Annotated in this window: 226 protein-coding genes, 1 other RNA gene, 4 riboswitches and 1 other annotated feature (1 of these 232 cut by a window edge); of the genes, 191 read left to right on the top strand and 36 right to left on the bottom strand. The window is 37.0% G+C overall.

What is annotated here, in order from left to right; genetic code table 11:
* From ACERJO_RS02670 to ACERJO_RS02640, 7 genes are all read left to right on the top strand, one after another.
* A protein-coding gene (locus tag ACERJO_RS02670) for an ABC transporter ATP-binding protein (protein WP_247105471.1) crosses the window boundary here: on the top strand, positions 1–1,257 show its 3' portion. Its footprint begins 270 nt before the window's first position; only the last 1,257 of its 1,527 coding nucleotides appear in the window; its start codon lies off the left edge, out of view; the stop codon is at positions 1,255–1,257.
* Positions 1,238–2,299, top strand: a complete 1,062-nt coding sequence (locus tag ACERJO_RS02665; RefSeq protein ID WP_247105472.1) for an ABC transporter permease — start codon at positions 1,238–1,240, stop codon at positions 2,297–2,299. Before ACERJO_RS02670 ends, ACERJO_RS02665 begins: the two co-directional genes overlap by 20 nt.
* Positions 2,286–3,203: an ABC transporter permease gene (locus tag ACERJO_RS02660; RefSeq protein ID WP_247105473.1), complete on the top strand. Its 918-nt coding sequence runs from the start codon at positions 2,286–2,288 to the stop codon at positions 3,201–3,203. The genes ACERJO_RS02665 and ACERJO_RS02660 overlap by 14 nt, the downstream gene beginning before the upstream one ends.
* A 16-nt stretch (positions 3,204–3,219) precedes the next feature.
* Positions 3,220–3,882, top strand: a complete 663-nt coding sequence (locus tag ACERJO_RS02655) for a sulfite oxidase-like oxidoreductase (RefSeq protein ID WP_373646505.1) — start codon at positions 3,220–3,222, stop codon at positions 3,880–3,882.
* Between the two features lies 1 nt (position 3,883).
* Positions 3,884–4,603 (top strand): nucleoside phosphorylase, encoded by a 720-nt coding sequence (locus tag ACERJO_RS02650; RefSeq protein ID WP_373646465.1) that lies wholly within the window; start codon positions 3,884–3,886, stop codon positions 4,601–4,603.
* A gap of 166 nt (positions 4,604–4,769) precedes the next feature.
* On the top strand, positions 4,770–5,777 hold the full coding sequence (locus ACERJO_RS02645) for a BMP family protein (protein ID WP_373646464.1): 1,008 nt from the start codon (positions 4,770–4,772) through the stop codon (positions 5,775–5,777).
* Positions 5,778–5,797: 20 nt separating this feature from the next.
* The gene (locus ACERJO_RS02640) at positions 5,798–7,498 is read left to right on the top strand and encodes an ABC-ATPase domain-containing protein (protein ID WP_373646463.1); all 1,701 of its coding nucleotides are present in this window, start codon (positions 5,798–5,800) and stop codon (positions 7,496–7,498) included.
* A gap of 31 nt (positions 7,499–7,529) precedes the next feature.
* Here the strand turns inward: ACERJO_RS02640 and ACERJO_RS02635 are convergent, their stop codons facing one another.
* Positions 7,530–8,093, bottom strand: coding sequence for a hypothetical protein (locus ACERJO_RS02635; RefSeq protein WP_247105477.1), 564 nt, complete (start codon positions 8,091–8,093; stop codon positions 7,530–7,532).
* Between the two features lie 200 nt (positions 8,094–8,293).
* Here ACERJO_RS02635 and ACERJO_RS02630 point away from each other — a divergent pair, with 200 nt between their 5' ends.
* The 12 genes from ACERJO_RS02630 to ACERJO_RS02575 all read left to right on the top strand — a co-directional run bounded on the left by ACERJO_RS02630 (position 8,294) and on the right by ACERJO_RS02575 (position 26,069).
* Complete coding sequence (locus ACERJO_RS02630) at positions 8,294–9,187, top strand: AraC family transcriptional regulator (RefSeq protein ID WP_247105478.1); 894 nt, start codon at positions 8,294–8,296, stop codon at positions 9,185–9,187.
* Positions 9,188–9,293: 106 nt separating this feature from the next.
* Entirely contained in the window at positions 9,294–10,793 is a 1,500-nt protein-coding gene (melA, locus tag ACERJO_RS02625; RefSeq protein ID WP_373646462.1) for an alpha-glucosidase/alpha-galactosidase, read from the top strand.
* A gap of 260 nt (positions 10,794–11,053) precedes the next feature.
* Positions 11,054–12,565, top strand: coding sequence for an arabinosylfuranosidase ArfA (arfA, locus tag ACERJO_RS02620; protein WP_373646461.1), 1,512 nt, complete (start codon positions 11,054–11,056; stop codon positions 12,563–12,565).
* Between the two features lie 191 nt (positions 12,566–12,756).
* On the top strand, positions 12,757–13,803 hold the full coding sequence (locus ACERJO_RS02615) for an aldose epimerase family protein (protein WP_247105481.1): 1,047 nt from the start codon (positions 12,757–12,759) through the stop codon (positions 13,801–13,803).
* 207 nt (positions 13,804–14,010) lie between these two features.
* Positions 14,011–14,700: an L-ribulose-5-phosphate 4-epimerase gene (gene araD, locus ACERJO_RS02610; RefSeq protein WP_373646460.1), complete on the top strand. Its 690-nt coding sequence runs from the start codon at positions 14,011–14,013 to the stop codon at positions 14,698–14,700.
* Positions 14,701–14,751: 51 nt separating this feature from the next.
* The gene (gene araA, locus ACERJO_RS02605) at positions 14,752–16,218 is read left to right on the top strand and encodes an L-arabinose isomerase (protein WP_373646459.1); all 1,467 of its coding nucleotides are present in this window, start codon (positions 14,752–14,754) and stop codon (positions 16,216–16,218) included.
* Positions 16,219–16,399: 181 nt separating this feature from the next.
* On the top strand, positions 16,400–17,497 hold the full coding sequence (locus tag ACERJO_RS02600) for a GntR family transcriptional regulator (protein ID WP_373646458.1): 1,098 nt from the start codon (positions 16,400–16,402) through the stop codon (positions 17,495–17,497).
* A 242-nt stretch (positions 17,498–17,739) separates the two neighbouring features.
* Positions 17,740–18,702 carry a glycoside hydrolase family 43 protein gene (locus ACERJO_RS02595; protein ID WP_247105718.1) on the top strand — a complete coding sequence of 321 codons (963 nt, stop codon included), beginning with the start codon at positions 17,740–17,742 and terminating at the stop codon, positions 18,700–18,702.
* 301 nt (positions 18,703–19,003) lie between these two features.
* Positions 19,004–20,080, top strand: a complete 1,077-nt coding sequence (locus tag ACERJO_RS02590; protein ID WP_373646504.1) for a sn-glycerol-1-phosphate dehydrogenase — start codon at positions 19,004–19,006, stop codon at positions 20,078–20,080.
* Positions 20,081–20,418: 338 nt separating this feature from the next.
* On the top strand, positions 20,419–21,933 hold the full coding sequence (locus ACERJO_RS02585) for a glycine betaine uptake BCCT transporter (RefSeq protein WP_373646457.1): 1,515 nt from the start codon (positions 20,419–20,421) through the stop codon (positions 21,931–21,933).
* 323 nt (positions 21,934–22,256) lie between these two features.
* Positions 22,257–25,013, top strand: a complete 2,757-nt coding sequence (gene ppc / locus ACERJO_RS02580; protein WP_373646456.1) for a phosphoenolpyruvate carboxylase — start codon at positions 22,257–22,259, stop codon at positions 25,011–25,013.
* Positions 25,014–25,442: 429 nt separating this feature from the next.
* A complete protein-coding gene (locus ACERJO_RS02575; RefSeq protein WP_373646503.1) occupies positions 25,443–26,069 on the top strand; it encodes a spore coat protein in 627 nt (208 codons plus the stop codon).
* Positions 26,070–26,480: 411 nt separating this feature from the next.
* Here ACERJO_RS02575 and ACERJO_RS02570 read toward each other — a convergent pair whose 3' ends face one another.
* Positions 26,481–27,233 (bottom strand): hypothetical protein, encoded by a 753-nt coding sequence (locus tag ACERJO_RS02570; protein WP_247105715.1) that lies wholly within the window; start codon positions 27,231–27,233, stop codon positions 26,481–26,483.
* Between the two features lie 81 nt (positions 27,234–27,314).
* Positions 27,315–28,073 (bottom strand): NADPH-dependent oxidoreductase, encoded by a 759-nt coding sequence (locus ACERJO_RS02565; RefSeq protein ID WP_373646455.1) that lies wholly within the window; start codon positions 28,071–28,073, stop codon positions 27,315–27,317.
* 143 nt (positions 28,074–28,216) lie between these two features.
* Here ACERJO_RS02565 and ACERJO_RS02560 point away from each other — a divergent pair, with 143 nt between their 5' ends.
* Both ACERJO_RS02560 and ACERJO_RS02555 read left to right on the top strand, forming a co-directional pair.
* The gene (locus ACERJO_RS02560; protein ID WP_247105713.1) at positions 28,217–29,065 is read left to right on the top strand and encodes a Cof-type HAD-IIB family hydrolase; all 849 of its coding nucleotides are present in this window, start codon (positions 28,217–28,219) and stop codon (positions 29,063–29,065) included.
* A 161-nt stretch (positions 29,066–29,226) separates the two neighbouring features.
* Positions 29,227–29,874: an SIMPL domain-containing protein gene (locus ACERJO_RS02555; RefSeq protein WP_373646454.1), complete on the top strand. Its 648-nt coding sequence runs from the start codon at positions 29,227–29,229 to the stop codon at positions 29,872–29,874.
* Here ACERJO_RS02555 and ACERJO_RS02550 read toward each other — a convergent pair.
* Positions 29,859–30,002 (bottom strand): hypothetical protein, encoded by a 144-nt coding sequence (locus ACERJO_RS02550; protein ID WP_247105711.1) that lies wholly within the window; start codon positions 30,000–30,002, stop codon positions 29,859–29,861. The two genes, ACERJO_RS02555 and ACERJO_RS02550, sit on opposite strands and share 16 nt — an antisense overlap.
* Positions 30,003–30,156: 154 nt before the next feature.
* Here ACERJO_RS02550 and ACERJO_RS02545 point away from each other — a divergent pair, with 154 nt between their 5' ends.
* The 11 genes from ACERJO_RS02545 (at position 30,157) to ACERJO_RS02495 (ending at position 41,778) form a co-directional block, all read left to right on the top strand.
* On the top strand, positions 30,157–30,501 hold the full coding sequence (locus ACERJO_RS02545) for a YolD-like family protein (protein WP_247105710.1): 345 nt from the start codon (positions 30,157–30,159) through the stop codon (positions 30,499–30,501).
* A gap of 152 nt (positions 30,502–30,653) precedes the next feature.
* Positions 30,654–32,075 (top strand): NAD-dependent succinate-semialdehyde dehydrogenase, encoded by a 1,422-nt coding sequence (locus ACERJO_RS02540; RefSeq protein WP_373646453.1) that lies wholly within the window; start codon positions 30,654–30,656, stop codon positions 32,073–32,075.
* A 130-nt stretch (positions 32,076–32,205) separates the two neighbouring features.
* Positions 32,206–32,832 (top strand): hypothetical protein, encoded by a 627-nt coding sequence (locus ACERJO_RS02535; protein ID WP_247105709.1) that lies wholly within the window; start codon positions 32,206–32,208, stop codon positions 32,830–32,832.
* Between the two features lie 55 nt (positions 32,833–32,887).
* Entirely contained in the window at positions 32,888–33,946 is a 1,059-nt protein-coding gene (locus ACERJO_RS02530) for an FUSC family protein (protein WP_247105708.1), read from the top strand.
* 2 nt (positions 33,947–33,948) lie between these two features.
* A complete protein-coding gene (locus ACERJO_RS02525; protein WP_373646452.1) occupies positions 33,949–34,398 on the top strand; it encodes an SMI1/KNR4 family protein in 450 nt (149 codons plus the stop codon).
* A gap of 339 nt (positions 34,399–34,737) precedes the next feature.
* Positions 34,738–37,221: a beta-mannosidase gene (locus ACERJO_RS02520; RefSeq protein ID WP_373646451.1), complete on the top strand. Its 2,484-nt coding sequence runs from the start codon at positions 34,738–34,740 to the stop codon at positions 37,219–37,221.
* A gap of 189 nt (positions 37,222–37,410) precedes the next feature.
* Positions 37,411–38,682 carry a TraB/GumN family protein gene (locus ACERJO_RS02515; RefSeq protein ID WP_247105705.1) on the top strand — a complete coding sequence of 424 codons (1,272 nt, stop codon included), beginning with the start codon at positions 37,411–37,413 and terminating at the stop codon, positions 38,680–38,682.
* A gap of 279 nt (positions 38,683–38,961) precedes the next feature.
* Positions 38,962–39,885 (top strand): manganese-dependent inorganic pyrophosphatase, encoded by a 924-nt coding sequence (locus tag ACERJO_RS02510; protein ID WP_247105704.1) that lies wholly within the window; start codon positions 38,962–38,964, stop codon positions 39,883–39,885.
* Between the two features lie 459 nt (positions 39,886–40,344).
* Positions 40,345–40,629 carry a DUF1232 domain-containing protein gene (locus tag ACERJO_RS02505; RefSeq protein WP_247105703.1) on the top strand — a complete coding sequence of 95 codons (285 nt, stop codon included), beginning with the start codon at positions 40,345–40,347 and terminating at the stop codon, positions 40,627–40,629.
* Positions 40,630–40,648: 19 nt separating this feature from the next.
* Entirely contained in the window at positions 40,649–41,431 is a 783-nt protein-coding gene (locus ACERJO_RS02500; RefSeq protein ID WP_247105702.1) for a TerC family protein, read from the top strand.
* 86 nt (positions 41,432–41,517) lie between these two features.
* Positions 41,518–41,778 carry a YciI family protein gene (locus ACERJO_RS02495; RefSeq protein ID WP_247105701.1) on the top strand — a complete coding sequence of 87 codons (261 nt, stop codon included), beginning with the start codon at positions 41,518–41,520 and terminating at the stop codon, positions 41,776–41,778.
* A 60-nt stretch (positions 41,779–41,838) separates the two neighbouring features.
* On the opposite strand, the gene ACERJO_RS02490 is transcribed toward ACERJO_RS02495, so the two are convergent.
* Positions 41,839–42,855 carry an LLM class flavin-dependent oxidoreductase gene (locus ACERJO_RS02490; RefSeq protein WP_373646450.1) on the bottom strand — a complete coding sequence of 339 codons (1,017 nt, stop codon included), beginning with the start codon at positions 42,853–42,855 and terminating at the stop codon, positions 41,839–41,841.
* Positions 42,856–43,009: 154 nt separating this feature from the next.
* Between ACERJO_RS02490 and ACERJO_RS02485 the strand changes: the two genes are divergently transcribed.
* Both ACERJO_RS02485 and ACERJO_RS02480 read left to right on the top strand, forming a co-directional pair.
* Complete coding sequence (locus ACERJO_RS02485) at positions 43,010–43,390, top strand: hypothetical protein (protein WP_247105699.1); 381 nt, start codon at positions 43,010–43,012, stop codon at positions 43,388–43,390.
* A gap of 105 nt (positions 43,391–43,495) precedes the next feature.
* Positions 43,496–43,792, top strand: coding sequence for a Dabb family protein (locus ACERJO_RS02480; RefSeq protein ID WP_373646449.1), 297 nt, complete (start codon positions 43,496–43,498; stop codon positions 43,790–43,792).
* 241 nt (positions 43,793–44,033) lie between these two features.
* On the opposite strand, the gene ACERJO_RS02475 is transcribed toward ACERJO_RS02480, so the two are convergent.
* The gene (locus ACERJO_RS02475; protein ID WP_247105697.1) at positions 44,034–45,263 is read right to left on the bottom strand and encodes a zinc-dependent alcohol dehydrogenase; all 1,230 of its coding nucleotides are present in this window, start codon (positions 45,261–45,263) and stop codon (positions 44,034–44,036) included.
* A gap of 37 nt (positions 45,264–45,300) precedes the next feature.
* The gene (locus tag ACERJO_RS02470; protein WP_247105696.1) at positions 45,301–46,392 is read right to left on the bottom strand and encodes a class II aldolase/adducin family protein; all 1,092 of its coding nucleotides are present in this window, start codon (positions 46,390–46,392) and stop codon (positions 45,301–45,303) included.
* 108 nt (positions 46,393–46,500) lie between these two features.
* On the opposite strand from ACERJO_RS02470, the gene ACERJO_RS02465 reads away from it, so the two are divergent.
* Complete coding sequence (locus tag ACERJO_RS02465) at positions 46,501–47,385, top strand: diacylglycerol/lipid kinase family protein (RefSeq protein ID WP_247105695.1); 885 nt, start codon at positions 46,501–46,503, stop codon at positions 47,383–47,385.
* A gap of 146 nt (positions 47,386–47,531) precedes the next feature.
* On the opposite strand, the gene ACERJO_RS02460 is transcribed toward ACERJO_RS02465, so the two are convergent.
* Positions 47,532–47,696: a hypothetical protein gene (locus tag ACERJO_RS02460; protein WP_247105694.1), complete on the bottom strand. Its 165-nt coding sequence runs from the start codon at positions 47,694–47,696 to the stop codon at positions 47,532–47,534.
* 184 nt (positions 47,697–47,880) lie between these two features.
* Between ACERJO_RS02460 and ACERJO_RS02455 the strand changes: the two genes are divergently transcribed.
* From ACERJO_RS02455 to ACERJO_RS02430, 6 genes are all read left to right on the top strand, one after another.
* On the top strand, positions 47,881–48,987 hold the full coding sequence (locus ACERJO_RS02455) for an MGDG synthase family glycosyltransferase (protein ID WP_373646448.1): 1,107 nt from the start codon (positions 47,881–47,883) through the stop codon (positions 48,985–48,987).
* Positions 48,988–49,103: 116 nt separating this feature from the next.
* A riboswitch (FMN riboswitch) is annotated at positions 49,104–49,257 on the top strand.
* A 199-nt stretch (positions 49,258–49,456) separates the two neighbouring features.
* On the top strand, positions 49,457–50,542 hold the full coding sequence (gene ribD, locus ACERJO_RS02450; protein WP_373646502.1) for a bifunctional diaminohydroxyphosphoribosylaminopyrimidine deaminase/5-amino-6-(5-phosphoribosylamino)uracil reductase RibD: 1,086 nt from the start codon (positions 49,457–49,459) through the stop codon (positions 50,540–50,542).
* Position 50,543: 1 nt separating this feature from the next.
* The gene (gene ribE / locus ACERJO_RS02445; protein ID WP_373646447.1) at positions 50,544–51,194 is read left to right on the top strand and encodes a riboflavin synthase; all 651 of its coding nucleotides are present in this window, start codon (positions 50,544–50,546) and stop codon (positions 51,192–51,194) included.
* Between the two features lie 19 nt (positions 51,195–51,213).
* A complete protein-coding gene (locus tag ACERJO_RS02440) occupies positions 51,214–52,437 on the top strand; it encodes a bifunctional 3,4-dihydroxy-2-butanone-4-phosphate synthase/GTP cyclohydrolase II (protein WP_274169705.1) in 1,224 nt (407 codons plus the stop codon).
* Between the two features lie 16 nt (positions 52,438–52,453).
* Positions 52,454–52,921, top strand: coding sequence for a 6,7-dimethyl-8-ribityllumazine synthase (gene ribH, locus ACERJO_RS02435; protein ID WP_247105691.1), 468 nt, complete (start codon positions 52,454–52,456; stop codon positions 52,919–52,921).
* A 188-nt stretch (positions 52,922–53,109) separates the two neighbouring features.
* Complete coding sequence (locus ACERJO_RS02430) at positions 53,110–53,457, top strand: GNAT family N-acetyltransferase (RefSeq protein WP_247105690.1); 348 nt, start codon at positions 53,110–53,112, stop codon at positions 53,455–53,457.
* A 270-nt stretch (positions 53,458–53,727) separates the two neighbouring features.
* Here the strand turns inward: ACERJO_RS02430 and ACERJO_RS02425 are convergent, their stop codons facing one another.
* Positions 53,728–54,264, bottom strand: a complete 537-nt coding sequence (locus ACERJO_RS02425) for a DUF309 domain-containing protein (RefSeq protein ID WP_247105689.1) — start codon at positions 54,262–54,264, stop codon at positions 53,728–53,730.
* A 217-nt stretch (positions 54,265–54,481) separates the two neighbouring features.
* On the opposite strand from ACERJO_RS02425, the gene ACERJO_RS02420 reads away from it, so the two are divergent.
* From ACERJO_RS02420 to ACERJO_RS02410, 3 genes are all read left to right on the top strand, one after another.
* Positions 54,482–55,243 (top strand): segregation/condensation protein A, encoded by a 762-nt coding sequence (locus ACERJO_RS02420; RefSeq protein ID WP_373646446.1) that lies wholly within the window; start codon positions 54,482–54,484, stop codon positions 55,241–55,243.
* A complete protein-coding gene (gene scpB, locus ACERJO_RS02415) occupies positions 55,240–55,818 on the top strand; it encodes an SMC-Scp complex subunit ScpB (RefSeq protein ID WP_247105687.1) in 579 nt (192 codons plus the stop codon). The genes ACERJO_RS02420 and scpB overlap by 4 nt, the downstream gene beginning before the upstream one ends.
* A 212-nt stretch (positions 55,819–56,030) precedes the next feature.
* Positions 56,031–56,927 (top strand): superoxide dismutase, encoded by an 897-nt coding sequence (locus tag ACERJO_RS02410; RefSeq protein ID WP_373646445.1) that lies wholly within the window; start codon positions 56,031–56,033, stop codon positions 56,925–56,927.
* Positions 56,928–57,106: 179 nt separating this feature from the next.
* Here the strand turns inward: ACERJO_RS02410 and ACERJO_RS02405 are convergent, their stop codons facing one another.
* From ACERJO_RS02405 to ACERJO_RS02395, 3 genes are read right to left on the bottom strand one after another with little or no spacing between them, the layout of a single operon-like run.
* Positions 57,107–58,672, bottom strand: coding sequence for an alkaline phosphatase family protein (locus ACERJO_RS02405; protein ID WP_373646444.1), 1,566 nt, complete (start codon positions 58,670–58,672; stop codon positions 57,107–57,109).
* A gap of 19 nt (positions 58,673–58,691) precedes the next feature.
* Positions 58,692–59,372, bottom strand: coding sequence for a DUF421 domain-containing protein (locus ACERJO_RS02400; protein ID WP_247105684.1), 681 nt, complete (start codon positions 59,370–59,372; stop codon positions 58,692–58,694).
* Between the two features lie 53 nt (positions 59,373–59,425).
* Complete coding sequence (locus ACERJO_RS02395; RefSeq protein WP_373646443.1) at positions 59,426–59,953, bottom strand: hypothetical protein; 528 nt, start codon at positions 59,951–59,953, stop codon at positions 59,426–59,428.
* Positions 59,954–60,051: 98 nt separating this feature from the next.
* Between ACERJO_RS02395 and ACERJO_RS02390 the strand changes: the two genes are divergently transcribed.
* The 7 genes from ACERJO_RS02390 (at position 60,052) to ACERJO_RS02360 (ending at position 63,732) form a co-directional block, all read left to right on the top strand.
* Positions 60,052–60,255, top strand: a complete 204-nt coding sequence (locus tag ACERJO_RS02390; RefSeq protein ID WP_035340047.1) for a DUF1657 domain-containing protein — start codon at positions 60,052–60,054, stop codon at positions 60,253–60,255.
* A 92-nt stretch (positions 60,256–60,347) separates the two neighbouring features.
* Positions 60,348–60,776, top strand: a complete 429-nt coding sequence (locus ACERJO_RS02385) for a hypothetical protein (protein ID WP_373646442.1) — start codon at positions 60,348–60,350, stop codon at positions 60,774–60,776.
* Positions 60,777–60,788: 12 nt separating this feature from the next.
* Positions 60,789–61,268, top strand: coding sequence for a stage V sporulation protein AC (gene spoVAC / locus ACERJO_RS02380; RefSeq protein WP_373646441.1), 480 nt, complete (start codon positions 60,789–60,791; stop codon positions 61,266–61,268).
* Positions 61,269–62,285, top strand: a complete 1,017-nt coding sequence (gene spoVAD / locus ACERJO_RS02375; protein WP_247105680.1) for a stage V sporulation protein AD — start codon at positions 61,269–61,271, stop codon at positions 62,283–62,285.
* On the top strand, positions 62,282–62,632 hold the full coding sequence (spoVAE, locus tag ACERJO_RS02370; protein WP_373646440.1) for a stage V sporulation protein AE: 351 nt from the start codon (positions 62,282–62,284) through the stop codon (positions 62,630–62,632). The genes spoVAD and spoVAE overlap by 4 nt, the downstream gene beginning before the upstream one ends.
* A gap of 11 nt (positions 62,633–62,643) precedes the next feature.
* Complete coding sequence (locus ACERJO_RS02365) at positions 62,644–62,850, top strand: DUF1657 domain-containing protein (protein ID WP_247105678.1); 207 nt, start codon at positions 62,644–62,646, stop codon at positions 62,848–62,850.
* Positions 62,851–62,874: 24 nt separating this feature from the next.
* Positions 62,875–63,732 (top strand): DUF421 domain-containing protein, encoded by an 858-nt coding sequence (locus tag ACERJO_RS02360; protein ID WP_373646439.1) that lies wholly within the window; start codon positions 62,875–62,877, stop codon positions 63,730–63,732.
* Between the two features lie 5 nt (positions 63,733–63,737).
* On the opposite strand, the gene ACERJO_RS02355 is transcribed toward ACERJO_RS02360, so the two are convergent.
* Positions 63,738–64,442: a DUF421 domain-containing protein gene (locus ACERJO_RS02355; protein ID WP_373646438.1), complete on the bottom strand. Its 705-nt coding sequence runs from the start codon at positions 64,440–64,442 to the stop codon at positions 63,738–63,740.
* Positions 64,443–64,807: 365 nt separating this feature from the next.
* Between ACERJO_RS02355 and ACERJO_RS02350 the strand changes: the two genes are divergently transcribed.
* The 9 genes from ACERJO_RS02350 (at position 64,808) to ACERJO_RS02310 (ending at position 73,986) form a co-directional block, all read left to right on the top strand.
* Complete coding sequence (locus tag ACERJO_RS02350) at positions 64,808–65,926, top strand: D-alanyl-D-alanine carboxypeptidase family protein (protein WP_247105674.1); 1,119 nt, start codon at positions 64,808–64,810, stop codon at positions 65,924–65,926.
* A complete protein-coding gene (locus ACERJO_RS02345; protein WP_373646437.1) occupies positions 65,919–66,509 on the top strand; it encodes a nucleoside recognition domain-containing protein in 591 nt (196 codons plus the stop codon). The genes ACERJO_RS02350 and ACERJO_RS02345 overlap by 8 nt, the downstream gene beginning before the upstream one ends.
* Before the next feature lie 3 nt (positions 66,510–66,512).
* On the top strand, positions 66,513–67,046 hold the full coding sequence (locus tag ACERJO_RS02340) for a spore maturation protein (RefSeq protein WP_247105672.1): 534 nt from the start codon (positions 66,513–66,515) through the stop codon (positions 67,044–67,046).
* Positions 67,047–67,218: 172 nt separating this feature from the next.
* The gene (locus ACERJO_RS02335; protein ID WP_247105671.1) at positions 67,219–67,947 is read left to right on the top strand and encodes a pseudouridine synthase; all 729 of its coding nucleotides are present in this window, start codon (positions 67,219–67,221) and stop codon (positions 67,945–67,947) included.
* 75 nt (positions 67,948–68,022) lie between these two features.
* On the top strand, positions 68,023–68,553 hold the full coding sequence (resA, locus tag ACERJO_RS02330; RefSeq protein WP_247105670.1) for a thiol-disulfide oxidoreductase ResA: 531 nt from the start codon (positions 68,023–68,025) through the stop codon (positions 68,551–68,553).
* Between the two features lie 18 nt (positions 68,554–68,571).
* Positions 68,572–70,206 carry a cytochrome c biogenesis protein ResB gene (gene resB / locus ACERJO_RS02325; protein WP_373646436.1) on the top strand — a complete coding sequence of 545 codons (1,635 nt, stop codon included), beginning with the start codon at positions 68,572–68,574 and terminating at the stop codon, positions 70,204–70,206.
* A gap of 29 nt (positions 70,207–70,235) precedes the next feature.
* A complete protein-coding gene (gene ccsB, locus ACERJO_RS02320; protein WP_373646435.1) occupies positions 70,236–71,426 on the top strand; it encodes a c-type cytochrome biogenesis protein CcsB in 1,191 nt (396 codons plus the stop codon).
* Positions 71,427–71,488: 62 nt separating this feature from the next.
* Complete coding sequence (locus tag ACERJO_RS02315) at positions 71,489–72,202, top strand: response regulator transcription factor (RefSeq protein ID WP_247105667.1); 714 nt, start codon at positions 71,489–71,491, stop codon at positions 72,200–72,202.
* Complete coding sequence (locus ACERJO_RS02310; RefSeq protein WP_373646434.1) at positions 72,202–73,986, top strand: ATP-binding protein; 1,785 nt, start codon at positions 72,202–72,204, stop codon at positions 73,984–73,986. Before ACERJO_RS02315 ends, ACERJO_RS02310 begins: the two co-directional genes overlap by 1 nt.
* A 123-nt stretch (positions 73,987–74,109) precedes the next feature.
* Here the strand turns inward: ACERJO_RS02310 and ACERJO_RS02305 are convergent, their stop codons facing one another.
* Together ACERJO_RS02305 and metE are read right to left on the bottom strand one after the other, a co-directional pair.
* The gene (locus ACERJO_RS02305) at positions 74,110–74,289 is read right to left on the bottom strand and encodes a hypothetical protein (protein WP_247105665.1); all 180 of its coding nucleotides are present in this window, start codon (positions 74,287–74,289) and stop codon (positions 74,110–74,112) included.
* Between the two features lie 8 nt (positions 74,290–74,297).
* The gene (gene metE, locus ACERJO_RS02300) at positions 74,298–76,565 is read right to left on the bottom strand and encodes a 5-methyltetrahydropteroyltriglutamate--homocysteine S-methyltransferase (protein ID WP_373646433.1); all 2,268 of its coding nucleotides are present in this window, start codon (positions 76,563–76,565) and stop codon (positions 74,298–74,300) included.
* A 133-nt stretch (positions 76,566–76,698) separates the two neighbouring features.
* Positions 76,699–76,893: riboswitch (cobalamin riboswitch) on the bottom strand.
* A gap of 109 nt (positions 76,894–77,002) precedes the next feature.
* Between metE and ACERJO_RS02295 the strand changes: the two genes are divergently transcribed.
* From ACERJO_RS02295 to ACERJO_RS02270, 6 genes are all read left to right on the top strand, one after another.
* On the top strand, positions 77,003–77,593 hold the full coding sequence (locus ACERJO_RS02295; RefSeq protein WP_247105663.1) for a cob(I)yrinic acid a,c-diamide adenosyltransferase: 591 nt from the start codon (positions 77,003–77,005) through the stop codon (positions 77,591–77,593).
* A gap of 126 nt (positions 77,594–77,719) precedes the next feature.
* Positions 77,720–79,216 carry a spore germination protein gene (locus ACERJO_RS02290; RefSeq protein ID WP_373646432.1) on the top strand — a complete coding sequence of 499 codons (1,497 nt, stop codon included), beginning with the start codon at positions 77,720–77,722 and terminating at the stop codon, positions 79,214–79,216.
* A 17-nt stretch (positions 79,217–79,233) separates the two neighbouring features.
* Complete coding sequence (locus ACERJO_RS02285) at positions 79,234–80,346, top strand: GerAB/ArcD/ProY family transporter (RefSeq protein WP_247105661.1); 1,113 nt, start codon at positions 79,234–79,236, stop codon at positions 80,344–80,346.
* On the top strand, positions 80,324–81,436 hold the full coding sequence (locus ACERJO_RS02280; protein WP_247105660.1) for a Ger(x)C family spore germination protein: 1,113 nt from the start codon (positions 80,324–80,326) through the stop codon (positions 81,434–81,436). Before ACERJO_RS02285 ends, ACERJO_RS02280 begins: the two co-directional genes overlap by 23 nt.
* An 81-nt stretch (positions 81,437–81,517) precedes the next feature.
* Entirely contained in the window at positions 81,518–82,399 is an 882-nt protein-coding gene (locus ACERJO_RS02275; RefSeq protein WP_373646431.1) for a peptidoglycan DD-metalloendopeptidase family protein, read from the top strand.
* Between the two features lie 90 nt (positions 82,400–82,489).
* Positions 82,490–82,864 carry a hypothetical protein gene (locus ACERJO_RS02270; protein ID WP_373646430.1) on the top strand — a complete coding sequence of 125 codons (375 nt, stop codon included), beginning with the start codon at positions 82,490–82,492 and terminating at the stop codon, positions 82,862–82,864.
* 49 nt (positions 82,865–82,913) lie between these two features.
* Here ACERJO_RS02270 and serA read toward each other — a convergent pair whose 3' ends face one another.
* A complete protein-coding gene (gene serA, locus ACERJO_RS02265) occupies positions 82,914–84,518 on the bottom strand; it encodes a phosphoglycerate dehydrogenase (protein WP_247105657.1) in 1,605 nt (534 codons plus the stop codon).
* A gap of 110 nt (positions 84,519–84,628) precedes the next feature.
* Positions 84,629–84,854 (bottom strand) — a binding site (T-box leader).
* A 163-nt stretch (positions 84,855–85,017) separates the two neighbouring features.
* On the opposite strand from serA, the gene ACERJO_RS02260 reads away from it, so the two are divergent.
* Positions 85,018–86,067, top strand: coding sequence for a M14 family metallopeptidase (locus ACERJO_RS02260; protein ID WP_373646429.1), 1,050 nt, complete (start codon positions 85,018–85,020; stop codon positions 86,065–86,067).
* A gap of 45 nt (positions 86,068–86,112) precedes the next feature.
* On the opposite strand, the gene ACERJO_RS02255 is transcribed toward ACERJO_RS02260, so the two are convergent.
* Positions 86,113–86,361, bottom strand: a complete 249-nt coding sequence (locus ACERJO_RS02255) for a ferredoxin (protein ID WP_247105655.1) — start codon at positions 86,359–86,361, stop codon at positions 86,113–86,115.
* Positions 86,362–86,658: 297 nt separating this feature from the next.
* Here ACERJO_RS02255 and ACERJO_RS02250 point away from each other — a divergent pair, with 297 nt between their 5' ends.
* The 4 genes from ACERJO_RS02250 (at position 86,659) to ACERJO_RS02235 (ending at position 90,045) form a co-directional block, all read left to right on the top strand.
* Positions 86,659–87,717: a YpbB family protein gene (locus ACERJO_RS02250; protein ID WP_247105654.1), complete on the top strand. Its 1,059-nt coding sequence runs from the start codon at positions 86,659–86,661 to the stop codon at positions 87,715–87,717.
* Positions 87,707–89,209, top strand: a complete 1,503-nt coding sequence (locus ACERJO_RS02245) for a RecQ family ATP-dependent DNA helicase (protein WP_373646428.1) — start codon at positions 87,707–87,709, stop codon at positions 89,207–89,209. The genes ACERJO_RS02250 and ACERJO_RS02245 overlap by 11 nt, the downstream gene beginning before the upstream one ends.
* 89 nt (positions 89,210–89,298) lie before the next feature.
* The gene (locus ACERJO_RS02240; protein ID WP_247105652.1) at positions 89,299–89,535 is read left to right on the top strand and encodes a hypothetical protein; all 237 of its coding nucleotides are present in this window, start codon (positions 89,299–89,301) and stop codon (positions 89,533–89,535) included.
* Between the two features lie 51 nt (positions 89,536–89,586).
* On the top strand, positions 89,587–90,045 hold the full coding sequence (locus ACERJO_RS02235; RefSeq protein WP_247105651.1) for a DUF2663 family protein: 459 nt from the start codon (positions 89,587–89,589) through the stop codon (positions 90,043–90,045).
* Positions 90,046–90,049: 4 nt separating this feature from the next.
* Here ACERJO_RS02235 and ACERJO_RS02230 read toward each other — a convergent pair whose 3' ends face one another.
* Positions 90,050–90,277, bottom strand: a complete 228-nt coding sequence (locus ACERJO_RS02230; RefSeq protein WP_247105650.1) for a hypothetical protein — start codon at positions 90,275–90,277, stop codon at positions 90,050–90,052.
* Between the two features lie 517 nt (positions 90,278–90,794).
* Here ACERJO_RS02230 and ACERJO_RS02225 point away from each other — a divergent pair.
* The 4 genes from ACERJO_RS02225 to ACERJO_RS02210 all read left to right on the top strand — a co-directional run bounded on the left by ACERJO_RS02225 (position 90,795) and on the right by ACERJO_RS02210 (position 95,324).
* On the top strand, positions 90,795–92,009 hold the full coding sequence (locus ACERJO_RS02225) for a M20 metallopeptidase family protein (protein ID WP_373646427.1): 1,215 nt from the start codon (positions 90,795–90,797) through the stop codon (positions 92,007–92,009).
* Between the two features lie 258 nt (positions 92,010–92,267).
* Positions 92,268–92,864: a genetic competence negative regulator gene (locus ACERJO_RS02220; RefSeq protein WP_373646426.1), complete on the top strand. Its 597-nt coding sequence runs from the start codon at positions 92,268–92,270 to the stop codon at positions 92,862–92,864.
* 166 nt (positions 92,865–93,030) lie between these two features.
* Positions 93,031–94,290: a Glu/Leu/Phe/Val family dehydrogenase gene (locus ACERJO_RS02215; RefSeq protein ID WP_373646425.1), complete on the top strand. Its 1,260-nt coding sequence runs from the start codon at positions 93,031–93,033 to the stop codon at positions 94,288–94,290.
* 71 nt (positions 94,291–94,361) lie between these two features.
* Complete coding sequence (locus ACERJO_RS02210) at positions 94,362–95,324, top strand: YpdA family putative bacillithiol disulfide reductase (RefSeq protein ID WP_247105646.1); 963 nt, start codon at positions 94,362–94,364, stop codon at positions 95,322–95,324.
* Positions 95,325–95,459: 135 nt separating this feature from the next.
* On the opposite strand, the gene ACERJO_RS02205 is transcribed toward ACERJO_RS02210, so the two are convergent.
* Positions 95,460–96,428 carry an asparaginase gene (locus tag ACERJO_RS02205; protein WP_247105645.1) on the bottom strand — a complete coding sequence of 323 codons (969 nt, stop codon included), beginning with the start codon at positions 96,426–96,428 and terminating at the stop codon, positions 95,460–95,462.
* A 163-nt stretch (positions 96,429–96,591) separates the two neighbouring features.
* Here ACERJO_RS02205 and prsW point away from each other — a divergent pair, with 163 nt between their 5' ends.
* The 50 genes from prsW to ACERJO_RS01955 all read left to right on the top strand — a co-directional run bounded on the left by prsW (position 96,592) and on the right by ACERJO_RS01955 (position 145,371).
* Entirely contained in the window at positions 96,592–97,239 is a 648-nt protein-coding gene (prsW, locus tag ACERJO_RS02200; protein WP_247105724.1) for a glutamic-type intramembrane protease PrsW, read from the top strand.
* Between the two features lie 15 nt (positions 97,240–97,254).
* Positions 97,255–97,419, top strand: a complete 165-nt coding sequence (locus tag ACERJO_RS02195) for a hypothetical protein (RefSeq protein WP_247105644.1) — start codon at positions 97,255–97,257, stop codon at positions 97,417–97,419.
* A gap of 69 nt (positions 97,420–97,488) precedes the next feature.
* Positions 97,489–97,593, top strand: a riboswitch (SAM riboswitch).
* 149 nt (positions 97,594–97,742) lie between these two features.
* Complete coding sequence (locus ACERJO_RS02190; protein WP_247105643.1) at positions 97,743–98,855, top strand: methionine biosynthesis PLP-dependent protein; 1,113 nt, start codon at positions 97,743–97,745, stop codon at positions 98,853–98,855.
* A 26-nt stretch (positions 98,856–98,881) separates the two neighbouring features.
* A complete protein-coding gene (locus tag ACERJO_RS02185) occupies positions 98,882–100,717 on the top strand; it encodes a bifunctional homocysteine S-methyltransferase/methylenetetrahydrofolate reductase (protein WP_373646424.1) in 1,836 nt (611 codons plus the stop codon).
* Positions 100,718–100,735: 18 nt separating this feature from the next.
* On the top strand, positions 100,736–104,185 hold the full coding sequence (metH, locus tag ACERJO_RS02180) for a methionine synthase (protein WP_373646423.1): 3,450 nt from the start codon (positions 100,736–100,738) through the stop codon (positions 104,183–104,185).
* 181 nt (positions 104,186–104,366) lie between these two features.
* Positions 104,367–105,419 carry a cell wall hydrolase gene (locus ACERJO_RS02175; RefSeq protein WP_373646422.1) on the top strand — a complete coding sequence of 351 codons (1,053 nt, stop codon included), beginning with the start codon at positions 104,367–104,369 and terminating at the stop codon, positions 105,417–105,419.
* A gap of 18 nt (positions 105,420–105,437) precedes the next feature.
* The gene (ypeB, locus tag ACERJO_RS02170; RefSeq protein ID WP_373646421.1) at positions 105,438–106,790 is read left to right on the top strand and encodes a germination protein YpeB; all 1,353 of its coding nucleotides are present in this window, start codon (positions 105,438–105,440) and stop codon (positions 106,788–106,790) included.
* A 152-nt stretch (positions 106,791–106,942) separates the two neighbouring features.
* Positions 106,943–107,611 (top strand): flagellar brake protein, encoded by a 669-nt coding sequence (locus ACERJO_RS02165; RefSeq protein ID WP_247105638.1) that lies wholly within the window; start codon positions 106,943–106,945, stop codon positions 107,609–107,611.
* Between the two features lie 99 nt (positions 107,612–107,710).
* Complete coding sequence (gene cmk / locus ACERJO_RS02160; RefSeq protein ID WP_247105636.1) at positions 107,711–108,376, top strand: (d)CMP kinase; 666 nt, start codon at positions 107,711–107,713, stop codon at positions 108,374–108,376.
* Entirely contained in the window at positions 108,373–108,954 is a 582-nt protein-coding gene (locus ACERJO_RS02155) for a lysophospholipid acyltransferase family protein (RefSeq protein ID WP_247105635.1), read from the top strand. Before cmk ends, ACERJO_RS02155 begins: the two co-directional genes overlap by 4 nt.
* 93 nt (positions 108,955–109,047) lie before the next feature.
* Positions 109,048–110,205: a 30S ribosomal protein S1 gene (rpsA, locus tag ACERJO_RS02150; protein WP_247105633.1), complete on the top strand. Its 1,158-nt coding sequence runs from the start codon at positions 109,048–109,050 to the stop codon at positions 110,203–110,205.
* A 134-nt stretch (positions 110,206–110,339) separates the two neighbouring features.
* Positions 110,340–110,966, top strand: coding sequence for a YphA family membrane protein (locus tag ACERJO_RS02145; protein ID WP_247105631.1), 627 nt, complete (start codon positions 110,340–110,342; stop codon positions 110,964–110,966).
* Between the two features lie 39 nt (positions 110,967–111,005).
* Complete coding sequence (gene der / locus ACERJO_RS02140; protein ID WP_247105629.1) at positions 111,006–112,319, top strand: ribosome biogenesis GTPase Der; 1,314 nt, start codon at positions 111,006–111,008, stop codon at positions 112,317–112,319.
* Between the two features lie 14 nt (positions 112,320–112,333).
* The gene (gene plsY, locus ACERJO_RS02135; protein WP_247105627.1) at positions 112,334–112,957 is read left to right on the top strand and encodes a glycerol-3-phosphate 1-O-acyltransferase PlsY; all 624 of its coding nucleotides are present in this window, start codon (positions 112,334–112,336) and stop codon (positions 112,955–112,957) included.
* A gap of 21 nt (positions 112,958–112,978) precedes the next feature.
* Positions 112,979–114,028 (top strand): NAD(P)H-dependent glycerol-3-phosphate dehydrogenase, encoded by a 1,050-nt coding sequence (locus ACERJO_RS02130; RefSeq protein WP_373646420.1) that lies wholly within the window; start codon positions 112,979–112,981, stop codon positions 114,026–114,028.
* A 103-nt stretch (positions 114,029–114,131) separates the two neighbouring features.
* Positions 114,132–114,371, top strand: coding sequence for a stage VI sporulation protein F (locus tag ACERJO_RS02125; RefSeq protein WP_373646501.1), 240 nt, complete (start codon positions 114,132–114,134; stop codon positions 114,369–114,371).
* Positions 114,372–114,600: 229 nt separating this feature from the next.
* Positions 114,601–114,804: a DUF2768 domain-containing protein gene (locus ACERJO_RS02120; protein WP_247105624.1), complete on the top strand. Its 204-nt coding sequence runs from the start codon at positions 114,601–114,603 to the stop codon at positions 114,802–114,804.
* 21 nt (positions 114,805–114,825) lie between these two features.
* The gene (locus tag ACERJO_RS02115) at positions 114,826–115,554 is read left to right on the top strand and encodes a hypothetical protein (protein ID WP_373646419.1); all 729 of its coding nucleotides are present in this window, start codon (positions 114,826–114,828) and stop codon (positions 115,552–115,554) included.
* A gap of 224 nt (positions 115,555–115,778) precedes the next feature.
* Positions 115,779–117,257, top strand: a complete 1,479-nt coding sequence (gene spoIVA, locus ACERJO_RS02110; RefSeq protein WP_247105621.1) for a stage IV sporulation protein A — start codon at positions 115,779–115,781, stop codon at positions 117,255–117,257.
* A 221-nt stretch (positions 117,258–117,478) separates the two neighbouring features.
* Entirely contained in the window at positions 117,479–117,697 is a 219-nt protein-coding gene (gene mtrB, locus ACERJO_RS02105) for a trp RNA-binding attenuation protein MtrB (RefSeq protein WP_035340146.1), read from the top strand.
* Between the two features lie 46 nt (positions 117,698–117,743).
* On the top strand, positions 117,744–118,526 hold the full coding sequence (locus tag ACERJO_RS02100; RefSeq protein ID WP_247105620.1) for a heptaprenyl diphosphate synthase component 1: 783 nt from the start codon (positions 117,744–117,746) through the stop codon (positions 118,524–118,526).
* 1 nt (position 118,527) lies between these two features.
* Complete coding sequence (locus ACERJO_RS02095; RefSeq protein ID WP_373646418.1) at positions 118,528–119,241, top strand: demethylmenaquinone methyltransferase; 714 nt, start codon at positions 118,528–118,530, stop codon at positions 119,239–119,241.
* 18 nt (positions 119,242–119,259) lie between these two features.
* Positions 119,260–120,135 carry a UbiA-like polyprenyltransferase gene (locus ACERJO_RS02090; RefSeq protein WP_373646417.1) on the top strand — a complete coding sequence of 292 codons (876 nt, stop codon included), beginning with the start codon at positions 119,260–119,262 and terminating at the stop codon, positions 120,133–120,135.
* A complete protein-coding gene (locus ACERJO_RS02085) occupies positions 120,120–120,728 on the top strand; it encodes a UbiX family flavin prenyltransferase (protein ID WP_247105615.1) in 609 nt (202 codons plus the stop codon). Before ACERJO_RS02090 ends, ACERJO_RS02085 begins: the two co-directional genes overlap by 16 nt.
* Positions 120,725–121,573 (top strand): menaquinone biosynthesis protein, encoded by an 849-nt coding sequence (locus ACERJO_RS02080; RefSeq protein WP_373646416.1) that lies wholly within the window; start codon positions 120,725–120,727, stop codon positions 121,571–121,573. Before ACERJO_RS02085 ends, ACERJO_RS02080 begins: the two co-directional genes overlap by 4 nt.
* An 82-nt stretch (positions 121,574–121,655) precedes the next feature.
* Positions 121,656–122,627 carry a heptaprenyl diphosphate synthase component II gene (gene hepT / locus ACERJO_RS02075; protein WP_247105613.1) on the top strand — a complete coding sequence of 324 codons (972 nt, stop codon included), beginning with the start codon at positions 121,656–121,658 and terminating at the stop codon, positions 122,625–122,627.
* 157 nt (positions 122,628–122,784) lie between these two features.
* The gene (gene ndk, locus ACERJO_RS02070; protein ID WP_247105612.1) at positions 122,785–123,228 is read left to right on the top strand and encodes a nucleoside-diphosphate kinase; all 444 of its coding nucleotides are present in this window, start codon (positions 122,785–122,787) and stop codon (positions 123,226–123,228) included.
* 34 nt (positions 123,229–123,262) lie between these two features.
* Positions 123,263–124,048, top strand: a complete 786-nt coding sequence (locus ACERJO_RS02065; protein WP_247105611.1) for a CheR family methyltransferase — start codon at positions 123,263–123,265, stop codon at positions 124,046–124,048.
* Positions 124,049–124,203: 155 nt separating this feature from the next.
* On the top strand, positions 124,204–125,376 hold the full coding sequence (aroC, locus tag ACERJO_RS02060; protein WP_373646415.1) for a chorismate synthase: 1,173 nt from the start codon (positions 124,204–124,206) through the stop codon (positions 125,374–125,376).
* Positions 125,377–126,468: a 3-dehydroquinate synthase gene (gene aroB / locus ACERJO_RS02055; RefSeq protein ID WP_373646414.1), complete on the top strand. Its 1,092-nt coding sequence runs from the start codon at positions 125,377–125,379 to the stop codon at positions 126,466–126,468. It begins immediately after the preceding gene.
* The gene (aroH, locus tag ACERJO_RS02050) at positions 126,461–126,832 is read left to right on the top strand and encodes a chorismate mutase (RefSeq protein ID WP_247105607.1); all 372 of its coding nucleotides are present in this window, start codon (positions 126,461–126,463) and stop codon (positions 126,830–126,832) included. Before aroB ends, aroH begins: the two co-directional genes overlap by 8 nt.
* 283 nt (positions 126,833–127,115) lie before the next feature.
* The gene (gene trpE, locus ACERJO_RS02045; RefSeq protein WP_373646413.1) at positions 127,116–128,627 is read left to right on the top strand and encodes an anthranilate synthase component I; all 1,512 of its coding nucleotides are present in this window, start codon (positions 127,116–127,118) and stop codon (positions 128,625–128,627) included.
* Positions 128,620–129,639 carry an anthranilate phosphoribosyltransferase gene (gene trpD, locus ACERJO_RS02040; protein ID WP_247105604.1) on the top strand — a complete coding sequence of 340 codons (1,020 nt, stop codon included), beginning with the start codon at positions 128,620–128,622 and terminating at the stop codon, positions 129,637–129,639. The genes trpE and trpD overlap by 8 nt, the downstream gene beginning before the upstream one ends.
* Positions 129,632–130,408 (top strand): indole-3-glycerol phosphate synthase TrpC, encoded by a 777-nt coding sequence (trpC, locus tag ACERJO_RS02035; protein WP_247105603.1) that lies wholly within the window; start codon positions 129,632–129,634, stop codon positions 130,406–130,408. The genes trpD and trpC overlap by 8 nt, the downstream gene beginning before the upstream one ends.
* Positions 130,389–131,039, top strand: a complete 651-nt coding sequence (locus ACERJO_RS02030; RefSeq protein ID WP_247105601.1) for a phosphoribosylanthranilate isomerase — start codon at positions 130,389–130,391, stop codon at positions 131,037–131,039. Before trpC ends, ACERJO_RS02030 begins: the two co-directional genes overlap by 20 nt.
* A complete protein-coding gene (gene trpB / locus ACERJO_RS02025; protein WP_247105600.1) occupies positions 131,026–132,219 on the top strand; it encodes a tryptophan synthase subunit beta in 1,194 nt (397 codons plus the stop codon). The genes ACERJO_RS02030 and trpB overlap by 14 nt, the downstream gene beginning before the upstream one ends.
* Complete coding sequence (gene trpA, locus ACERJO_RS02020) at positions 132,209–133,021, top strand: tryptophan synthase subunit alpha (protein ID WP_247105599.1); 813 nt, start codon at positions 132,209–132,211, stop codon at positions 133,019–133,021. Before trpB ends, trpA begins: the two co-directional genes overlap by 11 nt.
* Before the next feature lie 23 nt (positions 133,022–133,044).
* Complete coding sequence (hisC, locus tag ACERJO_RS02015) at positions 133,045–134,142, top strand: histidinol-phosphate transaminase (RefSeq protein WP_247105597.1); 1,098 nt, start codon at positions 133,045–133,047, stop codon at positions 134,140–134,142.
* 232 nt (positions 134,143–134,374) lie between these two features.
* Complete coding sequence (locus ACERJO_RS02010) at positions 134,375–135,472, top strand: prephenate dehydrogenase (protein ID WP_247105596.1); 1,098 nt, start codon at positions 134,375–134,377, stop codon at positions 135,470–135,472.
* 12 nt (positions 135,473–135,484) lie between these two features.
* Positions 135,485–136,774 carry a 3-phosphoshikimate 1-carboxyvinyltransferase gene (aroA, locus tag ACERJO_RS02005; protein WP_373646412.1) on the top strand — a complete coding sequence of 430 codons (1,290 nt, stop codon included), beginning with the start codon at positions 135,485–135,487 and terminating at the stop codon, positions 136,772–136,774.
* Between the two features lie 361 nt (positions 136,775–137,135).
* Positions 137,136–138,083, top strand: coding sequence for a hypothetical protein (locus tag ACERJO_RS02000; protein WP_373646411.1), 948 nt, complete (start codon positions 137,136–137,138; stop codon positions 138,081–138,083).
* A gap of 291 nt (positions 138,084–138,374) precedes the next feature.
* Positions 138,375–139,640: a tetratricopeptide repeat protein gene (locus ACERJO_RS01995; RefSeq protein WP_247105593.1), complete on the top strand. Its 1,266-nt coding sequence runs from the start codon at positions 138,375–138,377 to the stop codon at positions 139,638–139,640.
* Between the two features lie 48 nt (positions 139,641–139,688).
* Positions 139,689–140,246, top strand: a complete 558-nt coding sequence (locus ACERJO_RS01990) for a ReoY family proteolytic degradation factor (RefSeq protein WP_247105591.1) — start codon at positions 139,689–139,691, stop codon at positions 140,244–140,246.
* A gap of 104 nt (positions 140,247–140,350) precedes the next feature.
* Positions 140,351–140,815 carry a YpiF family protein gene (locus tag ACERJO_RS01985; protein ID WP_247105590.1) on the top strand — a complete coding sequence of 155 codons (465 nt, stop codon included), beginning with the start codon at positions 140,351–140,353 and terminating at the stop codon, positions 140,813–140,815.
* 144 nt (positions 140,816–140,959) lie between these two features.
* Complete coding sequence (locus tag ACERJO_RS01980) at positions 140,960–141,460, top strand: Rieske (2Fe-2S) protein (RefSeq protein WP_247105588.1); 501 nt, start codon at positions 140,960–140,962, stop codon at positions 141,458–141,460.
* 15 nt (positions 141,461–141,475) lie between these two features.
* Entirely contained in the window at positions 141,476–142,147 is a 672-nt protein-coding gene (gene qcrB / locus ACERJO_RS01975) for a menaquinol-cytochrome c reductase cytochrome b subunit (protein ID WP_035340191.1), read from the top strand.
* A 39-nt stretch (positions 142,148–142,186) separates the two neighbouring features.
* Positions 142,187–142,975, top strand: coding sequence for a menaquinol-cytochrome c reductase cytochrome b/c subunit (locus ACERJO_RS01970; RefSeq protein ID WP_247105587.1), 789 nt, complete (start codon positions 142,187–142,189; stop codon positions 142,973–142,975).
* Positions 142,976–143,088: 113 nt separating this feature from the next.
* The gene (locus ACERJO_RS01965) at positions 143,089–143,688 is read left to right on the top strand and encodes a DUF1405 domain-containing protein (protein WP_373646410.1); all 600 of its coding nucleotides are present in this window, start codon (positions 143,089–143,091) and stop codon (positions 143,686–143,688) included.
* A gap of 70 nt (positions 143,689–143,758) precedes the next feature.
* The gene (ypjB, locus tag ACERJO_RS01960) at positions 143,759–144,544 is read left to right on the top strand and encodes a sporulation protein YpjB (protein WP_247105585.1); all 786 of its coding nucleotides are present in this window, start codon (positions 143,759–143,761) and stop codon (positions 144,542–144,544) included.
* A gap of 140 nt (positions 144,545–144,684) precedes the next feature.
* Complete coding sequence (locus ACERJO_RS01955) at positions 144,685–145,371, top strand: zinc metallopeptidase (protein ID WP_247105584.1); 687 nt, start codon at positions 144,685–144,687, stop codon at positions 145,369–145,371.
* A gap of 62 nt (positions 145,372–145,433) precedes the next feature.
* Here ACERJO_RS01955 and ACERJO_RS01950 read toward each other — a convergent pair whose 3' ends face one another.
* Positions 145,434–145,586, bottom strand: coding sequence for a DUF2179 domain-containing protein (locus ACERJO_RS01950; RefSeq protein ID WP_373646409.1), 153 nt, complete (start codon positions 145,584–145,586; stop codon positions 145,434–145,436).
* A gap of 299 nt (positions 145,587–145,885) precedes the next feature.
* Between ACERJO_RS01950 and ACERJO_RS01945 the strand changes: the two genes are divergently transcribed.
* From ACERJO_RS01945 to ACERJO_RS01885, 13 genes are all read left to right on the top strand, one after another.
* On the top strand, positions 145,886–146,239 hold the full coding sequence (locus ACERJO_RS01945) for a nucleotide pyrophosphohydrolase (protein ID WP_247105581.1): 354 nt from the start codon (positions 145,886–145,888) through the stop codon (positions 146,237–146,239).
* Positions 146,223–147,026 carry a 4-hydroxy-tetrahydrodipicolinate reductase gene (dapB, locus tag ACERJO_RS01940; protein WP_373646408.1) on the top strand — a complete coding sequence of 268 codons (804 nt, stop codon included), beginning with the start codon at positions 146,223–146,225 and terminating at the stop codon, positions 147,024–147,026. Before ACERJO_RS01945 ends, dapB begins: the two co-directional genes overlap by 17 nt.
* 16 nt (positions 147,027–147,042) lie before the next feature.
* The gene (mgsA, locus tag ACERJO_RS01935) at positions 147,043–147,432 is read left to right on the top strand and encodes a methylglyoxal synthase (RefSeq protein ID WP_247105578.1); all 390 of its coding nucleotides are present in this window, start codon (positions 147,043–147,045) and stop codon (positions 147,430–147,432) included.
* A 10-nt stretch (positions 147,433–147,442) separates the two neighbouring features.
* On the top strand, positions 147,443–148,159 hold the full coding sequence (bshB1, locus tag ACERJO_RS01930; protein WP_373646407.1) for a bacillithiol biosynthesis deacetylase BshB1: 717 nt from the start codon (positions 147,443–147,445) through the stop codon (positions 148,157–148,159).
* A complete protein-coding gene (gene bshA / locus ACERJO_RS01925; protein ID WP_247105575.1) occupies positions 148,159–149,286 on the top strand; it encodes an N-acetyl-alpha-D-glucosaminyl L-malate synthase BshA in 1,128 nt (375 codons plus the stop codon). Before bshB1 ends, bshA begins: the two co-directional genes overlap by 1 nt.
* Before the next feature lie 16 nt (positions 149,287–149,302).
* On the top strand, positions 149,303–150,442 hold the full coding sequence (locus ACERJO_RS01920) for a CCA tRNA nucleotidyltransferase (RefSeq protein WP_373646406.1): 1,140 nt from the start codon (positions 149,303–149,305) through the stop codon (positions 150,440–150,442).
* Positions 150,439–151,404: a biotin--[acetyl-CoA-carboxylase] ligase gene (locus tag ACERJO_RS01915; RefSeq protein ID WP_373646405.1), complete on the top strand. Its 966-nt coding sequence runs from the start codon at positions 150,439–150,441 to the stop codon at positions 151,402–151,404. The genes ACERJO_RS01920 and ACERJO_RS01915 overlap by 4 nt, the downstream gene beginning before the upstream one ends.
* A gap of 237 nt (positions 151,405–151,641) precedes the next feature.
* Positions 151,642–152,499 (top strand): 3-methyl-2-oxobutanoate hydroxymethyltransferase, encoded by an 858-nt coding sequence (gene panB, locus ACERJO_RS01910; protein ID WP_247105570.1) that lies wholly within the window; start codon positions 151,642–151,644, stop codon positions 152,497–152,499.
* On the top strand, positions 152,477–153,340 hold the full coding sequence (gene panC, locus ACERJO_RS01905; RefSeq protein ID WP_373646404.1) for a pantoate--beta-alanine ligase: 864 nt from the start codon (positions 152,477–152,479) through the stop codon (positions 153,338–153,340). Before panB ends, panC begins: the two co-directional genes overlap by 23 nt.
* Entirely contained in the window at positions 153,333–153,716 is a 384-nt protein-coding gene (panD, locus tag ACERJO_RS01900) for an aspartate 1-decarboxylase (RefSeq protein WP_373646403.1), read from the top strand. Before panC ends, panD begins: the two co-directional genes overlap by 8 nt.
* A gap of 68 nt (positions 153,717–153,784) precedes the next feature.
* Entirely contained in the window at positions 153,785–154,762 is a 978-nt protein-coding gene (locus tag ACERJO_RS01895; RefSeq protein WP_373646402.1) for a tetratricopeptide repeat protein, read from the top strand.
* A 15-nt stretch (positions 154,763–154,777) separates the two neighbouring features.
* Complete coding sequence (gene dinG, locus ACERJO_RS01890; RefSeq protein ID WP_373646401.1) at positions 154,778–157,582, top strand: ATP-dependent DNA helicase DinG; 2,805 nt, start codon at positions 154,778–154,780, stop codon at positions 157,580–157,582.
* 36 nt (positions 157,583–157,618) lie between these two features.
* Positions 157,619–158,926, top strand: coding sequence for an amidohydrolase (locus tag ACERJO_RS01885; protein WP_306421154.1), 1,308 nt, complete (start codon positions 157,619–157,621; stop codon positions 158,924–158,926).
* 57 nt (positions 158,927–158,983) lie between these two features.
* Here ACERJO_RS01885 and ACERJO_RS01880 read toward each other — a convergent pair whose 3' ends face one another.
* Positions 158,984–159,142: a hypothetical protein gene (locus ACERJO_RS01880; RefSeq protein WP_373646400.1), complete on the bottom strand. Its 159-nt coding sequence runs from the start codon at positions 159,140–159,142 to the stop codon at positions 158,984–158,986.
* Between the two features lie 85 nt (positions 159,143–159,227).
* Here ACERJO_RS01880 and ACERJO_RS01875 point away from each other — a divergent pair, with 85 nt between their 5' ends.
* The 8 genes from ACERJO_RS01875 to ACERJO_RS01840 all read left to right on the top strand — a co-directional run bounded on the left by ACERJO_RS01875 (position 159,228) and on the right by ACERJO_RS01840 (position 168,202).
* Complete coding sequence (locus ACERJO_RS01875) at positions 159,228–159,398, top strand: YpmA family protein (protein WP_247105562.1); 171 nt, start codon at positions 159,228–159,230, stop codon at positions 159,396–159,398.
* Positions 159,399–159,406: 8 nt separating this feature from the next.
* Complete coding sequence (locus tag ACERJO_RS01870) at positions 159,407–159,889, top strand: PepSY domain-containing protein (protein WP_373646399.1); 483 nt, start codon at positions 159,407–159,409, stop codon at positions 159,887–159,889.
* Positions 159,890–159,958: 69 nt separating this feature from the next.
* A complete protein-coding gene (locus ACERJO_RS01865; protein ID WP_247105559.1) occupies positions 159,959–161,143 on the top strand; it encodes a pyridoxal phosphate-dependent aminotransferase in 1,185 nt (394 codons plus the stop codon).
* Positions 161,144–161,303: 160 nt separating this feature from the next.
* Positions 161,304–162,596 carry an asparagine--tRNA ligase gene (gene asnS / locus ACERJO_RS01860; RefSeq protein ID WP_247105557.1) on the top strand — a complete coding sequence of 431 codons (1,293 nt, stop codon included), beginning with the start codon at positions 161,304–161,306 and terminating at the stop codon, positions 162,594–162,596.
* Between the two features lie 133 nt (positions 162,597–162,729).
* Positions 162,730–163,434, top strand: a complete 705-nt coding sequence (locus tag ACERJO_RS01855; RefSeq protein WP_247105556.1) for a DnaD domain-containing protein — start codon at positions 162,730–162,732, stop codon at positions 163,432–163,434.
* 11 nt (positions 163,435–163,445) lie between these two features.
* Complete coding sequence (gene nth, locus ACERJO_RS01850) at positions 163,446–164,105, top strand: endonuclease III (RefSeq protein WP_373646398.1); 660 nt, start codon at positions 163,446–163,448, stop codon at positions 164,103–164,105.
* Positions 164,102–164,599 carry a YpoC family protein gene (locus tag ACERJO_RS01845; RefSeq protein WP_247105554.1) on the top strand — a complete coding sequence of 166 codons (498 nt, stop codon included), beginning with the start codon at positions 164,102–164,104 and terminating at the stop codon, positions 164,597–164,599. Before nth ends, ACERJO_RS01845 begins: the two co-directional genes overlap by 4 nt.
* Before the next feature lie 9 nt (positions 164,600–164,608).
* Positions 164,609–168,202: a dynamin family protein gene (locus ACERJO_RS01840; protein WP_373646397.1), complete on the top strand. Its 3,594-nt coding sequence runs from the start codon at positions 164,609–164,611 to the stop codon at positions 168,200–168,202.
* An 80-nt stretch (positions 168,203–168,282) separates the two neighbouring features.
* On the opposite strand, the gene ACERJO_RS01835 is transcribed toward ACERJO_RS01840, so the two are convergent.
* Positions 168,283–170,904: a transglycosylase domain-containing protein gene (locus tag ACERJO_RS01835; RefSeq protein ID WP_247105552.1), complete on the bottom strand. Its 2,622-nt coding sequence runs from the start codon at positions 170,902–170,904 to the stop codon at positions 168,283–168,285.
* 28 nt (positions 170,905–170,932) lie between these two features.
* Positions 170,933–171,553 carry a Holliday junction resolvase RecU gene (gene recU / locus ACERJO_RS01830; RefSeq protein WP_247105551.1) on the bottom strand — a complete coding sequence of 207 codons (621 nt, stop codon included), beginning with the start codon at positions 171,551–171,553 and terminating at the stop codon, positions 170,933–170,935.
* A 141-nt stretch (positions 171,554–171,694) separates the two neighbouring features.
* Here recU and ACERJO_RS01825 point away from each other — a divergent pair, with 141 nt between their 5' ends.
* Positions 171,695–172,651, top strand: a complete 957-nt coding sequence (locus tag ACERJO_RS01825; protein WP_247105550.1) for a DUF2515 family protein — start codon at positions 171,695–171,697, stop codon at positions 172,649–172,651.
* 367 nt (positions 172,652–173,018) lie between these two features.
* Here the strand turns inward: ACERJO_RS01825 and ACERJO_RS01820 are convergent, their stop codons facing one another.
* Positions 173,019–173,120 carry a spore protein gene (locus tag ACERJO_RS01820; RefSeq protein ID WP_148296413.1) on the bottom strand — a complete coding sequence of 34 codons (102 nt, stop codon included), beginning with the start codon at positions 173,118–173,120 and terminating at the stop codon, positions 173,019–173,021.
* A 169-nt stretch (positions 173,121–173,289) separates the two neighbouring features.
* On the opposite strand from ACERJO_RS01820, the gene ACERJO_RS01815 reads away from it, so the two are divergent.
* Both ACERJO_RS01815 and ACERJO_RS01810 read left to right on the top strand, forming a co-directional pair.
* Positions 173,290–173,538 carry a hypothetical protein gene (locus tag ACERJO_RS01815; RefSeq protein WP_373646396.1) on the top strand — a complete coding sequence of 83 codons (249 nt, stop codon included), beginning with the start codon at positions 173,290–173,292 and terminating at the stop codon, positions 173,536–173,538.
* Between the two features lie 68 nt (positions 173,539–173,606).
* The gene (locus ACERJO_RS01810) at positions 173,607–173,999 is read left to right on the top strand and encodes a YppE family protein (RefSeq protein ID WP_247105548.1); all 393 of its coding nucleotides are present in this window, start codon (positions 173,607–173,609) and stop codon (positions 173,997–173,999) included.
* A 70-nt stretch (positions 174,000–174,069) separates the two neighbouring features.
* On the opposite strand, the gene ACERJO_RS01805 is transcribed toward ACERJO_RS01810, so the two are convergent.
* Positions 174,070–174,270: a hypothetical protein gene (locus tag ACERJO_RS01805; protein WP_247105547.1), complete on the bottom strand. Its 201-nt coding sequence runs from the start codon at positions 174,268–174,270 to the stop codon at positions 174,070–174,072.
* 192 nt (positions 174,271–174,462) lie between these two features.
* Between ACERJO_RS01805 and ilvA the strand changes: the two genes are divergently transcribed.
* Positions 174,463–175,710 (top strand): threonine ammonia-lyase IlvA, encoded by a 1,248-nt coding sequence (gene ilvA, locus ACERJO_RS01800; RefSeq protein WP_247105546.1) that lies wholly within the window; start codon positions 174,463–174,465, stop codon positions 175,708–175,710.
* A 35-nt stretch (positions 175,711–175,745) separates the two neighbouring features.
* Positions 175,746–176,651, top strand: a complete 906-nt coding sequence (locus ACERJO_RS01795; RefSeq protein WP_247105545.1) for a chemotaxis protein — start codon at positions 175,746–175,748, stop codon at positions 176,649–176,651.
* A gap of 195 nt (positions 176,652–176,846) precedes the next feature.
* Here the strand turns inward: ACERJO_RS01795 and ACERJO_RS01790 are convergent, their stop codons facing one another.
* A complete protein-coding gene (locus ACERJO_RS01790; RefSeq protein WP_308446087.1) occupies positions 176,847–177,995 on the bottom strand; it encodes a C40 family peptidase in 1,149 nt (382 codons plus the stop codon).
* Positions 177,996–178,132: 137 nt separating this feature from the next.
* Between ACERJO_RS01790 and ACERJO_RS01785 the strand changes: the two genes are divergently transcribed.
* The 5 genes from ACERJO_RS01785 to ACERJO_RS01765 all read left to right on the top strand — a co-directional run bounded on the left by ACERJO_RS01785 (position 178,133) and on the right by ACERJO_RS01765 (position 180,811).
* On the top strand, positions 178,133–178,657 hold the full coding sequence (locus ACERJO_RS01785; RefSeq protein WP_247105543.1) for a type 1 glutamine amidotransferase domain-containing protein: 525 nt from the start codon (positions 178,133–178,135) through the stop codon (positions 178,655–178,657).
* Between the two features lie 2 nt (positions 178,658–178,659).
* Positions 178,660–179,571 (top strand): ribonuclease Z, encoded by a 912-nt coding sequence (gene rnz / locus ACERJO_RS01780; RefSeq protein ID WP_247105542.1) that lies wholly within the window; start codon positions 178,660–178,662, stop codon positions 179,569–179,571.
* A 62-nt stretch (positions 179,572–179,633) separates the two neighbouring features.
* Positions 179,634–179,894, top strand: coding sequence for a DUF2524 family protein (locus tag ACERJO_RS01775; protein ID WP_247105541.1), 261 nt, complete (start codon positions 179,634–179,636; stop codon positions 179,892–179,894).
* 145 nt (positions 179,895–180,039) lie between these two features.
* Positions 180,040–180,369 (top strand): thioredoxin family protein, encoded by a 330-nt coding sequence (locus ACERJO_RS01770; protein WP_247105540.1) that lies wholly within the window; start codon positions 180,040–180,042, stop codon positions 180,367–180,369.
* Between the two features lie 4 nt (positions 180,370–180,373).
* Positions 180,374–180,811, top strand: a complete 438-nt coding sequence (locus ACERJO_RS01765; protein WP_247105538.1) for a BrxA/BrxB family bacilliredoxin — start codon at positions 180,374–180,376, stop codon at positions 180,809–180,811.
* Between the two features lie 63 nt (positions 180,812–180,874).
* Here ACERJO_RS01765 and ACERJO_RS01760 read toward each other — a convergent pair whose 3' ends face one another.
* Positions 180,875–181,597 (bottom strand): metallophosphoesterase family protein, encoded by a 723-nt coding sequence (locus ACERJO_RS01760; RefSeq protein WP_373646395.1) that lies wholly within the window; start codon positions 181,595–181,597, stop codon positions 180,875–180,877.
* Positions 181,598–181,773: 176 nt separating this feature from the next.
* Between ACERJO_RS01760 and ACERJO_RS01755 the strand changes: the two genes are divergently transcribed.
* The 4 genes from ACERJO_RS01755 to ACERJO_RS01740 are packed head-to-tail and all read left to right on the top strand — an operon-like array spanning position 181,774 to position 185,129.
* Positions 181,774–182,907, top strand: coding sequence for a conserved virulence factor C family protein (locus ACERJO_RS01755; RefSeq protein WP_247105536.1), 1,134 nt, complete (start codon positions 181,774–181,776; stop codon positions 182,905–182,907).
* Between the two features lie 6 nt (positions 182,908–182,913).
* A complete protein-coding gene (locus ACERJO_RS01750; protein ID WP_247105535.1) occupies positions 182,914–183,123 on the top strand; it encodes a hypothetical protein in 210 nt (69 codons plus the stop codon).
* A 19-nt stretch (positions 183,124–183,142) separates the two neighbouring features.
* Positions 183,143–183,619, top strand: coding sequence for a PH domain-containing protein (locus tag ACERJO_RS01745; protein ID WP_247105533.1), 477 nt, complete (start codon positions 183,143–183,145; stop codon positions 183,617–183,619).
* Complete coding sequence (locus ACERJO_RS01740; protein ID WP_373646394.1) at positions 183,612–185,129, top strand: PH domain-containing protein; 1,518 nt, start codon at positions 183,612–183,614, stop codon at positions 185,127–185,129. The genes ACERJO_RS01745 and ACERJO_RS01740 overlap by 8 nt, the downstream gene beginning before the upstream one ends.
* 199 nt (positions 185,130–185,328) lie before the next feature.
* On the opposite strand, the gene ACERJO_RS01735 is transcribed toward ACERJO_RS01740, so the two are convergent.
* Positions 185,329–186,228, bottom strand: coding sequence for a hypothetical protein (locus ACERJO_RS01735; protein WP_373646393.1), 900 nt, complete (start codon positions 186,226–186,228; stop codon positions 185,329–185,331).
* A gap of 30 nt (positions 186,229–186,258) precedes the next feature.
* A complete protein-coding gene (locus ACERJO_RS01730; RefSeq protein WP_247105529.1) occupies positions 186,259–187,254 on the bottom strand; it encodes a toxic anion resistance protein in 996 nt (331 codons plus the stop codon).
* A 531-nt stretch (positions 187,255–187,785) separates the two neighbouring features.
* Here ACERJO_RS01730 and gltB point away from each other — a divergent pair.
* From gltB to kapB, 6 genes are all read left to right on the top strand, one after another.
* Positions 187,786–192,378, top strand: coding sequence for a glutamate synthase large subunit (gltB, locus tag ACERJO_RS01725; protein ID WP_373646500.1), 4,593 nt, complete (start codon positions 187,786–187,788; stop codon positions 192,376–192,378).
* 146 nt (positions 192,379–192,524) lie between these two features.
* Positions 192,525–194,012 carry a glutamate synthase subunit beta gene (locus ACERJO_RS01720; RefSeq protein WP_247105721.1) on the top strand — a complete coding sequence of 496 codons (1,488 nt, stop codon included), beginning with the start codon at positions 192,525–192,527 and terminating at the stop codon, positions 194,010–194,012.
* Positions 194,013–194,176: 164 nt separating this feature from the next.
* Positions 194,177–194,824 (top strand): YpjP family protein, encoded by a 648-nt coding sequence (locus ACERJO_RS01715; protein WP_373646499.1) that lies wholly within the window; start codon positions 194,177–194,179, stop codon positions 194,822–194,824.
* Between the two features lie 338 nt (positions 194,825–195,162).
* Positions 195,163–195,525: a hypothetical protein gene (locus tag ACERJO_RS01710; protein WP_373646392.1), complete on the top strand. Its 363-nt coding sequence runs from the start codon at positions 195,163–195,165 to the stop codon at positions 195,523–195,525.
* Between the two features lie 58 nt (positions 195,526–195,583).
* Positions 195,584–195,808: a hypothetical protein gene (locus ACERJO_RS01705; protein ID WP_247105527.1), complete on the top strand. Its 225-nt coding sequence runs from the start codon at positions 195,584–195,586 to the stop codon at positions 195,806–195,808.
* 73 nt (positions 195,809–195,881) lie between these two features.
* Entirely contained in the window at positions 195,882–196,259 is a 378-nt protein-coding gene (gene kapB, locus ACERJO_RS01700) for a kinase-associated lipoprotein KapB (RefSeq protein ID WP_247105526.1), read from the top strand.
* A 38-nt stretch (positions 196,260–196,297) separates the two neighbouring features.
* Here the strand turns inward: kapB and ACERJO_RS01695 are convergent, their stop codons facing one another.
* The gene (locus ACERJO_RS01695; RefSeq protein ID WP_373646391.1) at positions 196,298–197,974 is read right to left on the bottom strand and encodes a PucR family transcriptional regulator; all 1,677 of its coding nucleotides are present in this window, start codon (positions 197,972–197,974) and stop codon (positions 196,298–196,300) included.
* A gap of 139 nt (positions 197,975–198,113) precedes the next feature.
* Between ACERJO_RS01695 and ACERJO_RS01690 the strand changes: the two genes are divergently transcribed.
* From ACERJO_RS01690 to ACERJO_RS01665, 6 genes are all read left to right on the top strand, one after another.
* Positions 198,114–199,301, top strand: a complete 1,188-nt coding sequence (locus ACERJO_RS01690) for a cystathionine gamma-synthase family protein (protein ID WP_373646390.1) — start codon at positions 198,114–198,116, stop codon at positions 199,299–199,301.
* Position 199,302: 1 nt separating this feature from the next.
* A complete protein-coding gene (locus ACERJO_RS01685; RefSeq protein WP_373646389.1) occupies positions 199,303–200,490 on the top strand; it encodes a M20 metallopeptidase family protein in 1,188 nt (395 codons plus the stop codon).
* Positions 200,480–201,547: a homoserine dehydrogenase gene (locus ACERJO_RS01680; protein ID WP_247105522.1), complete on the top strand. Its 1,068-nt coding sequence runs from the start codon at positions 200,480–200,482 to the stop codon at positions 201,545–201,547. The genes ACERJO_RS01685 and ACERJO_RS01680 overlap by 11 nt, the downstream gene beginning before the upstream one ends.
* Positions 201,525–202,964 carry an aldehyde dehydrogenase family protein gene (locus ACERJO_RS01675; RefSeq protein WP_373646388.1) on the top strand — a complete coding sequence of 480 codons (1,440 nt, stop codon included), beginning with the start codon at positions 201,525–201,527 and terminating at the stop codon, positions 202,962–202,964. Before ACERJO_RS01680 ends, ACERJO_RS01675 begins: the two co-directional genes overlap by 23 nt.
* A gap of 35 nt (positions 202,965–202,999) precedes the next feature.
* Positions 203,000–204,190, top strand: coding sequence for a M24 family metallopeptidase (locus tag ACERJO_RS01670; RefSeq protein WP_373646387.1), 1,191 nt, complete (start codon positions 203,000–203,002; stop codon positions 204,188–204,190).
* Positions 204,191–204,393: 203 nt separating this feature from the next.
* A complete protein-coding gene (locus ACERJO_RS01665) occupies positions 204,394–205,320 on the top strand; it encodes a DMT family transporter (protein WP_373646386.1) in 927 nt (308 codons plus the stop codon).
* 123 nt (positions 205,321–205,443) lie between these two features.
* Here the strand turns inward: ACERJO_RS01665 and dapA are convergent, their stop codons facing one another.
* Positions 205,444–206,331, bottom strand: coding sequence for a 4-hydroxy-tetrahydrodipicolinate synthase (gene dapA, locus ACERJO_RS01660; protein WP_373646385.1), 888 nt, complete (start codon positions 206,329–206,331; stop codon positions 205,444–205,446).
* A 131-nt stretch (positions 206,332–206,462) separates the two neighbouring features.
* Positions 206,463–206,641: riboswitch (Lysine riboswitch) on the bottom strand.
* Between the two features lie 106 nt (positions 206,642–206,747).
* Positions 206,748–206,894: an aspartyl-phosphate phosphatase Spo0E family protein gene (locus ACERJO_RS01655; RefSeq protein WP_247105516.1), complete on the bottom strand. Its 147-nt coding sequence runs from the start codon at positions 206,892–206,894 to the stop codon at positions 206,748–206,750.
* 246 nt (positions 206,895–207,140) lie between these two features.
* Here ACERJO_RS01655 and ACERJO_RS01650 point away from each other — a divergent pair, with 246 nt between their 5' ends.
* The gene (locus tag ACERJO_RS01650) at positions 207,141–207,851 is read left to right on the top strand and encodes a YhcN/YlaJ family sporulation lipoprotein (RefSeq protein ID WP_373646384.1); all 711 of its coding nucleotides are present in this window, start codon (positions 207,141–207,143) and stop codon (positions 207,849–207,851) included.
* Positions 207,852–207,904: 53 nt separating this feature from the next.
* Here the strand turns inward: ACERJO_RS01650 and ACERJO_RS01645 are convergent, their stop codons facing one another.
* On the bottom strand, positions 207,905–208,474 hold the full coding sequence (locus ACERJO_RS01645) for a hypothetical protein (RefSeq protein WP_373646383.1): 570 nt from the start codon (positions 208,472–208,474) through the stop codon (positions 207,905–207,907).
* A 356-nt stretch (positions 208,475–208,830) separates the two neighbouring features.
* Here ACERJO_RS01645 and cspD point away from each other — a divergent pair, with 356 nt between their 5' ends.
* The 3 genes from cspD (at position 208,831) to ACERJO_RS01630 (ending at position 212,403) form a co-directional block, all read left to right on the top strand.
* Entirely contained in the window at positions 208,831–209,031 is a 201-nt protein-coding gene (cspD, locus tag ACERJO_RS01640; RefSeq protein WP_035340302.1) for a cold-shock protein CspD, read from the top strand.
* A 178-nt stretch (positions 209,032–209,209) separates the two neighbouring features.
* Positions 209,210–211,234, top strand: coding sequence for a penicillin-binding transpeptidase domain-containing protein (locus ACERJO_RS01635; RefSeq protein WP_373646382.1), 2,025 nt, complete (start codon positions 209,210–209,212; stop codon positions 211,232–211,234).
* Positions 211,235–211,434: 200 nt separating this feature from the next.
* Entirely contained in the window at positions 211,435–212,403 is a 969-nt protein-coding gene (locus tag ACERJO_RS01630; RefSeq protein WP_373646381.1) for a sugar phosphate isomerase/epimerase family protein, read from the top strand.
* On the opposite strand, the gene ACERJO_RS01625 is transcribed toward ACERJO_RS01630, so the two are convergent.
* Together ACERJO_RS01625 and ACERJO_RS01620 are read right to left on the bottom strand one after the other, a co-directional pair.
* Positions 212,368–212,589, bottom strand: coding sequence for a hypothetical protein (locus tag ACERJO_RS01625; RefSeq protein WP_373646380.1), 222 nt, complete (start codon positions 212,587–212,589; stop codon positions 212,368–212,370). The genes ACERJO_RS01630 and ACERJO_RS01625 overlap by 36 nt on opposite strands.
* A 257-nt stretch (positions 212,590–212,846) precedes the next feature.
* Complete coding sequence (locus tag ACERJO_RS01620) at positions 212,847–213,410, bottom strand: helix-turn-helix domain-containing protein (RefSeq protein WP_247105510.1); 564 nt, start codon at positions 213,408–213,410, stop codon at positions 212,847–212,849.
* A 110-nt stretch (positions 213,411–213,520) separates the two neighbouring features.
* On the opposite strand from ACERJO_RS01620, the gene ACERJO_RS01615 reads away from it, so the two are divergent.
* Both ACERJO_RS01615 and ACERJO_RS01610 read left to right on the top strand, forming a co-directional pair.
* On the top strand, positions 213,521–214,255 hold the full coding sequence (locus ACERJO_RS01615) for an AzlC family ABC transporter permease (RefSeq protein ID WP_373646379.1): 735 nt from the start codon (positions 213,521–213,523) through the stop codon (positions 214,253–214,255).
* Complete coding sequence (locus ACERJO_RS01610) at positions 214,252–214,557, top strand: AzlD domain-containing protein (RefSeq protein ID WP_247105508.1); 306 nt, start codon at positions 214,252–214,254, stop codon at positions 214,555–214,557. The genes ACERJO_RS01615 and ACERJO_RS01610 overlap by 4 nt, the downstream gene beginning before the upstream one ends.
* 85 nt (positions 214,558–214,642) lie before the next feature.
* Here the strand turns inward: ACERJO_RS01610 and ACERJO_RS01605 are convergent, their stop codons facing one another.
* Complete coding sequence (locus tag ACERJO_RS01605) at positions 214,643–215,224, bottom strand: TetR/AcrR family transcriptional regulator (protein WP_373646378.1); 582 nt, start codon at positions 215,222–215,224, stop codon at positions 214,643–214,645.
* A gap of 146 nt (positions 215,225–215,370) precedes the next feature.
* On the opposite strand from ACERJO_RS01605, the gene ACERJO_RS01600 reads away from it, so the two are divergent.
* The 13 genes from ACERJO_RS01600 to ACERJO_RS01540 form a co-directional block, all read left to right on the top strand.
* On the top strand, positions 215,371–216,273 hold the full coding sequence (locus ACERJO_RS01600; RefSeq protein WP_373646377.1) for an ABC transporter ATP-binding protein: 903 nt from the start codon (positions 215,371–215,373) through the stop codon (positions 216,271–216,273).
* The gene (locus ACERJO_RS01595) at positions 216,270–217,868 is read left to right on the top strand and encodes an ABC transporter permease (protein ID WP_373646376.1); all 1,599 of its coding nucleotides are present in this window, start codon (positions 216,270–216,272) and stop codon (positions 217,866–217,868) included. The genes ACERJO_RS01600 and ACERJO_RS01595 overlap by 4 nt, the downstream gene beginning before the upstream one ends.
* A gap of 41 nt (positions 217,869–217,909) precedes the next feature.
* Complete coding sequence (locus ACERJO_RS01590) at positions 217,910–218,167, top strand: hypothetical protein (RefSeq protein ID WP_247105504.1); 258 nt, start codon at positions 217,910–217,912, stop codon at positions 218,165–218,167.
* Between the two features lie 145 nt (positions 218,168–218,312).
* Positions 218,313–220,586, top strand: a complete 2,274-nt coding sequence (locus tag ACERJO_RS01585) for a DEAD/DEAH box helicase (protein WP_373646375.1) — start codon at positions 218,313–218,315, stop codon at positions 220,584–220,586.
* A gap of 2 nt (positions 220,587–220,588) precedes the next feature.
* Positions 220,589–221,815, top strand: coding sequence for a ribonuclease H-like domain-containing protein (locus ACERJO_RS01580; protein WP_373646374.1), 1,227 nt, complete (start codon positions 220,589–220,591; stop codon positions 221,813–221,815).
* 385 nt (positions 221,816–222,200) lie between these two features.
* A complete protein-coding gene (locus ACERJO_RS01575; RefSeq protein WP_373646373.1) occupies positions 222,201–222,632 on the top strand; it encodes a spore coat protein in 432 nt (143 codons plus the stop codon).
* Positions 222,633–222,696: 64 nt separating this feature from the next.
* On the top strand, positions 222,697–223,275 hold the full coding sequence (locus tag ACERJO_RS01570; RefSeq protein ID WP_373646372.1) for an SLOG family protein: 579 nt from the start codon (positions 222,697–222,699) through the stop codon (positions 223,273–223,275).
* 143 nt (positions 223,276–223,418) lie between these two features.
* Complete coding sequence (gene gpsB / locus ACERJO_RS01565) at positions 223,419–223,718, top strand: cell division regulator GpsB (RefSeq protein ID WP_247105497.1); 300 nt, start codon at positions 223,419–223,421, stop codon at positions 223,716–223,718.
* 18 nt (positions 223,719–223,736) lie between these two features.
* Complete coding sequence (locus ACERJO_RS01560; protein ID WP_373646371.1) at positions 223,737–224,135, top strand: reverse transcriptase-like protein; 399 nt, start codon at positions 223,737–223,739, stop codon at positions 224,133–224,135.
* A 64-nt stretch (positions 224,136–224,199) separates the two neighbouring features.
* Positions 224,200–224,579, top strand: an RNA gene (gene rnpB / locus ACERJO_RS01555) — RNase P RNA component class B.
* A gap of 101 nt (positions 224,580–224,680) precedes the next feature.
* On the top strand, positions 224,681–225,817 hold the full coding sequence (locus tag ACERJO_RS01550) for a THUMP domain-containing class I SAM-dependent RNA methyltransferase (protein WP_373646370.1): 1,137 nt from the start codon (positions 224,681–224,683) through the stop codon (positions 225,815–225,817).
* A 152-nt stretch (positions 225,818–225,969) separates the two neighbouring features.
* Positions 225,970–226,239: a DUF2564 family protein gene (locus ACERJO_RS01545; protein WP_247105494.1), complete on the top strand. Its 270-nt coding sequence runs from the start codon at positions 225,970–225,972 to the stop codon at positions 226,237–226,239.
* Between the two features lie 1,102 nt (positions 226,240–227,341).
* On the top strand, positions 227,342–230,686 hold a 3,345-nt coding region (locus ACERJO_RS01540), incomplete at its 3' end, for an isopeptide-forming domain-containing fimbrial protein (RefSeq protein ID WP_373646369.1).

Here is a 230,686-nt window from a genome sequence, read left to right as displayed (position 1 = left end):
TTTCCATATTTGACCGTATCAGAAAATATCGTTATTGGTCGTGAACCAAAAAAGTTAGGGTTCTTTCAGCGAAAAGAAGCGATAAAAGCAGTAGACGCTTTAGCAGAACAATATCGTATTCCATTACGTCCAAAGCAAAAAGTAATGAAATGCTCACTCGGTGAACAACAAAGAATTGAAATTATTAAAGTCCTATATCAAGGGGCTGATATTATTGTTTTAGATGAACCAACTGCTGTATTGACACCTTTAGAAGTAGAAGGTCTTTTGAAAACGATTCGTTTTTTGGCATCTCAAGGTAAGAGTGTCATTATTATCACTCATAAACTTCAAGAGGTGATGGATGTCGCTGACTATGTAACTGTACTGCGCAATGGCGAGGTGACAGGTTCTATGCCGATTAGTGAAGCAACCTCACATATGCTAGCCACTTTAATGGTCGGTCGTGAGTTGAAGAAGGTAGATGAAAGAATATCAATGAATGGGGAACGCTTTCTTGAACTTGCGAATGTTCGTGTACAGGAGAATGACGATAAGCCTTTATTAAAGGGTGTCTCCCTTCATGTTAATCGAGGAGAGATTGTAGGAATTGCCGGAGTATCAGGAAATGGTCAGTCAGAGCTTATTCAGGCGATTTCAGGGCTCATTGACATTCAAAAGGGTTCAATTAAGCTAGATGGGAACTTTATACAAGCTCTTAATGTGAAAGAGAGAAGAGATGCAGGGATCGCCCATATCCCAGAAGACCGCTATAAATGGGGTGTTGCAAAAGATGCAACGGTTGAAGAGAATGCCATAATCGGTTTTCATCGTAAAGAAGGGTTTATAGCGAATGGCTGGATTAAAAGGAAATCACTTCATCCGGTTATTGGACGTTGGGTGAATCAATATTCAATTAAGACAAGTTCAATAAAAGAGGAAGCTTCTAATCTATCTGGTGGGAATCTTCAAAAGCTAATTGTTGCACGCGAATTAGGACAGAATACACCATTTCTAATTGCAGCTGAACCAACACGTGGTGTTGATATTGGAGCGATGGAAGTTATTCATGATTCGATTATACAAAAACGAAATGACAATGGGTCTGTATTACTTGTCTCCTCAGAATTAACCGAAATTATGAAGCTATCTGATCGAATTCTTGTCATGTATGAAGGAGAAATTGTTGGTGAAATGAGTCGTTCTGAAGCAACGGAGGAAAAACTCAGTATATTAATGGCAGGAGGTAATTTGGAAGATGCGCTCAATGAAAAATAATGCACTTATCCAACCGCTTTTTGCTATTTTTATCGGCTTATTAGTAGGAGCAATTGCCATGCGAGCTTTAGGTGAACCTGTTATAGAAACGTACAGTGAGTTATGGAAAGGTGCTTTTGGAAATCTTTATTTTATTATGTCTACTCTTGCAAGAGCAACTCCTATTCTTTTAATTGCCCTAGGTGTAAGTATTGCCTTTCGGGCAGGGGCTTTTAATCTTGGAGGAGAGGGACAGATGGTATTAGCGGCAGTAAGTGCTGCTCTTGTCGCACTTTATTTTCCTGGACCTGGATTTGTTAAATTAATGGGTGCAGTCATTGTTGGTTTTGCTGTCGCAGGAGGGTGGTCAGCTCTTGCTGGATGGATGGAAGCGAAATTTAAAGTACAACTTATTATTTCAACCCTTTTAATGAATTATATAGCGGTTTTATTTGCGAGCTATCTAGTTAGTCATCCGTTTCAAGATCGAGATGGCTCAGCAGCACTCGCTCAGTCTAAATTGATAGATGCTTCAGCTTGGATCCCTAAAATTTTAACAGGGATGAGTGTTCATTATGGATTTATCATTGCTATTGTTATTGCTATCGGTTTATTTGTTACTTTTCGTTACTCCGCGATTGGCTATGAAGTGAATATGCTAGGAAAGAACCCGTTTTTTACTTCTTACGGAGGAGTTCACAGAACAAAGGTTATGCTTATAAGTATGTTTGTAAGTGGTGGAATTGCAGGGTTAGCAGGTGCATTTGAAGTGTTAGGCTCCCATCATCGTTTTGTTGATAATGCCTTAACGGTGCCGGAGTATGCGTGGATTGGCATTATGGCAGCTCTACTAGCGAAATCTAATCCAATTGCGATCGTCTTTAGTTCGATCTTTTTGGCGGCCTTACATACTGGTTCTTTAGGAGTTGAGCGTAATACAGATGTTCCTTTAGAAATCGCAAGTGTCATTCAAGCTGTACTCATTCTATTTATTTCTGCTCAATTAACGTTAACGTGGATTAAGGCACTCAAGAAAGAGAGGAAAAACAATGGAGCTATTTGATCTTTCTCTTTTAAATTCAACTTTAAGAATGGTCACACCTATTTTGTTAGCAGCACTCGGTGGAATGTTGTGTGCTCGTGTCGGAATATTTAATGTCGGACTTGAGGGTTTAATATTAGTTGGGGCCTTCAGTGCCATTGTCGCTAATTATTTTACTGGTAACTTGTGGTTCTCAATCTTTTTTGCTGCATTAATGAGTATGCTTTTTTCACTTATTTTAGCTGTTATGACAATACAGTTTAAGGCAAATATGATTGTTGTTGGTATTGCCATTAACTTTTTAGCTTTAGGACTTACGACCTTTTTGTTGAGAACAATTTTTGATGTGAAAGGTGCATTTTACGATAATACAATGTCAGGTTTATCAAACATTCATATTCCAATTGTGCAAGATATTCCTGTTCTTGGTACAATATTTTCAGGACATACGATTCTTGTTTATGTTGCTTTAATTGTACCGTTTATTTTGTTTATCTTTATGTATCGTACCGTAACTGGATTTCGAATGATATCCGTAGGCTATAATCAAGTTGCTGCACATAGTTTAGGTATCCGAGTTAAAGGGTTACAATACTTAGCTGTTGCAATGAGTGGTGTGCTTTGTGGGTTAGCTGGTGCCCAATTGTCATTAGGGCTTGTAACGATGTTTTCTGAAGGGATGACAGCTGGAAGAGGCTTTATCGCTCTTGTCGCAACAATGCTAGGTCAATCTCATCCATTTGGCGTATTAGGAGCTAGTCTATTATTTGGATTAACAGATGCTCTTAGTACACGGATGCAGAGCTTTTCAATTCCGACTCAATTTACGAGTATGATTCCATATATTTTAACTTTAGTTGCGATGTTTTTACTTAAAGGAAGAGGAGTAGAAATGAATCATTCTAATCAACAAAGTTCACGCTAAAAGGAAGTGAAATATGATGAAAAAAGCTGATCGAATTAAACGAATGAAAACGCCTAAAAACCGTGATTCATTTAATGGACGTCTTCCAGAAGGGCAAGTTTTAACAGAAAAATTCCCAATCTTGCATGAAGGTGATGTACCAACCTATGACCTTGACGAGTGGTCATTAAAAGTGACAGGTAACGTAAATAAGGAAGTAACACTAACGTATAAGGACATTATGAACATGCCGCAAACCGATATTACAGTTGATATACATTGTGTTACTAGATGGTCAAGGTTTGATAATGCATTTACTGGCGTTCGGTTTAAAGATTTTTTAAAAGAGATAGGAGTCGAACCAAAAAGTAATTATGTTATGCTTCATGGAGACAATGATTATACGTCAAATATTGAACTGAAGGATTTAATGGGTGATGATATTTTATTAGCTCATTCATTTGATGGAAAGCCTCTAACAGACAAGCATGGTTGGCCGTTAAGACTAGTTGTTCCCCATCTCTATTTTTGGAAAAGTGTAAAATGGTTACGAGGATTTGAATTTATTGATGAAAATGAACCAGGATTTTGGGAGGAAAATGGATTTCATTTACGCGGAGATCCCTTTAAAGAAGAACGCTTTTCTGGTGAAGATTTAGATATACCAGCAGATGAGTGGGAAAAAAAGGAGTTTGATTGATTTGCTAGCAAATCTTAAAATTGATCCTAAGAAATTACCTGAGAAGATTCTTGTTTGTGGAGACCCAAATAGAGCGGAAGTTATCGCATCTTATTTAGAAAACGCATGTGTAATGGCAAAAAATCGTGAATATCATTCTTATCTCGGCACTTATCATGGAGAAAACATCGCCATAGTTAGTCATGGAGTTGGCGGTCCTGGAGCTGCAGTATGCTTTGAAGAGCTCATTATCGGTGGTGCCCAAACGATGATTCGTGTTGGTACAGCTGGCTCATATCGTAAAGAAATTGAAGCAGGTAGTATCGTTATTAGTACTGCAGCTGTTCGGTGTGATGGTTTATCGAATCAATTAGTTCCTTCAGGCTTTCCAGCAGTTGCTAATCGAGAAATCATTCAAGCATTATCTACCGCAGCTGCAAATCAGAAAGAGACCATTGCTACTTTTGAAGGTATGACTTTGTCATTAGATGCTTTTTATTTAGGGAGTGTTCCATTTCCACATGAGATATATAAACAATCGAATGTATTAGCTGTGGAAATGGAAAATGCTGCGCTGTTTACAATTGCAAGCTTAAGGGGAATACGTGCGGGGGCTATTGTTGCCATTGATGGATATGCTGATGATAACTTACGAGAAAACTATAACCCTAATAGAGAAAGTGTAAGTAGAGCCATTCATCTCGAAGCAACTATCGCACTCGATGCCATTAGTACACTCTAATATGAACAACCGTTTTGTATACTTCATGCAAAACGGTTGTTTTAGTTGTAATTGTAGAAGATTAAGCTGGATTTATTGATATGATGAATAATTTCAGTTGACGTATTTACTATTATTGTTTATTTTAAGGACTATGTTAGTTTTCTAAGAAACGAGGTCTATAATCTTGAAATATGTACTATTCTTGCTATCGATTTTCTTACTAGTAGGTTGTAAAGCAATTGATCAAAATGATGAAATATTTACAGGGGAAGAACATTCCATTTTGTTAATTCTACCTGAGAGAATGGGTACTAATCCATTTCTAAATGATATTCGAATGGGTTTAGAACGATTTAGTGAAGATTATAACATGCATGTAGAAACAATTGAATCAAGAGATGAGGAACAATTACATGATTATCTAAACTATTATGCGAATGAAGGGTATGATTTAATTGTGACTGGAACGTATAAAGCCCATGATGCACTACATGATGTCGCTTCTGAATATTCTTCTCAACCTTTTTTAATCGTTGACTTTTTCGTTGATCTTCCTAATGTGGCGAGTATTACGTTTCAAGAGCAAGAAGCTTCTTTCTTACTTGGTGTGCTAGCAGGTAATATAACGGATACGAATGTGGTTGGAATGGTGGCCGCAATGGATGTTCCGTTATTGCAAAAGTGGGTAACTGGTTATGAGTTAGGAGTTCATACTGTAAATCCTGATGCTAAGGTTTTAATAGACTATGTCGGTCATTTTTCAGATCCAGCAACTGCAAAGGATATAGCCATTGAATTCGCACGTGATAATGCTGATTTTGTTGCTGGTGCAGCTGCTGTTGGCAATTATGGTGTTTTTGAAGCAGCGATAGAGGAAGGGTTTTATACTGCTGGACAAGATCATGATCAGTTAACAATTGACCCAGAGCACATTCTTATTTCACAGTTAAAAATGGCAGATGAAGCTGTTTATCATACACTTGAGTTATTCTTAAATGAGACCTTTCAAGGAAAGGAATATACTTATGGTTTACAAGACGAATTTATCGGAGTGACACATATTACTCATCCTACTAACACACCATTAAATCATGTTATAAATGAAGAGATCTTACATGTATTAAATAATTTCAAAGAACAAATTATTTCGAAGGAGATTGTTATTCCAAACCCTTTGGAGGATATACAATAAATTGAATGGTGGGTTATAACATGGATCGATTAAAGAAACTTTTATCTAACATTGATCAAAAAGGGTACAAATCTTATAAAGAAATACAAGGTATGTATCAATTTTCACATTTCTTTCTTCATATTGATTATGTTCAAGGGGATCCATTTGCAAGTCCGTCAAAAATACGCCTTCGTATCCCGTTGAACAAAACAGAAATGAATGAAGATTGGTGTATGCTATCCCATCATCGAATACGTTGTGAGGATACAATAGCAAGAAAAGTAGGTCAAGCGGTTAAAAAACAAAATCGAAATATAAGAGGATCGGGGAAAAGTGGTCTAATCTTATTTGATGAACCAAGGCAAAAAGTGGTTGAACGTTCAGCGGTATTGATTGATCATAAGTTTGTTACTATATGCCTTAGTGTCGGTTTACCTGCAAATGGTAGAAGGATTGCTGGTAAAGATGCTGTGAGGCTATTGTGTTCATATATTCCTATTATTATCGAAAACTCCCTTTTAAAACTTACTGAGGCGGAGCTGTACAATGAAATTAAATTAGCTGATCAACAACAAACGATACGGCGTTATTTAAAAGAACATCAGCTTATTGCTTTTATAGCAAATAAAGCAATACTGGCTCGTGAAAGTGGTGTAAGTGATCAGCCAATGAAAACAGATGTTGTTCCTTTTGCTTCACCAGGTTGTCTCGAAATAGCTATAAATATTCCTCATCAGGTTGAGCCTATAAAAGGAATGGCCATTAAAAAAGGGATTACATTAATCGTTGGCGGTGGCTATCATGGGAAATCGACGCTTTTAAAAGCGATAGAAAGTGGTGTATATGATCATTGTGAAGGTGATGGACGAGAGTTTGTCATAACAAACAAGCAGGCGGTGAAAATTCGTGCTGAAGATGGACGAAGTGTAAGAAGTGTAAACATTTCTCCATTTATTAGGTCTTTACCATTTTCAAACAATACGACTTGTTTTTCAACCGATAATGCTAGTGGAAGTACATCACAAGCAGCCAATGTGATGGAAATGATTGAAATCGGAGCGGAAGCACTTCTTATTGATGAAGATACGACAGCGACAAACTTTATGATACGCGATGCAAGAATGCAGCAGCTAATTGAGAAAGAATCAGAGCCTATTACGCCTTTTATTGATAAGATCGAACAATTAAAAAAAGAAAAGGATATCTCTAGCATCATTGTTATGGGTGGCTCAGGTGATTATTTCGATGTAGCTGATTGTGTGATTAAAATGAAAGAATATCGCCCCTTCGAAGTAACAGGTGAGGCTAAAGCGATAGCTCAACAAATAAAGGTAGATCGTCAGCATGAAGGTGGTCATTCATTTGGCCAAGTATCAGATCGCTATTTATTGCCCAATAGTCTGAAAAGCATGGAAGGAAGAAAAAGAAAGGTGAAAGCACGGGGGATGTATGAAATTCAGTACGGCTCCCAAAGCATTAACCTTCATTATATCGAACAATTGGTTGAAGAAAGTCAAACGAGAATGATAGCGGATATATTGTATTACGTAGAACAAAATAATCACTTAACTAAACAGTATAGTTTGAAGGAGCTTGCTGACTTTCTTGAAACACAGCTGAATAAACAAGGAATTACTTTTGTATCTCAGCATAACGGGCATCCTGGTGATATAGCTAGACCGAGAGTCTTTGAAATAATTGCAGCTCTAAACCGATTGCGCTCAGTCCAAATAAAATAATGTATGATAGGAATGTACGCTAGTTTTAGTATTAGACGTACGTTCCTTTTATTTTCAAAAATAATTTTGTTAACCATAGGGATAAAAAAGCAACCACAAGGTCAATAAGAAATAGGTAAAACAAATTCATACCGTTTTCTAAATGTAATAAGCCTAAAAGTAGTGAAAGTCCCCCGAAGCCAAAAGCGAATATAATCGAAGCGACGACAGCATATAAGTAAAAGTTTCGATTATAATTTGTGCAAAATTGATAGATAAGCATGAATGTTACAGGGAACAATACAGCAGTAATCGTAACTCCTACGGGGAGCAAATGTGTTAAGCTATGTGGGTGTATAAGTAAATTGTTCATTGAAAGAATATTATCAATGTTTGCCCATAGGACATGAGCAGTATACCCAAAAAAGGAAATTTCGAAGATACGTTTGCGGTCAATTAATACATACAATATAAAGAGCGGTATAATGATAGTAGCGATATTTGTCCAAAAATACCACGTATGAATTCCTGCATATTGTGACCAATATTGCTTGGTTAGTATAACAAGTTCCTCTTTTTTGTTTAGAATGCTTTCGTATAGTTGTTCTTTTTTCATAAAAGTATGATCCCCCTCATTAATACTTCTGTATGTCTATTGTTTCCAACATGAAACGGTTTATCCATTTAACAGGCGAGGCTGTCACTTTTTACATAAAAAAATGTATTCATCGATTGTTGACTCAATAGAAATAAGGTATTATCAATGAAAAGTATTTACTTGAATAGGTTTTTTAATTTGATTAGGAGGAAACGTTCATGACTTATATGAGTCTCTATAATCCTGCTTTAATACAATCTGACTTTTATCCTACAATTGTATTTTATTATTATAAAAAATGGCATAATTACCAAATGGATAATCATAGTCATCCACAAGTTGAGATTATGTATGTTATTTCAGGAGAATGTGAGATTGGTTTTGAGCAGAAAAGAATACGGATGAAGAAAGGTCAGTTTATTCTTATTGATTCACACGTTAAGCACCGATTAACCGTTCGTAATGATCAATATTGTCGAATGCTGAATGTAGAATTTATGTTCAGTCAAAATAGCGTTTCAATACCTTCGATTTCCGATCTTGCCACAGACGACCAGTATTTAATGTCATTCCTCAAATGTGCACGTGATTTTAATGTGCTTGAAGATTCAAGTGAAGTGTACCTTATATTAAAAAGCCTCATTCTCGAACTTGATAAAAAGGAAAAGCAAAATCAAGTAATGGTCGCACTATACTTGTGCCAACTTTTAATAAAAATAGCTCAATTAGATCAAGAAGCAAAGCAATTTCAATCGAAATGGAATCATCCATATGTGAAAAAGGTGATACATTATATTCATCATCACTATGATTGTTCGATTAAGGTAAAGGATATTGCCGATTCTGTACATTTACATCCAAGTTACTTGCATCGCATTTTTAAAGAGTACACTGGAATTTCGATTATGGATTATTTACTTTCTCATCGTATCGAGAAAGCGAAAGATTTATTAAAACGCACAGATATTCCTATAACAGAAATTGCTGATTATGTTGGAATGAGTAGTGGTCAATACTTTAGTACTCTATTTAAAAAAAATGTAGGTGTAAGTCCCTTGCAATTCCGAAATGAAACGAAACAAGAGCGAAATCATTCTTCTATTATAAGTTAGCATTTTATACATTTACCATGAAGAAACGTCAGAAATTTGAAAGCGGTGTATCTCTTCTTAATGCTACAATTTCATTGAAATGGATTTTGAATAAGGAGATGATTATATGTCATTTAAAGTCGCTTTTATTGGTGCTGGAAGTATTGGATTTACGAGAGGGTTATTGCGTGATTTGTTATCTGTTCCTGAGTTTCACAATATTGAAGTCGCATTTACGGATATTAATGAACAAAACTTGGATATGGTAACAGAACTTTGCCAGCGAGATATTAATGAAAATGGATTGAACATTCAAATTCAATCATCATTGAATCGTAGGGAAGTTTTGAAGAACGCTCGTTATATTTTTACTGTCGTACGAATAGGAGGATTGGAAGCGTTCTCAACAGACATTGAAATTCCGCTAAAATACGGAATTGATCAATGTGTGGGTGACACACTCTGTGCTGGTGGTATTATGTACGGTCAGCGCGGTATAGCAGAAATGATGAATATTTGTAAAGACATTCGAGAAGTAAGTGAACCTAATTGCTTACAATTAAACTACGCAAATCCAATGGCGATGTTAACGTGGGCCTGTAACAAGTATGGTGGTGTACGTACGGTTGGTCTATGCCATGGCGTTCAAGGTGGACATCGACAAATTGCTGAAGCATTCGGATTGAAAAAAGAAGAAGTTGATATTGTTTGTGCTGGTATTAACCATCAAACATGGTATATCCAAGTAAAGCATAATGGAGAAGATTTGACAGGCCGTATGTTAGAAGCCTTTGAGAGTCATCCTGAATTTAAAAAGACGGAAAAGGTACGCATCGATATGCTGAAACGTTTTGGCTATTATAGTACCGAATCCAACGGACATTTAAGTGAATATGTGCCTTGGTATCGGAAGCGGCCAGAAGAGGTTCATGATTGGATTGACCTTGGAACTTGGATTAATGGGGAAACCGGAGGGTATTTACGTGTTTGTACGGAAGGAAGGACATGGTTTGAAACAGACTTTCCAAACTGGTTAAAGGAGCCGGCCTATACATATTCTTCCGAAGAGCGTGGTGAGGAGCATGGTTCGTATATTATTGAAGGTCTAGAGACAGGCCGAATTTATCGTGGACATTTTAATGTAGTAAACAATGGAATCATCACCAATTTACCAGATGATGCCATCGTTGAGGCGCCAGGCTATGTAGATCGCAATGGTATTAATATGCCTCGTGTAGGAGAGTTACCTTTAGGGTGTGCGGCAGTTTGTCAGGCTAGCATTTCCGTACAACGATTATCGGTTGAAGCGGCTATTCATGGCAGAGATCAGCTACTACGACAAGCATTTATGATGGATCCATTAGTAGGAGCTGTTTGTAACCCACCTGAGATCTGGCAATTAGTAGATGAAATGCTTGTGGCACAAGAGAAATGGCTACCACAATATGTAGAAGCGATAGAATTGGCGAAAGTAAGAATGTCCTCAGAGGAATTAATTCCTACTCGTCATTATAAAGGAGCAGCTCGATTAAAAACAAAGTCAATTAAAGAAATGCAGGAAAACCGTAATGAAGCAATGAAGAATGCAGCTGAAGCTGATAAAGCAAAAGAAAGACCTTCATTGTAAAAGGTAGTAAGGCATTCTAAATGGTTATCACTTTAGAATGCCTGTTTTAATGAGTTAGTAAACGCACTTCAATGTTAGTCGTACAACTATCGTATATTGAAAGTATATTTGTATGCACAAACTATTTACAAGAACAGAAAGCTTTACTATAATAAAAGCAAATGGTTAATTTATTTATAAATTTATTAACAATTATAAGTTTTTTAATTAGTTTGTAAACGTTTAACTTTATGGGAAAGCAGTACTAGAGGAGGAGAACGATGAATCAGTTAAAAAAAGCGAAAATGGTTGTAGACAAGGAATTCAAAATTGCAGAAATCGATTCAAGAATTTACGGATCATTTATTGAACATTTAGGAAGAGCAGTATATGGTGGGATTTATGAACCTGATCACCAAAATGCAGACGAGCATGGTTTTCGTAAAGACGTCATTGATTTAGTGAAAGACTTGCAAGTACCGATCGTACGTTATCCAGGTGGTAACATGGTTTCTGCTTACGATTGGGAAGATGGAGTAGGACCTAAGGAAGAGCGTCCACGTCGTTTAGAGCTAGCATGGAGAACAATCGAACCTAATGATGTAGGGACAAATGAATTTGTTGATTGGGCTAAAAAAGTTAACTCTGAAGTGATGATGGCGATTAATTTAGGAACTCGCGGTATTGATGCTGCGAGAAATTTCATCGAATATTGCAATCACCCGGGTGGTACATATTGGAGTGATTTGAGAAAAGAACACGGCTATGAACAACCTCATAACATTAAAACATGGTGTCTAGGAAATGAAATGGATGGACCTTGGCAGGTCGGTCACAAAACAGCAGATGAATATGGCAGGCTAGCACAAGAAACGGCTAAAGCGATGCGTCTAGTTGATCCTTCTATCGAGCTTGTTGCTTGTGGTAGTTCTAATTCTAAAATGCCAACATTTCCACAATGGGAAGCAACGACATTAGAGCATACGTATGACGAAGTTGATTTTATTTCCTTACATCAATATTTCGGTAATCGAGACAATGATTCAGAGAATTATTTAGCGAATGGCCTTGAGATGGACCATTTTATTAAAACGGTCATTGCAACTTGTGATTACATTAAAGCGAAAAAACGTAGTAAGAAACAAATGTATTTAAGCTTTGATGAATGGAATGTTTGGTATCATTCAAATCAGGCTGATAAACAAATTGACCCATGGACAATTGCACCTCCTCAGCTTGAGGATCATTACAATTTTGAAGATGCTTTATTAGTTGGTAGTATTTTAATTACTTTCTTAAAGAACGCAGATCGAATTAAAATGGCTTGTATGGCACAATTGGTTAATGTTATTGCGCCAATTATGACAGAAAATGAAGGACGTTCATGGAAGCAAACGATTTATTACCCGTATATGCATGCTTCTGTATTTGGAAGAGGGGTATCATTGAAGCCGGCCATCTCTTCTCCTGTATATGATACGAAGGATTTTACAGATGTACCTTATGTTGATAGTGCGGTTGTCTATAATGAAGAGCAAGAAGAAGTAACGATCTTTGCCTTAAATCGTCATGTACACGAGTCTTTAGAATTTTCTATTGATGTTCGTAGCTTTGAAGGCTATCACCTTGATGAACATATCGTATTAGAACATGATGATTTGAAAGCAGTGAATACCGTTGATGAACAAGTTGTAAAACCACATCATAATGGGAACGCAAAGCTTGATAATGGAATTATCCAAGCGGTCCTTTCGAATGCTTCTTGGAATGTTATTCGTTTAAGTAAACGCTAAAAATCATCTAGGGAGGTCGTCTTGCGGCGGCCTCTTAATCGTTAATGCTACATATTAAAAGGTGTATATAATGTCACGTAATGTATTTTCTTACATTGTAAAAAGTATGGATGCTAGTGTATGATGATAATGAATTCGTTTTCTTTCAATTGGAGCGAAGTGATGTGTGTGATTAGAGGAGGAGAGTTTTAATGAAGGTTATTAAGGATCTGTTCGGACAAGTTGACGGTCAAAATGTATATGCATATACATTAACAAATGATAAGGGGATGGAAGTTACTAGCATTGATTACGGTTGTATTATTACACGAATTTCTACAGCTGATCGCAATAATCAAATTGAAAATGTTGTACTCGGTTTTGATACAATTGAGGAATATGTGGAGCATTCTCCTTATTTCGGAGCAGTGTGTGGTAGAGTAGCGGGACGAATAAAAGGAGCTCAGTTCACTTTAAACAATCAAACATATAATCTAGCGCAAAATGATGGTTCTAACCACTTACATGGAGGAATAAAAGGCTACGATAAGGTTATTTGGAAATCTGAATCTTTTGAAGAACATAATAAAATTGGTGTTGTTTTCACTTATGACAGCTTTGATGGAGAAGAAGGATACCCTGGGAATGTCTCAATACAAGTCACGTATACGTTAACAAACGATAATCAGTTTGCTATCAATTATCAAGCTATACCTGATCAAGATACGTTAATAAATATGACAAATCATACATATTTCAACTTAAGTGGGAACTTAAAAAGAACGATTAAAGAACACCAATTAACATTGAAAAGCAAACAATATTTAAGCTTGGAAGATGATTTAATGCCGACTGGAGAATTCGTTGATAGCGAAGGAACTGTTTTTGATTTTACAAATGGAAGAAAAATTAAAGAGGGGATCCAATCAGACTTAAAACAAAACGAGTTGGCTGGAAATGGCTATGATCACCCATTCCTTTTAGATGAAAACCAAGATGAAGAAATTCGTCTTGAAGATGAGAAAAGTGGTCGTGTACTTATCATCGAAACGAATGAACCGAGCGTCGTCTTATATACTGGGAATATGATAAGTGACGACTTTTCAATTAGAAATGTTCCCGCAGAAAAGTATTTAGGCTTGTGTCTAGAAACGCAAGGGTTACCTGATGCCATTCATCACGATCACTTCCCTTCTATTGTTGTTAAAAAAGGGACTGAATACAAGAAGAGAACAACGTATACTTTTACAACTAATTAAGTGATGGAAATGCCCTAAAAGAGTTATTCTTTGGGGCATTTTTGTTCGTTGAGCATGGTTGATCGTAAGTTTAACCAAGAAAGAAACCTGTACGACGTTTTATAGAAAGGATTCATCTCAATTTATTGAGAAAACTATTTATTTATTGTACGTACAAGTGTATAATAGAGTTGAAGGTAGTTAGCACTTTGAAAGGGGTTGTGATAGTTGTTAGAAAGTCTTAAAGAATCTGTTTTAGAGGCGAATCTTGCATTACCTAAGCATGAACTCGTTACTTTCACTTGGGGAAATGTAAGTGGGATTGATCGAGGTTCGAACCTAGTAGTCATTAAGCCTAGTGGAGTAGAGTATTCCGATTTAAAACGTGATGACATGGTTGTTGTCAACCTCGAAGGTGAAGTGGTAGAGGGTGACCTTAAGCCGTCATCAGATACTGCTACTCATATTGCGTTATACAAAGCTTTTTCAAGTATTGGAGGGATTGTACATACTCATTCACCGTGGGCGACAAGTTGGGCTCAAGCAGGAAAATCATTACCAGCATTTGGTACAACTCAAGCTGATTATTTTTATGGAGAAGTTCCTTGTACGCGTGATATGACGAAAGAGGAAATTCAAGGTGCGTATGAGTTAGAGACAGGGAATGTCATTGTCGAAACATTTAAGGGTGTGGACCCTATGCAAGTTCCAGCAGTACTAGTGAAGTCTCATGCTCCGTTTGTATGGGGTAAGGATCCTAATAATGCTGTTCATAATGCAGTTGTTTTAGAAGAAGTTGCAAAGATGGCATCTCGTACCTTGCAATTAAACCCTCATACGACAGCAATGGATCAAGATTTACTTGATAAACATTTTTTACGTAAGCATGGTGTAAATGCTTATTATGGACAAAAGTAGTTCTTGCTTTGTAATAAGTTAGAATTTAAATCGTTTTTAGGAGGATGAAAGATGTTAAAGGTAAAAGAATATGAGTTTTGGTTTGTTACAGGTAGTCAACATTTATATGGGCCTGAGACGCTAGATCAGGTTGCTGATCATTCACAGCAAATTGTTGATGGGTTAAATGAAAATGATTTTGCATATAAGATCGTCTTTAAACCTGTTGTGAAAACAGCTGATGAAATTAGAAAATTGTGTATTGAAGCAAATTCAGATGAGAAGTGTGCAGGTATTATTACTTGGATGCATACATTTTCACCAGCTAAAATGTGGATTGCTGGGCTTTCAGAATTACGCAAATCATTATTACATTTGCATACTCAATTTAATCGCGATATCCCTTGGGATAAAATTGATATGGATTTCATGAATTTAAATCAATCAGCTCATGGTGACAGAGAATATGGCTTTATCGGTACTAGAATGAAAATTGGACGTAAAGTAGTTGTAGGTCATTGGCAAAGTCCAAAAGTGATCAGCCGTGTGGGTAGTTGGCTAAAAACAGCTGCTGCTTTTGAAGAAAGCAAAACATTAAAAATTGCTCGCTTTGGTGATAACATGCGTGAAGTGGCGGTTACTGAAGGTGATAAAGTCGAAGCACAAATCCAATTCGGTTGGTCTACATCTTATTTCGGTATTGGTGATTTAGTTGCCAAGATGAATGAATTCTCTCAAGATGATGTGGAAAGACTGTTCAATGAATATAAAGAACAGTATGACATTGCTGATGGAGAGAACATTGAATCGATTAAATATCAAGCGAAAATCGAGCTTGGCTTGAAAGCGTTTTTAGAAGAAGGTGGATTTACAGCCTTTACAACAAATTTCGAAGATTTACATGGAATGGATCAATTGCCAGGTTTAGCTGTTCAGCGTTTAATGGAGCAAGGTTATGGATTTGCTGGTGAAGGTGATTGGAAAACAGCAGCTCTTGTTCGTTTAATGAAAATCATAGCAGATGGTGAAGGAACTTCATTTATGGAAGATTATACGTATCATTTAGAAGAAGGTAATGAGTTAGTACTCGGCTCTCATATGTTGGAAGTATGTCCAACTGTAGCGGCAACTCGTCCAAAGCTAGAAGTGCATCCACTAGGTATTGGTGGTAAAGATGATCCAGCGCGTATGGTATTTGATGGTGATGAAGGTGCAGCATTAAATGCATCGATTGTTGATTTAGGGAATCGTTTCCGCCTAGTAATTAATGAAGTTGAAGCAGTTAAACCGGAGAAGGAAATGCCTCATTTACCAGTTGCTAAGGTTCTTTGGAAACCTAAGCCGTCGTTGAGTGAGTCTGCGGAAGCCTGGATTTATGCGGGCGGTGCTCATCATACGGTCTTTTCATTTAAAGTGACTCCAGAGCAATTATATGATTGGGCAACGATGGTAAATATTGAATGTGTCTTTATTAATGATTCGACAAATGTAATGACATTCCAAAATGAATTAAGATGGAATGATATTGCCTTTCGTTAAGGTGTAAATCCTACGAATAATCAAAAGAAAAGTGTCTTAGATGGACTTACCATTTAAGACACTTTCTCATCATTCTCACTTATGAATGTGTTAGAATATTGCAGTATTTTTGCGTGTTGGATGGATAATGTGGTAACATGTACGTATATTTATAAGTACGTGTAGAATTGAGGTTTCGGTTGTGACAAAATACAGTAAAGTAAAACAAGCGATTAAGTCAAGAATTTTAGATGGGACATATGTACCTAATCAAAAAATTAATTCTGAAAATGAATTAATGAAGGAATTCGAAGTAAGTAGACATACTATTCGTATTGCGATTGGTGAATTAGTATCAGAAGGCTGGTTATATCGTGAGCAAGGTTCAGGTACTTTCTGTGCAGATAGGACGAAACAAGATAGAACACATTCCAATGATACGAAAACGATAGCGATTATTACAACATTTATTTCAGATTATATTTTTCCAAGCATCATACGTGGAGCTGAATCTTATTTAAGTGAGCGGGGTTATCAAGTTAGTTTATTTAGTACGAATAATAAAATCGAACATGAACAACGCATTCTTGAGAATATATTATCTCAACCTGTGGATGGCATCATCGTAGAGCCAACGAAAAGTTCATTTGCGAATCCTAATATTAACTATTATTTCAATTTAGAAAGAATGAATATTCCGTATATAATGATTAACGCTTTCTATGATGAGTTGGAGCCTGTTTGCTTATTAGTAGATGACGAAAAAGGCGGCTATTTGCAAACGGAGCATCTAATTAATCAAGGACATACCAATATTGTTGGCTTATTTAAGACGGATGATAATCAAGGGATCAAGAGAATGAAAGGGTACGTTAAAGCTCACCGAAAGCATCAAGTTTCTATTAATCCTCAAAATATTGTTACGTACTATTCTGAAGAAAAGCTTGAAAAGCCTGCAAAAGAACTAGAAAAGTTACTATCACAAAATGAGAAGCCGACGGCACTCGTTTGCTATAATGATGAACTAGCATTAATTTTACTCGATCTTTTACGAGCTAAAAAATTGCAAGTGCCTAAGGATATGTCAATTGTTGGTTATGATGATTCATTTCTCGCTGAAATTTCTGAAGTGAAACTAACGACCGTTAGTCATCCTAAAACGGAAATGGGCGAGCAAGCCGCTGAAATGATTATTCAAATGATTGAAAAAGAACAACGCAATAAAGAAACGCAGTCGTTGGAATCAATTGTTTACCATCCACAGCTAATCGTAAGGCAATCAACGACAGATATAAATTAAATGTAGTCATTAAAAGAATTCATCGTTCTTTTAATGGCTTTTTCATTTTTCAAGACTTGTTATAAAGAGAACTGAGCATAGTAATTTTTTTACTGATTATCTTGTAAATAAGCAAAAAAACGTATAAACTATTATTGTACGTACAACAATGAATATTAATTAACAATCTATTTTTTTGTTCGTATGATTAATGTTTTAGTAATTTAATTAATATTTAATGACTTGTAGGAGGATGAAGGGAAATGAAAACACAACATTATAAAAATCCACTAGTTGAACAGCGTGCCGATCCATGGGTATATAAGCATGAGGACGGTTATTATTATTTTACTGCTTCTGTTCCAGAGTATGACCGCATTGAGCTTCGTAGAGCTAAAACGATTAATGGATTGAGAGAAGCAGAGCCTGTTGTAGCTTGGAGAAAGCATGAAACAGGAATGATGAGTGCGAACATTTGGGCTCCAGAAATTCATTATATTGATGGAAAATGGTATATTTATTTTGCAGCAGCTCGAACAACTGAAACGAAAGAAGGATTGTTCGATCACCGTATGTTCGCTCTAGAAAATGAAGCTAAAAACCCACTTGAGGGTGAGTGGATCGAAAAGGGACAAGTGAAGACGAAATGGGAAAGCTTTGCCTTAGATGCTACATCTTTTGAACATAAAGGAGTACGGTATTACGTTTGGGCACAAAAAGATCCTGACATTGAAGGAAATTCTAATTTATATATTTCAGAAATGGAAAATGCTTGGACGTTAAAAGGGGAGCAAGTCATGATTGCGACTCCTGAATACGAATGGGAGAAAATTGGCTTTCTTGTAAATGAAGGGGCAGCTGTTTTAAAACGAAATGGCAAGATATTTATGACCTTTTCTGGAAGTGCAACAGATTATAATTATTGTATGGGTTTGTTAGTTGCAGATGAAGACAGTGATTTACTTGATCCGAAATCCTGGCTTAAGCTACCTGAACCAGTCTTTAAAACAAATGAAGAAACTGGACAGTATGGTCCAGGACATAACAGCTTTACAACTTCAGAAGATGGAAAAAATGACGTGCTAATTTATCATGCGAGAAATTATAAGGAGATTGAAGGGGACCCTCTGTATGACCCTAATCGTCATACTCGCGCCCAAGTGTTTAGTTATGATAAGAATGGCTTTCCTCATTTCAATGTCCCAGTTCGTGATGATGAAAGATAGTTATTAGGTTTGTCGTTTTTTAAAAGTAACCATTGTGTAAAGGCCGCTTAAAAAGAGACATTACGGATGGCACAGAAAAAGTTATAACCTAACGTTTTCAGTGCCATCGATTCCTTTCTTTTTTGTGGTCTTTTTGAATTGGGAGTTATAGATTTACATAATTTTCATGAAAGGTGGAAGGGCTTACAAGGCCTGCTTGAAATGAAAAAGATGTTGGAAACATTAAGTGATAAGTCTAAAGTATGTGATTGTGGTAATAACCATTATCATATTCCGATTGAGGATATTCAAATTGGAAAATATGTTTTTCAGAAAGCGTACTTTTATAGAAAATCGATTTTTGAAAGTAATGATTGTATATGATGAGAGAACAAAAGCAGTAGCAGGGGATGCTTTTCTGAAATTACTTGATCAAACGAACGTGCAGTATGAAACTTGTAAAATGCAAGCCGATCATCAAGGCGATGTAATCGCAGATGAAAAGGTGCTAGGGCAGCTATTAATTGAAGCGTCTATTGATGTTGAAGCTTTTGTTGCTATTGGTGCTGGAACCATTCATGATGTAACTCGTTTTGTCAGTTATAAAATGAAAACTCCATTCATCTCAATTCCTACAGCACCTTCTGTTGATTGGTTTAATTCTATGGGTGCTCCTATTGTTCAAAATGGTGTGAAAGTAACGTTTCAAACGCAAGCGCCTATAGCCGTTTTTGCTGATATTGATGTGTTAATGAGTGCACCTAAATCTATGGTAGCAGCTGGATTTGGTGATGTTCTTGGTAAAGTAACGTCCCTTTTTGATTGGCAGTTTGGTTACATCGTTAAAGGAGAACCATTTTGTCCGGTTGTTTTTGAGGCAACTGAGCAAGCATTAATCAGTTGTGTAGAGAATGTCGATTTCATTGCTGAGGGTCAGGAGAAGGGGATTAAGGTATTAATGGAGGCATTAATTCTCTCTGGACTTGCTATGCTTCTTTTCGGAAAGTCGCATCCCGCTTCTGGTGCTGAGCATCACCTCTCACATTATTGGGAAATGGAATTTTTGAAAGAGGGAAGGAAGCAGCTTCTTCACGGTGCAAAAGTTGGAGCTGCAACGATAGTCATTGCTTCTTTATATAAGAAATACTTGAATTATTCTTTTACTGGAGATGGAATCATAGCAAGTGAGAATGAAGCGAAAATTAAAAAGCTTTTGCAAGGCTTAATAGAACCAACTAAATTGCAGGACTTAATAAATCGAGTAGGTGGGAAAACAGCACCAGCTGATTTAGGGATTTCACAACGTATAGTTGATAATAGCCTTCAAGAAGCACATCTCCTTCGTGAGCGTTATACCTTACTTTATTATAATAATGTCTATAAAAAAGAAACACTATAATGTCTTTTTCTGTATGAATTGTCTAAGAACTCGGATCATTTTGGATTCGAGTTCTTTTTTGTTTGAAAGTTCTATGATGCTGAATCAATACTTGGTTTTTTTGTCAGAGGAATATAGAGCGGATTTGAAGCGAACTATCATGGGAACGCTCTTTAAGCACCAAATAGTCTCTCTTTTGTGAGACTTTGTCGACAGGCAAGATGGATCAAGATGAATTCTTTTTAAATAAGGTAGTATGTCTCGGAAAAACTGGGCAAATTACTTAGTACAACGATAAGAAAATGAAGCAAGCTGATCAATTTTATGGAAAAAAGTTAAATAAACGAGGGGGAAGTAACTTGAATAAAATATCAAATGTATTTTGGATAACTATTGCGATTGTATTTTCTGCCGTTATATTTGGAGTAGCGGCTCCAAATCGTTTTGAGAAATTGACAGGGAATATACAGGCCATTATTACTTCAGGGCTTGGTTGGTATTATTTAATACTTGTAACAGTCATTGTGATTTTTTGTATCTTTTTAATTTTTAGTCCTGTTGGAGCTATTAAGCTTGGGAAGGCGGATGAACGACCAGAATATTCAAAAAGAACGTGGTTTGCTATGCTATTTAGTGCAGGAATGGGTATTGGGTTAGTTTTCTGGGGGACTGCTGAACCGTTATCGCATTATTTGATACCCCCTTTAGCAGAAGGCTCGACTAATGAAGCTTTTAAAGAAGGGATGAGGTATACTTTTTTTCATTGGGGAGTTCACGCATGGGCCATTTACGCCATTGTAGCACTTGCTTTAGGATATTATAAATTTCGTAAGGATGAACCAGGTCTAATTTCCGCAACATTAAAGCCGGTACTCGGAAAGAGCATGGAAGGTTGGTTAGGAAATTTAGTTGATGTATTAGCAGTATTTGCTACTGTGGTTGGAGTTGCAACAACGCTAGGATTTGGTGCTGCTCAAATAAATGGTGGTTTGTCCTATTTATTTGGAATTCCAAATAGTGTACTCATTCAATTTATTATAATTGCAATAGTAACTGTTCTCTTTATGCTCTCTGCATGGACAGGGATAAGCAGAGGGATTCGTTATTTAAGTAACACAAATATGTTATTAGCTGTTCTTTTATTTTTGTTTGTATTCATACTAGGTCCTACAATTTTAAGCTTAAATATATTTACCGATACGATTGGAACATATTTACAGAGTATAGTGCGCATGAGTTTTCGAATTGCGCCTTTAAATGAAGAGCATAGAGGTTGGATCAATGGTTGGACGATCTTTTATTGGGCTTGGTGGATTTCATGGTCTCCATTTGTCGGAATATTTATTGCACGTGTTTCAAGAGGAAGAACGATTCGAGAGTTTATTATTGGTGTTCTGTTGCTTCCAGCACTTGTAAGCTTTTTATGGTTTTCGGTGTTTGGTACAGCCGCAATCAATATTCAAAGCGTTGGTGTAGACTTGTCACAATTTGCAACTGAAGAAGTTCTGTTTGCAGTCTTTAATGAATTGCCTCTTTCAACAACTTTATCAGTTATTGCGATCACATTAATTACTACCTTTTTTATCACTTCTGCTGATTCAGCTACATTTGTTCTTGGTATGCAAACAACTAATGGATCTTTAACCCCAGCTAATTCAGTTAAATTGACATGGGGAGTTGCTCAATCAGCGGTAGCGGTCATTTTGTTATATAGTGGCGGTTTACAAGCGCTACAAAATGCCCTCATTATTGCAGCGTTACCCTTCTCTTTTATTATGCTATTGATGATGATTTCTTTGTACCGTTCATTAGCAAGAGAAAAGAAAGAATTAGGTTTATTTTTCAATCCTCGTAAGAAAAAACTTGAGAAATAAAAAAGGTTTTAACTATACAACTTACGTTGAAAATGTTAGGTTTGTTCTAAAACGGATAGCTTTTGGAACAAACCTACTTTTTGCTTTCTAGATACAAAAGGAGAGAAGTTGTTTTTTTCTAATGAGAAGCGGATGGATCTTGTCGAATTGTCAGAAAATATTTGCCTGAATTCTTCTAGTTATGATACTATCAATAGTAGTGTGATTACATAGTGTAGTCACCAACGGGACTTAATGTGTCCGTGTGGGTCTGAGAGAGTCCCTGAATTTTAGGTTTGCATACATAAAATAAGGGAACAGTTTTTGGATAAGGAGATGATTTGATGATTGATGTTACAGATAGTCATTTACAATTGAGAAATGATGTAAAGAAGTTAGGTAATATCCTTGGAGAGATTCTAGTTCACCATGGTGGGATAGACTTATTTAATAAGGTGGAACTAATACGTGATTCGACTAAAAATCTTCGTAAAAACCATGATGAGGATTTATACAAAAAGCTAAAGGAAGAAATTCAAACATTACAGCCACCTGTACGCCAAAATGTCATTCGTGCATTTTCAGTTTATTTTCACTTAGTTAACATTGCGGAACAAAATCACCGCATCCGTAGACGTAGACAATATCAAATACAGGAAAATGGAGTCATCCAACCAGTATCGATTGAAAGTGCTGTTGCGGCGATTAAAGAGCATGGGTTTTCAGAAGAATACGTTCAAAAGGTGATCGATGATCTATCTATTGAACTTATCATTACAGCTCATCCGACTGAAGCGACTAAGAGAACGGTCTTAGAGATTCAAAAACGAATTTCTTATATTTTACAACAATTCGACAACCCTACTTTAACGCAGAAGGAAAGAGAAGCGTTAGATGAAGATTTATATAATGAAGTGACGGCATTATGGCAAACAGACGAATTGCGTCATCGTAAGCCAACGGTTATTGATGAAGTGAAGAATGGTCTTTATTATTTTGATCAAACGTTATTTGACGCATTACCTGATATTCATCAAGAGTTAGAAGATAAATTGGAGGAATACTATCCAGATGCAAAATGGTCTGTGCCTAATTTCCTTCACTTTGGGTCTTGGATTGGTGGAGATCGAGATGGGAATCCAAATGTCACACCAGAAATTACATGGGAGACATTAAAGTTACAACGTGATCTCGTACTTAAAAAGTATGAACAGTCTGTTGTTGATATCATGAAGCGTTTCAGTCATTCAACTTATCGAGTAGCAGTTAACGATGATTTAGCAAAGTCAGTTGAGTTGGAAGAATCACTTTATTTGAATGATGATGAATTATGGCCTGTTGAATCAGAAGTATATCGCCGTAAATTTGCGATAGTGTTGAAAAGAATTCGTGAAGTAGGAAAATCTGATAAGGGTTATAATAATGCCGAAGAATTACTAGATGATTTAATTTTAATTAAGAAGAGCGCTGAAAAGCATCAACCTTCAGGGCGAAAGCTTCGTCTTGTTCGTAAATTAATTAGACAAGTAGAACTTTTCGGTTTCCATTTAGCGACATTGGATATACGGAATCATAGTGGTGAGCATGAATCAGCTATTGCTGAATTATTAAAAGTTGTTAATATAACAGAAGACTACAAAAGCTTACCAGAAGAAGAAAAGTTAAAGATTCTTGAGAGTGTATTAACAGAACCTCGTCCCGTACTTTTATTAGAAGAGGATTACTCAAAAGAAACGAGGGAAGTATTAAAAGTATTTAATATGATTAAGCAAGCTCATAAAGAGTTTGGAACTCGTTCAATTCAAGTTTACCTTATAAGTATGACTCAAGCATCGAGCGACTTGCTTGAAGTACTAGTTCTTGCTAAGGAGGCCGGCATTTACCGTCTTTATGCCGATGGTAAGGTTGAAAGTGGTCTAAATGTAGCTCCGTTGCTTGAAACCGTCGATGATTTAATTGCTGGACCAGCTATTATGAAAACATTATTTGAAATGGACGTGTATCGTAACCATATTAACGAACGTGGCGATCATCAAGAAATTATGCTTGGCTATTCTGATGGTAGTAAAGACGGAGGAACGTTAACGGCTAATTGGAAATTGTTTAAAGCACAACAAGAAATCCATGACATGGCTAAAGAATTTAATATAGGTTTGAAGTTTTTCCATGGTCGTGGAGGGTCACTAGGCCGTGGTGGCGGTCCGTTGAATCGCAGTATTCTTTCTCAGCCAGCTGAAACGTTGAATGATGGTGTCAAAATTACCGAGCAAGGTGAAGTACTGTCTTCTCGTTACTTATTAAGAGATATCGCTTATCGTAATCTAGAACAAGCCGCATCTGCATTGTTAGAAGCATCTGCGAAAGTATCAAAGAATTCTGAGCAAGGACATTTCCGAGAAAAGTCTTGGGAAGAAGCGCTTGAGGAAGTCTCTAAAAAAGCTTTAGCAAAATATCAGTCATTAGTATTTGGTGACAAAGATTTCTTAACATATTTTAATCAAGCAACACCTTTAAAAGAATTAGGTGCGTTGAATATCGGCTCCCGGCCTATGAGTCGTAAAAATAGTCAGCGCTTTGAGGATTTACGAGCTATTCCTTGGGTGTTTGCATGGACGCAATCACGTCAAATGATTCCTGCGTGGTACGCAGCTGGTACTGGTTTAGAAGCATTTACATCAGCTAGCAAAGACAACCTAGATTTATTGCAAACGATGTATAAGAAATGGCCATTTTTCCAATCGACAATTAATAATTTACAAATGGCTCTTGTTAAAGCTGACCTAACAGCAGCGAGAGAATATCTACAATTAGTTCAAGATAAGGAAATGGGTGAACGGATTTTTAATGATATTTCGGACGAATATCACCGTACACGAAATGTGTTGCTTGAGATAACGGGTAATAAAGAATTACTTGAGCATACACCTGCGATCAAAGAATCCGTTCAACGCCGTAACCCTTATGTTGATCCACTTAATTTTTTACAAGTTGATCTTATTAAGAAGTTGCGTGAGTTAGAGGATGATGCACCTGATGAATTGTTAACAGAAGTGCTGTTAACGATCTCTGGTGTAGCTGCTGGACTAGTGAATACAGGTTGATTCATTCATGCGAAGAACTGTTAAAGGGCATCCTTTTAACAGTTCTTTTTGTTTGAGAGTCTGCATTGCCTTCTAAAGTACGTAAAGTCACTGTACGAATTATATATATGATAGCTCAACTTTTATTGTTGTTGAATAATATCCATTTACAGCAGAGACTATGCTCCTTTGGTCAATTATTTTCAAAAATGTTATCTTTCAGAAAAAAGAGTACAAAAGGATAAGCATAATGGTTTATGTTTTTTAGTTTTTCATGTACCGATGGTTTTATTCATACTTACTTAGATGCTCACTTTTATTACCAGTTATAAACGTTTTTCTAAGAATCATAATAACTATGTACCATATCAAACACAGTTGGGGGAATGGTTAATGCACCAGCAGCAGATGAGTGGAAATATGAATCCGATGAATATGAATGCAAATATGATGAATTCATCCCAAGGTTCGATTACTCAATCTCAGCAAATGAGTCCGCAAATGAACCATGGTGGTCATGAAGTTTTCGATTTGCATGAGGTTTTAACTGGGATGATTAATGTGTTGGATTCTTATATGATGTTTCGGACACATGTAAAGGATCAAGAATTAATGGATATTTTAGATCGTCAGTATTCATTTATTCTTGACCAATATAATATAACATGTGAATGTTTCCAAACAGGGCAGGATCCATCTCATCATACGAAAAAATATATGATGAGACAAAGTAATCAAATTGCATACGGGATCAAGCCAGCTCAGCCGAAAAAGCCGAAGCAATCAATGTCAGAAATAAATGACCAAGGTATAGCTGGGCATATGCTAGGTTTAATTAAATCAAACGCTTCTATACTAACGATGAGTTCGTTGGAAGTTACTAACCCTGTTATACGTCGTGTGTTAGCAGATACGGTGCCGAATTATATTGAGATGGCTTATGAGGTTTTCTTATATCAAAATAAGCAACATCAATATCAAGTTCCTCAATTATCTCCACAAGATATGAGTGCTATGACTCAAAGCTTTACGCCTGTCATGAATCAACAAACAATGTCGAGCATGACGATGCAGTAGCAACTATCAGTCAAGATGAAGGTATCCTTTAAGGACTAATTCTTAAAGGATACCTTTTTTATTTTTTTCGTACAAATGTTTAATGGACATGAAGATGGACTTGTATTTGTATCATCCAAAAAATTGCTCCGACTCTTTATTTTTTGCTTCACCATACCATTTTTTCATGCATTAATTGAGTAAATGCAAGGTAGGAAATCCGTTTCCAATTTTTTAAATGGTTTAAATGATTTCGTATAGAGACTTTTCATAGCTTCACTGGAGATGATAGCTGTTTGCTATAACGTATGTTTTCGAAGGAAGTTGGTATATGTCTTATTTATTGTGAAAAGACGTTATTCGGTTTAAGACTATTTAAACAAATAAAAAAAGCCTACTGAGGCATAAGTGCTTCTTCAGTAGGCTTATAGTCTATTGCCTATAATGCTCGTAAATCGCTGCGACGGTCTTTTTAGAGATGATCGTATCTTCAAAAGTAGGAGATTCTCTAACCATATCTTTATCGACATCAATGGTTATCGCTTGATCAAAGACATTCAATTCTGTAATAGACTCAATCGCCACAAGTCGGGATTCTTGTTCTTGCTCCATATCTATTTCTACATATTTCACTTTCCAGGTTTCAGGACATACAAGCATATCCTCGACTTTTCCTATTTTTCCTTCTTTACTATGAACCGTATACCCTCTCGTTTCATCGACACTTCGAAGTGGATTAGAATCCTCTTTGCGCAGTTGTTCATCTTCGTCTTTCTCGGTTGGTAAATCGTCTATAACTGGTGCAAGAGGTATTGGGCGTTGTCCAGTTGGATGACTCTCTATTGGTCCATGGCCTGCCATTGGACGTGCAACATGCCAGCCGTAATGAGTGAACAGTCTATCCTCAAAGTCGGATGTGATTGGTCCGTCATCACTTGGCTTCGGACTGTTTTTAATCATTTCTTTTGTTAATTGTACGCTTATATGCTTTTCATGTAAATCTGTTGCGCGGAACGACTCTGGGTGAAGTAATACTTTTCCACCAAACATCCAAGTGCGTGTGTTTCCGACAAGGTATCTAACATTAAATGTTTTTGCTTCAAAATAAATATCATCAATTTTTCCTAACTGACCATCGGTTGCCTTCATTGAAAATGATTCAAGTTCACTAGCTTTTATAATCATTTAAATCCTCTCCTCGTTAATGGTATAGTAAACCATTCCCGCAAGCAGAAGTTTTAAACATTTCATATTTTTTATGAATTATTACTTTAAATCCTTACACTTGAACCCTTGTTGATGTAACATTTTTGCTATATCAGGAAAGTTACCATTATAGTGATGGTTTTGGTAAAAGCCTGCTACTCTTTTCGTCCAACTTGTTTGTCTTTGTCCATTTGAACGCTCTTTAGTAAATCCTTCATAATTTTTGTTGTATTGTTCAACCATTGCAGTTTGGTCAGCATGATATGTTTCTTTATGATAAAAGGCTTCAATTGGTAGTCGTAAATTCTTCCCTGGATCATTTTGCCCGTATCCGATACAAAGACCTGAGATCGGAATGACATACTTAGGTAATTGAAGAAATTCAATGACGTCTAGTGGTTTTTTACGAATACCACCAATACATACCGTTCCTAAATGATAGGATTCTGCTGCCACTATCGCATTTCCTAAGGCAATCCCAACATCTGTTGCGCCCACAATCACACTGTCAATGTCTTCTACTGCTTCAAAAGCTACTCCTTCAAGTTCACTTGCGATTTTCGCACGGTGAAAATCAGCGCAAAAAACAAGGAATACAGGGGCTTGACGAATATGATCTTGATTTCCACATAATTCTGCTAGTTTATTTTTCCGTTCGATATCTGTAACGGCGATCACAGATACTTGCTGCCCATGAATCCATGTAGGAGCAGATTGTGCTGCTTTTATAATCGCTGATAATTCTTCTTCTTTAATCATTTCATTTGAATATTCTCGGAATGAACGATGGTTTGTGAGCGTTTGTACAACTTCATTCATGAAAAAAACTCCTTTACTAAGTAGTGACTAGTTACATTCGATGGGATTTCTTAACGATGATAAGTGTACTAAACGTACTTTATGATTTCAAGAAACGTGCATTCCGTGTATGATGAAAATGTATAGAAAGGAGTAGAGGATAAATGAATAGTGCTGCTATTGTTCTAGATATGGATGGAACATTGCTAACTAATGCAAATGAAATAACGGAGCCGTTAAAAGACATAGTTGAGCAAATACGTCAACAAGGCATCTATGTCTTTATTGCAACAGGAAGAACGATGAAAGAAGCACAGGATGTGCTGCCTCGCGACTTTAAAGTAGATGGCTTTGTGACAGCGAATGGGATGAGTGTTTCGATTGGTGAGAAGCAATTAGTTGAACATGTCCTCCCAAAACAAGTCGTAAGTGAGGTAGCATCTCTTGCTAGAAAGAAACAGGTTTATTATGAAGTTCATCCGACGCAGGGGCAGAGATATGTACTTAAGAAAGATTATCAAATGCTATTTGATCATTTAGTGGAGCCAAAGCCTGCTTCTGTTGAAGAAAATGAATGGTTTTCTCGACATGAGGAATTTAATAAAGAAATTCAATGGGTCGATGAATTGCTGTATTCAAACGTCATAAAAATGTATTTCTTTAGTCGGGATCGATTACGAATGGATGAGTGGAAAGAGGAGCTTTCCGTACTACAGAAGGACAATGATTTTTCAATGTTTTCATCTACTAATCATAATGTTGAAGTGACTGTAGCTAATATATCGAAAGCGACAGGTGTCCGTAAATTGCTTGAATATGTTGAAATTCAACGAGATCAAGTAATAGCGGTTGGAGATGGAGAAAACGACTTACCTTTATTTGAGTATGTCGGTTATCCTGTTGCGATGAAAAATGGAGCACATGTCGTGCAGAGGGCGGCAAAAGAGGTGACACGCTTTACGAATGAAGAGGATGGCTTGTATCATTTTCTTAAAGAAACCTTTCTGTCTTGAACGACCCTCCACTTAATTTTCTCGGGAAATTTAAAGTGGGGATCCCTATGAGCATTAGTAGTATGGGTAGACTCTGCCTGTAAATCCCCTCGGGTGTAACGAATACAATCGTTGCCCAAAGCATATGTATAAGCGTTATAGACTGAATGAGGAGGGTGAATATGAGCTCTTTACAAAGAATCACAAACGGTCAACTAATAACGGTTTTTGGTCAAGCAACTGAGACGGGAACTCCTAATAAAGCACAAGCATTGTTAGGAAGTGTGACGGAGAATGAACAAGTTCGTGTAGCGCAAGCAGAAAGCAGTGAAAGAATAGCAAATATCGTTTATCAATTAGAGATGCTCGGTATCTCAAAAGAAAACATACAGACTGATACGTATCGCGTTTCTCCAGAGTATGACTTTATTGATGGAAAACAAGTATTTCGGGGATATCGTGTGACTCATTTATTAAAAGTAGATATTGATTCAATAGATTTAGTCGGAACGGCGATCGATGTAGCAGTTGAAGCAGGTGCCAATTCCATTGTTTCGATCTCATTTTTATTAGGCGATCCATCAACCCTTTATGAACAAGCTTTGAGTAACGCTCTTGTAAATGCTAAAAGGAAGGCTGAAGTTATGGCTACGACGATGGGTGCGACGCTCCAGCCTCTTCCGTCTCGTGTTGTGGAAGTGGTGGAATCTCCTGTTCAACCTTATCGATCACCTGCTGTTTTAGCAGCGTATAGTGAAGGAACACCTATCCAAACAGGAGATTTGTCTATACATGCAAATGTTGAAGTCGATTATCATTTTCGTTCATAATTCTTTTTATCTTTAGATGTATGTTCTTTTTTGGTTTGTTCTTTGTTTGGACGAAAGTAGGTATTAGGAGTTGGGTCTTGTTTCGTATTTGGACGGTCTTGTCTAGCATACCAACTTATAATTTTCATTCTATCACCTCATTTAGCATCTTTGTCCTATCATTATGTTCAATCTTTCTCGCCTATGCATTCTTTATAAACAAAAAGTAATGATGCCCTCTTGCGATCGAAAGTATGTTCGTTTAAAATAAGAACATACTTTCGATATTTAGGGGGCGTTTTTATGGATATGAAACAAAATGAGTTACTACAACGAGGAAATAAGTTGTGGGAAATGAAGTTTGTTTTACCAGAGCATAAGAAAGAGCTTGTTAATTGGAAAGAAGAGCAAAATAAAGTCTCACGTCCACAATTAGATGAACAAGAGCTACTGGAAATCGAGAGGAAATTGATATATTCGTTGTATCATCATGAACCGTTGCAAATCGTTTATTGGGAAGATGGCTATTTACATGAAACGATCACTGTCATTATGCAAATTGAATATCAACAAAAACGAATACGCTGTAAAAATAAAGATGGGATTCTCGCCATTCAGATAGAACAGCTGAAACAAGTTGATGTATGATCTATTTAAAGAGGTCATTCAAAAGGTCTAATTTTAAGAGCACCAAAAAAGTTGTTTTTTAACTTTTTTTGGTGTTTTTGTACAAATGTTCTTAAAGGATGATTAGAAATGTTAAAAAAAGGGAAATAGGCATTAATGGAGGAGTGATAGCAGTGGAAGGAAAGATATATATTAATGGAGAATGGTTAGGTGAGCAGCTACCGCAATTGAAAGTAATGAACCCGGCAACGAATGAGTGCATTGGTACGATCAAACAAGCCGGGATAAGTGAAACTAAGACTGCCATTGTAGCTGCGAATGAGGCATTTAGGACATGGTCGAAAAAAACGCCTCATGAACGATTTCCTTTACTCATGGAATGGCATGATTTAATACTTCAAAATAAGCAATCATTAGCAAAAACAATTACAGAAGAGATGGGTAAACCAATAAAGGAATCAATAGGTGAAATTGAGTACGCGGCTTCATTTATTTCATGGTTTGCTGAGGAGGCAAAACGTATCTATGGTCGAAGTATTCCCTCACGTGCTAGGAATAAACGAATTCAAGTGATGAAGCAGCCAATTGGCGTCGTTGCAGCGATTACACCTTGGAACTTCCCTGCGGCTATGCTAACAAGGAAAATGGCACCTGCATTAGCATCTGGTTGTACGATTGTCGTTAAACCGGCTGAAGAAACTCCTTTAACAGCTATAAAATTAATAGAGTTAAGTAAGGAAGCTGGCATCTCAGATGGGGTGATCAATTTAGTCACAGGAGATGCTGAAGCGATCGGAAAAGAATTAACAACTAACTCGATTGTGAGAAAGCTAACCTTTACTGGATCAACGGAAGTTGGAAAGCTACTCATGCAACAAAGTGCAGAAACAATGCAAAATCTTTCGTTAGAACTAGGTGGACATGCTCCTGCCATTGTATGTGAAGATGCGAAAATAGATGAAGCAGTCAATGCGGTGATCGCTTCAAAGTTTAGAAATGCAGGTCAAACGTGTATATGTGTAAACCGTGTATACGTTCAACATACTATTTATGAAGAATTTATTACGAAACTCATACAAAAGGTTGCGAAATTAAAAGTAGGACGAGGCTTAGATGAACAGGTACAAGTTGGACCATTAATCAATAAGAAAGCGTATGAAAAAGTAAAATTACATATTGATGATGCGACGAGAAGAGGGGCGACTGTAAGAGTAGGTGGCGACGGATATGTAGATAAGGGATATTACTTTCAACCGACAGTTCTAATCGATGTGACCGATGATATGCTCATTATGAAAGAAGAAACCTTTGGGCCTGTCATTCCTGTTACTTCGTTTCAATCAGATGAGGAAGCGATTAGTCGGGCGAATCATAGCTGTTATGGATTAGCTGCGTATTTCTTTACAGAAAGTATGGCAAGAGGGCTTCACATTGCAGAAGAATTGGAGTATGGCATTATCGGTTGGAATGACGGAGCACCATCGATGGCGGAAGCGCCGTTTGGTGGAATGAAAGAGAGCGGAATAGGAAGGGAAGGAGGGACAGAAGGGCTTGAAACTTATTTAGAAACGAAATATATTTCATTAGGCATATAGATATATGATACAAAATTAATAAAAGCTAAAGAGAATTGTGTGTTATTATATATAGGTCTAATTGTATTATATTTATAGAACTAGTAATATTTTAAATAAATGTAAATAATCAGTAGAGGATGAGAGATACGTGAGAAGGCAATGGCAATATATCATTATTTTTACTTTTTTTATAGTTGCTTCTGTGTTTTTTTACTTTTTTTTATTTAATGAAGAAGAAGCCGATGTGGAAGTGGCGAATAACAACCTTGAAGAAGATGCAAAAAAAGATGAAGAAGCTGTTCAAGATGATAGGGAGAAAGATGATATTGAATTAACAAATATAAACATTGATTATATTGAAACAGATGTACAAATTGCTTATCAAGAAGGTCAAGAAGAAGTAGCGAACGAATTAATTGCTAAGCAGCACGAATATTTAAATGAATTAGCAGGTTGGGGAAATGCAGAAGTGTTAAGTTTTGAAGAACTGGTTGAGAGTAAGCAGTGGTTACAATTGAAGGATGATATTCAATGGCTGTACGAAGAAGGGTTTGATCATTCTTTAGTTGTGAACGACATGATGAGCGCAGAACAATTTGTTCGAGTAGCTGAAGCGGGTGACCGAATGTCGATTCGCTATATTCATCGAATTTTTCATGATTTAGATGCATCTATTAATGAAAGACAAGTCGATAGAGTATGGGGAGTTACAAATGCGTTCGGAACGAACCGTCAACAGCAAGAAGTGGTCAATTATTTAAGCAATACTCAATAAAATTTCATATTATGCTATACTAAAAGGAATGAAAAGATAGAAATGAGCAGATGATATGAACGTTTTTCAAAAGCAAAAAATAGTAGGTGAGCGTATAATCAAAACCGCGGTAGCTGTTTTTATAACAGCTACCGTATGTCATTTTCTTCATTTACCTTATGTGTTTGCCGTTATTATTGCGATTGTCACCATTGAACCGACGGCAGCGGCATCCATTAAAAAAGGAGCTGTGCGCTTTCCAGCAGCGTTAATTGGAGCTGCGCTTTCAATGACATTCACGTTTTTATTCGGACAAACCCCAATTACATATACATTAGCGGCATTTTTCACAATCTATGTTTGTCATAAATTAAAACTAGACGACGGTGCGCTGATTGCAACGATTACAGCTGTTGCGATGATTCCGATTAGTCATGATCAATATTTCCTTTCATTTGTAGAAAGAGCGGGTACAACAACAATTGGCTTATTTGTCTCAACGCTAGTCAATTTAACAATCCTGCCTGCTCATTTTTTGAAAGATATAAGCAAACGAAACAAAGAATTATTGCAACGTTTAGCTATTTTATTGGAACATCAAATAAATGACCTTATCGAACAGAGGAAATATCATAACTCAAATAGAAAAGGGGCCTACAGAGAATTGACAGCATCATTATCAAGAAATGAGTTGCTATGTCAATATCAAAAAGACGAATGGAAATATCATCGCCATTCGATCAAAGAACAACGATACTATATTATCGAACGTAGTAAGCTCGAGCATATCCAGCAGATTCATTATTATATTGGTCATTTATTAACGATACCATACGGATCATTTCGAACGAATGAGGCCGATTTAATCGAACTGAAAGCAGTAATGAAATTAATCATAGAAAGGTTAAATTTTCCTTCAGAACGAGTTAAGGATAGCTACTTAAATCATATCCACTATATTGAACAAGCCTTTTGGGAATCAGAAGAGGCGAGCTCTTCCGTTAAAACAAGAGAAGAGAATCATCCATTTTCAAATGAAAAGATGATTCTGTTCGTTCTTTTGTCTATTGATGATGAATTAAAAGAGATTACTAAACTGGAAAATAAGAAAAAGCAAATGAAGGGAATGAAATAGGAATGGACATATATGACGGTGTACACTTTTGGTCAAGGAGAAGTGTATACAAACCAGGCTCGCAGCTTAACGAAACGACCATACAGAAGGTAGAACAACAATTAGGGTATAGCTTACCTCAATCGTATATCAATTTAATGAAAAAACAAAATGGTGGTGATTTAGTATACCGTTATTTTGTATTTGAAGATGGTGAAGCAATAATTGTTCCTTATTTGTTCGAATTAGATGAAGAGAGTGGAGTCGGGATGTCACGAATATTTTTAGAACAATGTGATTTACCTGAGGAGTTGGTGTTGTTAACGGGCGATTTGGATGCATGGATTGCCTTAGATTATCGACAGGAAGAACCGACGATTGTTTATTTAATACAAGATGAAAATGGCATATGGGAACAAATAGAATTAGCTCAATCATTCTCAAAATTTATTAATCGTTTGATGAAAAAATAACGATTAGATACTTTACAAATTAATGAAGAGAAACTGCCTCTAAGGAAAAACTTAGAGGCAGTTTCTCGTATTATATAAGCTAAAAAATAGCTTGCGATATTTTAGTGAGAGTAATAATGAAGTTGTTAACAATTTGTTAGGTTATAAGATTGATATAATTACTTTATTAATTCATTTACATTGTGAAGATATTATTTTATAATTAACTAACAATAAAATAACTAAACTAACAAGCAAGCTTGCGACTTCAACAGACTCGCATTCATTTGTTTGAAAGGGAGCGATTTTTACTTGAGTATAAGGAGAAGTTCAAAACTGCTAACTGATTGGAAATTTAAAATGAGCGAGGATAAGTACTGGCTGCCTGCTCATGTCCCTGGCTGTGTTCATACAGATTTAATAAAAAATGGTAAGATAGAAGACCCTTTTTATGGGAAGAATGAGCTAGGTATTCAATGGATTGATAAAAAAGATTGGGAATACGCTACGACATTTGATCTAGATCCACAATTAGTGAATGCTCAGCATGTAGAACTGGAGTTTGCAGGATTGGATACGTATGCTGAAGTATACCTAAACAATGAGCATATTTTGTCTGCGGATAATATGTTCCGTACATGGAAGGTGGATGTTAAAAAGTATGTGAAGGAACGTGAAAATAAATTACGTGTTTATTTTCGTTCGCCGATAAAAGAAGATCTTCCTAAGCTTGAACAATTGGGTTATCAATTGCCAGCAGCAAATGACCATTCCGAAGATGGTGAATTAGGCGACAAAAGAGTAAGTATATTTGCTCGTAAAGCACCTTATCATTATGGCTGGGATTGGGGACCACGTTTTGTGACAAGTGGTATTTGGAAAGAAGTTAAGCTAGTTGCGTGGGAAGAACTCCACATAACTGATTTATATATTCGCCAAGATGAGATAAGTAAAAGCGCTGCTCGCGTAACGGCAATGATAGATATAGAAGCAAATGATTCATGGGAAGGAACATTAAAATTAACGACTGACGGAATTTCAATTGAACAATACGTAACACTCTATAAAGGGTTGAATCAATTAGAAATACCTTTAACTATTGAGAATCCTAAGCTATGGTGGTCAAGAGGATTAGGGGAACAGCATTTTTACTTTTTTACGCTATCATGCGAACAAACTGAAAAAATTGTGGCAGAAAAAACTGTAAGAACAGGATTACGAACGATCAACGTCATTAGAGAAAATGATGCAAGTGGTCAGTCATTTTATTTTGAGTTGAACGGAGTACCCATTTTCACAAAAGGAGCTAATCATATTCCGAATGATAGCTTTGTAACAGAAGTAACGTATGACCGTTATAAACATGAAATTGTCAGTGCTACTGAGGCGAATATGAACATGCTTCGAGTTTGGGGTGGGGGTATTTATGAATATGACGCTTTCTATGAACTTTGTGATGAACACGGTATTTTAGTTTGGCAAGATTTCATGTTTGCTTGTAGTATGTACCCAGGGAATACTGAATTTTTAGCTAGTGTGAAAGCCGAGGCTATTGATACAGTAAAACGCTTGCGTAATCATCCATGTATGGCGATTTGGTGTGGAAACAATGAAATCGATTCAGCGTGGGCACACTTTGTTGAAGATGCAGGTTGGGGATGGAAACAAGATTTTACGAATGAACAACGTGAGAAAATTTGGAGTGATTATGAAGCGATCTTTCATGAGTTGCTTCCAAGTGTTGTTGAAAGCTTAGCACCCGATGTATTTTACTGGCCATCATCACCGATGCAAGCTATTACAAACAATGAAGATCAGCATGCAACGACGACATCAACTAAGGGGGATATCCACTACTGGGAAGTGTGGCATATGCAAAAGCCTTTCAGCGAATATAACACACATGTTGGACGCTATATGAGTGAATATGGATTTCAATCATTTCCCGAACTGAAAACAGTCAAGTCCTATACACCTGATAATCAATTAGCGTGGGAGTCTGACGTAATGCTACACCATCAAAAAAATGGAGATGGAAATTTCCTGATTAAGCAATATATGGATATGTATTTACCAGAGCCTAAAGATTTCCCATCTTTTCTATATATGAGCCATGTTTTGCAAGCCGAAGGAATTAAAAGTGCGATTGAAGCACATCGTCGTCATAAACCATTTTGTATGGGCACATTATATTGGCAAATGAATGACTGTTGGCCTGTCGCATCTTGGTCTAGTATGGACTATTATGGTCGATGGAAAGCATTACATTATTTTGTCAAGAAAAGCTTCAAAGATGTAGTGTTATCGATAGATGGAACGGATGAGGAAAAGGTCCATATTCATTTAATTTCCGATAGCATTGAAGATGTGCTTGGTACATTGGACTTGCACGTAATGAAGTTTGATGGGGAAACTATCTTTTCAACAACGCGAGATGTAAAGGTTAAAGGTAATACAGCTCAAAATATATATTCAGTAACGATTGAAGATTTCATTAAAGAATATGAGCGAAATGATATTGTTCTAGTCGCGAAGCTTATAACTGACAAAGGAATTATTGATGTGAAGGAGCATTACTTTGTACACAGTAAAGATCTACAGTTAGTTGATCCAGAAGTTAAAGTGAAACGATTAAGTGATTCGGAATTTGCATTAACATCAAACGTATTGGCGAAAAATGTATACCTTGAAGCAGAAGAAGAAGGTATATTTACAGATAATTATTTTGATTTGTTACCAGGTGAAACAAAGGTTATAACGTTTAAAGAGATCGGTAAACAAAGCTTTGTTCCGAAACGCTTAGACACGCTTCATGTGAGTTCGATGTTAGATCATATAAAATAAAACACGATGAGATGATAGTGTTCATTAAAAAGACCATTGGAAGGTGGAAATTCAACCATTTTCCAGTGGTTTTTAGTTACTAATGATCATTTCGTATGACTCTTTTATAACAAGCATAATAATGGTATGATCAAAAGTGGTGAAAAAATGACTTAGAAATAAAAGTATTCTAATTAACTGGAGGATAACGTGAGAAATCTCATCGTATCAATGGTGATTCTATTCGTTTTGTCAGGTTTGGTAGCCTGTCAAAGTATAAATACCATACAACCTAATTTATCATTTCAAGATGAAAGGCTAGAAAATTTAATAGATAAGATGATCAGTGAAGAAGCGAATACGGATAGCTCATTCAAAAATGAATTACATGCAATAAAAAAGTTAGATTTGTCAGATTACGGAATTGCTAATCTTGAGGGGATTGACGTTCTAGAAGGTTTGGAAGAAATCATTCTAACTGGAAATGAACTAGAGAGCTTAGAACCATTACTTGCGTTACCTAACCTTTTAGTTGTTAACTTGGAAGGAGTTTCAATTGATCGTTCTGAAGGTTCCAATGACCTAAGCGTTATTCAAGCATTACTAGAAAATGATGTAGAAGTGCTTTATGATGATGATGATGAGCAGATTTTTTCAAAAGGATTATTATTTGAAGTAGAAAATAATAACAGCAAAATTTATTTGTTTGGCTCGATTCATATAAATAGTGATGAGCTATTTCCTTTGCATCCTGAAATTGAAGATGCATTTAATCAATCAGATCAAGTTGCTTTTGTCGTGAATGTAAATGAAAAAGATGAAGTAGCCATTATGCAAGCGATGGTTGAGCTAGGAGTCTATAATGATGGTACTTCATTAGAAAACCATATTTCAGCAGAATTGTATGATGATTTAATTTCATTTATAGGCAACTATGAATTAGAAGAAGAAGCGATTACGAGATTCAAGCCTTGGGCAGTGGCTGACATGCTTCAATCCATATTAATTGAAAATTATGGGTACTCAAATAGAAAAAGTATTGACCAATATTTTCTAATGAAGGCCGAAGAAGCACAAAAGCCTGTCATGAGCTTAGAGCATTTCAAAGATCAAATGATTTTAAGTAATGAAATCGATTTAGAACAACAAGAACGTTTATTAGAGCAAACATTGAATAGTATTCAAGACTCCGGAAAAGTTCGTTCTAACTTGGAAACGATGTGGGTGACATCACAAGCTGAAGAATTGGCTGGATTACGAGATAGCCAAAAATATAGAGATCTAGATACGAGTCCTTTTTCATTAGCATTGGTGGAAAAACGTGATCAACAAATGACAGAAAAATTAGAAGAAATTCTCAAGGAAGAGCAAGAAGTGACTACTTTTGTCGTTGTGAATACCCTGCATTTAATTGGTAACGGGAATATAACGGAATTGTTAGAAGACAAAGGTTATCGCGTTAACCATTTGCTAGTAGACTAAACTTTATAGAAGAGGCTAGGACACAACAAAAGTGTTTAGCAGAGCATCCGAACATCTCGAATACGGTAGGTAAGTATATTTCAGGAGTGGCTTATTTGCGCCGCTATGACTTGTTATGTTGCTCATGTGTGAGAAAGCTTATGTCCTAGCTTCTTTTTCCTTTTTATGTTTGGGGTTGTATGAAAAACGTAATATCCTACTTTTCTTATTGGGAATTTTACGATAAAATGATTTTGGAACTGAAAAAGATTGAAATATTACGATTTGAGGAGTGGAACTATGGGAAAAGTTTTTATTTTTGGGCATAAGAATCCTGATACAGATACGATCTGTTCTGCCATTGCCTATGCTGAACTGAAGAAGCAATTAGGATTAGATGTAGAGGCAGTTAGGCTTGGAGACACAAATGGTGAAACGAATTATGCGTTAAAACAATTTAATGTTGAAGCACCTCGTCTAGTAGAGAATGTATCCAGTGAGGTGGATGAAGTTATTTTAGTTGATCATAACGAAAAACAACAAAGTGCGAATGATATTGATCAGGTTCGTGTCTTAGAAGTCATTGATCATCATCGAATCGCAAATTTTGAAACGAGCGATCCCCTATATTATCGTGCAGAACCGGTTGGTTGTACAGCAACGATATTAAATAAACTGTATAAGGAAAATGGTGTGAACGTTAAGAAAGAAATTGCAGGCCTCATGTTATCTGCGATTATTTCTGATTCTCTTCTTTTTAAATCACCAACTTGTACGGAAGAAGATGTTAAAGCTGCTCGTGAGTTAGCTGAAATTGCAGGAGTTAATACAGAGAATTACGGATTAGACATGTTAAAAGCGGGTGCTGACACTAGTGATAAATCGGCGAAAGATCTTATCACACTAGATGCAAAAGAATTTGAAATGAATGGCAAAAAGGTTGAAATTGCACAAGTGAATACAGTAGATACGGATGATGTATTTGCACGTCAAGCTGAGTTAGAAACAGAAATTCAATCTGTTGTGAATGAAAAGAATTTAGATTTATTTTTACTTGTTGTAACGGATATTCTGAATAATGACTCAGTTGGTTTAGCCGTTGGACAAGCTCAATCAGCCGTTGAGAAAGCATTTAATGTTTCTTTACAAGATAATAAAGCATTACTTGAAGGTGTAGTTTCACGTAAGAAACAAGTTGTACCCGTGTTAACGGCTGCATTCTAAGAGACAATGGTGCTCACTAAGAAGAAGCTCGCAAAGGTGAGAAGTTTGATTTTTTATTTTTTGGTGGCTCAACTCCATGATTTTCTTAGTGAGCTTTAGTAAACGAGTTCTAGGTCGAATCCTACCGTTTTATTATAGGATTGACATTGTATACTTATTTCGGTATGATATATCTATTAAATTACATATCTTCCTAAAGGGGAGTAGCTTTTACAATAATGTCGTCATTACAGAGTGCAGACTCTCGGTATTATTGGCAACTTGCATATTTGTTGTTAGCAAGACCTTTACGCTACAGTAAGGGTCTTTTTCTGTGCTTTTTTAGACCTTTACCTAATGGTAAGGGTCTTTTCTTTTTGTGCTTAAAGAACTTAAAGAGATTGGATGAAATGGAAAGAGAGTGACTGTGGAAGTTATGATAAGAGGTTTAGTATATACGATTTGGAGGTGGATCACATAATGAAACGTTTCTTTAAAAAAATGCTATTTATGTTAAAACTGTGGAGATTTATTCCTTTTATGAAAGATTTCTATTTATCAAATGAAGTAAAGAATTCCTATAAGGTCATAGGGACGATAGCGATTCTATTGTATCTATTTATTCCTTTTGATTTAATACCAGATTATCTTGGAGTCATTGGCTTTGTAGATGATTTTATTATCATCACTTTTATTATAAATCGAATGATCGCTGTAGCACCGGATACTTTAAAAAAGAAGCATCGATTATTAAAAGCGAATTAATGAGGAGGAGTGGTTACATATGGAGTGGTCCATTTTATTAGAATATAGTTGGGTGTTGCTTGTTCTAATCGTACTAGAAGGCTTGTTGGCAGCCGATAATGCTTTAGTTTTGGCGATTATGGTGAAGCATTTGCCAGAAAAGCAACGTAAAAAAGCTTTGTTCTATGGTTTAGCTGGTGCTTTTGTTTTTCGTTTAGCTTCTTTATTTATGATTTCATTTGTAGTAGGGGTATGGCAGGTGCAGGCAATCGGCGCTCTTTACTTACTATTTATTGCTAGTAATCATTTATTTCGAAAATTTATGATAAAGAGACAAGAAGATTCTATACAGCAAGTAAAAACAAAAAAATCTGGATTTTGGGTGACAGTATTAAAAGTTGAAATTGCTGATATTGCCTTTGCAGTAGACTCTATATTGGCGGCTGTTGCGTTAGCGATGGTTTTACCAGATACAGCTTTACCGCCAATAGGTGGTATAGATGGAGGGAAATTCATTGTCATATTCTTGGGGGGATTTATAGGGTTAGTTATCATGCGTTTTGCAGCAGGCATATTTGTGAATTTGTTACATGCACGACCTGGTTTAGAAGTTGCCGCTTTTGTTATTGTTGGCTGGGTAGGAGTGAAGCTTGCTGTTTATACGCTTTGTCACCCTGCCTTAGATGTATTACCTGAAACATTCGCAGAGTCAACAGAGTGGAAAATAACTTTTTATCTCGTTTTGATTGCTATTGCTTTGGCTGGTTGGTTTCTATCTAAAGAAAAGAAAGTAAGTGAAGAAAAAAAACAAACAGCCTCATAATGAGCATGTTATGATTGAGAGAGAGAAGTTCTCATCGTAAAGGTGAGCATATCCAAATTTAAATAGATATAGTGGGAGTGAATGTGATGGCCTATTTTGCAGCGATTTTACATATGGCAAAGCCAGAATTAAATGCGAAGCACCGGCAAAGTCATTTAGATTATTTAAAGACACTTGAAGAGCAAGGAAATGTATTCGCAAAAGGTCCTTTTGTAGATGGAAATGGTGGTATGGTTATTTATGAGGCTAATCATTTTGACGAAGCGCAATTATTAGCAAATGAGGATCCATATGTGAAGTTAGGTGTTCGGCGTCTTGAATTACATGAATGGAACATGACAAGGTAAATGAAAATGGTATGCCCTTAAAGGTCGCTCAGCCTTTAGGGCATACTTTTTTTGATGGATTTAACCAATATTATTAATCTCGTTTAAGATGTCAGCAGTTAATTCAAATGATCGAAGTCTTGCAGCATGATCATATATTTGTGTGTGAACAATGATTTCATCGGCTTCTGTTTTTTTAATAAAGTCAAGAAGCTTCTCTTTTACGGTCTCGGGACTTCCTATAATGGAGGAACCTAATTGCCGCTCTAAAACGGTTTCCTCATGAGGCTGGATGGATTCTCGAATTTCCTCAACTGGTGGTTGGAGCTTAGATGGTTTATTTCGAATAAGGTTTAAAAAGGATCGGACTAATGACGAACTTAAAAAATCTGCTTCTTTATCGGTATCAGCAACAATAATATTTACACCTACCATTGCATAAGGTTTGTCAAGTTTATTAGAAGGAGTAAAGTGATCTTTGTATAAACGCAATGCTGGCACTGTGTTTTCAGGTGAAAAATGGCTAGCAAAGGCAAAAGGTAAGCCTAGTTCAGCTGAAAGCCTTGCACTAAAATCACTAGACCCTAACAACCAAATTGGAATGTCTAGTCCTTCTCCTGGAAATGCTCGTACTTTTCGGTACTCAGGTTCTATTGAAGGATTAAAATATGATCGCAATTCAGTTAAAAGCTCGGGGAAATCTTGACCGCCTATCCGGTTTCCTCTTCTAAGTGCTTGAGCTGTCATTTGATCTGTTCCGGGTGCTCTCCCTAAACCGAGGTCAATTCGACCTGGAAATAAAGATTCTAAAGTACCAAATTGCTCAGCAATAACGAGTGGTGAATGGTTTGGAAGCATGATCCCTCCGGATCCAACACGAATGGAAGATGTTACTTGGGCAATATGGCCAATTAATACGGAAGTAGCGGCACTTGCGATACCAGGCATATTGTGATGTTCAGCTAACCAAAAGCGGTGGTAGCCCCATTTTTCCGTATGTGTAGCTAAATCAACTGAATGTTTAAAAGAGTCACTTGCACTTTGTCCTTCATTTATCGGCGCTAAGTCAAGCACAGAATAGCGAATAGAATATCTCATTTTTTGTTCACTTCTTTCTATAGATCTGAAACCATTTTAGCAGGGATATTTCGTATATCAAAATAAAATGCTTAAGGAATTAGGATAAAGGTATTCACCTATACCTCATGACTTCCATATACTAACGTGAAAAGCTTTCAAGGGAGGTAGTTTAATGTTTGAAGGACCATCCGTTCAGTATTTACCACCAACAGTTATTTCGCAATATGTCAATCAGTGGGTTACAACCTCTATTCCGACATATGGCCAAGTAGTTGCCTATATTACAGGTTTCAACCGCCGTACAGGCATGGTGTCGATGTTTATGTATGCTCCCCCTCGTTATCAACCGCAATTTATTCAAGTTCACAATAGTGATTTGATTGGCGTTAGCCCTTATTATGGACCTGTTCCACCACGTCCAGGACGCCCGCCGGGACCGTGGCAGCCACAGCCACCACGCCCGCCATATCCAGGGTTCCCAGGTCAGCCAGGTACTGGCGTTGGCTTTTGGCCATGGATGTATTACCAATTAGGGTCTGCTATTTTTAGATAATCATTGAAAAGAGTGCTGAACATATCGTTCGGTACTTTTTTGTAGCTCTTGTTGAAAAAGTTGTGTAAAATGTTTAGTGTATTGAAGATAAAAAGGAGAATGTATATGATTAATCGCACTGTATTATTACAATTTTCAGACAAAACGACGGAAGAGCAACTTAATGAGGTTATTAAACGTTTTAAATCATTAAAAGATCATCTTGATGGAATTGTTGATCTACAAGCTGGCCGTAATATTTCACCAAGAAATCAAGAGTATCAAGTGATATTAAATGTGCGTTTTCAAAATCAAGCATCATTAGAAGCTTATTCCATAAATGCTGAGCATAAAGCAGTTGCATCTTACATAAATGAAATTGGTAAAATAGATAGTATAGGTGCTGATATTGAAGTGGATTAGGGTGAAAAACAGTACATGCTGCTAAATAAGCTAATATGTTAGAGACCACTGAAAAAGTACAAATAAACTTTTTCAGTGTTTTTGATTTGATTAGCAATGGCTTCACTCATTGCTCGCTTGATACGAGAAACCCGCTCGTATCAAGCTTTCAATACAGACAACGGTTTCGTACATTGCTGAAAGAACACCAAAAAAATTTAAAATCAAACTTTTTCAGTGTTTTTAATATGTACTTTTTTGTTTAACTTGGTTCAAATACGACTTTAACCGCTTTTTCTTTATGTTTATTCCCAGCGGTGAACAATGCTTCGCGGTAGTTCTCTAAAGGAAATTTGTGGGTAAGTAAAGGAGACAAATCTAACTCATTCGTTTTCAATAATTCTACAGCGATCTCTAATGTTTTCCGTTGTTTCCCTTGAAAAGAGTCACTACTATAAGCAAAGCTCCCTTTTATTTCGAGTTCATTGAGCCAAATCATCGTCATATCTAATTTCTCTATGAAGCTAGCCAAGCCAATGAGAACCACTTTACCTCCCTTTCGAGCGAAACGAAACGAATCCTGTAAACTTTTGGGGTTTCCAGCGCATTCGTATATTATATCAGCTCCACCATTCACAATGGGACTACCTATAATTGGTTTTAAAACAGTCGCATCACATGACTTTGCAGCTTTATAAATGTAATCATGTTGACGTGACAGAAAGACTACCTCATTTGAGCCGAAATGATTAGCTAATTCAGCTTGGAATGGATGTTTAACGAGCGTGATTATTTTACAGTTAATCTTTAATGCTCGAATGGCAGCAATGACACATAATCCAATCACTCCTGCGCCAATAACGATTACTGTATCAGTTACTTTTGGTTTATTACGTAGAACCGCATGTAAGGCGCAACTGAATGGTTCAATTAATATACCATTCTCATCATTAATCGTATCAGGCAGAGCAATAATTTGGCTTTTATGGGCGACAAGATAACCTCCCCAGCTACCACCAGTATCTTTACAAGTGCCAGTTAATAACCCTGGAGAAATAATGCCATTATTCATATGCTCACACAGATTATAATTACCTTTACTGCATTCCTCACAGCTTGGTGCTATGTTTCTCGCCTCACAAGATAGAACAGGGTCAATAACGACACGTTGACCATTCGAGATATTTTCAACGTTCGTACCAACTTTAGAAATAGTTCCGACCAGCTCATGTCCCATCGTAAAAGGAAAGGAGACGAATGGTGAGGTGGATGGACTGTCATTTAAATAGATTAAATTAAGGTCGCTTCCACAAATTCCTCCGTACTTTATTTTTACTTCAACCCAGTCATTATTTGGTAATTTGGGTCTTTCTAAATCCTTCAGCTGGAGACAGGAAAAGGGAGAATCAATAAAAAGCGCTGAGTTCATTTTTCCGATCGCTTTAGAAAATACGTATTTTGGAATGTTTAGATCGAATTGTAGTGCTTTCATGGTCACACCTGCTTTTCTCATATAAAGTTAGTTATAGTTAAAGCATTGGTACTTGCGGGAGCACCTTACCTTCAATTCGCTCGAATATATCTTCAAGGCTTCTCCCAGTAATAGTCAAACCATGGTTTTTTAATCCAATAACTGCACGTGTTGGATCAGTTGATTGTTTAACGAGATCTGCTACTGTTTGCGCAAGCTCAATTGTGCCACACGGGAAATTAAATTGTGTTGCTTGCACACCGTCCATCCAAGCATGAATATGAACGATAGCACCTACGTTTGGGTGCTCTTTATATATCATCCAATGTTCAATGGCGTCGACTGATGCTCGCTTTGGTTTAATGTTTGGCGGTATACTAACTTTCATTGCTTTTTTTTCTGGATCATAGCCGGAAATGTAGAGAATGTCTTGACCAATATTTCTCATATTAGCCTTATCAATTCCACTAGCACTCATCCAAAATGTTTCTCTGTCTTTTCGCGCGCTTAAATTACCGTAGCTTAAGCCACCAATCCCATATAACTTCTTTAAATGCCTCATATCTCTGTGTGATAACACTTCCTCTAATGGGAACGGGGCAGGTAAGAGATTCATTTTCGCTAACTTTTCTCCTGAACGACTTAAAGAATTGGTTATTTCATCACCATGCCATAAAGATTTGGGTAGATTTTCATAAAAGTCATTATTAATGATTAATTGTGATGATGCTAATGGTTCTAATCGATCGAATACTTTCTGAAAAAAACGAGCTTCTGATTCGTTTCGATCGTGTGTGATTGTATAAAGACCTTGTTCAGGCGTTAAAAAGTATAGATGTATCCTTTTTTGACTATGAACAATATACATTAAATGATTAGAAAGAGTGCGAACTAAATAAGGATACGCTTCCTTATGGATATCTTTAGGATATTGATCCGTTTGAATAATTGAGACGACAAATGTTCCTTGCGAATTTCTACGAAAAGGAACGGGCATTTTTGGATCAGCGAAATTGAACACAAGCTTTGTATGTTCTTCTGTTGACGTTAAGGATGTATAACCTCTAGCAGAAAAGGTCTGTTTTATTCCTTCTATGAGCCAATTAGAAAATATATCTTTAGGTATATTACTGAAAGTGAATGTATTCAATGTTTAACCTCCATCATTATTAAGTTTCTTACCATATGGATAATATTCTCAATAATAGCCGAAAATATACACTAGATTAGACTTTGATTTTTTTAGGAGGAGCATCTCATGTATGGATTCATTGTGAATCAAGCTTCTGGTAATGGAAGAGGGAATCGAGTATGGAAGAAAGTAGAAAGGGTATTGACTGAAGAAAATAAACCATTTGTTGTTCGTTTTACAAAAGGGCCAAGACACGCGACCGAGATTGCAAAAGAGCTCCTAGCTCATTCGTTACAAGCCGTTGTCGTGATAGGTGGCGATGGTACGATTAATGAGGTAGCAACGGCACTTGCGTATACACAAATTCCTTTAGGTGTTATTCCTGCAGGATCAGGAAATGATTTTGCACGCTGTTTAGGTATTCCTTTACAATATCGAAAAGCATTATTACGTGTTTTCTCTCATGATCAAAAAAAAGTCGATTTACTTCACTTAGGCCAACGTTATTGTTTGACCGTTACAGGAGTTGGGTTTGACGGAAAAGTCGCACAGACTGCAAATGAGGCTAAATATAAGAGTTGGTTGAATCATTTTGGATTAGGTGGTTTTTCTTATGTAGTTAGTATGTTAGAAGTTCTAAGAACGTATCAACCTACGAAGATATCGTTAACCGTTAATGGAGAGAAGTTCGCTCTTTCTGATGTTTGGCTTGTAGCAGTTGCCAATGCACCAAATTATGCGGGAGGAATAAGTATTTGTCCACAAGCGGTTAATAATGACGGCCTTTTAAATATTTGTATCGTTCATGGACTAAGTAAATGGGGATTGATACGATTATTTGTACGAGCTTATAATGGAACGCATGTCCTACATAGAAATGTTCAAGTCTTAACCGGTAAAGAAGTTTTTATTCATTCGGATAAACCTGTTTTAGTTCAAAGTGATGGAGAAATTATTTCGGAAAGTCCTATTCGTATGGAAATTAAAGAGGGAGCATTGAACATTGTATAATCAAGGGTAATTGCAAAAAAGAGTTTCATGAAAGAAAAATCCGAATAGTGAGGTTCTGTCATGCATCAGCATAAGATACCTCACTTACGGCTTTGTTCAGCTTCGTTCACCTTAAATCGAAGAATTGAATAGAGAGAATCGATGTTTTAGCTCGGAGTCTTAATAATAAGAAAACAATTATCATCTATCGGTTCGTTTATCCCTTCTTTATTATTAACATTTCGACTAAATAAATGCTCATACTCTTGTTGAACAAAATTTAGAATGATTTCCTTTAAAATTTCTTTGAAGGTGTGCATAGATTTTTGCATTTCATTCATCCTTCCATTGATTTTAAAGATAGTATGGTAAATGATTGAAATAATATGTAATTTATTTTAAAAACAGATGTTTAAATGAACCATTTTTCATAACGATGAATGATTCCTCTCTAACGTTCAAAAAATAACTATCATACATCTAGTGTCAGTCATCTTGGAAAGAGGGGAAATAAATATGAAGCCTCAACCACTAATCTTTTCTGCATCGATCGGGCATGGACATAATCAAGCGGCCATGGCTCTCCAACACGAACTTGAAAAACAAGGATTTCAACCGAAAATTATAGATACATTTTATTCAATTAGTCCGGTACTTCATAGTTGTATGCTGAAAAGTTATCTTCATTTATTGAAAAAGAAGCCTCTAATATGGCAAAATATTTATTTTAGAGCTGAAAAAGTACCACTATATTTGTTTTTAGACCAGTTTGCTAGGTTATTTATTAGACAATTACATCATATCGTGAAACATTCATCCTGTTCTTTTATGATTTCAACTCATCCTTTTGTAACAGCTTTTTTAGCTCAACTAAAAAAACAAAGACAGTTAAAGGTACCTTTTTATACAGTCATTACAGATTTTGTTTTGCACCCTGCTTATATCCGACCAGAGATAGATGCTTATTTCACAATAGATCCTAACGTGTCAGAGTTTGCGAGACGCCATAATGTAAAGGAAGACCTCTTTTTTACGATGGGAATACCTATAAAAAGTCATATGTCATTGAACAAAACTAAATATGACAGCAGACAGCGTTTGGGCATATGTGAGAATAGAAAGGTGTTATTAATCGCTGGAGGAGGTATGGGGTTAACGAATTACACAGAAGCGATTACATCCTTAAATACATTGGAAGAGCCCATTCAATTGTTATGTATGATTGGTCATAATAGAAGAATGAAAAAGGAAATAGAAGTTATTGAAAGTAAACATGACATTAACATAATAGAATTTACGGATGATTTTTTACTGTATTTAAAAGCAAGCGATGCGATATTTTCTAAAGCAGGAGGATTGACAATGGCTGAATCGCTAGCTTGTGAAACACCAATCGTTATTTATAACCCTGTGCCAGGGCATGAAGAGCAAAATGCTGAATTTCTTATTAACGTAGGTGCTGCAAAGAAGGCTAATAATAAGAAAGATATACCCGCAATACTAAAACAAGTCTTGTATGAAAATGAGTTTTCAATGGAAATGAGAGACAGTGCTCGTAAATTGAAGCAGCCTAATGCTGCGAATGATATTGTCCAGAGAATATTATCTTTACTTGAAGAATAACGTCATATTAGGAGCAGGATTTATATGAAGACCGTCGAGTTAAATTTCTTGATTTCTTGAAATTTAAGTGGTATGATTCGATTATTCAAACTATGTTTGAATTCCTAATTGTATAAATATTCCTTCGGGGCAGGGTGAAAATCCCTACCGGCGGTGATGAAAGTGAATCATTCACTTCTTAGTCCGTGACCCGGCTTCATGTATTTGAAGTCGGTGGACCTGGTGCAAATCCGGGACCGACAGTGAAAGTCTGGATGGGAGAAGGAGCGAAGCAGTAGAAAAGGATTCATACCCCTTTTTTATAGAGGGGGAGGTATACCTTTTTTTAACTGTCCTCGTCAAAAAATAAACATTTTGACGTTTATTTCGTGATCTCTTAAAAAGCCCTGAGCAATGTTGCTTAGGGCTTTTTTTAGTAGGAATGTAAGAATTAAGAAGCAGTTCCTGATAAAAGAGAGGTGAATTGATGTTGAATGATCAGGACTATATGAAATTAGCTTTGAAATTGGCTGAAAGTACAAAAGGTCAAACATCACCTAATCCTATGGTTGGCTCAGTTGTTGTGAAAGATGGAGCGATTGTCGGTATGGGGGCACATTTAAAAGCTGGAGAAGGTCATGCTGAAGTTCAGGCATTAAGCATGGCAGGTGATAAAGCAGAAGGTGCGACAATATATGTCACACTCGAGCCATGTAGTCATTATGGTAAGACCCCACCTTGTGCAAATTTGATTATTGAGAAGAAGGTTAAACGAGCTGTGATTGCTACTGTAGATCCCAACCTAGCTGTTTCTGGAAGAGGTATTAAACGTTTAGAACAAGCTGGGATTAAAGTCATAACAGGTGTATGTAAGCAGGAAGCTATTCAATTAAATGATGTCTTTTTTCATTTTATGAAATATGCGGTCCCGTTTGTGACGTTAAAATCAGCTATTACGTTAGATGGTAAAATTGCAACCGTAACTGGTAAAAGCAAATGGATTACGAGTGAAGAGGCAAGGTTAGATGTTCATACATATCGACATACTCATGATGCGATACTTGTAGGAATTGGAACTGTTTTGGCAGATGACCCATCCTTAACGACAAGACTACCAAACGGTGGTATTAATCCTATCCGGGTTGTTTTAGACCGGAATTTGCGACTTCCAATTCATTCAAAGCTTGTTACAGATAAAGAAGCACCTACTTGGGTTGTAACGACAGAACAAGCACCAATTGAAAAACGCAAGGACTTAGAAGAACAGGGCGTAACGGTCATTTGTATAAAAGATTTTTCTATTAAATCTACCTTACAGCAATTAGGGAAACGTGGAATTTTATCTGTATTTGTTGAAGGTGGTGCGGAGATTAACGGTAGCTTTTTGCAAGAGCGAGCTGTCAATCAGGTGATCACTTATGTTGCCCCTAAATTATTTGGTGGTAAACTTGCTCCAACCTCTATTGGTGGAGAAGGCTTTCAAGAAGTAGAGGAAGCACTTGTGCTTGAAATGATTGATGTTTCTAGAGTTGGTGACGATGTTAAGATTATTTCTCGATTGAAGGAGGGAAACTAAAATGTTTACAGGGATCATCGAAGAAGTGGGAACAATTAAAGATGTTAGACAATCAGGGGATGAGATGGTGATGGCCATTCAAGCTAAAACAGTTTTGCAAGATGTGCAGCTTGGTGACAGTATTTCAGTTAATGGTGTTTGTTTAACGGTAACTCAATTTACAGACCAATCATTCGAAGTTGACGTAATGCCTGAGACTGTAAGAGCTACAAGTTTAAGAGGAATGACGAATGGATCGAAAGTAAATTTAGAGCGAGCTATGAGCGCTAATGGACGTTTTGGTGGCCATTTCGTCTCAGGTCATGTAGATGGTACTGGTACAATTCTTTCTAAGAAGCAGGACCACAACGCAGTTTATTATCGTATTGGTGTTTCTGAGAACTTACGAAGATATATGATTGAAAAGGGTTCAGTCACAGTTGACGGTACGAGCTTGACAATTTTCGCAGTAGACGAAGGTAGTTTTACGATCTCGATTATTCCACATACGTTAGATGAAACAACAATAGGTCGCAAAAACGTTGGCAACATTGTTAATATCGAGTGTGATATGGTCGGAAAGTATATTGAACATTTTATTTCAAAACGTTATTCAAAAAGACCCAACTCATCATTAACTGACAGCTTCTTAGTAGAACATGGCTTCAAATAGGATAGGGGTGTGAGAATAAATGAGTCAGGCTGACGAGAAAATGATATTTGATTCTATAGAAGTAGCATTAGAGGATTTACAACAGGGTAGAGTCGTGATTGTGTGTGATGATGAGGATCGAGAAAATGAAGGTGATTTTGTCGCAATTGCTGAAAAAACAACAGATGAAGTTATTAATTTTATGGTCACTCATGGTCGTGGATTAGTATGTGCTCCAATTACAGAGGAGCGAGCACAAGCGCTTGATCTTGTTTCGATGGTTGATCACAATACAGATCCACACGGTACGGCATTTACGGTAAGTGTGGATCATTATACAGCAACAACGGGCATTTCAGCCGAGGAACGCGCGGTTACAGTTAGAGCTCTTATTGATGAGCATGCAGAAAAGCACCATTTCAAACGACCAGGTCATATCTTCCCACTAGTAGCGAAAAAAGGTGGCGTTTTACGAAGGGCAGGTCATACTGAAGCAGCGATCGATTTAGCTCGTCTAGCAGGTGCAAAACCAGCAGGAGTCATTTGTGAAATTATGAATGCAGATGGTACGATGGCACGTGTACCTGAATTACGTGCTATTGCTGATGAGCACCAGTTAAAAATGATTACGATCAAAGATTTAATTCGTTATCGTCGTAAAAAAGATAAATTAGTAAAACGAGAAATTGAAATTAAGCTGCCGACAGATTTTGGAGATTTCAAAGCAATTGGCTACACAGATGTTCTTGAAGGGAAAGAAAGTGTTGCAATTGTTAAAGGAGACATTATTGAAGGAGAGCCTATGCTCGTTCGTGTACACTCTGAATGTTTAACAGGCGATGTGTTTGGCTCTCATCGCTGTGATTGCGGACCACAGTTACATGCAGCTCTTGCTCAAATAGAGGAAGAAGGAAAAGGAATCTTACTTTATATGAGACAGGAAGGACGCGGTATTGGTTTGATAAACAAACTTAAAGCGTACAAATTACAAGAAGAAGGTTATGATACGGTCGAAGCAAATGAAAAGCTTGGTTTTGCTCCGGATTTACGTGATTACGGTATTGGAGCACAAATTTTACGTGATTTAGGCGTTAGACAAATGCGCCTTCTAACGAACAATCCACGTAAGATAACGGGCTTAAAGGGGTATGATTTAGAAGTTGTTGAACGTGTGGCGTTGCAATTACCGCATAACAAAGATAATGAACGTTATTTAAAGACAAAATCTGAAAAACTAGGACATATGCTACATTTTAAAAAGTAACGAGGGGGAATACAAGATGGGACAAACATTTGAAGGACATTTAGTTGGTACTGGTTTAAAAGTAGGGATTGTTGTAGGAAGGTTTAATGAGTTTATTACAAGTAAATTATTAGGTGGAGCAGAGGATGCTCTCAAGAGACATGGTGTTAAAGAAGAAGATGTTGATGTTGCTTGGGTACCTGGTGCATTTGAAATCCCATTTGCAGCAAAGAAGATGCTTGATTCAGAACGTTATGATGCCGTTATTACATTAGGGACAGTCATTAGAGGTGCGACTCCTCACTTTGATTATGTTTGCAGTGAAGTTGCAAAAGGAGTATCGTCATTAACACTTTCTACAGGTAAACCAGTCATCTTTGGAGTTTTGACGACAGATACAATTGAACAAGCTGTAGAACGAGCTGGAACGAAAGCAGGTAACAAAGGGTGGGATGCTGCGACAGCTGCAATTGAAATGGCCAATTTAGGGAAAAACTTTGAATAAAAGAGGTTTCTCAAAAAGGGTTGGTGTTACCTTTTTCAATTTTCTTGCATAGGCTGTAATGTAGTTGTAACATTTTTTTCGGGAAGATCCGCGTAGCAGCATAGATAACTATGATAAACTGTTACAAGATGTAGTAAAATGAATACAACTTTTATTGCTTAGTAGATAAGGTGTTGAGAGGTTTTATTATGCTAATACCATATAAAAAAAGCCATCAAAAAATTGCAATGGGTTTGCTCTCCTTCATGCCTACCGAAAAAGATTTAAAACAGTTACGTCAGACAATGGATTTGTATGCAGAGAGTTCGAGTTGGAAATTGTATGTTTGGAAAGAGATTGACATTGTTGGCGTAGTAGGTGTTTCAATTGAGAATGGGGATGCGTATTTGCGGCATATTTCTGTTAATCCATCACACCGTAAAGAAGGAATAGGAAAGAGGATGCTTGAACAGTTAAAACTCATGCTTCCTTGTGACTTGAAGCCAACTGATGTAACGAAAACATTTATGCTCGCCTGTGAAGAAGAGGAGTCCTAAGAACAAGGGCACCGAAAAAGTTGAAATCAAACTTTTCGGTGCCCTTTCAGAATTATGTGAAACGAAACCGTTTCTTATTTTTAAAAGCTTGATACGAATGGGTTTCTCGTATTAAGCGAGCAACGAATGAAGACATTGCTAGTTAATGGCACTGAAAAAGTTGATTTATCCTTTTTCAGTGGTCCAGGACGGAGTCGGCTTCGTGTGTTACACGTTGTTTCTTCCTTAAAGTACATTCAGATCAACTTACTTCGCAATTAAGAAAAGTAGTTATTCATTAAAGGGAAGTTCCCTGTCTTTTACTCTCCTCGTTAATTGCTTCTCACGTTCATCTATGACTTCCCTACGATCTCGTAAAGAATGCTTATTTACAATAAAATTAGGTACAAAAGGGACTGAAGTCAAATTCCATTGAACATCTAATTCCTCACAACGCTTTTTGCAAGCTGCTAACAAATCTTGTGACATTGGTAGATGAACATCGTGAAATTCATTCATTCTCAATTGTGCTTCAACTGCTTTAATAGTTCTTAATAGTTTAGTTGTATTTAAACCTAGTTGATTTAATTCATCAGAATAAAGAGAGCATAAATGGTAGGATTTCTTATACAGTCGTCTAGCGCCATTATCATTACTTCGTCGGTGATGGTAATGCCCAACTGCCAATTGAATTAACGCAACCCATTGATTATGCACTAACGGATTTGTCACTTCTTTCCAATGATCTTCCAAAATCTCGTGACATTCAAAGTAATCACGATAAATATGATAATGAATTAAATAATCTAAATATTTAATAGGGTACATAATTGTCTCCTTTTAATCGTTGGATCACAAATGGGAACAAAATAACGATTCACTTTATATACATGTAATTCTCCCCATATTAGAATATTGTAACATATGCAAAAAAGTGAATCGAACAGAGTGAGTATATTTTAGTGTGTGGTTAGAAGATATGTTCTCCATTTATTGAATGTGTGGTATAATTTCGTAGATAGTCTAGAAGCTAGTGGTGGTTATATTGAATTCATATAGTGTAAAGATTGATGCATTTGAAGGACCGCTCGACTTGTTATTGCATCTAATTAATCAAGCAGAGGTCGATATTTATGATATACCTGTTGCACAAATAACTGATCAATACGTGACGTATATTGAAACAATGCAAGAATTGGAGTTAGACATCGCCAGTGAATACTTAGTGATGGCTGCTACATTATTAGCCATCAAGAGCCAAATGCTTCTCCCGAAACAGGAGGAGTTATTTGAGGAAGAGTGGGTATTGGAAGAAGAGGAGGATCCTCGTGAGGAATTAATGCTTCGTTTAATCGAATATCGAAAGTATAAGGAAGCAGCAAATGAGTTAAAGGAGAAGGAAAAAGAAAGAAGCCTTACCTATACTCGTGCACCTGATGAATTAGATCAATTTATAACTGAAGCAGAAAAGAGAGAGTTGGCGATTCAAGGAGTCACATTATTTGATATGCTTGCTGCTTATCAAAAGCTAACGAAACGTAAAGCTTTACAGGCTCCTAAGACGAAAACTGTAAAAAGCCAAGAGTACTCTATCGAAGAAAAAATTGAATTTGTACTTAACCGAATGAGTCAATTAAATCGCCCGGTTCACTTTGAAGAGCTATTTTATGAACAGGATAGAGGACAAATCGTCATGACATTTTTAGCTGTTTTGGAGTTGATGAAAACAAAATCGGTTCGCTGCATACAAGATGAAAATTTCACAAGCATCATGATCTACCGAGTTGAGGGGGGGAATCTACATTGATTTTTCGTGAACTCCAAGCGGTTATAGAAGGATTATTGCTAGTGGTTGGTGATGAAGGGATTACAATTAAGCAACTAGCAGAAGTATTAGAGCTTGATACAACAGTAGCGGCTGAAGCGGTCACTAGTTTGCAATTTAAGTATGAAGATGAAAAAAAAGGGATTCAAATTGTTGAGGTCGCTGGTGCTTTTCGCATGGCTACTAGAGCTGAGCATGCCCCTTATTTTAAAAGGCTTGCTACATCGCCTATCCAATCACAGCTTTCACAAGCTGCTCTTGAAACATTAGCTATTATTGCTTACAAACAACCTATTACAAGAATGGAAGTAGAGGATGTTCGAGGAGTAAAATCAGAAAAGGCGTTACAATCATTAACAGCGAAATTACTTATAAAAGAAGTTGGCCGAGCGCAAGGTACGGGTCGACCTATTCTGTATGGTACGACATCTTTTTTTCTTGACCATTTTGGATTGAAGTCTCTAGAAGAGTTACCGCCATTACCTGATGAAGTCGATGACGGTTCATTGGAAGATGAGGCAGATTTATTTTTACAGCAATTTGAAGAAATTCAGTAATAGGTAAAGATGTGTCTAAGGTTCATTGAGCCTTTGACATATCTTTTTTTAGATTATAAGTTATTGGAGAACGACATCTATTTCGAAACGTATAATGGTGAAGCCCTTAAATTGAAACAAAAAAGGAAGAATCATAAAAAATTCGTGTATTTTTACATGAACCAACCTCTTATCATCATATAATGAATGGATTAAATGGTAAGGAGGAGAAGATGGAAACTCATACTATTCATTCGCAGTATGTTAACGATGTTTTAAAATGGGCAGAAGATTTAAAACGGGTATGTTATAACAGAGATGAAACATTAGTGATAGACGATGGTGAATTTACGTCGTCTATGAACGAGTTAATCAATGAGTTAGAAAAAAGTAAATCAGGCGTTAAGGACCATGAGAATCAGCAATTATACACTTTAGCAATGAACTGTTACGAAAGTTGGCATAATCTACAACGAGAAAAGGAGGTAGAGAGAGGGGATCATTCTGTTCCAATTGGTGGGCATATATTACCTCCTCTTCCATATCGTTACGAGGATTTGGAGCCATACATTGATCGCCAAACAATGAAGTTACATCATATGAAGCATCATCAAAGCTATGTTGATGGATTGAATAAAGCTGAGAAAAAAGTCAAAGAAGCAAGGGAAACTGGGAATTATGATTTGCTTAAACATTGGAAGAGAGAATTAGCTTTTCATGGTGCTGGTCATTATTTGCATACGATATTTTGGACAGTGATGAATCCAAATGGTGGCGGACAACCTGAAGGTATGTTAAAGAAACAAATTGAACAAGATTTTGGGAGCTTTAACAAGATGAAGGAACAATTTTCGCAGGCTGCTGAACATGTAGAGGGAGGTGGATGGGCGCTTTTAGTATGGTCGCCGAGAGCACATCGTTTAGAAATTTTACAAGCTGAAAAACACCAAAATCTAACGCAGCAAGATGTCATTCCGTTATTAGTATTAGACGTATGGGAACATGCTTATTACTTACGCTATCAAAATGAGAGAAATAAATATATCGAGCAATGGTGGAACGTTGTTTATTGGCCAGAAGTAGAAAAACGTTTTAAAGAAGCACGGAAGGTAAAGTGGACACCATATTAGAGATCAATAAATGAGAAAGCAATCCCACTCTTAGAAGGGGCAATGAATACGTTTAAAGTAAACCGTATTCAAATCGGCTTTCTCATCACCTTTGTTTCGAGTGGCGATTGCTTTGCAACATTGCGCCTGATTTAAACAACCGTATCAATCCTCTTAAAACACATAACGGTTACGAACATTTAATTAAAAAAAGTGTGGAAATAGTCAAATAAATCGACCATCCTTCGTTTATCAGGCAGGTTTTCTTTGCTAGAAACAATGATAGACGTTAATGTATCTGTCTTGTGAAGACCACCGTGTTCACCACCACCAACGTGAACGGGTGCAGCTTCCGTTTTCAGCGTGTACCCAGGCTTAGCTGTAACAATTAATGTGTTGTCATGACTTTTTAATGCTGAGTCGAGCTGGTGAAAGATATCTGGATAATCATTATAGTTAATATAATTGTCTTTTACTGAAATATGAGCGATGTTTCTATTCCCATTAAGTGTCCAGTTTTGATCATAGTCATCTTGTAATACTCCACCTTCTTTAAATCGTAAATAACCTTTGATACCTTGTTTTTGTAAAACGACTTCATCATTTTCTATGCAGGCGATATGATCAATACGATCATCTTGTAATAACAGTTCGCTGACTCGGGAAAATGTAAGTTCTTCATTATTCAAATAAAAATAAGCCATGCGATGGTTGTTCGCTATAATGATGTCCCCACTACTAGGTGATTCAAATAACGAAGCGACTGAATATGGATATACTAATGATTCGAGTTCAATTCCTACAGACTCTTTATTATGAATGAGTTCACTTTGTCCATGATCCCCTAATACGATAAAAGTATTTTTAGTAAGAGCGTCTTCCCAACTTTCATATGCATTTAAAATCGTTTGTACATCATGATCAACTTTAATAAAGTCGTCAATTGCATAAGGTCCATGATGATGAGCAAGCTTATCAAAATCAGGAAAGAATGCCATCAGAAAGTTAGGTTGTTGTCCATCTTTAATGAGCTGAGCAATGACTTCTGCTGAGTAACGGTCATTTAGACCAAGTTGCTCTGTTATTCCATCGGGAACATCACCTTTTATTTCAGGTTGAATAGCTTTACCAAATGCCAAAAGGTCAGGCCCTTTAGTCTCTATCGTTTCCGATTCCAATTGAAGAATGGTTTTAAAAGGAGCAGGCACAGTGAGTGTATGCCTTGTGTCTCCTCGATAGACAAGCATATTAATAGAACCAGTAGTAAGTCCTTTTCTCTTTAAGCTTTCATAAATCGTTGTTGATTTTTTATTTAAATGTTCGTTATTTAATTTACTTAATGTATGATCAATAACATCATTTCGACCTAGCTTCCACATGGATGAGATAGAGTCACCATAACTAATAAGAGAATCTGATGTTGCATCGTACCAATTCAACCCTGGAACTGAATGTTCATCTGGAGAATCGCCTGTAATCAAAGTGCTTTCTATCGTAACTGACATGGAAGGAAACGGTGCAACGAGATCATGAAAGACTGTACCATGATCGATTAAGTATTGTAAAGCTGGTAGTCTGCCTTCTTTAAGTCCCTTTTCTATTACTTTTTCAGTCATTGAGTCAATTAGAATGACGATAACGCTATGACCGTTGTTTTGAGTTGCTTTCTTTTGTTGATGTGTGAGAGAGTGTTGATCTGTCTTCTCATCTTGACACCCGCACAATGAAATAAAGACAATTAATATAAAGAGCGCTAGTTGTTTCATGGTGTTACATACCTCCATTTTAGTATGTTTGAATTTCGAACCCTTCATCCTCTAACCACTCTGCGTAGACGACTTGTTTCGGACCAGCGATCCCTCTTTGAAAAAGCTCCTTCTTTAACCAGGCTCCATCCTTATTTAGCTTGTCCAGACCTTCTTGTATCACTTCACCATCAAGTATTATAAAAACAGGAAATTGTACTGATGTAGGAGGCATATTCAAATCTTGTTGAGTTGGGTAGCTATATTGGGATTTCTTTAATACACTAACGGATCCATTCGTTTCTAATACTCCATATTCGACCTCTCTAATTGAAAAAACTCCTTGTGAACGAAGAAGATGGAGAAGTTGATCGAAATCAAGTTTATTTTTTTTTAACTCTGAAAATTGAATTTTGCCGTTTGCAATAATGAAGGATGGTTTACCCTCAAGTATACTTCTAGAGCCACGGAATTTTTGTGTAATCATCTCAATTGTATAAATAAGTGCTCCCCATAAAAAAACAGCGTAAATAACGTAATGTAGACCAATATCTTTATCATAAATAGCATTTCCCACTAACTCCCCAAGAACTAATGCTGAGATAAAATCGAAAGGTGTTAATTGTGTAATTTGATTTTTGCCAAGAATTTTCGTAAGGACGAGCAAAGCAAAAAAACCAACAAAAAGCTCAACTGTTAGAGAAAGAAAGTTTGTATTCACGTAACTCCTCCTTTTCCCTCGCTTATAATTAGTTTGAACGAGAGAGAAGAGATTTATGTGAGTGAGTTTAGCTTGCTAATCATTTGATCAAAATAGATGACAAGTTTTTTTGAATCGAAGTGAAGCTGTCCGAGTTCCGTATTAAGGTCATTATTCTTACCTTGAAAAATCGTTTTTATTTGCCCTGAATCTGTCAACCAATATTTTTCCACATAAGAACGATAAGACGCCCAATATTGATGAATAATTAAAGCTGCTTCACCAGAAAATAGATGACTAAGCTCAACTTCTGATAAACCATGAGTCATAGGTAATTGCTCAATATATCGAGGGTGTAACTGTTCTTGTTGCTTACCAACAGCTTCTCGTAAGCGATATAGCATAATCAAAACATGAGTACGCCTTTCTTCTTGTACGCTTTTTTGTATTTCTGACTGAACTAATGAAATTGGTACTTTTAAATCTGTTATTTCGTTAAGTAATAGCTGAATCTTCTTTTTTACATGCTTATACGTAATAAATATAGTTATAAGGACAATACTTGTGCAAATTAACATAACCGTAATGGGATTGAAGAACATTAGATACGCTCCTTCTAAAAAGTAAAATTTTTCCTCTAATAGTTTGTTGGTTATTTTATCAAAATATAATTGTACTAACGACTAAGGAGGTTATGAAGATGACGGTTGGTTCAAAAATGAAACAAACCATTGCCGGATTAAAAAGTGCTCAAGCGAGCTTAGAAACGTTTGCACTTGAAACGGAAAATCAACAAGCAAAGCAATTGTATCAACAAATGGCCCAAAACACACAAAGTGTTATTGATGGCTTAACACCAAGAATGCAGCAAATCGAACAAGAAGAGCCTCAATACAAAAGTTAGCTTAAAGCAGGAGGTTGCTCTACGTGAGAACCTCCTTTCATTATATAGAAAGATTCTTTGCCATACATAATGAATTGTAAGGAGAGAAGGTTATGAAAAAGATCATATTGGTTTTATTAGTATGTTGCTTTTATTTGATAGGATGTGAAATGAATCCGAACGAAGAAATAAAATCACTGCAATTAAAGGACGTCATAGTAGAGCAGAACATGGCAAATACAGCGAAAGAAATTGTCTTATCAATGGATGAAGTTATCGAAGTGAAAGGGGTTTCGCAGGGGAATAACGTATATATAACGCCTCATGTAAAACCACTGGACCGTTTTTTTCTAAAGGAAATAAGGAAAAAGTCACATGATGCTATCAAAAAGAGATATCCAGATGCGACTGTACATGTTTCAACAGATGAGAAAATCTTTATTGAGGTTGGAAAGCTCGAACAGCAATTGAAGCAACGTTCAATTAGTGAAGAACGATTGTCAAAACGCTTAAAAGAATTAGATGAAATGATGAAAGGATAGGAGGGTAGTAAAATGTCTCAAAATAAGAAGAAAAATATCTCGCCAAAACAAGATCAATATCAACAGCTAGCACAGAAACATGAGAAAAAAAGACCTGTTATAAAAAACTGTATAAAAGCTTTTATAGTCGGGGGCTTTATTTGTGTGATCGGGCAATGTATTCAAATGTTTTATTATACTTTTTTTGACTTCACGCAACGCTCTGCAAGCGACCCGACTATTGCTACTCTCATACTACTTGCTGTATTGTTTACCGGCTTTGGTGTATATGATCGATTTGCTCAATTTGCCGGCGCAGGGACGGCTGTTCCTGTAACCGGTTTTGCTAACTCGGTTGCCTCAGCTGCCATTGAACATCGAACAGAAGGTTATGTGCTTGGAGTAGGAGGTAATATATTCAAGCTAGCTGGCTCAGTCATTGTATTTGGAACTGTTGCCGCGTTCGTTATTGCATTAATTAAAACCGTTTTCATCCAATGGGGAGGACTGTAAATGCTACAAGGACATCAATCTTGGTCATTTGAACAGAAACCTGTCATTATATCAACCGCAACAGTAGGTGGGCCATTTGAAGCAAATGGAGCAATAGCAGATGATTTTGATATTCTTCATAGTGATTTATGGCTAGGACAGGAATCGTATGAAAAAGCACAAAAAGTTTTATTAGAAGAATCAATTGTTCGCTCCTTGGAAAAGGCTTCTTTGCAGAAAGAAGATGTTCAATTTATGATCACTGGTGATTTAATTAATCAAATGACGCCATCGAGCTTTGCGAGTCGAACATTGACTATCCCTTATGTTGGATTGTTTGGCGCATGTTCAACATCGATGGAGGGGCTTGCACTAGGTGCGCTTCTAGTTAATTCAAAAAGTGCAAACCGGATAGTGACAGCCGCTTCAAGTCATAACGCTGCTACAGAAAAGCAGTTCCGTTATCCAACAGAATATGGTGGGCAGAAGCCTCCTACGGCGCAATGGACGGTGACAGCATCTGGAGCAGCGGTCGTCGCCCATTCAGGTGAAGGACCTGTCGTAACGTCAGCAACGATGGGGAAAGTCGTTGACATGGGACTATCAGATCCTTTTAATATGGGTGCTGCAATGGCCCCAGCAGCTGCGGATACTATTGCTGCTCACTTTCGAGATTTGAATTTACCAGACGATTATTATGATCTCATTGTCACTGGTGATTTAGGGGAAATTGGCTTACCCATTGCGAAGGAACTGTTAAGTGAAAAGCAATTATTTATCAAGGATGATACGTTTCAAGATTGTGGTCTCATGATTTATCGGGAGGGACAACCGATTTTAGCAGGAGCAAGTGGGCCAGGTTGTTCGGCAGCAGTCGTCTATGGTCATCTACTAAAAACTATGCGCGAAGGTCAGGTAAAACGATTATTAGTTGTTGCTACAGGAGCCTTGTTATCACCTTTATCTTACCAACAAAATGAAACGATACCGTGTATTGCTCATGCCGTTTCAATAGAAGTAGGAGGTGGAGGTGAATGACCTTTTTATTTGCGTTTATTGTCGGTGGTCTCATTTGTGTCATTGGTCAGCTTTTAATGGATATAGGTAAATTAACACCTGCTCATACAATGAGTGCGCTAGTTGTAAGCGGTGCGATATTGGATGGTCTCGGATTATATGAGCCTTTAATTGATTTCGCGGGGGCAGGTGCAACTGTACCTATTACAAGCTTCGGTAATTCGCTAGTCCATGGTGCAATGGCTGAAGCAGAACGTAGTGGGATAATCGGTGTGTTGACCGGGATTTTTGAAGTCACAAGTGCAGGTATTTCAGCGGCCATTATATTTGGCTTTTTAGCATCATTGATCTTTAAATCGAAAGGGTAGGTGATTACGTAATGACGGTAGCTTCAAAAGTAGAAAGCGCGTTAGTATCGTTAAAAGCCATTGAAGCAAGCTTACTTTCTCTTTCATTAAAAACGAAGGAGCAGGAAGCGAGCGAGGCATTCAGACAAGCAGCTCTCAAGACAAGGTCAGTTGTAGATGAAGTTCAAAAAAGAAAACAAGAAATTGAATTTCAAGAACCGCAATATGAACCACAATAAGTATAAGTTTAAGGATGTGATGAAATGCCAGGATGGTTAGAAGTTATACTACGAAGTGCGATCGGTTTTATTATCGTAATAACAATAGGGAGGTTGTTTGTACGAAAACCGATCGGTGAAGCTTCAATAATTGAATTTAGTTTCATTTTAATCATTTCACTCATCGTAGCTATGGGTTCGTTTCATCTGTCAATTCCATTTGGTTGGGCTCTCATTTCATTAGTCGTCTGGTGTGTAGGGATGATTAGTATTTCTTATCTAAGTGAAGTGAGTAAGAAAGTTCGAACGCTGTTCTATGGGAAAGGAGTTCCCATTGTTAAAGATGGAAAGATTCTTGAAGATAATATGAAGAAGCAACACATAAATACAGATGAGTTGTTACGCAAATTACGATCGAAAAATGTATTTCAATTTACAGATGTAGAATTTGCGGTTCTTGAAGGGAATGGTGAATTAAATGTTCTGTTGAAAAAAGATACTCAACCTTTAACCGCAAAAATATTAAATCAAAACGTTCCGGCTATTAAAGAGCCCGAGACAGTCATAATGGATGGAGAAATTTTAGATGAACCATTAGCGACAAGGGGATTAAGTAGAAAATGGCTACAAACGGAACTAGAGAAAATGAATGCATTAGTTGAGAATGTCGTTTTAGCTCAAATCGATGAATATGGTCAATTAACCATTGATTTATTTGATGATCAGCTGACAGTTCCCAAGCCAACAGAGCTTCCATTGCTTGAAGCAAGTATAAAACAGGTTCAAGCTGATTTGGAATTGTTTTCACTGGATACAGAACAGCCTCAAGTAAAAAAACAGTATCGATGGTGTGCAGAACAAATGCATGCTGTATATCAAATGGTTTCACCTTATACGAAATAATATCTTTACACATAAGGGTTAAGAGGTTGTTTCGTTGTGTAGGATAATTGGGTGTCCCCTGAACGTGTCATTGTGCAAAGAAAAATATCTTCAATACGATGAATCCCTTTATCAATAAGCTGTTGGCGAAGGGATTCTTCTGTTGTATTTAAGTGAGTAATCACTTCTTTCATAAAACGTCCATCTACAATAACGGGATAAGCAATTGTGTCTATTGGATTAGCTAGATTGAATTCTTCTCTAGTAGGAGTCACTTTATTTGCTTTTTTTTGCACACTAAGCGAACCGTTTGCTTCGATAATGGCTGAATAAACGTCCTCAATATTAAAAATATCCTTTCCACGCAATAGCTGTAAAATGTTATCAACTGAATATTGAACATTTTCTAGATTTGCTTTAATTAATTTTCCATCACGAATGACTTCAATTGGATGAAATGTAATCCACTTAGCAAATGATCTCCTTTTAATTAATAAGGTTGAAACAACTTTTTGAAAAAGAGCAATGACAACAATTGCAAAAGCTGTGTAAGTATGCTGAATGCTCGGATCAGCAATATCAGCTCCTGTAACTGAAGCAAGTGTCATCATAATAAGAAAATCAAATACGGGCATTTGACCAATCGCACGCCTTCCCATATACAATGTCAGCATTAAAAGAAGTGGTAAAATCGTCATGATTCTTCCGAATATTTGAAACAACTCTTCCATCGTTCAACCCCCCATTTTTATATTTTCTCTATAATAAGTAAAATTATGAGCTTGAATATAATAGAAGTGTTTATTTTGAATCAGGATCAGAATTTATCAGTATATCCTATTATAAAAAGATTGAATGAAAAGATGTTTAAAAGGTTAGTTAAAGAGGATGTAGACGGATTCTCGGATGGCGTGGCACCATGCGTTACAACGATTTGGGCACGACGCAATTAAGAAAAAATCGCTACCGCAGTTTTTATTATCATATTTTTGTCACCATTGCATAGAATGGGCTAATAAGAGAATGACAGGACAAGTTTAGTTGAATCCTATTAGTCAAGGATGGGGATGGAGAGATGGGAAGAAGAATTATATGTATGAGCATTGCTATAATCATGATTTTTTCTGCACAATCACAAATTACACAGGCAAACAATCGCCATGTTTCTGCTCAAGCTGCTATATTAATGGAACAAGAATCAGGAAGAGTGTTATATGAAAAGAATGCTCATGATCAACTAAGAATTGCTAGTATAACCAAGATTATGACAGCTTTATTAGCCATTGAGTCAGGAAAAATGAACGAAATGGTTAAAGTGAGTAATCGTGCTGAGGGAACAGAAGGATCTTCGATTTATTTAAGAGCTGGAGAAGAAATGGCACTTGAAGATTTAGTATATGGATTAATGTTAAGAAGTGGGAATGATGCAGCGATAGCTATTGCTGAGCATGTCGGTGGCAGCTTAGAGGGATTTGTCTATTTAATGAATGAGAAAGCAAAGCAAATTGGTATGTACAATACGCTGTTTCAAAACCCTCATGGTTTAGATGATCATGAAGACCACTTTTCCACTGCCTATGATATGGCTCTTTTAACACAATATGCGATGCAATTTGAACAATATCGAACGATTGCTTCTACCAAAAGTCATCGAGTTGACGGTGAACAAATACGCGTTTGGAAAAATAAAAATCGTTTATTAACAGAGCTGTATCCTCATTCAACTGGAGGAAAAACAGGATTTACAAAACGCGCTAAAAGAACTCTTGTTTCAACAGCTGAAAAAAGTGAAAACAAATATATCGTTGTGACGTTAAATGCTCCAAGTGATTGGCATGACCATATGAACTTATTTGAATGGGTGTTTGATCAATATGAAACAGAAATGATTATTGAAAAGGGAATGATTAAAGGTATCGATCATCCTTTTTATAAAGATCGTATATATGTTTCTCATCCTTTTCTTTATCCATTAAATGAATCAGAAAAAGAATCGTTAGAAATTTCACTCACTCTTGATGAACCTCCGAAAAAAAGTGGACAGGAACAGCGATTTGATCAACAAAAAGTAGGTCATTATGATGTACTTGTCTACAATGACTTGATCGGTAGAGTTCCGATTATTTACGAAGCTCCAATTGAACAAGAAAAAGGCTTTTGGACGAATTTTAAAAATGTTTTTTCTTCTTATATTGGAGTGAAACCGTATGATTAATAAAATATGGATGTCAATGCTAGTCATTGGCGTAGTTTTTGCAGCTTTTAACGGTAGAATGTCTGAAGTGAATGAAGCCATTTTTTCAGGTGCTAAGGATGCTGTTACGATTTGTATTGGTCTCATTAGTATTCTTGTTTTTTGGTTAGGGCTCATGAGAATAGCAGAGGTTGCTGGTATGCTTCGAGGCTTGTCACGTTTAATGGAGCCATTTGTTCGTAAAATTTTTCCTGAAGTGCCTAAAGGCCATCCAGCAATGGGATACATTTTATCAAATATGTCTGCTAACCTTTTTGGTTTAGGCAATGCCGCTACTCCAATGGGAATTAAAGCGATGCAACAATTAAAGGAGCTAAATGGTAATAAAGATTCAGCAAGTCGATCCATGATTACCTTGTTAGCGATTAATACAGCTAGCATAACCTTAATTCCAACAACTGTTATATCCATTCGTATGAGTTATGATTCTGTAGCTCCAACAGAAATTGTCGGTACCACGTTAATGGCTACGATATGTTCAACATTAGGTGCCATTCTTATCGATCGATTTTTTTACTATCGTCGCTTAAGAAAGGGGCGCTGAGTCATGAATTGGATTACAGTTATTTCCATTTGGTTTATACCCATTTTAATTGCATTTGTGCTCATGTACGGAACATATAAACAGGTTCCAACTTACGAGACTTTTGTAGAAGGAGCTAAAGAAGGATTCGGAATGGCTATTTCAATAATTCCATATTTGGTCGGAATGTTAGTAGCTATTTCTGTTTTTCGTGCGTCTGGGGCAATGGATTTTATAATTGAGCTTCTAAAGCCGATGCTACAAGCTCTAGGAATTCCATCAGAGATTGTCCCTCTTGCACTGATTAGACCTATTTCTGGAACAGGTGCTTTAGGAATGACGTCTGATTTAATCGCGACGTATGGTCCTGATTCGTTTATCGGTCGCCTTGCATCGACGATGCAAGGGAGTACGGATACAACGTTTTATGTTTTAACCGTTTATTTTGGAGCCGTTGGAATTCGAAAAATGGGAGATGCTTTAAAAGTAGGTCTTTTAGCTGATTTAGTAGGTATTATAGCTGCTATAATTGTTGTAAGTTATGTGTTTGGAAGGTAGAATAGAGCTATTAGCTGATTACTTTTTGGTTATGATGAAACTAAGGTAATCAGTTTTTTTGTTTTGAGAATTTTTACGAAATTATCATACGTACACTGTTCACAATATTGCAATGTTTGATTTGCTTGAGAAATTAAAGTGGTACGAGTATGATGTTAAATGAGGTGAACATATGGAACGTCTACAAAAAGTCATTGCACAAGCAGGAATTACGTCAAGAAGAAAAGCTGAACAGTTAATTATTGAAGGAAAAGTAAGAGTAAATGGGAAAGTAGTTCGAGAGCTAGGTGTAAAAGTGATACCTAATAAAGATGAGATAGAAGTGAATGGTGTACCCATTGATCGTGAAGAACCTGTCTACTTTTTACTTTATAAGCCTAGTGGTGTGATTTCAAGTGTGAGTGACGATAAAGGTCGAAAAGTCGTAACCGACTTTATCGAAATTGAGCAACGAGTTTTTCCGATTGGTCGACTTGATTATGATACCTCGGGAATTATTTTACTAACGAATGATGGAGAATTTGCAAATCTTTTAATGCACCCGAAATATAATGTAAATAAGGTGTATGTTGCGAAGGTAAAAGGAATCCCGAGTAAAGAGGGGCTAAGGAAGCTTCAAAATGGAATTGTGTTAGAGGATGGGAAAACAGCACCTGCGAAGGTGAAAATGACCTCACTTGATAAGAGAAAGCAAACAGCTATTATTCGAATAACGATTCATGAAGGGCGTAATCGCCAAGTAAGAAGAATGCTTGAAGCAATTGGGCACCCTGTCATGAAGTTAAAAAGAGAAGAATACAGCTTTTTGAATTTAAAAGGATTAAACCCAGGTGAAGGACGAGCTTTAAAGCCAATCGAAGTGAAGCATTTAAGAGAAATAGCTGTCACGAAACCGTCATAAAACGCCTTATCACCGCTTTAAGGAAGACGTTATAATAACATAGTGTTAAGTGTTTTTTGAGAGGAGGACGAGTGAATGAAGCAAAAACGTTTAGTGATGCGAACGAGCGTTTTAGTATTGATCGGAGCAGCCCTTGCTTATACGTTTTATTCTCAATTTTTTATGGATCAAAGTTTAGCGAAAGTAGGAGAAGAGTCGATTAATTTTGCATTAACCGACCTCAATGGCGAACGAATTGAATTAAGTGAATATGAAGGGAAAGGTGTATTTCTTAATTTTTGGGGTACATTCTGTCCTCCATGTGAAAAAGAAATGCCGATTATGGAAGAGTTATACGATGAGTATAAGGAAAAAGGTGTTGAAATTATTGCCGTTAATGTAAACGAACCAGAACTGACGGTTGAGCGTTTCGCTAGTCGGTATAATTTGACGTTTCCGATTGTAATTGATAAGGGTCGTTCTGTGACAAATGCATATGGCGTCCATCCTTTACCAACTACAATTTTAATAAATGAACATGGCACTGTCGAACATGTTTTTGAAGGTGGTATGACAGAAAGCATGGTACGAGATTTTATGGAACGGATAATACCAGAAGATCAGTAAAGTATTGAGGTGTGGGGAATGAGTCAAATCAAGTGTGAATGCGGACATTTAAATCAAGAGGGGACACAAGTTTGTGAGGCTTGTGGGAATCCAATTGGTGAATACAACGAATCAACTAAGCTCCTAGATATGAAATATGAAGGAGTGGCTCGTCGCTCGCAAACATATACGACTACAATGATAGATAAAGTTTGGATGTTTTTTTCTTCTGTTAAAGTCGGGATATGGATCATTGTTATTACATTAATAGCGTCCTCATTAGGAACGATTTACCCACAAGAAATGTATATACCAGGTGGTGTAAGTCCTACAGAGCATTATGAAGCCGAGTACGGCTTTACAGGGAAGCTCTATTATGAGCTAGGGTTGCACAACCTATATGGAACATGGTGGTACATGCTTCTAGTAGCAGCGCTAGGAGTATCAATATTAATTGCGAGTATTGATCGTTTTTTTCCATTATATCGTGCATTGAAAAATCAACGTGTCTCAAAACATCGTAATTTCTTAAAACGTCAACGCCTTTACGGCTATACAGAAGTGAACCATGTTGATGAAAAGCTACAGACAATAAACAAAAAATTAAAGCAAAAGAAATATAAAATTCGAGAAGAAAACGGAAATGTACTTGCGGAAAAAAATCGTTTTGCTAGATGGGGACCATATGTCAATCATATTGGGTTAATTATCTTCTTAATTGGTTGCATGCTACGTTATTTTCCTGGAATGTATGTTGATGATCATATGTGGATTCGAGAAGGGGAAACAGCTGAAGTCCCGCATACAGATGGTCAGTTTCATGTCGAAAATGAACAATTTATTATTGAAGTTTACGACGAAGAAAATGAGTTGTACCGAGAGGCATTAAATCGAGCTGAAGGTGCAATAGCTAGTAACTATCAAACAAATGCTGTGTTATATGAACGACAAGATACGGGAATCATTGGAGATGATGCTGAATTAGTTGAGATAGAACGCTATCCAATTCGAGTAAACGAACCATTAACATTTAGTGGCTTTTCTCTTTATCAAATGGATTATAAGCTTAATGAACTTAGCTCAATGAGTTTCACACTTGAAAATAAGGAAACTGGCGAACAATTTGGTCAATTGGATGTTGACCTCTCAAGCCCTCAAGCAGTATATGATTTGGGAGAAGGGTATTATGTTGAAATTCGTGAATATTTTCAAGATTTTTATTTAAATAATAATGTTCCATCAACACGATCAAATGTTCCAAACAATCCTGTGTTTATTTTCGATATGTATACACCTGATACTCCTGAAGGAGAAGTAAGCTTTGTTGGAATTCAAACAAACCTTGAGCCTTTAGGTGAAAATGAATATAAGATGTCATTTGTCGATTTGGAAACGAATCATGTAACAGCTCTCGTTTTGAGAAAGGACTATACATTTCCGTTATTAATCATTGGTGGAGTTATTTTTATGATTGGTCTCATTCAAGGCTCCTATTGGGCACATCGTAGAATCTGGTTTCAACAAATCGATAACGAATTCATTATCGCTGGTCATACGAATAAAAATTATTTATCTTTACGCAAAGATATTGACGAAATATTAGAAGGTACAACGATTCCTTCTCCTGTCGATCAGTTGGAAAATGAAGAAGAGGAAAAAGAGATAACAAATTAGTTGAAAAATAAGCGCAAGGAGGCGGGAGTATGGTTGAATTGAGTGGTAATCTTCTTTATATTGCTTTCTTTCTCTATTTGTCAGCAACGATTTTTTTTGCGGTTTCCGTTACAGGAAGAAAGTGGCGTAATAAAGAAGGAGAAATGAGAGGAAATCGATGGGGGTTTATAGGTTTTCTCTCTTCCATTTTCGCATCGTTTTTTTCACTTGGATATTTTTTTACTCGTTGGTATATAGCGGGGCATGCACCCGTTAGTAATATGTATGAATACATGACCTTTTTTGCAATAGCAATTGGTTTAGCCTTTATTATTTTATATGCTATTTACCGTTCAAACTATTTAGGTTTATTTACAATGCCAGTTGTTATGCTTTTAATTGCTTATGCTTCTATGTTCCCTGGTGAAATTTCACCGTTAATTCCATCTCTTCAAAGTAATTGGTTAACAATACATGTTATTACTGTCGCTCTTGGACAAGGGATATTGACGATAGGGATGGCAGCTGGGCTCATATATTTATTAAGGACGATTGATTTTTCAAAAACAAATAAGCGTACACGTTCAATGGAAATTATTCTTTTCTGTGTATTAAGCTTAGTTGGATATATCGTTGCGGGCACCGCTTTTAACTTAGCTAATTATGAAGCGCAGTTTAATTATATAAATGAATTTGAAACAGAAGCAACAATGACATATACGATGCCAGCATTCATAGGGCCGAATGAAGGGGAGCTTTTGACAGAAGGTGCTTTATCTCCATTTCTTTATGTGCCCGAGAATATTCGAGCAAATGATATGAACACCGTTATTTGGTCTATCTTAGTTGGTCTAATTCTTTATTGGTTATTACGGCTTATTCTTCGTAAACGAATAAGCGCTGCTATTCAACCTTTACTAAAAGGAGTAAGTCCACAATTAATTGATGAAATAAGTTATCGAGCAATAGCAATTGGTTTTCCTGTCTTTACACTTGGAGGGTTAATATTTGCGATGATATGGGCACAGATTGCTTGGTCCCGCTTTTGGGGATGGGATCCTAAAGAGGTTTGGGCATTAATTACTTTCTTATTCTATGCTGCATATTTACATTTAAGACTTTCAAAAGGGTGGCATGGCGAGCGTTCAGCTTGGCTATGTGTCATTGGATTTGGTATCATAATGTTTAACCTTGTGTTTGTTAATTTAGTTATAGCTGGGTTGCATTCATATGCCCTATAATGGTAAGGGGTGTTCCTTTATTGGAGCACCCCTTTTGAACAGATGGAGGAGGTAGAAGTTATATGGAGCATGCTCGTTTATTAGTAGTAGATGATGAGGATCGGATAAGAAGATTATTAAAAATGTATTTAGAACGTGAAAATTATCAAGTAGAAGAGGCTGAAAATGGTGAGGAAGCCTTACAATTAGCACTTGAAAAAGACTTCGATGTCATATTATTAGATATAATGATGCCAGGAATGGACGGTATTGAAGTATGCCAAGAGCTTCGTAAATCGAAAGCAACACCTGTTATTATGTTAACAGCAAAAGGAGAAGAAGCAAACCGTGTGCAAGGCTTTGAAGTTGGAACGGATGATTATATTGTGAAGCCTTTTAGCCCGAGAGAAGTTGTCTTACGAGTAAAAGCGTTACTTCGACGTGCTTCTGCTACAAAATTTATGCAAACCGATACTCTAGCAAAAAATGTATTAGTCTTTCAAGAATTAACCATTGATCATGACGCGCATCGTGTTATGGTCGCTGATGAAGAGATTTCGTTAACACCAAAAGAATATGAATTACTTCATTATTTAGCCCAATCTCCTGATAAAGTTTTTTCGCGAGAGCAATTACTCAAGGATGTATGGAATTATGATTTTTTTGGTGATTTACGTACGGTCGATACACATATTAAACGGTTACGTGAAAAGTTAAATAAAGTATCACCGCAAGCTGCATCGATGATTGCAACTGTATGGGGAATAGGTTATAAGTTTGAGGCACAGAAAGACTAATGTTATGGCGTAGTGTAGTTGGTAAGCTTTGGCTTACAATTATTTTACTAGTTACATTTGTGTTAACGTTATTAATGGTTCTTCTTCTTCAATCATTTGAGAGAGTTCACGTAAATACGGCCGAGTCGCAATTAATGAATCATGCACAGATGATTGCTTCAATGTATGAGCGCTATGATCAAGAAGAAGCATTATACGTTATTCAAGAGTATGCTGAAACGTTTGATACAAAATTAATTTTACTTATAGAGGGAGAAAAAGTTTTAAGTACTGAAAATCATCATTCGCATTATTTAGCGTTGCATACGTTATACAATAATCATGTGTTAATGGAAGTATTTTCAGGTGAGCAAATTGTCCGTACAGAAGGTGATTTTCCTTTTGAAAGTCATGACGAACAATTATACGCCGAAATCATGATTGTTGGTGTACCGGTGCAGCCTGGTGAAATAGAAGATAGCGCTGTTTTTCTCTATCAATCTTTAGACGCAATTAATTCAGCAACAGCAGAAACGAGAAGAATTGTGTATCTATCTGGTGGTATAGCGATCATTATGACAACAGTATTTGCTTTTTTCCTATCATCAAGGGTAACAGCACCACTACGAAAAATGCGTGAAATGGCATTAGAAGTCGCAAAAGGAGAATTTGAAACGAAAATACCGATTTTGACACATGATGAAATTGGACAATTGGCAATGGCTTTTAATCGAATGGGAAGAGAATTAAATAATAATATTCACGCGTTAAATCAAGAAAAAGAACAGTTAGCACGAATATTAGGAAGTATGGCTGACGGTGTCATTACGTTAAATAAATATGGTAAGGTCGTGCTAGCGAACCCTCCAGCAGAACGTTTTATTCAATCTTGGTCTTTTGAACAAGGTCAAATTCGACCAGAAGAGAAGCTACCTGATACAATTGGAACATTATTTGAACAGGTCGTAACATTTGAAAAGGAACAAACGACGGAAATTGAAGTGCAAGGCAGAAGCTGGACTATTTTAATGACTCCGCTATATGATCAAAACGTAATAAGAGGAGCAGTTGCTGTTTTTCGTGATATGACTGAAGAACGACGGCACGATAAATTACGTAAGGATTTCATTGCAAACGTTTCACATGAATTACGTACACCAATATCGATGCTCCAAGGCTATAGTGAGGCGATTATTGATGATGTAGCTCAATCAGATGAAGAGAAAAAGGAAATGGCAAAAATCATTTATGATGAATCACTAAGAATAGGACGATTAGTGAATGAATTATTAGATTTAGCAAGAATGGAAGCGGGGCACGTCGAATTACATGCAGAACACATACCTCTTCACCCATTTGTTGAAAAGGTCGTCCGAAAATTTCAAGGTTTGGCGAAAGAACAAAACATTACACTTTCACTTGATGCAACTAAATTAGACAAAGAAGCAACCATTGATCCAGATCGTATTGAACAGGTATTAACAAACTTACTTCACAATGCAATAAGACATACAAATGAAGAAGGCCATGTGACGTTGCGTGTACGTTCATTTGATGAAGGGACAAAGTTTGATGTTCTTGATACAGGCTCTGGAATACCAGAAGAGGACCTACCGTTTGTTTTTGAGCGTTTTTATAAGGCAGATAAGGCTAGAACTCGAAGTCGCGGAGGAACGGGCTTAGGTTTAGCGATTGCTAAAAATATTGTTGAAGCTCACAATGGCCATATTTCTGTTCATAGTAAATTAAATGAAGGTACAGAATTCACATTTTTCATCCCAAATATTGCGATGTATAATGAGTAACGTGTATTGAGAGAAATTTCCTGCGCCTAATTGTTGGTTTTTACTAAAAAAAATGGCAGAAAAACCTCTTGACTAATCGTAGGAAGGAGGCTGGGACAAAAGTGTTGTCTCAGCCTCTTTTTTCTATTCCATATTTAAAATCGAATGAAGAATAGCCAACCAGCGTTCTTGCGTTTCTAAAGTTGTAAAGCCTAAATGCTCAACTAAAGAATGTAAGCCTTGAGAATCTAGGTGGTAAATACAATGTTTCATTTCTTTTTCACTCGTTGTATATTCAAGAAATTGAATCATTTCTCGTCTCATTATCACCTCTAAGATTGGCTCGAAACGGTAATGTTTTCTCTAGCTTTTTTAGCTGCGTCAACCATTTTTTTTAGTGCAGCAATTGTTTCTTCTTCGGAGCGTGTTTTCAAGCCACAATCTGGGTTAACCCAGAAACTTTCAGCTGGAAGAACTTTTAGTGCACGTTCAATGATTGATGACATTTCGGATACGTTTGGAATACGAGGACTGTGAATATCATATACACCTAAACCAATTCCTTTTGTATAGGTTGTTTTTTCAAATGCTTCAATCATTTCACCATGACTTCTAGAGGTTTCAATGGAGATCACATCTGCGTCCATTGCATCAATCGCATCAATAATTTCATTAAATTCGCTATAGCACATATGTGTATGAATTTGCGTTAGGTCATCGATATCAGATGTACAACGTCTGAATGCTTCAATGCTCCATTGAAGATAGTCTTCTTGCTTCTCTTTCTTCAATGGTAAACCTTCGCGTAATGCAGGTTCATCAACCTGAATCATCGTAATATTTGCTTCTTCTAATGCTTGTACTTCTTTAAGAAGCGCTTCTGCAATTTGAAAGCTAATTTCTTTATTAGAAATATCGTTTCGAGCAAAGGACCAGTTTAAAATGGTGACAGGTCCAGTAAGCATTCCTTTAACTGGTTTCTCTGTTAATGATTGTGCATAAACAACTTCTTTCACTGTCATTGGCTTAGTAAATTCTACATTACCGAAAATGATAGGTGGTTTTACACAACGTGAGCCATATGACTGAACCCAACCATTTTTCGAGAAAGCAAACCCCGATAACTTTTCGCCGAAAAATTCGACCATGTCATTTCGTTCGAACTCACCGTGAACGAAAACATCAAGTTCAAGATCTTCTTGAATTTGGATCCATTTCTTCATATATTCATTGATCTGTTGCTCATAGTTTTCGTTAGATAATTCTCCTTTACGCCACTTTAAACGGGTTTGGCGTACTTCTGTTGTTTGTGGGAAACTCCCGATCGTCGTAGTAGGTAGTAAAGGTAATTTCCATTTTTTATGTTGAAGCTCGGCTCTTTTACTGAAATGAGTACCTCGATTCGTTTTCAGTTCGTTTAATTTTTTTTCGGTTCTCCATGCAGATTCACCTAAATCGTAAATGCCTTTTTGGTGTTCCTTTAATTTGTCCTCATATTGATAACGTTTTGATAGGATGTCTTTTAATAATATCATTTCTTCTAGTTTCTCATCACAATAGGCAAGTGCCCCTTTTACGAGAGGATCTAGTGCATCTTCATACTTTAACGTTACTGGAACGTGCAGTAAGCTTGATGAAGGCTGAATAAGCTGCCTGGAATATGGGACTACTTCATTAATTCTTTCAAGAAGCTTAGATACTTTGTTGAGGTCACTTTTCCAAATGTTTCGACCATCAATAATTCCGACACCAAGTACTTTATCTTGAGGGAAGCCGTACGTGATTAAGGAATTTAAATTATTTTCCTTTCCATAAACAAAATCAAGGCCTATCCCTTTCACTGGTAATGAAATGAGCTCTAAATATTGATCAACACTTTCAAAATACGTTTGTACGATTAAATCAATGTCAGTTGTATTAGCTAGTTGAGTGTAAACTTGTTTAATTAGATACCAGTCCTCCTCACTTAAATCCGTTACAAATGTAGGTTCATCGATTTGGACAATTTCTGCACCTGCTTCTTTCAACTCTGATAAAACCTGTGAGTAAAGTGGGATTAATTGCGACAAAAGGTTTGAGAATTCTGACTTTTTATATCCCTTTGATAAGCTTAAGAATGTAAAAGGTCCTAAAATAACCGGCTTTCCAATTACATTTAATTCTTCTTTCGCTTCTTTAAATGCTTTCAACGGTTTGTTTTCAACGAGTGTAGGCTTTGCGTCCTGTAGCTCAGGAACAATGTAGTGGTAGTTTGTATCAAACCATTTTGTCATTTCACACGCTTGAGCGTCTCCTCCGCGTGCCATTGCATAGTAAGTAGCTAAAGAAACAGCCCCTCCGGAATATTGAAAACGATTTGGAACGATACCAAACATAGTCGCTGTATCAAGCACATGATCATAATAAGTAAAATCATTAACAGGAATATAATCAATGCCTAATTCCATTTGCTTCTTAAGATGATTTAGACGAATTTCTTTCATTTGAGTATGTAACTCATCTTCAGTAATCGAACCTTTCCAAAACGACTCTAACGTTCTTTTCCATTCGCGTTGTTCACCAATTCGTGGATAACCTAAGTTGCTTGTTTTAATTGACATTCAAACATCTCCTCCAAAATGTGTATTCATAAAACAAAAAAGGATATTATTACCTATACTAGTGTAATAATATCCTTATGACGGCATGCGTAAATAAGCTATTATAACACCTCCCTATCTCCCGTAGGTAAAAACAGTGTTGTTGAAATTGGCAGGTCTCCTGGCTCTAGAATCAACGTCACAATCACCTTCCCAGCTATATAAGCCAGTGGTTTAAGAAATTGTAACTCATCTACTACAGTGGCGGGACCGCTCCGGAATTTCACCGGATTCCCTTTTAAACTTTGAAAGTCATTGTATTCAAAGTACCGATTTCCAACATATGAAATTGTTTTATACTTTATCGTGAAGGAGGAGAAATGTCAAGAGAATTTTTATTAGGTAGAATGTAAAATAATCATGTATACTAGTGAAAACGATTAGAAAGAGGGATTGTATTGAAGTTGTATACACGAACTGGAGATGAAGGTAAAACAAGTGTTATTGGTGGGCGTGTAATGAAGAGTCATATTCGTGTTGAAGCATATGGGACAATAGATGAATTGAATGCTTTTGTTGGTCAAGCAGTAACACAATTAGAAGATGATCTATTTCGAGATATTAAGGGTGAGCTAGAGAGAATCCAACATGAACTATTTGACTGTGGTGGAGATTTAGCTGCTATTAAGAAATCAGATAAAATCCGATATAAAACAAATCAAGCAATGATTGATTATTTAGAGAAAAGGATGGATGTTTACATAGATGAAGCACCATCAATTGAAAAATTTATTTTACCAGGGGGGGCAGAAGCTGCAGCAACGTTGCATATATGTAGGACGATTGCAAGAAGAGCTGAACGCCAAGTTGTTCAATTACTAGAAACAAACGAAGATTACAATCCGTATGTTCTTAAATATTTAAATCGTTTATCAGATTATTTATTCGCTATTGCAAGAGTTGCAAATGCAAGATTAAAAATAAAGGACATCGAATATATTCGCAGTGCGGCTGTTTTTAAAAATGGGGTAAGAAAAGAAGAGAAGTAGGAATGAAAGAGAAGTTTCAAAGGGATTGCTACCTTTTGAAATTTCTCTTTCTTTTTTACGCATAATACAATTAGGGTTTTTTCATACTAACTTTAGAGCACAGTGATATGTAGGTGGTGAGACATAGTGATTAGTAGATGGATTATGAATAGAAAAAGTCAGAATAAAGAGCAGCCTTTAGCGAATATGATTAACCTATTTAAAAAGTCAGAGGATTTTGTTGAGAGCGAATACATACTTAATGGGAAATTGTTTTACATAGCTTATTACGAACCACTTATTGACAACAAAGAATTAAACGAAAATGTGCTGAAAGTATTAAAGGAAAATCATACGTATATAACATTAGAGGAAATGAAAGATGCTGTTGCTAATGCGAATTCACTCTGGATCAACCAAAGTGATGAACTGAGAGAAAAGGTTATGCATGGTTTTGTCATTATTTATGATCAACCTTTGCCTAAAAGGTGTCTAGCTATACAAGCAACTCAAGAAAATAATCGCTCAGTTGCGCCACCAGAAACTGAATTTAGTGTCTCAGGACCTCAAGAGGCGTTCATAGAATCACTTGATACAAATATTTATTTAATTCGAAAACGATTACCTCTCCCACAATTACAAATAAAAGAATTATCTATCGGAAAATTAACACAAACTCGTGTTGTGGTTATGTATATAGATGGTATTGCTGATCCTGATAATATTGAAACTGTCATACAAAGACTTCATTCAATTGAGATTGATCAGGTAATTGATGCGAATGCACTTTCACAAATGATTACTGACCAAACGATGTCTATTTTCCCACAGTTAATTCATACAGAGAGACCTGAAAGAGTTGCCGCTGTCTTAGCAGAAGGAAAAATTGCCTTTATGGCAAACGGATCTCCAGATGCCATTATTGGACCAGCGACTCTAATTGAATTTTTTTCTTCTCTAGAAGATTATTATTTACATTGGCAAATAGCTTCGTTTTTACGCCTTTTGAGGTTTGGAGCTGTACTTTTCTCTATTTTTTCTACACCGATTTATGTTGCTGTTTTAACATTTCATTATGAATTAATTCCGCGTGATTTATTGTCAACCATTATTGCATCACGTAGTAATATTCCTTTCCCACCGATTATTGAAGCTATATTTTTAGAATTAACAATTGAGTTGTTACGCGAAGCGGGTGCACGCCTACCGACAAAGGTAGGTCAAACAATCGGAATCGTTGGAGGAATTGTTATAGGACAGGCCTCTGTTGAAGCTGGTTTAACAAGTAACATTTTATTAATTATTGTTGCACTAGCCGCCCTAGCATCATTTACAACTCCTGTATATCAAATGGGGAATACAATTCGTGTTATTCGCTTTCCGATTTTGTTTATGGCTGCTTTTTTTGGTGGAGTAGGTGTTGCATTTTGCGGCTTATATGTATTAATTCATTTGATTAGACTGACATCTTTAGGGCGTCCTTACATGGAGCCGTTATTCCCTCCAAGGTTTACCGATTGGAAGGATGCATTTGTTCGTTTACCTTTTAACAGAATGTCTAAAAGACCGATATACATGCGTCCGCTTGATAGTGGTCGTTTTAATTTTAAGAGAGCAACGTCTAAAAGTGATTTTGATGAATAGGAAAGGAGGATGATTTTATGCATAAGCCAATTAAAGAGCAATACTTAGTGTCAGGCTTTTTAGCCTTCTTTCTCATTCATTCAGTTCAGGTTGGAGTGGGCATGCTGAGCTTTCAGCGAACCATTGTCAAGGAAGCAGGATATGACGGCTGGTCTTCCGTATTAATATCGGGATTAGCTGTCCACATAATTGTTGCTTGCATGTACCTTCTTTTAAAAAGGTCTAATGGAGATTTAATGAGTATTCATCAGCAAATTTTCGGGAAATGGGTAGGCAATATTTTAAGTTCTATTGCAATGATTTATTTTATTGGAGTAAGTGTTACGGTTTTACGTTCTTATATTGAAGTTGTTCAAGTGTGGATGTTTTCAGATTTACCAACGTGGGGAATTACAATTGTTTCTGTGAGCTTTTTTTACTACGTTGTTTCCGGAGGATTTCGAACAGTTGTTGGGTTAGCCTTTATAGGTGTCATTATACCAGCTCTTTTGTTTCCTGTGCTCTTATTACCATTGGAGTATGCTCAGTTCATTAACATGCTACCGATCTTAAAACATTCGATCTTAGATCTTTTATTAGGGGCAAAGGAGGCAACGTTAAGCTTCTTAGGTGTGGAACTACTTTTGCTTTTTTACCCCTTTTTAAAAAAGAAAGAAGATACACAGAAATGGTCGCAGCTGGCTGTTTTCACTACAACTACTATTTATTTATTAATCATGCTTGTTAGCCTATCTTTTTTTAGTGAAGAGCAGCTAAACAAAACGATATGGGCTACGCTGACGTTATTTAAAGTTGTGCAACTCCCTTTTTTAGAAAGGTTTGAATATATCGGAATCTCGATGTGGATGTTTTTAATTGCTCCTAATATCGGATTATTACTATGGGCGGCTACACGATGTGCAAAGGTTGTCTTTAAAATGAGTCAAAGAAAAGCTTTAATTATAGCTGTTGTATTAGTTGGTATTGCCTGTATTATGCTACCTTCAAGGCAAGAAATAAAGATATTTAATGAAATGATTGGAAATATTGGATTCTATTTTGTGTATGTCTATATCCCAATATTAGTCATATTGCAAACGTTAGTAGTGAAAATAAGGAGGAATAAACATGGGCAAAGTACTTCGGTTTAGTTACTTAGTCCTGTTTTTAATAGTTCTAAGCGCTTGTTTAGAAACGAGTATAGTTGATGAAGTTGCATTAATTCGCATTGTTTCAATTGATAAAGCTGATGAAGATGACTTCATAAAAGTTACCGTTAATTTCCCTACTTTTCTAGAACAAGGGGAAGAAAGTCTATTACAGCAAGGATCTATTTCAGCGAATGGACAAACAACAAAAGGAACGAAAATTCTATTGAATCGGCGCTCTCAAAAGCCAATACGATTTGGACAAACGCGCGTCATGCTTTTTGGTGATGAACTTGCAAAGGAAGGTGTTGAAATCTATTTAGATGCGATGTATCGAGACCCTTCAGTTGGGAATCGAATGCTAATTGGTATTGTAAAGGGAAATAGCGCTGGAAAAATGTTAGAAACAGAGCTCGGCGTAGGTGAATTAGCAGGCGTCTTCATTCCGGATCTCATTCAGCAAAATATGGATTTAAATACAATACCGTCAACGAATATGCATGAATTTCTTTTTAGTATGTATAACGATGGTCGAGATCCATTTGCTCCAATGTTAAAGCTTCAAGGAAGCAATGTTCGCATAATAGGAACCGCTTTGTTTTCAGGTCAATATTACCATTCTGAGATTGGATTAGATGAATCTTTTATTTTAAAGACGATTACATCAGTAACAAAACAAGCGATCAAACAATTCGAGGTGAAAGATGAAGAAGAGCAACCTGTTTATATTGTTATAGAAAAATTAAATAGCCATTTAAATAAGCAAGTAGACAAGTCTGGAGAAAGTCCTTTATTTCGATTTAATATACAAATCGATGGTGAAATACAAGATCATAGTGGAGATTTTAATTTCGACGAACCAGAAACCGTTGATAATTATGAAAAGAAAATAGAAGATAAACTAAAGCTACAAACACTTGATATGCTTGAACGTTTTCGTGATCAAGGAATTGATCCAGTGGGAATCGGTGAATTGTATAGAAGTACAACAAGAGATTGGAACCCTACAATGTGGGAAGAAGAGATATATTCTACAGCAAATTTTGAGGTGAACGTTTCGATTAACATTGTTCAATCAGGTGCTATTGAATAAAAAGCATAAAATCGGTCAAGCCTTCATATGATAGTACAGTCATTGTCAAAGAATGGTACAAGTATGGAGGAGGATACGATGATGGATTTAATAAAAAGATTATGTATTGTGTTAGGGATTATGGCCTTTTTGGGCGTGTTGTTTTTCAGTACTTCATATACATTTGCTGCTGAGGATCGAGGTGTTCCTTATGAGTGGGAGGAAGCCTTTATTTGGCCGACAGTTGGCGAATTAACAGACACATTCGGAACGAGAGGGGGATCTCATTATGGAATTGATATTGCAGCAGAGGAAGGTACTCCAGTTGTTTCTGTTGCAGACGGTGTTGTTTCTCGGTCTTATTATTCTGATACATATGGAAATGTGATATTTATTAATCATGATAATCAAATGGAAACGGTTTATGCTCACTTACACGAACGATTAGTTAAAGAAGAACAATATGTGGAAGAAGGTCAATTAATTGGAACGGTCGGTACGACAGGTCGTTCATCAGGTAACCATTTACACTTTGAAGTCCATCAAGAAAGCTGGAATGTACATAAATCAGAAGCGATAGATCCTTTATTTGTGCTGTCTCAAAAGCCTAGTCATATGTATGCTTCATTAGAAGCTGAAAGAAATGATGCCATATCTGCTGCTGCAAGAAATGAGGAAGTCTCATCAAATGTTGTGGGCAAGATTACTGTCACGAAAGGGGACACGTTATGGAGTTTAGCGCAGCGTTATGGTGTGTCTGTAGAACTAATTAAGGAATGGAATCATCTTAAGGATGAAACGATTTATATTAATCAACAGCTAATGATTTATGAGGTGAGCACCGTGCATAATGTACAAAAAGGAGAGACTTTAACAGCTATCGCCAATCAATATGAGCGTTCTGTTGATGATGTAATGGAATTAAATAAATTAGACTCTGATCAAATTTTAATCGGTCAAATGCTATATATCGAAAGAGAATAGAGTGTGATCTGTTCATCTATACACCCCCATAGCAAAATAATATATGTTAAAATAGTGTAGTAGTAAGAAGTGAGTAAGCGGGGTATAGAAATGACTGTAGAGACGGAATTGTTAAGATGGTTAAATGAGCAAACGGATATTCATAGTCATAATGTTGTGTTTTTAGATGGTTTTCTATTTATGTTAAAAAAAATCAGGAAACACGGTCACATACGAATGAAAAATAAGCAAGAAATACACCCAAGATTTTGGAGAAGCTATGACCGGGCTTTTAATTTTAATTTAATTAATTCACGAAGTAAAAAAGAGTTAGCTCACTTATATAAATTTTATTTTCACGTAGCCTATCATGAACAGTTTGTTATTGTAAGGTATCATACCATCCAACTATCCGATAAAGGGAACGATTTTTTACAAAGAAATAGGGATGAACAATTAGGCTTGTTATTCTCTTACATATGGTAATAAAAAAGAAAATGACGGGATACGCCATTTTCTTTTATCTATCAATTTATTAACATTCAATTGTATCTGCAAAATGAATTTCTTCAATTTGAAGTAAGTCATCAATGACTTGTTGTTCCACCAATTTATCAACTGCAACCATCATGACAGCTTCTCCGCCTTCTTCCTTTCGGCCTACTTGCATGGTTGCGATATTCACATTATGTTTTGCTAATAATTGCCCCATACGCCCAATTACACCGGGACGATCATTATGGTGAATATAAATTAAATGACCTTCAGGTATGAAATCAACGTTAAATCCATTAATGTTCACGATCCGTGGACCATATTCTTTAATGAACGTTCCTTTTAATTCAAATGTTCTTTCTTCACCACGAACAACTGCATGAATGATATTGGCATAGCCATATGTTTGGCTCATTGTTTTCTCACCAAATGTAATTCCACGCTCTTTCGCAATGAGGCTAGCATTAACATCATTCACACCTGCATCTACACGTGGTTGCAGGAAGCCAGCCATTAAACTACGGGTAATAATAGATGTTTCTAGATCAGTAACCGAACCACCGTATAATACATCTATTTCTTGTACAGGTGTACGCATTACTTGTGAAAGAATATTACCCATTTTTTTAGAAAGATCATAAAATGGCTTCACTTTACTATAAACTTCTTTTGAAAGAGTAGGTAAGTTGATCGAATTGCTAACAGGCTCACCTTGTAAAAATCGTAAAACTTCTTCTGATACTTGTGCAGCTACATTTAATTGAGCTTCCAAAGTAGATGCTGCAATATGTGGAGTTGCAATGACACGTGGGTATGACATTAATTCTTGATCAACTACAGGTTCTTCCTCAAATACATCTAGAGCAACGCCAGCTACATGTCCATTTTCTAAGTAATGCTTTAGTGCCTGTTCATCAATAATACCACCGCGAGCACAGTTAATTAAGAAGACACCACGCTTGGTTTTGGCGATATTCTCCATACCTAGAAGGCCTTTTGTTTCCTTTGTTAATGGAGTGTGAACGGTAATAATATCTGATTGTGATAGTACTTCTTCTAACGCTGCTGTTTGAACGCCAACTTTTTCTGCACGTTCTTTCGTTAAGAATGGATCAAAAACAAGTAATGACATTTCAAACGCTTTTGCCCGTTGTGCAAGTTGTGTACCAATACGTCCAAAACCAACAATCCCTAATGTTTTGCCACGTAATTCGAATCCTTGAAATGCTTTACGATTCCATTCGCCAGCTTTGATGGAAGCATATGCTTGAGGAATATTACGCATTAATGACATAATCATTGCAAAAGTATGCTCAGCAGTTGAAATAGTGTTCCCATCTGGAGCGTTAATGACAACGACACCATGCTTAGTAGCAGCATCTAAATCAATATTATCAACCCCAACACCAGCACGAGCTACAATTTTTAAATTAGGCATTTTGGCTAATAACTCTGCATCAACAGTAGTCGCACTTCGCACAAGCAATGCATCAAATAGAGTTAAATCCTCCACATCGTTTACATTTTTCTCAATACAACGAACGGTGTCACTTTCTAATAATGGTAACAGACCTTCTTTACTCATGCTGTCAGATACTAGAATTTGATAAATCGTTTCTTCATTTTTGTTAGTTTTATTGCTCATACTCTACACTCCTCATTCGTTCTTTTTTTATACAAAAAAGCCTTGATGGGCCTTTTTAGTAAAATGAAAGCGCTACAAACAAAAAACCTTCTGCCCACACGACGTGTGTCGTGAGGGGCGGAAGGTTCAAACCGCGGTACCACCCTCATTTTTTGCTTAACGCAACTCGGGGAGAATCAACTCCAAGATAACGGATTATCCGTATGTACCTACTATTGCATCAGGTTCAGTACATGAACTCAGAAGGGCTTTCAAGAAGGAACCAAACTAGTTCACAGCAACCACTAGCTCTCTGATGTTGGTTTCACATCTATCTTTCTTCATCATCGTTTCATTATGTATAGTTTTTACTTTTTAATTAAGCAGAAATAGTACTAATTGTTTGATAATTTATCATAAACACAACCTTCTGTCAATTGTTGTTTAGTTATTAACTGTCGTTGCTTAGTCATAAAAATAAGTGCAAATCATATATAAATATGGGAGGGGGGAAGAGGTGATGATGCATACAGTACAAATTGGAGAGACGATTAATAAGGTCGCTTTTCAATATGGTATACGTCCATTCGACATTCTTTTATTTAATCGTGAAGTCTTTTCTGAACAACAATATATCTACCCTGGAATGAGATTATACATACAAAATGGAACGCTTAGACAAGATCAAATGGATTGGTTAGGGTTAACTGAGTTTAATCAGCATGATTTAGAAGGAATGCTATCGCGGTTACAGAAAAACGGAGTTGAAACGGATGTCATTGGTTACTCAGTTATGAATAAACCGATATACGCATTTAAAATAGGGACCGGTAAGAAGAAAGTGTTTTACTCTGGCGGGTGGCATGCCAATGAATGGATCACCTCTAAACTGTTAGCTTATTTTTTATATGAGATTAGTGAAAGGCAAAAAGATCAACAAAGATGGCATGGTTATTCAATTGAGGAATTATTGAAAGATAGTACACTTTATGTTGTTCCAATCGTGAATCCAGATGGAATTGAATTAGTTCAACAAGGTATTTATAATGAGCACCCGCACTTTCATCAGGTATTAGAAATCAATAAAGGAATGAGGTCATTTGATCATTGGTCTAGTAACATTCGAGGTGTGGATTTAAATCATCAATGGCCAGCTGGTTGGGCTAAGGAAGCAAATGAAAGTCCGAAAGAGCCATGGTCAAGACATTACAGTGGACAAAAGCCATTAACAGAACCAGAAGCTAAAGCGATTTACAATTATACGAATCAACATCAATTTGATTATGTGTTGGCATTTCACTCTCAAGGTCAAGTCATTTATTGGGGCTATAATCATTTAGAGCCAGAAGTTAGTGAGGAAATGGTAAGCAGACTATCTTATGTTAGTTCTTATTTACCGGTTAAAACAGCGGATAGTGATGGAGGATATAAGGATTGGTTTATTCAGCATTATCGTAAACCTGGTTTTACTATTGAAGTAGGTGTAGGAGTTAATCCATTATCGCCTGATCATTTTTCTGAAGTATGGTCTAATAATTGCTTGCTAACCTTAGAAGCACTGTCACTATAAGAAAAAGGTCATCCAATTTGAGAGATTTGGATGACCTTTTTTGATTTATTCATATTTTAGTGGGTCGCCATCAAATGAATCATCTGATACTTTAATCGAATCCGTCGGACATCCTTCAAGGGCGTCGATCATATCCTCTTCTAACTCATCAGGTACGACTGTCGTACCTTGATTATCATCTAAAATGACAAAAGCAATCCCTTCATCATCATAATCATAAATATCAGGTGCTGCTGCTCCACATGCGCCGCAAGCAATGCACGTATCTTTATCAACAATTGTATATTTCGCCATTTCTATAACCCTCCATTTAGTCTGTATCTATATTACCTTATCCTGAACAACTGGCAAATGTTCATAACTCACAAATTGAATAATTGTTTTCCTAATGAACTATTTTAAAACGGAATAGAGAACTTTTCAACATATTCGTCTTAAAATAATTTATTTATTTTTATTTTCTTTAAAAACAATTAAGAATATAAATGTTTGTTTATTATTAGTAATCCCGTTATTTGCTTAAATAAGTCCCTTTTATTAGAGGGAATTTGATACAATAAAATTGAAGCGATGAAGTTAGTAGGTGTATGTATGGATAGAAAACAATACATTATTTTAACAGTATTAGCTGCTTTTAATGGGGAACGCTCTATTTTTGGTGCTTATCATGTATTGCAAGGGAAAAAATCAGCTCAAACCATTCAAGACCAGTCCCTATTTATGATATCTTCTTACTTTGGTTTATTTCCAAAGTGGTCAAGAGACGATTTTATTTTCGAAGTAAAGAAATTGATTGCTCTCAATTATATTGAAAAGTTCAACAAAGATCGAGTGAAATTAACTAAATGCGGTATACAAACATATGAACAAAAAAAAGCTACAAACAATTTTGCTCATGATTTGAATGGTTGGAAGTATCACAAATGGTCGCGCATTGTTTGGTTGAGGCTGGCACTTTACATACAATCCTTGTCTTTTTTAATTTCAAAAGAACCAAAGTTTTACCCATTAACACAAAGGTATTCGGTTCAACAGTGGGTCAAGAAACATTTACCGAAAGATTCCGAAATACAGAAACAACAATTTGTCCAAATACATAACGAATTAAAATCGATATTAGATGATTGTGAAACAGGGCAAGCAAAAGCTTTTACCTATCAATTATCGAGTAAAAACAATATAGGCAAAACAAAAAAGCAAATCGCTGAAGAAATGACGACTTCTGAAGATATCATTGCTCTGTTACATAAATCTGTCATACATAAAATATGTAATTTGGCTCAAAATGAAACAGCTTATCCAATGCTGCACCTGTTTGTGAATGATATTGAGGGTCAAATTATACTTACAGATTCAACGAAAAAGACGTATGAGCTCATACAAAGGGGGCTTAGTTTAAATGATATCATGAACCGTCGACAATTAAAAAAAAGTACGATAGAAGATCATATTGTTGAAATGGCCTATGCAGGAGTTCCCTTCCAATACAAATTATTTATTACGGAAAAAGCAGAAAATGAAATTATTCATTGTATCGAGCAATTAAGAACGACAAAATTAAGAGTCATTAAAGAGCATTTAAACGATACCGTTACATATTTTATGATTCGGCTTGTCATAGCAATAAGGAAGGTGCACTATGAGTCTTGAGCAAGTATTAAAAGAGAAATTTGGTTATGAGAAATTTCGTAATGGTCAAGAACCCATTATTCGTGCCATTATGTCCAAGCGTAATGTGTTAGCTATATTACCGACTGGAACAGGTAAATCTATTTGTTACCAATTACCAGCATTATTGTTAGAAGGTATAACGATTGTCGTTTCACCATTACTATCATTAATGGAGGATCAGGTTCAAGAACTTCGATCTAATGGTATTAAAGAAGTAGTAGCCATTAACAGTTTTATGCCAAAGGAAGATCAAAGGCGAGTTATTAAGGATTTACAACGATATAAGTTAGTGTATGTGTCACCTGAAATGTTGCAGCATCGACATTTGAGGAGTCGAATGCTGAGCATGCAGGTGTCTTTGTTTGTCGTGGATGAAGCACATTGTATTTCTCAGTGGGGACATGATTTTAGACCTGATTATTTGAGGCTAGGTGATGTCATTCAACATCTAGGTAGCCCACCGTGTTTAGCGATTACAGCGACAGCGACAAAAGAAGTTCAACGCGATCTTATCGCTCAACTATCGCTTCATAACCCTGAGCGAATTGTCCAATCGATCAATCGTCCTGAAATTGTGATATCAGTTGAGAGCTGTGTTTCAACGGAGGAAAAAATAGAAAAAACGAAAAAGCTCATTCATCAATTAGAAGGCCCTGGAATGATTTATTTTTCAAGTCGATTATGGGCAGAGTCGATGTGCGAGCAGTTAAAGAAAGATGGTCATAAACGAGTGGCGTATTACCATGGTGGTTTATCGACAGAGGATCGAATACTAATCCAACAACAATTTATGAAAGAAGAGCTAGATCTTATTTGTTGCACGAGTGCTTTTGGAATGGGTATCAATAAAAAAAACATTCGTTATGTGTTGCACTTTCACTTTCCAATAGAATTAGAGGCTTATGTTCAAGAAATTGGGCGTGCAGCTAGAGATCATGCACCAAGTATTGCTATTTCACTTTTTTGTGAGGATGACAGAGCATTAGCAAAGAGTTTAATTGAACGGGATACCGTTACAATGGAGCAGCTATCACTGCTATTGCGCCGTGTTTCACAATACAAAAAAATCAATGAAGTACCCGTGGAGGACCTTTTAGTAGAAACGGGTTGTTCGGAGACGAATTGGAGGTTAATTGTATTTCAATTGGAACAATTAAATATTATTAATCATATGATTATTTCTCCTTTTCAAATAGATGAAATAACGGCAATTATACTGGAATCGCAACAGAAAAGGATGTCAGTAAAATTAGCGAAGTGGAAAAAAACAGAAGAGTATTTAACTAGTACAACGTGTAGAAGAGACGTGTTATTACATTATTTCTCAGAAGAAAAAGGACGAGAGAACGCGTATGCGTGTTGCGATATTTGTACATTTTTATTATCTGCTTATGAACGAAAAAAAGAACATGAACATTCACAAGAAGATTCAACATGGCAGGAGCATTTACATGCAGTGTTTAAGGTATAATGATGTTACTAATACAAGTTGATTTCTTTTTTTTATTGCTTGTACAACATAACCATAATTAATAAGTAAAATAAAAGGAGGTAAATGATATGAATAAGAACTTAGAGGATCAAGCAGAAAAGTTGAGAGAGCAAGTAGAAGAATATCAAGAGAAGCAAAAAGAAATGTCGTCTTTACCTCCACGTAGTTCGATTCATAAGCGCCAGCAACGAGAACAGAAAAATAAAAAACCGAAGTGGAGAGTACGCTTTGTGTTGATTCGTCTTTTTCTTATCCTGTTTCTTTTATTAATTGTAGCAGCTTTAGTTTTGCCAAATTGGCTCTAATCCATTCTATCATACGTTTATTGGACATACATTGTAATGAGGTGATCATCAATGAGCGGATTAAAGGAATGGAAAATTCAAAATGACTATGGTAGTCCAGTTGTTAAAGTGATGTTGGAGGAATTAATTGAACGAAAAATAAAACTTAAAAAATTTGAAAAATATAATCGATATAGTGGTTATCTTACTTTAATATTTATATCAATACTGTTGATAGTCTGTTACATTGAATTTACTCAACGGCTTATTTCTTCCTATCAATCGTTATTAACGAGTATTATAAATAATTCGCTTTTTTTATTTGTTTTACTATTAACTGGATTAAGCTTCATATATGTTCAATATTTAAATAAAAAAGTTACAAAGGCTGAAAAGGAGTACGAAGAGCTTCGCGAAGAATTAATGAATCGTAGTTCTGAACTTTGGGAAGAAGATACTCAATGGTTAGCAAGGGAAAATGTTTATCACTATATGAAAGCTGAGCATGACATTAATTTATATTACAAATAATTGACTATGAGCTCTTTTCTAAATGATTGACACCGAAAAAAAGATAGGACGACCTTGTATACGAGTGACCGTGAATGATAATAACGCTATTATTAAAAAAAGCAATTCTACCAAAGGCTATCGTTTTTTTACTTTGGATGCAATAAACTTCAATTGGAAGTCCTAGTCGGTAGTTATAGGAAATATCATTATTAGTAATTAGTGTAAAATTCCTTACTTTTTTTAATCGCATCAAATTATCCCCCTGTAATGAAAACGATTACTTTCCTTATTAGTATAGCGATTTTGTACGAATAAAACAACATAAATGCTAAAAATAAGTGAATCATCTAAGGCACTCGCTAAGCTCAGTATAAACATTAAACCAATGATAACAATACACCCAGTGATTTGCTTATATATTGTCACAATCGGACTTTAAAGAAAATGAATAGCTGTGATATAATGAATAAAATAACTATATGTCATGTTGGTGTAAGGAGTGAGGTAGATGTCAGCAATACAATTAATTGGAATTCTTGGTTTTGGCTTTATGGCATTAGCACTAGCTGTGGTTATGGCTATATATATGTTAAAGCTATCTGAACACTCTGAATAAGAATGACGCGAAAAGAAGTTGACAACCAAAGGGAAGTCAGCTTCTTTTTTAAAAGAAATGGATATACATTACTCCTGAAGTTTAATAAAGAAAATGCTTTGGGCACATTATTCTAAGTAGCTGAAACGCTTTATTTAGTAGAGGTGATTGAATGGAAAAGAAAATATTTCATAGATTAGATGAATTATATGGAGAAATGGTTGAGTTGAGAAGGGAGTTTCACCAATATCCTGAGCTTTCATTTGAGGAAATCAAAACCCCTAAAATGATTGCTGATTATTTAGAACGTATAGGAATTGAAGTTAAAAGGAATGTTGGTGGTCGTGGCGTAGTTGGCTACATAAAAGGTGGGAAGCCAGGAAAAACCGTTGCAATTCGAGCAGATTTTGATGCCTTGCCAATACAAGAAGAGACGAATCTGCCTTTTGCTTCTAAGGTACCTGGTGTGATGCATGCTTGTGGACATGATGCACATACTGCTACATTACTCGTTTTAGCGAAAGCATTAGTCGAAAATCGCTCTGAATTACGAGGATCTATTGTTTTAATCCACCAATTTGCTGAAGAATTAGCTCCAGGAGGGGCAATTGAAATGATAAAAGATGGCTGTTTAGAAAATGTTGACGTTATTTTTGGTAATCATATTTGGAGTTCATTCTCTTATGGATGTATTGGTTATCGTTCAGGTGCTATTATGGCCTCAGCTGATCGTTTTCATTTAACGATATACGGTAGAGGAGGGCATGGAGCAAGCCCTCATGAAACCGTTGATGCTATAGTAGTTGGTTCATCAATCGTCCAACAACTACAACAGATTGTCAGTCGTAATATAGACCCATTAAAGTCAGCAGTTCTATCAATTGGTTCCTTTCAAGCAGGCGGTGCGTTTAATGTCATTGCTGATCAAGCGAGGCTAGTAGGTACAGTTCGAACGTTTGATGAAGATATTCAAAATTATATGATTAATCGTATGGAGCAAATCATTAAAGGTATATGTGAAGCGATGAATGCAGACTATACATTTAATTATGAAAAGGGCTATCCAGCTGTTGTCAATGATTCTATTATGACTAAACAGTTTAGTAAAATAATTAAAAATAATATAAATGAAGTTAAAGTGGAAGAGATAGATCCCGTTATGGGAGGGGAGGATTTTGCTTATTATTTGCAGCATGTTCCAGGTGTCTTCTTTTTTACTGGCGCTGGTAATATGGAAGGTACCTCTTACCCTCATCACCACCCCAAATTTGATATAGATGAACGTGCCATGTTAGTTGCAGCGAAAACGTTAGGAAGTGCTGCACTATCCTACTTGAATGGAAACTTCGAATTAGGTATTGAAGAAGAAATGAAGCCGTTAGTATAAATGAAAAACGATTACAAAGAAAGATAATAACATTTCGGTGGGTCTAATGTTAAATATTGGACTCACCTTTTTGATGTGACAATTTTTAATGTTAGTCTGAACATACTTTAGTTAATCTAGGAGAGACTAACGTAAAATATTTAAACTTTATGAACAATGAATCCAGTTTCATTTGCGAACCTTCTTTTCAGTTTTGTCATACCGTATACTATGAAGGCTGTGGATCGAAATTGGCAGAATGTTAGGAGGGTGAGGATATTGCGCCTTGAGCGGTTAACGACGAATAAATTTAAAGCTTTTTTATCAAATGATGATATGAATGAAAGAGGGTTAACTAAAGATGATCTGTGGCAAGATTTGCCTAAAGTCCATGACCTATTTCGAGAAATGATGTTGGAAGCAGATGATGAACTAGGTTTTAAAATAGATGGTCCAATTGCAGTTGAAGTCTATGCCATGCCAGCGCAAGGGATGGTGATTATCGTTTCAAAATGTGAAGTGGATGAATGGACTAATGAAGAATTTGATGATGGTTATATAGAGATGCAAGTCACTCTTGATGAAACAGAGGATTTTTATTACGTATTTGATGATATTGAAAGTGTCCTTTTACTTGCTGAACGATTGTATAATCTAGGTATAGGAAATGGTACACTGTATACATTTGAAGGCCATTATTATTTAGCGTTTGAAGAGTTTGACGTTGATATAGAATTAGAGGAAACATTTGTCGCTGTTCTTTCTGAATATGGCTCACCTGCAACGGTTTCGATATATCGTGTACAAGAATATGGGAAATGTTTAATGGAACATAATGCGATAAAATTGTTATATACACATTTTTTTAATCATTGATAAGAAGACTGAGCAGAGTCAGTCTCTTTTTTTGTTAAAATGCCCTTCATCATAAATAAAATTGTAAAAATTTTAATTTAGTATGGAAATTATCAGGCTCATTGATTATATTAGATTGAGATGAATAATGATTTTGGATTAAGCATTTTGAGGTGAAAATTAGGAGATGTCTAAGATAAAGGGAAGTACGGAGGAAAATGACGTACTTTTTACAACTAAAGAAGAATTTACGATTGCATTTAATAAGTTAGGATATTCCGAAAAAGAATACTTACAATTTATGGAGCCGGCAAGACTCGTTAAAGTGACGCTACCTTTGAAGTTAGATGATGGTTCGACAAGGTTATACACGGCATATCGTGTACAACATCATTTATATAAAGGTCCCACAATGGGTGGTGTCATTTGTCACCATAATTATAATGAAAATGATGTAGAATCTTTAGCGATGATTATGAGTATTAAAGCGGGAGTTTCAAGCATTCCATTTGGTGGAGCAAAAGGATTAATTATTTGCGATCCTCGTGAGTTGTCTTATCGAGAAATGGAACGCTTAAGTAGGCTGTATATACGTAGAATGTATGAGATTATCGGCTCAAGTAAGGATATACTAACGTCTGAAGGTCAAGCGAATACTCAAATGATGTCTTGGATGTATGATGAATTAAGTTATTTTGATAAGGAGTCAGCAGGTGCCATTACAGGTAAAGCATTAGAAATTGGTGGTACATATGGTCGTGAAAAAGCGGCGGCAATTAGTATTATTACAACATTAAATGAAACGTTAAACTATAACAAACGAGAGTTAAGGGATACGCGCGTAATCATTCAAGGTTTTGGAAAAGTCGGAAGCTTTCTTGCGCAATATGTACATCAACAAGGGGCTACTGTAATTGGAGTTTCAGATAGTTACGGAGCACTATATGATGAAGATGGTTTAGATATTGATTATTTATTAGATCGACGGGATAGCTTTGGAACCGTAACTAAATTATTTAAAAATACGTTGAAGATAGAGGAACTTCAAGGAAAGCAATGTGATTTATTGTTACTTGCTTCTGAGCAGCAGCAAGTCACACCTATTCAAATAGAAAACCTTGATGCTTCGATTGTTATTGAGGTGACCAATCATTCACTACCAATGACTAATATGCCAAGTATTAATCAAAATGAACTATTTATTGTACCTCATGTTCTTGCAAGTATTGGAACAGACATCATTTCGTATTTAGAGTGGTTACAATATAAACAAGGGTTAAGATGGTCAGAAGCAGAAGTCGAGCAACAGTTAAAAAAGAGAACGGCTCAATCCTATCAAGATGTCTATGAATTAGCGATTAGACGTAAAGTTAACTTGCGCTTAGCTTCGTTTATGTATAGTTTACGTTCAATCGTTGAAGCATCTCGTTTTCGCGGTTGTCATTAGTTTGATATAATAAATAAAAAAAGGAGAAGCCTTGCAAACTGGCAACTCCTTTTTATGTAGGTGGTTTATTAATGAATAGAGAAGATGTTATTATTATTGGTGCTGGCCCATGTGGATTGTCAGCAGCAATTGCATGTCAAAATAAAGGGCTTAACACGTTAGTCATCGAAAAAGAAAACGTTGTTCATTCTATTTATCGTTATCCCACTCACCAAACGTTTTTTAGTACGAGTGAAAAGCTTGAGATTGGTGATGTAGCTTTTCTAACAGAAGAACGAAAGCCTAGACGAAATCAAGCATTAGTGTATTATCGTGATGTAGTGAAAAGGAAAGAGATCCGCATTAATAAATACGAGCGAGTATTGAAAGTGAAAAAAAAGGGTGGGTTATTCAATATAAGCACATCAAAGGGGTGTTATGAGTCCACTTTCGTTATTGTGGCGACTGGATATTACGATTCTCCCAATATGCTTAATATACCAGGTGAAAACCTCAGTCATGTCCATCATTATTTCAAGGAAGCTCATCCGTACTTTGATATGGATGTTGTCGTTATAGGAGGGAAGAACTCAGCCGTTGATGCATCGCTAGAACTACAAAAGGCTGGTGCACGAGTAACGAACTTATACCGTGGTAATGATTATTCAACAAGTGTTAAGCCATGGATTTTACCAGAGTTTGATTCGTTAGTTCGTAATAACTCCATTCAAATGGAGTTTAATACTGAAGTAACTGAGATTACGAACTCATCTGTCATATATAAAAAAGAAGGTACGAGCCAAGAGGTTAAAGCTGATGTCGTTTTTGCCATGACGGGTTATCATCCTGATCATTCGTTTATTAAAGCGATGGGAGTAAAAGTAGACGTGGAAACGGGGCGTCCAAACTTTGATCCAGTGACAATGGAAACAAATGTAAATGGGCTTTATATTGCCGGTGTAATTGCTGCGGGAAACAATGCTAATGAAATATTTATTGAAAATGGACGTTTTCATGGAGAGGTTATTGCCAATCATATTATTTCATACTCATGAATGTAAAAGTCTAGAGATGGGTATTTCAAGGGGATTGAAAAAGTTTGATTTTTAACTTTTCCAGTCCCCTTTAAGCAATGCGCGAAACCTTTGCCTATTTTGAAAAGCTTAGTATGAGTGGTTTTTTTATTACGATTATTGCTCAAATAAAGCGTGCATCTGAGATAAGTCATTTGTTTGTTCGAGTACCACCATTAATTTCAAGCGAGCCTTTTGTCCATTTAAGCCATTTGCGAAAATGACTCCTAATTCTTTTAATGTTCTGCCACCTCCTTCGTAAGCATAAATATCTTGAACGATACCACTAAAGCAACGTGAAACAAGAATAACAGCTATATTGTTAGATAGAAGTGATTGAATAGGTTTAACTAATTCAGGAGGTACATTACCTTGGCCGAATGCTTCGATCACCAACCCATCTATATTCGTCTTATGGATGGCGTCGATGATGCTAGGGTCCATTCCTGTATAGGTTTTCATTAAGGCAACGTTCTTATTTAATTGAGTCAAATTATACGTCTCACGCTTCGTTAACGTGTGGTGAAAAGTAACCCCGCGCTTTGTAACAATCCCAATTGGCCCATATTGAGGGCTTTGAAATGTAGCAATATTGCTTGAATGTGTTTTCGTTACGTTTTTTGCAGTGTGAATTTCATCATTTAAAACAACAAGAACACCTTTTCCTTCCGCCTCCTTACAGGCAGCTACTTTGACAGCTGAAATGAGGTTATGAGGACCATCTGCGCCGAGTTCATTACTTGATCTCATTGCACCTGTCACAATCAGCGGGATGTCCCATCCTAATAATAAATCAAGCAAATAGGCTGTTTCTTCAAGAGTATCAGTTCCGTGAGTAATAACAATTCCTTCTAATTGATCTTCCTTAACTCGTTTCTTCATATGTTTTGCTAATTGTACTACTATATAAGGAGTCATATGAGGAGAGGGAATATTTAAATAATCATCAACGATGACAGAAGCTATTGTTGATAGAGATTCAATTGTGGAATATAATGGATTTAACTGTTGCTTTAAGATTGTACCATTTGGACCTTCTTGCATCGCAATCGTTCCACCAGTATTAAGAATAAGTATTTTTTTCAATTTATACACCTCTTATCGATCTGAATAATGATAGTACTGACCTTATATATCATAGCAGAATAATGATTTACTTGAGGAGGTTATGAAGCATTTTTCTGCACGTTTTTTCTGAGTCGAATAATCAAAGGTTCAAATGCTTAAGATAAAAGGGAAAGGACATATAATGATTGCACTCATTACAGCAGCTATTGCTCCGGGAATGGCTTTATTATCATATTTTTATTTAAGAAATCATTATAGTGATACAACAGTTGGTTTTATTTTTAGGACATTTTTTGTTGGTGCTCTCTTAGTGTTTCCAGTTATGGTATTACAATATGCTTTCTTAACGGAAGGTTACTTTCAACAAGCTTTTCTTCGTACTTTTTTCTTATATGGATTTGTTGAAGAATTTTTTAAATGGTTTCTTCTTTATTTTTTTACTTATCAACATACGACATTCACTAAACGTTATGACGGTATTGTTTTTGGTGTCGCGTTATCGCTCGGCTTTGCAACACTTGAAAATGTTTTTTACTTATTAGCAAATGGTCTTGATTTTGCTCTTGGAAGGGCTATTTTTCCTGTATCGAGTCACGCTCTGTATGGGGTCATAATGGGCTACTACTTTGGACGAAGTAAGCTTGAGCATTCAAGAAAACGTTTATATCTATTTTTCGCTTTATTATTTCCATTTTTATTACATGGAACATATGATTTCATTTTAGTATTATTTGATATATACTTTCTTATTGGAATGATTCCATTTATGCTGTTATTATGGTGGTTAGCATTGACAAAAGTAAAACGAGCTCATCAATTAGATGTTTAAGAAAGGGGAATAATCATGCAACAGAGAGAGCGGTATCGCGTTGTTATACGCTGTTTAAGTTGTGGTGAAAAATATATTTTACGAGGTTATTTAAATGATCATGGTGAGTTTGAAACGGGATTTAAACGGTGTGTATGTGGAAATGATCAACAATTACACACAGATGCAACTCTCGAATAAAAAAGAAAACGAAATAACCTTGCAAATTTAACGAAAGTGTTGTACCTTTAATAAAACAATATATGATGATTCTTATCACGAGAGGCGGAGGGAATGGCCCTATGATGTCTCAGCAACCAGCCACTAGGTCAGGTGCTAATTCCAACAAGTTGAAATTGACTTGAGAGATAAGAAGGAGAGCTGATTAAATGTAAACAAACACCTTCTTCTTATTACTCGAAGAAGGTGTTTTCTTTGTTCTACAAAAAGTAAGAAGGATATGATGATGAGACTACTAAAAAAAATTAATCTGAGTTGTCTTATTTGACTAGGAGGTTATGTTGATGAATGACAAGCATTTACGCACAGAACTTGTACAAATTGGAAACCGCTCAAAAGATCCTACAGGAACCATTAATACTCCTGTTTATTTCTCTACAGCGTATCGGCATACAGGTATCGGAGAATCAACGGGATATGATTACTCTCGTACAGGTAATCCAACAAGGGAAGTGTTGGAGAACGCCATTGCTAGTTTAGAAAAAGGAGACAGAGGCTTTGCCTGTAGTTCAGGAATGGCCGCCATTCAAATTGTCTTTTCATTATTCGAGGCAGGGGATGAAATTATCGCTTCGAAGGATTTATATGGCGGAACCTATCGGTTATTTGAAGAAGGCTGGAATAGATGGGGTTTGAATTTTTCGTATGCCGATCCTCGTGATATTCGTAATGTTGAAGCTTGTTTAACTGATAAAACAAAAGCGCTCTTTATTGAAACACCGACAAATCCACTTATGCAAGAAGCATCCATCAGTGAATTAGCTACTTTTGCTAAAAAGCACGATTTGTTATTGATTGTTGACAACACCTTTTATACACCATTGCTACAGCAACCGCTAGCTGAAGGTGCTAATATCGTTATTCATAGTGCATCAAAATATTTAGGTGGTCATAATGATGTGATTGCTGGACTAATAGTCGCAAAAGGTGAAGCTTTATGTGAAAGGCTCTTTTATTATCAAAATGGTGTAGGTGCGATACTTTCATCTTTTGACTCTTGGTTATTAATAAGAGGAATGAAGACATTAGGTTTAAGAATGAACAAACACCAAGAAAATGCGAAAAAAATCGTTCAGTATTTTGAGCAAGAGGAAGGTGTAAAAGAGGTACTTTATCCTGGGAAAGGCGGGATGGTTTCATTTCGAATTGAACAGGAAGAATGGGTAAATCCATTTTTACAACAATTAAAGCTAATCTCATTTGCTGAAAGTCTTGGTGGAGTTGAAAGTCTTATGACTTATCCAGCCACACAAACTCATATGGACATACCTGAAGAAATTCGAATTGCCAATGGTGTCTGTAATCGTTTATTACGCTTCTCGGTTGGGATTGAAGAAGCTGAAGATTTAATTGGAGATTTACAGCAAGCATTTCATTACGTAAAGGGGCAGTCCTAGCATAGGATCGAGATGGGAGGAATAAGGTGACTTTTTTAAATCAGCTACAATCTAACATTTTAATTGGTGATGGAGCAATGGGGACTCAATTGTACGCATTAGGCGTTGATCAATGCTTTGAGGAGTTAAATCGTACTCATCCTGAAATGATCGTTGATGTCCACGAAAAATATGTAAACGCTGGAGCTGATATGATTCAAACGAATTCATATGCAGCTAATGCTATTAAACTCGATAAATATGGTCTTTCAAAGCAAGTGAAAGATATTAATTATCAAAGTGTGAAGCTTGCTAAGCAAGCTTCACATAATGACACTTATATATTTGGAACAATAGGTGGGATTAGACGTTTTCAATTAGAAGAAGTAGGGCTCGAAGAAATTCGAAATGCTTTTAAGGAACAAGCTGAAATCCTACTTGAATCAGGTGTGGATGGTCTTCTTCTTGAAACATTTTATGATCTAGAAGAAGCAAAGCTCACTGTGGAGCTTGCTCGTAACCTAACTTCCTTACCGATCGTGATGAATATCTCATTAGGAGAAATCGGAGTATTAAATGGTGGGATTCCTGTAACGGAAGCATTTAAAGCTTTGTATCATAATGGTGCAGACGTTGTTGGTTTAAACTGCCGTATGGGACCTTATCATATGTTGCGTTCATTTGAAACCGTTCCTATTCCTAATCAAGGGTTTCTTGCTGCTTATCCTAATGCAAGCTTGCCTGATTTCCGTGATGGACGTGTTTTTTATCAATCTAACGCTGATTATTTTCAATCAATGGGGAAAAAGTTTATCGAACAAGGTGTGAGATTACTAGGCGGTTGTTGTGGTACGACTCCGGAACATATTGCTGCGTTTGCCAAAGTAAAAAAAGAAGTAGCCCCAATTACGAGCAAAGTTGTCCGTCCTTTACATCAAATATTGGTGAAAGATCAAATTCCATCAAAAATAGATAAACCATTGCCAGAGATCGTGAAGGAACGCCATTCAGTTATTGTAGAATTAGATCCACCAAAGAAATTAAGTACGGAAGGTTTTATGCAAGGGGCTAAAGCATTGAAAGATGCCGGTGTGGACGCAATTACAATGGCTGATAATTCGTTAGCTTCTCCGAGAGTTGATAATTTATCTCTTGGTTCAATGGTCAAACAGCAGCTTTCGGCACGGCCACTCGTTCACATTACTTGTCGAGATCGAAATTTAATCGGATTACAATCTCATTTGATGGGATTACATGCACTAGGAATGAATGATATATTAGCTATTACAGGTGATCCTACGAAGGTAGGAGATTTTCCAGGGGCGACATCAGTCTATGATTTAACTTCATTTCAATTGATACAGCTCATTAAACAATTAAACGACGGTATTTCCTTTTCAGGAAAAGAGTTAGGAGAAAAATCTCAATTTTCTGTAGGAGCTGCATTCAATCCGAATGTGAAATATTTAGATAAAGCAGTGAAACGTTTAGAGAAGAAAATTGAAAGTGGTGCAGACTACTTTATGACACAACCGATTTACAACGAAGCGCAAATCGAAGCTCTTTATCATGAAACGAAGCACTTATCTCATCCAATTTATGTCGGCATCATGCCACTTACAAATAGTCGTAATGCAGAGTTTCTTCACAACGAAGTACCGGGTATTAAACTAACAGATGAAATTCGTAGTGCGATGGCAACTTGCGGGGAAGATCGTACTGCTTCAACGCAGGAAGGTCTATCTATTGCAAAATCTTTAATTGATACAACTCTTGAATATTTTAATGGCATTTATTTAATCACTCCATTTTTACGATATGAAATGACTGTGGAACTGAAGGAATATATCGATCAAAAAGCAAAATCAACAAGGAGAGTTTAAAAAGGAAAGGAAACGAGTATGACTAAATCATTGTTTGAACGACAGCTCGAAAAGAAAATTATGATTCTTGATGGAGCAATGGGAACGATGCTTCAAGATGCGAACCTTACAGCTGAAGATTTTGGTGGAGAAGAATTTGAGGGTTGCAATGAATATTTAAATGAAACCGCTCCTCATGTTATTGAACGAATACATCGTGAATATTTAGCTGCTGGTGCAGATATTATTGCGACGAACACTTTTGGGTCTACAGACATTGTATTGGACGATTATGACCTTGGTTATAAGGCTGAGGAATTAAGTCTTATAGCCGCTCAAATCGCCAAAAAGAAGGCAGAAGAATATTCTACACCTGAATGGCCAAGGTTTGTGGCTGGTGCCATGGGTCCAACAACGAAATCTCTATCAGTAACGGGCGGAACAACTTTTGAACAATTAATACATTCCTATCATGAGCAGGCTCGAGGATTAATTAAAGGCGGAATAGATATTTTTTTACTCGAAACAAGTCAAGATATGAGAAATGTGAAAGCTGCTTATATTGGAATAAAAAAAGCGAGTGAAGAAATGAATGTCGAGCTGCCTTTAATCGTATCAGGTACGATTGAACCGATGGGGACGACTCTAGCTGGACAGAGCATTGAAGCATTTTATCTTTCATTAGAACATATGAAGCCACTTGTCGTTGGTTTAAATTGTGCTACTGGACCCGAGTTTATGCGTGACCATATTCGTTCATTGTCAGAGCTTTCCACAACCTATGTAAGCTGTTATCCGAATGCTGGTTTACCTGATGAAGATGGACATTATCATGAATCACCCGATTCTCTTGCAAAGAAGCTTATCGCTTTTGCTGAAAAGGGTTGGTTAAATGTTGTTGGGGGCTGTTGTGGGACAACGCCTGAGCACATCCGTGTAATGGTCGAGGCGACAAAGGGTGTAGCCCCTCGCTCATTCAATCGTGAGCATGGACATGCGGTATCAGGAATTGAGCCACTCATTTATGATGATAGTATGAGACCGTTATTTGTTGGTGAAAGAACGAATGTCATCGGCTCCCGTAAATTTAAACAGTTGATTGCTGATGGGAAATACGAGGAAGCCTCTGAAATTGCACGCGCTCAAGTGAAGCGAGGTGCCCATGTTATAGACATATGTTTGGCAGATCCAGATCGAGATGAACTACAAGACATGGAAGAATTTTTGTCGTTTGTTATTAATAAAGTTAAAGTTCCTTTGATGATTGATTCGACTGATGAAAAAGTCATTGAAAAAGCATTAACGTATTCTCAAGGTAAGGCGATCATTAATTCAATTAATTTAGAAGATGGTGAGGAGCGCTTTGAAGCTGTTGTGCCAATTATAAAGAGGTACGGAGCAGCTGTTGTTATTGGAACAATTGATGAGGAAGGGATGGCTGTATCTGCTGAACGTAAGTTAGAAGTTGCTAAACGATCGCATGATTTATTAGTCAATAAATATGGTTTACAGCCTGAAGATATTATCTTCGACCCGTTAGTATTTCCGGTTGGAACTGGCGATGAGCAATATATAGGCTCAGCAAATGCAACGGTAGAAGGCATCCGTTTAATCAAAGAAGCACTGCCCAAATGTTTAACGATTCTTGGAGTAAGCAACGTTTCTTTTGGGCTACCTCCTGTCGGTCGTGAAGTGCTAAATGCAGTCTATTTATATCATTGTACACAAGCAGGATTAGATTACGCGATTGTGAACACTGAGAAACTTGAACGATATGCATCCATTTCAGATGAGGAAAAAGAAATGTCCAGTCAGCTATTGTTTCATACAACCGATGAGAACTTAGCAAGCTTTACGGCATTCTATCGTGGAAAAAAAGCTGAAAAGAAAGTTGAGCACTCTAATTTAACATTGGAGGAGCGACTTGCATCTTACATTGTAGAAGGATCAAAAGATGGTTTAATCAAAGATTTAGATTTAGCCTTAGAAAAGTATGATGATCCTTTAGACATTATTAATGGTCCACTAATGACGGGGATGGACGAGGTAGGTCGGTTATTTAATAATAATGAATTAATTGTAGCTGAAGTTTTACAAAGCGCTGAGGTGATGAAAGCCTCGGTTGCTCATTTAGAACCGTTGATGGAAAAGAAAGAAAATGGAAATGGGAAAGGGAAAATTCTTCTTGCGACTGTTAAAGGTGATGTTCATGATATCGGTAAAAACCTTGTTGAAATCATACTAAGCAATAACGGATTCAATATTGTGAACCTAGGTATAAAAGTAACACCTAATGAATTGATTGATGCGATTAACCGAGAAAATCCTGATGCAATAGGATTATCTGGTCTTTTAGTCAAATCTGCACAACAAATGGTTTTAACTGCCCAAGACTTAAAGCAGCAGCAAATTTCATTACCTATTCTAGTTGGTGGTGCTGCACTTACGCGGAAATTTACAAACACTCGGATTGCCCCTGAATATGATGGCCTTGTTTTATATGCTAAGGATGCAATGAATGGACTTGATATAGCAAATAGATTAGCGAAGCCGGATGAGAAACAGAAGCTTGCTGAAGAATTAAAAGAAGCTCAATTGAAGCGAGATCAAGTAACCGTAACAAAAGAGCCAAAGGTACAAAAAGAGGTTATAGTACCAGCAAGATCTGAAGTGAAAGAAGCTCAAGTGTTTAAGCCGTCTGACGTTGATCCGCATATTCTTCGCGAGTACCAACTATCACATTTAGTACCTTATATCAATATGCAAATGCTACTTGGTCGTCATTTAGGCTTACAAGGAAAAGTGAGTCGTTTATTAGCTGAAGGCGATGAACGTACAGTAGCATTAAAGGAAAAGGTAGATCAATTTTTACACGAAGCAAAAAGCAACGAACTAATCAAGGCTCATGGAATGTATCGATTCTTTCCTGCTCAATCAGATGGAAATGATATCATTATTTATGATCCAATAGATCATAAAACGATTATAGAGCGTTTTACATTTCCTCGTCAAAATCATAAACCTTTCCTATGCTTAGCGGACTATTTACGCCCAGTTTCGAGTGGTGAGATGGATTATGTTGGTTTCTTAGCAGTTACTGCAGGCCAAGGAATAAGAGAGCTGGCCGAGCAAGCTAAACGTGATGGAGACTATTTATACAGTCATTTAATTCAAGCTGCAGCATTAGAAATTGCCGAAGGGTTTGCTGAACGCGTCCATCAATTAATGCGAGATCGAATGGGTTTTCCTGATTCACCTGATATGACAATGGATCAACGGTTTGCTGCAAAGTATCAAGGAGTACGTGTTTCATTCGGTTATCCTGCATGTCCAAACTTGGAAGATCAAGAAAAGCTCTTCTGTTTACTTAAACCAGAAAAGATAGGTATTGAACTAACGGAAGGGTATATGATGGAACCGGAAGCTTCAGTTACTGCGATGGTATTTGCTCATCCTGAAGGACGTTATTTTAATGTTTTAGCAAATTAAATAGTGAGATTTTAAGCCTTATACACTTACTGTGGTGTACAAGGCTTTTTTTATATTTTTCTGAAAAAAATGGATAGTTAACTGTTTTTTTGATCCATTTGTATAAAATATGGTTCTTTACAAACAATATCCTTAGAAAGTAGGACGTATTTAAGTGTTTGAAGATAAGGAGGGTATCGTTATGCGTAAAACGATTTTAGTAATTGCGTTACTTTTAGTCAGTGTATTTCATTGGCCTCAGACGACATTCGCTTTTTCAGAACAAATTGTACAAAGAGGAGCAACAGGAGATGATGTCGTTGAATTGCAAGCAAGATTACAATACATCGGGTTTTACGATGGAACGATTGATGGTGTTTACGGATGGGGAACCTATTGGTCCGTAAGAAATTACCAAGATCAATTCGGTATGACGGTTGATGGATTAGTTGGTCCTCAGATGAAGGAACGGTTAGAGAAAACAACACAATACCACGAAGAGTTTGTTCAAAAAGCTTTGACAGAGGGTAGGGAGTTTACACATTATGGCACTACACCGTTAGATATTCAAAAAGGCCCTAAAGGAAGTACAGGTCAAAAACAGACTCAAACGCCTCAAAAAGAAGAAAAACCACAACAACGTACTGGTGAAGCAGAAGCGGACCAACCAGAGGAGGCGACCCCTTCACCTCAAGAAGCGGAGGAGCCAGCTCCATCACCTCCTGATCAGGAGCCCCCTGCTCAACAAGAGGAACCAGCAGGTGAAGAAGCAGCACCGACAGAGGAACCAATTCCTGAAGAACAACCAATACCTGAAGAACCGGTTCCATATGAAGAGGTACCAGAGGAACAGGATAATGAAGCAAATATTCAAAAAGCCGATAATGTTCCCCCTGGTTACTCTGATAATGACATTCAAATTATGGCGCAAGCCGTTTATGGAGAGGCACGTGGTGAGCCATATATTGGCCAGGTTGCCGTTGCTGCTGTCATTATCAATCGTGTAAATAGTCCAATTTTCCCTAATACGGTTTCAGGTGTTATTTTTGAGCCACGGGCATTTACTGCTGTTGCAGATGGACAAATATATATGGATCCTGATGAAACAGCGCGAAGAGCGGTTTTAGATGCATTAAATGGCCAGGATCCAACTGGAAACGCTATTTACTATTTCAATCCTGATACAGCCACATCTGGATGGATTTGGAGCAGACCGCAAATTAAACGTATCGGGAAGCACATTTTCTGTCATTAATCTTTGGAGGTGAAAAGTATGGCAAAGAATCTTATTATTGGTCTATTAGCTATCGCTTTAGTTTCAACGGGTATTTGGGGATATCAACAACAAACTCAAGGCCAAACTTTACAAATACAAGCAGAGAATAATTACCAACGAGCTTTTCATGAATTAGCCTATTATATAGATCAAATTGAAGATCAATTAGGAGCTAGTTTAGCCATGAATACAAGAAGACAGTTAACGCCTGCTTTAGCAGAGATTTGGCGTGTGACAAGTCTAGCACATGAAATGATCGGACAGCTCCCTTTAAATTTTGTTGATATAGGTAAAACGGAAGAGTTTCTGTTTAAAATGGGGCGTTTTTCTTATCGGACATCGATAAGAGATCTGGACAAGGAGCCTTTAACAGATGAGGAATATGAAACACTTGAAAAGTTTTATGATTACTCTAAAGAGATTCGACAAGAACTAAGAAAAGCACAAGCATTGATGTTACAGCAAGATGGACGTTGGTTAGATGTTGAACAAGCGCTTGAGCAAACAGAGGAAGCGAAAGAAAATGAAGTCGTTACAAATTTTGAAGTCATGAATAAAGCGGTAGAGGGTTATAGTGAAACAGATTGGGGAGTAAGTTTAGCCGCCATTGATGATCTAAATGGAGAATTAAAAAGGGCTCTTGAAGAAGGGAAAGAAATTTCAGAAGAGGAAGCGAAAGATAAGGCGTTGTCCTTCCTAAATATGAATGAACAAACCGAAGTGGACATTTCCAAAACTGGTAATGGATTAGAGTATCCTGCATACTCAATCGTTGTAAATGATCCTAACCATGGTTCAAATTACTATTTGGACATGAGTGTTTATGGTGGAGAGCCATTATGGTTTCTTCAAGATCGTCAGGTTTCAGAAACGAACAAAAGTTTAAACGAAGCAGCTGAAGCTGGTTCTAAATTTCTAAGAAAGCAAGATAAATCTTCAATGCAGTTAGTTGATAGTAAGCAATACAATTCTTTGGCTGTACTGGAATACGTACATTTAGAAGACAATGTACGTATTTATCCAGACCAAATTACCCTTGAGGTAGCACTGGATGACAATGATATATTAGGTTATCACGCCATCAGTTATCTAATTAACCATAAGGAAAGGGATATTCCAGATCCAGAAATTTCAATGGAGGAAGCGTTAGATAACGTTAATCCACAACTTGAAATTATGGAGGATCATATTGCAGTTATTGAGAATGATTTAGGGGAAGAAGTATTATGCTATGAGTTCTTTGGTGTAATTGATAATAATACGTATCGGATTTTTATTAACGCAGAGGATGGTGAAGAAGAGAAGGTTGAAATGCTAGAACAGGCGGAGCCAGTATATGATTTCTCTTAAAAAAGATAAGCGGAAGGGGGGATAAAGTACCCCCTTCCACTTTTTTATAGGAGAAAGGGTATGTATAATCGATCGGAAAGGTGTTACTTTTGACTCATTCATGTCATAATAGATAAGAAATGAAAGTAGCGGTATTTACAGGAGGGGTATTTATGATTGAAGTAGGTACGGTTCTTATATTAGAAATATCAATCAAAGCAGAAAATCAACAAAATAGAAAATTTCGTTGTCGAATTGTTGATTATCATGATTCTCACTTAGTTGTTGATTATCCAATAGATGAAGAAACGAACAAGCAGAGTTTTTTTTTAGAGGGCACTGAGTTTCATGCTACGTTTGTTGGAAAAGATGATGCTGTCTATATGCTAAATACGGAAATTGTCGGTAGAATAAAGTTCAACGTACCCGTTTTATTGTTAAAAGATCCAGGAAAAGAAAATTACATCCGAACACAGCGCCGTAATTATGTTAGAGTAGAAGAAGCGGTTGATGTTGTTGTTTATCCAACAGACAACAAATATGAGCCTCTTCGTTCTGTAACATGGGATTTAAGTGGCGGAGGTTGTGCCGTAGTGTTACAAGAAGATCACCCATTTCCTGAGCATGGTGAAGTAAATCTATGGATCGCTTTACATATGAACTCAGGGGAGTTAGTTTACATACAAACATTGAGCAAAATTATAAGAGTTATACCGATAAAGGGGAATATAGGAAAGCGTGTATCGCTACAGTTTCTATCAATTTCTAAAGAAGAAAGTCAAACGATCGTTCGATATTGCTTTGAAAAACAGTTAGAGCAACGAAGAAAAAACAGAATATAATTCCAATTTTGTATTCTTCATTAGACCAAGCATATAAGATTGTGATAAAATTAACCTTATTAAAATATATGGTTGTTATTGTTGGAAGGTGTAGTCGAGATGAATATAGCCATCGATGGACCTGCAGGAGCAGGTAAAAGTACAGTTGCTAAATTAGTAGCAGAGTCATTATCGTATTTATATATTGATACTGGTGCTATGTATCGCTCATTGACGTATGCGGCGTTACAGGAAAATGTAACCTTAGAAGATGGAAAGGCATTATTAAATTTATTAAATAAGTTAGAGATTGAATTAAAAAATGAAAAGTGTGTCACTACTGTACTATTAAATGGTGAGGATATTACGTCAGATATACGTTCGTCTTCCATAACTGCGAACGTTTCTATAGTAGCACAGCATGAAATAGTACGGCATGAAATGGTACAACGCCAAAGGCAACTGGCAAAAGAAGGGCAAGTTGTTTTAGATGGACGTGATATTGGAACACACGTATTACCAAATGCCGATTTAAAAATATTTTTAACGGCATCCGTTGAAGAACGTGCTAAAAGGCGTTATGAAGAATTAATAGCTAAAGGGGAGACTATCGATTACGCGCAATTAGTTCAAGAAATTGCTAAACGTGATGAGTTAGACTCAACTAGAGAATTTGCTCCTTTAAAAAAAGCTGAAAGTGCTATTGAAGTGGACACCACTTCACTTACAATAGATGCTGTAGTAAAACAAATTTTAAACCTTGTGAAGGAGAGAGCATCAATATGAGTATGTACCAATTCGGCAAGCGTATTTGTTTGTTGTTTCTCTCAAGTTCGTATAAAGTAGAAGTAATTGGACGTGAAAATATTCCTAAAGATGGAGGAGTGTTGCTTTGTTGTAACCATATTAACAATTTAGATCCGCCTTTACTAGGAAGCTACTTAGACAGAAACGTGCATTATATGGCAAAGAAGGAGCTATTTGAAAAGCCTATACTAAAATGGTTGCTTCCGAAATTACACGCATTCCCAATTCGTCGTGGGATGAGTGATAAGCAAGCATTGCGCACAGCTATGACATTAATAAAGAACAATGAAATAGTAGGGCTTTTTCCTGAAGGAACTAGAAGCAAAAACGGTCAATTACAAAAAGGATTAGCAGGAGCTGGTTTTTTTGCGTTACGTACTAATGCTACCGTAATCCCTAGTGCTATTATTGGGCCATATAAGTTTAGAGGTAGACTTAAGCTAGTTTATGGTGAGCCTATTGATTTTTCAGAATTAAAAGAGACTAGAGGCTCTGCTGAAGAAGCAACTGCGATAATTATGGCTGAAATTCAAAATTTGATAAATGAACATCAGTAATTGTTATTCAAATTCTTTCGCTAGTGTGAAAGATTTTAAATAAGTTGAAAATAACCGTAAGTAGACGGCGAGTAATGAAGGAGGCAAAAGTCAATGGTCGAAGAAATGAACAACGAAATGGCAGAGATGAAATCTTTATCTATAGGTGAAGTTGTTACAGGTAAAGTAACAAAGGTCGAAGATAAACAAGCGTTTGTCGATGTCGGATTTAAAGTTGATGGAATTATTCCAATTAGCGAGCTTTCAAGTTTACATGTAGAAAAAGTAAGTGATGTTTTGTCAGTTGATGATCAGATTGAATTAAAAGTGATTAAGCTCGAAGATGACGAGCTAATTCTCTCTAAACGAGCTGTCTTAGCTGAAAAAGCATGGGATGACCTGCAAAAAGCCTATGAATCAGGCGACATCTTAGAAGTGGAAGTTGCTGAAGTTGTAAAAGGTGGACTTGTTGTTGATTTAGGTGTTCGTGGCTTTATACCAGCTTCATTAGTCGAAAGACATTATGTAGAAGACTTCTCTGATTATAAAGGACGTACACTACGCTTAAAGGTTTCGGAAATTGATCAAGAAAACAATAAGTTAATTCTTTCTCAACGAGCTGTTTTGGATGAAGACTTAGAGCGTTTGAAAAAAGATGCATTGAGTTCTTTAAAAGAAGGAGATGTGGTTGAAGGGAAAGTACAGCGCTTAACATCATTTGGTGCATTTATTGATGTAGGTGGAGTTGATGGTCTTGTACATATTTCACAATTAGCTCATCATCGTGTAGAAGATCCATCAGATGTAGTAGCTGAAGGGGATACGGTGAAAGTCAAAGTCCTTTCAGTTGATGTCGACAGTGAACGGATTTCATTATCAATTAAAGATACACTTCCTGGTCCTTGGGAATCTTTTTCTGGTAAAGTAGCCGTTGGCGATGTGTTAGAAGGCGTTGTGAGAAGACTTGTTCATTTTGGAGCGTTTATCGAGCTCGCACCTGGAGTAGAAGGCCTCGTTCATATCTCTCAAATCGCAAATCGGCATATCGGAACCCCTTCTGAGGTATTAACTGAAGGAGAAACGGTACAAGTGAAAGTTCTCGATGTGAATATCGATGAAAAGCGAATTTCTTTAAGTATTCGTGCTTTATTAGAGGAAGATGAACAAGACGATGAAGACTACAAACAATACGAGGCACAGCAAAATGATGAACCTTCTGGATTTTCATTAGGAGATATGATCGGGAATAAACTAGATAAATATAAAAAATAAAAAGAGTAAAAAGGAGTTGATAGCGGTAGAACCCTATCTCTCCTTTTTTTATGAGGAAAAATAAATAGAATAGTACTATCTAAACGGATGATTTAATGGAGATTCGTCCATAATGAATTTGAGGTGGTTTAATTATGGATGGTATTTTCGTTTATTGGTTTGGTTGGATTTTTTGGGGTGTGTTCACATTTTTTGCTTCTAGTTTGAAGATACGCTTTTGGATGGGGTGTAGCATTTTACTCATTCTCATTCTTTTACCGATTGAGGTTTCAATTATGAACACATCTTATCATTTAGTTTACATAGGCTCTGCTTTTTTTCTATATTTTTATGTACAGACATTAAGGAGACAAGAAAAGTATTTTTATTTTCTGTTTATGTCTTTGACTGTATCAGCATGCTTTGCTGGTTTTCGTCTAATGCTTATTTATGATCCGGTCATTGCATTTATTGACAGCAGGTGGATGTTAGCTTGTCTAGTTGTTGTTATTTGTTATTTCTTAACATCAACTTTAAAAAAACGTTATATTCTGTCTGTTTCCGGACTTATACATGGTGAGTATTTACTGTCTTTAACTCCATTTTATGATCAAGATCAAGCTATCGGAAATCTCTATTTCTTTGATGTTCTATTCATAACGACTTCCTTGTTTGGAGTCGGTTTCATGATACGAATAATCATTTCATGGATGTCTTCATTCTTAAAAAATCAACCTGTTCCGAGAAGCGGTCGACAATATGCAGGAAATCAGCTAAAATAAATAGGTTGTCAATTATTAAATAGAAAGGTTGTGGCAAGTATGTCCAATCCAGTTGTCGCTATTGTTGGAAGACCTAATGTTGGAAAGTCAACAATCTTTAACCGAGTGATCGGCGAAAGAATTGCTATTGTAGAAGATATGCCGGGTGTTACCCGTGATCGAATATACAGTAAAGCAGAATGGTTAAATAGAGAATTTAATGTGATCGATACAGGAGGAATCGAGCTTGGAGAAGAGCCATTGCTTGTACAGATGAGAGCGCAAGCAGAACTCGCTATAAAAGAAGCGGATGTTATTATCTTTATTGTTAATGGTCGTGAAGGTGTAACCTCAGCTGATCAAGAAGTAGCTAATCTGCTGTTTCGTTCGGATAAACCAGTTGTATTAGGGGTGAACAAAATCGATAACCCTGATATGCATGAACAATTATATGAGTTTTATTCATTAGGAATGGATACACCTTATCCTATATCAGGATCTCATGGCCTTGGATTAGGTGATTTGTTAGATAAGGTAATTGAGTACTTTCCCGAAGAAGTTTCGGATCCATATGGAGATGACACGATTCGTATTGCATTAATTGGTCGGCCGAATGTTGGAAAATCTTCACTTGTCAATGCGATGTTAGGAGAAGAGCGAGTAATTGTAAGTGATATTCCTGGTACGACCCGAGATGCAATTGATACAGCATTTTCACAAGATGAGCAAGAGTATGTACTAATCGATACAGCAGGTATGAGAAAACGAGGAAAAGTGTATGAGGCAACTGAAAAATATAGTGTACTTCGTTCTTTAAAAGCAATCGAGCGTTCTAATGTAGTTTTAGTCGTCATAAATGCTGAAGAAGGGCTTATTGAGCAAGATAAAAAAATTGCTGGCTATGCACACGAAGCAGGTAGGGCAGTAATCATTGTTGTAAATAAATGGGATGCAGTAAATAAGGATGACAAAACCCTGCAGAATTTCACACAAAAATTAAGAGATGAATTGCTCTTTTTAACATATGCTCCTATTCTTTTTGTTTCAGCTATGACGAAGCAAAGGTTACATACGGTTTTGCCGATGGTTCAAAAAGTGTCAGAAAATCACCATCTACGTGTTCCTACAAATGTACTTAATGATATGGTCATGGATGCTGTTGCGATGAATCCTACACCTACTGACAAAGGACGTCGTTTAAAAATTAATTATGTCACTCAAGTAGCAGTAGAGCCTCCAACGTTTGTTTTTTTTGTTAATGAGCCAGAGTTGATGCATTTTTCATATGAGCGTTTTCTTGAAAATCGATTAAGGGATACGTTTGAATTTGAAGGAACGCCGATTAAAATTATCGCTAGAAAGAAAAATAGTTAGAGGGAGTAGATGAAATGGGAGAAGGAGTCATTGCAATTTCTTTAATCGTTGTTATTATCATTAGTTATCTACTTGGATCAATAAGCTTTAGTTATTTAATAGCAAAAAAAATTAAAAAAGTCGATATTCGTCAACATGGTAGTGGGAATGCAGGGGCGACTAATACATTACGAGTATTAGGTATCGGTCCAGCCATTTTAGTGCTTAGTTTAGATATTGCAAAAGGTATTGTTGCTGTATGGCTTGGCCATTGGTTAGCACCTGACGATGGCGGAGTCTTCCCTGCATTAGCTGGGTTTGCTGCGATAGCTGGTCATAATTGGCCGATTTATTTTGGTTTTCGAGGTGGAAAAGGTGTTGCAACAACGATTGGCGTGCTAGCAACACTAGTTTTTTTACCAGCACTATACGCAGGGCTAATTGCTATCGGCAGTATTTTCATTACTAGATATGTTTCATTAGGATCGATTTTATTTGTGATTGGAACACCGATATTTATGGTTGTTTTCTTTGAATATCCAGATGCTTATACGTATTTAACAGTGGTAATAGCTGTTCTCTTGATTTGGAGGCATCAAACAAATATAAAACGACTAGTTGCAGGAGAAGAAAGCAAAATCGGTCAGAAAAACAAATAATACAAAGTTGAGGTGAACAATTTGAAACGAGTAACCGTTATAGGAGCAGGTAGCTGGGGTACTGCTTTAGCGATGGTGCTTGCTGATAATCATCATGATGTGCGAATTTGGGGAAGAAGAGCTAAACAAATAGAAGAAATCAACACTAAACATTCAAATAATCAATACTTACCTGGCATTTCCTTACCTGAACAAATTAGAGCTTACGAAAAGATGGAAGAAGCGCTTGAAGGTACTGAAGTGGTTGTTTTGGTCGTCCCAACAAAAGCAATTCGTACAACGATCCAACAAATGGTTGAAAAGCTTCAAAGCAAGGTAACGATTATTCACGCAAGTAAAGGAATTGAGCCTGGATCTCATAAACGTATATCAGAAATGATTGAAGAGGAAATGTATAACTCATCATTTCTAGAACATGTTGTTGTTTTATCAGGGCCAAGTCATGCTGAGGAAGTAAGCAGAAGGCAACCAACTACTGTTACAGTATCCTCGCATAGTGAACAAGCCTCTAAATATACTCAGGATTTGTTCTTCAATCAGCATTTTCGTGTTTATACAAATCCTGATTTGATCGGGGTTGAAATCGGTGGAGCTCTTAAAAATATTATTGCACTTGTTTGCGGCTTAACGGAAGGGCTTAAGTTAGGAGATAATTCTAAGGCTGCTATTATGACACGTGGATTAACAGAAATTGCGCGTATTGGTATGAAGCTTGGTGCCAACCCAATGACATTTGCTGGCCTATCAGGGCTTGGAGATTTAATTGTCACGTGTACAAGTGTTCATTCCAGAAACTTCCGAGCAGGTTTGATGTTAGGTAGAGGCAAAACGTTAGAGGATGTTCTTAATGAAATGGGTATGGTAGTCGAGGGGGTTCGTACTACTCAGGCTGCATATGAGCTTGCTAAAAAACTACAAGTGGATATGCCGATCACGACAGCGCTATACCGTGTTCTTTTTGAGCATGTAAGGCCACAAGACGCAGCTGATGAATTAATGGGTCGAGTGAAAAAGCATGAAGTAGAAGACTTACCTGTCGATTTAATAAAATCAACATTTAAAGAAGATTAAGTTAATTAGTTATACGTCCTCACCTTCTTTCTAGTCGTGCATATGATATGGTGATCATACGATTGAGGGAGGGCGAAACATGTTTGGGAAAAATGATTCATTTATGGATCAAATTCAAAAGAAAACGAGTGTGAAACCTGACGAAATTATGAAACTAGCTAATTCAGTTAGTCAAGCTAATTTACAAGATGAAAAAACCGTTCGACAGCTCGTTGCTCAAGTAGCAAAGCTCGCTAATAAAGAAGTGTCGAAAGAAAAAGAAGATCAAATTGTCAATGCTATTGTTAATAATAACATGCCTGCTGACTTCTCTTCACTTGCTAAAATGTTCAATAAAAAGTAAAATTCACTACTATAGGCAATATCACAAGCATGTTTCATTTATGTGCATATACTTTAAAGAACGAACATTATAATAGGGCTGTTAAAACGAAGGGTTTCGTCATGTTGAAGAAGTGTGCCCCCACTTCTTCAACATTTTGGAGTTTAATCGTTCGCGACTCTGTCACTTCATTTTTGGACAAGCTGTGCTATAATAAACGACAAACTGCAACAGAAAGAGGGGGAACTTAGTGTCACAAGCGATGTTTAATATGTGGGTGTCTTTTTTTGCTCTTGCTCTCATGTTTGTCTCAGCAGGAACGGCTATTTTCAGCAGAACGAAATTAACAGGTTGGTTTCAAAAAATAATGTTATCATTTTCATTTGTCTGCTTAGTCGTAGCAGGAATTATTGTTTTCCTTATTGTTTTGGGTGGACCTACAGCTACAGTTTAGTTTAAAGGAGATACGCTTGGTATGAAGCGAGTGATACAATCTTTAGTTTTGATGATCGGTTTGTTTATACTTACAGGTTGTTTTCTGCCTGATGATCAACGCGCAGAAAACCAAATCGCTTATCCTGATCAATTACAATCTGTTCAATTAGCAGTAGATCAATTTCAAATAGATTCTGGCGTATTACCCATTTATACATTTGATGAGCATACGTCGCTATATAATCGATATGTGGTTGATTTCAACCAATTGGTCCCACGTTATTTACAGCAACCACCTGGTACTGCTTTTGAGAATGGTGGTGTATTTCGATATGCGTTAGTGAATGTAGAAGAGGAACCTGAAGTGAAGGTGATTGATTTACGCCCGCAATCGGTTATTCAGCAATATCACCGTAGGGTGAATGATTATATAAGGAACCATACTTATGTTCCTATTATGGAAGTAGTCGATGATGGGTTATTTATTTTAGATTATGAAGAACTTGGTTTTTCCGAAGAACCACTTGTACAAAGTCCTTATTCCGATCAATTTTTACCACTTCTTTTTACGCATGATCATGAAGTTATAATAGACTATCGACTTGATCTTTACCAAATGTTATTGGAGTATGATCATCCTTTTAATGAAGGCGAAGATCTACGACCGATTTTGTATACACATTCTCCATTTGTTCCCGCAAGAAGTGTACCTTATGTACTTGATGAGAATGGAGAACCGACCTATGAAATGTCGTTAAGAAAAAAATGATTCAATTATAATAAAAATTGGTCTACTAAGTCCTTTTCATTGATATACATAATCAAAGGAAGGGGCTTTTTGTGATGAATCCCCTTCTCGGTATTTAGTGAGATCACCTACTACATACAAATTGTTGTCATAAACCTTGTACACCATCATAGTAATGGTAATGTCCAAGGTTTACGGAAGTAGGAAGATGAATCTCAAATCTTTACTGATCGGGAGGGGATCAAGTGGAAAAGGTTGATATTTTCAAGGATATAGCCGAACGAACAGGCGGCGATATTTATCTTGGAGTTGTAGGTGCAGTTCGAACAGGGAAATCGACATTCATTAAAAAATTTATGGAGCTAGTCGTACTCCCGAATATTGAAAATGAATCTGAGAAAGCAAGAGCACAAGATGAGTTGCCACAAAGCGCTGCTGGCAAAACCATTATGACAACTGAACCGAAGTTTGTTCCTAATCAAGCAGTATCGGTACATGTTGATGATGGATTAGATGTTAATATACGTTTAGTTGATTGTGTTGGATATGCGGTTCCTGGGGCAAAGGGCTATGAAGATGAGCACGGACCACGAATGATAAATACGCCGTGGTATGAAGAGCCTATCCCATTTCAAGAGGCGGCAGAAATTGGTACGAGAAAAGTTATTCAGGAACATTCCACTCTAGGGATTATTGTTACGACAGACGGAACAATTGGCGATATTCCCCGCCAAGATTATAAGGAATCTGAACATAGGGTAGTAGAAGAGTTGAAAGAAGTCGGCAAACCGTTTATTATGGTTGTCAATAGTGTACGCCCTCATCATCCGGAAACAGAACAATTACGTCAAAGCTTAAGTGATGAGTATGATATCCCCGTATTATCAATGAGCATTGAGGGGATGACTGACCATGATATTAATAATGTTTTAAGAGAAGTATTATATGAATTTCCGGTTCACGAGGTAAATGTGAACTTACCGAGTTGGGTAATGGTTCTTCGTGAGGATCATTGGTTACGTCAAAGTTATGAAGAGTCAGTAAGAGAAACCGTGCAAGATATAAAACGTTTACGCGATGTTGACCGAGTAGTAGGCCATTTTACCGAGTATGAATTTATTGATCAAGCAAGATTAGCGGGGATTGAAATGGGGCAGGGAGTCGCTGAAATTGATTTATATGCTCCAGATGATTTATATGATCAAGTATTGAAAGAAGTTGTCGGAGTAGAAATTCGCGGCAAGGATCATTTATTACAACTTATGCAAGATTTTGCTCATGCTAAACAGGAATATGATCAAGTTGCTGATGCACTAAGGATGGTAAAGCAAACGGGTTATGGAATTGCAGCACCTGCCTTATCAGACATGAGCCTAGATGAACCGGAAATCATTAGACAGGGTTCGCGATTCGGTGTGCGTCTAAAAGCAGTAGCTCCTTCGATTCATATGATTAAAGTCGATGTTGAATCTGAATTTGCTCCTATTATTGGAACAGAAAAACAAAGTGAAGAACTTGTTCGTTATTTGATGCAAGATTTTGAAGAGAATCCACTTTCGATTTGGAACTCAGATATTTTCGGTCGTTCGTTAAACTCAATCGTACGAGAGGGGATCTCAGCAAAATTATCACTCATGCCAGAGAATGCTCGTTATAAATTAAAAGAAACACTAGAAAGAATTATTAATGAGGGTTCAGGTGGTTTAATTGCGATTATTTTATAAAAAAATTTTATATTGAAGATGATGGAAGGTAGTAATCATTTGTATGTATAATGATCTAAAGGTCATTACACATCTTGATGTTTACTACTTTCTTTTTTGCTTTTTCAATTGAGAATATGCTAAGATTTTTACATGTGCTCTAATGACAGCGAAAATAACAATTTTGTGATACTATTGTGTAGAAGCATAGTTGAGAAAAGTGATAGACAGGAGAGTTGAGAATGAGTAACCAAAATGATTTCTTTGTTATTAAAGCAAAAGAAAATGGCGTTAACGTAATTGGATTAACGAGAGGCTCTGACACGCGTTTTCATCATTCGGAGAAACTTGATAAAGGTGAAGTAATGATTGCGCAATTCACTGAACATACATCTGCTGTGAAAGTACGTGGGCATGCTATTATCCAAACTAGTTATGGGACGATTAATACGAACGATTAAGAGAAATAGATGAGTATTTTTTACACAGAATTTGGGGGACATGTTGATGAGAAGTTTATATTTATTTCAAGAAAATGTTGAAGAGGTTAAAGGAGAGTTTAATCAAGCGATTAAGCATCATTATTTACAATCCTATGTACCAAACATAGAAGTAGATGATGATAAAATCCGTTTTATGTATGCGATGTTACATAAAAAAATGACTAAAGAAGATTTGCATTTATTAATCTTATCAACACTTCTTGTTCAAGCAGGTCTGGATATACATGATGAGGTGACGTTAAAAAATGTAGATACGGATGTGCTAAAAAAGAAGAGACAATTAACCGTATTAGCAGGTGATTATTATGTAGCGATGTACTATCATTTGCTTGCTAAAAATGGGAATGTTCCCCTCATTCAAAAGATTAGTCACACGATTCAACAAATAAATGAAAAGAAAATGAACCATTATGAGCAGGAAGAAGTATCTATCGATGAGTATAAAAAGATTTTCGTAATGATCGAAACTGGGCTCATGCAACAAGTAGCTTCTCATTTCGACCTTGAACTATGGAGGCTTCTTATTAAAGAGTTCTTCTACTACAAAATGCTTACAATTGAAAAGAACCTAACACTTAATGGTGAACAAACCGCTTTATTACGGGGACTTCATAAAACTAAACCTCTTATTCATAGTGACTCATTTTTAGACAAGTTCATAGAAGAGTCAAAAGATCGTTTGTTACAACTTACTGAATCTTCGGCTACAATGAAGCCTTTTATCATTTGGCATATTGATCAATATAGTAGTTATGACACATTAGAGAATATCGCAGAGGGTGAATAAGATGTCTCAAACAAAAGAGGAACGTGTACATCAAGTGTTCCAATCTATTTATAAAAAATATGACCTTATGAATTCCGTCATTAGCTTTCAACGCCATAAAGCTTGGCGTAAAGATACGATGAAAATCATGCAAGTACAAAAAGGGAATAGAGCTCTCGATATTTGTTGTGGTACAGCTGATTGGACGATTGCATTAGCTGAAGCTGTCGGGGAGAATGGACAAGTTATTGGATTAGACTTCAGTGAGAATATGTTAAAGATTGGTCAAGAAAAAATTCAACAGCTACAATTGAATCAAGCTAATCTAGTGCTGGGCAATGCAATGGAGCTTCCGTATGACGATGCTTCATTTGATTTTGTTACAATTGGTTTTGGTCTTCGAAATGTCCCTGATTATATGCAAGTATTAGCAGAGATTCACCGAGTTGTTAAACCAGGAGGGAAAGCCGTCTGCCTAGAAACGTCTCAGCCAACAATACCCGTATTTAAGCAATTATACTTTTTTTATTTTAAAAGAATTATGCCCCTTTTTGGTAAGATGTTTGCAAAAAGCTACGAAGAGTATTCGTGGCTTCAAGAGTCTACGATGGCCTTTCCAGATCGCGCTAAACTTGCGGAAATGTTTAAAGAAGCAGGATTTGAACATGTCGAAGTGAAGGCTTATTCTGGAGGAGTAGCTGCCATGCATATGGGAATAAAGACGAGGGATGAATAGAGATAGGAGCCGATTACGTTGGTAAGAAAAATAAAAATCATCTTAGAAATGATTAAGTTTGAACACACTATATTTGCGCTACCGTTTGCTTTTTTAGGAGCAATTCTAGGTAGTTTTATTATGAGGGGAGATTTCCCACAATTATCAGAATGGATATGGATTACTCTTGCTATGATAGGGGCTAGAAGTGCAGCAATGTCACTTAACCGCGTAATTGATGCCCAAATAGATAAGCATAATCCAAGAACTGCAGAACGAGCTATTCCAGCCGGATTAGTTTCAAAAATCGAAGTTTGGTTATTTATCGTTATTTCGTTTGTTGTGCTGTTCTTCTCTGCCTTTCAATTAAATATGCTTGCTGTTTATTTGTTACCAATTGCTGTTTTCTTTCTTGTTATTTATTCATATACGAAACGATTTACTTGGGCTTGTCACCTCATTTTAGGGATAACGATTGGAATTGCGCCTTTAGGTGGATGGGTAGGAGCAACTGGGACATTGCCCTTTGAGGCATACTTTTTATTCGCGGCTGTAGCATTATGGATAGCTGGCTTTGATGTCATTTATGCAACTCAAGACGCCGATTATGACAAAGAACATGGATTATACTCTATTCCAAGTCGATTTGGTATAAAAAAATCATTGCTACTAGCAAGAGTGTCTCACACTGTTAGTTTTCTAAGCTTCCTAAGCTTGTTTTTTATTACACCTTTAGGATGGGTTTATTTTGCTGGAGTGATCATTTCTGGTGCCATTCTTGTCTATGAACACTCACTTGTTTCAGAGAATGATTTATCGAAAGTACAAGTAGCTTTCTTTCCAATGAATGGCATATTAAGTGTTGTTTTATTTGTATTTGCGATTGGAGATGTCCTTATATGGACCCATTTATAAAAGGAACGTATACGGTCGGTATTACTGGTGCTAGTGGTGCACAATATGGGATTAAACTCGTTAAACAGCTGCTGCACGAATCATACAAGGTACATTTAGTTATAACCGAAGCTGCATGGCAAGTGTTCGATTTAGAGTTACAATTCGATGTGAGGAATAGAGAACAGTTGATCGATGATATATTCAGCAAAAATCGACATTTATTATGTTATCATTCCTTACGTGATTACTCTGCACCGATTGCTAGTGGATCATACAAAAATGATGGTATGGTTATTATTCCGTGCTCAATGGGGACATTGTCAAGCATTGCACATGCTTCATCGAATAATCTACTTGAACGGACTGCTGATGTCATGTTAAAGGAAAAAAGAAAATTAATTATCGTACCTAGGGAAACCCCTCTAAATGAGCTTCATCTTGAGAATATGTTAAGACTAGCAAAAATGGGTGTAACAATCCTTCCTGCAATGCCTGGTTTTTATCAACAACCAAAAAATTTGGAGGATTTAATTGATTTTGTCGTTGGGAAAGTTTTGGATAATTTAGATGTGGATCATTCATTATTTACCCGTTGGGGGGAACAGCTATGAGTTTAACAATTGGAGAAATCTCTTACACGAATATTTTGCCATTTTTTTATTATTTAGATCGATACCAATTTGAACGAAACTCTTATCAATTTGTTCCTCAAGTACCCTCACAATTAAACGAAGCAATGGCTAATGGAAAGGTTGATATTGGAGGTATTTCATCTTTTGCTTATGCAAATAATCAACATACTTTCTCACTGTTACCTGACTTATCTGTAACGACATATGGGAAAGTACGATCAATCTTTTTATTTTCAAAATATCAAATCGGTCAATTAGACAACAAAAAGATTGCTCTAACTTCAAGTTCAGAGACGTCTGTTCATTTATTAAAAATCATTTTAGGTTATTTTTATAATAAAAATGTTACATACGAAATTGTACGACCTCATTTTCACGATATGATAGAATGGTATGATGGTTGTTTGTTAATTGGTGATGATGCGATTGTTGCGAATCGTCGACTAGCAAAGGACTTGTACGTATATGACTTAGGGGAAATTTGGTATGAACAGACAGGATTACCAATGACTTATGCTGTATTTGCCGTTCGAAATAAATGTATCGAAGCTAAGCCTAATGAAGTGATAAGCTTTTATAAAGCTCTTTTAGCTAGTAAGAAAAGAAGTGAAAACGATCAATACAAACCGATGATAAAAGATATTTTATTAACACATGGTGGGACAGAAGCTTTTTGGGAGCAATATTTTGATCAGCTCTGTAATGACTTTGGACAAAAAGAGCAAGAAGGATTGCGATTCTATTATCATTTATTATACAAATTAGGCTATATACGTGAACCTGTAGATCACTTACATGTGTGGAAACCGGTACTTCAATTATAAAGGGACTTGCATGAAACGTGATTCAATGTTCTAATTAAAGGAAAAGCGTAATGAATTCGTTTAGATAAATAAGGTGGACGACATGAAGCTAGCAGAAATTTATATGCAATTTCAAGCAGATATTGAAATGATTGAAAATGAACTTGAAGAAAATGTACAAGCAGAGCATGATGTATTAACAGATGCATCCATTCAATTGCTTAAAGCTGGAGGAAAAAGAATTCGCCCTGTATTTGTATTATTAGCAGCGCGATTCGGCTTATATGATATTGAATCACTAAAGCATATTGCTGCGCCTTTAGAACTGATTCATATGGGCTCATTAGTACATGATGACGTTATTGATGATGCTGATTTAAGAAGGGGAAAGAAAACCATTAAGTCACAATGGGATAATCGAGTTGCCATGTACACAGGGGATTTTATTTTCGGGAAGGCACTTGAGACTTCAACCTATTTTGATAATCCTAAAATACATCAAATTCTTTCAAACGCTATGATGGAAATGTGTTTAGGTGAAATTGAGCAAATTAGAGATCAATATAATTTAAACCAAAATTTTCGAGTTTATTTAAGAAGGATTAAACGTAAGACAGCACTTCTCATCGCTGTAAGTTGTCAACTTGGTGCGATCGCTGCAAATGCTAATACATATATACAAAACCAGCTCTATCAATTTGGTTATTACGTTGGAATGTCTTTTCAAATAACAGATGACATTCTTGATTTTGTCGGAACAGAGAAACAACTTGGAAAACCTGCAGGAGGAGATTTATTACAAGGAAATGTAACCCTTCCTGCTCTATATGCTATGTACCATCATACCGATATTCGAAGAAAAATTGATTTATTCTTTCAAGACATTGAAGGAAACGCTGATCAAATTAATGATATTCTAGCCATGATTAAGGATACTGATGCTATTTCTTATTCTATTAAAATAAGTGATCAGTATTTGCAAAAGGCTTTTGATACGTTAGAGACATTACCAAACCAAAAAGAAAAAAGGTATTTATATGAAATTGCCTCTTACATTGGCAAAAGAAAGTTTTAGTTACGAAGGGTTTACCCTAAAAGGTCTTTTACTTTTTAGAGTAAACCCTTTTTGAATGAACTGTAGTGATTCGCTACACTTCTTGGTTGGCATATTGTCGCATGTAGCTTCATTTGCTATACTGTTGAGAGAATCTATAAGGAAAAGGGAGAAGGTTATGGAGCGTACATACATAATGGTTAAGCCAGATGGGGTTCAACGAAATGTGATTGGAGAAATTATATCTCGCTTTGAAAAAAAGGGATTTACTCTAGTTGCAGCAAAATTAATGGTCATCACAGAGGCAATGGCACAGAGACATTATGAAGAACATACAGGAAAACCTTTCTTTGAAAAGCTTGTTCGTTTCATTACATCAGGACCTGTATTTGCAATGGTTTGGGAAGGGCCAGAAGTGATCAAGACAGCGAGATTAATGATTGGTAAGACAAATCCGCAAGAAGCGTTACCTGGTACGATTCGTGGAGATCTAGCCGCGCAAATGCCTAATAATATTATACATGGATCTGATTCCACAGAAAGTGCAGAAAGAGAAATAGCCATCTTTTTTCAAGATTCAGAATTAATTGATTATAAAAAGGCGACTGCTGATTGGACGTAATTTATTTGATACATCGTGAGACTGGAGAGAACAAATGGGTACTGATTATGAAACATTTATAGCAAACATTAAGAAAAAAACCGCGATTGATTTAGCTTTGTATAAAGAAGCGCAAATGAAACGTCGTTTGACATCTTTATATGAAAAGCGCGGCTTTTCATCTTTTCAAACATATTATCAAGCAATGACCAAAAATGAAGAACTTTTTAATGAATTTCTAGAACGAATGACAATAAATGTGTCAGAATTTTTCCGCAATGTAAGCAGGTGGAATGTGCTAGAAAAAAAGATCTTACCACGCCTATACAATGAAAATAAAAATTTGAAAGTTTGGAGCGCCGCGTGTTCAACAGGTGAAGAACCGTATACGCTATCCATGATTTTAGCTCAGTTTATGCCTATCTCAAAAGTGAATGTATTTGCAACAGATCTCGATACAGAAATTATTACACGTGCTAAGATGGGATTTTATCCTGAGCGATCGATAAAAGAAGTACCGAAAAGCTACTTAGAACGATATTTTACTAGAGAGCCAATGGGCTATAAGGTAAATGATGATATTAAGAAGACTGTCACATTTCAAAAACAAAATTTATTAGCTGATCGATTCCAGCAGCAATTCGATTTAATCGTATGTCGTAATGTCATGATTTATTTTACTGAAGAAGCGAAAAATGAACTATACCATAAATTTAGCCAGGCATTAAGACCGGGTGGAGTTCTTTTTGTTGGTAGTACGGAGCAAATTTTTAATCCTAGCACCTATCAACTTGAAACTGAGGATACGTTTTTTTATAAAAAAGTGCTGAAGTCAGAATGACTTCAGCTACATATGTATGAAGGATCTACTTATTCTAATAATGAGAAAAGTTTAACTTTTCTTTTAAATTGTGCGAGACAGTTAGTCTAGATCATGTTATAATTTAACGCATAAAAGCGATAAAGAGAAATGGAAATGACATTGGAGGCAGGAAAATGAGATATTTAACAGCTGGAGAATCACACGGACCACAATTGACGACAATTATTGAAGGAATTCCAGCGCAGTTAGAGTTAATAGCAGCGGATATTAATGGCGAATTAGCACGAAGACAAGGTGGTTATGGCCGTGGTAGACGTATGCAAATTGAGAAAGATCAAGTACAAATTTTAAGCGGTGTACGTCATGGTAAAACAACGGGTGCCCCGATCGCATTAGTAGTAGAAAATAAAGACTGGACTCATTGGACTAAAATAATGGGTGCTGAACCAATTGATGAGGATGCAGAAAAAGAAGTTAAAAGAAAATTAACTAGACCACGTCCAGGACATGCAGATTTAAATGGTGCAATAAAATATGGTCATCGCGATATGCGCAATGTACTAGAGCGTTCATCAGCGCGAGAAACGACCGTACGAGTTGCTGCTGGTGCAGTAGCTAAGAAGCTATTATCTACCTTTAACATCCAAGTTGGTGGACACGTATTAGAAATCGGTGGTGTAAAAGCAGAAAAAACAGCATATGAATCTGTTGCAGATCTTAAGGAACGCTCAGAGGCTTCTCAAGTGCGTTGCTTAGATGAGGATGCAAGCTTGAGAATGATTGAAGCGATTGACCAAGCAAAAAAAGATGGCGATTCAATTGGCGGAATCGTGGAAGTAGTCATAGAAAATGTTCCAATTGGATTGGGCAGTCATGTTCAATACGATCGTAAATTAGATGCTAAAATTGCGGCAGCTGTTATGAGTATTAATGCATTTAAAGGAGTCGAGATCGGAATCGGATTTGAAGCTGCACGTATCCCAGGAAGTCAAGTGCATGATGAAATTTTGTGGGATGAAGACAATGGTTATTCTCGAAGAACAAACCGGCTTGGTGGATTTGAAGGTGGGATGACAAATGGGATGCCAATTGTTGTTCGCGGAGTTATGAAGCCAATTCCAACGCTTTATAAGCCATTACAAAGCGTGGATATCGATTCCAAAGAACCATTTGCAGCGAGTATCGAACGTTCTGATAGTTGTGCAGTTCCTGCCGCTGCTGTAGTAGCAGAGGCGGTCGTTGCATGGGAAGTAGCCAATGCACTACTAGAGACGTTTGGACATGATCAAATACCGACTATTCAAGAAAATGTTAATCGTCATAATGAAGACGCGAGGACGTTTTAAATGGGGAGTGTTCAAGTTCAAACAGTGTCTAAACAATATGAAGTGAGAATAAATTCAGGTTTAAGACATCAGGTGGGTGCATTATTAAAGGAATTACTACAACCGGTATCGTCTATATTAATTGTGACTGACTCTAATGTGGCTCCATACTATTTAAAAGACGTTATTCAAAGCTTTGATGAGTCTTCAGTCGTATATGATTACGTCATTGAAAGTGGAGAAGCCTCTAAATCATTTTCCGTATATGAGCAGGTGTTATCAAAAGCATTAGAGGTAGGTCTTGACCGAAAGTCTGCTGTCATTGCGCTTGGAGGAGGAGTCGTTGGAGATTTAGCTGGATTTGTAGCTGCGACTTATATGCGAGGAATACGATTCGTACAAATGCCTACTACACTATTAGCTCACGATAGTAGTGTGGGTGGAAAGGTAGCGATTAACCATCGACTAGGAAAAAATATGGTAGGGAGCTTTCATCAACCTGAAGCTGTTTTATATGATACGGATTGTTTAATGTCATTACCAGAAGAAGAATGGAAATCGGGGTTTGCCGAAGTCATTAAGCATGGATTTATTCGCGATGAGGCATTTCTGAAACAGTTAGAGAGAGAATGGACATCATTTAAGACTATTTCAGTCGAACGCCTTAATGACATGCTTGCCCGCTCTATTTCTGTTAAAGCAGACGTAGTGAGTGAGGATGAGCAGGAGCATGGAATTCGCGCTCACCTTAATTTTGGTCATACGCTTGGACATGCAATTGAGGCACAGCTTGGTTATGGGAAGATCACACATGGAGAAGCTGTTGCGATTGGTATGCTTTTTGCTTTGCGCTTATCAGAAGAAATGCTGGATGTAAATTTTCATATTGAACAATACGAAAATTGGTTTTTAAAATTAGGTTATCGAACGAAAATACCTGCTTCATTAAATCGAGAGCGCTTGTTACAAACAATGAGTAAGGATAAAAAGGTAGAAGCTGGTACGATACGAATGGTTCTATTAAAGAAATTGGGAGAAGCTACAATTGTGAATATCCCACCTGAGAAGATTCGGGTACTTCTTGATGAACGGATGGAGGGTTCACATGGTTAGAGGTGTTAGAGGCGCTACAACTGTTCAAGCCAATACAGTTGAAGATATTACAAAAGAGACTTTTGTGTTAGTGAATGAAATGATTGCAAAAAACAAACTAGAGCCGGAAATGGTAGCACATGTATTATTTACGGTTACAGAAGATTTAAATGAAGCGTTTCCAGCAAAAGTATTACGCGAGCTACACGGCTGGGAATATGTGCCTGTCGTATGTGCTCAAGAAATCCCTGTACCTGAGAGCTTGCCCCTTTGTGTTCGAGTATTGATGACGGTAAATACTGACCAATCACAAAGCGATATTGAACATATTTATTTGAATGATGCTGTTAAGCTGAGACCTGACTTATCCTTGACGAATAAGTGAGTTCGGAGTAGACTAAAGGCGAGTTGAGAAACTGATTACTATGTACCATTTAAATGTAATCAACTAGTGAGAACAGATTAGCTTAGTATAAGAATGAGATTGAGTTGAGGAGAGCTGAGTTTAGTTGAGGATTAGTCGAAATGCCTCCTAATCAAATGTAAGGACACCATAAAGTTAAAAACAAAAACTTTTTCAGTGCCCTTAAATGTATTTAGGAGGCTTGTTCAGGTATATATTTGTTCACCTCCCACTCATTTCATTCATTCCTAAAGGAGTGAAGGATATGATTACCCCAACGTTTACTGAATTTCAACAGTTTTCCCGCGACTATAAGACCATTCCTGTTGTGGAAAAGCTATTTGCTGATGGACTAACCCCTGTGCAAATTGTACATCAATTAGGAGATCAAGTTTCATTTTTACTTGAAAGTAAAGATGAACATTCACCTTGGTCTAGGTATTCTTTCATTGGAATTAATCCGATATTTGAGTTAATTGAAGATAATGGTGTATATTCTTTTATGAATTTAGAGAAAGGGAAGATTCTAACAGAGCTACACACATTCCAAGAAGCCTTTGATTCAATGATGGCCTATTTAAAAGTGCAACCAATTGACATTGCCATTCCTTTCCGAGGTGGAGCTGTTGGTTATATGAGCTATGATGCAATTGAGACGATAGAACCGACACTGACTCGTCATGTCGATGATCGAATTGCTCATTATCACTTTTTAGTGTGTGAAACATTAATTGCCTATGATCATATTAAGAAGGAATTAACGATTTTAGTACATGCAAGGCCAGACGAAGGTGAAGAAGAACTTGCTTATAGTAGAGCGAAAGCTGAAATTGATCGTGTTTCACAACTATTAGAACAACCTCAAGCTCCATTGCTGTTGAAACACCTTCCTGAAACAGACGATGAAGTGACCTTTGATGGGGTCATTTCAAATTATAAACGAACTGATTTTTTAAGAGATGTCGAGCAAATTAAAGAATACATTCGAGCTGGAGACGTTTTTCAAGCTGTATTATCACAACGATTTGAAATGAATGTTACGTCCTCTGCTTTAAATATTTATCGAGTGTTACGAATGATTAATCCATCTCCATATTTATTTTATTTAAAGTTTAACACTATGGAAGTAGTTGGTAGCTCTCCTGAGCGCCTCGTTCAAGTTCAAGATGGTCATGTAGAAATTCATCCGATTGCAGGTACTAGGAAGCGTGGGAAGACGGAAGAAGAGGATCAAGCACTCGCGACTGACCTATTAGCAGATGAAAAAGAACGAGCTGAGCATTATATGTTAGTTGATCTTGCTAGAAATGATGTCGGACGTATTGCTGAATACGGATCTGTTGAAACACCTACATTGCTTGAAATCGGAAAATTCTCACATGTCATGCACATCATTTCAAAAGTGACAGGTCAATTACAAAAGAGCACAAAACCGTTAGAAGCATTAATGGCCTCTTTTCCAGCTGGCACTGTATCAGGAGCGCCTAAAATAAGAGCGATGGAAATTTTACATGAGTTAGAACCAACAGAACGTGGTGTGTATGCAGGAGCAATTGGCTACCTTGGCTTTGATGGAAATATTGACTCGTGTATTGCCATTCGAACGATGGTTATTAAGAATCAAACAGCGTATATTCAAGCTGGTGCAGGCGTGGTTGCTGATTCAGTCCCTGAACGAGAATATGAAGAAACGCAAAACAAAGCAAAAGCATTAATAAGAGCCGTACAATTAGCTGAGAGAATGTTCGGAGATGAAGGGGGAGCGCACTATGCTTAAAGACGTCTTACGCCACTGTATGAACCATGAAACATTATCAACTGAACAAGCTGAACAGGTTATGAATGAGATCATGTCAGGTCATGCAACACCAAGCCAAATCGCAAGTCTTCTAACTATTTTGCGATTCCGTGGTGAAACAGTTGAAGAAATGATTGGATTTGTTCGAGCGATGCGTTCACATTCTGTTTCTATTAACACACAAGGGGTGAATGTCATAGATACGTGCGGGACAGGTGGAGATAATTTAGGAACATTTAATATCTCAACAGCAACTGCTATTGTTTTATCAGGACTAAGTGTTCCTGTCGCAAAACATGGAAATCGAGCTGTCTCATCTAGAAGTGGTAGTGCTGATGTACTTGAGGAACTATCGATACCTATCCAACATTCAGTTGAACAAGCAAGCCGATCTCTTCAAGATTATAACCTTTGCTTTTTGTTTGCACCGCTATATCATCAATCAATGAAGCATGCGGTCACGCCACGAAAAGAAATTGGTTTCCGAACGATTTTCAATTTTTTAGGACCGATGACTAATCCAGCAAATGCGAAAAGACAACTAATCGGAGTATCTGATTTTGAATATGCTAAAAAAATGGCTAATACTCTGCTAACGATTGGAACAGAACGCACCCTTTTTGTTACTGGAAGGGATGGATTAGATGAATTATCAATTACGACGGAATCAGACTTAATTGAAGTAGCTGGTAATACGAAAAAAGAATATACGATCTCACCAGAGGAAATGGGACTAAAACGTGGCAGTTTGCATGATATTCAAGTTGATACTCCACTCGAAAGCGCCGAATTAATTCGAGCTTTATTAAAAGGAGAAGCGAACGAATCAGCAACTAGTATCGTTGCATTAAATGCCGGAGCAGCTCTTTATGTATACGGAAAAGTCAGTACAATTAAAGAAGGAGTTCACCAAGCACAGGCTGCATTAAGCTCTGGACAAATAGATGAGCATTACAAAGCGTTACAGAAGGGGGCGACCGAAAGTGCTTGATCAAATTTTAAAAACAAAGCAAAAGGAAATTGCTCATTTAATTATGCCATCACAAAAAAAAGTTCAGCATTACTCCCTTTATGATGCTTTAAGCCATTCTACGCATTCTATTGGTTTAATAGCTGAAGTAAAAAAAGCTTCTCCATCAAAGGGGCTTATTTGTCCTAATTTTCACCCACAAGACATTGCAAAAGGGTATGAAGCAGGTGGTGCTGATGCGATTTCGGTCTTAACAGATATAGATTATTTCCAAGGTCATCGTGATTATTTATCTGCTGTTAAAGAAGTCTGTTCAATCCCGGTAATGCGAAAAGATTTTATTATTGACAAGAGACAAGTGGACGAAACAGTCAAAATCGGCGCTGATGCGATGCTTCTCATTGTGGGGACCGTTCCGATAGAAGAGTTAAAGGTATTATATGATTACGCCTATTCTGTTGGACTCGAATGCCTTGTTGAAGTTCATGCAAAGAATGAATTAATTGAATTATTAAATTGCTTCACACCGAAAGTGATTGGTGTGAACAATCGAAATTTAAAAACATTTGAAACATCACTATCACAAACAGATGAAATGGCACCATTAATTCCCGAAGGTAGCTTGTTTATTAGTGAGAGTGGGATTCATACAGAGGATGATATTAAGCGTGTCAAGCAGGCAGGGGCAGCTGGTGTGTTAGTCGGGGAATCATTAATGCGCGCATCATCTCCTAAAGAAGGTATAAAAGCTTTGTTTGGAGGAGAATTTCATGCCACGTCCTCTACTTAAGTTGTGTGGAAATCATTCTGAGCATGATGTGAGCGTTGCTTTTTCAAGTACTGCCGAATACATCGGCTTTGTGTTTGCAGAAAGTAAAAGGCGTGTTTCTCGAGAGCAGTTGGAACGATTGCTTGATAATGATCATGATAAGCAAAAGAAAGTCGTTGCCCTTTTTGTGAATGAACCGATAGAAGAGATTCAAAGACAATTAGTTGGCTTAAATGTAGATATTATTCAATGTCATGGAAATGAGCCAGCTGAGTATATTAGACAGCTAAAGTCATTAGTCAAGCAATCAATATGGAAGGTGATCCATCATCACGATAACGCTCTAGAAACGATGAAGACATATGAAGGTTTAGTCGATGGGTATGTCATAGATTGTAAGGTAGGACAACAATGGGGCGGAACTGGTGTCTCATTTGATTGGCGTTTTGTCCCTCAATATATTGAGGAAGGCCATAGACAACAAGTTCCAGTATGGATCGCTGGTGGAATAAACCCTAATAATATAGAAAATTTATTACGCTATGAACCTGATGGCGTTGATTTGTCTAGTGGAATAGAAGAGAATGGTCGGAAATCATATGAACTTGTGCGGCAGTTAGAGGAAAGGATGAATAGAAATGGTACCAAATAAACGTGGACGTTTCGGTGACTTCGGCGGAAAATATGTTCCTGAAACATTAATGAATGCGTTAGAAGAATTGGAAAATGAATTAGATAAAGCTCTATTAGATAAATCCTTTCACACTGAATACTTTGAGCATTTACAAGAGTACGCAGGAAGACCAACAGCATTATCTTATGCTGAAAATATCTCCAAGGTATTAGGTGGAGCCAATATATATTTGAAAAGAGAAGATCTTTTGCATACAGGTGCTCACAAATTAAACAATGCGATGGGGCAGGCGTTACTTGCAAAGCGAATGGGCAAAAAGAAAATAGTCGCTGAAACGGGTGCAGGTCAGCATGGTGTGGCCACAGCAACGATTGCAGCAAGGTTTGGTCTTCAATGTAAAGTGTTTATGGGTGCTGAAGATATGGAAAGGCAAGCTTTGAATGTTTTTCGAATGGAGCTGCTAGGGGCTGAAGTTGTTCCAGCTACTTCAGGAAGTCAAACGTTAAAGGATGCTACGAATGAAGCGATTCGATATTGGGTCACAAATGCAGAAGATACGTTCTATTTAATTGGCTCAGTTGTTGGACCGCATCCGTATCCGAAAATGGTTCGAGATTTTCAACGTATTATTGGAGATGAATCAAAAGAGCAATTTTTAAAGCGTGTAGGCGCGCTCCCTACAGAAATTATTGCTTGTGTCGGAGGAGGAAGTAACGCAATTGGTATGTTCTATCCTTTTTTAGACGATGATGTTACGCTCATTGGTGTTGAAGCTGCTGGAAAAGGTGTTGATACGAATCAGCATGCAGCTACGATCACAAAAGGGACAAAAGGCGTGATTCACGGCTCATTAACCTATCTTCTTCAAGATGAGGCTGGCCAAATTATTGAACCATATTCGATTTCTGCTGGTCTCGATTATCCTGGAATAGGACCCGAGCATGCCTATTTGGCTAGTACGAACCGTGTGAACTATGAAGCTGTTACAGATCAGCAAGCATTAGACGCATTAAAGCTTTTGTCTGAAACAGAAGGTATCATTCCTGCTATTGAATCTGCTCATGCGCTAGCCAAAGCGTTTGAACGTGCGAAAGAATTAACGCCAAACGAGACGATACTAGTCTGTTTGTCAGGTCGAGGAGATAAGGATGTTCACACTTTGATGAAGCACTTTAGGGGGGATGAAAATGGCAACTAAACGAATGGAAGCTGTCACAGGCGGAGATAAGCCACTGTTTATCCCTTTTATTACAGCGGGAGATCCATCGAGTGAAGCGACAATTGACATTGCATTAACGCTTCAAAAGGCGGGCGCTTCTATATTAGAGCTTGGTATCCCCTACTCAGATCCACTTGCTGATGGACCAACAATCCAGGCAGCATCGAAAAGAGCTTTGAAGCATGGAATGAGTTTAGAAAAAGCACTGAAGTTAGTACCACAAATGAGGGAGCGTGGATTAACGATTCCTGTTATCATTTTCACATATGTCAATCCATTAATGCAATATGGCGAAGGGCGGATTGTCGAAGAGGCAGCTAGTTACGGAATTGACGGCTTTATCGTTCCTGATTTACCTTATGAAGAAAGTGGAGATTTTGCAGAACGATGTAATCAATTTGATCTTTCGCTTGTCTTGCTAGTCGCCCCTACATCTAAGGAGCGTATAGTCAAAATTGCCGAAAGATCACAAGGTTTTCTATACTGCGTATCTTCTTTAGGTGTTACAGGTGCACGAGCACAATTTGACCCTAGAGTATATGAATTTTTACAGACCGTTCGTGAGTCAAGTACAATTCCAACCGCAGTTGGCTTTGGGATTTCAACACCCGAACAAGCGAGCAAAATGCGCCAGCACTCTGATGGAGTCGTCGTTGGAAGTGCATTAGTTAGCAAGATTGGCGAACTGGAACAACGATTGCTAGACGAAAATAAACGATCTGAAGCATTACTAGAAATTGAACGACTTGTCAGCTCGTTAGCTGAAAGTGAAGATCAATAATGACAAGATAGGATGTGCTTTCGATGAATATCAAACAGCAAATTATTGGCTTACCTTCATATCAACCAGGTAAACCAATTGAAGAAGTTAAAGAAGAGCTTGGATTATCACGAGTCGTTAAACTAGCTTCAAATGAAAACCCATATGGTGCTTCAAAACGAGTAGCTTCCGCCATTAGCGAAGCAGCAACAAGTACAACGATTTATCCAGATGGTTATTCAGCAAAAATGCGAGAAAAAGTTGCTTTTAAATTGGGTGTTACTCCAGAACAATTAATTTTTGGTAATGGATCAGATGAAGTGATTCAGTTTTTATGTCGGGCGCTTTTATCACCAGGGACAAATACTATCACAGCTGATCCCACCTTTTCACAATACAAATTGAACGCAACAATTGAAGGGGCAGAGGTTCGTGAAGTTCCATCGGTGGATGGCGTGCATAATTTAGAGGCGATGCTCCAAGCTATAGACGAAAAGACACGAATTGTTTGGGTTTGTAATCCGAATAATCCGTCAGGTACTTATGTTAATGAAGAGACTTTTAAACGCTTCTTAGATCAAGTACCTCCACACGTATTAGTCGTTTCTGATGAAGCTTATTATGAATATGTAACAGCGAAAGATTACCCGAATACTGTGCCTTTAATCAAAAAGTATCCTAATTTAATGGTATTACGTACATTTTCAAAAGCTTATGGTTTAGCAGCTTTACGTATCGGTTATGGTGTTGGGAATGCGGAGTTTGTATCAAGCATTGATCCTGTTCGCCCTCCTTTTAATAACAATTCTTTTGCTCATTGTGCGGCTATCGCTGCTCTTGAGGATCAAGCATTTATCGATGAATGCGTGGAAAAGAATACAGAAGGAATGAAGCAGTTTGAACAATTTTGTCAGAAGCATGAGCTTTATTATTACCCTTCACAAACGAACTTCATTTTAATTGATTTTAAACAACCTGGAAATCATGTATTTGATTTTCTACTAAGAAAAGGGTTTATTGTTCGCTCAGGTAAGGCATTAGGATTTCCGACATGCGTTCGCATAACTATTGGCAAAAAAGAAGACAACGAAGAGTTGTTTACGTATTTAGAAGAATTAGTAAACCATACAACCGTTCAATAAAAGATGCTTAAGGAATCCGTCTTTCACATGGATGAGAGGCGGCTTTTTGAAAAAATAAAACTAAAAAAGGCTTTTATCAAGGAAAATGTAAGTAGATTCTCAGGTGACATAGGCTTCGTACATTACACGAAATTCCTGAAACGCTACGCACGTCGGCATTAAGAAAACTGCTACACAGTCTTCTTAGTGGCATGAAAGCATGTTTAGCATTTTGATTAGAAAGGAGAAAGGGATGGAGCGAACAGCTTTTATCATTGGATTAGGATTAATAGGTGGCTCCATAGCGTTAGCCATTCGCTCAGAGCACCATGTTCGAATAACAGGATACGATATTTCAGATGAACAACAGAAAATGGCACTATCTTTAAAAGTAATTGATGAAGTAGCACCATCTATTGAAGAAGGGGTGAAGAATGCTGACTTAATAGTGCTAGCTACCCCCGTATTAAAAACAGAAGAATTAATTAAAAAGCTATGTCATTTAGACCTTAAGCCGGGCGCATTGATTACTGATGTTGGAAGCACGAAAAAGAAAATTGTTGAAACAGCATCTTGTTTAGGAGAAAAGGATGTCGTCTTTATCGGTGGTCACCCTATGGCAGGTTCGCATAAAAGTGGAGTAGAAGCAGCTCGAGTGCACTTGTTTGAAAATGCTTTTTATATTTTTACTCCTGTTAATAAATCAGATACTAGGCACATTATTCAATTACAAAATTGGCTTAAAGGAACAAAAGCTACATTCTTAGAGTTAACTCCTGACGATCATGATCGGTTTGCTGGAGCAATTAGTCACTTTCCGCATATTGTTGCAGCCTCACTAGTTCACCAATTGGCCAATTTAGATGGTGATGATCGACTCGTTTCACAATTGGCAGCAGGGGGATTTCGAGATATAACAAGAATCGCATCTTCAAGCCCGACAATGTGGAGAGACATTTTATTACATAATAAGGAAAGCCTTTTAACATTATTAGATGAATGGTTAGTAGAAATGGAAGAAGTTCGAAATATGCTAGAACATGAAAATGCAGAAGCGATTTTCCATTACTTTCAAACCGCTAAAGCATTTCGTGAAGGACTACCTCCTCGTGAAAAAGGAGCCATTCCATCGTTTTATGATTTATTTGTCGATATTCCTGATCACCCAGGTGTGATATCAGATGTCACAGGTATTCTTGCTGAGCACGATATTAGTTTAACAAATATTCGTATTTTAGAAACTCGAGAAGATATAATGGGTGTGTTAAGCATTAGTTTTAGATCAGAAGAAGATAGACAACGTGCGAAAATACATTTAGAGAATGAAATGTATGAAACATATATATTATAAGGAGGGACATACATGGCTAAAGTAAGTGTGAATCAAGTGAGGAATGGATTAAATGGTACCATTCATGTTCCAGGAGATAAATCAATCTCTCATCGAGCCGTCATGTTTGGGGCTATTGCAAATGGGAAGACAACGGTGGAAGGATTTTTGCCAGGAGAAGATTGTTTAAGTACAATTAGCTGCTTTCGTAAATTAGGGGTAACTATTGAACAAGAAAATGAACGAGTGACGATCGAAGGAACCGGGTGGGAAGGCTTAGAAGAGCCTAGTGAAATTTTAGATGTAGGTAATTCAGGTACAACGACTCGTCTTATGTTAGGAATTCTAGCAACACGCCCTTTCCATTCTGTTGTCATTGGCGATGATTCTATTGCGAAAAGACCAATGGCAAGAGTGACTAATCCATTACGAGAAATGGGTTCAACGATTGATGGAAGAGATGAAGGGAACTTCACACCATTATCGATTCGAGGTGGAGCTACAACGGCTATTCAATTTCAATCTAAAGTTGCCAGTGCTCAAGTGAAATCAGCCATTCTATTAGCTGGTCTACAAAGTGATGGGGTAACCTCTGTTAACGAGCCTGCATTATCCCGTGATCATACAGAGCGAATGTTAGAGGCATTTGGTGTTGAAGTTCAGAGAGATGGTCTAACCGTTTCCGTTGAAGGAGGACAATCATTACAAGCTCAACATATTATCGTTCCAGGAGATATTTCTTCCGCGGCATTTTTCCTTGTTGCAGGGGCGATTGTTCCTAATAGTCAAATTACGTTACAAGGAGTTGGCATGAATCCAACTCGTTCAGGAATTATTGATGTTCTACAGCAAATGGGTGCTGAATTAACTATTGAAAATGAGCGAAACGCGGGTGGAGAACCTGTTGCTGATTTAACCATTTCAACCTCTAAATTAAAAGGAATTGATATCGGAGGTCCACTAATTCCACGATTAATTGATGAGATCCCTATCATTGCTGTATTAGCTACTCAGGCACAAGGAAAGACGATTATTCGTGATGCAGAGGAATTAAAAGTAAAGGAAACAAACCGTATTGATACAGTGGTTAGTGAGTTAACGAAAGCAGGAGCTAAAATTACCGCAACCGAAGATGGAATGGTGATAGAAGGACAAGAAAGACTTCATGGCGCTAATGTTAATAGTTATGGTGATCATCGAATCGGGATGGCAATGGCTGTCGCCGGACTTATTGCACAAGGAACGATGGTAATTGAAAGAAGTGAGGCGATTGCTGTTTCTTATCCTACTTTTTTTGAACATATTCAGCTATTACAAGGATAATAGAATAAGATGCATTTATTTGGATGGTTACTTAAAGATAATCTTTATCTCCTAAGAAAAAAACGGCTACCTCTGTAAAAGCAGGGGAGCCGTTTTAATTTGCAAAAAAAAAGCCCTCGTATTCGCAAGCTAGTAAGCGTTTACAAATACGAGGAAAATAAGCTAAGTTGTATGGATAGGAGTGGAGAGAAACCATACGCTTAATTAAAGTATACTTCTTTTTTATAAAAAGTCAACCATAATTAGAAAAAAATTAATTATCTTTTTGTCCTCATAGTGTATTCATTTATGTTTCAACGTTCTTATTTTTCATGTACATTCATAGCTTGTCTAGTAGAAGAAACTGTAAGGAGGTATAAGGATGTACTTACTAGACAAAGTGATAAAGGTTGATGAAAAGAGAGTTAAAGATCGCTGTTTTATTGTTGAAGAAGGTCGCGTACGCTATGCCACTACTACTTTTAAGCAATGGAATAAGAAAAGAGTTAGTATGAACGGGACCGTTCTATGTAATGGACGTGTTTGCTTTGATGATTCATTATTACAAGAAGGAGGAGACGATACACTCTACGAACGACAAAAGCTACTTATAAAGGATGGCTGTACGACAGTCGCAATAGCTCCACATGTAAAATACGAAAGCGAGCTTTCAAATGTCTATCACATATGGAATGTCTATTTTAAAAAAAGCATAATGGATTATGTTATTGGACTTACGATTCCTGCGTATTTAGTTAGAATGAGCTTTATTCGTAAGTGTCAAAACATGTTCATTCCTTTTTTAAAAGTGGAGCTAGAGAAAGAAGAGGATATTCACTCTATTAAATGGACACATATTTCTCATACACTATTACATTACCCTTTGACGGTCATTCCTATCTTTAAAGCTTCAACTAAACGTGCAAAGTCACTTGAGGTTATTTGGAGGAAATATTGTTTAAATTATGGTATTCATACTGACCTAGAAGCCCAGTATAGTCAGAGAATAAATAAGCCATTGTTACAAAAGATCGGTTTGTTTCCACAAAAAGGAACTCTTATTGCAGGGAGTGATCTTGATTATATAGCATACGTTGATCGAAAAAGAAAAAAACGTTATGAACAAAGAAAGCATACAGGTGATGATATAGAACGTTATAAGCACGAGGAACCAGATTTAGTTGTATTAAGAGGTCGAATTCTAAAGGTATTAAATGAATTTGATCTGAAGCCCGGTTATGGTCGACCTATTCAAATTATTCGTCCTGGACGATTTTTGTCAATGAATGATTTAATGGAGCAAGATAATCAAGTATATCGTTGGTCATAATAAGGGGAACCTATTTTGTTAAAAGGTTTAGCATAATAGGTTCCTTTTTTAAAAGGTGAAAATTTATAAAATTCTTAATCTTTTAATCAAGATACCTTTAAGTGGATTCGCAGAGTCGTCAGCTACTCTTATAAGAAAAGGCTGCTACGTTTGGTAACAAAAAATGTAAAAGTCAACTTTTCCAGTGACCTTCTGTAGCGCGGATTCTCCTATAGAAGAGGACATTCTTTCTTCTTTGCACAAAAAATGATACGATATCGTTATCCTTGTGAGAGAAGGAGGCTTACAAAAGTGTTCGAAGCATTAGACGTTATTATTCAAAAAATAGAATCGGGCAAGGTCGATGAAGGTTTAAATGAAATAGAATTATTACTTAAAGGAGCAGATCACCAAACAAAATACGAAATTGCTCAAGTTTATCAAGAATTAGGTCACGTCCAAAAGTCAAAAGAAGTAATTGATGAATTGTTAATGCTGTATCCTGATGAAGGTGAACTGTATACATTTGCTGCAGAATTATTAATTGATCTTGATCAAGAAGATGAAGCCATTGAAATGTTAAATGAAATTAAAGAGAGTGACCCTGCCTATCTACAAGCACAATTACTTTTAGCTGATTTGTACCAGTTACAATCATTAGATGAGGTCGCTGAACAAAAGCTGTTAAATGCGATGAAAAAAGCTCCTGATGAACCGATCATCTCATATGGCTTAGGAGAATTTTACTTATCACGAGGTGATTATTTTAAAAGCATTCCTCATTTAAAAAAAGCCGTTCATGCTAACGAGGCAATACCTGATGTGTATTTAGAGTTGATGTTAGCTGAAGCCTACAGTGCTACTGGGCAATTTGAAGATGCCATTCATTATTATCAAATTGGTATAAAAAAGAATATGAACGCAGATGCTTTATTTGGATATGGTTTCACAGCTTATCAAATGGGGGATATGGTACTTGCTATTGAACAGTTCGAAACACTTAAGACGTTAGATCCTGACTACTCTTCCGTTTATGCTTATTTAGCAAAGGCTTACGAATCAGAAGAAAGAATTGATGAAGCATTAGATACGTTAAAAGCAGGAATGAGTGTAGACCAATATCATGAATCCTTATATATTCAAGCTGCGAAGCTTTCCTTCAAGAAAAATGTTGAAGTGGACGGAGAGTACTATTTACAAAAAGTGATTGCTTTGAACCCTTCAAATGTTGAAGCCGTACATACATTGTCTGCATACTATAAACATCAAGATTTACATGATGAGCTACTGGATTTAATGAATCATATGAAAGATTATGGCGAAGATGATGTGATGTACAAATGGTATGAGGCATCTGCTTTACGTGAATTAGATGAATATGAAAAGGCAGAAATATTATACAAAGAAATAGCGGAATACTATGTCCAAGATATTGATTTCCTCGAAGAATATGGCCGATTTTTACTCGAGTACGGTAGGAGAGTAAAAGCGAGGGAGATTTTTGAACGTCTTTTAGCACTGAAACCAGAACGATATGATATTGTGGAGTTACTAGAAAATCTTTTAAGTGAAGAATAACGATTGAGTAAATGAATTCATACATCATTACTTCGCAAGGAGGACGAAATGGGTCATATGATATCAATTAGTGAGAAGAAGGAGTTTCTTAAACAATTCTTAGCGGAATTCGAATTGAAACGTCGGGAATGTACATGGTTATTAAATTTTTTAATGTCTGATGATGATTTAATGAAGTATGTTCATTTTGTTGAAAAAGCTGCCCACACTCCAAAAGGGCTTATTATATCTGCAAAAGGAGTGGATCACCTACCTTTTTCTTTTCACAAGCAACATCATGTGACAACTGATACTGAAAAGGCCTTTCATGATATTCGCTTAAACCAATCCGAAGATGTATATATAGAACTTCACTTTCGAGGAGCAAATCGATACTCACCTTTTTTAACTGTACTTGAAGAAAATCCATATGTTCCTGACGATGTAGAATTAACAAAAGCGTATGATAAGGCGGCAACGTTTATTTTGCAGCGATCATTAATCTCATATCGAAGAGAGCGATTAACAAGAGAGATAGATCACGCACTGGATAAAAAAGATCAAGATCGATTCAAAATGTTATTAATGGAATTAAAAAAGCTTGATGAAGAAAAGGAAAAAAAGTAAACGCTTATGTTTTTTGCATAGCAAATTGCTGTGCTTTTTTCTTGTAGAATTCACTTAAGCGCCTATTCTCTAGATCTAGTATCAAATGTAAATGAGGTGATGAAATGAAATGGAATGCAAATGATATGGATACTTATTTACAAGCGAGGGAATATATAGATACAGCTATTATTTCCTTAGTCCCAATTTCTTGGGGAACTGAAGTAAAAGGAACGGTTTCTATGGGAGAATTCATTTCGATTATATCTCACGAGCTAGAAAAGCAGTTCCATGGGAGGGTTGTATTATTTCCAGCATTTACATACTTAACAACTGAACCCAATGAACAATGTTTACATCGATTGCAACATTGGGAAGACAAACTTCTCAAAGAAGGCTTTAAACATGTTGTCTACTTAACTTCAGATGGACAGTGGCGTCAAGTGGAAGGAGGTTTACAAGGTCTGCATATTTGGTTACCGTCTATTCCTTTGGAGCATCTTGATAGCGAAAATCGCAAACGTGTCATTCACGATCAGATGAAACAATTGATCCCAATTGTGACAAACAGATGGCAATCAAGGACGTGAAAAAAGTTTGCCGAATTTGTGCCGAAAGCTAGAAGTTGTTGCACATTCATGTCTGTTGTATTATCATGAGTATGTCCTAGTATAATATGTGCTTATTTACGCCCGTTTTTGGGTTGACTTTACTTGTGCAAGGGGGGAAAATGAGTGAGCGAAAAAGACCACAAAGTATCACGGAGACAATTTCTTACGTATACACTTACGGGTGTTGGCGGATTCATGGCTGCTGGTATGCTAATGCCAATGGCACGCTTTGCCCTAGACCCAGCTTTGAGAGCCGGAGCGGAATCTGAATTTTTATACGTATGCGATGTAGATCAACTGACCGAAGATCCACAAGTATTTCCATTCAGTTTCGATCAAGTTGATGCATGGTATGAATCTGAGGTATCACGAGACGTTTACGTTTATATACGTGATAATGAAGTAACAGCATTGTCTGCCATTTGTACTCATCTAGGCTGTACCGTTGCTTATGACGGGAATGATGACTTTCCGGAGCAATTCTTCTGTCCATGTCACTTCGGGCGATTTGATAAGGATGGGCATAATATTCCTGGTACTCCGCCAAGACGACCACTTGACGCTTATGAAGTCAAGGTAGAGGATGGAAAAGTTTATTTAGGTTCAATTTATCAACGAACATAGGGAGGGGCGAAATCAATGCTTCAAAAAATTTATGACTACGTTGATGAGCGTCTAGATATTACGCCGATGTGGCGTGATATTGCTGACCATGAAGTTCCTGAGCATGTTAACCCTGCTCACCACTTCTCTGCGTTCGTATACTGTTTTGGCGGACTAACGTTCTTTATTACAGTTATTCAAATCTTATCTGGTATGTTTCTAACGATGTACTACGCACCAGATATTATTAACGCTTATCAATCTGTAGCTTTTCTACAAAATGAAGTAGCCTTCGGTGTGATCGTTCGTGGGATGCACCACTGGGGCGCAAGCTTAGTTATTGTTATGATGTTTTTACACACGTTACGTGTCTTCTTTACAGGTTCATATAAGAAGCCGCGTGAATTGAACTGGGTTGTCGGTGTCCTCATTTTCTTTGTTATGCTTGCTTTAGGTGTAACAGGTTACTTATTACCTTGGGATATGAAAGCGTATTTTGCAACAGCGGTTGTACTTGAGATCGCTGAAAGTGTGCCGGTTATTGGTGGATTTGCAAGAGCGTTGCTGGCAGGTGGAGATATTATTGGTGCAGCAACATTAACGCGATTCTTTGCGATTCATGTATTCTTCTTACCTGGTGCGTTGTTAGGCCTACTTGCAGCTCACTTCTACATGATTCGAAAACAAGGTATTTCAGGACCATTGTAAAACTAAAGTGATGCGAACTTAGTAAAGGAGGGAATAAAGATGGAACGTGGGAAAGGATTACAGTTTGTCGGTGATTCACGCGTAAAGGCAAATAACCGTAAACCTAACATACCAAAAGATTATTCAGAGTATCCAGGGAAGACAGAAGCGTTCTGGCCTAACTTCCTTTTAAAGGAATGGCTCGTAGGTGCCGTTTTCTTAATGGGCTTCCTTTGTTTAACGGTTGCACATCCTGCTCCGTTAGAGCGAATGGCAGACCCGAATGATACAGGCTACATACCGTTACCTGACTGGTATTTCTTATTCTTGTATCAATTATTAAAATATCAATTTGCATCTGGTGACTATAATGTGATCGGTGTAATCGTTATTCCAGGTTTAGCTTTTGGAGCGTTACTACTTGCTCCTTGGCTAGATACAGGCAAAGAAAGACGTCCAATTAAACGTCCAATTGCTACTTCTATGATGATTCTTTCATTTATTGCAGTTGCTTATTTAACTTGGGAATCTGTTGCTCAACATGATTGGGAAGCTGCTGCTGAGCAAGGTATGATTGTAGAAGAGGTAGAAATTAATATGGAAGCACAAGGTTATGAAATTTATTCAGTCCAGACGAGCTGTATCGGTTGTCATGGTGACAATTTAGCTGGTGTTCCAGGTGTTGGGCCTTCATTGATTGACTCCGAATTAACTGTTGAAGAAACGATTGAAGTCATTATCAATGGTATTGACGGTACAGCAATGCCAGGTGGAGCATTCGAAGGGACAGACGAAGAACTAGAAATCCTTGCTGAATATATCGTTGCTGACGGTCAACCAGAAGAATAGACATTACTCGTGTAACAAGTGCCCTAAAAGGTAGGATTTTATCTTTTAGGGCACTTTCTTCATAAATAACAATGACTATTTGTGTGAATCATACATAAAGGTAGGGAAAGTATATGTTAAAAGAAAGAATACTTCCCCTTTTTGGGGACGTGAGAATTCTTTTTCTTTTATTAATGATTAATGTTTTAGGGACGATTTATGGTTACATTTGGTATGGTGATCAATTAGCTCAAACACCAACTCATTTTATATTGTTTGTACCAGACAGTCCAACTGCGAGTTTATTTTTTGTCTTTGTATTAGTGGCACTCATTTATAAAAAACAAATACCACTTATTGAGGCATTTGCAGCTGTTACATTAATTAAGTACGGGATATGGGCGGTGGCCATGAACATCGGCGCTGGTTTAGTTGGTGATCCTTTAAATTGGAAAAATTATATGCTGATTGCTTCTCATGCTGGAATGGCCTTACAAGCAATTCTTTACTCCCCATATTTCCGCATTAAAACGTGGCATTTATTAATCGTTGCGATTTGGACTTTGATGAATGATTACATCGATTATGTATTTATGATGCACCCTTGGGTATCAAGAGGCTTAAATCCTTATATTGGACAGATAGGTTTTTTTACGTTAGGACTTAGCCTATTCTCCATTCTAGCTGTTTACTTATTAGCTGTTAGAAAGAACCGTTTTATGCTTACTCGATAATAACCTTCTTTTTTTGGTCTACTCTTGTCCACAAATTCATAGGATGAGAGTAGAAAAAGGAGGGACAAGGATGCGACAAATACTCATCGCTATCATAACGATTTCTTTAATCATTCCAGTAACGGCTTATGCTGATGACTCTCCATCACAACATACTTGGAAGCAATTAAATCATATGTCCGATCAAATTCTTCAATTAACGAAACAAGAAAAATTCGCTGAATCAAAGCAATTAATGAACCATTTTTCTAATTCATTTCTGGAAATTGATTTTCGTGAAGAAGGTATTACAATGAGTTCTTTACGAGCTGTAATTTTAGCATTTGAAAAAGCCGAGCAATCATTAACAGCGACTGATCTATTATTGGAAGATCGAATTAGGGCAGTGACATCCTTTCGATTAGCTGTAGATGCTTTAACAAGTGAATTTCACCCCCTATGGCTACAGACGGAAGAGGTTGTTATGCAAGCATTAACGGAAATGGAAGCATCAATAGTCGAAAACGATGAACAAGCTTTCCAAGTCCGTTTAAATCAACTATTAAATCAATATGAGATGATACGCCCAGCTTTATATATAGACACAGAACCACAACAGTTGCAACGTATAGATGCTCAAATAGCTTATTTAGATCGAATGAGGATAGAAAGCACAAATAATGATCAGCTCGCAGACCATATGGAGTTGATGAAAGAAGAGTGGGAGCAATTATATAAAAGAATGAAGGAGGATAATACGGACCCTTCATTTTGGTGGGTTATCTTTACAATTGGAAGTATGATTACTGGTTCATTAACGTATGTAGGTTGGAAAAAGTATCGAGCGGAAAAACGTAAAGTTCGTTTAAAAGAATAATGGTCTTGAAGGAGTATTTATAATATATTCAATAAAGTGACAAATTCATGACCATTTTCGAAAACGAGAGCAAATGTTTGACTTTATTTGATGTTCTCATTAAACTATAAGAAAATAATCAACATAAGAGGTGACTATACATGGGTTTAACAACTTTTATCATTTATTTTGCACTCCTCTTAATTATTCCACTTTGGGCACAGTCAAGAGTGAAAAGTACTTACAGGAAATATTCACAAGTGCCCTCATCATCAGGGTTAACAGGAGCGCAAGTAGCACGAAAAATTTTAGATGATAATGGTTTGTATAATGTAAGTGTAGAAGAAGTAAAAGGAACATTAACGGATCACTATGATCCGCGTTCAAAAGCTGTGCGTTTGTCTACAAATAATTTTCACGGGCATTCGGTAGCCGGAGCTGCGGTTGCTGCTCATGAAGTAGGACACGCTATTCAAGACCAAGAGGAATATGCTTTCTTACGATTTAGACATGCATTAGTACCTGTTGCAAGCTTTGGCTCTAATGCTGCGTTTTTTTTCATTTTAGGTGGTATTTTGCTACAAACCCAAGGGTTAATATTGTTTGGAATTATCGCGATGGCTGCGGCGGTTTTATTCCAGCTTGTTACCCTTCCAGTAGAGTTTAATGCGAGCAATCGCGCAATGGAACAAATTGTTTCAGCTGGTGTCATTCGTAATGATGAAGAACGTGAAACGAAGAAAGTGTTAAATGCTGCTGCTCTCACATATGTAGCTGCAGCGGTCGTTGCTTTACTAGAGTTGGTACGGTTTGTTTTAATGTATTTAGGAATGAATGGTGACGATTAATTAAAAAAGACGGTAAGGGCACTGAAAAAGTTTTGTTTTTAACTTTTTCAGTGCCCTTCAAACTATCGTCCTTTTTTTGTTTTACAGGAAATAAGTTGTTTGACGTATGAGAGGGCGTTTTTGTTCATCCAGCGTCCCCCCGCGCCAATTACATCTTGAACATCGTTGACTGTTACAAAGGCATGTGAATTAATTTTTTCGACTAATGTTTTCAAACGAATGAGCTCATTATGCCCACGATACAAGCAATACCTTTAAATCCATCATCTACTAATTAGTTTTCCATGTTAAAATATACAAGACTGAAAGATAAACAGCTGAACCAAGAATCATATAGATGATTCATTTTATATATGTACTATACCTTCATTCTTTTGTTCTTCCTAGCCTAACTATTGATGTAGATTTGTTATAGTATGATATAGAAAAGCAATAACGTCATATCAAATTTCTAATTTCTATTTGTCAAATTAAGAACAATTCGCTAACATGTAGAAAGGAGGAATGTGAGAGTATGGATAAATCAATGAAGCAAATGCAAAAAGAAGTTGATCAATTTATTGGACAGTTCAAAGAAGGCTATTTCTCACCATTAGCGATGCTCGCACGTATGACAGAAGAAGTAGGTGAGCTTGCTCGTGAGGTTAATCACTACTATGGTGAAAAGCAAAAAAAAGAAACAGAAGATGAAAAATCATTAGAACAAGAATTGGGTGATCTATTGTTTGTTCTTATTTGTTTCGCCAATTCCTTACATATTGATTTAGATGAAGCGTTTGATCTTGTGATGAAAAAATTTCAAGAACGAGATCAAAATCGCTGGACAAGATTTGATGAAGAGGGTGCTTTAGATGGAGAAGACCGTTAATATTGTTATTGCAGGACCAAGAGGTAATATGGGAAGAGAGGCCGTCAAGCTTGTAGAAAATACGGCAACATTTAATCTTGTTGCAGTAGTTGACTCGAAGCATGAAGGGAAAAAACTATCTGATTTAGACAACTTTCCCACTGTCCATGTCCCAATTTTTATAAATATGGAAACATGTTTTCAAGAGCATGATGTCGATGTGCTAATCGATTTAACCGCACCACAATTTGGTAAGAAGCATATGGAGATTGCTTTTCAATATGGAGTAAGTCCTGTAGTTGGTACAACTGGATTCACAGAAGAAGATATCGTTGAACTTCGTCAATTAGCAGAAACAAAAGGAATAGGTGCAATAATAGCTCCAAACTTTGCAATTGGTGCTATACTAATGATGAAGTTCTCACAGCTAGCAGCTAAATATATGGCGGATGTCGAGATTATCGAACGACATCATGATCGTAAGCTAGATGCACCGTCTGGTACAGCGTTGAAAACGGCTCAGCTTATTTCAGAGGTGAGAGATGAAAAGAAGCAAGGTCATGAAGACGAAACAGAAGAATTAGCTGGTGCAAGAGGTGGAGACATTGAAGGGATGAGAATACATAGTGTACGTCTGCCAGGGTTAGTTGCACATCAAGAAGTGATATTTGGAGGAGAAGGACAAACGTTAACGATACGACATGATTCTATTAACCGTGCATCTTTCATGCCTGGTGTGAAATTAGCGGTTGAAACTGTACTAAAGATTGATACGCTTGTATATGGTTTAGAACAGATCATTGAATAAAGGGGAGAGAAACCGGATGAGAATTGCTTTGATTGCTCACGACAAGAAGAAAGATGATATGGTTCAATTTGCAGTTGCTTATAAATTAATTCTTTCAGAACATGATCTTTTTGCTACTGGTACAACAGGAACAAGAATCATGGAAGCCACTGGATTGCCTGTTACTCGTTTTAAATCAGGCCCACTAGGTGGAGACCAGCAAATTGGCGCGCTAGTGGCTGAAAATAAATTTGATCTTATTTTATTCTTCCGTGATCCACTAACAGCTCAACCACATGAGCCTGACGTGACTGCTTTAGTAAGGCTCTGTGATTTGCAAAATGTCCCGCTTGCCACAAATCTAGGGACAGCTGAAGTACTAATTAAAGGCCTTGAACGGGGCGATCTCCTTTGGAGAGAGGAATAGGCAAACGATTATGACTCAATTAGATTTATTAGCGTTCGGAGCCCATCCTGATGATATTGAAATTGGGATGGGAGGGACGTTAGCTAAATATGCGAAGGCTGGATATAAAGTTGGAATTTGTAACTTAACATATGCGGAGCTATCTTCAAATGGAACCGTTCAAATAAGACAAGATGAAGCAGAAAGAGCAAGTAGACAATTAGGGGTATGTAAGCGAATACAGCTTTCTTTTCGCGATCGTGGATTGAAATATATAAACGAGGAGGATTTAGGTAAAGTTGTTTCACTCATACGTCAATTTCAACCGAAAGTGATATTTGCTCCATTTGAAATCGATCGCCATCCAGATCACGGTGAGTGTAGTCGAATTATTAATGAAGCTTATTTTAATGCGGGTATTCGACAATACCATTGCTATGAAAACAGAGAGGCTTATCGACCTGATGATCTATTTTATTATTTTATAAATGGCTATGAACGTCCAAACTTTGTCATTGATATTACAAATGAAAAGAAGTTAAAAAGGCAGGCACTTCTTTCATATGAAAGTCAATTTACAATGAAAAATAATTCAATTCAAACACCGCTTACAAATGATTATATTACTGCGGTTGAAGCAAGAGATCAATTATTTGGAAAGGAAGTCGGTGTTCATGCAGCAGAAGGCTTTATGACACCTAAGCCCCTTATCATAGATCAATTGCTCGTTGAAAGGGGAGCGAATTAATGAAATTACGTATCGGAATCAGTTGCTATCCAACTGTAGGAGGTTCTGGCGTATTAGCTACTGAGCTAGGTAAACTATTAGCTGAAAGAGGTCATGAGGTTCATTTTATCACATCAAGTGTCCCCTTTCGCCTTGATCGTGTGTACCCTAATATTTATTACCATGAAGTTGATGTAAATCAATATTCTGTGTTTCAATATCCACCTTATGATTTAACATTAGCAAGTAAAATGGCCGAAGTTGCAAAACGAAATCAATTAGACCTCATCCATGTACATTATGCCGTACCTCATGCTATTTGCGCGATACTAGCTAAGCAAATGATCGATAATAAGTTAAAAATTATGACGACCTTACACGGTACAGATATTACCGTATTAGGCTATGACCCATCTTTAAGAGAAATTATTAGATTTGCGATAGATAAGTCTGATTGCGTAACAGCTGTGTCGAACAATTTAGTTGAACAAACGAAAGACTTAGTTCGAACAAATAAGGAAATTGAAACCGTTTATAATTTTATCGATGAGCGAGTTTATACGAAAAAAGAGGTTGAGCATTTAAGAAAACATTACGAGTTAAGTCACGATGAAAAAGTTCTTATTCATATTTCTAACTTCAGACCTGTCAAACGTGTATGTGATGTTGTTAAAAGCTTTGCTGGAATTCAAGCTAAAGTAAAATCAACCCTTCTTTTAATTGGAAACGGTCCTGATTTACCAGTTGTGAGGCAGCTTGTAAAACAATTAGGGATTGAAGATCGAGTTCAATTTCTTGGTAATCAAAAGCATATTGCTGAATTACTATCAATGAGTGATTTAATGTTATTATTGAGTGAAAAAGAAAGTTTTGGCTTAGTAGCATTGGAAGCTATGGCCTGTGGAGTTCCCGTTATTGGAAGTGACGCTGGAGGCATACCAGAAGTCATTGTTGATGGCGAAACTGGTTATGTTTGTCCAGTTGGTGAAATAGATTGTGTTGTAGAGAAAGCCGTTTCGTTATTGACAAATGATAATCAATATAACCGCTTTTCAAGCAATAGTGTGAAACGAGTTCATCAAGTTTTTCATTCTGAAAGAGTCGTTAGTCATTATGAGCAATTATACAATGAAATGTTAAAAAATTGAAATGAGTGATTAGGTTATGATGGACAATCCATTCTTTAGAAAGGCGAAACAGCTATTACAACGCTTAAGTCATAATGGCTTCGAAGCATATATTGTCGGTGGAGCTGTCCGTGATTATTTATTAAAGAAAAATTGTTCTGATATCGACATTGTTACTAGTGCAACACCTGAGCAAATACAACAATTATACCCACAATCATTTCAGATGAATACGGCTCATCAAACGGTTATTGTTCGAGTAGACTCTCTAAATTATGAAATGACGACAATGCGTGGTTGTTCAATTGAAGAAGATTTAAGTAAAAGAGACTTAACAATCAATAGTATGGCCATGGATGCTACTGGAAAGATTATTGATCCATGCAAAGGTCAGGTTGATTTAAAGAATCAACTGCTACGTTCATACTATCCAGAAATACGAATCGAGGAAGACCCGCTTAGGTTATTAAGAATAGCTCGTTTTATGAGTCAACTAGGCTATCAAATTGATCAAGCATTGGAGCAGGCTGTGTATGCACATGCTCCGATGCTTCGTTTTGTTGCTACAGAACGTTTTGCGAAAGAATGGTTAAAAACGCTGCAAGGGCCACATGTGCTCGTTGCATTACAGTTGATTCAATCATCCAAATTATATCGGTATATGACGGGCTTTCATTTAACAAAAGATCAACTTGAACACCTAATGTCACTACCACTAAGTCAAAAGGAATCTGACATCTTAACATGGTCGACATTTTCATTAGTGCATCACCCACCTTCTTCTTCGTATTTACGAAAACTAGCCGTTTCATCTGAAGTGAGACGGCAAGTAAAGGTACGGTTAGAGTGGTATGAAAAAAGAAAAACAGAAAGGTGGAATCCTACCTCACTTTTTGATGCAACGCTTTCCGTAGTTCTTGATGTTGAAACATTAAGAAAAAAAATGCAATTGCCTACTATGAGTGGGGAGGGTTTAGAAAAGACATGGGAATCATTACCGATCCATAGACGAAGTGAACTAGCAATAAACGGGCATGATTTGATGAAAAATGGTAGAAGTCCAGGAAGATGGATCAATGACGCTTTACGACAAGCAGAGTTAGCTGTTATAAATAGAAAGTGTATAAATGAAAAGAGCCAACTATTAAAGTGGCTAGAAGGGAGAATGTTCATTTGAAGGAAGCGCTTATAAAATTATTAGAAGAAAAACAAGGTCAGTTCGTCTCAGGTGAACTTATTAGTCGCTTATTAGGTTGTTCTAGAACCGCTATTTGGAAACATATAGATAGTTTGCGAAAAAGCGGATATGAAGTTGAATCGGCTCCAAGAAAAGGATATCGTTTAGTCCAAAGAGGGGAACAAATCCAGCCTCATGATATAAAGCTGAATTTAACGACAGATACATTTGCTAAAGAACAAACCTATCTCTCTACAACTGTATCCACACAGAAAGTGGCTCATGAGCTTTTGCAAAAAGGAGTAAAAGAAGGGCATCTTGTTGTTGCCAATGAGCAAACAAACGGGAAGGGGAGAATGTCACGCGCATGGCACTCTCCTGCAGGTACAAGCGTTTCAATGAGTCTTATCTTGAAGCCTAACCTACCACCACAAAGAACGCCACAGCTTACATTGCTAACAGCTGTAGCCATCGTGAGGGCGATTAAACAGTTAACAGGTCTTTCAGCAGACATTAAATGGCCTAATGACGTGTTAGTAAATGGAAAGAAATTAGTCGGAATATTAACTGAGATCCAATCAGAACCTGATCTTGTTCACTCAGTTGTTATCGGAATCGGTATAAATGTTAATCAAACGAAAGACGAATTACGTTTAGATTTAAAAGATAAAACGACATCGTTATTCATTGAAACAGAAAATAAGGTTCATCGTGCCAAGTTAATGGCATATGTATTGAACGAATTGGAGTCATTGTATAAAATCTATATTATGGATGGATTTGAGCAAATAAAATTAATGTGGGAGACTCATTCCATTAGCATCGGTACTCACCTTTATGCTAGAACACCAAATGAAGTTATCTACGGCTTTGCACAAGGCATTACAAGTGAAGGCTTTTTATTAATTGAAGATGAATCAGGTGTCACGCATCAAATTTATTCTGCAGATATCGAATTTTAAAGAATTTTTGTTATACTATTCTCTAAGGGCGGTATTAGTCATAAACTGCACCTATTCGAGATATAAAAAAGTAAAAATCAATCTGCCTTGATCAAGATTGACTGGGACAGAGGAGTAATGGATAAGACTATTTTCGCGAAATAGCTTATTTAAGCATGTATTTGTCCTCTTTCTTTATTTGGAAGTGGATTTTTCGTGTTAATGACAACTCCTCTAACGATTAGAAGGAGGATAATAATGAAGAAAACGACAAGTACGTTTATGAAAATGAAACAAAAGCATGAAAAAATAACGATGATGACAGCGTATGATGCACCAACGGCTCACCTAGTGGAGGAAGCGGAAATGGACATGATTCTCGTTGGAGATTCTCTAGGAATGGTCGTCTTAGGATACGATTCAACGATTCCTGTTACAGTCACTGATATGTTACATCATACAAAAGCCGTTAAAAGAGGTGCCACTCAAACATTTATTGTTACGGATATGCCATATTTATCCTACCATGGAGAATTCCAGCAAACGTTAGAATTAGCTAGAACAATTATGCAACAAGGTGGTTGTGATGCATTAAAGCTAGAAGGAGCTGGAGAAATTGTCGAAACAGTTCGAAAGCTAACAAATGCCGGTATTCCTATTGTTGGGCATTTAGGATTAACTCCACAGTCTGTTGGCGTTCTCGGTGGGTATCGTGTTCAAGGGAAAAGTGCATTAGAAGCAGAGAAGCTGATATCTGATGCAACACAGCTAGAAGAAGCAGGAGCTTTTGCCATTGTCGTTGAGTGCGTACCTGAAGAAGTAGGTAAAGCACTTGCGAACAGATGCCAAATACCGATTATTGGTATCGGAGCTGGAGCAGAAACTGACGGGCAAGTACTGGTTTATCATGACTTAGTTGGCTATGGTTATGGACATGTGCCTAAATTTGTCAAACAATATACGGATATAGCATCACCTATAAATAAAGCTTTAGTACATTATCGACAAGAGGTGAAAGCTGGTCAATTTCCTAATAAACTTCAGAGCTTCAGTATGGAAGAAGATCAAGTACAGGCCTTATATGGAGGAGTAAATGAAAGTTCTAAAGACGATTGATTCACTTAAAAGTGAAATAGAAAATATAAAGAAATCTAATCAAACAATTGGGTTCGTTCCGACAATGGGCTATTTACATGGTGGTCATTTATCATTAATGAAGGAAGCTCGAAAGCAAACCGATCACGTTATTGCTAGCATATTTGTCAACCCCCTTCAATTTGGAGCAAATGAGGATTTAGATCAATATCCAAGGAACTTTGAGCGAGATGAGCTACTCGCGAAAGAAGCTGGGGTTGATATTCTTTTTTGTCCAGAAGTTTCTGAAATGTATCCATATGAAATGCCTATGTCGATCCAAGTACACAAAGGGACCGATGTTCTTTGTGGCCAAAGTAGACCGGGCCACTTTGATGGAGTAGCCACAGTTGTCATGAAATTATTTAATCTCGTTCAGCCATCAAAAGCGTATTTCGGACAAAAAGATGCTCAGCAAGTAGCGATTATCATGAACATGGTTCAAGCTTTTAATGTTCCTGTTGAAATTGTTCAATGTCCGACGATACGCGAAAGTGATGGGTTAGCTCAAAGCTCAAGAAATGTTTATCTTTCAGAAAATGAGCGAGCAGAAGCTTCAATGATATATGATTCACTCAAGCAGGCTTGTAACGCCATAAAAAACGGGGTTCTCAACCGAAAAGAAGTTATAAAACGAGTGAAAGAACACCTTGAAAATGGGACGGGTGAAATCGATTATGTTGATATACTGACCTATCCAGAGCTTGAAATTCAGGAAAAGTTGTCAGGGAAAGTCATTGTAGCTGTCGCTTATCGTTATGAAAATGCACGGTTAATTGACAATAACATCTTTGATATTGAGGAGGAGAATCGACATGTTTAGAACGATGATGAAATCAAAAATACATCGCGCGCGTGTGACAGAAGCTAATTTAAACTATGTTGGTAGTATTACCATTGATGAAGATATTATGGATGCTGTTAACATTTTAGAAAATGAAAAGGTGCAAATTGTGAATAATAATAACGGTGCCAGGTTCGAAACATATGTCATAAAGGGAGAGCGTGGCAGTAAAGTGATGTGTTTAAATGGAGCCGCTGCTCGACTTGTTCAAGAAGGAGACATTATTATTGTCTTGTCATATGCTCTTATGTCCGATGAACAGGCACAAAGTCATGAACCTAACGTGGCCATTATGAATGAAAACAATGAGATCGTTGAAATGTTAGGAACTGAATTAGCATCAACAATACGATAATAGCGCATATTCCCTTCTTCTTCGATAAACACTTAAAATAGATGTTTCGCATGAAGAGGGGGATTTTTATGGATAAAGAACAATTAGTCAATGGAATGGTTCATTCAGACATGAAATGGGATTTACTCCCAAAGGAAAAGCAATTGAAATACGTACAGTTGTTAGAGGAGACAGCAGCTCATTTGTTAGATCAGTGGGTTGAGCTTGATGAGAAAATACATCATTTAAATGAAAAACTGAAATTAGCAGAAGAGTTACCTGCTTACTCCTCAAAAGGGACAACTTATTATTCTCTTAATATGTTTATCGAGGCTGCTGAACAATTAGCTAATGAAGAGGCTAACGGCTACGAAGATGATATACGTAGGCTTTATTTAGGCTATTCGTATTATTTTATTGGCTTGATTGATCAAGCACAAGAAGTCTTTATTTATTTAGTACAGTCTAGTGACCACACACACATTAAGCATTTTTCTTATTTGGGTCAGGCACATATCGCTTTAACTATGAAAAAATTCGATGAAGCCATCGGGAAATTTGAACGAGCAAACTCACTTATTTCTTCGTTAGATGTTGTGTATAATTTAAGTCTCTGTTATTTTTATATGAAACAATATACGCTAGCTAAAGAGTATGCGTTAAGTTATATTGAAATGAATAACAATGAAGAAGGTATGTACTTTGTACTTGGCTGCTGTGATTCATTGCTAGGCAATTATGAACGCTCACTATCTTATTGGTCAGAATGTCTACAAATTAATCCATCACTTCAGATGCTTATTGCCCTTTCCATTGTGTATGAGTGGCATGGATTACATTATGCTGCGATTCATTGCTTAGAATTAGCACAGAAAAGAGAAGAGTATACGTTTCAAGTGTATCATGGACTTGCTTGGAATTATGCCCTTATCGGAGACATTCAACAGTCTCGGAAATTCTTTCACTATTTACTTAAAAAGGAAGATGATGACAAAGAAATACGAAGATCAATTAATTGGCTTTCAAAAGCTTTTCCTGAATTCAACGTACAATGGTTGAATCGATGAAATTGAGGTGTACGTATGTATGATCGTTATGTAGTGATTGACCTTGAAACAACAGGTCATTCAGTCGAAAAAGGTGATCGCATTATTCAAATTGGTGCTGTTGTTTGTTCAAATGATGAAATCATCAAAACTTTTTCAACATTTGTTCAACCTGGATTAGAAATACCACCTTTTATTGAAGAATTAACGGGAATAACAGAAGATGACATTCAAGATGCGCCATCATTTCGTACTGTTATTCCAACCATTTTAGAATTACTTGAAGATTGTTGCTTAGTGGCGCATAACGCTGATTTTGATCGAAGCTTTTTGAAGAAACAAATAGAATTAGAAGGCTATTGTTTTCCGAATGTACCAGTCATAGATACAGTAGAGTTAGCACGGATCTTTTTACCACAGCAAAATAGCTATAAACTAAGCGAATTGGCAGAAGAACTCGGCTATTCTCATGATCGGCCTCACCAGGCTGACAGCGATGCTAGTGTAACGGCTGCTCTCTTTCAAAAAATAATAAAAAGATGCAAAAAGCTTCCAATTTTAACATTGCAACAATTAATTCCATTGATACGAAAGCTTAAAAGTGACGTTGAACCCATTTTATTGGAATGTATCAATCAGAGAAAATTCACTAAACGTAATGAAACAGAATATGATTGTTTCCGCCAGTTAGCCATTAGAAAAGTTGAAAAACAACCTGCATCAAATAATGATACATTTAAGACGTATGAAGACTACATGGTTTCTGATTATACAGAGTTAATGAAAACGGCTTTGAGCCAATTTGAACGCCGTGTAGGACAAGAATTAATGATGCAGGAAGTATATGAATCATTTAATCAAAATGAATATAAACTAATTGAAGCAGGAACTGGAACTGGAAAGTCATTAGCTTACTTACTACCTGCACTTTTCTATGCGAAACAGCACAACCAACCGGTGATCGTAAGTACACAGACGATTCCGCTTCAGGAGCAATTATTTCAGCGTGACTTACCAATATTAAAAAGATTAGTTCCATTTCCTATTCATATTGCTCTTCTGAAAGGTCGTAGTCATTACTTATGTTTACGCAAATTTGAACATAGTTTGTCCGTCGAGCATTCAAACTATGAAATTAACTTAACGAAATGTATGATACTTGTATGGTTAACAGAGACAACAACAGGTGATATTGAGGAGATTATGATTCCAACCGGTGCTAAATCGTTATGGTATGAGATTCAAAGTGATGCCAGTAGCGATATTGGTAAAGCGAACCCTTGGTTTTCAAGGTGCTTCTACCATCGTGCACGAAGACTTGCTCAGGAGGCACAAATCGTTGTCACAAATCATGCGTTATTGTGTACCGATTTAATGCATGAGCAACGAATCTTGCCACAGCATACTCACGTCATATTAGACGAGGCACACCACTTGGAAGAAGTTGCAAGTAATCACCTTGGACAGCGAACAGATTATGTAGCATTCGCTCATATTTTTCAGCGATTGTCGACAGATCAAGAACATAATTGGGTTGAACATTTACGCGCAATCTTCAAGCGAAACGAGCTACCTTTTCGTTCAACTGAGCGAATTCTGACTCTGTTAACGAACATGAAAGAGGATGTGGATGAGTTATTTAGAATTTTATATTCATACATACAGAAGAAAAATCATCTCTCAGCTACAGATGTCGGTCGAAATCGTTATCGTTACTTTAGCTTTAAAGAGGCAGGAGTACAATGGCAAGCTCTGTTAGAATGTTCAATGCGTGTTCATATGGTAGCAAAGGAAATAGCTATCGCTTTTAAGCAACTGATACAACCTTTAGAAAATAATGATCATGAACATTTACATTACTCCGATCAATCTTTTATTACTGAGCTAGAAAAATGGTTTGAAGTCTTACTAAAGGAAGAAGACACTCTTTATCAGTTGTTACTTGAATTTGATCCTACGGTTGTTTATTGGGCAGAAATTGAACCACGAGGAGCTAGGAATGCAACTTATCTTTACAGCAAACCTCTAGATGTATCCGTTGCATTAGCAGATCTTTTTTTTGCAAAGAAAAAAAGTGTTATTTTAACATCAGCTACATTAGCAGTTAATGGATCATTTTCTTATCAAATTAAACGATTAGGACTAGAGGACTTCGCCCCAGAAACGTGTGTGATACCATCTCCCTTTGATTATAATCAACAGGCGCGACTATTAATACCGACTGATATCCCTTCAATTAAAGAAGTGACAACTGACCAATTCTCATATGAAATTGCCAAAAAGCTGTGGCAATTATCTGAGAAGACGAAAGGAAAAACTCTCGTACTATTTACATCCTATGAAATGCTTCGAATTGTATATGACCATATTCGAAAATGGAACAATGACCATTTATTACATATTATCGGTCAAGGAGTCACTTCAGGAAGTCGAGCAAAATTAATGAAAATGTTTAAACAAAGTGATCATGCGATGTTATTTGGAACGAGTAGCTTTTGGGAAGGCATTGATTTGCCCGGAGACGAACTTACAACCGTAGTCATTGTTAGGCTGCCATTTTCTCCACCAGATGACCCACTCATTCAAGCACAATTCGATCAAGTAAAGGAGGAAGGAGGAAATCCATTTATGGATATTTCCTTACCTCAGGCAATCATTCGCTTCAAGCAAGGATTTGGTCGTTTAATTCGTTCCACTTCAGATAGAGGAGCTGTGTTTGTGTTTGATCGCCGTATTACGACGACTCGATATGGCAAGAAATTTATTCTGTCATTACCGAATGTACCTGTTTATGAGGATGAATTTAATCGGTTGTTACATAGTCATGACTCATATTTATAGTCGTTGCTGACCTAAAGTAAAAAGGGGAATCGTATAATGATGACTAAATTAATCAAAAATGCCAAAATCATAACAATGGCAGATTTAGGGATTGTCAATGGTTATGCTTTTATTAAGGAAGGACAGTTCGTCGAAATAAAAGAAGGTATACCTCCTAAACAGCTAGAAGCAACAGCAAATGAAGTGATTGATGCTAATGGAAAATGGATGACACCAGGACTTATTAACACACATGGACATACCGGAATGGCTTTACTTCGTGGACATTCGGATGACTTACCGTTGCATAGATGGTTGAAAGAGAAAATGTGGCCATTTGAAGCAAAGCAAGATTTCGAGGCGATAAAAGCGGGTCGCGAAATGGCTATTGCCGAAATGCTTCTGTCAGGAACGACAACATTTTTAGAAATGTATCACTTGTTTATTGACGAATTTGCAGAACAGCTTTCAGAAATTGGCGTTCGAGCTACATTAATGAGGTCAATGATTGGTCTCTGTTCAAGAGAAGAACAAGAGGAAAAATTGACTGAGGCCGTATCATTAGCAAAAAAATGGCACAATCATGCAGACGGCCGTTTGCAAATGATGCTGGCTCCTCATGCACCTTATACGTGTCCACCGCTATTTATTGAACGAATTGTAGAAGAAGCAAGTTTATTACAACTGCCTGTACATATGCATCTTGCAGAGACTAGTAAAGAAGTCCATGATCACATCGAATCATATGGTGTTCACCCATTTGATCATTTAAAACAATTGGGTGTATTGGATAAAGTCCCGTGGTTATTTGCTCATTGTGTTCATATGAATGAAGAACAAATTGAACAAATGCCAGAGTATGATGTATCTGTCAGTTATAATCCTAAAAGCAACTTAAAATTAGGCTCTGGCTTTGCTCAAATTGCCGAAATGATGAAAAAGGGTGTTAATGTTGCGCTAGGAACAGATAGTGTCGCATCTAATAACACATTGAATTTATTTGAAGAATTGCGTATTGGTGTATTACTACAAAAAGGACTTCATCAAGACCCAACCGTTTTAAAGGCGTTTGAGGCATTTAAAATCGCCACTGTGAATGGTGCTACAGCTCTTTCCTTAAACAAGGTGGGTAAAATACAGATAGGCTACAAGGCTGATTTTATTTTACTTACGAATGAAGAACCACACTTACAGCCGAACGAGCATGTTTATTCTCATTTGATTTATGCGGCTAATGGTTCTGATGTAACTGATGTTTTCGTGCAAGGAAAACAACTCGTGAAAAATCGTCAATTGACCACTCTTGATCAAGAACAAATCATGTATAATGCAAATATGGCCTATCATAGAATTCATCATAGCTAAAAAAGATCAGACTCTAACTGAATCTGACCTCTGCTTAAGGTGTGGGCAAAGCTTCATTTAATGGTAATTATTTGTGAAATGTGAAGGTAATTGTGGTTGTTTAAATGAAATTGGGTAAGCCATTTCCCACTTACGACCTTCACGACAAATTAATGCTATATGATGTTTTTCTGCTTGATATTGCTTAGCTAAAGGGTGATGGAGTTTCTGAAACATGTTTTAACCTCCCTTTTGCTTACTAATAATATAACCGGATAAGGTAAAAATATCGTGCTGAATTTTAACCAATGGAGGTAAGAGAATGGAACAAAAAATGGAAGTATTATCTAAGGTAACCGTTAAACGGACTTCGGATTTATACAAAATTGTTGATTCATTAAATCGTACATTAAAGGAACAGGATTTAATGTTTGGTTTAGCGCTTGATCAAAAAAATGATGATAAAATGGTTTTTACCATTTATCGAACATAGGTGTGACCATGAAAAAGTGGGTCATAACTATTCTTTTAATCGTAATAATCCTTTTAATATCGGGTAGTATATATGCATACACCACCATTCGTGAACCTTTAATGAATCAATTAAATCAGGTAGAAAGATATGTACTCAATCAGCAACTTCTTAACTCGGTTGAAGAAGTGACTTATTTCCATGGACAAGAGGTCGTGTATGTTGCAAAAGGATTGTATGAAGACGAGTTAAAATATGTATGGGTTTCAGAAGATTTCATGTCTGTCCATGAATCAAATGAAGAGGATGGTATCACACAAGACGAAGCCATTGCCATTGTTGAGCAGCATGAACCAATCAATCAGCTACAGGCTATTCGCTTAGGATATGAAAGAAATCGACCTTTGTATGAAATTACCTTTATGGATGAAAATGGACGACAAGCTTATTATTATTTGGATTTTGCCGACGGTTCATTATTGAAACGATATTCTTTAAGGGCAGACTTGTAATGAATTCATACTTGAATTATTGCGAATCAGCTTCTATAGTGTATAGTATATAATGGGAGGGACGAGAACATGAAATTAGCAAAAAGAGTTTCAACGTTAACACCATCTTCAACATTAGCGATTACAGCAAAGGCAAAAGAATTACGAGAACAAGGTCATGATGTAATCGGATTAGGTGCAGGTGAGCCAGATTTTAACACACCACAATACATAATTAATGCAGCGGTCCGATCGATGGAAGAAGGACATACGAAATATACACCTTCAGCAGGTTTACCAGCACTTAAGAATGCAATAATCGGAAAATTTAAAAAAGATCAGCATTTGGAATATTCTGCTGGTAATATTTTAGTTGGTTCTGGTGCTAAACATGTACTTTACACTTTATTTCAAGCGATTTTAGATGAGGGAGATGAAGTCATCATACCAACTCCATATTGGGTAAGTTATCCAGAACAAGTGAAGCTTGCTGGAGGGAAGCCAGTTTATATTGAAGGTCATGAAGACAATGAATTTAAAGTAACCGCTGACCAAATTGAAAAAGCTATTACAAATAAAACAAAAGCGTTTATTTTAAACTCACCTAGCAATCCGACAGGCTCGATGTATGATGAAGAAGAGTTAAAAACAATTGGTGAAGTTTGCTTGAAGCATAACATCCTCATTGTATCTGATGAGATTTATGAAAAGTTAGTATATGACGGTGCGACGCATACGTCGATTGCTCAGTTATCTACTGAATTACAAGAACAAACGATTGTTATTAATGGTGTATCTAAATCACACTCTATGACAGGCTGGCGAATTGGCTATGCGGCAGGTGATACGACTGTTATTAAAGCAATGACCAATTTAGCAAGTCATAGTACATCAAATCCAACAACAAATGCGCAGTATGGAACAATTGCTGCTTATACAGAAGATGATGGCTCAGTTGAAACGATGCGTGCTGCTTTTGAAGAACGACTTAACGGCGTTTATGACAAGCTAACGAAAATACCTGGTGTCTCATGTGTAAAGCCAAAGGGAGCCTTTTATTTATTCCCAAATGTTAGCGAAGCAGCTAAGATGAATGGATTTAATTCAGTTGATGAATGGGTAGCGGCTATTCTTGAAGAAGAGAAAGTAGCACTAGTCCCTGGGTCAGGGTTTGGTGCTCCAAATAATGTTCGCTTATCTTATGCAACATCATTTGAAGCATTAGAAGAAGCGTTAAATCGACTTGAACGATTCATCAACAATCATACGAAATAAATGTGTGTCTAAGTTAATGGTATTTGCTTTTGGTTTGATTCAGAAGGGTAAGAAGAACCTGTTGAATCAAACCTTTTCTTTTTTTGTTTTCACTTTTCTTTTCGAAGGAGAACGGGAATGGTTATAATAAATGTAGATGATTATAATTGGAGGGTATACATTGAAAACAACGATAAAAAAAATAGGGAAATTTTCTAATGAAGAAGTGACAATTGGCGTTTGGTTAGCTAATAAACGTTCAAGTGGTAAAATAGCATTTTTGCAATTACGTGATGGAACTGGATTTATTCAAGGTGTAGTAGTTAAAGCTGAAGTTGGTGAAGAATTATTCCAAAAAGCGAAATCTCTCACACAAGAAAGTTCTTTATATGTTTCTGGAATCGTTCGAGAGGATGACCGAGCACCGTCTGGGTTTGAATTAACCGTAACGTCTATCGATGTTATTCATCAATCAGAGGGCTATCCGATTACTCCGAAAGAGCATGGTACAGAATTTTTAATGGACCATCGCCATTTATGGCTACGTTCGAAACGCCAGCATGCGGTTATGAAAATACGTAATGAAATCATTCGAGCTACGTATGAATTTTTTAATGACAATGGTTTTGTTAAAGTTGATCCTCCAATATTAACTGGAAGTGCACCAGAAGGAACTTCAGAGCTATTTGCGACTAATTATTTTGATGAAGAAGCTTACTTGTCGCAAAGCGGTCAATTGTATATGGAGGCAGCCGCGATGGCGTTGGGTCGCGTATTTTCGTTTGGGCCGACTTTTCGTGCCGAAAAGTCTAAAACTCGAAGACATTTAATCGAATTTTGGATGATTGAACCTGAAATGGCTTTTGTTCAGTTTGAAGAAAATTTAGAAATACAAGAACAGTTTGTATCGATAATTGTTAAATCTGTTTTAGCGAATTGCCAGTTAGAGTTACATGTATTAGGTCGTGATTTAGATAAGCTTGCCAAAGTCCAAGCACCTTTTCCTCGTATAACGTACGATGAAGCCATTTTATTTTTAACGGATAACGGATTTAATGATATTAAATGGGGAGATGACTTTGGTGCTCCTCATGAAACAGCCATTGCCAAACATTATGATCAACCTGTTTTCATTACACATTACCCAACACAATTAAAACCTTTTTATATGCAGCCAGACGCAAACCGTGAAGAGGTTGTACTATGTGCGGATTTAATTGCTCCAGAAGGATATGGGGAAATTATTGGTGGGTCTGAACGTATTCATCAATATGAATTATTAAGAAAAAATATCGAGAAACATCAATTATCAAATGAGGCTTATCATTGGTATTTACAACTACGGCAGTATGGTTCTGTTCCGCATTCTGGTTTTGGATTAGGGCTGGAGAGAACGGTTGCTTGGATTGCTGGTGTAGAGCACGTGCGCGAAACTATCCCTTTCCCACGTTTACTAAATCGACTTTACCCTTAATCATTTCTGCGTTTTTCGAGGCTTGAACAAAAGAGTGTCAGCCTTTTTCAAAGTTCTTTTATAACCTTGAAAAAGTTCGGGGGTCAATGATCTTCAATCTCATGTTATAATAACGTGAAGAGGTGTTTTGCTAATGAACGAAAAAGTATTACAAAAGTGGACGACTCAACGTTATATAACAATGCCTAGTCTATTATTAAAGCATTATAAAGACCTTCATTTAAAAGAAGATGAATTAGTCATTTTGCTGCATATTCAGTCGTTTCTTGATGAAGGGGAACTATTTCCAACTGCAGATTTAATTAGTGAACGAATGAATATATCGTCGTCATTGTGTTCAAATATGGTAGGAAGGTTATTAAAATATCAATTCGTATCCATTGAGAAGCAATGTGATGACAATGGCATTATTTATGAGATGCTAACTTTGGAGCCTTTATGGATAAAGTTAATTGATGTATTAAAAGGCGAACAAATCCAACATTCAGAAATGTCCAAGCAACAGGAAGAAGGACAATTATTTAAGCGATTTGAAGAAGAATTTTCGCGTCCGCTTTCGCCTATTGAAGTGGAAACTTTATCAATGTGGATCGACCAAGATGGTCATTCACCGAAAATGATTGTTGCAGCACTTAGAGAAGCAGTTGTTTCAGGAAAATTAAATTTTCGATATATTGACCGTATTTTATTCGAATGGAAGAAAAATGGAATAAAGACAATCGAACAAGCTAAAGAACAAGGTGAGAAATTCAGAAAATATAAACAACCATTAAAGCAGGAGCAGGTAAGAACTCAATTAGATTCTGCCCCTGGTTTTCAATGGCTAGAGCAATCATAAAGGAGTTAACGATGAGTTTAAAGTCTAAAAAGAAGACGATGGAGGCAATAGATGTTATTGCTGAATTATTTCCAGAAGCTGAATGTGAACTAGTCCATTCAAATCCATTTGAGCTTCTCATTGCTGTCGTACTGTCAGCGCAATGTACGGATGCCTTAGTCAATAAAGTAACCCCTCAATTATTTAAAAAATATCAAAAACCCGAAGATTATATTCAAGTTCCATTAGAAGAGCTTGAACAAGATATTCGTTCTATCGGTTTATTTCGAAGCAAGGCAAAAAATATAAAAAAACTATCACAATCTTTGTTAGAATCCTATAACGGTGAAGTTCCTAAAGCTCGCGATGAACTCATTAAATTAGCAGGAGTCGGTCGTAAAACAGCCAATGTTGTCACGTCGGTTGCTTTCGGTGTCCCTGCAATAGCTGTTGATACACATGTTGAACGAGTATCAAAACGTTTAGGAATTTGCCGCTGGAAAGATTCTGTTCGAGAAGTAGAAGAAACATTAATGAAGAAAATCCCTCAAGAACGTTGGTCAGATTCACACCATCAATTAATTTTTTTCGGACGGTATCATTGTAAAGCGCAATCTCCTAAATGTATTCAATGCCCGTTAGTGGATATGTGTCGAGAAGGAACGAAACGAATAAAGAGAAACGTATCATGATTACCAAAGAATTTAACTATGAACCCTTTTTTGGGACATATACGTGGAAATTAGAAAAAGGGGAGCTATCTACAGTGATAAGCTCATTCCCTTTTTATTTTGATTTAACAGAATATCAAGCACCTTGGCTTCAATTTGAAATAGTTGAAAACGACTTAATTCGTTTATCAGAATTACAATTAGAAGAAGTCAAACTATTAAGAAAAAGAAATGATCAAGCTCAGCTACACCTTAAAATGACTCTTCTCATTGCTTTATACATTGATTTCATGTTTTGGGCGAATGGACAGAAGGTTTGCCAACTAGGGAATGGATTGTTCACTGATGTCGGACAGCTCACTTATAAACCGTATAACTGTGGCGAACGCTTAACGTTTGTTCTAGAAAATATCATTCATTTTCAAGCGATTGTACAATTAGAACATTTATTTTCCGAACAGCGTAAGAAAAATGCTAAAATGAAAATAGTAAAAGAAAGTACTAGAAAAAAGTAGGTGGAGTGGATGATTGAAACGTTAGAACGTGTTATTCGAGAAACCGAACAAGAAAAATTAAAAAAAGTGAAAATTCAAAATAAAGTTCAAGAACAATCGTTTCAGGTTGCCTTTTGTGGACATTTTTCTGCTGGAAAATCGACTGTACTTAACCAATTAATGGGAAATGAATTACTCCCAACTAGCCCCATTCCAACAAGCGCGAATATTATTCGTATTCAAAATAGCTCATTAGGACTAACCGTTCAAAATAAAGAGGGGGTTGAACAAAAATGGGAAGGTGAAATTCCATGGGAACAGGTGAGGAATTTCGGAATGAATGGAATAGATATTCATTCGATTACCATTTCTGCACCATTGCCATTTTTGAACGAAAGAAGCATGATATTCGACACCCCTGGTGTTGATTCGACTGATCCGACCCACCAAGAAGTAACAATGGAGGCTCTTCAAGAAACTGATCTTATCGTTTATGTAATGGAATATAATCATGTACAATCTGAAACAAACTTAAATTTCTTGAAGCAATTAACAGAAGAAAATAAACCTATTTATATCATCATTAATCAAATTGATAAGCATGATGAGCATGAATTATCGTTTAAACATTTTGATCATTCAACGCGAGAAACGTTAAAAAACTGGGGGATTCATTATTTAAAGTTAGCGTATACAAGTATGAAAGCGCATGACCACCCATTAAATGAGTGGTCAGAAGTAGACAAGGATATAAAAACGTTGTTATATTTCTCTAAGGATTTAGTACCATTAGCGAATAAACGTTTATTACAAGCCTTTTATTTACGTCTCATGCTACGATTAGAGGATGATCGGAATGAAGCCATTCAAGAGATAAAGGATAAAATGCTTGATTCAGGATTGAATCCTAATGATATACGTGAACGAGAAGAACTATTGAATAAGCTTTCTGATTTGGATGAGGCAAAAGCACGTCTTGAACAAAGTTTCACAAAACAGTGGAATGATTTAGTTAAGAATGTTACCCTTTTCCCTTATACGACAACGGAATTAACAAGACAGTGGCTTGAAGCTATGGAGCCAAGCTATCGAGTTGGTTGGTTATTTTCAAAGAAAAAAACCAACCAAGCTCGACAGGAACGGTTGCAACGATTAAAAAATGAACTAGAAGATAAAATTCAAAGTTTAATCGTCTTTCATCTTCAGGCTCTTTTTCGTTCGTATGATCTTAATCATTTGACGAACCGTCAAGAAGTTGAGACTGCGATTGAAAAGCTAACCATTTCTTTAGATTTTGACTTTTTTACTCATTCAGTACAACAAGGTCCGAAAAATCGTGATTATGTTTTTACGTACACAAAGGAAAGAGCGAAAGAAATTGTATCTAGAATAAAACGCCAGGCTATTCATGTATTAGAACTCATCCAAATTGGAATGGCGAATTATTGGGATCATGAAAGAAATAGAGTGTCAGAAAGAATGAATGAACTCCGTGTTGTCGAACAATATGTAGACGAAATGAATGAACGAAAGAAACGGTATGATGATGTCATTGCAGAATATGCTCACGAAGCTTCGCAATACAAAGATGAGAATAAATATGAGTCGACGTTGACAAGAACTATGCAACGATCACTTCCTACTTTCGACCAACATGAGTGGGGCGAAATGACTCTTCCAAATGAGAGTGTGATCGGAGTCGTCGAACAAGAAGGAAACGATGAATTAAACGATCACTTTGATGAGAAAGAAGCGGTGAAGTGGCTAAAAGAACTAAAAAGTCATTTTCAAAATGCTGGACACCCTGCAGTCACTGAGGAAAGAAAAGAAATTTTGAAACGAATTAAGCGATTTGAAAATCGTACGTTTACGATTTCTTTGTTCGGTGCGTTCAGTGCAGGAAAATCTAGCTTTGCTAATGCATTACTTGGCGACCATGTGTTACCTGTTTCACCGAACCCAACAACGGCAACGGTCAATGTCGTAAAACAATCGAATCACGAGCATGAAAGTGGTACAGCTCTTATTGAAATGAAATCCGAACAAACGATTAGGAAAGAAATAGAATTAGTTTCTAAGCAATTGGAAGTAGACGTGTCGTATGAGACGATTCAGAAGTGGGATCACACTAAATATACAGCAACGTCAAAATGGCAAAAAACGTATCATGCTTATTTAGCAATGGTGAAAACAGGCTTGAATGAGCAAGAGGACTTTTTGTTAGATGAATCGTATTCTGTCCCGTTAAATGATGTGAGTCCATTTATCGCAAAAGAAGAACGCGCATGTCTTGTGCAGAAGGTGACTATTTTTTATGATTGTGAGTTGACAAAAAATGGTGTTGTCTTAGTAGATACTCCTGGAGTCAATTCAATACATGGTCGACATACTCAAGTAGCATTTAAACAAGTACAACAATCAGATGCCATTTTCTATGTGAGTTATTACAATCATTCGTTCTCAAAAGCTGATCAATTGTTTCTACAACAAATGGCTAAGGTCAATGATGGTTTTAGAGAAGATAAGCTATACTTCATATTAAACGCGTCTGATTTAGCTAGTAGTGAATCAGAATTAAATGGCGTAAGAAATCATGTTATACAGCAGTTAAAAAATAATGGCATATCTGAGCCGCGTTTATTTGCTTTATCGAGTAAAAAAGGATTAAGTGGAAAACAATCAAATGAACCTGATGATGCTTTTCAAAACTTTGAACGTACATTCTATGCTTCAACCATTAATGATATTCTTAAGCTTAGTTATATGTTAATCGTTGATGAAATAAAGAAATACAAAGAAATATTAATAGAAAGTATTGACTTAATTCAATCTGAAAATGATAAGAAGGAAGAGAAAGAAAAAGAGTTACATGCAAAGCTAAAGCTTTGGAAAGAAGAGGTATCGAATACCTCCTATGATGTCATTTCACAGCTTAGTAAGCAAGAACTACAACAGTTATTCGTTTATTTAAGAGAACGGATCCGTTTTCAACTTAATGATAACTATCAAGATATCGTCAATGTAACAACGGTTACAGGTGATAACAAACGAACACAAAAACTAATGTTACGTTCTGCTTTAGTAGAATGGCTAAATGAAGGAGATCATTTTATTAAACAAGAGCTACAGGCGACATTTGTTCGTATTGATGCGAAGGTTCAGCTTTCTGTAAATGAGTGGGTAGACTTGCTAATGGCGAGAATACAAAAAGATTTTCAATCATTGAACCGTCCGGTCGAAGACATGCACCATTTTCAAATAGACATTAGGTCAAGACGTTTTTTACAAATTGAAATAGATCGATATATCCAACAATTTCATTCACTACGTCGATTTCTTGAAGAGGGTGAAAATAGACGTTGGAAGGAAGAGTTGGTTACTAAAGGGACAGAGCATGTTCAGGAGCAATTAAAAGCTTGTGAAGATGAAACCATTATCCATTTGCATTCATTTATTGATCAATATGTAGCAAATATAAAAGAACAATTTTATGATAAATTACAACGTCAGTCTGACCGATTCTATTCATTAATGAATGATACACAATTGGATATATTGTTTATGGAAAAAAAGAAAGTAAATCAATTCATTAAAGATGGTGTCTCACAACTTGAAAATGATTGAATAAAAATTGTAAAGCAGTCCTAAAGGTTACATACTGTATCCTTTAGGACTGCTTTTATTTACATTTAGTTACTGCTATATTATTCAGTTGTGTCTTCTTCTTCGTTCGTATCATTATCATTATCGCCGTCGTCGCCATCACTAGAAGGAGGGGAATCATCATTATTCGTATCATCATCTCCGTCCCCATTCGATCCATTACCATTGCCAACATTATTAGTAGGATCAGGTATATCATCGTTAGGGTCTTCAACATCAGGATCTCCTACAGGATCTTCATTATCCGGTACATCAGGTTCATCATCATCTGGATCATCAATCACTGCTTCTGGAATTTCTATCGTAACGGACACAGGATCACTTTTTAAGTTCGAATGGTCATCGGAAAGGGCAGTAACATAAAATTGATACGTAGCACCTTCATCAGGAGAACCGTAAATATATTGCATATCTTTCTTTCGGTCTAATGTTTGTAGGTCACCACCATCAACAGAAACTTGAATTTCAAATGTGACTTGCTCTCTAAATTCATCTGGATAATTCCAGCTCATTATAATTTGATTCGAGCTTTCTTCATAGTTCGCCATAAGATCACTTGGTGATTCAATGTCGATAAATTCTTCAGATACTCTAGTCGGCTCATTACCACGTACAAATAATTCATAAACAATTTCACTGCTTGGCGTGAAATCACTTGGTAGTAAACCTGTGGAACGTTCTACGCCAACACGGACAACGGAGTTCGGCATTGTGAAATCTGGTGTTTCAATATTAGATGATACTTCCTCAACAACCGCCTTAAATATTTGCTGAGCAATTTGTCTAGATGAATCTTGACTAGGGAAGTAATTGTCCTCCGAATGTTGGTTAAATCCTGTCCAAACAGCTGCTGTATATCTAGTCGTATAACCAGCAAACCAAATATCTGGAGCAGCATTTGCTGGAATATTATATTGATCCCGAGTGTCTTGATCAAAGTTTGTTGTACCTGTCTTACCAGCCATAGGTAAACCTGAAATATTAGCCGTCCCACCAGTTCCATCTGTAACGGCTGTTTTCAACATGTCAGTAACCATATAAGCCGTATAATCACTCATTGCCATTTGCGATTCCGGTTCAAATTCTAACACGCGACCATCTGGAAATTCGACTTTTCTAACAGAGTATGGTTGTGTATATGTTCCATTATTTCCAAAGGCCGCATAAGCACCTGCTAAATCTTTCGTTGAAAGCGGAATAGCACCTAACCCGTACGATTCATGCATCGTGTCAATAGACATCCCGAGTTGCTCCCCAAATTCTTTTGCTCTATCCGTTCCAACCTCTTGTAATGCTTTAACGGCGGGAACATTTCGCGAAGCGGCTAAAGCTCTTCTCATAGACATTCGACCTTGGAATGTACCGTCAAAGTTATTAATTTCAGTACCATCCGAATACGAATGTGGTTCATCTGTAATCATATGACCAGTGGACCATTGTAAATATTCAATGGCTGGTCCATAGTCAAGTAGTGGTTTAGCAGTTGAACCAATTTGACGTTTTGCTTCAGTCGCATAATTAAACCCTCTTTGCTGACCGGAATCCTCACGACCACTTCCAACTGCTTTAATTTGACCAGTTTCAGTATCTAACAGTGTAATAGCAGCTTGGAAATCTTCGTTATCAGGATAATTTTGAATATAATCACTCGTTTGTAATACCTCTTCAACATGCTCCTGTGCATGTGTATCTAACGTTGTGTACACCTTCAAGCCAGAATTGTAAATATCACTGCTTGTAATGCCATCAATTTCTTCTAATTCATTCAAAACAAGATTATAAAATGCTTCGTAGGCGTATGCCTCGCGTTCTGTTACATCTAGTTGGTCTTCAATTGAAATCGCCTCAGCCTCAGCAGCTTCTTCCTCCGTAATCTTACCGTGCTGAACCATTAATGATAAGACTAAATTACGTCTACTCTCAGCAGCCTCTGGATTTACAGTTGGATCGTAGAAGCTTGGACGTCTTGGAATTCCTGCTAGTAGCGCAGCATCAGCCAAAGAAAGCTCTTCAACGGTCTTGTTGAAATATCGTTGTGATGCTAGCTCAATTCCATAAACACCTGATCCTAAGTAAATTTGATTTAAATACATTTCAAGTATTTGGTCTTTTGAAAATTGCTGTTCTAATTTAATCGCTAAATACTGCTCTTGAATTTTTCGAGTCATTAATTTGTCATTTTCTAAAAATAAATTTTTGACGAGCTGCTGTGTAATCGTGCTCGCACCTTCCGCTCCAAATCCATCTGTAATATTTGCTGCAACAGCACCAAACAGACGGCGAATATCGATACCAAAATGATCTCTAAAACGGATATCTTCTACAGCGATAAATGCATCTTGGACGACAGGAGGGACGTCACTTATTGATACATTCATCCGTCTCTCAGACGATTCAAGCTGAGAGATAAATTCATCATTTTGGTCGTACATGAGAGCCCCTTGAGTTAGCATTATTTTTTCTTCATCCAATTCAGGCGCATTACTAATGATTGCAAAAACAGTAATACCCGTTGCAATGATTGCTACTGCGATGGCAATTGCAGTTGCGATAGCAATTTTCTTTATAAGCTGTTTTTTTGATTTCCCCTTATTATTATTACTATTTTGTTTTTTCTTTTGGGCTTGACGACGCGCTTGCCTTGTGTTCAGTTGATCTGACATCGTTCATTCTCCCTTTCTTATTCATTCATTATGACTCGTCCATGAAGTAGATCGAATCAATCACCTCTAAATAATCAATACGTGGATGATATCCTATTTTAATCAAATGACCATAAATTTCAATATCTTTTTTACGAATAGATTTACGATCGGTTTCTTTTTTTCGATAAAACGTAATAAGATGCTTAGCTTCTAGCAAATAAATTTCCTCAGCAAAAGAGAAGCGAAGTATAACAAATGCAATGCCGTCATGTTGAATAACTTGTTCCATATGATCGACTTGATGTTCATGAAAATTACTTAACGGAAAGGAGGATTTATTTTTTGTTTCTTTAGCCTCGAAATCGATATAACGTCCACGATATACGCCATTATAATCTGTGGTCGACGCTTGTTTAAAATAAGCTTCTTTAATAACCGCAGCACTTCGCTTTGGGTAATCAACATGAACAATTTGAACTGGAGTTGGCTTTTTATGAATAATAGCACGTCCATCCGCTAAATAATATTGATTCGCCATGTTTAAATCGTCTTCAAGTGTCATTCCTCGATTACTATACAAAGTAGTGGGTTTACTTCTTTTTTTTGAAGCGTTATTTACGACATTTCCTTGATTGAATCTTTTCCCGTTTGGATAATGAATTGCCACGCGAAATCACAGCCCTTCCAAACTGATATGCATTCTTGAAAGTAGACAGAACTAAAATGGATGAATAATCTTCATCACATTATATTACCATAAGTTGCAAGGCAATGTTGTAGAACTTTCAAGGAGATCAGGTGAAAAATGATGAAAAATCATGTAGTTCAATCTATTTTAAACGAAACTCATAAAGGGAACGTAGATAATATTTCACGCACTAGATTTTATTTCAATTTTTATAAAAAACATCCTGAAATAAGGTGGGCATTACTAGCAAGTATGGTTTCAAGAAACGCAGGCTGGAATATAACGGACTTATCAAGCAAATGGTTTCAACAACTCATTTCTAAAGAGCATCGCGCAATTTTGTTTAAAACGTATGAAAGAGCGAATTGGACAATCTTTGCTGATGCGTATCCTCAACTTCTCTGGTATGAATATATAAAAAAAACGAAGAAATCCGATCTAGCTATTTTGAAAAATTTAAACGTATCCCAATTTATGCAAAAAGAATGGTTGTATTTCTTAGAAAAACGTGATGAAGAACAGTTATGTATCGCCCTCATTATTAATGAACAATTCATTCTTCAACAAACTGTTATTGAACAAGAGCTATACCGAAAAAAGGTCTTCTCAACGGCTTTATATTGGATAGAAGAACATGGTCATTTCAGCTATGTGTTATTTCCTACTACTGATGGGCGCCTGTACGGTTATTATATAAGAAAGTTTACAAAAATAGAGAAACGAATTACATTAGGCAAACATTTAATGAACCTTCTTTTTCATCCTGAACTGAGAGGCGACTTTTATCATTTTGCTTCTACTATTGAACCAACCGGATCTCGAAAAGAATATAGGAGTCATTTAAATTGGTCTACATCGAATACTAGTCCTTATTTACGAGTAGCATTTCCGATCGTTCATCATCATTGGAAATGCAAAAAAGATTGGAGCTTGCAAATGAATGGACACCGATTTATGAAAAAAGGAAAGATAGCTGTACCTAAAGAAATTAATAAGTGGGTACAGAGAAAAGAGCTAGAATTAGGGCTAGTAGTAAAGGCTTCTTTACTCGTAAGTGGTTATAAAGTGAAAGGATAAGAAGTTGTCCCAAAAATAGATAAGATTTGAACAGATCATTACTAGTATGGATAAAGAATGTTTATCCTAAGTCCCTACATAGAAAGAGGCTGGGACAAAAGTGGTTTAACTAAAAGAAAAGCCGAACAATGATAGATGGTGGACGTAAACCGCTCCTGAAATATACTTCGCTTTCCGCGGGAAGCCGGTGAGCCTCCTCGTGCTTCGCACTGCGGGGTCTCACCCTTGGCTTTTCATCCCGCAGGAGTCTACGTATATTTCATCCGCTACGTTCATCTTTTGTTCGGGTTTCCAGATAGACACTTTAGTTATGTCCCAGCCTCTTTCTGTTAGTTTTACATATCAAAACTTACAAAGTATTGTTTAATTATTCTGCCGGACGGTTTGGTCCACCTAGCTTTTTATCGCCTTTGTTTAATTCCTTACGTTGCTTTTCCTGTTGTTTCGTTTCTTTATTGTTCTTTGTCATCTAAAGACCTCCTTTTCATTGAAATCGTTCCATAGTTTATCCGAAAAATAGCTTCTCATACAGAATTGGCACTTTCTTTGCCGAATGAATACTAGTTTTGTCTACGTGAAAGGAAATGAATATCGTTCTATGGAATACGTTCAGTACGATAAAGGAGGAGGGTGTTAACATGGAATATGTCATTCGCGTAACTGATCACAAACCAAATGTTCATCATTGCAAAAACAACTCCCAACATGAAAACTATGTCACAGGTGCAACCATACAGAGTAAACTTGATTCAATTGAGAATCTATTTGAAGAATATGATTGTATGAGACATTTAAAGTATGAAAGAAATGTGCAGCATTTAACTGAATTTCATGCAACATTCGCCAAAATGAAAAAACGACTAAAGGCATTTAATGATGAATGTTGAAAATTGATATTCCTTATTTGCCTTTTGATTTATCGCCACCTTTGATATGATACAAAAAGGAGGGCGTTATGCTAGAACAAAATAAATTAGAACAGTTAGAACGATTAACAAAAGAATTATGTAAACGAAATGATGAAGCAAGAAATGATTTTATACAGGTAGTCAAAAGAGAGGGATATGAGGTTGATTTTTATGGGAAAGTGAAGCCTTTTGCTGATCAGGTGAAGGATATTAGAGACAGCTGGCTTCCATTAGCTGTGTCATTCGTACAGAAGGCTAAACCACTACATCTTCATCCTTCTCAATTGAATCAAACAGAAGAGAATTTAGAAATTGTTGCTATTAAATCATTTTACTCAAAAACAAGTAGAAAACGGCAAATGGAAACTTTTAAATCAGTTGACTTTGTACTGTCACAACTATTAACCGCAATCGATCAATACAAAAAAGAGAGTTATTAGGACAACTAGTAACTCTCTTTTTATATGTACGTATTCCTAACTACAATCAAATGAAGAAAATGAGTGATGATTACCCGTTATCACGAATTTCAAGATAGATTAAATAAATCATTGTCACTATCGATAAGATTGTAAGTGAAACAACAAGCAATCCAGAAGGTTCAGAGCTAGCAGCTTCATCACCATTTTCAGCAGCTGCTGCAAGAACTTGTGCTGGTACCATACAGATTAGCATGATGATTGCTGTTGATAGTATCCATTTTAATTTCATATTCTACCCTCCTCAACAAGAACAGAAAGATCCTTCACTCTATTATAGTAAGCTGGGATTAAATAATCAATCTTATTATGACAAAATCATACAGCTTATTGAGCAACTGCTCAATGGCTTAGGGGTTCGCAAAAGAAAGTCATTGTGATACTATAGATATACTGTAGACAATGAATCGAGAGGGATAGGATCATGGGAATTTTACATATAGAAGATATTATTATTGCAAACCAACGTTTAAAGGACATTGTAACACATACCCCATTACAGAAGAATGAAGTATTGTCAGAACGTTACGAATGTAATGTATTCTTAAAAAGGGAAGACTTACAGGTCGTTCGTTCATTTAAAATTAGAGGTGCCTATTACCAAATTTCTAGCTTATCTGAAGAGGAATTAGATAATGGCATTGTTTGCGCAAGTGCTGGAAATCATGCACAAGGAGTTGCTTACTCCTGTCGTGCGTTGAAAATTCAAGGGAAAATATTTATGCCTTCGACAACCCCGAGACAAAAGGTAGACCAAGTGAAATTTTTTGGTAAGGAATTTGTTGAAGTATTACTTATTGGAGATACGTTTGATGACTCTTACAAACAGGCGCTCAGTTATTCTAATGACTACAATATGGCGTTTATCCATCCATTTAACCAGGAGAAAATTGTTGCTGGACAAGGGACTGTAGGGATGGAAATCATGAATGACATCGATGACAACATTGATTATTTATTTTCTTCAATTGGCGGTGGCGGACTTATTAGTGGAGTAGGGACATATATTAAGAGCATTAGTCCTAGAACCAGACTTATCGGTTGTGAGCCTAGTGGAGCACCATCGATGAAGGAATCATTAAAACAAGGGAAAGTTGTCGAGTTAGAGAAAATTGACAAATTCGTAGATGGTGCAGCTGTTAAAAGAGTCGGTGATATTCCATTTTCCATTTGTCAAAATATCCTTGATGATGTTGTTTTAGTGCCTGAAGGGAAAATTTGTACGACCATTTTAGAATTGTACAACCAAAATGCCATTGTTGCTGAGCCTGCAGGAGCGATGTCAATTGCCGCGCTAGATTTTTATCGTGAAGAGATTAAAGGGAAAAATGTCGTATGTGTTGTAAGTGGAGGCAATAATGACATTGGACGGATGCAAGAAATGAGAGAGCGTTCTCTTATTTATGAAGGGCTACAGCATTACTTTATAGTCCAATTCCCACAACGCGCAGGGGCGTTAAGAGAATTTATATCAGAAGTATTAGGTCCTGATGATGATATTACACGTTTTGAATATACGAAAAAGAATAACCGTTCAAATGGTCCAGTATTATTAGGTGTCGAACTTAAGTATGCTAGTGACTATGATCAATTAATTGATCGCTTAACAAAAAAAGGCTTTGCATATACAGAGCTAAACAAAGATGAGAGTTTATTTCAACTTCTTATTTAATATAGTTCTCTAACTTAAAGGGGAGAAGGTACGACATGGCTGAAAGCAAAAAAGGAATTTTACTAGAAACAGGTACAAATGAATTAGAAGTCATTGTTTTTGAAGTCGGTACAAGCTTATTCGGAATAAATGTTATGAAAGTACGTGAAATTATTCCTGCTCAAACGATTACTCCAATTCCGAATAGCCACCGACATATAGAAGGTATTATTCGGTTACGTGAGGAAGTCATGACAGTAGTCAATTTAACAGATGTATTAGGCTTCGAACCTTCAAACAATTTAAATGATGATAAGTTTATTATTGCAGAATTAAATCAGTTAAAAGTAGCTTTTCGTGTTCAAGATGTTTCTCGTATTCATCGCATTTCTTGGGAAGATATTCAAAAACCTAATGAGCTTGCTCAAAATATCGAAACAGCTGCAACCGGTGTTATAAAAATTGAAGACGAAATGATTCTACTAGTAGACTTTGAAAAGATTCTCGTTGACATAAACCCTGAACGTAGCATATCTGTTCAACAAGTCAAGCAACTTGGTGAAAGAGAAAGAAGTAATAAAAAAATTATAGTGGCCGAAGACTCAGCTATTTTACGTAAATTAATTGGAGATACGTTAAAGGAAGCAGGCTATGATCAAGTTCAATTTTTTGAAGATGGACAAGCGCTTTGGGAGTTCTTATATGGTAAGAAAGATGATGAGAGCTTATTTGATGATCTTCAATTAGTCATTACCGATATTGAAATGCCTAAGATGGATGGACACCATTTAACAAAGAGAATAAAGGAAGATGAAAAATTGCAGCAATTACCTGTTGTCATCTTTTCTTCGCTTATTACAGAAGATTTATTTTATAAAGGTAAAGGAATCGGTGCCGATGCACAAATAAGTAAACCGCAAATTGTCGAGCTCATTAAAGTGATCGATCAACTTGTATTGTAATAAGATAGAAAAAAGCGGCTGGGACAAAACCCTTCGCTGAAATGAAAATTTCACCGACTTTTATTATTTAAACTAGTTATGTCCCAGCCTCTTAAACGAGACTAGTGGGCAAAATCATCCGTCGATGATCTTACCCACTAGTCTTAGTATGTTTAAAATAAACAAATTCGTTTCAAGTGTATGATTATAGGTTTCTTAGTAACGTTTTGCACCTATATAACGCTCAGACCAATAATTTTGATCTAAACTAGATATTGTAACACCCGTTGATGATCCGGCATGAATAAATTGTTGATCACCGATGTAGATTCCAGCATGAGAAGGTCCACTACGATATGTAGTGAAAAATACTATGTCACCAACTTGCAAGCTCGACACTGACGCTCCTTCATTGTACAAGTCATTTGTTGTACGTGGCACAGATATGTGATGCTTCTCAAACACATATTGAATAAAGCCGCTACAATCAAAACCAGCAGTGGTTGTTCCTCCCCACGAATAAGGTGTTCCAATTAAAGAATGGGCAGTATCAATCACATCAGAATGATGATTACGTTCATTTTCCTTATTTGATTTGTCACCTGCTTCTTTACTTTCTATGTCTTCGTTATGTTTAGTCGTATTGATCTGCGTTTCTATCTCATTTTCAACAACGACTTCAGTAGCTTCATATTTGATAATATCATCTGTATTTGCTAAAGCTTCTTTCGTTTCAGGACCGATAATACCATCAACTTGCAAATGATGTTTTTCTTGGAAGAGTTTCACGGCCTCTTTTGTTTTTGGACCAAAAATGCCGTCTATTCCACTATAATATCCAAACTCAGCTAACGTTTCTTGAAAGCTTTCAACTTGTTGGCCTTCGTCGCCAATTTGAAATAGGTGCTGTGAGCTTCCTTTTAAAGATGATGTTTCTTCGGTTGCCGTTAGTACATGATCTAAACTGTTTGGCTGCTCTTCAATAGTAAAACTACTAATCTTCGCCTCGTCAATTTTTAACTGAACTTCATTAGAGTGCAACAAATGTTTAAGTGTTTCTTCATTTGCAACTCCATTCATTTGTAACTGGTGCTGTTTCTGATAGGAAATAATCGCTAACTTCGTCAATAAACCGAATTGACCATCTTGTTCTCCACGATAATAATCAAATGCTTTTAAATACCCTTGAAGATTATAAACAGAGCTATTTCTATCTCCAAATTGTAAAGACTGATGATGAGTCCACTTTTTGGCATGATTAGACAATTCAAGTTGCGGCTGATCAATGGGAAGTGAAATAAAGGAGCTGACTGAACCAACCATCGCTGTTGAGACGAGTAAAGTCCCTTTCGTTTTCGTGTTCACGATTCATTCCTCCTAAGTAAGGTCGTGGTTGTTTCTCTATTTTTATGTGGGAAAAGAGAAGATAGAACACGTGTAACAATTTTGAAAAGAAAACGAACATGTTATACTATCTATAAATGAAAAAGGAGAGTGAAGATATGCGTCTACAGCATAAAAAAGTGATCGCACTTGTTGATGAAGAATTTGAAGATTTGGAATTGTGGTATCCTGTTATGCGTTTAAGAGAGGAAGGAGCAACTGTCCATTTAGTCGGACTGGAAAAGGACAAAACATATATCGGAAAGTATGGTGTCCCTGCTACAACAGAATATGCATTTTCTGAAGTAAAGAGCAGTGAATATGATGGAATTCTAGTTCCTGGTGGCTGGGCTCCAGACAAATTACGTCGATATCCAGAGGTTCTTACTCTTGTAAAGGAAATGGATCAAGCGAAAAAACCAATTGGACAAATTTGTCACGCTGGCTGGGTGCTTATTTCTGCAAAAATATTAGAAGGGAAAATCGTTACAAGTACACCTGGAATTCGTGATGATATGGAAAATGCAGGTGCGACATGGAAGGATGAAGCCGTTGTTGTAGATCATCACATTATTTCAAGTCGACGCCCACCTGATTTGCCTCCATATGCAAAAGCATTTGCAGATGCACTAGTTGGAGAATAGTAATGGAGTTTCACTTTTTAGGTACGGGATCTGGAATACCGTCTAAATCAAGAAATGTAAGTGGGTTAGCTGTTCGTTTTTTGCAAAGAAAAGATGTCTGGTTATTTGATTGTGGAGAAGCGACACAACATCAGTTATTAAGCAGTTCCATTACGCTTTCGAAAATCTCACATATCTTTATAACACATTTGCATGGTGATCATATCTATGGTTTACCAGGACTATTATCGTCACGCTCTGCCCAAGGTGGTCAGAGCAAGTTAACGATTTATGGCCCTGAAGGAGTTAAAGAATTTATTGAAAAGACATTCGAGGTTTCTAAGACATCACTTGGTTATACGATTGACTATGTCATCGTTAAAGATGGATTTAAGGCTTATGAACAAGGGATTACGATTGCAGTCAAACAGCTCGATCATGTCATTGAAAGCTTCGCATACAAGTTAATTGAAGATGAAAAGCCAGGTTCATTGCTAGTGGATAAATTAAAAAATGCGGGCATTTCACCAGGGCCAATTTATAAAAAAATTAAAGATGGAGAACAAGTCACATTAAGTAATGGTGAAACGATCCATAATGCTGACTATGTTAGTTCTCCAGAAAAGGGAAGGCAGGTTGTCATTGTAGGAGATACAAGACCTATTGCTTCTTTAACGCCATTTATCGAAAATGTCGACCTTCTTATTCATGAAGGAACATTTCTTGATGATCGACGCGAGCATGCGAAAAAGTATGGACATTCGACGATAAAAGAGGTCACTAGTTTAGCTAAAAATGCAAACGTCCAATCACTTATTCTTACACATATTAGTTCTAGATATGTTGATATGGAGAATGAATTATTAACTGAAGCTGAGATGGGTTTTCCCAGAGCTATTATTGCCTATGATCACATGATTTACAAATTAATGTGAATAGAACGTATCCTTTTTGGAAAAAGTAAGCACAGTTCATCTTTATGGAGGAGGCTGTGAATATGACTGAACGTAGTCACGTTAAGGAAGTTTTGAATCGTTTCAATCATCAAATCGAAATGGCAGAGGAGATATTTAGAAAATCTCAAACTGTTAATTGGGTTGATGATTCAGATTACATACAGACACAAGAAAATTTACAGGCAATGCATAATGAGCTGGATACGTTAATTCGAACAGCAACACCTGAGCAGCGCGAAGAATTAACTCGAAAACAGCAACAAATTCGACAACTGCAAAATCATATGATTTTAAAGCGATAATCCTTTAAAAAATAAACCGAGCGTATAAATGCTTGGTTTATTTTTTGCGTAATGAATTAATATCAATCATGAAACGTGTACAGCTTATCATAAGACAAGTATACTTATTTTTGTTACAATAGTATTGAGTATGTGAGGTGTCTTTATGATTGAATTAAAAATGGAAGAAATAAACGAACGATTAGCGAAGCGTGAAGATTTATTTGTATTTATTTATACACCTTTATGCGGTACATGCACGGTTGCAAAGAAAATGCTAGAAGTCGTGGAAGAAATGCTACCTATGGTGAAGATATATACAATTAATATAAATCAAGCACCGACTTTTGCTCAAAAGTGGCAAGTGAAAAGTGTGCCAGCACTTTATATCTTTCAGAAAGGTTTTAGTGTAAAGCAAATATATGCATTTCATTCAATCATGCATGTACATCAGCTTTTATTACCTTATACGTTAATGGAGAAAGGGGATATTTAATAATATGTCGATGGCTTATGAAGAATACATGAAACAAGTTGTATTACCAATGAGATTAGAGCTTACTGAAAATGGTTTTGAGGAATTAACAACTTCAGCTGAAGTTGATTCCTATATGGAGAGCGCAGAAGGGACGACACTCGTTGTTATCAACTCTGTTTGTGGTTGCGCCGCTGGTTTAGCACGTCCTGCCGCAGTCACGTCTCTTCAACATGATCACACTCCTGATCACCTAGTAACTGTGTTTGCAGGACAGGATAAGGAGGCCACTGCTCGAATGCGTGAATACGTTGGTGAAATACCACCATCTTCACCATCTATGGCTTTATTTAAAGGGAAGAATCTTGTTCATTTTATTCCAAGAGAGCAAATTGAAGGCGTTGAACCGATGGATATTATTCGTAACCTAGCACTTGCTTATAACGAACATTGTCAATCATAGAAGAATGTGAAAAGGGATGTCCAACCAATCATGTACATTGGTAGACATCCCTTTCGTATTTAATTATGGTCTTACACCATAAAAGATAACGGGCGCCATCGTTTGCGTATTCGGATAGCCGGCTTGTTTGTAGATTTCTACGACATGCTCTCGGTTATATGGAACACGATTTAAATGTAAGCGGTGTCGTCCCTCTTCAACATCAGCTACTAAATAAGAAGCAAGAGGATGACCATCAAAAGGTAAGCCAACGCTACCGACGTTCACGATATTCTTCCCATGCATTGAACGAATATAAGGGTGATGAATATGACCATAAACATACAAATCTGCGTCATCACGCTGCATTAAGTTGTTTTCGATCTTATCAGTTTCATCTGGTAGAACAACATCAAACAGACTTGTTGGAGTCGCATGAAAGGCATGAATGATCGTATCTACTCCTTCATCTAGTACAAGCTCAGTAGGCAATTGGTCTAAATAATCTAAATCACTTTGATTTAAGCGCTTTAATGTCCAGTCGCGCTCCTGGTTCATCATGTCTAATGTTTGCTTCGGAACTTCTCCTTCTTTAAATCCACGAACAAGCCACTCATCAGCATTCCCTTTTATGACTTTTGCATTTAAAGATTGTACCGTTTCCAATACTCGTTTTGGTTCAGGTCCTCGGAAGCATAAATCACCTAAAATACATATCTTATCGACTTGTTGTTGACGAACATCTTGTAGGACAGCTTCCAATGCTGTTGCATTTCCATGAATATCAGATAAAAAAGCTATTCTCAATAGAAAAACCTCCCTTTTTTCTATTATAACAGACTATTAATAGTATACAGTAAATCATTCCTTTTACATATACTTTTAAAACATCATTTTGTTAGTTCGAGCGGAAGGGTGGCATTGATAGAAATCGTATGATAAAGTAAAACCAAATGAAGAATTGGAAATTGGAGGTATTCGACATGCACATTCATTCAATTGAACCTACACCTAGCCCGAATACAATGAAACTGACATTAAGCGAAAGCTTGGGCGATAGTACTAGAAATTCTTATACAGCAAAAAATAAAGAAGAAGCGCCAAGTTATATACAACAATTATTTGACATCGATGGTGTAAAAGGGGTCTATCATGTAGCGGATTTCATTGCTATTGACCGTCACCCGAAAAAAGATTGGAAACAAATTTTGCCTAAAGTTAGAGAAGTATTTGGTGAAGACCAAGTAAGTGATTCTTCAGAAGAATCAGGTGTGAATGAACATTATGGTGAAGTTAATGTTTTCATACAAATGTTTAAGGGCATCCCAATGCAAATTAAATTAACAGATGGGGAGCAAGAGAAGCGAGAGGGCTTGCCTGATAGATTCACCGAAGCCGTAACAAAGGTCCAGAAACCAGAAGATAACGTTGTACTAGAGCGTAAGTGGGTAGAGAAGGGTGTCCGCTATGGTGAATTGGATCAAGTAGCCAAAGAGGTCGCTGATGAGTTATCCGCTGCATATTCAAGTGAAAGACTTCAAGCATTAATCGCACTAGCTAGTGGAAATCCAACTGAAAAAGAAGCGGCGTTTGCAAGCCGATTTATCGAAGTTACGCCCGAAATGTTAAATGAAGATGACTGGAAGAAGCGATATGCTGTATTAGAACGAATGGACCCAAAGGAAAAGGATATTCCTGTTCTAGAAAAAGCCTTAGATGATGAAAAAGCTTCTATAAGACGATTAGCAACTGTTTATTTTGGTATGATTGAAAAAGAATCTGTTCTTCCCTACTTATACAAAGCATTAAAGGATTCTTCCGTTACGGTACGAAGAACAGCTGGTGATTGCTTATCAGATATAGGGAGTGATGCAGCAATCCCTGCTATGATTGAAGCGCTGGAAGATAAGAATAAGCTAGTTAGATGGAGAGCAGCTATGTTTTTATATGAAGTAGGTAATGAAACTGCCATTCCTGCATTAAAAAAAGCGGAAGCGGATGAAGAATTTGAAGTTGCATTACAAGTGAAAATGGCGCTAGAACGCATTGAAGGTGGTCAAGAAGCAAAAGGATCAGTTTGGAAGCAAATGACCGATGCAAGAAAGAATGAAGGGTAGATTGCGATGATGAAACAAGACATTCTAGATGAATTAAAGAAGCAAAACTTAGATGATATTCTTGAATTAATTGAAGACGCCGAATCAGGTGATTTAGAAGAGTTAGAAGTCGTACATTCAGTTGGCCTATTATACGACCGAACGTTAAATAAACAAGTGATAGATTTATTAAAGGAACTTGGTGTAACGATTATTAATATAAAAGATGAGGAGTAAACTAGAGGAGGAAGCAACCTTGAGGGAAAAACCAACCGAAACACTACCAGAGAAAGCATTACCTTTGTTTCGTTTACAAGCTGCTATCCAATGCATTATAACAGCCCTCGTACCAATTGGGTACGGGGTACTATTATTTTTCTTTTCTTTGCCTAATTGGATTCTATGGGTCTTGATTGCTGTATGGATTATTCATATGGTATTTACAGTGCTAATTTTCCCACCTATCAAGTGGAAGCGCTGGAGCTATGAAGTGTTAGGAGAGGAAGTAGATTTACAATATGGCGTCATTATCATGAAACGAACACTCATTCCAATGACTCGTGTCCAGCATGTCGATACCGTTCAAGGTCCGTTACTGAAGAAGTATAAACTGTCGGCTGTTACTATTTCAACAGCTGCTACTGTTCATACGATCCCAGCACTATCTCAAGAAGTCGCTGATCATTTACGAGATCAAATAGCAACACTTGCGGCGGTGGCAACAGATGACTGAATTAAAGCGTATGCACCCTGCAACCATTTTTATTTCAGCAGTATTAGCCTTAAAAGAATTTCTACTACCAATTATTATTAGTTTATTTATTGGTACAACGACAGACCCGATAGGCTTTTTTCGATTTGAATACATATGGATTTTTCTTTTAGTTGTTGCCATATTATCTGGGCTACTAAGGTGGGTTTTCTTTAAATATCGCGTTAGCGAAGGTCAATTATATATTCAACACGGGGTTTTCATCCGAAAAAAAAGATTTATATACCAGCATAAAGTTCAAAGTATCGATATAACTGCTGGGTTGTTTCAACGGTTGTTTGGGCTCGTTAAACTGAAAGTAGAGACTGCGGGAGGGGGCTCTGAACCAGAAGTATCATTGCTTGCGATTCAAAAAGAAGAGGCAATAAATATTAGACAATATTTAAAGGAAAGCTTTCGTGATGAAACAAATAATAACATAACTACCACAAGTGAAGAGATTATTGATAATAAGTCCATGATCAATGACGAACCAGAAGTTAAGGAGTACGCAGCTCTGGAAGAGCAGCCTGAATTTCAATGGCACTTAACAAACTCACGTCTATGGATTTCTGCACTTACTTCAAGTGGGATTGGATTAACATTGTCAGCTGTACTCGTTTTATTAGGACAAGTAGAACAATTCCTACCTGAAGCAATCTATGATCGAGTATTTTCATTCTTTCGTGATAGTGGTCTGTGGCTTCTTCTTTTCTTCTTATTTGCTGGTTTCTTACTAGCATGGCTCATATCCATTGGAGCACATATGTTAAAATACGGTAGCTTTAAAATTGAGAAATATGGAAATGAATTAGTTATTTCACGTGGTATTATCGAAAAACGCCAATTAACAATTGCTTTAAATCGTGTTACAGCCGTTTCAATTGAGAAATCGATTTTAAGACAACCGATTGGTTTTGCGACGGTCTATGTCGAATGCGCCGGTGGAGGAAGTATGGATGAACAACTTTCGACTGTTATTTTACCAATCATCCGTCCTAAAGAGATTCAAGCCATTTTCGCAGAGGTTTTACCACATTACGAAACAAATCATACATTAATATCCATTCCGAAGCGAGCTATTTTCCGTGCTATGAGAAGAATGTCATGGCTGCCAATTGTCGTAACTGCCATAACTTGTTATTTTACATCATACGGCTATTGGGGAATTTTAATCATTCTTCTTTCTCTGATTTTAGGTTACCTACAATACCGGGATGGAGCAACATCTATGAATGGAGACTTCATTTGCTTTCGCTTTCGAAGGTTAAAACAAACAACGGTGATTTCAGAAAAGAAGAAAATCCAATCAATGGAAAGTCATACTTCCTTTTTTCAAAAACGCAAAAGGCTCGCCTCGATCCAATTTTCAGTTCTTTCATCAATTACTGGGAGGACATATACAGTTGTTGACCAGGATGATGAGAACGTTCAGAGGATATTAGAATGGTATTCAAAAGAGAGCAGTGAGAAAGATGTTCGTTTGTCATGACATCTTTCTCTTTTTTTAGAATTAATATATAACATCCAATTTTAAAAGCTAGTAGTAAAAACCTTTAGAGAGTAGGAGACTGATTCAGAAGAGCATAGGCTACGTTCGTTACACGTTGATCTGAAAGGAAACACATTCAGATCAACTAAACCCCTTGTAACGACGACGCAATGAAGAAATGACCGTATTTCTTAAAGAATTAGGAATTCCGGTCATATCGCATTGATTGGAGCTTAAATAGCTGATCCATTCGAGCGACTCTCTCTTTTTCTAGTTTTTCTTTGTAGTCGATAAGAGTCAGCTCCATTTTGAACAGTGTTAAATAAACGTTCTCCTTTTGCTCAAGTTGATGCTTAGTCGTTAATGAAATATACGTATGTAACAGAGATGGGATATCTTCTCTAAGCATTCGTCGAACAATGTGTTTTTCCTCAAAGTCAAGCATCATAAAATCATCAGCTAACAAAGAGGAATGCTCCAAAATACGTTGTAACCGGTGTTCAATCGAAGGATCCACTTGAAACTTTGAGAGTAGTTGCTTATACCTTTTCGCTTCATCAAGTAGCAAATGTAACTGATTATGATCACTCGTTTTTAAAAGTTGCTCCTGCTGTTGAAGTAATGATTTAGGTGTTTCCGTTAGTGTTGATATATCATTTGATAACACCGAGTCCAAATAGTGAATTCGATAAAATAGTGTTTGAAATAAAGGTGAATCTTTTATAGAACGCGTTTGTGAACGTCCGTCCTTTAAATAGTGTACCGAGGCTTCCTTGCAAACTCCAACGCCATTTACTGCCTTTATATATTTTCTGTAGCAAGTTATCGTCATTCTCTTCTTAATAGGTGCTGTTGAATGCTTAGTATCAGTCATGATTACTTGAATAGTCGGTTGCTTCATCTTAACCTTAATTGACCACTCACGCTGTTTTCGTTTAATGACCTTAGCTGATTTAGGTTTGTTTTCCGAAATGCGCACTAATAGCTCCTCCGTATCTTCAATCAAGCGTCTTGTAGCGGAATCACGAATTAAATGCTCTTCAACAGGCTTTTTATGAGCTGGTGTAAAAAAAGATCGTAATTCTTCCATCATTCTCATGTTCAACCACCTCCAGAGCCCAACAGTTCATTATGGTAAAAGTTTTGTTTTCATCTCTTTGTTTAATTGATCTAATTCCGTGATAAATTGCTGACCTGTTTGAATAATTCGATCATTTGATTGCTCGGTAAGTTCAATAGCCTCAAAGACATTTTCATATGCTTTGCGGAACGATTCGAGAGCAATAGCTGGTTCTTCCATCGTCTTTAATGTCTCTTCAGTATTTGACTTTAATAGTTCAGAGTTAGAGAGCAGCATTGATTCCGTGGCTTCATTTACATTTTTAACTGCATTAATAACCTTTTGTTGATTGGCCAGAGCCATCTGAATCGATGCCGATACAGTAATAACATTCTTCGTCATTGTAATAGCATTGAAAATAGCCTCTTCCAATTTTCCGTTATTCTCCTTAATTAAATCCACAGACGCAAGTGACTGTTGCAAAACCATAACAGCCTGGGACATATTTTTAACTCGTGAGACTACCTTTAGTTGACCTTTTTTTATTTCATTAATCATTTGAGAATCTTGTTCATATTCTAGCTTTTCATTTAACATCGTTTGTAACGTTTGACCTGTTTCGATTTGTTTGTTTAATTTATCAATTCGTTCAATAGCTACTTCTTTCAACTGTTCGAGCATAACATTATCTTCTTGCAACTTATCCTTTCCAGTTAAAAGCCCTTCAACAATTTGCTCAACCTGAGCTTCAACTGTTTGATATTTTTTAGCATATTGTTCAATCGGGTTACGGCGTAGCAATTTACTCATCCATTTTTTCGCTTTACTATCTTTAAGGTGTGTTGGCTCTAACTGACTAACCGTTTCTTTCAATTCGTGAAGCTTAGTAGGGAGTGTGTTATTTTGATCATTCATCATTTCTTTAACTGGGCGTTTTAAAGCCTCTAATGATTCCCCAGCTTCTTTTTGTTCAGTTTCCCCAAGCTGGTCAAGTGTTGATAGAACTTTTGCCAATTCTTCATCATTATGCTTCATATCTTGATTCATTTCGTTATTGGAACTCATCAAATTCCTCCTAATATTCAACAAAGTATGTCACTTCCTATTATGATTGATTTTTTCAATTAAGACAATGTTCATAGCTTATGAATACGCATATAATTAATGAAGCTAAATTACAGGAGATGAATTTAGTGGTATACTATGACAATATCAGACTTGTTTTCTCTTCGTTTGTTTTCCAATCATTTTATTTTTAACCAATAAACAGAAGTTACACTTTCAAATCCAATCAATCGTTCGTACTTGAACAAATGTCTTTCTCCAATATACTTTTTCCAAAAGCCAAACACCCCGCATATAGTTGTATATTTATTCATGCTTGATGTATAGAGAGAAAAAAACTAAATGGAATATGCATAATTTAATCAGTAACTAAACCCTTTAACACAGCAACATAGTAATCGCTTTCAATGGAAATGAATAAAAAAAATAATTTGCCGAAATGTCAGAAAAATGATATGATCCTGTATATTAGCTCATTTAATAAAGGGAGAGTTGATTGCGTTTTTATTTTTTGGAGAAAGGTTGATGCCAATGCGGTACACACAATTCCCGAAGAAACAAGGCTTATATGATCCGCAATTCGAACATGACAATTGTGGGATCGGCTTTTTAGCTCACATGAAAGGGAAACAGTCGCATAAAGTAGTTCAAGATGCTCTTCACATTCTACGGAATCTCGAGCATCGTGGTGGTCAAGGTGATGAAGTAAACACAGGAGATGGTGCAGGTATTCTGCTACAAATCCCGCATCGTTTTTTCAAAAAAACTTGCATTGAAAGTGGATTAAACCTTCCAAATCAAGGTGAGTACGGAGTTGGGATGCTATTTTTGCCACAGGATGAAGAAGCGAGAGGAGCATGTGAAAAGGAATTAGAAGCCATCATAGCAGAAGAGAATCAAGAACTCATAGGCTGGCGCACTGTTCCTGTTGATGATTCGATGCTTGGTAATGCGGCAAAAGCAGCTATGCCATTTATTCGTCAATTATTTATTAAGAAAAATGATTATAAAATGACAGAAGTAGACTTTGAAAGGCAGCTCTATGTCATTCGTAAACGTGCAGAACATGAAATAGGATCAAGGGTTGCTGAACATGAATCGTTCTATTTTACTAGCTTTTCAAGCCGTACTATCGTCTATAAAGGAATGCTTACAACAGAACAAGTAAATCAATTTTATCTTGATTTAAATGACCAAGCGTTTGAATCTGCCATTGCTCTCGTTCATTCGCGTTTTAGTACAAATACATTTCCAAGTTGGGAAAGAGCGCACCCGAATCGTTACATGATTCATAACGGGGAGATTAATACAATTAGAGGAAACGTTAACTGGATGCACGCACGAGAAGCGAAGTTTACCTCTGATGTTTTTGGCAAAGATTTGAGCAAGGTGCTACCCGTTGTTGATAAAGAAGGCTCTGACTCTTCCATGTTTGACAACACGTTAGAATTTTTATCATTAGCTGGACGTTCTATGACACATGCTGCGATGATGATGATTCCTGAACCATGGCAAAACGATACACATATGAGTACTGAGAAGAAAGCTTTTTACCAGTACCATAGTACGTTAATGGAACCTTGGGATGGTCCTACAGCAATAGTTTTCACTGATGGTAAACAGATTGGAGCTTCTCTTGACCGTAATGGTCTTCGTCCATCACGTTATTATGTGACGAAAGATGATTATATTATCATGTCATCTGAAGTAGGTGTTCTTGATGTGAAGCCTGAAAATGTACTAGCAAAAGAGCGACTACATCCAGGTCAAATGCTTCTAATTGATACAGTTGAAGGACGTATTATCCCTGATGAAGAAATAAAAAGTGAAATGGCAAAAGAAAAGCCTTATAAGGATTGGGTCAATCAGCATTTAGTAGAATTGGAAGATGTATTGGAAACGGCTCACGTCGATCATACTGATTTCAAATCATTAGAATTACGTCAATTAGCGTTTGGGTATACGTATGAGGAATTGTCGAAGATGATTCAGCCTATGGTCAAGGATGGCGTAGATCCAGTTGGATCAATGGGGTATGACTCACCACTTGCAGTATTATCTAAGAAACCACAATTACTATACAATTATTTTAAGCAGTTGTTTGCACAAGTGACGAATCCTCCAATCGATGCTATTCGCGAAGAAGTCGTTACAGCAATCGGAACAACTATTGGTAAAGAGCGTGACCTTTTAAATCCAGACCCTGAGAGCTGTCGTCACATTCATTTACCGTATCCAATTATTAATAATGAGGAATTGGCTAAGCTTAAGTACAATAAAATGGAAGGCTTTAAGTCGATCACCCTTTCGATTACTTTTGATAGCTCGAAAGAAAATCAGTTAGAATCTGCACTAGAATCTTTATTTACAAAAGCTGATCAAGCGATTAAAGACGGTCATACATTACTAATTTTAAGTGATCGTGATGTAAATAATCATAACGCACCAATTCCAGCGTTACTTGCTGTAGGTGGATTGCATCACCATTTAATTCGTCAAGGAACACGCACGGACGTTAGTATTTTACTAGAATCAGGCGAACCAAGAGAAGTTCACCATTTCTCTGTTTTACTTGGATATGGTGCCGAGGCTGTTAACCCGTACCTTGTGTTTGATTCTATTGATGGCTTAATTCAAGACGGATTACTTGAAGACATTTCTTATATTGAAGCTGTGAACAAATACATTAAAGCAGCTGCTAAAGGCATTATGAAGGTTCTTTCTAAAATGGGTATTTCAACGATTCAAAGTTATAGAGGAGCACAAATTTTTGAAGCGGTTGGAATTTCTCCATCTGTTGTAGATAAGTATTTCACATGGACAACAACACGTATTGGTGGAGTTAATTTAGAAACGATTGAAAAAGAAGTACGCGAACGACATAAGAGGGCTTATTCAGAGCAAGAAGGCGTGGATAAAGCATTGGATCCAGGGGATGATTTACAATGGCGCCGTAATGGTGATCCCCATCAATATAATCCACACACGATTCATATGCTACAAAATGCGTGTCGTTCAACGAACTATGAATTATTTAAGAAATATTCAAAGGCTATCAATGAACAGTCTAAAGAACAAACAACATTACGTGGCTTATTAACGTTTAAAAACGGACAAAACTCAATTTCAATTGATGAGGTAGAGCCCATTGAAGAGATTGTGAAACGATTCCGTACTGGAGCAATGTCTTTTGGTTCAATCTCACAAGAGGCTCATGAAACATTAGCGATTGCTATGAACCGTCTAGGTGGAAAAAGCAATACTGGTGAGGGCGGGGAAGATCCAGATCGTTTTACACGTGATGAAAACGGTGATTTGCGTCGTAGTTCAATTAAACAGGTTGCATCTGGTCGATTTGGCGTAACGAGCCATTACTTAGTGAATGCAGATGAAATCCAAATCAAGGTTGCACAAGGCGCAAAACCTGGTGAAGGTGGTCAATTACCTGGTAATAAAGTATATCCTTGGGTAGCAGAAGTCCGTGGATCAACTCCAGGGGTAGGGCTTATTTCTCCTCCGCCACATCATGACATATACTCGATTGAAGATTTGGCAGAGCTCATTCATGATTTAAAAAATGCCAATCCTTCAGCAAAGGTAAGTGTTAAGCTTGTCGCTGGTACTGGTGTTGGTACAATTGCAGCTGGTGTAGCAAAGGGTCGAGCAGACGGTATTATTATCAGTGGTTATGATGGCGGTACAGGTGCTGCTGCTAGAACAAGTATTAAACATACTGGATTACCATGGGAAATCGGCCTCGCTGAAACACATCAGACCCTATTGTTAAACAATTTACGTGATCGAGTAACAGTAGAAACGGATGGTAAATTAATGACTGGACGAGACGTTGCAATTGCGGCAATGCTTGGTGCAGAGGAATATGCCTTCTCTACTGCTCCGCTAGTCGTCTTAGGATGTATTATTATGCGTGTCTGTCATTTGGACACATGTCCGGTAGGTATTGCGACTCAAAACCCAGAGCTTCGTAAAAAATATATGGGTAAGCCTGAGCATGTAGAAAACTTCATGAAATTTATCGCTCAAGAAATACGAGAAATTATGGCTGAACTAGGTATTCATAAGTTAGATGACCTAATCGGGCGTACAGATCTTCTTGAAGTAAATAAAAATATTGAAAATGATAAAGCAAAACAAGTTGATTTATCAAACTTATTATTTAAACCAGCGTCTGAATCACAAGAGCGTCAATACAAGACGAAGGAGCAAGATCATCAACTTGAGCAATCGCTCGATCAGCGTGAATTATTGCCTGCCAGTCAACCAGCGATTTTAAATGGAGAAAACGTAAAAGGTACCTACCTTGTTCGTAATATTGACCGGGTGGTCGGTACGATTGTTGGAAGTGAGATAAGTAAAAGATACGGTGCAAAAGGATTACCTGAAGATACCATTATGTTTGATTTCAAAGGGTCTGCTGGTCAAAGCTTTGGGGCGTTTGTGCCAAAAGGGATGACAATGCGTCTTGAAGGAGATGCCAATGATTATCTTGGTAAAGGATTATCAGGTGGTAAGATCATTGTATATCCTCCAACTAACGCCGATCTAAAGTCTGATGATAATATTATAATTGGAAACACAACTTTCTACGGAGCAACGAATGGAGAAGCTTATATAAATGGTATAGCTGGTGAACGTTTTGCTGTTCGTAACTCAGGTGTGAAAGTTGTTGTTGAAGGTGTCGGTGACCATGGACTTGAGTACATGACTGGTGGAATTGTTGTCAACTTAGGAAAAGTTGGGAAAAACTTCGCTGCCGGGATGTCTGGTGGAGTCGCTTATGTATACGATCCGTATGGTACGTTTAGTGAGCACTGTAACCAAGAAATGGTATTGTTAGAACCTATTTCATCACAAGAGGATATCGAAGAGCTTAGAACATTACTTGAAAATCATCAAAATTATACAAGTAGTGAAAATGCTACTTACATCCTTGGAAATTGGGCTAATGAAGTTTCAAAGTTTGTTAAAGTCATTCCTAAAGATTACAAAAGAATGCTTGCAGCAATTGAGCGTGTTAAGCAGGATGGTTTAACTGGACTTGATGCGGTTATGGTAGCATTTGATGAAAATAAAAATGACAAATCGCGTGTAAGTGGTAAATAAAGATAGTGAAGCACAAAGGAACGACCTGTGCTCTGTTGAGGATCGTTGCTTATGGATTTATAAGCAACGATGCTCTCATGTGCATGTAACATAGTTCTATGATTACCTTTTTAAAAAGGGGAACGACAGAGATTGGAGTGAATGCGATGGGGAAGCCAACAGGATTTCTTGAATATAAGAGAGAAAACCCAACCAAAAAAGATCCATTTGAACGTACAAAGAGTTGGAAAGAGTTCCAAATTTTAATGCCTGAACCAGCTTTACGCCAACAAGGTGCACGTTGTATGGATTGTGGTGTACCATTTTGCCAAACTGGTACAACAATGGACGGGTCTGGTGAAATTGGTTGTCCAGTTTATAATTTAATTCCAGAATGGAACGACTTAGTTTATCGTGGTAAATGGAAGGAAGCTCTTGACCGTCTTCATAAAACAAATAACTTTCCTGAATTCACTGGACGTGTTTGTCCAGCACCTTGTGAAGGCTCCTGTACGGTAGCTATTAGTGATGACCCAGTCACAATTAAAAGTATCGAATACCACATTGTAGAGCGTGGATTCCAGGAAGGATGGATTAAACCTCAGCCTCCTTCTAATCGAACAGGCAAAAAAGTAGCAGTCGTTGGCTCAGGTCCAGCTGGACTAGCTGCCGCTCAGCAATTAAACAGAGCGGGTCATTTAGTAACCGTATTTGAACGCGAGGATCGAATAGGGGGCTTATTAACATATGGCATTCCAGATGTTAAGTTAGCTAATGACATCGTCGAACGTAGAATCTCTATTTTAAATGCAGAAGGGATCTCCTTTAAGACAAATACTGAAATTGGAAAAGATATTTCTGCTAAAGAATTACATGATCAATTCGATTCCGTTATTCTTTGTACAGGTGCTACCAAGCCTCGTGATGTTGAAGTTGAAGGACGAAGCTTAAAAGGCATTCATTTTGCCATGGATTTCTTAACAGAAAATACAAGAAGCTTGCTTAATTCAGAGCATAAGGATGGCAATTATATTTCTGCTAAAGACAAACATGTTATTGTAATTGGTGGAGGAGATACAGGTGTAGACTGTATTACTACGTCAGTTCGTCATGGCGCTGCGTCTATAACGCAGTTTGACATAAATAGCGAGAAGACAAATGAAAGATCTGAAGGCAACCCATGGCCACTATTTCCTATTGTTCATACAGTAGAAGATGGTCAAAAGGAAGCCATTGCAGTCTATGGGAAGGATCCTCGTAGCTACCAAGTGAGCACAACTAAATTTGTTGGAAACGAGAATGGCCAAGTAACAGAGCTTCATACCATTTGTGTAGATACAACAATTGATGCAAGTGGTCGAAAAGTACGTACTCCTATTCCTGGAACGGAAAAAGTTTGGAAGGCAGATTTAATCTTACTAGCAGTTGGCTTCACAGGTCCAGAGGAACGTATTATCGAAGAGCTATCATTACAAACGACAGGTCGATCAACAATTGATGCTGAATATGGAGAGTATTCAACGAATGTTCCTGGTGTGTTTGCAGCTGGTGATAATCGCCGAGGTCAAAGTTTAGTCGTTTGGGCTATTCATGAAGGACGTGAGGCAGCTAGAGAATGTGATCGTTATTTGATGGGAAGCTCTAATCTACCTTAATAGTTTAATACAAAAAACGGCAATAGTAATGCAATTGTCGTTTTTTGTTGCAACATCCCTAATATATAGATCTTCATTCTTTTAAAAAAATGTGGCGCTTTCATAGAATTCATGAGAAAATATAAGTAATGAACTCATGAAAGGACGTCATACACGTGATTAAAATGATGAAAAGAAGCCTTATTCTTTCATCAGTCCTTCTATCATTTGGGTTAGCTACTTCAGTTGATTTACAACAAGCCATTGCTGCTGAGTTAAATGATAAAGTAGATAAAACTCATGATGAAGCTGATGAAAAGCTCATTTATAAAATAGATCATCATGATTATGAATTGTATACAGATGTATTACCTGTACGAACAGATTGCTATATTCACCGTGATGTCAAATCGTCACTTTTATTAAATGACTACATTGCCAACCAGGCGATTGAACAGGGGTTAACAAAATTCGGCTCAGCTATTTCAGACAATATTGCGAAACAATACAAATCTGAAATCATACCGAAGTTTAAAGAGGTTATCAGTAACACGACGAAAGATTTTTCAACAAATGACTGGCTAACTTTAAAATGGTCAACTCAACCGTCAAGAGGCCTTGGAGAAAAAATCATTCATTTATACAATGGGGATTCAGGAAGAGATATACTTCGTTTTCACGTGCGTAGGGATCAGCGTCCTAAACAAGGTTACTATTTTAACTTTCATTACCATACTATGGTTGATAATTATGAATCTCATAATGAGTTAGGTATCGTATATTGGGGGAAAGATATGCCACCCAAGTGGAGTACTGACATTTATGATGTATAGGACTAACATAATATGAATCATTATTTTAATAATGAGGATTCAGCCTGTCGGCAAAGTCTCGCAAAAGCGAGACAGTCGACAGGTTTTTTTGATTAGTTGCCACGATACGGGCGCTTCGCTCCCGGAGCGCAATAGAAGGAACCTGTGACAGACCCTTACTTTAAAGAGTAAGAGATAATGAAAGTCGGTGAAACTTTCATTTCAGAGGAGGGTTTTGTCACAGCGTCTTTTTCTTATTTCAAGCAAAATGGCTAAATTGTGATTTCTTTCACCTAAATGTGACAAAAGTTGTGTAAAATGATAGAATATTAGTTATACATAATAGGTGGTGATTGATAATGAAAAAACAACTCGCATTACTAATAACAACATTTATTGCATTTGTCGGTATTTGGGTGTTAGTCATTATCCAAATGACAAATTCACAATTAGATTATAGTCAAGAATCACCAATGGATGGATTTGAATTTGAGGAAATAACGTTAGATGGAGCAGATAATACAGAGGAGACTGACTTTAAAGGTGAAGAGGTTAATGCAAACAAAGAAGATGAAGAAATAGTTATCATAGTAAGTGACAACGAAGACTCTTACCTTGCTAACGAAACGATTGATTTGTCAAATTATGATTTTAGCGATATTTCAGCACGAGACGGGGTTCCTATTGATGGGATCTTAGAGAAAATAGGCATCGCTGACTAACTATTTTATTGTGTGGGAGGAGAAATTTTTGTCTAGAGAGGAACGCAAGAGGAGTGAAATGCCTACATGGTTAATATGGATTCTTAGAGTTTTGTTAGCCTATGTTATTTTCCTAGCCATTATATTAGCTATCACAATCATCTCGATCTTAATAACATTCTCATTTGTCGTCGTCGATTTATTTACCGATTCGAATCGATTGGGCACTATTTCTGATCAATATTTAGTTCCGTTATCAGAATTCATGTGGGATTTATTTACTTTTTTAATTCCTGGATTATAATTAGAAGGGTACTGAAAAGGAGATTTATACTTTTTCCGAGGCCTCAGTATTAGGAGATGGGAGTTGACGAAACTTGACTGAACTAGTTCGTGCTACATATAAAACGGGAGTTTATATTGGAGAGCTTATAGAGCGTCAGGCTAACCAAAATAGAGGTTTAATTAAAATTATCGCAGTTGTAAAGCACCCTACTCAAGGTGATTTACACTCTCCAAAGCAAATCAATGTCCCGCTCTTTCACCAACGAAAAGCATTAGCTCAATTTGAAAAAGCATGGGTTCCTTTAACATCGATGAAACCATTTGAGCATGATGTTGTACCTGAATACAAAGATTCATTAAAAAAAGCAATCCTACAACAAAAGAACACTTTGCAAGCTGATCAGTCTGACTGGGCTAAAATGAGCTTAGCGAAACTACGCGAATGCGAAAAAGAGTACAACTTACCCTAGTTGTACTCTTTTTATGAGAGGTGACAATGCTGCTAGTATTAGATTTCCATGCCATATAACCAAAGCCTAATGCTTAAATCTAATAAAAATAAGTCATCTGCGTTTGAAAGTTGACAGTTGGTTAACGTTTCAATTTTTCGAAGTCGATACAATAATGATTGTCTATGCAAATTTAACTGCCTTGCTGTTTGACTAACATTCCCATGATTCGCATGGTACGTAGTAAACGTATGAATGAGATCGATTTGTCTATTTTGTTCATAACGTAATAACGAACTCAACACAGAATAAGCTATTTCTTGTAGGTCTTTATTCAACAATAATAGCTCTAACACACGGTCTACCTTTGTATCAGCGTAAACAGAGGTTGTTCCTTCTCCTCTTCGTTTACGCCCAATATCAATTGCTCTCTTTGCTTCTAAATAACTTTCGTTAAAACAAGAGTAGCCAAACTGGTTCGCGATTCCCCATGTTAATAAAACATATGGATAGAGCATCTGAATTCGCTTCTTTAAACGATTAATAAATGTATTAGCATGACTAATGACATTATGCTCACTTGTTTCAATAAACAGTACGAATTCTTTGTGTTGATAAGTGACTAATAACTTTATGGCCATTGATTTAGCTGTACGCTCAGCTTCTTCCTCAATATGTCTAATACATTCATGATGCCAATGGTCAAATGAAATTGGAAGGTGAGGATGTAAATCATAAGATTCCTTTAAATTCGAAACATGCAATATGAGACAAATATATGGTAAATGAATTTGGTAGTTAAGAGATTTGGCTCGCGAACGTAATAAATCCGTTGAATGTATACTTCCTTGCGATAATTCCCAAACAAAATCATCACGCAGACGCCATTCAGCTTCTTTTGCAGCCTGTTCATGAAGAAAATAGATAGCAATAGCCGTAGTAACATGTTCAAGTAGCATTTTCCATTTCTTCTCCTCCGTTGGAGTGAGAGGTTCTTCTGAAAAATCACCGATCACAACATATCCTTGAACATGCCCTGTTAACTGTATGGATAGTTGAAGGGCATAATACTTGCGATCATATAGGATCCATTGAAATTGATTTTCTGTTTCTTGCTCTAGTCCATCTTCTAATAAAGACTTGTTTAAAGATTGTTGCCACGCCTTTTCTAACATAGGATTCAATTTCTTGTTATAACCTCGGATCATCCCTTTTTTATCAGCAATGATAACATCTGACTGAATCGAATCAGATACATGCTGTGCTACTACAGATAAAGATTGACCATTTAATATATAGTCAAGCAAAGCTCGTCGGATTAATTCAATTCTTTCTACATATTCATGTTTATGTCGTTGCATGAGGTTCATTACTTCTTTAATAATGTCCGCAAAGCGTGTCGTCCAAGCCAATTCGATTAAAGGAAGTTGATGATTTTCAGCAAGCTCGATGATAGACTGAGGAATTTCTTTTACATACGGACCAAATGCAATTGCTAATGCAGCTGCATTTGACGTGATAATATCTTCTACAAATTGTTGAAAAGATTGTACGTTTTCTGAAAAGCTAACACCCGTTGTTAATACATATTCATTCTGACGTACAAATGACTCGACAGGGGCCTCAATAACGGATATCCATTCCACTTTTTTTATTGCCAATAAATGATTACCACTATGAACCTTTGCTTTATTCAATATCGAAAGGGATTGAATGTCTTTTAAATAAATACTCATAACAAACCCACCTTTCTAATAATCTCAATTTGTCAAAGACGTATGAAAATTTATGATAAAATTCATACAATTTGACGAATAGTTACCTACCATGGTTTTTCGTATGATAGTACTAACAAAAAAGAAAGAGGTGCTATTGATGAAAGACATGACACGTCGTAATGCTACGAAAACCGTTTGGTCAGGTGAGAAAGAGTATTTAGTTCATGGAGCATCTCAAGTACCTGTCGTTCATAGTGTTGCTTATACGTATGATGACATCGATCAATGGTATGAGGTCGCAACTGGAAAGCAGAAGGGGCATATATATGGACGAAATACGAACCCAACTGTTCAAGCGTTCGAAGATAAAGTAAGAGCGCTAGAACGAGCTGAAGCAGCTACAAGCTTCTCAACAGGAATGGCGGCAATATCTAATTCATTGTTAACATTTTTGAAGCCAGGGGATCGAGTTGTATCTATTAAAGATACGTATGGTGGAACAAATAAGATATTCACGGAATTTCTCCCAAAGCTTCAAATAGAAGTCGACCTTATTGAAACGGGCAACCATAGTAAAATGGAAGATGAAATAGCTAAAGGGTGCCAACTTGTCTATTTGGAAACTCCAACAAATCCTACAGTGAAAATAACAGATATTAAACGAATCACTGAAGCAGCACGACAAATGGGAGCTCTTGTTTTTGTCGATAACACGTTTGCAACACCGATTAATCAAAATCCGTTAATGATGGATGTCGATCTTGTCATTCATAGTGCAACTAAATTTCTTGGTGGTCATGCAGATGCATTAGGTGGAGTTGTGTGTGGCTCCAAGCATTTAGTAGAACAGATTTACCATTATCGAGAAATCAATGGAGCATCACTCGATCCGATGGCTGCTTATTTGTTATTACGTGGAATGAAAACACTTGATATCCGAATGAAAAAACAGGAAGAAAATGCCCATCAAATTGCCCAATTTTTAAAATCTCATCGTAAAGTGGAAACCGTCTTTTATCCTGGCTTAAAAGACCACTTACACCATGATATCGCCAAAAAACAAATGAGTGGATTTGGAAGTATGCTTAGCTTTTCATTAAAAGGAGAGATGGCAGCTGTTAGACAATTCCTACCCAAATTACAATTGGCTCATCGTGCCGCTAACTTAGGTGCCGTAGAAACGACCGTTGGACCTGCAAGAACGACAAGTCATGTTGAAAATACAAAAGAAGAGCGACAAGCATTAGGAATACCAGAGGGTTTAGTGCGTTATTCAACAGGTATTGAAGATATAAACGATTTAATGGAAGACCTTGAGCAAGCACTTCGTTTCGTAGGTGAATGAAATGGATCTATTTAACGAAATGGTAACATGGAGAAGACATTTACATCAATATCCAGATCTAAGTTATGAAGAGTATGATACGACGGACTATATCATTCAGCAGCTTGATTCTTTACCCCATGTGGAAATATTCCACGGAAAAGAATTAGTAGGAACTTCAACAGGATTAATCGCCGTTATAGGTGATGGTACAAAACGAGGAATCGGGCTTCGAGCGGATATTGATGCTTTACCAATTGTAGAGGATCACATTTGTGACTATCGCTCTAAACATAACGGAATTATGCATGCCTGTGGTCATGATGGTCATACAGCGATGCTGATTGGAGCCATCCACAAATTGTCCGCATTATTTCAAAACGGTCAATTAACAGGAAATGTCACATGTGTGTTTCAACCAGCAGAAGAGGCAACAGATGATAACGGTCGAACAGGTGCTGAGTATATGGTTGAATCCTCACTGATCAAACAGATAGACATGATTATGGCCCTGCACATTGACCCAACATTGCCACTGGGTCAGGTGAAGCTAACAACTGGACCGGTTATGGCGAATGTTGATACCTTTTCTATAATTATTCATTCAAAAGGTGGTCATGGCGGTTATCCCGAACAAACAAATGATCCAATTTGGCTTCTCTCTTTCGTATTACCAGCTCTTTATAGTATGCCTGGTCGCCGTTTTTCGCCTTTGGAGCCTGCTGTTTGCAGTATCGGTCAAATTACAGCAGGAACTTCGCCAAATGTCATTCCATCACAAGTTAAGTTAGAGGGGACTTGTAGAACGTATTCAGAAGAAGCTAGAGCATGTATGGAGCAACACCTACAGCAAATATGTGATTCGCTATCGCCTCATGGCGGAGTTGCACAATTACACTATATGAAAGGCGAACCACTATTAAATAACGATGAAGATGTCGTACGCGAAATAAAAAATAGTGTACAACAAATAAATCCTCATGTAGCGATTCATCAAATTCCGTATGGAATGGGTGGAGAGGATTTTAGTCATTTTACAAATCGAATGAAAGGCGCATTTCTATTTATAGGCGCAAAAAAAGAAGGCCACATTGATACTACTTTACATCATCCATCCTTTGACTTTGATGAAAAAGCACTAGTATTTGGAATGAATACTCTGGTTCAGTTTGTTATTAATCAATTAAGGAGTGATAACAATGGAACATAAGATCGCTTTAATTGGTTTTGGTGGAGTTGGTCAAACGGTTATTGAATTACTCATTAAAAAGGAACAAACATTACAAAAACTAGGTCATACGTTTGTTGTTGTTTCAATCTGTGATTTATATAAAGGGGCTATTCATGATGAAAATGGTTTAGATTTATACAAAATAAACGAACTAATCAAATCAAATGATTCATTAGATTCTTATCCAACATCAAACAATCTAATTCGCGGTTGGTCGAGTAAAGAAACCATTATGAACACAAATGCTGATACGATCATCGAAATGACATTTACGGATACTCATACAGGTCAACCCGCTATAGATCATTGCTTATCAGCCTTTAAAGAGCAGAAAAACGTCGTGATGACAAATAAAGGACCTGTGGCACTTGAATATAAGCACCTCCTGAATGAAGCCCAATCAAATGGAGTAAAGTGGTATTTTGAAGGAGCGGTGATGAGTGGTACTCCTGCATTACGACTACCTGAGAAGACCTTAGTTGCAAATAGCATTTCTGAAATAAGGGGTATTCTTAATGGAACTTGTAACTTCATCTTAATGCGAATGGAAGAAGGAGTATCTTTATCGAAAGCAATAAAAGAAGCTCAGCAGCTCGGTTATGCCGAAGCTGATCCAACCAATGATATAGAAGGCTACGATGTACTATATAAGCTATTAATTTTAGCCAATGTCTTATTAGATGTACCACTAAAACGTGAAGATGTACAGGTTAAAGGCTTAACGACCATTTCAGAAGAGGATGTGAAGATCGCTAAACAAAAAAATGCAAAATGGAAATATATCGGTTCAATTAAACACTCATCGAATGAAACGAGAGCCACCGTTCAACCTGAGTTACTTTCAATGACAGATCCACTTTCTGCCGTTTCTGGTGCGATGAATGCGATCACGTATGATTGCGACATATCTGGACCGATTACTTTAGTCGGAGCTGGTGCAGGAAAGCTAGAAACTGCATATGCCGTATTAATTGATTTACTCACCTTAAATCAAGAGATAGGTGGTGATCACAATGGCCATTCAAACCGTATTTGAAAAAATGTTCGTAAACGGTGAATGGGTAGATGCAAAGCAATATACAGAAGTAAGTAATCCCGAAACAAATGAAATCATCGCTTACGTACCGGAAGCAACAAAAGAAGATGCTTATAAGGCGATTGACAGCGCAATGAAAGGAGCATCTATTTCAGCACAGTTACCAATTCATGAGCGAGTGCGTATATTGAAGAATACTACTTCTTATATAAACAACCATTTCGAGCAATTTGTTCATACAATTGTACAGGAAAGCAGCAAAACGATTCGTGAAGCAAGAAAAGAAGTAAAACGCTGTTTAAACACGTTAACCCTATGTGCAGAAGAAGCGAAACGATTAGACGGAGAAACAATATCCTTTGCACAAGTAGAAGGACACGAAGAACGAATCGGTTATAAATATCGATTTCCGATCGGCATTGTTTTAGCTATTACTCCTTTTAATGATCCTTTAAATTTAGTTGCACATAAAATGGGCCCAGCTATTGCAACAGGAAATGCAATCATCATTAAACCTTCAACCTTAACTCCACTTAGTACGCTACGATTGACGGAAGCTTTCTTACAATCTGGATTACCACCACACGTCGTAACGGTATTAACAGGTGACGGAGCCGAAATCTGCCCACCTATACTTGAACACGATGCGATCTCATTTATTTCATTCACTGGCGGTTATAAAACAGGAAGGAAAATTATGTCATCAGCAGGAATTAAGAAAACGGTAATGGAGCTCGGTTCCAATTCACCCACTATCATTTTTGATGATGCTAATATCTCAAAGGCTGTTCATGATACGGTACAAGGCGCATTCAGTGTTGCTGGGCAAAATTGTTTAAGTGTACAGCGAATTTACGTCATGTCTTCGATTTATAAGACATTTATGAATCAATTTATTACCGAAACAAAAAATCTAAAAGTAGGTTCAAAAAAACAAGAGTCAACAGATATGGGACCGATGATTACAGCAAAAGAAGCACTACGTGTTGAAGCCTGGATTAGAGATGCTGTCGAACGTGGTGGGTCGATTTTATATGGGGGAAAACGGAAGGGGGCATTCCTAGAGCCGACCGTTCTCACTAATGTACCGAGTGAAGCAATCATTGCGCAGGAGGAAGCCTTCGGGCCTGTTGTTATAATTGAGCCATTTGAAACATTTTCAGAAGCAATTGAAAAGGCTAATCATTCAAAATATGGATTGCAGGCTGGTGTATATACATCAAACATTCAGCGAGCATTATTAGCCGTTAAGCAATTAGATGTAGGTGCAGTCATGATCAATGATAGTAGCGATGTTCGAATTGACAGCATGCCATTTGGTGGGGTGAAACATTCTGGAATAGGTAGGGAAGGCGTTCGCTATTCAATGGAAGCAATGACTGAATGGAAAGTAGTTGCATTCCAAACGAAAGAATAAGTACCTTTTTATTAAATAGAAAGAGGGTGGGGAGAGTGTTTCCACTAAAAGAATACCATCAACGTCTTCATACACTAAAAAAAAGAATGGCTCATGAAGGGGTAGAGGTATTACTTATCTCGAACCCTTCTAATATGTATTATTTATCGAATTATTCAGCTTGGAGCTTTTACGTGCATCAAATGATGATCGTAACACTTGAAGATGCCCAACCGATTTGGATAGGAAGACAAATGGACGCTCAAGGCGTCTCAAAAACAACTTGGCTGGATGATCATCATATCATCCCTTATCCTGACTACTATGTTCAATCTAAAGAGAAACACCCGATGAATTTTATCGTCAATATATTGAAAGAGATTGGTCAAAGTAATCGAGTGATAGGGATTGAGATGGATGCACACTATTTTACTGGATTATCATACCAACAACTAACAAATGGATTACCTAATGCTATTTTTAAGGATACAACAACCTTGGTGAATATGATCCGATTAATTAAATCAGACCGAGAAATTGAATGCATGAGGAGAGCTGCTAAGATTGTCGAGCAAACTATGCAAGCTGCATATGACAAAGTGAATGTGGGAGTAAGAGAATGTGATGTGGCAGCAACCATCTTTCATTCGCAAATACAAGGGACAAAAGAATTTGGTGGAGATTACACATCGATCGTACCAATGCTACCAACAAATGAGCATACATCGTGCCCTCACCTAACTTGGACAGATCAGACATATAAAATAGGTGATTTCTTAACGCTAGAAATAGCTGGAGCTTATAAACGATATCACGCTCCTATGGCGCGTACGATGTCCTTAGGTCCTGCTCCCCATAAATTGAAAGAGCTTTCCAAAGTAGTAGAGGAAGGGATTCAGCTCACGCTCGACGCCATAAAGCCAGGTATGACTGCAGAAGAGGTAGAAACAGTCTGGAGGAAAGCAATTGAAAAGAAAGGCCATACTAAAGCCTCTCGTTTAGGCTATTCTGTCGGTCTAAGCTTCCCACCTGATTGGGGTGAGCATACAATAAGCTTTCGCCAGGGTGATCACTCTATTTTAAAACCGAATATGACCTTTCATCTAATGCCCGGCATTTGGTATGAGGATTATGGCATTGAAATCACTGAAACGATTTTACTGACGGATAAAGGAGTGGATACACTCACGACATTCCCACGGGAATTGTATGAAAAATCATGCTTACGCATGTCAGAATCCGTCTAATGACACTATGTATACATTGACATCTAGGAAGAGGCCTTTTTAGATGTCTTTCTTCATCGACTTAATCAAATAATGACTATTTATGATAAATAGTTGTTAAATATGAACGTCCATTGTGATGTACGATACACGATGAACATGATAAGATACATACGACGATAGAGTAAAACTATAGATAATGGTTAGTGGAGAGAAGGGGTTAAATGAAACATTCATTACTAATGACATACGGTGTGATCTTGTTTGTGATGATGATTTGGGGAGTGAATGCCGTTATGCTAAAAATACTAGTTGAACACTTTCCGACGATTTCAATGACATCATTACGAATTATGTTAGCTGGTATTGTTGTAATGACCATCATATTCCTAGCACGTAATATACGTAATTTAACGGCTTTCGAGTGGAAATATACATTACTCGGGGCATTGTTTGGTGTTGTCGGACATCACTTTTTTCTAGCTGAAGGATTAGTTCATACAGGAGCCTCTAATGCTGTATTAATATTGGCTTTACTTCCCGTTACAACGTCCATTCTTGCTGTTTGGTTTTTACATGATCGACTTACAAAATGGAGGCTGTTTGGTATAGGCATTGCCTTTTTTGGCGTTTTCTTCATTCAAAGTGGGAGTGGTACGTTATTAATTGACAAAGGTGAGATGTATATATTTATTGCCATGCTGCTTCAAGCGATCAGCTTTGTGTATATTAAACTGGCCACCAAGACATTAGATTCTAAACAAATGACTGGATATATGCTCGTCATCGGATCTTTTGGGTTATTTATAATTAGCTTCATAATTGAACCTAATGGGATACAACAAATGAGTGGTGCACCAATGTGGGTTTATGGTGTTTTTGCTATATCAGCTATCGTTGCTACTGCCATTGGCCACTTTTTATTCAATGCTGCTATTGAACAAATTGGTGCTGGACAAACAGCTATTTTTAATAATTTTGTTCCTTTTTTTGGTTTAATTAGTTCTGCTATCTTTTTAGGTGAGCAAATTTTTTGGTACCAAGGGGTAGGGTTTATATTTATAGTGATTGGTGTCCTTTTCGGTACTGGTTACATGGAACATATGTGGTTTTCAAAAGAGCGAGCAGAGTATAAGAAGAGAGCCTCATAAAACAAGGGCAATGTGCGTAATTTTGATGGATTTCTCGTATTAAGCGAGCAATGCTTCTATACAAATTGAAAACAGCCTTCAATTGTGCGCTATTGAAGGCTGTTTTTGTATTACCATTATTATTTAGCTAACAAAGAAGTTCATATTAGGATGGATCACTGATTGAAGCTCTTTATATTGTTCATTTGTCAGAGGAATTAATGGCAAACGAACGGATCCTGCTTGAATTCCTTTCATTTCTAATGCAGCTTTTACAGGAGTAGGGTTAGGAGCCATAAATAGCTTTTTCATAACTGGTAGTAACTGGCGATGTTGCATTGCAGCAGCAGTTACTTGTCCTGCTTGGAAATTACGTACCATCTGTTGCATTTCATTTCCGACAATATGAGAAGCTACAGACACGACACCCATTCCGCCAATTGAAAGAATTGGTAATGTTAAGCTATCATCTCCACTATATAATGAGAAACCTTCCGGCGCATTCTCAATAATTTCAGACATGGCTTCTAAATCAGCACTTGCTTCCTTCGTTGCAACAATGTTAGGAATTTGTGCTAGACGTAATGTCGTATCAACATTCATATTAACAGCACTTCGACCTGGAATATTATATAGCATAACAGGTAATGATGTAGCTTCGGCAATTGCTTTGAAATGAGCATACATACCTTCTTGTGAAGGTTTATTATAGTACGGAACGACTAACATAACGGCGTCCACACCAATTTGTTCAGCTTGTTTCGTTAATTCGATGGATTCATACGTATTGTTCGAACCAGTGCCTGCAATAACAGGTGCTTTTCCATTAACTTCTTCAACAACTGTTTTGTATAAAAGGATTTTTTCTTCTTTTGATAACGTCGGGGATTCACCTGTTGTTCCTCCAACGACAAGTGCATCTGAACCATTTGCTAATAAGTGATGAACAAGCTCTCTTATTGCCTCGACATTTACTTGTCCGTCTTGATTAAATGGTGTTACCATTGCTGTAATTACTCGACCGAAATTCATCCGATTCACCCTCGTTCTTTATTTTAGTTTGTCCTATTTCGTTTTGGGCTACTAATGGAAGCACAAAAAAACAACAATGAGGTTACATCTCATTGTTGATGGTTAGCAAAGAATAGCAAAACCAATTCAATGTGTGAGATAGCCCTCCATATAGCCATGCTATATGACAGTCCTGCTCTTATTCAAAACAGTCCCAGCGATTGGATTATGAGCTTCCAATAGCTTCGGCAAATATCCCTTTTAACATGGGTCCTTGGAGCTCATTCTCCTCAACATGTTTACTGATGATCTTTGCACCTCTACCCTCACTTCAAGCATTTGAAGTAAGATTAAGTATTAATTTGTGTCTACCTTAACAAATGTACTCAATGTTTGCAATGGTTTTGCATAAATTTTTTTAAAATGTATAACGCATTTTACTTAATATGAGGTTTCTTTTGTACTTTATTCAATAACTTGTCCAATTCCTGGCTACATTGAATCGTTATTTTCGAAGTCAGTCCATGAGATTTAGCAAATTTCAGCATTTCCATACGTTTATCCTCAATCTTACCAATAATCATAATTCCCACTCCAAATGTCTTAATAAGAAATAGGGTTTTCTAAATAGAAGCACCTTTTTTCTTCATACGACTAATTATAAGCGAATCCTTAATAAAAAAAAGTGATTCTACGAAATAAGTCAGAAAGATGAATGATAAGAAAAAAATCGACATTTTTTGTCAATTAATTGGTTGATTTTTCAGGAGTTATGTTGGTTTTAATAAGGAAATTGATGCACACTATATAAAAGAAAGGAGGAGGTATAGATGTCACGTAACGGCTTGGCTGTATTATTTATCGTTATAATGCTTTCAGCTTGTACCGTTCCACAACAATCTCCTTTAGGTGTAAATGCAAATAATACAAAGAAAAATTCAACGATTTCATTTTATCGGAATCATGAAGGACCACTTACTGATTTAATGGTTCCCGATCAATCTCCTATGGGCACCGGTCAAAGAATCGATGACATTCTTAACCATACACATTCAGCGACAAGGAAAAATTTAGGGATGAAACATGAAGGGATCAATCACCAAGGTGCAAGGATTTACACGAACCGCCCAGGAACAATAAGAGATAAATATGCTCATAGACGCTCCGATTCAAAGAAAAGACTAAAAACGGATCAATCTAATATTGTTATCCAATCACAATCATTAAAAGAGAATGAGATCGAAAAAATAGTGGAAAAACTTCAAATTGTTAGAGATGCTCATGTCATTTCAAATGAAAATACTTTTGTCGTCGGAGTAGAGTCTGATGAAACTGATCGAAATCATTTAGTCAATCAAGTTAGAAAAGAACTTGATTCATTTAAAGAAGAGGAAATTCATGTAACAACAAATAGAAAAATAATTAATCGAATAAAAGCATTGGAACACAATGTATCGCTCGCTGAACCGTTTGACACATTTGGAGCTGCCCTTGCAGAAATCGTTGATTTAATCGACGATGCTACGCATCATCATCGATAATACAAGAGATCACAGCAACATGTATTCCTTTTGCCTGTGATCTCATATTAGCTTTAATATAAACCGTATTCCTCTGATAATGACAAAAATTCTCGCTCCATTAAATTATGAGATAGGATCGCATTTTCGTAATGACGCCGTGCATGCTCTAATGAATTGTCTAATTGACCTTTCTTCATTTTGTTAAGTTCTTCAAGTAACAACTCAATTTCATAAATGGCTACACTATGTACATCTGAAAGCCCATTAAATGGCTGAGGTTCTTCTATCTGACGATAATGTTCATGTTCTTCTAATAATCTTTTCAACGATTCAGTTGCGTCATTGACAATTGAATCATTTATAACACGCTCATCATTGAAGAGTTCATCGACAGTTTCTAAATACTGATATACCGAATAAATATATGTACCTGTATAGTCTGCATATCCCTGTAAATCCATCGTTCTCACATTTGGATTTAGAAACGTGTTTTGTTCCATATTATTGGGTTGGTCTTCTTTCGTATTCTCATCTGATTGTTGAATGGTCAAATCATTAACTATGTCTTCCTCACTATCAGAAATAGCACACCCTGATATTATCAAAAGAGGTACAATGAGGACTAGAAAGAATCTTTGCAATGTCAATCACTCCATATATCACTTTTTTATTAGTATGAATAAAACAAGATAATTTATGTGTAAGAGACTGTTACTTTTTAAAAAAGTGAAAATTTTTCTTGAAATAACTTGCATTACTTAATCGAGTCGTGTATAGTAATGATAATGAAAGAATACATTAATAAATGTTCTATAAATAATTTAAATGTACCATCAATTGCAATTAATGAAGAGTTCAGTATTCACATCTTATAAGGGATATTTACTCATTTTGTTGTTGATATTCCTTATAATATGTGAATTTTTTTCTATTTGCTCGTGCAAATACAGATTAGCGCATATTAAGAAAATTTATTTACGATTGGAGAAATTAAAGCATGCAAACTGGTACAGTTAAGTGGTTCAACGCAGAAAAAGGATTCGGTTTTATTGAAGTTGAAGGTGGAAATGACGTATTTGTACATTTCAGCGCTATCACAGGTGAAGGTTTCAAATCTCTTGACGAAGGTCAAGCAGTAGAATTTGAAATCGTTGAAGGTGACCGTGGTCCTCAAGCAGCTAACGTTGTTAAGCGCTAATTTGCGTTAACGCTTATTCAATTTATAAATCTCACACTATCTTATGTGTGTTGATGAAAACATCCTAAGAAGATGGAATTCTTCTTAGGATGTTTTTTTGTGCAAGAACATAGCCAAAAGAACGGGAATTAAGTAAAATGATTTTATACATAGATAGTAAAAAAGAGAGGGGTTTACAATGAAACGTTTATTTTGTATAGTGAGCATTCTTATTTTCTTACTGGTAGGCTGTTCTGAGCCAGATCCGACACCGGAGCAGGCATTACAGAGTTATTTGAACTATTGGGGAAATGAAGAATATAGCAATATGTACAATATGCTAACTGAGAATGTACAGCATTCTATTTCAAGCGAAGAATTCGTACAAGCGTATAATCAGGTGTATGAAAAGTTACAATTAAGTGAATTAACATTAGAAAGCCCTATTTTAGAAGAGGAGAATCAAGAAGAACGTGAAGACGATGTAACAGAAGTCCATTTACCTTTTAAACAATCTTTAACAATTATCACCGGGACTTTGCAATTCGAGGAACATCTATCACTCATTCGTAATGATGAAACGAATGAATGGGAAGTGAATTGGGACCATTCCCTTATTCTTCCCATGCTAAATGCTGGCGATGACCTACAAGTTCGATATCAAATGCCTGAAAGAGGCGAAATATTTGATCGAAATGGAGAGGGGCTAGCCATTAATGGTCAAGCTTATGACATCGGGTTAGTGCAAGACCGGATGGAAGGAGTTGAACATGAGACTTTTGCCTTTTTAGAGGAAGAGTTTGGTTTATCTGAAGAATTTATCGAAGCAAGACTCAATCAATCATGGGTTCAACCAGATACATTTGTTCCATTAATTAGTGTAAGAAGTGACCAAGAGGATTATGTTGAGCATTTACGGTTAACAATACCAGGTGTAAGCTATTTACCATTTGATACACGTGAATATCCATTAGCTGAAGCTGCCGCTCATTTAATTGGCTATATAGGCTCTATTCCGGAAGATCAAATAGAGGAACGCTTAAATGATGGGTATCCAGAAGATAGTTTAATTGGGCGAGCGGGCCTTGAAGCTGTATTCGAAGAACAATTACGAGGTGAATTTGGTATTGAGATAGCTGTTATAAATGAAGAAGGTCAAGAAAAGGACTTAATCACCCGTAAAGATCCGATAGATGGAGAGGACATCCATTTAACCATTGATAGTACCTTACAAAAAAGAATAGTTGAAACTTTATCAGATGAAGATGCAGGTGTTGCTGTTGCGATACATCCAAAAACAGGGGAGGTTCTATCATTAGTTAGCTCTCCTATGTACGATCCGAATTCATTTGTCATTGGTTTCCAACCAGGAGAATATGAATCATTAGAGCAAAATGAACATCGACCATTTACAAATCGATTTACACAGTCATTTGCACCTGGCTCGTCCATTAAACCTATTACAGCTGCTATTGCGCTAAATGAAGGATTAGATCCAAATAATGAACGTACGATTCAATCTCATCAATGGCAGCCAGACGATTCAGCATGGGGGGAGTATTTTGTTAGACGCGTAACCGATCCTGGTCATTCAATCGACTTGAATAGTGCTTTAATGTATTCAGATAACATCTATTTTGCTCAAATCATTTTAGAACTAGGTACAGATGCCTTTACGGATGGTTTGAATAAATTTGGTTTTAATGAAACACTCCCATTTTCATATGGGATGAGAACTTCCACTTTTGCTAATGAAGATATATCAAGTGATTTACAATTAGCTGATACTTCATATGGACAAGGAGAGATGCTCGTAAATCCTTTACATTTAACTCTTATGTATACAGCTTTTGTGAATGAAGGGAATATTGTCAAACCTTCTTTAATTCATGGTGAGGAAACGTCTTATTGGCTAGAGCAAGTACTGACGGAAGAGCATGCACAGCTTATCGATCAATCTTTACAAACAGTTGTAGAAGACTCAAGGGGGACAGCTCATGCTGCAAATATGACTAACCTTCCACTGACAGGTAAGACAGGTACGACAGAATATAAATTGACTCAGGATGATAATGGAAATGAAACAGGCTGGTTTGTAGCTTATGACTCAGAAAATCCTGAATTATTAGTAACTTTAATGGTTGAGGAAGTAGAAGATCGTGGTGGTAGTAGTTACGTTGTTCCGAGAGTGAAAGAAATTTTTGAACGAACTTTTGGCAACTAATGAGTAGGCTAAGGCCTTATCTTTTAAAGGTATTAATGAAAAGGTAAGGCCGTAGCATTATGATGAATACTGGATCAATCATTGACTTATATCCAATAACCTTTTATAGTAAGTGTAAACGATTTCAGCTAATTGTTACATCATTATGGGATCGTTCTCACATATGGTTGATCAAATGAACAAAGGAGAGGTGTTAAGAGATGAAATTAGGAGTGTTTACTGTATTATTTTCAAACTTAAGCTTTGAGGAAATGTTAGATTATGTGAAAGAAGCAGGGTTGGACTCCGTTGAAATCGGAACAGGTGGCTATCCAGGCAATGCCCATTGTCCTTTAGACGAACTTCTTGAAAGTGAAGAAAAGCGCAATGAATATAAAGAGAAAGTTGAATCACGTGGATTAACGATTAGTTCATTTAGTTGTCATGGAAATCCGATATCACCAGATAAAGCGTTCGCGGAAGAATGTCATGAAACGTTTAAGAAAACAGTGCGACTAGCAAAATTATTAAATGTTCCAGTAGTCAATACATTTTCAGGTGCAGCTGGAGATCACGATGGTGCCAAATATCCAAACTGGCCAGTAGCACCTTGGCCAAACGAATATGGCGATGTTTTAAAATGGCAATGGGAAGAGAAACTAATTCCTTATTGGAAAGAAGCGGGAGCGTTTGCCGAAGATCATGGAATTAAAGTTGGCTTGGAGTTACACGGTGGATTCCTTGTACATACACCATATACATTGCTTAAATTACGAGAAGCAACGTGCGATGCAATCGGTGCGAACCTTGACCCAAGTCATTTATGGTGGCAAGGAATTGATCCCGTAGCAGCCATTAAAATTCTTGGTAAAGCAGGTGCGATTCATCATTTCCATGCAAAGGACACATTTATCGATCAAGATAATGTCAACATGTATGGCTTAACAGATATGCAGCCATATGGCGAAATTCAAACACGCGCATGGAATTTCCGTTCAGTTGGATTAGGTCATAGTAGCCAAGAGTGGATCAATATGATGAGTGCTCTTCGAACGTATGGCTATGACTTTGTGGTAAGCATTGAACATGAGGATCCACTTATGTCGATTGATGAAGGGTTTAAATGTGCCGTAGACAATTTACAGAAAGTATTGTTAAGGGAACAACCAACAGATATGTGGTGGGTGTAATAAAGTTATAAAAAAGCAAGCTGATCCGATGCAGCTTGCTTTTTTCGTTTGTTTAGCATCTACAATCATTTTTAATAGATGAAGACATGTATCATCATTCACTTGTTTAAACGAGCGATGAAACCAATACATTAAAATCCCAATTATTATAATAGAAGTATGTGCCCGGTTCATAACATTCTCCATTTGGATGTCTCCATCTCATTCCGATCAATTTCTTCTCCTACTTGCAAATATACGCCTGGACGTGACGTTAACAAATCAGCAATTGTTGCTTGTTTTTCGTAATCAGTTGATGGGATTTAATCCGTAATTCCGATATTTTCTAGTTCTGTTTGTTCAATTTGAATGCCATATAACGCACTGAGGAAACTTTTACGTATTGTATACCCGTTAATAGAAGCGTGCAAACGAAGACATTATATTACATAACTTTTGAAACCTTATTTTTCTTCATTAGAATAGTACAATATGTTCTGAAAGCTGACAGAACCATCCGTTTCATTACGATAAATGTGAGAGGAATGTGCTACAAAATGAATCGCATCCTTTTCAGTCACCGTATAAGTCATATCATTGATCTCTATAATTAGCGTTCCTTTTGTCACAATAATGTATTCCTCAACGCCACTCTGATGAGCTTCTGACATATGTGTACTGTGCGGCTCCATTTGTATCGTATAAATTTCAAACTGCTTACCTTGTTTAAATGGAAAGATAGGGTACACATTGTAATGGCCATTTGATTCAGTGATCGGTTCGATTTGCTCAAATGAAACAAGAGCAACTTCTTCTTCCTCTTCTTCAAAAAAAGAGGAAAAAGATACTTTTAACCCATTTGCAATTTTCCATAGGACGGACACAGTTGGATTCGAAAGACCACGCTCAATTTGACCTAACATTGCTTTACTGACACCTGTCACATTAGATGCTTGCTCTAAACTAAGCCTCTTGGATTTCCGTATCGATTTTAATTTTGCTGCTATTCGTACGTTGATGTCATCCATTTACTACACCTTCCTATATTTAATGTTGTGATTATGTATTAAAGAGAGTATGATGTTTATCATAACATACAAAAATATGTTATGATGTATGATGTTAAGGAGGAGGAAAAGTGAAAAATGCCATATCTATTGATCAAAAGACAGAATCGAATTTTAAAAAGGGATTAAAAATAGGCATCCCTGTTTCAATCGGATATATTCCTATTGCGATAGCGTTTGGCCTTCTAGCTAAATCTGCTCAAGTACCAGATATTGTAACTATGATGATGTCCTTTATGATATTTGCAGGTGCAAGTCAATTTATCGGCATTAATCTTATGGCAGCTGGAGTCGCTTATTGGGAAATTGTTTTTACAACCTTTTTATTAAATGTACGTCATTTTTTAATGACTGCCTCACTATCACAACGATTACCAAAAAAGACATCGAAGAAAGTACTAGCTATTCTTTCATTTGGTGTTACGGATGAAACATTTAGTGTCGCTTCAACCCAGCAAGAAAAAGAATTGCACCCAACATTTCTATTAGGCTTAAATAGTATTACGTTCGTTTCTTGGAACATCGGAACGTGGATGGGTGTCTTTATAGCTGTTGGTTTACCGACCTCGATTCAATCAAGTATGGGAATTGCCCTTTATTCCATGTTTATCGGTTTATTAGTTCCTAGTTTAAAGAAATCAAAAAAAACGATTGTTGTCGTCTCAATTGCCTTGTTCGTTAGTTCGTTATTTTATTGGATCGTACCTTATTTTATACAAGTATCAAGTGGGATGCAGATCATCGGCACAACAGTCATTGCCGCTTCAATTGGCGCACTATTGTATCCAAAGGAGGAAATGAAATGATTGAATATTTCCTATTAGTTTTATGTATGGGACTCGTAACATTCATACCACGGATGTTACCAATGGTTTTTTTACATTCGATTGAGTTACCAAACTTCCTACAACGCTTCTTACAGTTCGTCCCATATGCTGTGTTAGCAAGTTTAATTTTTCCGGGAATTTTATACTCTGTTGATCATGTGCCAGCCGCCATCATCGGTGGTCTTGCATCCATAATCCTTGCAATTTTTGGAATGAATTTAATCATTATTGTATTAGGTGGGATCACCGCTGTATTTATTAGTCATCATTTCTTTTTCTAGACTCCTTTCTATCAGTCTACTAGACATGATAGAAAGAGTCATTCCTGATATTTTCCATTCAGTATTTATAAGGATATTGAGCCATTTAATGCTGATCCATAATACCATAAAAGAAAATACGAGTGATATCTTCCGTTAGTGGGAGAATGTGACGATAAACGTCCTCACGTTGAATGTATTCACTTAGCATTTTCAAATAAAATAAAATCGCTTCGTGTGAAAGCTCTGGATTTAAATACCCTTCCTTTTTCCCTTCATTGAAAAGATGAGTAAAATACGGAACGGCTTTTTCTTCATATATTCTCTCAATATAATTTCCTTCAGTTGAATACTCATTCATTAAATACTCATAAAATTCTTGGTGAATTTCATTTGCTACACGCTTTTTGGCAAAAATCAATTTTTTTATCTTCTCTGGAAATGGGGCATCACTAAAGACCGTCGTTTCAAATTCCTTTAATGCCTCATCAACGTAATAAATAAATACCTCATTAATTAATGTATGTTTATTTTCAAAATAATTGTAAATCGTTACTTGAGATACATTTGCTTTTTTAGCAATTTCAGCAATCGAAACTTTTTGAACACCATAAATCATAAAAAGTTGCTGCGCAGCCTCGAGAATGTTTCGCTTTTTTTGTTCTTTTCGTTTTTGAAAACCGTCCATTTCGTTCACCTCTCATTAAGTTTAATCAAAAATATGAAATAAAACAAATAATTCCGTTCAAAATCTCTTGTCAAAAACATATTTTTTGTATAATATGAAATATATAAGTTAAAATATTTCATAATTATTTTGAAAGGGGTAAGACAATGTCTGTTCTAAAAGCAAGTCATTTAACGAAACAATTTGGTTCCTTTCAAGCATTAAATAGAGTTAGCCTTGAGCTTAAGAAAGGGGAAATATACGGATTTATCGGTCCGAATGGTGCTGGTAAATCGACGACCATTCGCATTTTACTTGGGATGATCAAAGCCTCGTCAGGAAAAGCTCAGCTGTTTGGAATGGATGCCTGGAAAGACGCAGTCGACATTCATAAAAGGCTTGCCTATGTACCTGGAGATGTAAATCTTTGGCCCAATTTAACAGGTGGGGAAGTCATTGATTTTTTTATGAGATTACATGGAAATGCTCACTCGCAGAAAAAAGAACAATTGATTGAAAGGTTTCAGCTAGATCCTACAAAAAAATGTCGAGCTTATTCAAAGGGAAATCGTCAAAAAGTAGCTCTTGTAGCTGCATTTGCATCAAATGCTGACTTGTTTATCCTTGATGAACCAACTTCTGGATTAGATCCATTAATGGAGAGAGTGTTCCAAGAATGTGTACTGGAAGCCAAACGTGATGGAAAGAGTGTATTACTTTCAAGCCATATTCTATCTGAGGTTGAACGATTATGTGATAAGGTTGGGATTATTCGTCAAGGGCAAATGATTGAAACGGGGACTCTTCAAGAGATGCGACATTTAACTCGGACCCAGCTGTATATCGAAACAAAGAAACCAATTGAACAAATGGATCAATTTGAAGGTATATATGAATTAAAACAAAAAGAGGCTGGGCTATCTTTTCAAGTGGATGCTGAGAAGCTTGATGAGGTGATGTCTTACCTTAGTCGTTATGGGATTAAAAAGTTAGAGAGCACAGCACCGACGCTCGAAGATTTATTTATGCGTCATTATGAGGTTGGTGTGGAAGGAGTCGAGTCACGATGAAAGCTACTTTTCATCACATGAGTGATTTTATTCGATTTATGGTAAAACGAGATCGATTTCGAATACCGATTTGGTTGTTTGCCATTACGATTTTTACGGTTTTAACTGCGTCTAGCTTTTCAGGATTATATCAAACGGAAGAAGAACGACAAGCTATCGCTGAAACGATGCTCAACCCAGCAATGACAGCTATGGTTGGTCCGGGTTACGGACTAGATGATTATACTGAAGGTGCCATGCTCGCACATCAAATGCTTTTATTTTCAGCAGTAATTGTAGCGATTATGAGCATTTTACTCGTTGCGCGTCACACACGCTCAGATGAAGAGGAAGGGCGAATGGAGTTGTTACGAGCATTACCAATTGGGCGATTATCGATCACTGGTGCTACTTTGACCATTTATATATTTGTGCATTTTTTGTTAGCGATCCTTATGGCTATTGGGCTTACAGCATTACAAATAGATCATATAAATTGGACTGGATCCTTACTGTATGGGGTTTCGTTAGGAGTAGTAGGAATCTTTTTTGTCGCCCTTACAAGTGTGTTTGCTCAAATAACTGAAAGTACACGTGGAACAATCGGATTATCTTTTGCCACTTTGTTTTTCCTTTATATAATTCGGGCAATTGGAGATGTTAGCATAGAGTGGCTATCTTGGCTTTCACCACTTAATTGGATTTTACGTACGGAAGTATACGTAAATAATTATTGGTGGCCCGTTTTACTTTTATTCATCGTTTCTCTCTTTTTAATTATACTTTCACTTTATCTTAACTTCATCCGTGACCTTGGTTCTGGATTTTTACCTACTAGGAAAGGGAGCGCTCATGCCAATTCGTACTTGAGAAATCCGTTAGCTCTTTCATTTCGTTTACAAAGAACGAGTATCATCATATGGGCAATTGGAATGTTCGTTATCGGTCTATCATATGGCTCTATTTTTGGAGACTTAGAGTCGTTTATAGCTAGCAATGAAATGTTCGCGGAAATGTTAACGGCTTCTGATATCAGTTTAACAGAACAATTTATTACGATGCTTATGACCGTAATGTCGATGATCGCAACCGTTCCTGCTTTAATGATCATATTAAAGCTACGTGGAGAAGAAAAGAGGAATATGACAGAGGGGTTATTTGCTTATCCTATTTCTAGAATAAACATGATTGCATCGTATACGATTCTATCGGTTATTTGTAGTATCGTCATGTTGTTATTAGCTTGCGTTGGACTATGGTTAGCGCAATACTTTGTCATGGAAGAGCCACTTAGATTAGGAATACTATTGCCAGCTATTTTTGTGTATATGCCCGCCATTCTAGTTATGGTAGCTATATCCATTTTCTTCATCGGAGTTATACCGAAAATGTCTTCAATGATTTGGTGTTATTTAGGCTATTCTTTTTTCGTCGTCTATTTAGGAGATTTGTTACAATTTCCAACTTGGCTTAACTCACTCTCACCATTTGGTGCTGTCCCAAATTTACCTGTTGAAGATATGAACTGGGCAGTGACGTTCATTCTTTGTCTTATCGCCATTGTGTTGACAACCGTTGGCTTCACCCAATATCGTTCACGTGATTTAGAAGGATAAAATAGTATAGATTCGTTTTACACAGCGAAGAAGGGCTCTTAATGAATACCGAAGAAGTTAAAAAACAGATGCCACTGAAAAAGGACAAACCGACTTTTTCATTCCTTTATTTAACTAGCAATGACCGCACTCGTTGCTCGCTTAATACAGGAAATGTTTTCGCTCATTACTTTAAATCCACCAAAAAGGTTAAAAACCAAACTTTTTTGGTGGACTTCTCTTTCTTCACTGTTTTTTTACACACTCAGAAATTAGTTGATTTTTGGAGCCCTCATCACCTTATATGTCATTGGAATTGAATGAAAGAACACTCTTTCAAAAATGCTCCTCAAACCATTTTAACATCTGCACACGATACGTCATAAATAACCATTTCTTCGAATCTCTCTTTTCATACAAACAAACATTCGCTATAATGAATAATTGAAACGAGGTGGAAGAGAAATGTTTAAAAAAAGTTTACAGCAACTACTTGAAGAATTTCAAACGCAAGAAAACTATAAACAGCAAATTGTTCATTGGCATGAAATCGAAGCAGTAGAAGCGAAAACAGTTCCATTTCCTACCGAACTTGATTCACGCCTTGTCACTGCTTTGCATAATAGAGGGATGAACACTTTATATACTCATCAATACGAAGCGTATCGTGCAACTCAAGAAAAGAAGCACGTTGTAGCTGTTACACCAACTGCTTCAGGTAAAACGCTATGTTACAATTTACCCGTGCTACAAGAAATAACGAAAAATGATGAAAGTCGAGCATTATATCTTTTCCCTACGAAAGCATTAGCTCAAGATCAAATGAGTGAAATGAATGAATTGATCTCAGAAATGCAAATCCCAATAAAAAGCTATACGTACGACGGAGATACACCACCGACTATTAGGCAGGCTGTCCGTAAGGCTGGACATGTCGTCATTACAAATCCTGATATGTTACATGCTGCCATTTTGCCTCACCACACGAAGTGGGTTTCTTTTTTTGAAAAGCTAAAGTATATCGTTATTGATGAACTTCATACATACCGTGGTGTTTTTGGGAGTCATGTTGCAAATGTGATTAGACGATTAAAACGAATTGCTCATTACTACGGAAGTAATCCAATATTTATTTGCACTTCGGCTACAATTGCTAACCCAAAAGAATTAGCAGAAGGTTTGATTGGGGAACATGTTAAACTTATTAATAATAATGGAGCACCAAGAGGAAAGAAGCACTTTATTTTCTATAACCCGCCACTTATAAACGAACCATTAAACATTCGTAAAAGCGCAACAGTTGAAGTGAATCAACTCGCTAAGCTCTTTCTAAACCATGATATTCAAACGATTGTATTTGCTCGTAGTCGAGTTCGAGTTGAAATTATTTTAAGTCATCTAAAGGAGTTAGCAAAAAATAAGCTTGGCAACCAATCGATAAGAGGCTATCGTGGCGGTTACTTACCGAAACAAAGACGTGAAATCGAAAAAGGTTTACGCGAAGGCTCTATAAAGGGGGTAGTAAGTACAAATGCTCTTGAGTTAGGCGTTGATATTGGCCAACTGCAAGTTTGTATTATGACAGGGTATCCTGGTTCAATTGCTAGCTCTTGGCAACAGGCAGGTCGAGCCGGTAGACGTCAAAATGAATCAGTCATCATTATGGTTGCTAGCTCGTCACCACTTGACCAATATATGATTTCAAATCCACGTTATTTCTTTGAACGAAGTCCTGAATCAGCTCGGATTAACCCTGACAATTTAATTATCTTAGTCGATCATTTAAAGTGTGCTGCTTATGAGCTACCTTTTCAACGTGGTGAGCTATTTGATGGGAAGGATATAGAAGACATCCTTGATTTTTTAGCAGAGGAGCATGTGCTTCACCACCGAGTCAATAAGTGGTATTGGATGTCCGATGCCTTTCCGGCACACGGAATTAGCTTACGATCTGCCTCTCAAGAAAATGTCATTATCATTGACCAAACCAAAATAGGTTCAGAGAAAGTCATCGGTGAAATGGATCGATTTAGCGCAATGACTTTATTGCATGACGAAGCCATTTATTTGCATGAAGGCGTTCAATTTCAAGTTGAAAAGCTCGATTGGGAGGAGAAGAAGGCATTTGTTACACAGGTAGCTGTTGACTACTTTACAGATGCTCATTTAGCTGTTCAATTACGCGTATTAGAAGAGGATGAAAAAAAGGTTGGATCTAATACCTTTATGTATTTTGGTGATGTCATGGTCAATGCAAAGGCAACGATTTTCAAAAAGATTAAACTAACAACATTTGAAACGATTGGTTCTGGAACGATCCATCTCCCTGAAGAAGAATTACACACAAATGCGATGTGGATTCAATTTCAAGAGCAATTGTTCCAGCATTATTCAGAACAACGACTAGATGCCGTTCTAACCGGCTTAGCTCAACTCATTCAACATGTAGCTCCCGTATTTGTTATGTGTGATCAGCATGATTTACACGTCATCCCACAAATCAAGGCTGATCATAATCATTGTCCGACGATTTTTGTTTATGATCGATACCCGGGGGGAATCGGTTTAGCCAAGGACGTCTTTACTAACTTACATACGATCTTGAATCATATATCTAATGCTATTCACCGTTGTACTTGTCGTACTGGCTGCCCTTCTTGTATTGGAACAACAGACGATGAGCAGGTGAAATCGATCGTTATACATTTTATTGATTTATTGTTAAGGGAGAGCTCTTAGTGATGAAAGCAAAATTAAATCGTCTTAAAGGACACATGGGCTTTCAAGGTGAATCGACTCAAAAGAAACTTGTTCAGGTCGAACAAACGAAAACAGAGACCATTCCTTATGAATCAGAATGGTCTGAGCTTGACGTGTACCCTTATTGGTTTGACGGACAGTATATTCTCATTCGCGAAAAGATTTACCCTTTAACAAAAAAACATGGACATTATCTATTCGAGCAACTACAAGACGTTTTATTATTATGGGAGACACAACAGGTGACACATCCACTTACTACGAAAGGGGTAAAAGAGAACCAGCTTCTTTTTTTTGATACAGAAACGACTGGTCTTAGTGGAGGTGCTGGGAATACGATCTTTTTACTAGGCTTTTGTCAATTTGATCATGAGTCTATTATTGTTAAACAATATTTTTTACCTGGGCCTGAGTCTGAAGTAGCTCTTTATCATGCATTTTTAACAGATATTGGTGATGACAAATATCTCGTCACATATAATGGTAAAGCATTTGATTGGCCACAAGTTAAAACGAGGCACACATTCGTCCGCAATCAGGTGCCAAAGCTTCCGTCATTTGGACATTTCGATCTGCTGCATGCATCTCGCAGGCTATGGAAGAATGTGTTGCCCTCGTGTAAGCTAAAAATAGTGGAAGAGGAGGAGCTACACTTTTATCGACAGGCTGACACTCCTAGCTATCTCGTTCCAATGTTATATTTTGATTTTTTACAAGATCCTAATCCTGCGTACGTACGTTCTGTTTTTTTGCATCATGAGTGGGATGTTCTATCCTTATTAAGCTTGTATATCCACCTATCGCAAAAAATTATTCAACCTGAAAAATGGGCTACTTACAAAGAAACATTTGAAATAGCACGTTGGTTTGACTCATTAGGTGAAGTGAATCAAGCAATCCAATTGTACGAGATGCTATTAAAGATCGATGACAAACTAGACGATGACACGAAGCATAATTGCTACTTTTCATACGGCCTATTATTAAAAAAGCAAAAGCGCCACGAAGAAGCACTCTTTTACTTTAAAAAATGCGCACCTTCACAACCCAACTTTTGCGTCGCCGCTATAGAAGCTGCTAAACTATTAGAGCATCAATTCAATGATTTTGAACAAGCTCTTTATTATTGTAATCAAGTCAATACCCAATCACCTACAGAAGATGTGCGAAAGAGAATGAAGCGGCTTACGAAAAAAATAAGGCGTTGATCAAACTATTTCCGGGGCAAGCGCAAGAAATGTGATAAACCAACAATTTTTGTCAAACAACACGTGAAATTTTGGTAAGTCTTTGTAAAACCGAAAAAGGATTTGTCATTTTTCTTCGAACCTATTAAAATAAAAATCGTTAGAGACGTTTAGGTAGGAGAAGGTGAGGGCACATTGCATCGTGCATTGTTAATTTTATTTTTCATTATGATTGGATTAACCTTTTTATTTATGTCAGATATTCGTGACACTTCGTTCTTATTAGGATAAAAATAAGAGCCAAATTAAAAAATTTTAGGCCCTTGAAATAGGTAGCTGACTAGGACAATCGTCAGGTTTTCACATACGTTAATATTGACTCAACTATTAAAGGAGGAATTAACCTATGTATTGTAAGCCAAGACCAAATGTTTGTAAGCTTCCAACCACAACTCAGGTGATGCCAGCACAAGTTGCACCTACGCAGCATAATATTGTCGAAAAGACGTGTGAATATATTGTCCCTGAAGTATATCCAACTCATACTCATAATCAGGTAAACCATGTGTATAAGCATGTTAAGAGCTTCCCACACACTTATTCGCAAAGTGAGGCAATTGCAAATCAGCAATTTGTTGCAGGTGCTCAAACAGGACCAGGAGGTATGGGACCAGGGTTTGGACCAGGAATGGGGCAAGTTGCAGGCGCTCAGACAGGACCGATGGGCATGGGACCAGGATACGGACCGGGAATGGGGCAAGTTGCAGGCGCTCAATCTGGACCGATGGGCATGGGGCCTGCGGGCTTTGGACCAAAGGGATGCGGCTGCAGACGTTAAGTTAACAGAAAAGCGAACTGATCACTGCCAGTTCGCTTTTCCTTTATAAAGGTGTGAATGAACAATGAAGGTTGTGGCAATTTCAGGATATAAAGCTCATGAGCTAGGTATTTTTGATTCTAACCATGAAGCGATTACATACATCAAAAAAGCAATCGAAAACAGGCTTAAACCATTATGTGATCTGGGTTTAGAATGGGTGATCATTAGTGGCCAATTAGGTGTTGAGCTTTGGAGCGCTGAAGTCGTCATTTCATTGAAACAAGAATACAAAGACTTAAGATTAGCGGTACTAACACCTTATTTAGAACAAGAAAGTCGCTGGAAGGAAGAAACTAAACAATATTATCAATCCATCTTGGACCGAGCCGATTTCAATGATAGTATTTCTAAGAGGCCTTATGACAGCCCTGTACAACTTAAACAAAAGAATGAATTTATATTATCTAAAGCTGACGGGTTGATATTGTTTTATGACGAAGAAAATCCTGGTTCCCCCAGGTTCATGTTCGACTTGGCAAAGAGAATGACTGACCGTGGTGATGTAGAATTAATACAAATAACAGCGATGGATATGAACGAACTCATTCAAGAAGAGCAATTTCTACATTCATATGATCATGATGAACCATTTGAAAATTGACAAGAGATCGAATTTTTGAAAAAATAAAAAGTAGTTTATGTGATAAACACCAATAAGTATTCAAATGATTTTGTGAATAATGAGACAGAACGACCATACATATATAACGAGATATGAACATTGATAATGATGGGGTGAAGACGATGAATCAAGAGTTAAAGTTTACAACGAAGGAAATTTTGGAAAAAGATTTTAAGACAAGCATGAGAGGCTACAATGCCGATGAGGTTGATAAATTTTTGGATGCGATCATACAAGATTACGAGGTTTTCAGCAGGAAAATTAAAGAGCTTGAAGAAGAAAATGTTCATTTGAAGCGTGATTTGAAAAAAGCAACCGAACGGCAAAAGCAAGCACCAGCTCAGCCGGTTGGGAGTACCAACTACGATATCCTACAACGCTTGTCTAATTTAGAAAAAGCCGTCTTTGGCAATAAATTATAGACTTTTAAATCGAGCAAAATGATTGAAGTCTACATTGACGGTGCGAGTGCTGGTAATCCCGGTCCATCTGGGGCAGGTATATATATCAATTATAAAAACGGAAAAGTTGAACACCATTCTACATTTTTAGGTGAATTAACGAACCACGAAGCTGAATTTGAAGCATTGATAATTGCCCTTCATTTATGCTGTGAACAAAAAATCAAAACAGTTTCTTTTCGGACGGATTCTAAGTTGGTTGATGATGCGATTGAAAAACAACACGTGAAAAACCCTCTATACCAACCGTATGTAAAAAAGGCTCTTGAGCTTATTGATCGTCATTTTGATCTATTTTTTCTAAAATGGATACCTAGTCGACAAAATCAACAAGCAGATCAATTAGCAAGACAAGCGATCATAAAAGGAAGGAAATAATTACCTATTGCTTCCTTAACACTTTCACGATATAATGAAGATTGTCGCTTAAGACAATGTATAAGCATTCAGGTAATCGCTGCATATTTATATGTAGAGGAAAGTCCATGCTCGCACGAGCTGCGATGCTCGTAGTGTTCGTGCCTAGCGAAGTCATAAGCTAGGGTAGTCTTTATAAGACTAACGGCAAGGGAAGCACCTAAGTCATATGATATGGTGTGAGCCCTTTGAAAGTGCCACAGTGACGTAGTCCAGCTGGAAACAGGTGGAGTGGAACGCGGTAAACCCCTCGAGCGAGAAACCCAAAATTGGTAGGGGCATCTTCTCAACCGGAAATGAACGAATGAGGAGAACAAGGGAATCCCTTGTAGATAGATGATTGCCACCGGAGTACGAGGTTCATCACCGTTTGTAGTACAATGGAACAGAACATGGCTTATCGAATGCTTATAAGATGAAAGAAAACCCCTTTATGGGGCTTTTTTTATAATCATAGATAGTGGAAATAATAGGTATTAACCGAATGATTGATAAAGGAGCTAATTATGAAAAAAGTGACACTAATTGCAACTGCAACAATGGGTCTAGAGGCTTTAGTTGCAAGGGAAGTTCGTAGTTTAGGATATGAAGATGTACAAGTAGAGAATGGAAAAGTAACATTTACAGCTGATGTATCAGCTATTCCTCGAGCCAATTTATGGTTACGAACAGCAGATCGTATCAAGCTACAGGTTGGTCAATTCAAGGCATGCTCATTTGATGAGCTTTTCGAAAAAACAAAAGCATTACCATGGGCTGACCTTATTCCTGTACATGGAGAGTTTCCCGTTATTGGGAAGTCTGTTAAATCAAAGCTCTTTAGTGTTTCAGATTGTCAGGCGATTGTAAAAAAAGCAGTTGTTGAATCAATGAAGACGCGTTATAAGCGAGGTTGGTTTGATGAGAACGGCCCTTTTTATCGAATAGAAGTAGCACTTCACAAAGATGTAGCGACACTATCCATTGATACTTCTGGGACTGGATTACATAAACGCGGTTATCGTTATTTACATAATGAAGCTCCGTTAAAAGAAACGTTAGCGGCTGCTATGATTATGCTAACAACATGGAAACCAGAACTTCCACTTGTTGATCCATTTTGCGGTTCAGGAACGATCCCGATTGAAGCAGCTATGATCGGTCAAAATATTGCTCCAGGGTTTAATCGTGAATTTGTATCTGAAGATTGGCACTGGATCGGGAAGAAAACATGGGATGCTGCCAGACAAGAAGTGGAAGATGTCGCTAATTATGATCAACCTCTTGATATTTTAGGTAGCGATATCGATCATCGAAGTGTTGAATTATCGAAAGGCAATGCGATGGAAGCTGGTTTTTCAGACCTTATTTCATTTAAGCAAATGCAAATTAAGGACTTCACACACTCAAGGGAATATGGGGTGATGATCGGAAATCCACCATATGGAGAACGTCTAATGGAACGTCCAGAGGTCGAGCAAATGTACAAAGATATGGGGAATGTATGTAATCGGTTAGAAACGTGGTCCATTTACATGCTAACCTCTCATGAAGGCTTTGAAACATTATTTGGCAAGCAAGCATCAAAAAAACGTAAACTATACAATGGAAATTTGAAAGTTGATTATTATCAATTTTTTGGACCAAGACCCCCAAAATCATAAGGATAATTGGTAAAAACAGTAGCTGCTATAGGCTATTGTTTTTATTACGCTTTAAGTTAACATAATACAATTATGATTAACTTCATGTGTGGAAATGTGAATGTACTTTTTAAAATTGGGTATTCTAACATTGAATGAAAGGAGGATGCTTTATGGCTTCTGATCAAGAGTATAATGACATTAAGCAAGTGGAAATGGCAATATTATCAGCAGAGCATATGGTAGGGCAAGCAACTAGATCTATGGATGAGGAACAGCTCCAGTCAGCAACTGAAGCCATCTCAATAGCAAAGACGCAATTGCGTAATGCGGTTACACACAAAACAGGGGTAGATCACGCATTTTTAGAAATGGCCGATGAGTTAATTAATAAGGCAGATCATCAATTAGTAGAAGCAATGAAAGATCGTCAATCAGAATAAAATCCCCAAAAATGAGGCTAGACATTGTGAAAGTGTCTAGCTGAAAATCCGAACATCTAGGGAACATAGCGGATGAAATATACGTAGACTCCCGCGGAATGAAAGGAGGCACTGAAAATACACAAATTAAATTTCTCAGTGGCTTTGATTTGATTAGCAAAGGCTTCACTCGTTGCTCGTTTGAACGAGAAACCCACTCGTAATATAAAACTTTCAGTAAGTGTAATAATCATAACGTGCCCATCAGGTAAAACGCATTAACCTAATTTAACTTTGCACCAACTTCGTCAAAAGCTTCTCTTCTAGCTGCTTCAATAAAACATTTCTATTCTTCTCTGTGTCCCGCAGAAAATTCACACCCTCGTTTCGTATTCTTCACCATTACTAATTTGTCACCTTTGTCACCGTTTAGATAGATCTGGATTGAATCTACCAAACATTTATATTGCCTCCAAAATAAATTGAATTTAGTTAAATAATAAATCATTTCATATAAGAAAACTTGATAATCAACATTTACAATTATAAACAAAAAATTATAATTAATTCAAATCGATCGATAGAATTAGTATTGAACGAGTGAACTTTTATTTTTCAAACTCGTTGGAAAAACCAGCTAGAAAAGATTCACCTCCCGTACCCCGAAGTGCCAAAATATAGTAATTATTTCCTGTCAGTCAAAAAAATTCTATAGTTATTTTTTAGTGGTTTATTTAAAAAGTGGTTAATTAGAACTGTGAATTTATTCGAATTTTGTCAAAAAAAATCAGCCGTTAAGAACTATGGAATGCTAAACACATTTATCCGATAAAGTAGATAATTAGTAAAAACAATAATAAATAGTAGATTTAATAGTAGGTTCAATCCATATTAAAAGCACTAACTCAAAGTGGATAAAACTGCTTATCACAAAGGTAACTTAAGTACGGTTAAATGTTTCGATGAGGTAAGTCTATGTCTTGAAATTCTATTGAAAGGGGGTGGTATTTTACATGAAGGTACTTACGTTCCTATCAGAGAAAGGAGGATAGTCATTTCGACAATTCACGATTAACCTTAATTTTTACTATTCAAAAGATAAATGATGTTAGGAGGGGTAAGATTGAGAACTACATCTAAACGATTCATAAATAGGAAAATGAAATCGACTCTACAAAGCTCCTTTATTTTATTGATGACAGTGCTCATCATTTGTAGTGAGGCTTTAGCGACCATTCCTTTGATCGCAGTAGCAGAAGATACAGGTACAGGCATAGAAGACCTAGTTGTATCAAAAGATGTCGATGGTGAAGAAAGTAGAGAGGTGCTAATTGGACAAGACTATTCCTATAATATCTCATTTGAATTGCCTGTGGATGTATCAAGCTATGAATCTCTGATCATCTCAGACGCAATAGATACCCGATTAGCCATTCAGGAAACATCTACCTACATCAATGGAGAAGTGGCCGATACTTATCAAGTAACGGTAGATGAACAAAATGTTTCCCTTGAATGGACGAGAGAACAGCTTGAGGAGCTTGCGGGTAAGGAAGTGACATTGCAGATCACAACACAAGCAACAGAGGGTGCTACAGCTGGAGAGGAAATTGATAATATTGCCCATATTTTGATTAATAACGATACTCTTTTAGAAACAACCTCTGCTGTAGTCATACTAGTTGATCATTCGGATGAGGAGTCTGAAAGTGAAGAGGCCGTTATTGGCATAAACAATGTTGAAACCAATAATGTCTTAGAAATCAACGATGTAGATTCGTATGGCATTTCAAATAATACGGATAGAACTACCCCTCAAATTCGTCAATTTGATGGAGGGAACTTTGATCCAGATCCGAAGGCGATCGTGTTTATTACGGGGCTCCCTAGTGGAGTAAACATGAATAATGGCTTAGCTGTTCACCCGACTGAAAATGCCTTTTATGCATATGGTGGCTTCCCTGGAGATGAAATCCCACATAGATTGTATCGAATTACACCAGGTGGAGCAGCCGAGTATGTTGGAGATCTAGATGGTACGGCTGCTAATGCGATCATTTCAGAAGATGGGACACGCTACTATCATACCTATATAGAAAATGGGGTGCTTCTTCTTGGCTCTTACCATCTAGTGACAGGAGAGAAAGAAGCAATTCCCATCAATGGTTATGATAACAATGATGTTGGAGGAGACCTGATTATCGATGAAGATGGATATATTTGGTTTTCGAATAATACAGCTGGTTCCATCATTCAGATGGATGCACAAACAGGTGAGGTTTTACGTCAGGTCCCGATTACGAGTGGAGACGGTGTAGTCTTGCAAGGAGGGGTGAGAGGTCTTAGCTTTTTACCGAATGGTCAAATCTTATTGTCTAGTGGGCTTGGTGCCCAGGGTAGCCAAAGTGCTGACTATTTTTCAATAGATCCAGAAACTTTGCAAACAACTTTTCTTGGGTCAGCCACGATAGCTGGCGATGGGAGATTTTTTCCATCTTTCGATTTAGCCTCACGAGTCTATCCAAGATTCGATCCGCTGCCTCCTGTGGTAGAAGCTGAGAAGTCAGTGGAGTTGGTGGAAAAAGGAGAAGGAAACTCCGACGATGAGAACCCAGAAGTGGGGGACATGTTACGTTATACGATTCAAGCACGGAACACAATAGAAAATAGCTTATTCCAAAACCTTGTCATTTCTGACACGATTCCAGAAGGATTGGAATATGTACAAGGGACATTAAAAGTGGATGGACAAGCTGTCACCGATGAAGAAGATAATGACAAAGGTCATTATGTGAACGGTGACGTGGTCGGACAATTTGGCGATATAGCAGATACAGAATGGCATACGCTTGAATTTGACGTGATCATCTTGCCGGGACAAGCAGGAAGAGACATTGATAATACAGCCTCGGTTGTAGGTGACAATGTCGATGAACCGGAGGAACCTAGCGAGACCGTCGAGGTGTATCCGCGGGATGGCCCTGTGATACAAGCCGAGAAATCAGTGTCTCCGGAGCATGAAGTATTTGACGGCGATGTCCTCACATACAACGTCACGATTACAAATGTAGGGGAACACATTGCGGCTAATACGGTCTTTGAAGACGCGATTCCAGAGGGTACCGAATATGTTCCAGGATCGATGAGGATCGTAACAGGCCCTAACGCCGGTGACCTAACCGATGAGGACGATGACGATGCGGGTCACTTCGACGGCGAAAAGGTCATTATCGAGCTTGGCAATTTACAAAATACGACCGAATTACCTGATGGCATTACCGTACAATTTAGAGTCATTGCGTTAACAAGCCATATGGGCGAAACAGTCGTTAATAAAGCCGACGTTCATTATAGAAACTTACAAACAGATGAAGCGCAAACGACTGAATCAAACGAAGTGACAAATACTATTATTGAAAGGCCAGTCATTGATGCTTGCGCAAGGCCTGTTGCCTTGATCAATGGAAGTTTTGAGGGAGGTCCTGCAAGAGGATCTTATAACGGCTCATGGGCGTTTTTAGAGGAAGAAGTACCTGGATGGTTGACGACAGATGATAGCCAAGGTGTGAAAATTATTGAAATCTGGGATTATGCGCAAAACTATCCGGCCGGAGTCAGGAACTTTCCTGCGCCACCTGATGGCAACCGTTATGCAGAATTAAATGCCTATGAGCATGGCATGCTGTATCAAGATGTCGAGACCACCCCTGGTCAAACGATTTACTGGCGTTTATCTCATATGGGGCGTCAAGGGGTAGACACGATGCAAGTTCGCTTTGGTCCAGCGACTGACAATCCTTATGATACGATCGTGCAAACCCAAATGTCGACAGGAAATACAGCTTGGGCAACGTATACAGGTACCTATACTGTCCCAGCTGGACAAACTGAGACAAGATTTGGATTTGAAGCGGTTAGCACTGCAAATGGAGTATTAGGTGCTGGAAACTTCTTAGACGACATTTTTCTAGGAACAGAGCCGTGCGTCGTGGCAGAAAAATCGGTTTCTCCTGAGGGAGAAGTAATTGCCGGAGACGAATTGACCTACGAAGTAACGATTAAAAACGAAGGTGGGGACATCGCGGCGGACGTCGTCTTTAAAGATGCGATTCCAGAAGGTTCAGAGTATTCACCAAATTCAATGCGAATTCTCAATGGACCAAACGCGGGCAATTTAACCGATGCAGATGATGGAGATGCTGGATATTTTGACGGTGAAAAAGTGATTATCCAACTTGGGGATTTACCAAATACGACGGATTTACCTGATGGAATCACTGTACAATTTAAAGTGACCGCATTATCGAGTCATATTGGTGAGTTGATTGTAAACCAAGCCACCGTTGATTATAAAAACTTACTAACGGGTGAAGATGAAACGACCGATTCTAACGAAGTCGAGACACCAGTTGAGTACAGAGATCCAGTACTCGAATCGGACAAAACGGCCACGCTTCTTGAGAAAGCA

Source organism: Halalkalibacter sp. AB-rgal2 (assembly GCF_041821005.1).
Classification (GTDB): Bacteria; Bacillota; Bacilli; order Bacillales; family Bacillaceae_D; genus Halalkalibacter.
Note: the sequence above shows the minus strand (reverse complement) of the source record. Positions and strands in the feature narration are given on the sequence as shown.

What these genes read in the sequence shown, in the direction of transcription:
- ACERJO_RS02405 (WP_373646444.1), bottom strand. Translation starts at nt 58,672, where the DNA reads ATGAAACAACTAGCGCTCTTTATATTAATTGTCTTTATTTCATTGTGC.
- ACERJO_RS01650 (WP_373646384.1), top strand. Translation starts at nt 207,141, where the DNA reads ATGTCACGTAACGGCTTGGCTGTATTATTTATCGTTATAATGCTTTCA.
- ACERJO_RS01820 (WP_148296413.1), bottom strand. Translation starts at nt 173,120, where the DNA reads ATGACAAAGAACAATAAAGAAACGAAACAACAGGAAAAGCAACGTAAG.
- ACERJO_RS02275 (WP_373646431.1), top strand. Translation starts at nt 81,518, where the DNA reads ATGGATTTAATAAAAAGATTATGTATTGTGTTAGGGATTATGGCCTTT.
- ACERJO_RS02190 (WP_247105643.1), top strand. Translation starts at nt 97,743, where the DNA reads ATGAATGACAAGCATTTACGCACAGAACTTGTACAAATTGGAAACCGC.
- dinG (WP_373646401.1), top strand. Translation starts at nt 154,778, where the DNA reads ATGTATGATCGTTATGTAGTGATTGACCTTGAAACAACAGGTCATTCA.
- ACERJO_RS01595 (WP_373646376.1), top strand. Translation starts at nt 216,270, where the DNA reads ATGAAAGCTACTTTTCATCACATGAGTGATTTTATTCGATTTATGGTA.
- ACERJO_RS02460 (WP_247105694.1), bottom strand. Translation starts at nt 47,696, where the DNA reads ATGCAAAAATCTATGCACACCTTCAAAGAAATTTTAAAGGAAATCATT.
- aroA (WP_373646412.1), top strand. Translation starts at nt 135,485, where the DNA reads ATGGCTAAAGTAAGTGTGAATCAAGTGAGGAATGGATTAAATGGTACC.
- ACERJO_RS02505 (WP_247105703.1), top strand. Translation starts at nt 40,345, where the DNA reads ATGAAACGTTTCTTTAAAAAAATGCTATTTATGTTAAAACTGTGGAGA.
- ACERJO_RS02520 (WP_373646451.1), top strand. Translation starts at nt 34,738, where the DNA reads ATGAGCGAGGATAAGTACTGGCTGCCTGCTCATGTCCCTGGCTGTGTT.
- ACERJO_RS02525 (WP_373646452.1), top strand. Translation starts at nt 33,949, where the DNA reads ATGGACATATATGACGGTGTACACTTTTGGTCAAGGAGAAGTGTATAC.
- ACERJO_RS01775 (WP_247105541.1), top strand. Translation starts at nt 179,634, where the DNA reads ATGACTGAACGTAGTCACGTTAAGGAAGTTTTGAATCGTTTCAATCAT.
- ACERJO_RS01965 (WP_373646410.1), top strand. Translation starts at nt 143,089, where the DNA reads ATGTTAAAAGAAAGAATACTTCCCCTTTTTGGGGACGTGAGAATTCTT.
- ypeB (WP_373646421.1), top strand. Translation starts at nt 105,438, where the DNA reads ATGGCAAAGAATCTTATTATTGGTCTATTAGCTATCGCTTTAGTTTCA.
- aroC (WP_373646415.1), top strand. Translation starts at nt 124,204, where the DNA reads ATGAGATATTTAACAGCTGGAGAATCACACGGACCACAATTGACGACA.
- mgsA (WP_247105578.1), top strand. Translation starts at nt 147,043, where the DNA reads ATGAGAATTGCTTTGATTGCTCACGACAAGAAGAAAGATGATATGGTT.
- ACERJO_RS02030 (WP_247105601.1), top strand. Translation starts at nt 130,389, where the DNA reads ATGCCACGTCCTCTACTTAAGTTGTGTGGAAATCATTCTGAGCATGAT.
- ACERJO_RS01710 (WP_373646392.1), top strand. Translation starts at nt 195,163, where the DNA reads ATGAAAAAACAACTCGCATTACTAATAACAACATTTATTGCATTTGTC.
- trpE (WP_373646413.1), top strand. Translation starts at nt 127,116, where the DNA reads ATGATTACCCCAACGTTTACTGAATTTCAACAGTTTTCCCGCGACTAT.
- ACERJO_RS02100 (WP_247105620.1), top strand. Translation starts at nt 117,744, where the DNA reads ATGAGAAGTTTATATTTATTTCAAGAAAATGTTGAAGAGGTTAAAGGA.
- serA (WP_247105657.1), bottom strand. Translation starts at nt 84,518, where the DNA reads ATGAGCAATAAAACTAACAAAAATGAAGAAACGATTTATCAAATTCTA.
- melA (WP_373646462.1), top strand. Translation starts at nt 9,294, where the DNA reads ATGTCATTTAAAGTCGCTTTTATTGGTGCTGGAAGTATTGGATTTACG.
- ACERJO_RS02570 (WP_247105715.1), bottom strand. Translation starts at nt 27,233, where the DNA reads ATGATTATAAAAGCTAGTGAACTTGAATCATTTTCAATGAAGGCAACC.
- ACERJO_RS02280 (WP_247105660.1), top strand. Translation starts at nt 80,324, where the DNA reads ATGGGCAAAGTACTTCGGTTTAGTTACTTAGTCCTGTTTTTAATAGTT.
- ACERJO_RS01920 (WP_373646406.1), top strand. Translation starts at nt 149,303, where the DNA reads ATGATGGACAATCCATTCTTTAGAAAGGCGAAACAGCTATTACAACGC.
- ACERJO_RS02430 (WP_247105690.1), top strand. Translation starts at nt 53,110, where the DNA reads ATGCTAATACCATATAAAAAAAGCCATCAAAAAATTGCAATGGGTTTG.
- ACERJO_RS02095 (WP_373646418.1), top strand. Translation starts at nt 118,528, where the DNA reads ATGTCTCAAACAAAAGAGGAACGTGTACATCAAGTGTTCCAATCTATT.
- ACERJO_RS01715 (WP_373646499.1), top strand. Translation starts at nt 194,177, where the DNA reads ATGATGAAAAGAAGCCTTATTCTTTCATCAGTCCTTCTATCATTTGGG.
- ACERJO_RS01970 (WP_247105587.1), top strand. Translation starts at nt 142,187, where the DNA reads ATGGAACGTGGGAAAGGATTACAGTTTGTCGGTGATTCACGCGTAAAG.
- ACERJO_RS01570 (WP_373646372.1), top strand. Translation starts at nt 222,697, where the DNA reads ATGAAGGTTGTGGCAATTTCAGGATATAAAGCTCATGAGCTAGGTATT.
- ACERJO_RS01620 (WP_247105510.1), bottom strand. Translation starts at nt 213,410, where the DNA reads ATGGATGACATCAACGTACGAATAGCAGCAAAATTAAAATCGATACGG.
- ACERJO_RS02440 (WP_274169705.1), top strand. Translation starts at nt 51,214, where the DNA reads ATGAGTCAGGCTGACGAGAAAATGATATTTGATTCTATAGAAGTAGCA.
- rpsA (WP_247105633.1), top strand. Translation starts at nt 109,048, where the DNA reads ATGGTCGAAGAAATGAACAACGAAATGGCAGAGATGAAATCTTTATCT.
- ACERJO_RS01835 (WP_247105552.1), bottom strand. Translation starts at nt 170,904, where the DNA reads ATGTCAGATCAACTGAACACAAGGCAAGCGCGTCGTCAAGCCCAAAAG.
- ACERJO_RS02480 (WP_373646449.1), top strand. Translation starts at nt 43,496, where the DNA reads ATGATTAATCGCACTGTATTATTACAATTTTCAGACAAAACGACGGAA.
- ACERJO_RS01655 (WP_247105516.1), bottom strand. Translation starts at nt 206,894, where the DNA reads ATGATTATTGGTAAGATTGAGGATAAACGTATGGAAATGCTGAAATTT.
- trpD (WP_247105604.1), top strand. Translation starts at nt 128,620, where the DNA reads ATGCTTAAAGACGTCTTACGCCACTGTATGAACCATGAAACATTATCA.
- ilvA (WP_247105546.1), top strand. Translation starts at nt 174,463, where the DNA reads ATGGGAATTTTACATATAGAAGATATTATTATTGCAAACCAACGTTTA.
- araA (WP_373646459.1), top strand. Translation starts at nt 14,752, where the DNA reads ATGTTAAAGGTAAAAGAATATGAGTTTTGGTTTGTTACAGGTAGTCAA.
- qcrB (WP_035340191.1), top strand. Translation starts at nt 141,476, where the DNA reads ATGCTTCAAAAAATTTATGACTACGTTGATGAGCGTCTAGATATTACG.
- ACERJO_RS01880 (WP_373646400.1), bottom strand. Translation starts at nt 159,142, where the DNA reads ATGTTTCAGAAACTCCATCACCCTTTAGCTAAGCAATATCAAGCAGAA.
- ccsB (WP_373646435.1), top strand. Translation starts at nt 70,236, where the DNA reads ATGGTTGAATTGAGTGGTAATCTTCTTTATATTGCTTTCTTTCTCTAT.
- plsY (WP_247105627.1), top strand. Translation starts at nt 112,334, where the DNA reads ATGGGAGAAGGAGTCATTGCAATTTCTTTAATCGTTGTTATTATCATT.
- ACERJO_RS01895 (WP_373646402.1), top strand. Translation starts at nt 153,785, where the DNA reads ATGGATAAAGAACAATTAGTCAATGGAATGGTTCATTCAGACATGAAA.
- ACERJO_RS02595 (WP_247105718.1), top strand. Translation starts at nt 17,740, where the DNA reads ATGAAAACACAACATTATAAAAATCCACTAGTTGAACAGCGTGCCGAT.
- ACERJO_RS01840 (WP_373646397.1), top strand. Translation starts at nt 164,609, where the DNA reads ATGATTGAAACGTTAGAACGTGTTATTCGAGAAACCGAACAAGAAAAA.
- metE (WP_373646433.1), bottom strand. Translation starts at nt 76,565, where the DNA reads ATGTCAATTAAAACAAGCAACTTAGGTTATCCACGAATTGGTGAACAA.
- ACERJO_RS01630 (WP_373646381.1), top strand. Translation starts at nt 211,435, where the DNA reads ATGAAATTAGGAGTGTTTACTGTATTATTTTCAAACTTAAGCTTTGAG.
- ACERJO_RS02390 (WP_035340047.1), top strand. Translation starts at nt 60,052, where the DNA reads ATGACGGTTGGTTCAAAAATGAAACAAACCATTGCCGGATTAAAAAGT.
- ppc (WP_373646456.1), top strand. Translation starts at nt 22,257, where the DNA reads ATGATTGATGTTACAGATAGTCATTTACAATTGAGAAATGATGTAAAG.
- bshB1 (WP_373646407.1), top strand. Translation starts at nt 147,443, where the DNA reads ATGACTCAATTAGATTTATTAGCGTTCGGAGCCCATCCTGATGATATT.
- ACERJO_RS01810 (WP_247105548.1), top strand. Translation starts at nt 173,607, where the DNA reads ATGCTAGAACAAAATAAATTAGAACAGTTAGAACGATTAACAAAAGAA.
- ACERJO_RS01625 (WP_373646380.1), bottom strand. Translation starts at nt 212,589, where the DNA reads ATGGAGAATGTTATGAACCGGGCACATACTTCTATTATAATAATTGGG.
- ypjB (WP_247105585.1), top strand. Translation starts at nt 143,759, where the DNA reads ATGCGACAAATACTCATCGCTATCATAACGATTTCTTTAATCATTCCA.
- ribH (WP_247105691.1), top strand. Translation starts at nt 52,454, where the DNA reads ATGGGACAAACATTTGAAGGACATTTAGTTGGTACTGGTTTAAAAGTA.
- ACERJO_RS02335 (WP_247105671.1), top strand. Translation starts at nt 67,219, where the DNA reads ATGGAACGTCTACAAAAAGTCATTGCACAAGCAGGAATTACGTCAAGA.
- ACERJO_RS01785 (WP_247105543.1), top strand. Translation starts at nt 178,133, where the DNA reads ATGCGTCTACAGCATAAAAAAGTGATCGCACTTGTTGATGAAGAATTT.
- ACERJO_RS02305 (WP_247105665.1), bottom strand. Translation starts at nt 74,289, where the DNA reads ATGAGACGAGAAATGATTCAATTTCTTGAATATACAACGAGTGAAAAA.
- ACERJO_RS02260 (WP_373646429.1), top strand. Translation starts at nt 85,018, where the DNA reads ATGATGCATACAGTACAAATTGGAGAGACGATTAATAAGGTCGCTTTT.
- ACERJO_RS01825 (WP_247105550.1), top strand. Translation starts at nt 171,695, where the DNA reads ATGAAAAATCATGTAGTTCAATCTATTTTAAACGAAACTCATAAAGGG.
- ACERJO_RS01865 (WP_247105559.1), top strand. Translation starts at nt 159,959, where the DNA reads ATGAAATTAGCAAAAAGAGTTTCAACGTTAACACCATCTTCAACATTA.
- resB (WP_373646436.1), top strand. Translation starts at nt 68,572, where the DNA reads ATGAGTCAAATCAAGTGTGAATGCGGACATTTAAATCAAGAGGGGACA.
- spoVAE (WP_373646440.1), top strand. Translation starts at nt 62,282, where the DNA reads ATGACCTTTTTATTTGCGTTTATTGTCGGTGGTCTCATTTGTGTCATT.
- ACERJO_RS02495 (WP_247105701.1), top strand. Translation starts at nt 41,518, where the DNA reads ATGGCCTATTTTGCAGCGATTTTACATATGGCAAAGCCAGAATTAAAT.
- ACERJO_RS02125 (WP_373646501.1), top strand. Translation starts at nt 114,132, where the DNA reads ATGGATCAAATTCAAAAGAAAACGAGTGTGAAACCTGACGAAATTATG.
- ACERJO_RS01985 (WP_247105590.1), top strand. Translation starts at nt 140,351, where the DNA reads ATGAAATGGAATGCAAATGATATGGATACTTATTTACAAGCGAGGGAA.
- ACERJO_RS02655 (WP_373646505.1), top strand. Translation starts at nt 3,220, where the DNA reads ATGAAAAAAGCTGATCGAATTAAACGAATGAAAACGCCTAAAAACCGT.
- panC (WP_373646404.1), top strand. Translation starts at nt 152,477, where the DNA reads ATGAAAGTTCTAAAGACGATTGATTCACTTAAAAGTGAAATAGAAAAT.
- ribE (WP_373646447.1), top strand. Translation starts at nt 50,544, where the DNA reads ATGTTTACAGGGATCATCGAAGAAGTGGGAACAATTAAAGATGTTAGA.
- ACERJO_RS01560 (WP_373646371.1), top strand. Translation starts at nt 223,737, where the DNA reads ATGATTGAAGTCTACATTGACGGTGCGAGTGCTGGTAATCCCGGTCCA.
- ACERJO_RS02560 (WP_247105713.1), top strand. Translation starts at nt 28,217, where the DNA reads ATGAATAGTGCTGCTATTGTTCTAGATATGGATGGAACATTGCTAACT.
- ACERJO_RS01885 (WP_306421154.1), top strand. Translation starts at nt 157,619, where the DNA reads ATGATGACTAAATTAATCAAAAATGCCAAAATCATAACAATGGCAGAT.
- ACERJO_RS02545 (WP_247105710.1), top strand. Translation starts at nt 30,157, where the DNA reads ATGGATATGAAACAAAATGAGTTACTACAACGAGGAAATAAGTTGTGG.
- ACERJO_RS01575 (WP_373646373.1), top strand. Translation starts at nt 222,201, where the DNA reads ATGTATTGTAAGCCAAGACCAAATGTTTGTAAGCTTCCAACCACAACT.
- cspD (WP_035340302.1), top strand. Translation starts at nt 208,831, where the DNA reads ATGCAAACTGGTACAGTTAAGTGGTTCAACGCAGAAAAAGGATTCGGT.
- bshA (WP_247105575.1), top strand. Translation starts at nt 148,159, where the DNA reads ATGAAATTACGTATCGGAATCAGTTGCTATCCAACTGTAGGAGGTTCT.
- ACERJO_RS01680 (WP_247105522.1), top strand. Translation starts at nt 200,480, where the DNA reads ATGGAACATAAGATCGCTTTAATTGGTTTTGGTGGAGTTGGTCAAACG.
- ACERJO_RS02225 (WP_373646427.1), top strand. Translation starts at nt 90,795, where the DNA reads ATGGAAAAGAAAATATTTCATAGATTAGATGAATTATATGGAGAAATG.
- hepT (WP_247105613.1), top strand. Translation starts at nt 121,656, where the DNA reads ATGAAGCTAGCAGAAATTTATATGCAATTTCAAGCAGATATTGAAATG.
- ACERJO_RS02345 (WP_373646437.1), top strand. Translation starts at nt 65,919, where the DNA reads ATGATTAATAAAATATGGATGTCAATGCTAGTCATTGGCGTAGTTTTT.
- ACERJO_RS01755 (WP_247105536.1), top strand. Translation starts at nt 181,774, where the DNA reads ATGCACATTCATTCAATTGAACCTACACCTAGCCCGAATACAATGAAA.
- ACERJO_RS02640 (WP_373646463.1), top strand. Translation starts at nt 5,798, where the DNA reads ATGGATCGATTAAAGAAACTTTTATCTAACATTGATCAAAAAGGGTAC.
- ACERJO_RS01580 (WP_373646374.1), top strand. Translation starts at nt 220,589, where the DNA reads ATGAAAGCAAAATTAAATCGTCTTAAAGGACACATGGGCTTTCAAGGT.
- ACERJO_RS02530 (WP_247105708.1), top strand. Translation starts at nt 32,888, where the DNA reads ATGAACGTTTTTCAAAAGCAAAAAATAGTAGGTGAGCGTATAATCAAA.
- ACERJO_RS02395 (WP_373646443.1), bottom strand. Translation starts at nt 59,953, where the DNA reads ATGTTCTTCAATCCCATTACGGTTATGTTAATTTGCACAAGTATTGTC.
- ACERJO_RS01550 (WP_373646370.1), top strand. Translation starts at nt 224,681, where the DNA reads ATGAAAAAAGTGACACTAATTGCAACTGCAACAATGGGTCTAGAGGCT.
- ACERJO_RS02085 (WP_247105615.1), top strand. Translation starts at nt 120,120, where the DNA reads ATGGACCCATTTATAAAAGGAACGTATACGGTCGGTATTACTGGTGCT.
- hisC (WP_247105597.1), top strand. Translation starts at nt 133,045, where the DNA reads ATGAATATCAAACAGCAAATTATTGGCTTACCTTCATATCAACCAGGT.
- mtrB (WP_035340146.1), top strand. Translation starts at nt 117,479, where the DNA reads ATGAGTAACCAAAATGATTTCTTTGTTATTAAAGCAAAAGAAAATGGC.
- ACERJO_RS01600 (WP_373646377.1), top strand. Translation starts at nt 215,371, where the DNA reads ATGTCTGTTCTAAAAGCAAGTCATTTAACGAAACAATTTGGTTCCTTT.
- ACERJO_RS01545 (WP_247105494.1), top strand. Translation starts at nt 225,970, where the DNA reads ATGGCTTCTGATCAAGAGTATAATGACATTAAGCAAGTGGAAATGGCA.
- ACERJO_RS02565 (WP_373646455.1), bottom strand. Translation starts at nt 28,073, where the DNA reads ATGAATGAAGTTGTACAAACGCTCACAAACCATCGTTCATTCCGAGAA.
- ACERJO_RS02115 (WP_373646419.1), top strand. Translation starts at nt 114,826, where the DNA reads ATGAAGCGAGTGATACAATCTTTAGTTTTGATGATCGGTTTGTTTATA.
- aroB (WP_373646414.1), top strand. Translation starts at nt 125,377, where the DNA reads ATGGGGAGTGTTCAAGTTCAAACAGTGTCTAAACAATATGAAGTGAGA.
- aroH (WP_247105607.1), top strand. Translation starts at nt 126,461, where the DNA reads ATGGTTAGAGGTGTTAGAGGCGCTACAACTGTTCAAGCCAATACAGTT.
- ACERJO_RS02475 (WP_247105697.1), bottom strand. Translation starts at nt 45,263, where the DNA reads ATGAAAGCACTACAATTCGATCTAAACATTCCAAAATACGTATTTTCT.
- ACERJO_RS02240 (WP_247105652.1), top strand. Translation starts at nt 89,299, where the DNA reads ATGAATAAGAACTTAGAGGATCAAGCAGAAAAGTTGAGAGAGCAAGTA.
- ACERJO_RS02360 (WP_373646439.1), top strand. Translation starts at nt 62,875, where the DNA reads ATGCCAGGATGGTTAGAAGTTATACTACGAAGTGCGATCGGTTTTATT.
- ACERJO_RS01750 (WP_247105535.1), top strand. Translation starts at nt 182,914, where the DNA reads ATGATGAAACAAGACATTCTAGATGAATTAAAGAAGCAAAACTTAGAT.
- spoVAC (WP_373646441.1), top strand. Translation starts at nt 60,789, where the DNA reads ATGTCTCAAAATAAGAAGAAAAATATCTCGCCAAAACAAGATCAATAT.
- ACERJO_RS02455 (WP_373646448.1), top strand. Translation starts at nt 47,881, where the DNA reads ATGAAGCCTCAACCACTAATCTTTTCTGCATCGATCGGGCATGGACAT.
- ACERJO_RS02245 (WP_373646428.1), top strand. Translation starts at nt 87,707, where the DNA reads ATGAGTCTTGAGCAAGTATTAAAAGAGAAATTTGGTTATGAGAAATTT.
- ACERJO_RS01690 (WP_373646390.1), top strand. Translation starts at nt 198,114, where the DNA reads ATGAAAGACATGACACGTCGTAATGCTACGAAAACCGTTTGGTCAGGT.
- ACERJO_RS01815 (WP_373646396.1), top strand. Translation starts at nt 173,290, where the DNA reads ATGGAATATGTCATTCGCGTAACTGATCACAAACCAAATGTTCATCAT.
- ACERJO_RS02250 (WP_247105654.1), top strand. Translation starts at nt 86,659, where the DNA reads ATGGATAGAAAACAATACATTATTTTAACAGTATTAGCTGCTTTTAAT.
- ACERJO_RS02350 (WP_247105674.1), top strand. Translation starts at nt 64,808, where the DNA reads ATGAGCATTGCTATAATCATGATTTTTTCTGCACAATCACAAATTACA.
- ACERJO_RS01665 (WP_373646386.1), top strand. Translation starts at nt 204,394, where the DNA reads ATGAAACATTCATTACTAATGACATACGGTGTGATCTTGTTTGTGATG.
- der (WP_247105629.1), top strand. Translation starts at nt 111,006, where the DNA reads ATGTCCAATCCAGTTGTCGCTATTGTTGGAAGACCTAATGTTGGAAAG.
- ACERJO_RS02155 (WP_247105635.1), top strand. Translation starts at nt 108,373, where the DNA reads ATGAGTATGTACCAATTCGGCAAGCGTATTTGTTTGTTGTTTCTCTCA.
- ACERJO_RS02425 (WP_247105689.1), bottom strand. Translation starts at nt 54,264, where the DNA reads ATGTACCCTATTAAATATTTAGATTATTTAATTCATTATCATATTTAT.
- ACERJO_RS01685 (WP_373646389.1), top strand. Translation starts at nt 199,303, where the DNA reads ATGGATCTATTTAACGAAATGGTAACATGGAGAAGACATTTACATCAA.
- ACERJO_RS02230 (WP_247105650.1), bottom strand. Translation starts at nt 90,277, where the DNA reads ATGCGATTAAAAAAAGTAAGGAATTTTACACTAATTACTAATAATGAT.
- ACERJO_RS02010 (WP_247105596.1), top strand. Translation starts at nt 134,375, where the DNA reads ATGGAGCGAACAGCTTTTATCATTGGATTAGGATTAATAGGTGGCTCC.
- panD (WP_373646403.1), top strand. Translation starts at nt 153,333, where the DNA reads ATGTTTAGAACGATGATGAAATCAAAAATACATCGCGCGCGTGTGACA.
- ACERJO_RS01635 (WP_373646382.1), top strand. Translation starts at nt 209,210, where the DNA reads ATGAAACGTTTATTTTGTATAGTGAGCATTCTTATTTTCTTACTGGTA.
- ACERJO_RS02590 (WP_373646504.1), top strand. Translation starts at nt 19,004, where the DNA reads ATGTTTTTCAGAAAGCGTACTTTTATAGAAAATCGATTTTTGAAAGTA.
- ACERJO_RS02635 (WP_247105477.1), bottom strand. Translation starts at nt 8,093, where the DNA reads ATGAAAAAAGAACAACTATACGAAAGCATTCTAAACAAAAAAGAGGAA.
- ACERJO_RS02195 (WP_247105644.1), top strand. Translation starts at nt 97,255, where the DNA reads ATGCAACAGAGAGAGCGGTATCGCGTTGTTATACGCTGTTTAAGTTGT.
- ACERJO_RS02550 (WP_247105711.1), bottom strand. Translation starts at nt 30,002, where the DNA reads ATGAAAATTATAAGTTGGTATGCTAGACAAGACCGTCCAAATACGAAA.
- ACERJO_RS02315 (WP_247105667.1), top strand. Translation starts at nt 71,489, where the DNA reads ATGGAGCATGCTCGTTTATTAGTAGTAGATGATGAGGATCGGATAAGA.
- ACERJO_RS01945 (WP_247105581.1), top strand. Translation starts at nt 145,886, where the DNA reads ATGGATAAATCAATGAAGCAAATGCAAAAAGAAGTTGATCAATTTATT.
- ACERJO_RS02575 (WP_373646503.1), top strand. Translation starts at nt 25,443, where the DNA reads ATGAATTCATCCCAAGGTTCGATTACTCAATCTCAGCAAATGAGTCCG.
- ACERJO_RS02000 (WP_373646411.1), top strand. Translation starts at nt 137,136, where the DNA reads ATGTACTTACTAGACAAAGTGATAAAGGTTGATGAAAAGAGAGTTAAA.
- ACERJO_RS01695 (WP_373646391.1), bottom strand. Translation starts at nt 197,974, where the DNA reads ATGAGTATTTATTTAAAAGACATTCAATCCCTTTCGATATTGAATAAA.
- prsW (WP_247105724.1), top strand. Translation starts at nt 96,592, where the DNA reads ATGATTGCACTCATTACAGCAGCTATTGCTCCGGGAATGGCTTTATTA.
- trpB (WP_247105600.1), top strand. Translation starts at nt 131,026, where the DNA reads ATGGTACCAAATAAACGTGGACGTTTCGGTGACTTCGGCGGAAAATAT.
- cmk (WP_247105636.1), top strand. Translation starts at nt 107,711, where the DNA reads ATGAATATAGCCATCGATGGACCTGCAGGAGCAGGTAAAAGTACAGTT.
- ACERJO_RS02615 (WP_247105481.1), top strand. Translation starts at nt 12,757, where the DNA reads ATGAAGGTTATTAAGGATCTGTTCGGACAAGTTGACGGTCAAAATGTA.
- ACERJO_RS02490 (WP_373646450.1), bottom strand. Translation starts at nt 42,855, where the DNA reads ATGAGATATTCTATTCGCTATTCTGTGCTTGACTTAGCGCCGATAAAT.
- gltB (WP_373646500.1), top strand. Translation starts at nt 187,786, where the DNA reads ATGCGGTACACACAATTCCCGAAGAAACAAGGCTTATATGATCCGCAA.
- ACERJO_RS01740 (WP_373646394.1), top strand. Translation starts at nt 183,612, where the DNA reads ATGACTGAATTAAAGCGTATGCACCCTGCAACCATTTTTATTTCAGCA.
- ACERJO_RS01990 (WP_247105591.1), top strand. Translation starts at nt 139,689, where the DNA reads ATGGGTCATATGATATCAATTAGTGAGAAGAAGGAGTTTCTTAAACAA.
- ACERJO_RS02510 (WP_247105704.1), top strand. Translation starts at nt 38,962, where the DNA reads ATGGGAAAAGTTTTTATTTTTGGGCATAAGAATCCTGATACAGATACG.
- ACERJO_RS02145 (WP_247105631.1), top strand. Translation starts at nt 110,340, where the DNA reads ATGGATGGTATTTTCGTTTATTGGTTTGGTTGGATTTTTTGGGGTGTG.
- ACERJO_RS02255 (WP_247105655.1), bottom strand. Translation starts at nt 86,361, where the DNA reads ATGGCGAAATATACAATTGTTGATAAAGATACGTGCATTGCTTGCGGC.
- ACERJO_RS01735 (WP_373646393.1), bottom strand. Translation starts at nt 186,228, where the DNA reads ATGAGAATGATGGAAGAATTACGATCTTTTTTTACACCAGCTCATAAA.
- ACERJO_RS02385 (WP_373646442.1), top strand. Translation starts at nt 60,348, where the DNA reads ATGAAAAAGATCATATTGGTTTTATTAGTATGTTGCTTTTATTTGATA.
- ACERJO_RS01585 (WP_373646375.1), top strand. Translation starts at nt 218,313, where the DNA reads ATGTTTAAAAAAAGTTTACAGCAACTACTTGAAGAATTTCAAACGCAA.
- ACERJO_RS02665 (WP_247105472.1), top strand. Translation starts at nt 1,238, where the DNA reads ATGCGCTCAATGAAAAATAATGCACTTATCCAACCGCTTTTTGCTATT.
- trpA (WP_247105599.1), top strand. Translation starts at nt 132,209, where the DNA reads ATGGCAACTAAACGAATGGAAGCTGTCACAGGCGGAGATAAGCCACTG.
- resA (WP_247105670.1), top strand. Translation starts at nt 68,023, where the DNA reads ATGAAGCAAAAACGTTTAGTGATGCGAACGAGCGTTTTAGTATTGATC.
- metH (WP_373646423.1), top strand. Translation starts at nt 100,736, where the DNA reads ATGACTAAATCATTGTTTGAACGACAGCTCGAAAAGAAAATTATGATT.
- ACERJO_RS01795 (WP_247105545.1), top strand. Translation starts at nt 175,746, where the DNA reads ATGGCTGAAAGCAAAAAAGGAATTTTACTAGAAACAGGTACAAATGAA.
- ACERJO_RS02175 (WP_373646422.1), top strand. Translation starts at nt 104,367, where the DNA reads ATGCGTAAAACGATTTTAGTAATTGCGTTACTTTTAGTCAGTGTATTT.
- ACERJO_RS02285 (WP_247105661.1), top strand. Translation starts at nt 79,234, where the DNA reads ATGCATAAGCCAATTAAAGAGCAATACTTAGTGTCAGGCTTTTTAGCC.
- ACERJO_RS02485 (WP_247105699.1), top strand. Translation starts at nt 43,010, where the DNA reads ATGTTTGAAGGACCATCCGTTCAGTATTTACCACCAACAGTTATTTCG.
- ACERJO_RS01845 (WP_247105554.1), top strand. Translation starts at nt 164,102, where the DNA reads ATGATTACCAAAGAATTTAACTATGAACCCTTTTTTGGGACATATACG.
- ACERJO_RS01610 (WP_247105508.1), top strand. Translation starts at nt 214,252, where the DNA reads ATGATTGAATATTTCCTATTAGTTTTATGTATGGGACTCGTAACATTC.
- ACERJO_RS01855 (WP_247105556.1), top strand. Translation starts at nt 162,730, where the DNA reads ATGAACGAAAAAGTATTACAAAAGTGGACGACTCAACGTTATATAACA.
- ACERJO_RS02310 (WP_373646434.1), top strand. Translation starts at nt 72,202, where the DNA reads ATGTTATGGCGTAGTGTAGTTGGTAAGCTTTGGCTTACAATTATTTTA.
- dapA (WP_373646385.1), bottom strand. Translation starts at nt 206,331, where the DNA reads ATGAATTTCGGTCGAGTAATTACAGCAATGGTAACACCATTTAATCAA.
- ACERJO_RS02235 (WP_247105651.1), top strand. Translation starts at nt 89,587, where the DNA reads ATGAGCGGATTAAAGGAATGGAAAATTCAAAATGACTATGGTAGTCCA.
- ACERJO_RS01675 (WP_373646388.1), top strand. Translation starts at nt 201,525, where the DNA reads ATGGCCATTCAAACCGTATTTGAAAAAATGTTCGTAAACGGTGAATGG.
- ACERJO_RS01805 (WP_247105547.1), bottom strand. Translation starts at nt 174,270, where the DNA reads ATGAAATTAAAATGGATACTATCAACAGCAATCATCATGCTAATCTGT.
- ACERJO_RS02660 (WP_247105473.1), top strand. Translation starts at nt 2,286, where the DNA reads ATGGAGCTATTTGATCTTTCTCTTTTAAATTCAACTTTAAGAATGGTC.
- ACERJO_RS02080 (WP_373646416.1), top strand. Translation starts at nt 120,725, where the DNA reads ATGAGTTTAACAATTGGAGAAATCTCTTACACGAATATTTTGCCATTT.
- dapB (WP_373646408.1), top strand. Translation starts at nt 146,223, where the DNA reads ATGGAGAAGACCGTTAATATTGTTATTGCAGGACCAAGAGGTAATATG.
- ACERJO_RS02270 (WP_373646430.1), top strand. Translation starts at nt 82,490, where the DNA reads ATGACTGTAGAGACGGAATTGTTAAGATGGTTAAATGAGCAAACGGAT.
- ACERJO_RS02465 (WP_247105695.1), top strand. Translation starts at nt 46,501, where the DNA reads ATGTATGGATTCATTGTGAATCAAGCTTCTGGTAATGGAAGAGGGAAT.
- ACERJO_RS02410 (WP_373646445.1), top strand. Translation starts at nt 56,031, where the DNA reads ATGGAAACTCATACTATTCATTCGCAGTATGTTAACGATGTTTTAAAA.
- ACERJO_RS02630 (WP_247105478.1), top strand. Translation starts at nt 8,294, where the DNA reads ATGACTTATATGAGTCTCTATAATCCTGCTTTAATACAATCTGACTTT.
- ACERJO_RS02365 (WP_247105678.1), top strand. Translation starts at nt 62,644, where the DNA reads ATGACGGTAGCTTCAAAAGTAGAAAGCGCGTTAGTATCGTTAAAAGCC.
- ACERJO_RS01730 (WP_247105529.1), bottom strand. Translation starts at nt 187,254, where the DNA reads ATGAGTTCCAATAACGAAATGAATCAAGATATGAAGCATAATGATGAA.
- ACERJO_RS01875 (WP_247105562.1), top strand. Translation starts at nt 159,228, where the DNA reads ATGGAACAAAAAATGGAAGTATTATCTAAGGTAACCGTTAAACGGACT.
- ACERJO_RS01765 (WP_247105538.1), top strand. Translation starts at nt 180,374, where the DNA reads ATGTCGATGGCTTATGAAGAATACATGAAACAAGTTGTATTACCAATG.
- ACERJO_RS02215 (WP_373646425.1), top strand. Translation starts at nt 93,031, where the DNA reads ATGTCTAAGATAAAGGGAAGTACGGAGGAAAATGACGTACTTTTTACA.
- arfA (WP_373646461.1), top strand. Translation starts at nt 11,054, where the DNA reads ATGAATCAGTTAAAAAAAGCGAAAATGGTTGTAGACAAGGAATTCAAA.
- ACERJO_RS02165 (WP_247105638.1), top strand. Translation starts at nt 106,943, where the DNA reads ATGATTGAAGTAGGTACGGTTCTTATATTAGAAATATCAATCAAAGCA.
- ACERJO_RS02555 (WP_373646454.1), top strand. Translation starts at nt 29,227, where the DNA reads ATGAGCTCTTTACAAAGAATCACAAACGGTCAACTAATAACGGTTTTT.
- ACERJO_RS01955 (WP_247105584.1), top strand. Translation starts at nt 144,685, where the DNA reads ATGGGTTTAACAACTTTTATCATTTATTTTGCACTCCTCTTAATTATT.
- ACERJO_RS02340 (WP_247105672.1), top strand. Translation starts at nt 66,513, where the DNA reads ATGAATTGGATTACAGTTATTTCCATTTGGTTTATACCCATTTTAATT.
- ACERJO_RS01705 (WP_247105527.1), top strand. Translation starts at nt 195,584, where the DNA reads ATGCCTACATGGTTAATATGGATTCTTAGAGTTTTGTTAGCCTATGTT.
- ACERJO_RS02065 (WP_247105611.1), top strand. Translation starts at nt 123,263, where the DNA reads ATGGGTACTGATTATGAAACATTTATAGCAAACATTAAGAAAAAAACC.
- ACERJO_RS02500 (WP_247105702.1), top strand. Translation starts at nt 40,649, where the DNA reads ATGGAGTGGTCCATTTTATTAGAATATAGTTGGGTGTTGCTTGTTCTA.
- ACERJO_RS02355 (WP_373646438.1), bottom strand. Translation starts at nt 64,442, where the DNA reads ATGGAAGAGTTGTTTCAAATATTCGGAAGAATCATGACGATTTTACCA.
- spoVAD (WP_247105680.1), top strand. Translation starts at nt 61,269, where the DNA reads ATGCTACAAGGACATCAATCTTGGTCATTTGAACAGAAACCTGTCATT.
- ACERJO_RS01590 (WP_247105504.1), top strand. Translation starts at nt 217,910, where the DNA reads ATGAATACCGAAGAAGTTAAAAAACAGATGCCACTGAAAAAGGACAAA.
- gpsB (WP_247105497.1), top strand. Translation starts at nt 223,419, where the DNA reads ATGAATCAAGAGTTAAAGTTTACAACGAAGGAAATTTTGGAAAAAGAT.
- panB (WP_247105570.1), top strand. Translation starts at nt 151,642, where the DNA reads ATGAAGAAAACGACAAGTACGTTTATGAAAATGAAACAAAAGCATGAA.
- ndk (WP_247105612.1), top strand. Translation starts at nt 122,785, where the DNA reads ATGGAGCGTACATACATAATGGTTAAGCCAGATGGGGTTCAACGAAAT.
- ACERJO_RS02210 (WP_247105646.1), top strand. Translation starts at nt 94,362, where the DNA reads ATGAATAGAGAAGATGTTATTATTATTGGTGCTGGCCCATGTGGATTG.
- ACERJO_RS01720 (WP_247105721.1), top strand. Translation starts at nt 192,525, where the DNA reads ATGGGGAAGCCAACAGGATTTCTTGAATATAAGAGAGAAAACCCAACC.
- ACERJO_RS01770 (WP_247105540.1), top strand. Translation starts at nt 180,040, where the DNA reads ATGATTGAATTAAAAATGGAAGAAATAAACGAACGATTAGCGAAGCGT.
- nth (WP_373646398.1), top strand. Translation starts at nt 163,446, where the DNA reads ATGAGTTTAAAGTCTAAAAAGAAGACGATGGAGGCAATAGATGTTATT.
- rnz (WP_247105542.1), top strand. Translation starts at nt 178,660, where the DNA reads ATGGAGTTTCACTTTTTAGGTACGGGATCTGGAATACCGTCTAAATCA.
- ACERJO_RS01870 (WP_373646399.1), top strand. Translation starts at nt 159,407, where the DNA reads ATGAAAAAGTGGGTCATAACTATTCTTTTAATCGTAATAATCCTTTTA.
- ACERJO_RS01605 (WP_373646378.1), bottom strand. Translation starts at nt 215,224, where the DNA reads ATGGACGGTTTTCAAAAACGAAAAGAACAAAAAAAGCGAAACATTCTC.